203 protein-coding genes, 6 tRNA genes and 4 pseudogenes (2 of these 213 cut by a window edge) are annotated in these 230686 nt (G+C 40.6%); 129 read left to right on the plus strand and 84 right to left on the minus strand.

Features of this window, described 5'->3' with window-relative positions; all coding sequences use genetic code 11:
- The 6 genes from pal to ybgC all read right to left on the minus strand — a co-directional run.
- Positions 1-517 carry the 5' portion of a peptidoglycan-associated lipoprotein Pal gene (gene pal, locus FTT70_RS01690; protein ID WP_004971799.1) on the minus strand. 53 nt of this gene lie to the left of the window's left edge, so the window shows 517 of its 570 coding nt (coding positions 1-517); the start codon lies at positions 515-517; its stop codon lies off the left edge, out of view.
- A gap of 70 nt (positions 518-587) precedes the next feature.
- A complete protein-coding gene (gene tolB / locus FTT70_RS01695) occupies positions 588-1871 on the minus strand; it encodes a Tol-Pal system beta propeller repeat protein TolB (RefSeq protein WP_026438303.1) in 1284 nt (427 codons plus the stop codon).
- Between the two features lie 193 nt (positions 1872-2064).
- Positions 2065-3300, minus strand: a complete 1236-nt coding sequence (gene tolA / locus FTT70_RS01700) for a cell envelope integrity protein TolA (RefSeq protein WP_180168211.1) — start codon at positions 3298-3300, stop codon at positions 2065-2067.
- 3 nt (positions 3301-3303) lie between these two features.
- Complete coding sequence (gene tolR, locus FTT70_RS01705) at positions 3304-3753, minus strand: protein TolR (protein ID WP_070154130.1); 450 nt, start codon at positions 3751-3753, stop codon at positions 3304-3306.
- Entirely contained in the window at positions 3753-4451 is a 699-nt protein-coding gene (gene tolQ, locus FTT70_RS01710; RefSeq protein WP_104851739.1) for a protein TolQ, read from the minus strand. The genes tolR and tolQ overlap by 1 nt, the downstream gene beginning before the upstream one ends.
- 27 nt (positions 4452-4478) lie before the next feature.
- A complete protein-coding gene (gene ybgC, locus FTT70_RS01715) occupies positions 4479-4886 on the minus strand; it encodes a tol-pal system-associated acyl-CoA thioesterase (RefSeq protein WP_004971791.1) in 408 nt (135 codons plus the stop codon).
- 228 nt (positions 4887-5114) lie between these two features.
- On the opposite strand from ybgC, the gene FTT70_RS01720 reads away from it, so the two are divergent.
- The gene (locus FTT70_RS01720) at positions 5115-5693 is read left to right on the plus strand and encodes a hypothetical protein (protein WP_004971789.1); all 579 of its coding nucleotides are present in this window, start codon (positions 5115-5117) and stop codon (positions 5691-5693) included.
- Between the two features lie 82 nt (positions 5694-5775).
- Here FTT70_RS01720 and ruvB read toward each other — a convergent pair whose 3' ends face one another.
- The 3 genes from ruvB to FTT70_RS01735 all read right to left on the minus strand — a co-directional run bounded on the left by ruvB (position 5776) and on the right by FTT70_RS01735 (position 9098).
- On the minus strand, positions 5776-6783 hold the full coding sequence (gene ruvB, locus FTT70_RS01725) for a Holliday junction branch migration DNA helicase RuvB (RefSeq protein WP_004971787.1): 1008 nt from the start codon (positions 6781-6783) through the stop codon (positions 5776-5778).
- A gap of 242 nt (positions 6784-7025) precedes the next feature.
- Positions 7026-7628, minus strand: a complete 603-nt coding sequence (ruvA, locus tag FTT70_RS01730; protein ID WP_004971784.1) for a Holliday junction branch migration protein RuvA — start codon at positions 7626-7628, stop codon at positions 7026-7028.
- A 129-nt stretch (positions 7629-7757) separates the two neighbouring features.
- Positions 7758-9098 (minus strand): deoxyguanosinetriphosphate triphosphohydrolase, encoded by a 1341-nt coding sequence (locus FTT70_RS01735; protein ID WP_104851741.1) that lies wholly within the window; start codon positions 9096-9098, stop codon positions 7758-7760.
- A 261-nt stretch (positions 9099-9359) separates the two neighbouring features.
- Here FTT70_RS01735 and FTT70_RS01740 point away from each other — a divergent pair, with 261 nt between their 5' ends.
- The gene (locus FTT70_RS01740) at positions 9360-9677 is read left to right on the plus strand and encodes a YqfO family protein (RefSeq protein WP_104851742.1); all 318 of its coding nucleotides are present in this window, start codon (positions 9360-9362) and stop codon (positions 9675-9677) included.
- Between the two features lie 540 nt (positions 9678-10217).
- Here FTT70_RS01740 and FTT70_RS01745 read toward each other — a convergent pair.
- Positions 10218-10994: a nitroreductase family protein gene (locus tag FTT70_RS01745; protein WP_179996171.1), complete on the minus strand. Its 777-nt coding sequence runs from the start codon at positions 10992-10994 to the stop codon at positions 10218-10220.
- Between the two features lie 150 nt (positions 10995-11144).
- Entirely contained in the window at positions 11145-11945 is an 801-nt protein-coding gene (locus FTT70_RS01750; protein ID WP_096901116.1) for an enoyl-CoA hydratase-related protein, read from the minus strand.
- A gap of 411 nt (positions 11946-12356) precedes the next feature.
- On the opposite strand from FTT70_RS01750, the gene FTT70_RS01755 reads away from it, so the two are divergent.
- Positions 12357-12929, plus strand: coding sequence for a nicotinate-nicotinamide nucleotide adenylyltransferase (locus tag FTT70_RS01755; protein WP_096901115.1), 573 nt, complete (start codon positions 12357-12359; stop codon positions 12927-12929).
- Positions 12930-13007: 78 nt separating this feature from the next.
- Here FTT70_RS01755 and FTT70_RS01760 read toward each other — a convergent pair whose 3' ends face one another.
- The 5 genes from FTT70_RS01760 to dapD all read right to left on the minus strand — a co-directional run bounded on the left by FTT70_RS01760 (position 13008) and on the right by dapD (position 16328).
- Entirely contained in the window at positions 13008-13466 is a 459-nt protein-coding gene (locus tag FTT70_RS01760) for a peroxiredoxin (RefSeq protein WP_096901114.1), read from the minus strand.
- 70 nt (positions 13467-13536) lie between these two features.
- Entirely contained in the window at positions 13537-13941 is a 405-nt protein-coding gene (locus FTT70_RS01765; protein ID WP_004971768.1) for a hypothetical protein, read from the minus strand.
- A 13-nt stretch (positions 13942-13954) separates the two neighbouring features.
- Complete coding sequence (gene queC / locus FTT70_RS01770; RefSeq protein WP_136144778.1) at positions 13955-14626, minus strand: 7-cyano-7-deazaguanine synthase QueC; 672 nt, start codon at positions 14624-14626, stop codon at positions 13955-13957.
- Between the two features lie 89 nt (positions 14627-14715).
- On the minus strand, positions 14716-15426 hold the full coding sequence (gene queE, locus FTT70_RS01775) for a 7-carboxy-7-deazaguanine synthase QueE (RefSeq protein WP_136144777.1): 711 nt from the start codon (positions 15424-15426) through the stop codon (positions 14716-14718).
- 80 nt (positions 15427-15506) lie between these two features.
- Positions 15507-16328, minus strand: coding sequence for a 2,3,4,5-tetrahydropyridine-2,6-dicarboxylate N-succinyltransferase (dapD, locus tag FTT70_RS01780; protein WP_131261166.1), 822 nt, complete (start codon positions 16326-16328; stop codon positions 15507-15509).
- A 298-nt stretch (positions 16329-16626) separates the two neighbouring features.
- On the opposite strand from dapD, the gene carO reads away from it, so the two are divergent.
- The gene (carO, locus tag FTT70_RS01785; RefSeq protein ID WP_180168212.1) at positions 16627-17343 is read left to right on the plus strand and encodes an ornithine uptake porin CarO; all 717 of its coding nucleotides are present in this window, start codon (positions 16627-16629) and stop codon (positions 17341-17343) included.
- 73 nt (positions 17344-17416) lie between these two features.
- On the opposite strand, the gene FTT70_RS01790 is transcribed toward carO, so the two are convergent.
- The 7 genes from FTT70_RS01790 to FTT70_RS01820 form a co-directional block, all read right to left on the minus strand.
- Positions 17417-18625 (minus strand): OmpP1/FadL family transporter, encoded by a 1209-nt coding sequence (locus FTT70_RS01790; RefSeq protein ID WP_180168213.1) that lies wholly within the window; start codon positions 18623-18625, stop codon positions 17417-17419.
- Between the two features lie 184 nt (positions 18626-18809).
- On the minus strand, positions 18810-19733 hold the full coding sequence (locus FTT70_RS01795) for a CysB family HTH-type transcriptional regulator (RefSeq protein WP_180168214.1): 924 nt from the start codon (positions 19731-19733) through the stop codon (positions 18810-18812).
- Positions 19734-19785: 52 nt separating this feature from the next.
- Positions 19786-20847, minus strand: coding sequence for a sulfate/molybdate ABC transporter ATP-binding protein (locus FTT70_RS01800; protein WP_168417798.1), 1062 nt, complete (start codon positions 20845-20847; stop codon positions 19786-19788).
- A gap of 11 nt (positions 20848-20858) precedes the next feature.
- Entirely contained in the window at positions 20859-21752 is an 894-nt protein-coding gene (gene cysW, locus FTT70_RS01805; RefSeq protein WP_180168215.1) for a sulfate ABC transporter permease subunit CysW, read from the minus strand.
- The gene (cysT, locus tag FTT70_RS01810) at positions 21749-22582 is read right to left on the minus strand and encodes a sulfate ABC transporter permease subunit CysT (protein WP_004971748.1); all 834 of its coding nucleotides are present in this window, start codon (positions 22580-22582) and stop codon (positions 21749-21751) included. The genes cysW and cysT overlap by 4 nt, the downstream gene beginning before the upstream one ends.
- Before the next feature lie 87 nt (positions 22583-22669).
- Positions 22670-23275, minus strand: coding sequence for an alpha/beta hydrolase (locus FTT70_RS01815; protein ID WP_096901106.1), 606 nt, complete (start codon positions 23273-23275; stop codon positions 22670-22672).
- 319 nt (positions 23276-23594) lie between these two features.
- Positions 23595-24602, minus strand: a complete 1008-nt coding sequence (locus tag FTT70_RS01820) for a sulfate ABC transporter substrate-binding protein (protein WP_004971740.1) — start codon at positions 24600-24602, stop codon at positions 23595-23597.
- 160 nt (positions 24603-24762) lie between these two features.
- On the opposite strand from FTT70_RS01820, the gene pabC reads away from it, so the two are divergent.
- The 5 genes from pabC to mtlD all read left to right on the plus strand — a co-directional run bounded on the left by pabC (position 24763) and on the right by mtlD (position 30117).
- On the plus strand, positions 24763-25596 hold the full coding sequence (pabC, locus tag FTT70_RS01825) for an aminodeoxychorismate lyase (protein WP_004971738.1): 834 nt from the start codon (positions 24763-24765) through the stop codon (positions 25594-25596).
- The gene (gene mltG, locus FTT70_RS01830; RefSeq protein WP_178865640.1) at positions 25589-26653 is read left to right on the plus strand and encodes an endolytic transglycosylase MltG; all 1065 of its coding nucleotides are present in this window, start codon (positions 25589-25591) and stop codon (positions 26651-26653) included. Before pabC ends, mltG begins: the two co-directional genes overlap by 8 nt.
- Before the next feature lie 2 nt (positions 26654-26655).
- Complete coding sequence (gene tmk, locus FTT70_RS01835) at positions 26656-27264, plus strand: dTMP kinase (protein ID WP_131261157.1); 609 nt, start codon at positions 26656-26658, stop codon at positions 27262-27264.
- Positions 27265-27382: 118 nt separating this feature from the next.
- A complete protein-coding gene (locus tag FTT70_RS01840; RefSeq protein ID WP_096901103.1) occupies positions 27383-27793 on the plus strand; it encodes a PaaI family thioesterase in 411 nt (136 codons plus the stop codon).
- A 194-nt stretch (positions 27794-27987) separates the two neighbouring features.
- The gene (gene mtlD / locus FTT70_RS01845; protein WP_180168216.1) at positions 27988-30117 is read left to right on the plus strand and encodes a bifunctional mannitol-1-phosphate dehydrogenase/phosphatase; all 2130 of its coding nucleotides are present in this window, start codon (positions 27988-27990) and stop codon (positions 30115-30117) included.
- Positions 30118-30295: 178 nt separating this feature from the next.
- Here mtlD and nadB read toward each other — a convergent pair whose 3' ends face one another.
- Positions 30296-31930 (minus strand): L-aspartate oxidase, encoded by a 1635-nt coding sequence (nadB, locus tag FTT70_RS01850; protein WP_180168217.1) that lies wholly within the window; start codon positions 31928-31930, stop codon positions 30296-30298.
- Between the two features lie 331 nt (positions 31931-32261).
- On the opposite strand from nadB, the gene FTT70_RS01855 reads away from it, so the two are divergent.
- The 11 genes from FTT70_RS01855 to FTT70_RS01905 all read left to right on the plus strand — a co-directional run bounded on the left by FTT70_RS01855 (position 32262) and on the right by FTT70_RS01905 (position 41712).
- Entirely contained in the window at positions 32262-33644 is a 1383-nt protein-coding gene (locus FTT70_RS01855; RefSeq protein WP_131261155.1) for a Do family serine endopeptidase, read from the plus strand.
- A gap of 167 nt (positions 33645-33811) precedes the next feature.
- A complete protein-coding gene (locus FTT70_RS01860; protein ID WP_004971726.1) occupies positions 33812-34267 on the plus strand; it encodes a thioesterase family protein in 456 nt (151 codons plus the stop codon).
- A gap of 309 nt (positions 34268-34576) precedes the next feature.
- On the plus strand, positions 34577-36394 hold the full coding sequence (gene lepA / locus FTT70_RS01865; protein WP_004971725.1) for a translation elongation factor 4: 1818 nt from the start codon (positions 34577-34579) through the stop codon (positions 36392-36394).
- A gap of 21 nt (positions 36395-36415) precedes the next feature.
- Positions 36416-37243 carry a signal peptidase I gene (gene lepB / locus FTT70_RS01870; protein WP_004971724.1) on the plus strand — a complete coding sequence of 276 codons (828 nt, stop codon included), beginning with the start codon at positions 36416-36418 and terminating at the stop codon, positions 37241-37243.
- Positions 37244-37267: 24 nt separating this feature from the next.
- The gene (locus FTT70_RS01875) at positions 37268-37639 is read left to right on the plus strand and encodes a DUF4845 domain-containing protein (protein ID WP_178865619.1); all 372 of its coding nucleotides are present in this window, start codon (positions 37268-37270) and stop codon (positions 37637-37639) included.
- Complete coding sequence (rnc, locus tag FTT70_RS01880) at positions 37611-38312, plus strand: ribonuclease III (RefSeq protein WP_004971722.1); 702 nt, start codon at positions 37611-37613, stop codon at positions 38310-38312. The genes FTT70_RS01875 and rnc overlap by 29 nt, the downstream gene beginning before the upstream one ends.
- The gene (gene era / locus FTT70_RS01885; protein ID WP_004971721.1) at positions 38309-39337 is read left to right on the plus strand and encodes a GTPase Era; all 1029 of its coding nucleotides are present in this window, start codon (positions 38309-38311) and stop codon (positions 39335-39337) included. Before rnc ends, era begins: the two co-directional genes overlap by 4 nt.
- A gap of 22 nt (positions 39338-39359) precedes the next feature.
- Positions 39360-39560 carry an NF038104 family lipoprotein gene (locus FTT70_RS01890; RefSeq protein ID WP_019837686.1) on the plus strand — a complete coding sequence of 67 codons (201 nt, stop codon included), beginning with the start codon at positions 39360-39362 and terminating at the stop codon, positions 39558-39560.
- Between the two features lie 8 nt (positions 39561-39568).
- The gene (gene recO, locus FTT70_RS01895) at positions 39569-40282 is read left to right on the plus strand and encodes a DNA repair protein RecO (protein ID WP_178865723.1); all 714 of its coding nucleotides are present in this window, start codon (positions 39569-39571) and stop codon (positions 40280-40282) included.
- An 11-nt stretch (positions 40283-40293) separates the two neighbouring features.
- Positions 40294-41019 (plus strand): pyridoxine 5'-phosphate synthase, encoded by a 726-nt coding sequence (gene pdxJ, locus FTT70_RS01900; RefSeq protein ID WP_026438187.1) that lies wholly within the window; start codon positions 40294-40296, stop codon positions 41017-41019.
- A gap of 39 nt (positions 41020-41058) precedes the next feature.
- The gene (locus tag FTT70_RS01905; RefSeq protein ID WP_026438186.1) at positions 41059-41712 is read left to right on the plus strand and encodes a tRNA-(ms[2]io[6]A)-hydroxylase; all 654 of its coding nucleotides are present in this window, start codon (positions 41059-41061) and stop codon (positions 41710-41712) included.
- A 282-nt stretch (positions 41713-41994) separates the two neighbouring features.
- Here FTT70_RS01905 and FTT70_RS01910 read toward each other — a convergent pair.
- Positions 41995-42070 (minus strand) — tRNA-Asn (locus FTT70_RS01910).
- A gap of 250 nt (positions 42071-42320) precedes the next feature.
- On the opposite strand from FTT70_RS01910, the gene FTT70_RS01915 reads away from it, so the two are divergent.
- Both FTT70_RS01915 and FTT70_RS01920 read left to right on the plus strand, forming a co-directional pair.
- On the plus strand, positions 42321-42779 hold the full coding sequence (locus FTT70_RS01915) for a hypothetical protein (RefSeq protein WP_180168218.1): 459 nt from the start codon (positions 42321-42323) through the stop codon (positions 42777-42779).
- Between the two features lie 139 nt (positions 42780-42918).
- Positions 42919-43746 carry a DMT family transporter gene (locus FTT70_RS01920; RefSeq protein WP_096901096.1) on the plus strand — a complete coding sequence of 276 codons (828 nt, stop codon included), beginning with the start codon at positions 42919-42921 and terminating at the stop codon, positions 43744-43746.
- A gap of 196 nt (positions 43747-43942) precedes the next feature.
- Here the strand turns inward: FTT70_RS01920 and FTT70_RS01925 are convergent, their stop codons facing one another.
- The gene (locus FTT70_RS01925; RefSeq protein ID WP_004971708.1) at positions 43943-45178 is read right to left on the minus strand and encodes a pyridoxal phosphate-dependent aminotransferase; all 1236 of its coding nucleotides are present in this window, start codon (positions 45176-45178) and stop codon (positions 43943-43945) included.
- Positions 45179-45396: 218 nt separating this feature from the next.
- Here FTT70_RS01925 and FTT70_RS01930 point away from each other — a divergent pair, with 218 nt between their 5' ends.
- A complete protein-coding gene (locus FTT70_RS01930) occupies positions 45397-45576 on the plus strand; it encodes a hypothetical protein (RefSeq protein ID WP_004971707.1) in 180 nt (59 codons plus the stop codon).
- Positions 45577-45632: 56 nt separating this feature from the next.
- Here the strand turns inward: FTT70_RS01930 and FTT70_RS01935 are convergent, their stop codons facing one another.
- A complete protein-coding gene (locus FTT70_RS01935) occupies positions 45633-46421 on the minus strand; it encodes a hypothetical protein (protein ID WP_004971705.1) in 789 nt (262 codons plus the stop codon).
- A gap of 252 nt (positions 46422-46673) precedes the next feature.
- Between FTT70_RS01935 and uvrB the strand changes: the two genes are divergently transcribed.
- From uvrB to FTT70_RS01960, 5 genes are all read left to right on the plus strand, one after another.
- Complete coding sequence (gene uvrB / locus FTT70_RS01940) at positions 46674-48701, plus strand: excinuclease ABC subunit UvrB (protein ID WP_104851763.1); 2028 nt, start codon at positions 46674-46676, stop codon at positions 48699-48701.
- A gap of 170 nt (positions 48702-48871) precedes the next feature.
- Entirely contained in the window at positions 48872-49471 is a 600-nt protein-coding gene (locus FTT70_RS01945; RefSeq protein WP_004971700.1) for a lipocalin family protein, read from the plus strand.
- A gap of 177 nt (positions 49472-49648) precedes the next feature.
- Positions 49649-50569 (plus strand): EamA family transporter RarD, encoded by a 921-nt coding sequence (gene rarD, locus FTT70_RS01950; protein WP_004971698.1) that lies wholly within the window; start codon positions 49649-49651, stop codon positions 50567-50569.
- Between the two features lie 268 nt (positions 50570-50837).
- Positions 50838-52295 (plus strand): glyceraldehyde-3-phosphate dehydrogenase, encoded by a 1458-nt coding sequence (locus FTT70_RS01955; protein WP_004971695.1) that lies wholly within the window; start codon positions 50838-50840, stop codon positions 52293-52295.
- A gap of 217 nt (positions 52296-52512) precedes the next feature.
- Positions 52513-52875, plus strand: a complete 363-nt coding sequence (locus FTT70_RS01960) for a helix-turn-helix domain-containing protein (RefSeq protein WP_004971692.1) — start codon at positions 52513-52515, stop codon at positions 52873-52875.
- A 64-nt stretch (positions 52876-52939) separates the two neighbouring features.
- Here FTT70_RS01960 and FTT70_RS01965 read toward each other — a convergent pair whose 3' ends face one another.
- Positions 52940-54136, minus strand: coding sequence for an MFS transporter (locus FTT70_RS01965; RefSeq protein ID WP_004971691.1), 1197 nt, complete (start codon positions 54134-54136; stop codon positions 52940-52942).
- On the opposite strand from FTT70_RS01965, the gene FTT70_RS13560 reads away from it, so the two are divergent.
- From FTT70_RS13560 to FTT70_RS01985, 5 genes are all read left to right on the plus strand, one after another.
- A complete protein-coding gene (locus FTT70_RS13560; protein ID WP_131261149.1) occupies positions 54117-54305 on the plus strand; it encodes a hypothetical protein in 189 nt (62 codons plus the stop codon). The genes FTT70_RS01965 and FTT70_RS13560 overlap by 20 nt on opposite strands.
- Positions 54306-54352: 47 nt before the next feature.
- A complete protein-coding gene (gene cgtA / locus FTT70_RS01970; RefSeq protein ID WP_004971687.1) occupies positions 54353-55567 on the plus strand; it encodes an Obg family GTPase CgtA in 1215 nt (404 codons plus the stop codon).
- Between the two features lie 27 nt (positions 55568-55594).
- Entirely contained in the window at positions 55595-56728 is a 1134-nt protein-coding gene (gene proB, locus FTT70_RS01975) for a glutamate 5-kinase (protein WP_096901091.1), read from the plus strand.
- Positions 56729-56921: 193 nt separating this feature from the next.
- Positions 56922-60623 carry an N-6 DNA methylase gene (locus FTT70_RS01980; RefSeq protein WP_180168219.1) on the plus strand — a complete coding sequence of 1234 codons (3702 nt, stop codon included), beginning with the start codon at positions 56922-56924 and terminating at the stop codon, positions 60621-60623.
- 111 nt (positions 60624-60734) lie between these two features.
- Positions 60735-60989: an AbrB/MazE/SpoVT family DNA-binding domain-containing protein gene (locus FTT70_RS01985; RefSeq protein ID WP_179994609.1), complete on the plus strand. Its 255-nt coding sequence runs from the start codon at positions 60735-60737 to the stop codon at positions 60987-60989.
- A 64-nt stretch (positions 60990-61053) separates the two neighbouring features.
- Here FTT70_RS01985 and FTT70_RS01990 read toward each other — a convergent pair whose 3' ends face one another.
- Positions 61054-61758: an SIMPL domain-containing protein gene (locus FTT70_RS01990; RefSeq protein ID WP_004971683.1), complete on the minus strand. Its 705-nt coding sequence runs from the start codon at positions 61756-61758 to the stop codon at positions 61054-61056.
- 494 nt (positions 61759-62252) lie between these two features.
- Between FTT70_RS01990 and FTT70_RS01995 the strand changes: the two genes are divergently transcribed.
- The 9 genes from FTT70_RS01995 (at position 62253) to FTT70_RS02035 (ending at position 73041) form a co-directional block, all read left to right on the plus strand.
- Positions 62253-63626 carry a diaminobutyrate--2-oxoglutarate transaminase gene (locus FTT70_RS01995; RefSeq protein WP_004971681.1) on the plus strand — a complete coding sequence of 458 codons (1374 nt, stop codon included), beginning with the start codon at positions 62253-62255 and terminating at the stop codon, positions 63624-63626.
- A gap of 4 nt (positions 63627-63630) precedes the next feature.
- Positions 63631-65163 carry an aspartate aminotransferase family protein gene (locus FTT70_RS02000; protein ID WP_004971679.1) on the plus strand — a complete coding sequence of 511 codons (1533 nt, stop codon included), beginning with the start codon at positions 63631-63633 and terminating at the stop codon, positions 65161-65163.
- Positions 65164-65637: 474 nt separating this feature from the next.
- Positions 65638-66660, plus strand: coding sequence for a substrate-binding domain-containing protein (locus FTT70_RS02005; RefSeq protein ID WP_096901088.1), 1023 nt, complete (start codon positions 65638-65640; stop codon positions 66658-66660).
- Between the two features lie 100 nt (positions 66661-66760).
- Positions 66761-68140: a phosphate ABC transporter permease subunit PstC gene (pstC, locus tag FTT70_RS02010; RefSeq protein WP_004971674.1), complete on the plus strand. Its 1380-nt coding sequence runs from the start codon at positions 66761-66763 to the stop codon at positions 68138-68140.
- Positions 68140-69528 (plus strand): phosphate ABC transporter permease PstA, encoded by a 1389-nt coding sequence (gene pstA, locus FTT70_RS02015; RefSeq protein WP_180043314.1) that lies wholly within the window; start codon positions 68140-68142, stop codon positions 69526-69528. The genes pstC and pstA overlap by 1 nt, the downstream gene beginning before the upstream one ends.
- A 15-nt stretch (positions 69529-69543) precedes the next feature.
- A complete protein-coding gene (pstB, locus tag FTT70_RS02020; RefSeq protein WP_004971671.1) occupies positions 69544-70470 on the plus strand; it encodes a phosphate ABC transporter ATP-binding protein PstB in 927 nt (308 codons plus the stop codon).
- 97 nt (positions 70471-70567) lie between these two features.
- Positions 70568-71212: a hypothetical protein gene (locus FTT70_RS02025; RefSeq protein WP_004971669.1), complete on the plus strand. Its 645-nt coding sequence runs from the start codon at positions 70568-70570 to the stop codon at positions 71210-71212.
- A gap of 73 nt (positions 71213-71285) precedes the next feature.
- Complete coding sequence (gene sohB / locus FTT70_RS02030) at positions 71286-72248, plus strand: protease SohB (protein WP_180168220.1); 963 nt, start codon at positions 71286-71288, stop codon at positions 72246-72248.
- A 166-nt stretch (positions 72249-72414) separates the two neighbouring features.
- Positions 72415-73041: a cytochrome b/b6 domain-containing protein gene (locus FTT70_RS02035; RefSeq protein WP_180072259.1), complete on the plus strand. Its 627-nt coding sequence runs from the start codon at positions 72415-72417 to the stop codon at positions 73039-73041.
- A 30-nt stretch (positions 73042-73071) separates the two neighbouring features.
- Here the strand turns inward: FTT70_RS02035 and FTT70_RS02040 are convergent, their stop codons facing one another.
- From FTT70_RS02040 to FTT70_RS02060, 5 genes are all read right to left on the minus strand, one after another.
- A complete protein-coding gene (locus FTT70_RS02040) occupies positions 73072-73692 on the minus strand; it encodes a DUF2238 domain-containing protein (protein ID WP_180168221.1) in 621 nt (206 codons plus the stop codon).
- A 91-nt stretch (positions 73693-73783) separates the two neighbouring features.
- The gene (gene purB / locus FTT70_RS02045; RefSeq protein WP_019837658.1) at positions 73784-75172 is read right to left on the minus strand and encodes an adenylosuccinate lyase; all 1389 of its coding nucleotides are present in this window, start codon (positions 75170-75172) and stop codon (positions 73784-73786) included.
- A 55-nt stretch (positions 75173-75227) separates the two neighbouring features.
- On the minus strand, positions 75228-75959 hold the full coding sequence (hflD, locus tag FTT70_RS02050; RefSeq protein ID WP_004971659.1) for a high frequency lysogenization protein HflD: 732 nt from the start codon (positions 75957-75959) through the stop codon (positions 75228-75230).
- Between the two features lie 12 nt (positions 75960-75971).
- Positions 75972-77105, minus strand: a complete 1134-nt coding sequence (gene mnmA / locus FTT70_RS02055) for a tRNA 2-thiouridine(34) synthase MnmA (protein ID WP_180168222.1) — start codon at positions 77103-77105, stop codon at positions 75972-75974.
- Positions 77106-77109: 4 nt separating this feature from the next.
- Positions 77110-77595: an NUDIX hydrolase gene (locus FTT70_RS02060; protein WP_096901080.1), complete on the minus strand. Its 486-nt coding sequence runs from the start codon at positions 77593-77595 to the stop codon at positions 77110-77112.
- Positions 77596-77728: 133 nt separating this feature from the next.
- On the opposite strand from FTT70_RS02060, the gene FTT70_RS02065 reads away from it, so the two are divergent.
- Positions 77729-77935 carry a DNA-binding protein gene (locus FTT70_RS02065; RefSeq protein ID WP_104851773.1) on the plus strand — a complete coding sequence of 69 codons (207 nt, stop codon included), beginning with the start codon at positions 77729-77731 and terminating at the stop codon, positions 77933-77935.
- A 42-nt stretch (positions 77936-77977) separates the two neighbouring features.
- Here the strand turns inward: FTT70_RS02065 and FTT70_RS02070 are convergent, their stop codons facing one another.
- The 4 genes from FTT70_RS02070 to FTT70_RS02085 all read right to left on the minus strand — a co-directional run bounded on the left by FTT70_RS02070 (position 77978) and on the right by FTT70_RS02085 (position 80962).
- On the minus strand, positions 77978-78508 hold the full coding sequence (locus FTT70_RS02070) for a gamma carbonic anhydrase family protein (protein ID WP_004971648.1): 531 nt from the start codon (positions 78506-78508) through the stop codon (positions 77978-77980).
- A 106-nt stretch (positions 78509-78614) separates the two neighbouring features.
- Positions 78615-79763 carry a D-alanyl-D-alanine carboxypeptidase PBP5/6 gene (dacC, locus tag FTT70_RS02075; RefSeq protein ID WP_004971646.1) on the minus strand — a complete coding sequence of 383 codons (1149 nt, stop codon included), beginning with the start codon at positions 79761-79763 and terminating at the stop codon, positions 78615-78617.
- Between the two features lie 117 nt (positions 79764-79880).
- Positions 79881-80273, minus strand: a complete 393-nt coding sequence (locus FTT70_RS02080; RefSeq protein WP_004971644.1) for an MCR_0457 family protein — start codon at positions 80271-80273, stop codon at positions 79881-79883.
- A gap of 317 nt (positions 80274-80590) precedes the next feature.
- Positions 80591-80962, minus strand: a complete 372-nt coding sequence (locus FTT70_RS02085) for an MCR_0457 family protein (RefSeq protein ID WP_026438310.1) — start codon at positions 80960-80962, stop codon at positions 80591-80593.
- A 211-nt stretch (positions 80963-81173) separates the two neighbouring features.
- Here FTT70_RS02085 and surE point away from each other — a divergent pair, with 211 nt between their 5' ends.
- The 3 genes from surE to FTT70_RS02100 all read left to right on the plus strand — a co-directional run bounded on the left by surE (position 81174) and on the right by FTT70_RS02100 (position 83899).
- Positions 81174-81950: a 5'/3'-nucleotidase SurE gene (gene surE, locus FTT70_RS02090; RefSeq protein ID WP_096901077.1), complete on the plus strand. Its 777-nt coding sequence runs from the start codon at positions 81174-81176 to the stop codon at positions 81948-81950.
- A 106-nt stretch (positions 81951-82056) separates the two neighbouring features.
- The gene (locus FTT70_RS02095) at positions 82057-82875 is read left to right on the plus strand and encodes a peptidoglycan DD-metalloendopeptidase family protein (protein ID WP_104851774.1); all 819 of its coding nucleotides are present in this window, start codon (positions 82057-82059) and stop codon (positions 82873-82875) included.
- 94 nt (positions 82876-82969) lie between these two features.
- A complete protein-coding gene (locus FTT70_RS02100) occupies positions 82970-83899 on the plus strand; it encodes a LysR family transcriptional regulator (protein ID WP_180168223.1) in 930 nt (309 codons plus the stop codon).
- A gap of 82 nt (positions 83900-83981) precedes the next feature.
- Here the strand turns inward: FTT70_RS02100 and FTT70_RS02105 are convergent, their stop codons facing one another.
- Positions 83982-85193 carry an aspartate aminotransferase family protein gene (locus tag FTT70_RS02105; RefSeq protein ID WP_131261143.1) on the minus strand — a complete coding sequence of 404 codons (1212 nt, stop codon included), beginning with the start codon at positions 85191-85193 and terminating at the stop codon, positions 83982-83984.
- A 161-nt stretch (positions 85194-85354) separates the two neighbouring features.
- On the opposite strand from FTT70_RS02105, the gene grxD reads away from it, so the two are divergent.
- Positions 85355-85696 (plus strand): Grx4 family monothiol glutaredoxin, encoded by a 342-nt coding sequence (grxD, locus tag FTT70_RS02110; protein ID WP_019837647.1) that lies wholly within the window; start codon positions 85355-85357, stop codon positions 85694-85696.
- 123 nt (positions 85697-85819) lie between these two features.
- Here grxD and FTT70_RS02115 read toward each other — a convergent pair whose 3' ends face one another.
- A complete protein-coding gene (locus tag FTT70_RS02115) occupies positions 85820-88513 on the minus strand; it encodes a Lon protease family protein (RefSeq protein ID WP_179989877.1) in 2694 nt (897 codons plus the stop codon).
- A gap of 194 nt (positions 88514-88707) precedes the next feature.
- Here FTT70_RS02115 and FTT70_RS02120 point away from each other — a divergent pair, with 194 nt between their 5' ends.
- The 4 genes from FTT70_RS02120 (at position 88708) to rpmE (ending at position 92898) form a co-directional block, all read left to right on the plus strand.
- Entirely contained in the window at positions 88708-90906 is a 2199-nt protein-coding gene (locus tag FTT70_RS02120) for an MFS transporter (RefSeq protein WP_004971628.1), read from the plus strand.
- 1 nt (position 90907) lies between these two features.
- A complete protein-coding gene (gene gloA / locus FTT70_RS02125) occupies positions 90908-91309 on the plus strand; it encodes a lactoylglutathione lyase (RefSeq protein ID WP_213064880.1) in 402 nt (133 codons plus the stop codon).
- 162 nt (positions 91310-91471) lie between these two features.
- On the plus strand, positions 91472-92470 hold the full coding sequence (locus tag FTT70_RS02130) for a bile acid:sodium symporter family protein (protein ID WP_171062555.1): 999 nt from the start codon (positions 91472-91474) through the stop codon (positions 92468-92470).
- Positions 92471-92673: 203 nt separating this feature from the next.
- On the plus strand, positions 92674-92898 hold the full coding sequence (rpmE, locus tag FTT70_RS02135) for a 50S ribosomal protein L31 (protein ID WP_004971624.1): 225 nt from the start codon (positions 92674-92676) through the stop codon (positions 92896-92898).
- Between the two features lie 86 nt (positions 92899-92984).
- On the opposite strand, the gene FTT70_RS02140 is transcribed toward rpmE, so the two are convergent.
- From FTT70_RS02140 to epmB, 3 genes are read right to left on the minus strand one after another with little or no spacing between them, the layout of a single operon-like run.
- A complete protein-coding gene (locus FTT70_RS02140; RefSeq protein ID WP_180168224.1) occupies positions 92985-95108 on the minus strand; it encodes an EAL domain-containing protein in 2124 nt (707 codons plus the stop codon).
- Positions 95090-96835 carry a GTPase gene (locus FTT70_RS02145; RefSeq protein WP_180168225.1) on the minus strand — a complete coding sequence of 582 codons (1746 nt, stop codon included), beginning with the start codon at positions 96833-96835 and terminating at the stop codon, positions 95090-95092. Before FTT70_RS02145 ends, FTT70_RS02140 begins: the two co-directional genes overlap by 19 nt.
- Before the next feature lie 14 nt (positions 96836-96849).
- Positions 96850-97866: an EF-P beta-lysylation protein EpmB gene (epmB, locus tag FTT70_RS02150; protein ID WP_180168226.1), complete on the minus strand. Its 1017-nt coding sequence runs from the start codon at positions 97864-97866 to the stop codon at positions 96850-96852.
- 312 nt (positions 97867-98178) lie between these two features.
- Between epmB and efp the strand changes: the two genes are divergently transcribed.
- From efp to FTT70_RS02205, 11 genes and pseudogenes are all read left to right on the plus strand, one after another.
- Complete coding sequence (gene efp / locus FTT70_RS02155; protein WP_004971615.1) at positions 98179-98748, plus strand: elongation factor P; 570 nt, start codon at positions 98179-98181, stop codon at positions 98746-98748.
- A gap of 266 nt (positions 98749-99014) precedes the next feature.
- A complete protein-coding gene (locus FTT70_RS02160) occupies positions 99015-101114 on the plus strand; it encodes a carbon starvation CstA family protein (protein WP_004971612.1) in 2100 nt (699 codons plus the stop codon).
- Between the two features lie 10 nt (positions 101115-101124).
- Positions 101125-101430, plus strand: a complete 306-nt coding sequence (locus tag FTT70_RS02165) for a YbdD/YjiX family protein (protein WP_171324790.1) — start codon at positions 101125-101127, stop codon at positions 101428-101430.
- A 157-nt stretch (positions 101431-101587) separates the two neighbouring features.
- Positions 101588-102547, plus strand: a complete 960-nt coding sequence (locus FTT70_RS02170; RefSeq protein WP_096901148.1) for a MoxR family ATPase — start codon at positions 101588-101590, stop codon at positions 102545-102547.
- Positions 102548-102554: 7 nt separating this feature from the next.
- The gene (locus tag FTT70_RS02175; protein ID WP_179988350.1) at positions 102555-103463 is read left to right on the plus strand and encodes a DUF58 domain-containing protein; all 909 of its coding nucleotides are present in this window, start codon (positions 102555-102557) and stop codon (positions 103461-103463) included.
- Between the two features lie 5 nt (positions 103464-103468).
- Positions 103469-105496 carry a DUF3488 and transglutaminase-like domain-containing protein gene (locus FTT70_RS02180; protein ID WP_179989321.1) on the plus strand — a complete coding sequence of 676 codons (2028 nt, stop codon included), beginning with the start codon at positions 103469-103471 and terminating at the stop codon, positions 105494-105496.
- Positions 105497-105528: 32 nt separating this feature from the next.
- Positions 105529-105605 (plus strand) — tRNA-Val (locus tag FTT70_RS02185).
- A gap of 225 nt (positions 105606-105830) precedes the next feature.
- Positions 105831-106367, plus strand: a pseudogene (locus FTT70_RS02190) (ABC transporter permease); the annotation flags it as partial.
- 116 nt (positions 106368-106483) lie between these two features.
- Positions 106484-106663 carry a hypothetical protein gene (locus FTT70_RS02195; protein ID WP_004971601.1) on the plus strand — a complete coding sequence of 60 codons (180 nt, stop codon included), beginning with the start codon at positions 106484-106486 and terminating at the stop codon, positions 106661-106663.
- 418 nt (positions 106664-107081) lie between these two features.
- The gene (locus FTT70_RS02200; protein WP_180168227.1) at positions 107082-108404 is read left to right on the plus strand and encodes an NCS2 family permease; all 1323 of its coding nucleotides are present in this window, start codon (positions 107082-107084) and stop codon (positions 108402-108404) included.
- Between the two features lie 99 nt (positions 108405-108503).
- Positions 108504-109505, plus strand: coding sequence for an adenosine deaminase (locus FTT70_RS02205; protein ID WP_096901064.1), 1002 nt, complete (start codon positions 108504-108506; stop codon positions 109503-109505).
- Positions 109506-109610: 105 nt separating this feature from the next.
- Here FTT70_RS02205 and FTT70_RS02210 read toward each other — a convergent pair.
- A pseudogene (locus FTT70_RS02210) lies at positions 109611-110046 on the minus strand (cytochrome b).
- Between the two features lie 510 nt (positions 110047-110556).
- Here FTT70_RS02210 and FTT70_RS02215 point away from each other — a divergent pair.
- Both FTT70_RS02215 and rnhB read left to right on the plus strand, forming a co-directional pair.
- Positions 110557-110943, plus strand: a complete 387-nt coding sequence (locus FTT70_RS02215) for a hypothetical protein (protein WP_180050149.1) — start codon at positions 110557-110559, stop codon at positions 110941-110943.
- An 89-nt stretch (positions 110944-111032) separates the two neighbouring features.
- Positions 111033-111617, plus strand: a complete 585-nt coding sequence (rnhB, locus tag FTT70_RS02220; protein ID WP_286416765.1) for a ribonuclease HII — start codon at positions 111033-111035, stop codon at positions 111615-111617.
- A gap of 138 nt (positions 111618-111755) precedes the next feature.
- On the opposite strand, the gene csrA is transcribed toward rnhB, so the two are convergent.
- The 3 genes from csrA to alaS form a co-directional block, all read right to left on the minus strand.
- Entirely contained in the window at positions 111756-112010 is a 255-nt protein-coding gene (gene csrA / locus FTT70_RS02225) for a carbon storage regulator CsrA (RefSeq protein WP_004971589.1), read from the minus strand.
- A 250-nt stretch (positions 112011-112260) separates the two neighbouring features.
- Positions 112261-113541 (minus strand): aspartate kinase, encoded by a 1281-nt coding sequence (locus FTT70_RS02230; protein WP_004971586.1) that lies wholly within the window; start codon positions 113539-113541, stop codon positions 112261-112263.
- Between the two features lie 65 nt (positions 113542-113606).
- Positions 113607-116300, minus strand: a complete 2694-nt coding sequence (gene alaS, locus FTT70_RS02235) for an alanine--tRNA ligase (protein ID WP_180168228.1) — start codon at positions 116298-116300, stop codon at positions 113607-113609.
- Between the two features lie 462 nt (positions 116301-116762).
- Here alaS and FTT70_RS02240 point away from each other — a divergent pair, with 462 nt between their 5' ends.
- From FTT70_RS02240 to FTT70_RS02265, 6 genes are all read left to right on the plus strand, one after another.
- On the plus strand, positions 116763-117797 hold the full coding sequence (locus tag FTT70_RS02240) for a type I glyceraldehyde-3-phosphate dehydrogenase (RefSeq protein ID WP_096901062.1): 1035 nt from the start codon (positions 116763-116765) through the stop codon (positions 117795-117797).
- Positions 117798-117932: 135 nt separating this feature from the next.
- Positions 117933-118247 carry a hypothetical protein gene (locus tag FTT70_RS02245; RefSeq protein ID WP_004971580.1) on the plus strand — a complete coding sequence of 105 codons (315 nt, stop codon included), beginning with the start codon at positions 117933-117935 and terminating at the stop codon, positions 118245-118247.
- A 165-nt stretch (positions 118248-118412) separates the two neighbouring features.
- Positions 118413-119579: an ATP phosphoribosyltransferase regulatory subunit gene (locus FTT70_RS02250; protein WP_180168229.1), complete on the plus strand. Its 1167-nt coding sequence runs from the start codon at positions 118413-118415 to the stop codon at positions 119577-119579.
- Positions 119580-119648: 69 nt separating this feature from the next.
- A complete protein-coding gene (locus FTT70_RS02255) occupies positions 119649-120968 on the plus strand; it encodes an adenylosuccinate synthase (protein WP_004971574.1) in 1320 nt (439 codons plus the stop codon).
- A 238-nt stretch (positions 120969-121206) separates the two neighbouring features.
- Positions 121207-121515 (plus strand): hypothetical protein, encoded by a 309-nt coding sequence (locus tag FTT70_RS02260; protein ID WP_004971573.1) that lies wholly within the window; start codon positions 121207-121209, stop codon positions 121513-121515.
- Positions 121516-121671: 156 nt separating this feature from the next.
- Entirely contained in the window at positions 121672-122454 is a 783-nt protein-coding gene (locus FTT70_RS02265; RefSeq protein ID WP_180168230.1) for a M48 family metallopeptidase, read from the plus strand.
- Between the two features lie 169 nt (positions 122455-122623).
- Here FTT70_RS02265 and FTT70_RS02270 read toward each other — a convergent pair whose 3' ends face one another.
- Both FTT70_RS02270 and crp read right to left on the minus strand, forming a co-directional pair.
- Positions 122624-123673, minus strand: coding sequence for an NADP(H)-dependent aldo-keto reductase (locus FTT70_RS02270; protein ID WP_180168231.1), 1050 nt, complete (start codon positions 123671-123673; stop codon positions 122624-122626).
- Positions 123674-123877: 204 nt separating this feature from the next.
- On the minus strand, positions 123878-124582 hold the full coding sequence (gene crp / locus FTT70_RS02275; RefSeq protein ID WP_004971566.1) for a cAMP-activated global transcriptional regulator CRP: 705 nt from the start codon (positions 124580-124582) through the stop codon (positions 123878-123880).
- 148 nt (positions 124583-124730) lie between these two features.
- On the opposite strand from crp, the gene FTT70_RS02280 reads away from it, so the two are divergent.
- The 3 genes from FTT70_RS02280 (at position 124731) to FTT70_RS02290 (ending at position 129556) form a co-directional block, all read left to right on the plus strand.
- The gene (locus tag FTT70_RS02280; protein WP_070156041.1) at positions 124731-125153 is read left to right on the plus strand and encodes an OsmC family protein; all 423 of its coding nucleotides are present in this window, start codon (positions 124731-124733) and stop codon (positions 125151-125153) included.
- Between the two features lie 311 nt (positions 125154-125464).
- Positions 125465-128044, plus strand: a complete 2580-nt coding sequence (clpB, locus tag FTT70_RS02285) for an ATP-dependent chaperone ClpB (RefSeq protein WP_004971561.1) — start codon at positions 125465-125467, stop codon at positions 128042-128044.
- 228 nt (positions 128045-128272) lie between these two features.
- Complete coding sequence (locus FTT70_RS02290) at positions 128273-129556, plus strand: DUF945 family protein (RefSeq protein WP_180168232.1); 1284 nt, start codon at positions 128273-128275, stop codon at positions 129554-129556.
- Positions 129557-129629: 73 nt separating this feature from the next.
- On the opposite strand, the gene rlmKL is transcribed toward FTT70_RS02290, so the two are convergent.
- Positions 129630-131834: a bifunctional 23S rRNA (guanine(2069)-N(7))-methyltransferase RlmK/23S rRNA (guanine(2445)-N(2))-methyltransferase RlmL gene (rlmKL, locus tag FTT70_RS02295; RefSeq protein ID WP_180168233.1), complete on the minus strand. Its 2205-nt coding sequence runs from the start codon at positions 131832-131834 to the stop codon at positions 129630-129632.
- 327 nt (positions 131835-132161) lie between these two features.
- On the opposite strand from rlmKL, the gene FTT70_RS02300 reads away from it, so the two are divergent.
- From FTT70_RS02300 to FTT70_RS02315, 4 genes are all read left to right on the plus strand, one after another.
- A complete protein-coding gene (locus FTT70_RS02300; protein WP_180061953.1) occupies positions 132162-132569 on the plus strand; it encodes a hypothetical protein in 408 nt (135 codons plus the stop codon).
- A 305-nt stretch (positions 132570-132874) separates the two neighbouring features.
- Positions 132875-133891 carry an aspartate carbamoyltransferase catalytic subunit gene (locus tag FTT70_RS02305; RefSeq protein ID WP_004971550.1) on the plus strand — a complete coding sequence of 339 codons (1017 nt, stop codon included), beginning with the start codon at positions 132875-132877 and terminating at the stop codon, positions 133889-133891.
- 10 nt (positions 133892-133901) lie between these two features.
- Entirely contained in the window at positions 133902-135137 is a 1236-nt protein-coding gene (locus tag FTT70_RS02310) for a dihydroorotase (RefSeq protein WP_004971548.1), read from the plus strand.
- A 231-nt stretch (positions 135138-135368) separates the two neighbouring features.
- Positions 135369-136853, plus strand: a complete 1485-nt coding sequence (locus tag FTT70_RS02315) for an OmpA family protein (protein ID WP_180061954.1) — start codon at positions 135369-135371, stop codon at positions 136851-136853.
- A gap of 295 nt (positions 136854-137148) precedes the next feature.
- Here FTT70_RS02315 and FTT70_RS02320 read toward each other — a convergent pair whose 3' ends face one another.
- From FTT70_RS02320 to FTT70_RS02350, 7 genes are all read right to left on the minus strand, one after another.
- Entirely contained in the window at positions 137149-137787 is a 639-nt protein-coding gene (locus FTT70_RS02320) for a CoA transferase subunit B (RefSeq protein ID WP_178318495.1), read from the minus strand.
- A 3-nt stretch (positions 137788-137790) separates the two neighbouring features.
- Positions 137791-138495, minus strand: coding sequence for a CoA transferase subunit A (locus tag FTT70_RS02325; RefSeq protein ID WP_179989329.1), 705 nt, complete (start codon positions 138493-138495; stop codon positions 137791-137793).
- A gap of 101 nt (positions 138496-138596) precedes the next feature.
- Positions 138597-139499: a hydroxymethylglutaryl-CoA lyase gene (locus FTT70_RS02330; protein ID WP_178318497.1), complete on the minus strand. Its 903-nt coding sequence runs from the start codon at positions 139497-139499 to the stop codon at positions 138597-138599.
- The gene (locus FTT70_RS02335) at positions 139496-141490 is read right to left on the minus strand and encodes an acetyl/propionyl/methylcrotonyl-CoA carboxylase subunit alpha (protein ID WP_167845930.1); all 1995 of its coding nucleotides are present in this window, start codon (positions 141488-141490) and stop codon (positions 139496-139498) included. The genes FTT70_RS02330 and FTT70_RS02335 overlap by 4 nt, the downstream gene beginning before the upstream one ends.
- Positions 141491-141505: 15 nt before the next feature.
- On the minus strand, positions 141506-142303 hold the full coding sequence (locus FTT70_RS02340; RefSeq protein WP_004971533.1) for an enoyl-CoA hydratase/isomerase family protein: 798 nt from the start codon (positions 142301-142303) through the stop codon (positions 141506-141508).
- 11 nt (positions 142304-142314) lie between these two features.
- Entirely contained in the window at positions 142315-143916 is a 1602-nt protein-coding gene (locus FTT70_RS02345) for a carboxyl transferase domain-containing protein (protein ID WP_131261348.1), read from the minus strand.
- A 33-nt stretch (positions 143917-143949) separates the two neighbouring features.
- On the minus strand, positions 143950-145122 hold the full coding sequence (locus FTT70_RS02350; RefSeq protein ID WP_004971528.1) for an isovaleryl-CoA dehydrogenase: 1173 nt from the start codon (positions 145120-145122) through the stop codon (positions 143950-143952).
- A 148-nt stretch (positions 145123-145270) separates the two neighbouring features.
- Between FTT70_RS02350 and FTT70_RS02355 the strand changes: the two genes are divergently transcribed.
- The 6 genes from FTT70_RS02355 to FTT70_RS02380 all read left to right on the plus strand — a co-directional run bounded on the left by FTT70_RS02355 (position 145271) and on the right by FTT70_RS02380 (position 151361).
- A complete protein-coding gene (locus FTT70_RS02355; RefSeq protein WP_004971526.1) occupies positions 145271-145897 on the plus strand; it encodes a TetR/AcrR family transcriptional regulator in 627 nt (208 codons plus the stop codon).
- A gap of 83 nt (positions 145898-145980) precedes the next feature.
- Positions 145981-147669, plus strand: a complete 1689-nt coding sequence (locus tag FTT70_RS02360; protein ID WP_180072273.1) for an AMP-binding protein — start codon at positions 145981-145983, stop codon at positions 147667-147669.
- 191 nt (positions 147670-147860) lie between these two features.
- Positions 147861-148853 carry a biotin synthase BioB gene (bioB, locus tag FTT70_RS02365; RefSeq protein WP_004971522.1) on the plus strand — a complete coding sequence of 331 codons (993 nt, stop codon included), beginning with the start codon at positions 147861-147863 and terminating at the stop codon, positions 148851-148853.
- Positions 148854-148913: 60 nt separating this feature from the next.
- On the plus strand, positions 148914-149600 hold the full coding sequence (locus FTT70_RS02370) for a class I SAM-dependent methyltransferase (protein ID WP_004971520.1): 687 nt from the start codon (positions 148914-148916) through the stop codon (positions 149598-149600).
- Positions 149601-149682: 82 nt separating this feature from the next.
- On the plus strand, positions 149683-150480 hold the full coding sequence (locus FTT70_RS02375; RefSeq protein WP_104851802.1) for a thioesterase family protein: 798 nt from the start codon (positions 149683-149685) through the stop codon (positions 150478-150480).
- Positions 150481-150584: 104 nt separating this feature from the next.
- Positions 150585-151361: a Rossmann-like and DUF2520 domain-containing protein gene (locus tag FTT70_RS02380; RefSeq protein ID WP_180168234.1), complete on the plus strand. Its 777-nt coding sequence runs from the start codon at positions 150585-150587 to the stop codon at positions 151359-151361.
- Between the two features lie 70 nt (positions 151362-151431).
- On the opposite strand, the gene trmB is transcribed toward FTT70_RS02380, so the two are convergent.
- Positions 151432-152148, minus strand: a complete 717-nt coding sequence (gene trmB, locus FTT70_RS02385; protein WP_167845932.1) for a tRNA (guanosine(46)-N7)-methyltransferase TrmB — start codon at positions 152146-152148, stop codon at positions 151432-151434.
- 185 nt (positions 152149-152333) lie between these two features.
- Positions 152334-153785: a SulP family inorganic anion transporter gene (locus tag FTT70_RS02390; RefSeq protein WP_096902541.1), complete on the minus strand. Its 1452-nt coding sequence runs from the start codon at positions 153783-153785 to the stop codon at positions 152334-152336.
- A gap of 218 nt (positions 153786-154003) precedes the next feature.
- Here FTT70_RS02390 and FTT70_RS02395 point away from each other — a divergent pair, with 218 nt between their 5' ends.
- A complete protein-coding gene (locus tag FTT70_RS02395; protein ID WP_096902535.1) occupies positions 154004-154615 on the plus strand; it encodes a glutathione binding-like protein in 612 nt (203 codons plus the stop codon).
- Positions 154616-154714: 99 nt separating this feature from the next.
- Here FTT70_RS02395 and FTT70_RS02400 read toward each other — a convergent pair whose 3' ends face one another.
- From FTT70_RS02400 to FTT70_RS02420, 5 genes are all read right to left on the minus strand, one after another.
- Positions 154715-155497: a thiazole synthase gene (locus FTT70_RS02400; protein ID WP_004971502.1), complete on the minus strand. Its 783-nt coding sequence runs from the start codon at positions 155495-155497 to the stop codon at positions 154715-154717.
- A 13-nt stretch (positions 155498-155510) separates the two neighbouring features.
- Positions 155511-155708 carry a sulfur carrier protein ThiS gene (gene thiS, locus FTT70_RS02405; RefSeq protein ID WP_104851805.1) on the minus strand — a complete coding sequence of 66 codons (198 nt, stop codon included), beginning with the start codon at positions 155706-155708 and terminating at the stop codon, positions 155511-155513.
- A 42-nt stretch (positions 155709-155750) separates the two neighbouring features.
- A complete protein-coding gene (locus FTT70_RS02410; protein ID WP_178318505.1) occupies positions 155751-156116 on the minus strand; it encodes a DUF423 domain-containing protein in 366 nt (121 codons plus the stop codon).
- Positions 156117-156287: 171 nt separating this feature from the next.
- Positions 156288-157157, minus strand: a complete 870-nt coding sequence (gene rpoH, locus FTT70_RS02415; protein ID WP_004971496.1) for an RNA polymerase sigma factor RpoH — start codon at positions 157155-157157, stop codon at positions 156288-156290.
- A gap of 162 nt (positions 157158-157319) precedes the next feature.
- On the minus strand, positions 157320-157577 hold the full coding sequence (locus tag FTT70_RS02420; RefSeq protein ID WP_180168235.1) for a sulfurtransferase TusA family protein: 258 nt from the start codon (positions 157575-157577) through the stop codon (positions 157320-157322).
- Between the two features lie 477 nt (positions 157578-158054).
- Between FTT70_RS02420 and FTT70_RS02425 the strand changes: the two genes are divergently transcribed.
- Entirely contained in the window at positions 158055-158267 is a 213-nt protein-coding gene (locus FTT70_RS02425; RefSeq protein WP_004648643.1) for a cold-shock protein, read from the plus strand.
- A gap of 110 nt (positions 158268-158377) precedes the next feature.
- Entirely contained in the window at positions 158378-159529 is a 1152-nt protein-coding gene (rhlB, locus tag FTT70_RS02430) for an ATP-dependent RNA helicase RhlB (protein WP_004971493.1), read from the plus strand.
- A gap of 109 nt (positions 159530-159638) precedes the next feature.
- Here rhlB and FTT70_RS02435 read toward each other — a convergent pair whose 3' ends face one another.
- On the minus strand, positions 159639-160016 hold the full coding sequence (locus FTT70_RS02435) for a hypothetical protein (RefSeq protein ID WP_180168236.1): 378 nt from the start codon (positions 160014-160016) through the stop codon (positions 159639-159641).
- Between the two features lie 380 nt (positions 160017-160396).
- Here FTT70_RS02435 and FTT70_RS02440 point away from each other — a divergent pair, with 380 nt between their 5' ends.
- From FTT70_RS02440 to FTT70_RS02505, 14 genes are all read left to right on the plus strand, one after another.
- Positions 160397-160972 (plus strand): nitroreductase, encoded by a 576-nt coding sequence (locus FTT70_RS02440; protein WP_104851808.1) that lies wholly within the window; start codon positions 160397-160399, stop codon positions 160970-160972.
- Positions 160973-160999: 27 nt separating this feature from the next.
- Positions 161000-162073, plus strand: coding sequence for an NAD(P)H-dependent glycerol-3-phosphate dehydrogenase (locus tag FTT70_RS02445; protein WP_178318507.1), 1074 nt, complete (start codon positions 161000-161002; stop codon positions 162071-162073).
- A 154-nt stretch (positions 162074-162227) separates the two neighbouring features.
- Positions 162228-162683, plus strand: coding sequence for a histidine phosphatase family protein (locus FTT70_RS02450; protein WP_180168237.1), 456 nt, complete (start codon positions 162228-162230; stop codon positions 162681-162683).
- 46 nt (positions 162684-162729) lie between these two features.
- Positions 162730-163869: a type II secretion system protein GspL gene (gene gspL / locus FTT70_RS02455; RefSeq protein WP_154320851.1), complete on the plus strand. Its 1140-nt coding sequence runs from the start codon at positions 162730-162732 to the stop codon at positions 163867-163869.
- The gene (gspM, locus tag FTT70_RS02460) at positions 163869-164348 is read left to right on the plus strand and encodes a type II secretion system protein GspM (protein WP_096902527.1); all 480 of its coding nucleotides are present in this window, start codon (positions 163869-163871) and stop codon (positions 164346-164348) included. Before gspL ends, gspM begins: the two co-directional genes overlap by 1 nt.
- 111 nt (positions 164349-164459) lie before the next feature.
- A complete protein-coding gene (locus FTT70_RS02465) occupies positions 164460-165461 on the plus strand; it encodes a quinone-dependent dihydroorotate dehydrogenase (RefSeq protein WP_004971477.1) in 1002 nt (333 codons plus the stop codon).
- Positions 165462-165464: 3 nt separating this feature from the next.
- Positions 165465-166046 (plus strand): CvpA family protein, encoded by a 582-nt coding sequence (locus FTT70_RS02470; protein WP_004971476.1) that lies wholly within the window; start codon positions 165465-165467, stop codon positions 166044-166046.
- Between the two features lie 25 nt (positions 166047-166071).
- Entirely contained in the window at positions 166072-167610 is a 1539-nt protein-coding gene (gene purF, locus FTT70_RS02475; RefSeq protein ID WP_004971473.1) for an amidophosphoribosyltransferase, read from the plus strand.
- Between the two features lie 96 nt (positions 167611-167706).
- Complete coding sequence (locus FTT70_RS02480; protein ID WP_004971472.1) at positions 167707-169596, plus strand: M48 family metalloprotease; 1890 nt, start codon at positions 167707-167709, stop codon at positions 169594-169596.
- Positions 169597-169766: 170 nt separating this feature from the next.
- The gene (locus FTT70_RS02485; RefSeq protein WP_004971470.1) at positions 169767-170417 is read left to right on the plus strand and encodes a hypothetical protein; all 651 of its coding nucleotides are present in this window, start codon (positions 169767-169769) and stop codon (positions 170415-170417) included.
- A 63-nt stretch (positions 170418-170480) separates the two neighbouring features.
- On the plus strand, positions 170481-171455 hold the full coding sequence (locus FTT70_RS02490; RefSeq protein WP_180168238.1) for a D-glycerate dehydrogenase: 975 nt from the start codon (positions 170481-170483) through the stop codon (positions 171453-171455).
- Positions 171456-171560: 105 nt separating this feature from the next.
- The gene (locus FTT70_RS02495; RefSeq protein WP_179989747.1) at positions 171561-172997 is read left to right on the plus strand and encodes a M48 family metalloprotease; all 1437 of its coding nucleotides are present in this window, start codon (positions 171561-171563) and stop codon (positions 172995-172997) included.
- A 48-nt stretch (positions 172998-173045) separates the two neighbouring features.
- Complete coding sequence (locus tag FTT70_RS02500) at positions 173046-173420, plus strand: GFA family protein (protein WP_096902524.1); 375 nt, start codon at positions 173046-173048, stop codon at positions 173418-173420.
- Positions 173421-173480: 60 nt separating this feature from the next.
- Positions 173481-173843: a hypothetical protein gene (locus FTT70_RS02505; RefSeq protein WP_004971462.1), complete on the plus strand. Its 363-nt coding sequence runs from the start codon at positions 173481-173483 to the stop codon at positions 173841-173843.
- Positions 173844-173996: 153 nt separating this feature from the next.
- Here the strand turns inward: FTT70_RS02505 and FTT70_RS02510 are convergent, their stop codons facing one another.
- Entirely contained in the window at positions 173997-174443 is a 447-nt protein-coding gene (locus FTT70_RS02510) for a GatB/YqeY domain-containing protein (RefSeq protein WP_154321276.1), read from the minus strand.
- Between the two features lie 31 nt (positions 174444-174474).
- Complete coding sequence (gene rpsU / locus FTT70_RS02515) at positions 174475-174690, minus strand: 30S ribosomal protein S21 (RefSeq protein ID WP_001136722.1); 216 nt, start codon at positions 174688-174690, stop codon at positions 174475-174477.
- Between the two features lie 146 nt (positions 174691-174836).
- Between rpsU and tsaD the strand changes: the two genes are divergently transcribed.
- The gene (gene tsaD / locus FTT70_RS02520) at positions 174837-175853 is read left to right on the plus strand and encodes a tRNA (adenosine(37)-N6)-threonylcarbamoyltransferase complex transferase subunit TsaD (protein WP_004971458.1); all 1017 of its coding nucleotides are present in this window, start codon (positions 174837-174839) and stop codon (positions 175851-175853) included.
- Positions 175854-175948: 95 nt separating this feature from the next.
- Here tsaD and FTT70_RS02525 read toward each other — a convergent pair whose 3' ends face one another.
- Positions 175949-176206, minus strand: coding sequence for an EexN family lipoprotein (locus FTT70_RS02525; RefSeq protein ID WP_004971457.1), 258 nt, complete (start codon positions 176204-176206; stop codon positions 175949-175951).
- A 354-nt stretch (positions 176207-176560) separates the two neighbouring features.
- On the opposite strand from FTT70_RS02525, the gene FTT70_RS02530 reads away from it, so the two are divergent.
- Positions 176561-176872 carry a hypothetical protein gene (locus FTT70_RS02530; protein ID WP_004971456.1) on the plus strand — a complete coding sequence of 104 codons (312 nt, stop codon included), beginning with the start codon at positions 176561-176563 and terminating at the stop codon, positions 176870-176872.
- A gap of 76 nt (positions 176873-176948) precedes the next feature.
- Here the strand turns inward: FTT70_RS02530 and FTT70_RS02535 are convergent, their stop codons facing one another.
- Positions 176949-177821: an ATP-binding protein gene (locus FTT70_RS02535; protein ID WP_096902520.1), complete on the minus strand. Its 873-nt coding sequence runs from the start codon at positions 177819-177821 to the stop codon at positions 176949-176951.
- Between the two features lie 185 nt (positions 177822-178006).
- Between FTT70_RS02535 and FTT70_RS02540 the strand changes: the two genes are divergently transcribed.
- The 5 genes from FTT70_RS02540 to FTT70_RS02560 all read left to right on the plus strand — a co-directional run bounded on the left by FTT70_RS02540 (position 178007) and on the right by FTT70_RS02560 (position 180807).
- Complete coding sequence (locus FTT70_RS02540; RefSeq protein WP_131261332.1) at positions 178007-179536, plus strand: DUF3336 domain-containing protein; 1530 nt, start codon at positions 178007-178009, stop codon at positions 179534-179536.
- Positions 179526-180377: a protein kinase gene (locus FTT70_RS02545; protein WP_180044094.1), complete on the plus strand. Its 852-nt coding sequence runs from the start codon at positions 179526-179528 to the stop codon at positions 180375-180377. Before FTT70_RS02540 ends, FTT70_RS02545 begins: the two co-directional genes overlap by 11 nt.
- 117 nt (positions 180378-180494) lie before the next feature.
- Positions 180495-180579 (plus strand) — tRNA-Leu (locus FTT70_RS02550).
- A gap of 33 nt (positions 180580-180612) precedes the next feature.
- Positions 180613-180686: transfer RNA gene (locus FTT70_RS02555), tRNA-Trp, on the plus strand.
- A gap of 36 nt (positions 180687-180722) precedes the next feature.
- Positions 180723-180807, plus strand: a tRNA-Leu gene (locus tag FTT70_RS02560).
- Positions 180808-181051: 244 nt separating this feature from the next.
- Here FTT70_RS02560 and FTT70_RS02565 read toward each other — a convergent pair.
- Positions 181052-181255 (minus strand): hypothetical protein, encoded by a 204-nt coding sequence (locus FTT70_RS02565; protein ID WP_004971452.1) that lies wholly within the window; start codon positions 181253-181255, stop codon positions 181052-181054.
- 418 nt (positions 181256-181673) lie between these two features.
- On the opposite strand from FTT70_RS02565, the gene FTT70_RS02570 reads away from it, so the two are divergent.
- Complete coding sequence (locus FTT70_RS02570; protein WP_096902295.1) at positions 181674-181946, plus strand: hypothetical protein; 273 nt, start codon at positions 181674-181676, stop codon at positions 181944-181946.
- A gap of 41 nt (positions 181947-181987) precedes the next feature.
- On the opposite strand, the gene gloB is transcribed toward FTT70_RS02570, so the two are convergent.
- Both gloB and FTT70_RS02580 read right to left on the minus strand, forming a co-directional pair.
- Positions 181988-182719: a hydroxyacylglutathione hydrolase gene (gloB, locus tag FTT70_RS02575; protein WP_180168239.1), complete on the minus strand. Its 732-nt coding sequence runs from the start codon at positions 182717-182719 to the stop codon at positions 181988-181990.
- Positions 182720-182927: 208 nt separating this feature from the next.
- Positions 182928-184163: a pyridoxal phosphate-dependent aminotransferase gene (locus FTT70_RS02580; protein WP_004971448.1), complete on the minus strand. Its 1236-nt coding sequence runs from the start codon at positions 184161-184163 to the stop codon at positions 182928-182930.
- 153 nt (positions 184164-184316) lie between these two features.
- Here FTT70_RS02580 and msrB point away from each other — a divergent pair, with 153 nt between their 5' ends.
- Together msrB and FTT70_RS02590 are read left to right on the plus strand one after the other, a co-directional pair.
- The gene (gene msrB, locus FTT70_RS02585; RefSeq protein ID WP_096902313.1) at positions 184317-184736 is read left to right on the plus strand and encodes a peptide-methionine (R)-S-oxide reductase MsrB; all 420 of its coding nucleotides are present in this window, start codon (positions 184317-184319) and stop codon (positions 184734-184736) included.
- Positions 184733-185212, plus strand: a complete 480-nt coding sequence (locus FTT70_RS02590) for a glutathione peroxidase (RefSeq protein ID WP_096902294.1) — start codon at positions 184733-184735, stop codon at positions 185210-185212. Before msrB ends, FTT70_RS02590 begins: the two co-directional genes overlap by 4 nt.
- A 73-nt stretch (positions 185213-185285) precedes the next feature.
- Here FTT70_RS02590 and dapC read toward each other — a convergent pair whose 3' ends face one another.
- From dapC to FTT70_RS02615, 5 genes are all read right to left on the minus strand, one after another.
- A complete protein-coding gene (dapC, locus tag FTT70_RS02595; protein ID WP_104851821.1) occupies positions 185286-186455 on the minus strand; it encodes a succinyldiaminopimelate transaminase in 1170 nt (389 codons plus the stop codon).
- 20 nt (positions 186456-186475) lie between these two features.
- Positions 186476-189142 carry a [protein-PII] uridylyltransferase gene (gene glnD, locus FTT70_RS02600; RefSeq protein WP_180168240.1) on the minus strand — a complete coding sequence of 889 codons (2667 nt, stop codon included), beginning with the start codon at positions 189140-189142 and terminating at the stop codon, positions 186476-186478.
- Positions 189143-189169: 27 nt separating this feature from the next.
- Complete coding sequence (gene purT, locus FTT70_RS02605; protein WP_154320843.1) at positions 189170-190387, minus strand: formate-dependent phosphoribosylglycinamide formyltransferase; 1218 nt, start codon at positions 190385-190387, stop codon at positions 189170-189172.
- Between the two features lie 181 nt (positions 190388-190568).
- Complete coding sequence (gene ygaH, locus FTT70_RS02610) at positions 190569-190916, minus strand: L-valine transporter subunit YgaH (protein WP_179989735.1); 348 nt, start codon at positions 190914-190916, stop codon at positions 190569-190571.
- A complete protein-coding gene (locus tag FTT70_RS02615; protein ID WP_179989883.1) occupies positions 190913-191650 on the minus strand; it encodes an AzlC family ABC transporter permease in 738 nt (245 codons plus the stop codon). Before FTT70_RS02615 ends, ygaH begins: the two co-directional genes overlap by 4 nt.
- Positions 191651-191769: 119 nt before the next feature.
- Between FTT70_RS02615 and FTT70_RS02620 the strand changes: the two genes are divergently transcribed.
- Positions 191770-192261, plus strand: a complete 492-nt coding sequence (locus FTT70_RS02620; protein ID WP_180168241.1) for a hypothetical protein — start codon at positions 191770-191772, stop codon at positions 192259-192261.
- 127 nt (positions 192262-192388) lie between these two features.
- Here the strand turns inward: FTT70_RS02620 and ychF are convergent, their stop codons facing one another.
- The gene (gene ychF, locus FTT70_RS02625; RefSeq protein WP_004971435.1) at positions 192389-193480 is read right to left on the minus strand and encodes a redox-regulated ATPase YchF; all 1092 of its coding nucleotides are present in this window, start codon (positions 193478-193480) and stop codon (positions 192389-192391) included.
- A gap of 268 nt (positions 193481-193748) precedes the next feature.
- On the opposite strand from ychF, the gene FTT70_RS02630 reads away from it, so the two are divergent.
- Complete coding sequence (locus tag FTT70_RS02630; protein WP_096902290.1) at positions 193749-194513, plus strand: glutathione S-transferase family protein; 765 nt, start codon at positions 193749-193751, stop codon at positions 194511-194513.
- 79 nt (positions 194514-194592) lie between these two features.
- On the opposite strand, the gene FTT70_RS02635 is transcribed toward FTT70_RS02630, so the two are convergent.
- The gene (locus tag FTT70_RS02635) at positions 194593-195780 is read right to left on the minus strand and encodes a hypothetical protein (RefSeq protein WP_218952754.1); all 1188 of its coding nucleotides are present in this window, start codon (positions 195778-195780) and stop codon (positions 194593-194595) included.
- A gap of 488 nt (positions 195781-196268) precedes the next feature.
- Between FTT70_RS02635 and FTT70_RS02640 the strand changes: the two genes are divergently transcribed.
- Positions 196269-196739, plus strand: a complete 471-nt coding sequence (locus tag FTT70_RS02640; protein ID WP_004971430.1) for an Lrp/AsnC family transcriptional regulator — start codon at positions 196269-196271, stop codon at positions 196737-196739.
- 85 nt (positions 196740-196824) lie between these two features.
- Here the strand turns inward: FTT70_RS02640 and FTT70_RS02645 are convergent, their stop codons facing one another.
- Together FTT70_RS02645 and FTT70_RS02650 are read right to left on the minus strand one after the other, a co-directional pair.
- Positions 196825-197574, minus strand: coding sequence for a YebC/PmpR family DNA-binding transcriptional regulator (locus tag FTT70_RS02645; protein WP_070155957.1), 750 nt, complete (start codon positions 197572-197574; stop codon positions 196825-196827).
- Positions 197575-197673: 99 nt separating this feature from the next.
- A complete protein-coding gene (locus tag FTT70_RS02650) occupies positions 197674-198252 on the minus strand; it encodes a 1-acyl-sn-glycerol-3-phosphate acyltransferase (protein ID WP_104851825.1) in 579 nt (192 codons plus the stop codon).
- Positions 198253-198558: 306 nt separating this feature from the next.
- Here FTT70_RS02650 and FTT70_RS02655 point away from each other — a divergent pair, with 306 nt between their 5' ends.
- The 3 genes and pseudogenes from FTT70_RS02655 to FTT70_RS13565 all read left to right on the plus strand — a co-directional run.
- Positions 198559-198702: a hypothetical protein gene (locus FTT70_RS02655; protein ID WP_154320842.1), complete on the plus strand. Its 144-nt coding sequence runs from the start codon at positions 198559-198561 to the stop codon at positions 198700-198702.
- Between the two features lie 138 nt (positions 198703-198840).
- Positions 198841-198917, plus strand: a tRNA-Ile gene (locus tag FTT70_RS02660).
- 192 nt (positions 198918-199109) lie between these two features.
- Positions 199110-199280, plus strand: a pseudogene (locus FTT70_RS13565) (IS5/IS1182 family transposase); the annotation flags it as partial.
- A 52-nt stretch (positions 199281-199332) separates the two neighbouring features.
- Here FTT70_RS13565 and FTT70_RS02665 read toward each other — a convergent pair.
- Together FTT70_RS02665 and FTT70_RS02670 are read right to left on the minus strand one after the other, a co-directional pair.
- A pseudogene (locus FTT70_RS02665) lies at positions 199333-199659 on the minus strand (transposase); the annotation flags it as partial.
- A gap of 358 nt (positions 199660-200017) precedes the next feature.
- Positions 200018-200929 carry a hypothetical protein gene (locus tag FTT70_RS02670; RefSeq protein ID WP_070155955.1) on the minus strand — a complete coding sequence of 304 codons (912 nt, stop codon included), beginning with the start codon at positions 200927-200929 and terminating at the stop codon, positions 200018-200020.
- A gap of 111 nt (positions 200930-201040) precedes the next feature.
- On the opposite strand from FTT70_RS02670, the gene FTT70_RS02675 reads away from it, so the two are divergent.
- The 5 genes from FTT70_RS02675 to FTT70_RS02695 all read left to right on the plus strand — a co-directional run bounded on the left by FTT70_RS02675 (position 201041) and on the right by FTT70_RS02695 (position 208772).
- Positions 201041-201250, plus strand: a complete 210-nt coding sequence (locus FTT70_RS02675; RefSeq protein ID WP_070155952.1) for a helix-turn-helix domain-containing protein — start codon at positions 201041-201043, stop codon at positions 201248-201250.
- A gap of 51 nt (positions 201251-201301) precedes the next feature.
- Positions 201302-201754, plus strand: a complete 453-nt coding sequence (locus FTT70_RS02680; RefSeq protein WP_070155950.1) for a transporter — start codon at positions 201302-201304, stop codon at positions 201752-201754.
- Between the two features lie 4 nt (positions 201755-201758).
- Complete coding sequence (locus tag FTT70_RS02685) at positions 201759-204083, plus strand: hypothetical protein (protein WP_180168242.1); 2325 nt, start codon at positions 201759-201761, stop codon at positions 204081-204083.
- Positions 204084-204094: 11 nt separating this feature from the next.
- Positions 204095-207649 (plus strand): hypothetical protein, encoded by a 3555-nt coding sequence (locus FTT70_RS02690; RefSeq protein ID WP_180168243.1) that lies wholly within the window; start codon positions 204095-204097, stop codon positions 207647-207649.
- Positions 207650-208514: 865 nt separating this feature from the next.
- Positions 208515-208772: a hypothetical protein gene (locus FTT70_RS02695; RefSeq protein ID WP_257229346.1), complete on the plus strand. Its 258-nt coding sequence runs from the start codon at positions 208515-208517 to the stop codon at positions 208770-208772.
- Between the two features lie 318 nt (positions 208773-209090).
- On the opposite strand, the gene FTT70_RS02705 is transcribed toward FTT70_RS02695, so the two are convergent.
- Positions 209091-209840: a metallophosphoesterase gene (locus FTT70_RS02705; RefSeq protein WP_070155707.1), complete on the minus strand. Its 750-nt coding sequence runs from the start codon at positions 209838-209840 to the stop codon at positions 209091-209093.
- A 588-nt stretch (positions 209841-210428) separates the two neighbouring features.
- Between FTT70_RS02705 and FTT70_RS02710 the strand changes: the two genes are divergently transcribed.
- From FTT70_RS02710 to FTT70_RS02745, 8 genes are all read left to right on the plus strand, one after another.
- On the plus strand, positions 210429-212063 hold the full coding sequence (locus FTT70_RS02710; RefSeq protein WP_180168244.1) for an HNH endonuclease: 1635 nt from the start codon (positions 210429-210431) through the stop codon (positions 212061-212063).
- Between the two features lie 78 nt (positions 212064-212141).
- Positions 212142-212723: a bifunctional 2-polyprenyl-6-hydroxyphenol methylase/3-demethylubiquinol 3-O-methyltransferase UbiG gene (locus FTT70_RS02715; protein WP_180168245.1), complete on the plus strand. Its 582-nt coding sequence runs from the start codon at positions 212142-212144 to the stop codon at positions 212721-212723.
- Positions 212693-213319, plus strand: coding sequence for a GIY-YIG nuclease family protein (locus FTT70_RS02720; protein WP_373685730.1), 627 nt, complete (start codon positions 212693-212695; stop codon positions 213317-213319). Before FTT70_RS02715 ends, FTT70_RS02720 begins: the two co-directional genes overlap by 31 nt.
- A gap of 39 nt (positions 213320-213358) precedes the next feature.
- Positions 213359-214384 carry an HNH endonuclease domain-containing protein gene (locus FTT70_RS02725; RefSeq protein ID WP_180168246.1) on the plus strand — a complete coding sequence of 342 codons (1026 nt, stop codon included), beginning with the start codon at positions 213359-213361 and terminating at the stop codon, positions 214382-214384.
- A gap of 250 nt (positions 214385-214634) precedes the next feature.
- On the plus strand, positions 214635-217505 hold the full coding sequence (locus tag FTT70_RS02730; protein WP_180168247.1) for a DEAD/DEAH box helicase: 2871 nt from the start codon (positions 214635-214637) through the stop codon (positions 217503-217505).
- A 9-nt stretch (positions 217506-217514) separates the two neighbouring features.
- Positions 217515-222497, plus strand: a complete 4983-nt coding sequence (locus FTT70_RS02735) for a class I SAM-dependent DNA methyltransferase (protein WP_180168248.1) — start codon at positions 217515-217517, stop codon at positions 222495-222497.
- Positions 222498-222500: 3 nt separating this feature from the next.
- Positions 222501-228881 carry a DEAD/DEAH box helicase gene (locus FTT70_RS02740; protein WP_180168249.1) on the plus strand — a complete coding sequence of 2127 codons (6381 nt, stop codon included), beginning with the start codon at positions 222501-222503 and terminating at the stop codon, positions 228879-228881.
- Positions 228878-230686 carry the 5' portion of a UvrD-helicase domain-containing protein gene (locus FTT70_RS02745; protein WP_180168250.1) on the plus strand. It continues 285 nt past the right edge of the window, so only the first 1809 of its 2094 coding nucleotides appear in the window; it begins with the start codon at positions 228878-228880; the stop codon falls past the right edge of the window. The genes FTT70_RS02740 and FTT70_RS02745 overlap by 4 nt, the downstream gene beginning before the upstream one ends.

The raw sequence follows: 230686 nt of genomic DNA on the forward strand, positions 1-230686 counted from the left end.
CTTTCCATGCATTTTCATCATGTCCAGGGTTGACTGGCATTTCTTTACCATAGCTCACTGCTTCAAGCTGACCTGCGTTAACGCCGCTGGTGATTAAGAAGCTCTCAACCGCTTTGGCACGACGCTCGCCTAAAGCCATGTTGTATTCGCGTGTACCGCGTTCATCGGTATGACCTGTAAGCGCTACTTTAGAGTTGGCATTCGCCATTAGAAACTGTGCATGTGCTTGTAGGGTCTGGTAATCATCATTAGATAATTCGCTGCTGTCGTAGTCAAAATGCACCACGCGCTTTGCCAAGAAAGCTTTGTTGGCTTCGGTTACACCTTTGGCAGATGCACCTGCAAGGTTTTGTGCATTTAAAGCTGCATCTTCACTCAAACCTTGGGTGTTGACTGTAGTTGCACCACTTGGTGTTTGACCTGCTTGTGAGTCAGTCGTTGGTTTGCGGTTTGCACAACCTGTCATCACTAAAGCCGATGCCAAAACAGGGAGTACCAATAATTTAACTGCGTTCATCCTCATCTCCATGAAGCTTGATTTTTGGTTTTAAAACAGAACTGAAAAGTGTTTACCTTGCGGGTACTCATTATTTTGGTGCCCACGCAGGTTCACGCACTTCACCTTGTTCACTAGGTAAGTTCATGCGGAAGCGACCGTCTAAAGACATAATTGACAATAAGCCACGTGCGCCTTCGCGCGTTGCATACACCACCATTTGCCCATTTGGTGAGAAGCTTGGCGACTCATCCAAACTGGTTGGGGTTAAAATATTGGTGATATTGGTGTTGATGTCTTGAATTGCGACTTTGTAATTACTGCCACTTGGGCGATGCACCAATGCCAGTTTACGACCATCGGCACTGAGCGTACCACGTGCGTTAAATGCACCGCGGAAGGTTAGGCGTTTGCTGCTGCCTGTGGCAAAGTCATAACGATAAATTTGTGCGGAACCACCACGATCTGAAGTGTAAATAAATGATTTACCATCTGGTGCATAACGTGCTTCGGTATCAATCGCACTGTCATTGGTCATGCGTCGCAGTTCACGGGTGCTTAAATTCATTTGATAAATTTCTGGATTGCCATGCATGGATGCGGTAAACAACATACTTTGACCATCTGGTGAGAAGCTTGGAGCACCATTTAAACCACGGAAACTGGCTAATTTTTCACGCTGACCTGTCGCCAAATCTTGCACATAAATAGCAGGGCGTTTGGTTTCAAACGACACATAGGCAATTTTTTTGGCATCTGGTGTCCACGCAGGCGATAAAATAGGATCACGCGAAGTCAAAATGGTTTTAGGCTGTTCACCATCAGTATCGGCAATTTGCAGGGTATAGCGTTGTTCAGGTGTTGCAGGGTTGCGCAGTACATAAGCAATGCGTCCGCTAAAGTCACCTTTAATGCCCGTGAGTGCTTCATAAATGGCATCACTGATCATGTGTGCAGCAGAACGTACGCGTGACGCAGGCACGCTTAATAATTCATTCAATAAGTATTGCTGTTTTTGCACATCATAAAGTTGGTAATGAACTTCATAACCGCCTTCTGCAGTGGCTTTGACATTTCCCGTCACCACATAAGGTACACCTGCGGCTTGCCATGCAGCTGCATTTGGATTGTTCATGCTTGCAGTTGCAGCAAGGTTTTTAGATGAACTGGTGAATTTGCCTGAACGGTTTAAATCGTTTTCTACAATAGGATAAATACTTTGATCATTGCCAAACGGCACAATCGCAATTTTAGGTGCTTCTTCTGGTGCTTTGGCAATTTCTAAATGCAGTTGTGCAAAAGATTGTGTGCTTAAAACTGGGCTAAGCGCAGTTAAAATAGCAAGACAAAGTAGGTGTTTACGCGTTGTTTCCATCATTCGCTATTTTCTCAAATCAACATAACTTTTTTGGATGTAATTGTGGTACATAATGGCATGCTTTGGTAGGAATGAAAGCATGAATTTATAATAAAACTGTTATAACACTGTGAAAATTTAAATTTATTTATACTCACGAATATTTTGAGAAGGAGTTAGCCGAATAGATGTTATTCGGCTAACTGGTAACTTATTGTGCTGTAAAGGTAGAGGTGAAGCTACGTGCTTCGCGTCGTGCCTCTGAGTCTGACGGCATCGGATAAGGCGCAGCAGCACGAACGGCAGCCTCTACACTGGCCTTCATATCAGGATCGCTAGAATTAACCACGACAGACTGAACTGCACCACTGTCACTTAAAGTCACACGAGCAGTTGCACGTTGACCTGAAGAACCTGCTGGGGTATCCCATGCTCGTCTAATTTTATTTTCAAAATCACGTTTAGCTGTGGATGCAATACGTCTTACTTCGGCCTTTTTCTGAGCGGCTTCTTCTGCGGCTTGTTTGGCAGCTGAAGCTTTGGCTTCAGCATCGGCACGCGCCTTCGCTTCGGCATCAGCTTTGGTTTTTGCATCTGCTGCAGCTTTACGTTTTGCGTCGGCATCAGCCTTGGCTTTTTCATCTGCTGCAGCTTTACGTTTTGCGTCGGCATCAGCTTTGGCTTTTGCATCTGCTGCAGCTTTACGTTTTGCATCGGCATCTGCTTTGGCTTTTGCATCTGCGTCAGCTTTACGTTTTGCTTCGGCATCTGCTTTGGCTTTTGCGTCTGCAGCAGCTTTACGTTTTGCCTCAGCATCTGCCTTGGCTTTTGCATCTGCTTCAGCTTTGCGTTTTGCTGCTGCATTGGCTTCGAGTTTACGTCTCTCTGCAGCTTCTGCTTTTTTCAGGGCTTCGGCTTCTTTACGACGTACAGCATCTGCTTCAGTACGTGCTTTGGCATCGGCCTGGGCTTTTGCTTTGGCGTCAGCTTCTCGTTGAGCACGTTCTTCGGCGCGTGCTTGTTGAGCTTTTAAGCGTTCAGCTTCTAGTTTTTGTCGCTCTGCAATTTGTTTGGCTTCAGCAGCTTGTCGTTCTGCACGTGCTTGAGCCTCTGCTGCTTGTGCAGTTTTTTGTGTATCAACTTGAGGAGCGGGTGGCGTAGGAGCCGCTGCAGGTGTTGGAATGACAGGGGCAGGTTCAAGAGCAGGCTCGGCTGTTTGAGTAATTTGCTCTGCTACATTTTCATGTGTGGTTTCAGCAGATTTAGTTTCTAATAAGGGTTTTAAATCTTCTGGTTTTATTAATACCGTTTTAATGGGTTTAGGCGGCTCAGGTGCTTTACTCATGCCCAAATAAAGCAAGCCAACCACTGCGATAAGGTGGACACCTACGGTGAACCCAATCGCGATGGCTTTTTGTTGAAAAGGTGGCTTTTTAAAATCTTTCATAAATTACTTTAAAGGCTCGGTCAGCAATCCAACTTGGGTTAAACCCGCATCTTGTAAGTCAGACATTAACGCAATCACATCACCATAAGGGCGTGTATTATGACCGCGAATAACAACCTGAAACTCTTTGTTTTCAGCTTTGGCTTGAATTTGAGCATCGGTCAAAATTTGTTTCAGTTGGGCTAATTCCAAAGGTTCGGCTTTGTGTTCTTTGTATTCTAAAAAATATTGCCCATCTTTATTTAAAGTCACCAAAGCAGGGGCATCTTTCGATTCAATTGGATTACCATTGGCTTGAGGTAAATCGACTTGAATCCCACTGGTAATCATCGGTGCAGTAACCATAAAAATCACCAATAACACCAACATGACATCAATATAGGGCACTACATTCATGTCACTTTTGAGTGGTTTCTTAATGCGCTCGAAGCGTCCTGAGCGTTGAATGGCCATTAGTCGTGATCCTTAGTATTGCCTAAAGATTGACGTTGTAATAAAGCCACCATTTCTTCGGCAAATAAAGCACGATCAGAATAAATCGCTTCGCCTTTGGCGGTGTAATGGTTAAAGGCAAGTACCGCAGGAATGGCGGCAAATAAACCAATGGCTGTGGCAATGAGGGCTTCGGCAATCCCTGGTGCGACTGTTGCCAATGTGACTTGATCGACATCTGCCAGTCCAATAAAGGCATTCATAATGCCCCAGACGGTACCAAATAAACCAACGTATGGCGCAACCGAACCAATGCTGGCTAATGCACCTAAGCCTTGTTCAAGTTGAGCTTGGTCGCGGCTTAAACCGACACGTAAAATACGTTCTGTGCCTTCAATGGTTTGTGTTGCAGGCGCTTGGCGCTTTTTGAGTTTTAAAAACTCACCTAAGCCTTGATAGAAAATATCTTCCAAACCGACACGTTTTGAATTGAGCTGTGCGTTGTTGTAAAGTGTATTTAATTCTGCACCAGACCAGAAGATTTTTTGGAAATGCTGATCATCTGCCTGTGCTTTTTTATAGCTCATGTGTAACTTGGCAATCAGATACCAACTGTATAATGATGCTAAAAGCAGCGAGAGCATTACCAGCTGAACAACAGGACTTGCTTGTAAAATAAGATCTGATACTTGAAGAGATGATTCGAGTTGTGTTGCCATAGTTACTACATGTGCCAATTCATTTTTTTAATCTTGTCCTAATTCTTTCAGAATAAGGCTACGAATTTCATCTGGCAGACGACGTGGTTTCATATCTGAACCAAGACAGGCCAATTCAACCTCGCCAGATGCAAGCATGATTTCACCACGATAAATATTTTGTTGCAATACAAATGATGACGCTTTACACGAAACTACACTTGCTGTAACAGTAATTAGGTCATCCATTAAGATTGGACGTGAATATTTCACGTTAATTTTATGCACGACAAAGTTGTAATCTTGTTGATGCCAATAATGATCAACACCCGATGCACGAAGCCATTCGGTACGGGTACGTTCCATAAAGCGAATATGGTTGGCGTGGTAAACAATGCCGCCTGCATCAGTATCTTCCATATAGATACGAATTTTAAATTCAAATTTATTCGCCATGATGATGTTCCGCTTCAATGTTGCAAAGTTGTTTGATAAGCAATACTTATAGCTTACGCCGTGTCTGTGAAATTGACGTGAATCGGGGCTATAAGTCAAGCTGTGTATAGCGTGGCAGTTTATCATTCTCAACGCTTCGTCCAATGGCACAAGATTTCAAACATGCTTTTAAGTTAAAATTAGCTGCCTGCCTGATACATGCAGATGATCCACCCCAATGAGCAGCACATGAGCCGTTTAGTTAAATTTTTTGTGGTAATTGCCATATTGTATTTGTTGTGGATGACGCTGTTCCAGCCAGATGGAGGAATTGCGGATAGCACAACCTATCAGTCATCGCAGCAAGTGCATCAATTTAAAGACTATACCATTCAAGCTTTGGAAACCTATGAAGGTGAGTTTCGGGTATTGTCACGTGAAAATTATAATTTTGGACGTGAAGCCGAACTTAGCCCTGTCGATTTTGCTTTGGGATGGGGCGAAATGGCCAAGCCTGAAGTGTATAAACAGTTGTCTATTCGTCAAAGCAACCGTTGGTATCATTGGCGTTATGAACAAGCACCACCGATTCCTGTGCAAGAGATTGCAAGTTTGAGCGCTAATACGCATTTAATTCCTGCCACACCCGCGATTGCGACACAGTTAAAACAGATTGATGAAGATGATTTGATTTATTTGAAAGGTAAATTGGTTGAAGTTACTGCCGCAGATGGGTGGCAGTGGCGCAGTTCTTTAAGCCGTCATGATACAGGGGCGGGCGCGTGTGAATTAATGCTTGTTGAAGATGTGCGTATTATTGAAAATTAGGGTCTATCTACAGACCCAATTGACCTAAATATTTAATAACTTAAAGGGAGATAGCTCCCTTCAAGCTATTTTTTCCTTTGAGCTATTTTTCTTTTGGCTCTGGCGGTGTCATCCCAAATTGTAAATACGCCATATTGGTCGCAATACGCCCGCGAGCGGTTCGCATTACATAACCTTGTTGAATTAGGTATGGTTCAATTACATCTTCCAAAGTGCCAGAGTCTTCAGCCATAGCAGCGGCCAAAGCTTCCACACCTGCAGGCCCACCATCAAAACGCTCTAATAACATTGATAAATAACGACGGTCTAAGGTATCTAAACCATCTTTATCGACATTCAGCATATCTAGCGCACGTTGTGCCATCTCTTGCGTGACTTCACCTGTGCCTTTGACCTGCGCATAGTCACGAACGCGACGCAATAATCGGTTGGCAATACGTGGTGTACCGCGCGAACGACGAGCGACTTCATTGGCTCCTGCATCGGTCATTGGCACATCCATTAAACTCGCCGAGCGTTTGACAATATGGGTCAAATCTTCAACCGAATAAAATTCCAAACGCTGCACAATACCAAAACGGTCACGTAACGGTGAGGTGAGTAAGCCTGCACGTGTGGTAGCGGCGACAAGGGTAAATGGTGGCAAGTCCAGTTTAATGGAGCGTGCTGCAGGCCCTTCACCAATCATGATGTCCAGTTGATAATCTTCCATCGCTGGATACAAAATCTCTTCAATCACAGGTGAAAGACGATGGATTTCATCAATAAATAACACATCACCTTCTTCAAGATTGGTCAGCATGGCGGCTAAATCGCCTGCGCGTTCTAAGACAGGCCCTGAAGTAGATTTAAGGTTGCCGCCCATTTCACGGGCAATAATATTGGCGAGTGTGGTTTTGCCTAAACCTGGTGGTCCAAAAATCAGGGTGTGGTCCAATGCTTCTGCGCGTCCACGGGCTGCACCAATGAAAATTTCCATTTGTTCACGCACTACAGGTTGCCCAATATAGTCATCGAGTGAAGTGGGGCGAATGGCGCGATCAATTTGATCTTCGGGTTTTTCAGAACCACTGATTAGACGGTCTTGCATATCGTGTTAACTAATCTCTTGAGCTGGGCATTTTGATGCTGCATGCACAGCCTCAAAGTATGAGTTGCGTTTAAATGCCTTTGCGAAGGCATGATTTTACTTTTGAAAGATCAAAAGTAACAAAAATCTTATGTTGAGTTGAGGGTATATCCCTATACCCCAACTCAACGGGCGACATCCATGTCGCCAGTCATGTATCCAATATTGGAAAGATGAACTTACGCTAGGTTTGTTGGCATCTTTTATTTATTCATCGACTTTAATGCTGCACGGATAATATCACTGGCTTCAGTAAAATCGCCCTTGACTGCATTAATCAGTTTTTGTGCTTCGGCAGGTTTATAACCTAAAGATTGTAAAGCGGCTTCGGCTTCGGCAACAGCAGAATTGCCTGTAAACTGGATTTGAGTCATTGTGGAATTGCTGCTGCTCACTTCGTTGGACATGGCTTTAAAGCGATCACGTAATTCAATCATTAAACGTTCAGCAGTTTTTTTGCCCACACCTGGCACTTTAATCAGGGTATTAATATCTTCATGTTCTACGGTGTGAATCAGTAGCTCGACGCTTAAGGTTGATAAAATACCTAGCGCCATTTTTGGGCCGACACCATTGACTTTAAGTAAGGTACGGAAAATGGTTTTTTCTTGGGCTTCTAAAAAGCCATATAACAATTGAGCATCTTCACGCACAGCTAAATGCGTCCACAGGGTAATTTTCTGCCCCTTTTGTAACTGGCAAAATGTGGTGAGTGGCGTGTCAATTTCATAGCCCACACCATTTACATTCAGCAACACGGTTGGTGCTTCTAAAGCCAATACTTCGCCAATAAGACATCCGATCATATTTGTGGTTCACTGATTAATTTAAAATAAGTTGCTGTTCGCATAGTAGAGCGCATTTTCACAAAAGGCAAAATCTGCGCTTAAATCCTACTTCTATTTAGATACAAGTATTGATATGCAAATTACTCATTATAGCAAGCCGACCTTATTGCCTTGTAATTCTTGCGATAAGTTATAGGCTTGGTGATCTGAAAACTTAGAGATAATATCCAAGACTTGCATAATATTGTCATAGTGATTATGCGCAAAATCTGCCCCTGAGCGTTGCAAGATTGACATTAAACGCTGCTCTTTAAAACTTAGGGTTTTATGTGGCGTGGTGAGTGGAATAAACGCATCCAAAATGTTTTGTAAACTTTGATGCGCAATAATTTCCAGCCCTGCCTTTTGTGGATGCTCGAAAATTTTCTCACGGGCTAAGTCTTTGGCGCGATTAATACCAATTTCAATATCTGCCGAGCAATATTGTAAAAGACTGCCTTTGAGCTGTCCCATCAGAATTTCCAAATGGTGTTTGGCAAATGCTGTAGTGACTTCATCGACCAAACGCTTCATGACCCGACCACGCAAAGCGGCAATTTTTTGTTGCCATGTGGTACGTGCCATCGCCAGTTCTGCTGGAATACCGTAGTCACCAATCAAGTTTAAAAAGATCGGTTCAACTTCTTCATAGCTGAGCATGTTTAAGATAATGCCATCTTCCAAATCAATTAAGGCATAGCAAATATCATCTGCTGCTTCCAATAAATATGTCAGTGGATGACGGCAATAGTGATAATCGCCCAATTGAATCAGACCAAGCTGTTCTGCAATTTGTTTGAGAATTTCTTTTTCGGCTTGGTAACAACCAAACTTATCACGTTGATTGGCAGGGCGGTTGCCTTGTTCGGCAATGGTTTTGGAGAGCCATGGATATTTTAAATAAGCGCCTAAAGTGGCATAGGTTAAACGCATGCCGCCATCATTTGGATGATAGTCAATTTTGGTGAGTAGACGTAAACCTTGTGCATTGCCTTCAAACTGACGGACATCAGCTTCTTCTTCATCGCTGAGTTTGGCGAGGAAATTGCCGTGTGAAGCATCATCAAACCATTCACGAATGGCATATTCGCCTGCATGCCCGAAAGGTGGATTACCAATATCATGTGCCAAGCAAGCAGCTTGAATAATCGCACCGACATCGGCAGGGGAAATCCACATAGGCAAGTGATCTTTAATTTTTTCTGCAGCCAACATTCCCAATGAACGTCCAATACAAGACACTTCTAAAGAATGGGTTAGGCGAGTGTGAATGCCATCGTGTTGAGTCAGTGGATGGACTTGGGTTTTACGGTTTAGCTGTCTAAAACTTTGCGAAAAAATAATACGGTCATAATCTTTATGAAAAGGGCTGCGCGCCTGTTCTGTACTTTGTTTTTTACTACCAATTCGAACTGTGGAAAGCAGTTCTAACCAACGCATTTGAGTCATTTATCATTATTCACTATGTGCTTGTTTTGCATCATGCCAAAAAAATGACAAAAGCTCTAGGGGCGTGCGACATGGCTTGTCTTTTTAAATCTAAAATCATACAAAATGGGGGATAAGTTTGTGGCGAAGCGTACTTTAAATTTTTTGGGAATTGTATAAATTGAGGATTGGATGATGCGTATAGGTTGCCAAAATAGCAACGATGCCCAATTTTTTATGCTAATTTCTAATTAATTGTGAAATGGATAGCGAAGTTTAAATATGCTCAAACTGATTTACTATGTGCCTGAATCTCATCTTGAAGAAACTAAACTGGCGGTTTTTGCAGCGGGTGCAGGTGGAATTGGCAATTATGAACATTGTGCATGGCAGGTTTTAGGCACAGGGCAATTTAAGCCTGTCAAAGGAGCAAATCCGTTTATTGGTGAGTTAGATGCTTTGGAACACGTTGCCGAATGGCGCGTGGAAACCATTGTACCTGAGCAAAATGCTCAGGCAGTCGCAAAAGCGCTCAAGGCAAGCCATCCTTACGAAGAGCCTGCCTTTGAGTTTATGCAACTTTTAGATATTAATTTTTAAAGACTTAAATACCAATTTTTAAAGAAAAATAGAATTGTACGATCACTCATATATGGATTGGGGCAAATATAAGTTGCGTAGATAGATTTTACTTTTCACGGGCGAAAAGTAACAAAAGCCCTCTGTTAGACTGATGGTACGTCCTGTACCACAGTCTAACGGGCGACATCCTTGTCGCCTTATCACGAGTCAAAATGTGGCTAGGTTTTAAAAATACAGTTGAAATATTAGGGTCTGTTGACACTTCATCTATGTTTGCGACGTGAGAGATATATCTCGCAAGGTTTTTTAGCTGATATAAGGCATGGGGCAGGAAATTTAGTTATTCTAAATGACTGACTCATAACGCAATAGCAGCAAAAAATATGCTCGTCCCCTTGCGCAGCAAACAAAGCAGCGCTTTGTTCTTGCTCATGTGGCTAAAACTTTCTCAGATTACGTTATGAAACTTGGCAATAGTCTCGCTATTCCTTGCGTTTCATGCCTAATCTGCTCAGTTTTAGCCTACAGCGCAAGCCATTTATGAAATGTTAACAGCCCCTAGACTTTCTGAATAAACAGGTCACGGTCAAAACGGTATTGCGGGAAAAAGACACCATCTTCGGCACGTTCACCTGCAGCAATCACCATCACTGGAAATTGTTGATCATTCAGTTTTAAGAGTTTGCGTACCATCGGCTCATCAAAACCTTCCATCATGCAGCTATCAAAACCGTGTGCGCGAAGGGCCAAGACCATATTTTCACAGGCGAGTGCTGTAGTTTTACTTGCCCAAAGTTTGGCATCTGCAGGGTTAAATGCAGTCACAGGTAATTGTTTATCTAAACTACGTGCAATTTTGAAAGCGACTTTCTTAAAGTTACCTACTGCGTTTAAGTAGCCAGTCATGTAGTTATAAGGAATAAACTTGTAATATTTTTTGACTGCAGCAGGTGCTTCAGGAAAAGGGAACTCGCTGATATTCTTTTTTGCCATTTCATCAACACGGTCTGTACGTGCAATACACACGATTAGCTCTGCTGCAGTACGAGCAGCGAGTTGTCCTAAGCAGGCTTTAACCAGTTGTTTTTTCTTGGCAGGATTTTGCACCACGACAAAAGTCCACGGTTGTAAATTAGATGAGTTTGGAGCCAATAAAGCCATATCTAAACAATCATCCAATACTTCTGCAGGAATGGCTTTGTCGGTAAATTTACGCACCGAACGACGGCTTTGAATGACTTTTTTAAAGTTTTCTACATCAATATCTTGTGGTGCAGGTTCAAAATAACGTTCTTTTTTTTCAGCTTTAACATCGGTTGGATTTGGATTAGACATTACAATTTTCCTCAATTTTTTAATGATTGACAGCACATTGCAGAATATGGGGGCGAATAAAGAAAAAACCACATTCAGCCAAAATGAATGTGGTTTTAAAACATCTAGTTCACTTGAAATGGGTGTAAGTACATTTCAGCTAAACAGCGCTTAATTAAATTGGCTGAAATCAGGTTTACGTTTTTGCATAAAGGCCTGCACCGCTTCCATCATTTCTGCTGAGCCGACACGTTGCATAAAAATCTCTGCTTCATGGTCAATCCACGCCACAATTTCATTGACATTATGTTTCATGAGGGCTTTAGATTGTTTAAGTGATGCCAATGGTAAAGCTGCCAATTGTGCTGCTTTTTGTTGCGCCGTTGCATAGACATCGGTTTCAATGCTATTAACTAAATTTGCCGATAATGCCGTTTCGCTATTGAATTTTTGTGCAGTTAGCAACAGTTCAGCCGCTTTGTGATAGCCTGCTTGTTCTACTAGAAGTTTGCTTGATGCACCTTCAGGCGATAAGCCCAAGCTCACAAATGGAATTTGGAATAGGGCAGTATTGTCGCTATATACCAAATCTGCATGTAATAGAATTGTGACACCAATGCCAATTGCCACCCCACGTACAGCTGCAATCAGCGGTTTAGAAAACTTAGCTGCAGATTTTAATAAGATGAATGGAGGGCCTTCGGCAGCAGGTAGTTGTCCTTTAAGTGCAGCAGACTTCATAAAGTCTTGCATGTCATTGCCAGCACTAAAATCTGCATCTGTGCCACGTAAAATTACACAACGTACTGCGTTGGACTGATCTGCTTCATCTAAGGCTTGTGCAATCCACAAATATAATTCACCATACAGCGCGTTTTTTGCTTCTGGTCGGTTGATGGCTAAAGTCAGTACGCCATTGTCTAAATTCGCATTCAAATGTGGGTGAGGTTGTTGAATACAGCTCAGTGTCATCGTACTATCCTTGCTTTGATTGGTTTGAATTTATGGCTCATTATGTCGCAAATTCGCAGCGCTGGCACAACTCATGAGTTCATAAAAAGTTAGTGAATGATGAGATTTGCGTTCCTAATTCAATGTGAAATTTATTTAGAATTTGGGGTTGTTCATTTAAAAAATGAATAAGCAAGGCGGAATCTTAACGTCTATTAATTCTATTTTAGGATTAACCTTCGGTTCGACCTACTTTTGTTTTGGCAAAAGTAGGCAAAACCATTTGTCATCCACGAAACCTGCCCAATTATTGTTTTTGATTTATTATCTTGCAAAAACAATAATGAGTTGATACCACGCAGGTTGTGGATGACATTTCCGCGTATCAGATAGCATCATGTTGTTATCAAAATTAGGATTGGCGTATTTATTATGCAATATACGTTTGATTATTTGGTTTTCATTGGCCGCTTTCAGCCATTTCATTTGGCGCATTTGCAAACCATTCAAATTGCGTTAGCACGTAGTCATTATGTGATTTTGGCATTAGGTTCTGCACAAAATGAGCGCAATTTAAAAAATCCGTTTTTAGCCAAAGAACGTGAGCAGATGATTTTGTCTAACTTTTCACCTGAGATGCAAGAACGGATTAAGTTTGTGCATGTCGTAGATGTCTACAATGATGAAAAATGGCAAAAACTAGTCAAATCTTTAGTCGGTGAATTGATTCAACCGCAAGATCGTGTTGGTTTAATTGGGCATTTTAAAGATGACTCGTCTTATTATTTAAAGTTTTTCCCTGAATGGGAGATGGTAGAATTAGACAGCTTGCAAGATGCCATGTCTGCTACGCCTGCACGTGAGGCTTATTATCGTGGGGAAATACAGCCTAATTTTTTCCCGCAAGGCACAATTGATTTCTTAACCGCATTTCAAAACACGGAAATTTATCGTCAATTACAAGACAAATACCAGCAGCAGGATAGCAGTAATTTGACGGAGTAATCCAGTTTTTAAATGAAAAAGGATGATTGAAAAAGCTTTCAATCATCCAGAACATTGTGTTTTTTTAGAGGCTGAAAATTAAGCTTGTAAAGCGGTTAAATCCGCAAGCACTTGCTCGGCATGTCCTGCAGCTTTGACTTTACGATATTCTTTCAGTAATTGACCTTGATGGAAAATAAAAGTAGAGCGTTCAATGCCCATAACTTTTTTGCCATACATATTTTTTTCTTTAATCACATCAAACAACTGACACAATACTTCTTCTTTATCGCTAATCAAGTTGATGCCTAAAGATTGTTTTTCGGTAAAGTTTTGATGGGCTTTGACTGAGTCGCGCGAAATGCCAATGATGGTGGTATTAAGCGCATCAAATTGTGGCTTTAGCGCAGTAAAATCGACAGCTTGTGTGGTGCAGCCTGGGGTAGAATCTTTCGGGTAAAAATACACCACTAACCAATCTGTACCAAGTTCGGTTAAATTGACTTCGCCTGTGGTTGCAGGAAAAGCTTGATTTGGTAATTGAATTGTCGTGCTCATATTTTTCTCCAAAATCATGCACATAAAAAACTAGCCACATAAAGTGGCTAGTTGAAATTGTTAAGAAAAATTATTTTTTCTCAGCCGCTTTCATTGCTTCTTCAGTTAAGGTTTTTAATTTACCTGTAAGCTGAGGACCAAAACAAGTTTGCAAATCTTTATTTTGCTTTTGTACAAAAGCTAAAGTCGCAGGGCTCTTTTTCTGGTTAATTGCGCTTTGAATTTCCCATTTTTGAGCGTTGGTTAATTTACCATCTGCTTCTACTGCACAAGTACAATATTTGCTTACTTCAGCTGTAGTCAGTTTTTTGCCTTTTGCAGTTTCTTCTTTACAAACATTAATTAAAGCTGCTTTTACATTGGTGCTTTTATATGCTTGTTGCAACTTGTCATTATTTGCGTGTGTCGTTGTTGCGAATAATGCAGCAACAGACATAATCGCAGAAACTATAATGTTTGATTTTAAATTTTTCATACACTTTACCTTGTTATGACGGTATATAACGCGTTGGGTCTGCAACACCAGCATCGGCAAAACCTTGTTTGCGTAAGCGACAGCTGTCACATTTACCACAAGCACGTCCTTGGTCATCTGCTTGGTAGCAAGAAACCGTTTGACTATAGTCTACGCCATGTTCAATACCTAAGCGAATAATATTTGCTTTGGATAAATGTAACAAAGGTGTCTCAAATTTTAACGGTTTGCCTTCTACGCCAACTTTGGTTGCCAAGCGTGCCATATTGGCAAAAGCATCAATAAATTCAGGACGACAGTCAGGATAGCCCGAATAATCTACCGCATTAATACCAATCACAATTGCTTCTGCATCAAAAACTTCGGCAGCTGCCAAAGCATAAGACAGGAAGATGGTATTACGCGCAGGCACATAAGTCACAGGAATACCTTCTTGCTCATGATCAGGTACTTCAATGCTGTGATCGGTCAGGGCAGAACCGCCCAAGTTGCCTAAATCAATATTAATCACACGATGCTCAATGCCTGCATTTTTAGTCAAGGCACGTGCAGCATCTAGCTCTGTAGTCGAGCGTTGACCATACATAAAACTAAGTGCAATACATTCATAACGCGCTTGTGCCCATGCCAAACACGTGGTTGAGTCTAATCCACCAGATAACAATACAATGGCACGAGGGCGCATAATTGAACTCCAAATTTTAAAATATAGCGATAGAACTTGAGCAAAAGTGTGAAGATTGACGTCAATACGAATGGGGATTCGTGAGGAGATTAACGACCTGTTTCATCATTCCAAAGCAATTTATGTAATTGCAATTGGAAACGAACAGGGAGATGGTCGGCTAAAATCCACTGTGCCAAATCACGTGCAAGTTGTGGCAAGGCGACTGCACCTTTTTCGACAGCAAATGCAGGGGAGAACCACACTGTATCGACTTTTTTATGCAACTGATATTGCTCAACTTGCTGCTTCGCCCAAAGATAATCGTCATGATTGCAAATCACAAATTTGATTTGATCATGTGGGTTTAAAAAATCTAAATTTGATAATAAGTTGCGTGACATTTCACCCGATGCAGGGGTTTTTAAATCCAGCACCTTCGACACACGGTTATCCACTTTAGAAATATCTAAAGCTCCACTGGTTTCCAAAGACACTTCACAACCTAAATCTGCCAAGCGTTGCATGAGTGGCAGTGCATTCGGTTGAGCCAGAGGTTCACCGCCCGTCACACATACATACGGTGTTTTAAATTCTAGCGTGGTTTGGATGATGTCATCTAAAGATTGACGTTCGCCACCTTCAAAAGAATAAGTGGTATCACAGTAATGGCAACGCAATGGACAACCCGTTAAACGAATAAACACGGTTGGCAAGCCCGATGTATTGGCTTCGCCCTGCAATGAATAGAAAATCTCCGTGATGCGTAAACCCGCAGACGGATCAGAAACAGGAATAGCGGAAGATCGGAGGGTATTCATAAAATTCATCACAGTATGTAAAAAAACAAAAATCCCTACGGTCATTGCTGGCCGTAGAGATGGAGAAAACTAAAAAAAGTTTAGTCTTCGCGTAATAAGTCGTTCAAACTGGTTTTTGCACGGGTTTTCGCATCTACTTTCTTCACAATGATAGCAGCATACAAGCTATAAGTGCCACATTTAGAAGGCAGGTTGCCAGAAACTACCACCGAACCTGCAGGTACACGACCATAATGGATTTCGCCAGTTTCACGGTCATAAATTTTGGTCGATTGACCAATATAAACGCCCATAGAAATGACAGAACCTTCTTCCACAATCACGCCTTCAACAATTTCAGAACGTGCGCCAATGAAGCAGTTGTCTTCAATAATAGTTGGGTTTGCTTGAAGTGGCTCAAGTACACCACCAATACCTACACCACCCGATAAATGCACGTTTTTACCAATTTGTGCACATGAACCTACAGTTGCCCATGTATCAACCATGGTGCCTTCATCTACATAAGCGCCAATATTGACATAAGATGGCATTAACACCACATTTTTGGCTTGGAATGAACCTTTACGTGCAACTGCTGGCGGTACAACACGCACACCTGCTTGTTTGAATTGCTCGTCAGTCCAACCTGTAAATTTCGTGTCTACTTTGTCGTAGAAACGCAAATCGCAAGATTCAATTGGCTTGTTATCATTGAGTTTAAAAGATAACAAAACTGCCTTTTTTAACCATTGGTGAACGATCCACTCACCATTAATTTTTTCAGCAACGCGTAATGTGCCGTTATCTAAACCTGCAATTGCTTGTTCAACTGCCTGACGAATTTCAGAGGGACAATCTGCAGCGCTGAAATTAGCGCGGTCTTCAAATGCTTGTTCAATGATTGTTGAAAGCTGAGACATCGATGTTCTTACCAGAAAAAAATTTTCCAAAGATTTTACACTATATTGAGTGAGGAATAGATAAAAATTGGAACAGATTGGAATTTATCCTTAGTAAGATAAACAAGTTAAGTTGCGCGCTAAATTGTTGAAGTTTTGAAAATAAATGCTTTTGCAATAAACAATAAGAATAAATTTGTATCAAAAAATAACAAAAACGGGGTGAATTTTGCATAAAAGCTGAACGCAACATGCTCTATAGTTTTCTCATGACAAAACGAATGAAAATTCAAAAAGTTTTAGTTTGAGGAGAAACACAATGAAAACTTTACATACATTTTTAGCCGCTTCGGTATTGGCAGCAGTTGCAGGTTCTGCAATGGCAGATACAGCTGTGGTAAAAGATGGCTATGCGTTTGATCGTAACCAATTAATTCCAACAGGTGTACGTGCTGAAGTAGGTACAACAGGTTATGGCGGTGCCTTACTTTGGACTGCAAACCCGTATGTGGGCTTAGCGCTGGGTTATAACGGTGGTGATATTTCTTGGTCGGATGACGTAGAAGTTGATGATGTTAACTATGATGTTGATATGGACAACAACTTGACTTACTTAAATGCTGAGATTCGTCCATGGGGTGCAAGTCCAAGTAAGTGGGCACAAGGTGTTTATGTAGCTGCAGGTGTTGGTTACATCGATCAACAATACGCTCTACAAGCTCGAAATGATGGTGGAACGATCAAAGTTAAAGGTGAAGATACTGGTTTAAGTAAACTTGGCTATGATCTAGATTATAGCAATGACATTGCACCATATTTAGGCCTAGGCTTTGCACCAAAAATTAATAAAAATTGGGGTGTATTTGGTGAGGTTGGTGCTTACTATACAGGTAATCCAACTGTGACTAATGTAAAAGTTGAAGGCGGCAATTGGGAAGATAACCAATTAGTTGTTGATCACCTTAATGAAGTTCGTAACGACGACAAATACGAATGGATGCCAGTTGCCAAACTAGGTGTAAGTTACCACTGGTAATATCCGATAGCTTTAGCTAAATCAAAAAAACGAGCCTCGGCTCGTTTTTTATTTGTGTAGGTTTACGTGTATATTAGAAACGATGGGCAAGACGTAAACCATAAACAAGGGCATTGTTATTATTGGACGTTGCCAGCGAGGCAAAAGACACAGCACTGTCAGTATTGGTATTGATTTTGGCTTTTCTAAACTTTAAATAATGTGCGCCAAATGTAATCTCATTTTTTTGATTTACACGATATACCACGCCTGTTCCAAAACTTGAAAAGCCATCTGAAGGGTTGAGTGTAGACACAGTATTGCCAGTCCCAGAGTCCCATGAGCTTTCAATAAAACTGACCCATGTGGGTGTCCAACGGTGCGCCCAGCCTATTTTTGCCGACCATTGGTCTTTAGGGTAGGAAATCAGTTGATAACCTGAAATTTCGGGTACATACGGTGCATAGGCAGCAATGACCGCATTAAATTGTGGCGGTTGAATGCTAAAGTCAGACCAGTTTACCCAGCGTAAATCTGCATAGACGAGGTTATGTGTCGAAATCGCTGTTTGTAAGTGTGCATTGACAGATTGTGGAGTTTCTACCACGCTCTGATTTTCGGGCACAAGATTTAAAAGCGTGTGTTGCGTATGTTCGTAAGTATTTAGACGATGTTTAATTTTAGCGCGATAAGTCACTGCGGTTTTAAATGCATACTCTGGAATTTGATAACTAAATCCTGTTAACCAACCTAGGGCAGAATCACGTTCAAATGCTACGCTATAACCATTAAACACAGCATAATCTTGTCCAAAAACCTCTAAATAGCCTTTAAAGTCTTGCCAGCTAATACCTGTAAAAAAATTCCAGCGAGGGGTAGGTTGATAGCCGATTAGTGCAGTCATATTGCGACTGTCAAACTGAATATGACTGGACTCAATTTCTATTTTTTCAGCATATATTTCAGGGGTATATTGATAATTAACCCGCCCACCAAACGGTTGGTCGAATAATAAACCAAAGGAAAGTTGTGGGCTAAGCCGTAATTTTAAGCCCGCATTGATGAAATGTTTGCTTTCGACCAAATCTCCAGTCGAAAAATCAGTAACTCCCAGTTCACGGAGTTGTTGTTGATATTGTACTTGCCCAGAAACATTCGGCTCTAAATAAAGCAAGGTTATTTCTGCATAATTATTTTCTTGTAAAAAGGCGCTTACAGATTGATGGCTTTGTTCTAGAGCTGCAGCATGACTATACACTATGGGCAGGACGTACAAGCATGCAGTGCAAAGATGATATTTCATGTGACGTCCCGCATTTGAGTGATAGAATCGTGTTTAAAATCAAATAATCATTTTTATTGTTGATTATATTTTATGCATAATTTGAATCAATTTAAAACATTATTTTCCTGTTTTAAGATAAACGAAGATCATGGCGAAATAATGAAACATAAGAGAGCGAATGCGCTCTCTTATGTGAATGGGGTTATTCGTCAGGATAAGCAATGCGCTTTAAAGCTTTAATATCGGCATTCGGTGCACATAAAGAAATAAACTCATAGCCGTAACCACGTAGTAAGTGTCCTTTGCGAACCGCAATCCATGTGGTGTTTACCCCAAAAATATCGGTCTGGATTTGTTTTAGACGGTAATCGCGTTCTGCATCGTATGCCACATTGTTTACCACGCCTACGCCCATGCCCAATTCAACATAGGTCTTAATAACATCGGCATCAAGTGCAGACATAACGATATTGACATCAATTCCTGCATCGGTAAATGCTTTGTCAATTTTAGAACGTCCCGTAAAGCCGCCGTGATAAGTGATGATTGGATATTCTGCCAAATCGGTCAGGCTGATCTCAGTTTTACTGGCTAAAGGATGATCTTGTGGGGTAATAATGCTGTGACACCAGTCATAATAAGGCACACTTGCTAAGTTCTCTTCAGTGGTTAGAGATTCAGTTGCAATACCAATATCGGCTTCACCTTGCAGCAGCATTTCGGCAATTTCTACAGGGCTGGCTTGTTGCAAAATCAAATGTACTTTAGGGAATTCTTTTTTAAACAAATTCACAATAGGCGGCAGCACATAACGCGCTTGGGTATGTGTAGTCGCAATGGTGAGCGTGCCTTCATCGACTTTATTAAAGTCATCGGCAAGGCGTTTAATGTTATCTGCATCAACCAACATGCGTTCGACAATACTCAGCAAAGCTTGTCCTGGCTCGGTTAAACCTAGTAGACGTTTGCCTTTGCGCACAAAAAGCTGCACACCAAGCTCATCTTCAAGGTCTTTAATGTGCTTACTCACGCCCGATTGAGAGGTGTATAGTGCTGCAGACGCTTCGGTTAAATTAAAGTTTTGCCGAACGGTTTCTCTAATAATTCTAAGTTGTTGGAAATTCATAGTGGTGCAACCCTAAAAAGGATGGAGCGGGTTAGGCTCCATCTTGATGTCCTTATGCGACTTGATTTTCAAATAAATGTAAAGTGGTTACACTTAACCAAACCGTTTGATTTGGGCGGAATTGGTGCAGTTTCGCTTCATCTGCAGTGAGTGCAATTTCAATCAAATTCCCTTGACGATCTTGCAATTCTGCAACTACTTTACCAGCAATCCAAACCTCACGTAAGAAGGTCGCTTGAATGGTATTTTCCTGTGGTTGGGCATGAATATGCAACTCATCTGGACGTGCAAATGCAATCACTTTGCCTTGTGGTGCATTTGGTTGATTGAGAAGTTGTACGCGATCTTCACCAATTTGCACAATCCCTTGATGATGTTGTCCTTCAAAACGGTTGGCTTGACCTAAGAAGTCAAATACAAACGGAGTTGCAGGCTGTTCATACACTTCACGCGGTGAACCAATTTGTTCGACATTACCTTTGTTCATGACAATAATTTGATCGGCAACTTCGAGTGCTTCTTCCTGATCGTGGGTCACGAAAATTGAAGTGATGTGTAATTCATCATGCAAAGTTCTTAACCAACGACGTAATTCTTTACGCACTTTGGCATCAAGCGCACCAAAAGGTTCATCCAATAACAATACGCGTGGTTCTACCGCTAAGGCACGTGCCAAAGCAATACGTTGACGTTGTCCACCCGATAACTGCGCAGGATAACGGTCTGCTAAAAAGCTTAACTGTACCAAGTCGAGCAAACGCATAACACGCTTTTTAATCTCGGCTTCTGAAGGTCGGGTTGCACGTGGACGTACCCGTAAACCAAATGCGATATTGTCAAATACGGTCATGTGGCGGAATAGGGCATAGTGTTGGAAAACGAATCCAACTTGACGTTCGCGCACATGCACATCGGTTGCATCCTGACCCTCTAATATCACTTGCCCACGATCTGCCGACTCTAATCCTGCAATAATACGCAACAAGGTGGTTTTACCACAGCCTGAAGGCCCAAGCAGTGCTACCAATTGACCATCTGGAAAATCGAGGGAGATGTCTTTAAGTGCATGGAATGCACCAAAATTTTTTTCAATATTTTTAACTTGAATACTCATGCGGTCATTCCTTAAGAAACAGTTGAATCTTCATTGCGTTGGTTTTGCTTTTCTTGGCGAATTTCAACCCAAGTTTTTAAAATCAGGGTCACAATCGCGAGAAGTGCCAAGAGAGAGGACACCGCAAACGCAGCACTAAAGGTATATTCGTTATAGAGAATTTCGACGTGCAGCGGTAGGGTGTTGGTTTCTCCGCGAATATGCCCCGATACCACAGATACCGCGCCAAACTCACCCATTGCGCGGGCATTACACAGAATCACGCCGTAAATTAAACCCCATTTTATATTTGGCAAAGTGACTTTCCAGAAGGTCTGCCAACCCGATGCACCTAATACAATCGCAGCTTCTTCTTCCTCTGTGCCTTGCGCTTCCATTAAAGGAATCAATTCACGCGCCACAAAAGGTACAGTAATGAAGATGGTGGCAATCACAATTGCAGGTACGGCATATAAAACTTTGATGTCGTGTTCCATCAACCAGCCGCCCATCCAACCTTGTGTACCAAAAATCAGGACTAGCATTAAACCTGCAATGACAGGAGAAACTGAAAAAGGCATATCAATTAAGGTGGTGAGAATCGACTTACCACGGAAATTGAATTTCGCCACTGACCACGCTGCGGCAATACCAAATACCACGTTTAAAGGTACGGCAATGGCTGCAGTGAGTAAGGTTAATTTCACTGCCGATAAAGTGTCAGGATGCACCAATGCTTGTGCATAGACACCAATGCCTTGTTTAAAGGCTTCTACAAAAACCAAAATCAGCGGCAAAATCAGACAGTTTAAGAAGAAAATGAAGGCAATTGCAATCAGGGTATAGCGTACCCAAGTCGGTTCACGTGTTGCATCGCGTGATTGTAGTTTTTCAGCCAAAGCATTGCTGTTGGTATTTAAACTCATCGTGCAGTTCTCCCTGTGCGACGACTTGCCCATGCTTGTAATAAGTTAATTAAGAACAGCATGACAAAAGAAATCAGCAACATCACCACAGCAATTGTGGTTGCACCTGCGTAGTCATATTCTTCTAAACGAGAAATAATCATTAAGGGTGCAATTTCAGTTTTAAATGGTTGGTTACCTGCAATGAAAATCACCGAGCCATATTCACCTACGCCACGCGCAAATGCGAGGGCAAAACCTGTAATCAGTGCAGGCAATAAAATAGGGAAAATCACTTTGGTGACAATTTGAAAGCGGTTAGCCCCTAGCGCAGATGCTGCTTCTTCCAACTCGGTTTCTAAGTCACTGAGTACGGGTTGCACGGTACGCACAACAAATGGAATACCAATAAAAATCAGGGCAAGGGTAATCCCGATAGGGGTATACGCGACTTTAATGCCTAATGGTTCTAAATATTGTCCAATCCAGCCAGTCGGTGCGTATAAAGAAGTCAGGGCAATACCCGCAACTGCAGTAGGCAATGCAAAAGGTAAATCGACCAAAGAATCTATAATACGTTTGCCCGGAAAGCTGTATCGTACCAAACACCATGCCAATAATAAGCCGAAGACGACATTAATAAAGGCTGCAATGAGCGCAGCGCTAAAACTGAGTTGCAAAGATTTTTGGATACGTTCTGAACTTAAAATTTCCCATAAACCATCCCAACCGATACCCAGCGATTTAATAAATACAGCCGATAAGGGAATAAGAACAATTAAGGATAAATACGCTAGGGTAAAGCCTAGAGAAAGACCAAATCCTGGCAGCACTTTGGATCGCTGCGACATGATGACTCCTCAAAAGAGAGAATGAGTGTTTGAAAACAAACAGATAAAAGTAAAAGATAAATTCGGCACAAGCATAATTTGCGAAGATTAAATTGCAAATTTGAATAAATACTTGTTGTTATCAGAAATACTGATATGTGATTGCATATTTTCTGCAATCAAATAATCATAAATTTCAGGAAATGCCCCAAAGCCTGATGCAACATTAATATGACCCACTTGTCCTAAATTAATCGGTGTTAATTGCCATGCTTGGGCAAGTGCCTGTGCATCTGCAAAACTTAGCCACGGGTCATTTTCACTGATCAATAAGCGTGTCGGTACAGCCAATTTAAGTTGCTGAAAATAAGCCGAATAATTGCTTTGGCTGTGTTGTGCAAAACCAGATTCACCAAAACGGGCAGGGTTAGCAGGTGCAACCAAAACCACATTTTTAATTTTCGCCTGCAATTTAGGTTGCTGTGCTAAGGCTGCCACTGTGGTCAGACAACCAAAGCTGTGCGCCACAATTTGAATATCGTTCTGAATCGGGGCAACTGTTTTGACAAATTCAGCAACCCAGTTCTGTAAAATTGGGCTATTCCAGTCTGACTGTTGTACACGCGAGCAAGACATGAGTTGTCGTTGTAACCAAGATTGCCAGTGCGCATATTCACTGCCACCTACACCTGGAACAATTACGGTATGAATCATGTCGATGCTCCTTCGCATATTTCAGCCTGAAATAATGATCTGAATAACGCTTGAATATGAATTGAACCCATCATTTTCAGCTTTGGCTGTGATCACTTGGATTCAAAACTCAGTAAGATAATGCTGTAAAATTCATGTTTTAAATAATCTGCAACAAGGATAACTAGAGTTTCTATGCAAAAAAAATAATTAAAAATGAATTTTATATGAATAAAAGAGATATATGTGAATCAGGTAAAAATGCGTTTGTGAAAACACCCGCATTTTTCAATTTGGGTGTTTTCAGCTAGAGCTTTGGTATGATTTACCTTTCGGAGTATTATTTGGTTTGGTTGGCTTTGACAATCTGATCGAAAATGCCATCATTTTCAAAGTGTTGCTTCTGAACTTTGCTCCATCCACCAAACTCTTGATCAATAGTCACCAACTTCAATGGTTTAAATTGCGACTTATATTGTGCCAACACCGTAGCATTACGTGGTCGGTAATAATTCTTCGCAGCAATGTTTTGACCCGCAGGCGAATAGAGATAGTTTAAATAGGCTTTGGCTAAGTGTTGATTGCCATCTTTTTGCACATTTTTCTCTACAATCGCCACAGGCGGTTCAGCCAAAATAGATAGAGAAGGCGTGATGATCTCAAATTTACCCGGTTGTTCACGCACGGCTAAATAGGCTTCATTTTCCCAAGCTAACAAAACATCACCAATGCCACGTTCTGCAAAAGTGGTGGTTGAGCCACGTGCGCCTGAATCCAATACTTTGGTTTGTTTATAAATTTGGCGAACAAACTCTTGCGCTTTAGCATCATTGCCCGCAGGTTGATGTTTTGCCCATGCCCACGCTGCCAAATAGTTCCAGCGTGCACCGCCAGATGTTTTTGGATTTGGAGTAATGATTTCCACACCAGGTTTGACCAAATCGCCCCAATCTCGAATACCTTTCGGGTTGCCTTTACGCACTAAAAATACAATTGTGGATGTATAAGGGGTCGAGTTGTGCGGAAATTTCTTTTGCCAGTCTTTAGGTAATAGACCGCGTTTGGCAATTTCATCAATATCGGCAGCCAGTGCCAAAGTCACGACATCGGCACCTAGACCATCAATCACCGCACGTGCCTGTTTGCCCGAACCGCCATGTGATTGTTTAAAGTTAATGTTTTGCCCGGTGGCTTTTTTCCAGTACGCACCGAAATCTTTGTTAAAGTTATCGTATAATTCACGGGTTGGATCGTAGGAAACATTCAGAAAGTCTTTTGCAGAAACGCTCAAGGTTGTTGCCGAAAGTACTGCCGCCAGTAGTCCAATTTTCAGTTTTGTAAAGTTCATGTTTGACCTCAGGTATTAAATCTGTTGTTGAATGAGGCAAGCATATCGGTAGTCTATTTGCTGAAAAAATAATTTAAAATGCGGTGAATATCAGTAAATGATAAATATAAATTTCTTCATTGTTTTCTATATTTAGAGATAAATAACGAGTACTTCTTCCATGCAGTGTTATAAAAATGCCAAGCCTACCGAGCAGATTCATGTGTTAGATCGCGCGTTTCATTATGGTGATGGATGCTTTAGCACTGCACGTTTTCGCCAAAATCAAATTGAATTATTTGACCGCCATTTGGCGCGTTTGCAATATGCCAATCGCCAACTTTCTTTAAATGCCAATCTTGAGTTAATCACTGAAACGCTGACAATTTTAAAGCAGGCGCATGGCGAGTTAAATGGTACTTTGAAGATTGTTTTAAGTCGTGGTGTGGGGCAGCGTGGCTACAGCTTGCCTGATCATCCTGCCGATGTTTGGGTGTTTTTCTATCCACAAGTACAAGCGGCTTTAGATACGGCATATCATTATGACATCATTCAAAGTGGCATCTTGGCACAAGCGATTGGACTAAGCATGCCGAATTTAGTTGGGCTGAAAAGTCTAAACCGACTTGAACAGGTATTGCTCAAACAAGAAGCCGATCAAAAAGGCTGGACAGAAGCTTTGGTTACTGATGTACAGGGCAGTGTGGTTGAAGGTGTGAGTAGTAATTGTTTCATTCGTATAAACAATACATGGATTACCCCGCAACTTGGTTATAATGGCGTGCACGGTGTCATGCGGGCAGAAATTTTATCGCGCATGCAACAACAGAATTTGCATTGTGAACAGCGTGATGTTCATGTTTCGGAAATTGCGCAGATTCAAAGTCTGTTTTTCTGTAATGCCTTAACGCCCATGAAAATTGTCAGCCATTTAGGGCAGCAGGTTTTAGATGTGCAGCCGTGTGTGGAACTATTTAAGCAACTTCAACTGAATCAGATTCATTCTTATGTCTAAGCGTCCATCAAAATCTAAAAAGAAAACCAAACCTATATGGTCTAAGCGTGCTATTCAGGGTGCGCTTATTTTTGTACTCGGACTGTTTTTGGTCATTGGCATGATCTTATGGTCAAGCTTATTTAAAGATTATCCTATTGAAGGCAAAAAACAATTATTGGCAATTAATGATGGTGATACCTATTCACGCTTTATTGATCGTTTGGCAGAACAAGATCATGTGAATTTTCCAATTGTTTTAAAGCTCTATCAACGGGTGATGATTCACGACAGCATGAAAAAAGGCGTGTATGAAGTTCGTCAGGGTATGAGTGTACGTCAGGTTATGGAAATGATCGCCAATGCTGAAAATGCACAAATGAACCGTATTTTGGTGATCGAAGGCACGACTTTTAAACAATTGATTGATGCGTTAAAGAAAGATGAGTTAGTCACCAAAGAAGTGTCGCATTTGCCATATGATCAAATGCTAAAAGCTTTAAATATTCCTTTTACACATCCCGAAGGTTTATTTGCGCCGAATACTTATTTCTTTGCCAAAGGTGAAACTGACCGTAAAATTTTAACCGATTTATATCAGCGTCAAATGAAATCATTGGATGATGCTTGGAATAATCGTGCAGCAGATTTGCCCTATAAAAATAAATATGAAGCTTTAATCATGGCATCTATTATTGAAAAAGAAACCAATGTTGATGCTGAATTAGAGCAGGTTTCGGGTGTGTTTGTACGTCGTTTAAAACTGGGGATGCGTTTACAGACTGACCCAACCGTGATTTATGGTATGGGAGAGCGTTATCAGGGCAATATTACCCGTCAGGATTTACGCACTCCAACGCCATACAACACCTATACCATGAGTGGTTTAACGCCAACGCCAATTGCATTGCCAAGTCAAAAAGCCATTGAAGCGGCGATGCATCCAGATCAATCTGACAACATTTATTTTGTGGCGACAGGTAACGGTGGGCATAAATTTAGCACCAATTTGCAAGATCATAACCGTGCCGTACAGGAATATTTAAACGTACTGCGCATGAAAAAATCAGGGGAATAAGCATGTTTATCAGTTTTGAAGGTACTGAAGGGGTAGGCAAAACTACACTTATTCGCCGTATTCATGATTATTTTACTGCACAAGGTCAGTCGGTGGTTTTAACCCGTGAACCGGGTGGAACCCCTATGGCAGAGCAAATTCGTGCTTTGTTGCTCGAGGTCAACCATGAAGAAAAAATGTGTTCAGACACTGAGTTATTGTTGATGTATGCAGCGCGTGCACAGCATTTAGATCGGGTGATTTTACCTGCGTTGGCTGCAGGAAAAACTGTACTGTGTGACCGTTTTAGTGATGCGAGTTTTGCTTATCAGTGTGCAGGACGTGGTTTGAGTGAAAGCAAGTTGCAGACTTTAAATAATAACTTTGTGGCACGTATGCCTGACTTAACTTTCTGGCTGGATGCACCGATTGAACTGGGTATGACCCGTGCACGGGCACGTGGTGAACTTGATCGTTTTGAACAAGAGAAAGCAACTTTCTTTGAGAAAGTAAGAGGTGGCTATCAAACTTTGTGGGAGCGACACCCTGAGCGAGTGAAGCGCTTAGATGCAACACAAAGCCCCGATCAAGTATTTGCACAGGCGATGCACTATTTGCAAGCTAAGGCATAACAAACAAAGGTATAACAAGCCAATGGGTCATGGTTATGCATTTGATTGAATGGAAAAATCTTCTATAGTGGAAATGCTTTAGAAGATTTTTTTATTTAAATAATAGCGAATAGTAAATATGACCAAAGACGAAATTATTGAATTTTTAAAAGTTGAGTTTCCGCAAAGTTTGGAAAAATGTGAAATTGTATCCATCACCCCACGTGGGGCATTGGTGAATTATCACATCGATGAACGTGATTTACGTCCAGGCGGCACAGTATCGGGGCCGACCATGATGACCGTTGCAGACTATGCACTTTATATCGCCATTTTAGGCGAATTAGGTTTGGTGGCTTTGGCGGTGACCAGTAATTTAAACATCAACTTTTTACGCAAGCCCGCAGCAGGCCGTAATTTACGTGGTGAATGTCGCTTAATGAAAGTAGGGAAAAACCTCGTGGTCGGTGAGGTTTGGGTATATTCCGAAGGTGTAGATGATGCCGTGGCGCATGTCACAGGGACGTATTCGATTCCACAGATTGGCTGAGAATAAAGTCAGCTTTATCTTAATTTTAGTTACTTATATTTACCATGTGGTTACATATGTACACATACCACATGAAAATCAGGGTTTGATTGGTTAAAAAATAATCACAAATATTTCATTTTATGTTTTTCATATAGATCAAATCTGCTTTTGTCTAAGCTAGCAACCCGTAAGTAATAAAACAAGGGAGCTAAATGCTTAAATTTAAGAACAATATTGTTCATGGAGCAATCTTTGATATGGATGGAACAATGTTTGATACTGAACGATTACGGTTTCAAACATTGAAGCAGGCATCTCAGGAGCTCATTGGCGTTGAATTTTCAGACGTATACCTCATGCAATGTTTGGGTTTGAGTGCAAAGAGCGCTGAACAACTGGCTCAAGCAGAATATGGTGCAGACATTCCTTACCGTGAGATCCGTCAGCGTGCTGATGAACTAGAACTAGAAAGTGTGCGCAATTTTGGTGTGCCCATTAAAAAAGGTTTGTTGCAGGTATTAGAGCGGTTACGAAAGTCTGGCTTGAGAATGGCGGTTGCTACGTCTAGTCGTCGTGCCATTGCCGAAGAATATTTGATTAATGCCAATGTCTATAAGTTTTTTGATGTATTAGTTTGTGGCGATGAGGTGCAACAGGGCAAGCCACATCCTGAAATTTTTATAACAGCCGCACAAAAAATTAATCTAGAACCCAGCGAATGTTTCATGCTGGAAGATTCTGAAAATGGAATCAAATCTGCACATGCAGCGGGTGGCATAACCATACTATTTCGGGATATCAAAAAACCTAATGCTAATATGTTGTTACTCACGCAGCATTATTACGCAAGTATGCAAGCTTATTTAGATGACTTAAATCAAGTTATTCCTGTATTGGAAATGCCGAGTTTACAAGAGGCCTTCCCGCAAACTTTAAATCAGTTGAGTGTGGGGATTCATGGTTTTGGTGCAATAGGTGGGGGCTATTTGGCCCAAATTTTATCGCACTGGGATGGCTATACCCGTCCTAAACGTATTTATGCTTCTACACGGAATACCTTATATCGTTCTGCAGTAAACGCCTTTGGAACGTATTCAATTCGTTATGGACAATGTTCTTATGATGAACGAATTGAAAATATGCACATCATTGATGCGGAGAACTTGCAGCAGATGCAGCAAATGTATGTGGAGTCGAGCCTAATTGCATTATGTTTGCCTGAACATGCTTTACAGCAAGAGGCTAAAGTAATTGCGCAGGGCTTATATGCCCGTTTTATAGCGCAATTTGAACTCCATCAGCCTTTAACTATTTTGGTAATTTTAAATAAAGTTGGGGCAAAACAGCTCTTGATGACGCATATTCATCAGGCGTTAGAGGCGTTGTTGGATCCCGATACGGCAGCCAAAATTATGGCGCAGCATTATTTTTGCGATACTGTCGTAAATAGAATGGTCTCTAAATTAAGCGATCAAAACTTATATCGCCAATTACGCATCAAGTATAATATTTTTAAGCAATTTCAGTTGGATGACGAAGCAGAGCCAATTGAAATTGAAGACAATACTCGATTGCAGCCTGAGCAAGAGCGTCAAGCCACCTTATATGTAGAAGATTTAAGACGCAATTTTCAGCCCAGTCACATTTTGCAAAGTATGGATTTAATTTTATTTCATGCTGAAAGTGACATGCCTATTTATGTGGAAAATGCCAGTCCATTATTGCAACACATGCGTCAAATGATTTTGGTAGATGATATTGCCGAAATCCAACTCATTAAAAATCGTTTATGGAATGGTGTACATGCCATGATGGCTTGGTTATCCAGTTTAATAGGGCATAACAGTATTGGTGTCGCAATGGCAGACCCATTGGTTGCAGATTTTACCCGCGCTGTTTCGGCACAAGTAGCGTTGGGATTAGCTGCACAGTTGCCGCATCGTCAGCAAAACTTAAAGCATCTGGCACAGAGCTTTCTGGACTCATGTGAACATGCCTATAAAGACCCGTGTCAGCGTGTGGCACGTGACCCTTTGCGTAAACTCTCAGCCAATGAACGGGTGATGGGTGCTTTGATTTATCATCTGCAGCATGATTTAGCTGCAAATTATGTGCAGAAAGGAGTGGTGTTGGGCTATCTGTATGCAATTAAAATGCAGCAGTTGGGGGCTCAAGCAGCATTACAGCATTTGTCAAAACAATTGCAAAATGCGCCTATAGACGAACAAACACGGCAGCAATTGCAGTACATAATTAGCCACCAATTACAGCAACTATTGGCTGGTCAAGTTCGCTTAGAAGCATTTATTCAAGATGGTACTCAAGTTGCAGCCGTAATCTAAAACTCAACTTGATGAATTCTTGGGGGGAGGTTTAGTAAGTTAACGTCATCATATTCAAAATGATAAAATACCGAATCGTGTTATGGAACACGATTCGGTGCTTTCTTGCATTAGAATTCAAATGCACTTTATTCACAGATACTTTTATGCAAATGCTGTTGTGTAACAAGCAATCAGATCACTCATTCACCAATGGGGTTTCCACTTGGAAGTTTGGTGGAATAAGCACAGTTTTACTCAATTCAGGCGCAAGTTCAGGATAATCTAGCGTGAAGTGTAAACCGCGTGATTCCTTACGTTGCATGGCACAGCGCACAATCATTTCCGAAACTAAAACCAAATTACGCAGTTCAATTAAGTTTTTACTGACTTGATAGTCCTGATAATACTCGGTGATTTCACGTTTCAGCATTTCAATGCGGTGCAAGGCACGCTCTAAACGCTTGGTGGTGCGTACAATGCCGACATAGTTCCACATGGTTGCGCGTAGCTCATCCCAGTTTTGTAAAATCACCACATCTTCGTCAGGATTCGTCACTTGCGAATCATCCCAAGCAGGAACTTCAGGCGAACTATAATCTGCAGTATAATGGGCTTCAATATGTTTGGCGGCAGCCATTCCATAGACAAAACATTCTAAAAGAGAGTTACTTGCCATACGATTAGCACCATGTAAACCTGTATAAGAAGTTTCACCAATCGCATATAAACCAGCAATATCGGTTTGGCTATGTTCATCCACCATTACTCCGCCACAAGTGTAGTGGGCAGCAGGTACAACAGGAATCATATCGGTAGTGATATCAATGCCCAATTCCAGTAAACGTGCATACAGCGTTGGGAAGTGTTCTTTCACAAATTCTGCAGGTTTATGGGTGATGTCTAACCACACATGACGAATACCTAAGCGTTTGATTTCATAGTCAATCGCACGTGCTACAATGTCGCGTGGCGCCAATTCTGCACGCTCATCAAAACGCAGCATAAAACGCTCACCATCGGGTAAACGCAAATATGCACCTTCACCACGCATGGCTTCAGTAATTAAAAACGAACGTGCTTGAGGATGATACAAACAGGTCGGATGGAATTGGTTAAATTCCATATTTGCCACACGGCAACCCGCACGGTATGCCATCGCCATACCATCACCTGTGGCAATGTCTGGGTTAGATGTATACAGATAGGCTTTCATTGCACCACCGCAGGCAAGTGCGGTAAATGGTGCAAGGAAGCTATGCACTTTTTGTGTTTTTTCATCTAGTGCATATAAGCCTAAAGTGCGATTGCTTTCATTTAAACCTAATTTTTGCGAGGTAATTAGGTCAATCGCAATATAATTTTCAAAAATGGTGATGTTTTGCTGTTCTTGGACACGTTGTACTAAAGTGGTCGAAATTGCGCGTCCTGTTGCATCGGCTGCATGAATAATACGTCGCTGTGAGTGACCGCCTTCACGGGTTAAGTGCAACTGTTCTTGTTCATCTAAAGTAAATTGAACACCTTGTCTCAGCAGAAAATCTACCGAAGGTTTGCCGCCTTCTACGGTTTGTTTGACGGCATCCATTTCACATAAATGCGCACCTGCAATCATAGTGTCATCTATGTGTTGTTCAATTGAATCTGTTTCATCAAGCACTGCCGCGACACCGCCTTGCGCATAGAAGGTGCTGGCTTCAGTGAGGGTAGATTTCGCCAAAACGGCAATATTGAAATGCTGGGGTAATGAGAGCGCTAAACTCAAACCTGCACCACCACTTCCCACAATAATCACATCAAATTGATGTGTTGTGTTTAAATTAGGCATGTCCATCAGCTAATTTGAAAAAAGTTGGATAATGACACCCCTTTTTACAGAAAAAGGCAAGTGCGAAGTGGATTTGAATAATGAAAAAAAAGAATAAACTGGCAACTTTTATGGAATATCCCACTTTTATTGTGATTCGATTCCACGCTTTTCATTTATAGCACTTTGGCGCATCATTTTTGATGGGTCAAATATAAGATGCTATCTCAGCTATCCTCCACAGTGCCTGCCAAACCGTAATTGAAAAAGATTCAACATTTTATTACGCAAAAGCCTATTATTTTGTGCTAAATAAGGTGAGTTCAAAGTCATAATTATTATTGAGTGAATGCTATTTATGAAAAATCGCAACTTAAAAAAAGGTTTATATGCGGCTGTTTTTACTATGGCAACTGTGCAGACTCAAGCAGCACCACCAGTAGACTTTTCTAATTTGGTTGAGCAGGTTAGTCCTGCGGTGGTGAGTGTCAATGTTGTCAAAAAAATGAGTCAGGAAGAACTCTTACAACAACAAGTTCCAGAAATTTTACGCCGTTTTTTTGGCAATCAAGTGATTATTCCTCAACAGCAAATTCCACAAGAAAAAACAGGTTACGGCAGTGCCTTTTTTATTAGTAAAGATGGATACCTTTTAACCAATCACCACGTTGTTGAAGATGCTTCTAAAGTTACCATTGTACTGAATGACCGCCGTGAACTTGATGCAACTGTCGTGGGTAGTGATGAACGTACCGATGTCGCGTTATTAAAAGTGCAGGGCAGCAGTTATCCAGAACTGCGTACAGGCAATGTCGATCAATTACGTGTAGGTGAACCTGTGCTTGCGATTGGATCGCCATTTGGCTTTGACTATTCTGCATCGGCAGGAATCGTGAGTGCCAAAATGCGTAATATGATGGGTGAAACTTCAGTGCCATTTATTCAGACCGATGTGGCGCTTAACCCAGGTAACTCAGGCGGGCCACTATTTAACCAGCGCGGTGAAGTGGTCGGCGTGAACTCCCGTATTTTTAGTGGTACGGGTGGTTATATGGGCTTGTCATTCTCCATTCCTATTGATGTTGCCATGGATGTTGCCGATCAGTTAAAGCGTAACGGTAAAGTGACTCGTTCTTATTTAGGGGTGAGTTTGCAAGATATTGACCGCAATTTGGCAGAATCTTATAAACTCAGTAAGCCTGAAGGTTCATTAATTACTCAAGTTGCACCAAACTCACCTGCGGCACGTGCAGGTTTGCGCGCGGGCGATGTGATTCTTAAATACAACGGCACACCTATTTCCAGAACGTCTGAATTGTTGAACTATTTAAACCGTTCAGTGCCAAATCAAAGTATTCAGCTTGAAGTATTACGCGATGATAAACGCCGTAATATTACCGCTACGGTGAGCACAGCACCTGACGACACGCCTGCCAAAAACAACCCTGACACAGCAGCCAAAGGCCCTGTTTTAGGGGTGTCGATTCGTGATTTAAGCGTTGCAGAACAACGCCAATTAGATATTAAAGGCGGTGTGCTGATTCAGGAAGTGCGTCGTGGTGGTTCGGCAGCTCAGGCACGTATTATGCCAGGTGATGTGATTGTGCAACTGAATAACACCACCATCCAAAATGCCAACCAATTTGTTGAAACAGTATCTACCTTGAAACAAGGTACAATTGCGCGTGTGGTGATTATCCGTCAAGGGCAACGTGCGATTATTGGCATGCGTATTCAATAAGTTGATGTGGCATAAAATCGTAAATCTATCTAAAATTTAGAATCTTGCTAAACTTTAAATAGCCACTTATTTTAAGGAAGTCGCTCTTGAATTAGGGCGACTTTTTTATGTAACTCGGTATTTTTGTTAGACTAGACCGACATCGCCGTTTTAGTTAAAAGGATGACATGAGCAGCATATTTGATTTAAAAATCACCGTACAGCCAGAACATATTGATATTTTAGGGCATGTCAATAATGTGGTGTATGTGCAGTGGATGCAGGATGTAGCATCGGCACATATCGAAACATTAGGTTTAGGGGTGCTGGAATACTTAAAACTAAAACATGCGATGGTGGCGGTGGAACATCATGTGCAATATCGTAAAGCGGCACTCGAAGGTGAGGAGCTGATTTTGCGTACATGGTTAAGTGATTTGAATGCGTTGTATTCATTCCGCCAATATGCGTTTTATCGCCCTCAAGATAAAAGTCTGCTGTTTATGGGCAATACACAATGGGCTTGTGTGGAAATTGCTACAGGTCGTCCAAAACGCATGTCACCGACATTTACGCAAGCCTATCAACCCCTTGCTGCTGATGTGAATCCGTTGGATTTTAGTGAGTATGATTCATTAAGATGAGTTGAAGCACCAAGTGTAGCGTCATTGAAAGTTGCTGCATGTTATTGCTGTCGATGTTGTTAAAGAGGGTATTCACCTGTTTCAAATAGCATGAAGTATTCTTCAATTCTCACTTTAATTACGACACACATCTCTGCATAAAAAGCCTAAAACTCTCGAATAAAAAGAAAAACGCGTGAGGCTGCAAAAGGAAGTCATTATTATGGATACATTGAAAAATCCATCTGCTATAATCCTTCGCAATTTCTATTCGGCTTTTGCTCTGCATGAATTTTGAGGTGCAGAGCGTGTTATTTTTCAAGGTAACCCATGGCGCAAGCTAAAAAAACTGTTGATATTAAAAACATCCGTAACTTTTCGATCATTGCCCATATTGACCATGGTAAATCGACTCTAGCAGATCGTTTCATTCAAACCTGTGGTGGTTTACAAGATCGTGAGATGCAAGCTCAGGTGTTGGATTCTATGGAGCTTGAGCGTGAGCGTGGGATTACCATTAAAGCCACCTCAGTGACTTTATACTACAACCATCCAAATGGTCAGGAATACCAGTTAAACTTCATTGACACCCCAGGACACGTTGACTTTTCCTATGAAGTATCACGTTCTTTGGCAGCTTGTGAAGGTGCGCTATTGGTGGTTGATGCGGCACAAGGGGTAGAAGCGCAATCAGTTGCAAACTGCTATACCGCAATTGAGCAAGGCTTAGAAGTTTTACCTGTACTGAATAAAATTGATTTACCGCAGGCAGAACCTGAGCGCGTGATTCATGAAATTGAAGAAATTATTGGTATCGAAGCGCAAGATGCACCAACCTGTTCGGCTAAAACTGGTTTAGGCATCGACAATGTATTAGAAACCTTGGTGAATGTCATTCCAGCACCACAAGGTGACCGCGATGCGCCATTGCAAGCCTTAATTATTGACTCATGGTTTGATAACTATTTGGGCGTTGTGTCGTTGGTACGTATCAAGCAAGGTCGTGTGCGTAAAGGCGATAAAATGTTGATGAAATCGACAGGTCAAACGCACATCATTACCTCAGTTGGTATTTTTAATCCAAAACATACCGAAACAGGTATTTTAGAAGCAGGTGAAGTTGGCTTTGTTATTGCGGGTATTAAAGATATTTTCGGTGCGCCAGTCGGCGATACCATCACACTTGCAACGACACCAGAAGTAGAAACCTTACCAGGCTTTAAAAAAGTTAAGCCGCAGGTTTATGCGGGTTTATTCCCAATTGATGCCAGCGACTTTGAACCGTTCCGTGAAGCATTGCACAAACTACAAATTAACGACTCAGCATTGTTCTTTGAACCTGAAAGTTCAGATGCTTTGGGCTTTGGTTTTCGTTGTGGTTTCTTGGGCATGTTGCACATGGAAATCGTACAAGAGCGTTTAGAGCGTGAGTACGATTTAGACCTAATTTCATCAGCTCCAACGGTTATTTATGAAGCTGTGATGAAAAATGGCGAAACGGTTTATATCGACAGTCCATCTAAAATGCCTGATGGTTCAACTGTAGAAGATTTGCGTGAACCGATTGCGGAATGTCATATTTTAGTGCCGCAAGAATACTTGGGTAACGTCATGACCCTATGTATTGAGCGTCGTGGTGTGCAAAAAGACATGAAATTCTTGGGTAACCAAGTGTCTATTACTTTTGAAATTCCAATGGCAGAAGTCGTGATGGATTTCTTTGATAAATTGAAGTCATGTTCACGTGGTTTTGCATCGTTAGATTATAACTTTGTGCGTTTTGAAAGTTCATCTTTGGTTAAAGTCGATGTACTGATTAACGGTGAAAAAGTTGATGCCTTAGCGATGATTTGTCACCGTCAGGATGCACGTCACCGTGGTATTGCCTTGGTTGAAAAAATGAAAGACTTGATTCCGCGTCAAATGTTTGATGTGGCTATTCAGGCTGCCATTGGTGCACAAATTATTGCGCGCTCAACCGTGAAAGCGATGCGTAAAAACGTACTTGCGAAGTGTTATGGCGGTGACGTTTCTCGTAAGAAGAAACTACTTGCCAAGCAAAAAGAAGGTAAGAAACGTATGAAGCAAGTGGGAAGTGTTGAAATCCCGCAAGAAGCTTTCTTAGCTGTACTTAAAGTCGAACGCTAAAATTATAAGGATAATAAACCCATGGATTTTGATTTTAATTTGATTCTCGTTCCTGCCACATTATTTTTTATTGCGGTGTGGCTGCTCGATAAATTTGTATTTAAGCAAAGAGCAACGAAAGGGCGAGGCAATGAAAACTTCATTATCACATGGGCTTATGATTTTTGGCCTGTTTTGGCAGTGGTGATGGTACTGCGTTCATTCCTGTATGAACCATTTAATATTCCGTCAGATTCTATGGTGCCAACCTTAGAAACGGGCGATTTTATTTTGGTGAACAAGTTTGAATATGGCGTGCGTTTGCCAATTATTAACAGCAAAATTATAGATGTGGGTTCGCCTGAGCGTGGCGAAGTTGCGGTGTTCCGTTATCCACCACAACCAAGCATTAGTTATATTAAGCGTATTGTCGGTTTACCAGGCGATCATATTGTTTATGATCATGGTCAGCTGAGCATTAATGGCGAGAAAGTAACGAAAACCCCAATCCAGTTTAGCCGTGAAAAAGACAGTCTAGATACACCTACTTCAATTTACCATCAGGAAACTTTAGGGGCGCATACATTTACCATGCGCGAGCTTGAAGGTGTTAACGTGGCGCGTCAGGCACCATTCCTGAACTATGTAGACAATGGTAAATATTCAGCAGAAAATGGTTTATATTGGGAAGTCAAAGTACCTGAAGGTCATTACTTCGCGATGGGGGATAACCGCGATCAAAGTGCTGACAGTCGTTTTTGGGGCTTTGTACCAGAGGAAAACCTAACAGGCCGTGCATTCTATGTCTGGATGCATAAAGAACCTGGGTTTAATTTGCCGTCATTTAGTCGTAACGGCAAAATTGATTAATAAAGCAGATTAGGAAAATAAAAAATGCGTCATCAACAAGGGGCATCCTATATTGCAATTTTAATTGCAATTATTGGTTTTGCATTTATGGCAAAAGTAGCAGTTGCAGTTTGGGCACCATATTTCGATGATCGAATGTTGGACAATCAAATTGAAGAACAATTGTTAAATGGGCCAAAAAATCTATCACCACAACAGTTTATTGGTGAAATGGACAAGCGTTTAAGCATGAACAACATTCGCGATATTAAATTTGCAGATGTGGCTCAAGTGACTAACGTCGATGGTTTAGAAGTGAAAAAAGAATATGAAATAAGAAAACCTTTCTTATTGAATATTGATATTGTAATGAAGTTCGAGAAAAGTTTTGATCAAAGCTCAGTCCAAGCTAAATGAGACCCGTCTAGCCAGCCGAATCGGTTATCAGTTTAAGCAACCTGAATTGCTTAAATTGGCTTTGACTCACCGCTCGGTGAGTCATAAACACAATTACGAACGTCTGGAATTTCTAGGCGATTCGTTGTTGGGAATGATTGTTGCCAATTATTTATATGTGGCTTATCCACATGAAAATGAAGGGCGTTTAACGCGCATGCGGGCAACACTGGTACGTCAGGAAGCCTTAGGTAAAATTGCCAATGATTTAAAGCTCAGCCAAAATTTAATTCTCAGTACAGGTGAATTGAAATCTGGTGGTCATCATCGTGAGTCTATACTGGCAGATACCGTAGAAGCGATTATTGGCGCTATTTATGTCGATAGCGGTGATTTGAATTTGCTGCAAACGATTGTGCTAAAATGGTATAGCCCTTATTTAGATCATATTGAGCCAACCGATCAACTCAAAGACCCTAAATCACGCTTACAAGAGTATTTACAAGCACGTAAAAAACCTCTCCCGGTTTACGAGGTTGTAGATATTCAGGGCGATGCACCGAATCAGCATTTCATTGTGGAATGCCGAGTCGATAGTTTGCCTGTAATGAAGGGTGAAGGTTCAAGCCGTCGCTTTGCCGAGCAGGCAGTTGCGGCAGATATTTTAAAATTCTTGGAGCAAAAGTCTGAATGACCATCCATTCCGATCACGTAGATGCTGATCACGAGTCGAATAACGACGCCAATGACCTAATTAACCAATTCTTTAGCGGTCAGGGAACTGAAATTCCATCTGATTTCCGCAGTGGTTTTGTTGCGATTGTTGGTCGCCCGAATGTGGGTAAATCGACCCTCATGAACCACTTATTGGGTCAAAAACTATCCATTACTTCACGTAAACCGCAAACCACACGTCACAAAATTGTGGGAATTGATTCACGTGAAAAATCTCAGGCTGTGTTTGTAGACACACCAGGGATGCATAAAAAAGAAGTCCGTGCCATCAACAAAATGATGAACCGTGCTGCATCATCTGCTTTGCGTGATGTGAACTTGGTTTTGTTTGTGGTGGATGCACAAAAATGGACGCAAAATGATGAGTTAGTCCTAGAAAAGCTGAAAAATGCAGAAATGCCAGTGATTCTAGTGATTAACAAACTCGACACTTTTGAGAATAAAAATCAGGCTTTGCCGATTATTCAAGAACGTGCCAAGTTAATGAACTTTGCCGAAATTGTACCTGTATCGGCATTGCGCGGCGCGAACCTAGATCATTTGCGTGACACGATTGAACGCTATTTGCCATTCCAGCCACCGTTGTACTCGCTAGATCAAATCACAGACCGTTCAGAACGTTTCTTGGCATCTGAAATTATCCGTGAAAAGATCATGCGCCAATTGGGCGAAGAACTGCCTTACGATTTAACCGTGCAAATCGAATCATTTAAAACTGAAGATGCGGTTTTAAATGAAAAAACGGGTCGTATGAAAGCACCATGTACCTATATTGATGCCACTATTTTTGTAGATCGCTCTGGTCAAAAAGCCATTGTGATTGGTGAAAAAGGCGCGAAGCTGAAAAAAATTGGTATGGATGCACGGGTCGACATGGAAAAAATGTTCGAGCAAAAAATCATGCTGACGCTTTGGGTGAAAGTCAAAGGTGGTTGGTCTGATGATGAACGTGCATTAAAAAGCTTAGGATATAGCGATATCTAAGTTTGACGAAAAGGGAACTGTGATGATGAAAGTGTTGGCCATTGTGGCATGTATGTTTGTCTTGCAAGGTTGTATTCACAAAGTTGTGACAGTTCCCGTAAAAGTTGCCTACAAAACTACAAAGGGTGTGGTGAAAGGCACTGCTGCTGTAGTTGGTGCTGTCATTCCAGATGGTGATGACGAAGAAAAATCCAAACAAGAATCCTCTAAAGAACAGGATTAATTGACGCTATCATGCGTAATGAAATCTTGCATGGTTATTTAATCCATCATCGAAAATACCGCGAACGTAGCCATATTGTGCACTTGTTTACCCGCGAACATGGGCGGGTTGATGGTATTTTAAGACAAATGCCACCGCCACAATATCAACCGATTCGCATACAAGCTTCGGGAAAATCAGACCTTAAAAATTTCACCAAGCTGGAAATTGTCAATCAACCAGTTTTCTTCTTTGGTGATGCATTTTTTTCAGGCTTTTATTTAAATGAAATCGTGCTGCGCTTATGTTCTGCCGAAGTGGAAATGCCAGAAACTTTTGTGCAATATCACCAGACTTTGGCGCATTTACAACACTTATCTAGTCAAGAAAATCCCAATCTATTCTTAAGACAAATTTTACGTCAGTTTGAACATGCATTATTGGAAGAATTAGGCTATGCGATTGATTTTTCAGTCGATGCGAACCAAGAGCCAATTCAGCCCAATCTACATTATCATTTTCAACTGAATGATGGTTTTATCCCTACCGCACAAGCATCACGGGCTAACTTAGTCGGTACACAGATCCTCAGTATGTGCGACTATGAAAAAGGTAGGGATTTTAACCCAGAGCAGTTACAATTACTGTCTCGGCTGTATCGACAAATGATTAGTTCACTGTTGGGTGATCGACCTTTAAAAAGTCGCCAATTGTGGATTCAGAATTCTCAAACCCAAGCGTAATGTAGGAACCTATTATGGCTTTACTCGGTGTCAATATTGACCATGTGGCAACTTTAAGACAAGCGCGTGGCACGAACTATCCAGACCCTGTGAAGGCCGCATTAGTTTGTGAACAGGCGGGTGCAGAGGGGATTACTTTGCATTTGCGTGAAGATCGTCGTCATATTCAGGATGATGACGTGCGTCGTATGCGTCCGTTGTTGAAAACCCGCATGAATTTGGAAATGGCAGTCACCGAAGAAATGATCGAGTTTGCCAAGGAAATTCGTCCACAGCATGTATGTTTGGTACCTGAGCGCCGTGAAGAAGTAACCACTGAAGGTGGTTTGGATGTAGTAGGCAATTTTGCAGCAGTTAAGGCCGCTACTCAGGAATTAACAGCAATTGGCTGTGATGTGTCACTGTTTATTGATGCAGATCTTGCACAAATTGATGCGGCCGTTGCATGTGGTGCACCGACCATTGAAATTCATACAGGCGCGTATGCCAATGCAGAAAATGAAGCTGCACAGCAAGCTGAATTGACCCGTATTGTTCAGGGCGTAGAATATGCAGCTAGCCGTGGCTTAGTGATTAATGCAGGGCATGGCTTGAACTTGGATAATGTAGGTGCAATTGCCGCAATTCCACACATCCATGAGTTAAATATTGGTCATGCTTTAATTGGTGATGCTGTATTTGTCGGATTGGAGCAGGCTGTTAAACGCATGAAAGCCGCGATTGATGCAGCGCGTTAATCTGTATATTTGAAATTGAAAGATAAAATTTGAAACGTTATGTCCAGCATAAATTATGATGAATTGATGCAGCCTGTAATAGCATTTTTAGGCTGTGAAACACCTAAAGAATGGTTGAATGAAGCATTAAATAATTTAGATATTTTGATGCAAGATCACGCCAACTGTGAGAAAAAAGCAGCAGGCACAGCCATGAACTTGATGTTTCGTTACAGCTTTTTTACCGATTTGCAGGTCAAACTGGCACAGTTGGTACGCGAAGAAATGTTGCATTATGAGCAGGTGCTAGAGTTTATGGCAAAGCGTGGGCAAACGTGGCAAGGTTTAAGTGCAGGGCGTTATGCAGGTGGTTTACGTAAAGAAATCCGCACCTATGAACCCGAAGCATTGATTGATGTGTTGGTGATTGGTGCCTTTGTAGAAGCACGTTCATGCGAGCGTTTTTATGCGCTTGCGCCACTCGTGGATGAAGAATTAGGAAAATATTACCGTTATTTGCTTAAATCAGAATCACGGCATTATGAAGATTATTTGGCACTGGCTTTGGATGTAGCAAAAACAGCAAAACTGAAAAACCCTGAAGAAGATATTCAGGGGCGAATTCAGCATATACGTGAAGTGGAAAAGAATCTTATTTTAAGTCCAGATGATCTGTTCCGTTTTCATAGTGGTGTGCCTGTGCAAGCCGCTTAAAACTTGTAGATGATCTAAGATAGAAAACGGAACTTCGGTTCCGTTTTTTTTATCAATCAAGTTATTGCTTAGGTATTTTGATTGTGGATTGTTGCCTAAGTCACTTAGAAATGATCAAGGCTAAGATTAGGAATTACATTAAGCTGAATTGCCCAAAACAGTTACATTCATCTTTTTGAACGATTAAGGCATGAATCGCTGCTTGGTTATTTACAGACCACATCATCCATAAATTTTAGGCAATAAAAAACCCAAGTCGTTATGCTTGGGCTTTTTAGAATTTGGCTCTCCCACCTGGGCTCGAACCAGGGACCTGCGGATTAACAGTCCGTCGCTCTACCGACTGAGCTATGGGAGAATCTGAATGCGATTATAAGCAGATTTAAGCAAGGGTCAAGCATAAATTGTCATGTTTCTTTCATTTTGACTTTATATGCTTTTTATTTGAACAAAAAACAAAATTTTATTAAAAAATCACCCACAAGACTTGCGTTACACAAAATCGGTTGTTAGTCTGAGTGACAGAACAAAGCGTTTAAGTAGCATCTTAAACAGTGTGGATTTAACCCAACTTGCCAGCACTAAAATGGCTAAATCGGAGTAAGCGAATGAATACGCTCAGCATTTCTGACATTTTTTCTCAATTTTCTTATTATCAAGAACATTATCTTTATATCTTGTCTACGCCTGAACAATACTACACTGCTGTAGAAGGCGCGTTTATTCATGTCTGGCCTTTGGCACCTCAAGATTTGTATTTGGGCGATTTATTGCAGTTGTGGTTTAGTGAAAAATGGCTCATTCAATCGACCTGCCAATTGCTTTCAGACCATCCAGACAACGGCACCCAAAAACCATTACAGCGTGATCATGATTTATATTTGTACCAACTGGCGGGCAGTGCGCTTTCGGGGAGCAACCGTTCACGTGTGTGGTCTGTGTCTGAACAAAAACAATTGCGTGTAGAATTAGACTCTGCTTTTCGCTATTTATGTGAATATAAAGCGACAACTCAACCTGTAGTGTCTAAATCAGAACTGATTGCTGCGTTGAAAAACAGTATCTAATCTAAATAGTATTTAATCTAAGATGATTTATCATTTCAGCCAAATAGATTTGTATTGAATTGAGCGAAATGACTTGCACTAAAATAGTGTTCTAAACTGCGATAAAGATTTGCGAACAGCTTGAAAAGGATATTCAGCCGTGTGGATTAAAATATGCATTGCCATGCTCGCATTTGCTGCAAATTCCTTGCTGTGTCGTTTGGCATTGGCTGAACAGCAAATTGACCCTATTAGTTTTAGTTTGCTCAGGGTTGGCAGTGGAGCAGTGTGCTTAGGACTGTTCTATGCTGTTTTGCAGGTTCAACAACCAATTCAATTCCAATGGAAATCTGCACTCAGCCTTGCTGTATATCTGCTCGGTTTTTCGTTAGCATATTTGCATATAGACGCAGGCATAGGCGCATTGATTCTATTTGGCGCAGTGCAAATCACCATGATCAGTTATGCGATTTTGCATGGTGAGCGCATGACTTTGCCGCGCTGGGTCGGGTTAGGTTGTGCTATATTGGGGATGGGTTTGTTGCTATTGCCTGAAGCCAGTACGCCAACGTTCAAATATGCATTGATGATGTTACTGGCAGGTATTGCATGGGGTTTTTACAGTATTGCTGCAAAGACGATGCAGCATGCTTTAACCAATACTCTATCTAATTTCATTCTGGCGACACCACTTGTTGCTGTATTTTTTCTTTGGCATTTACCTGAAAGTTTTATCACTTGGCAGGGTGTGGTTTTGGCAGTGTTGTCGGGTGCATTGGCTTCGGCTGGCGCGTATGTGTTGTGGTACAGCATTGTGAAAAAAATTGATCACATTACCGCAAGTACTGTGCAACTTTCTGTACCGTGTTTGGCGATTTTAGGCGGTGTGATTTTTTTAGGTGAACAACTCACCCTGTTGATGGTCGTGGCAACCTTGATCGTGTTGTGTGGTATTTTGATGGTGATTTTAACTAAACCACGTGTATAAAACCGTTTAGATTGCAGCGGGTTTGGTCTTTTATTGAATTTCTTATATCTATCAAGAAATGATTGTGAGGCTTTTTAAAAGCGTTGTTTGTGATCTCTCTCCTCAGAAAGAAGGGGAAATAGTGAGTGAAAAAACGCAATTAAAAACAAAAACCCACGATTCAATCGTGGGTTTTGTTCATCTAAACAGGTTTAGATTATTTGGCAGCTTTTTCAGCTTCGATTGAAGCAATCGCTTCATCTACACCTTCAATTGATTCTGCTGCTTTTTTGATACGTGCAAGCGCATCTACAAGCACTTCGTCTGCAGTTGCATAAGAAATACGCATGAAACCGCCTAAACCGAACGCATCACCAGGAACAACGGCAACACCAGTTTCTTCCAATAACCAAGCAGAGAATTCTGTGCAAGATTTTAAGCCTTTCGCACGAATCAATGGTTTGATGTTTGCATACGCATAGAATGCGCCATCTGCAGGTAAGCAAGAAATACCTTTGATGTCATTCAAACCATTTACAACTAAGTCGTGACGGCGTTTGAATGCTTCAACCATTGGCTCAAGTACGTCTTGTGGGCCGTTCAATGCAGCTTCTGCAGCAACTTGCGAAATAGAAGTTGGGTTAGAAGTCGATTGAGATTGAATTTTCTTCATCGCACCAATTAGTTTAGCAGGGCCCGCTGCATAGCCAATACGCCAGCCAGTCATTGCATAAGCTTTAGACACACCGTTTAATACGATTGTGCGGTCATAAAGGTCTGGTGCAACTGTTGCGATGTTATAGAACTCATCATCCCAACGGATTGGTTCATACATATCGTCAGATGCAATGAATACTTCAGGGTATTTACGTAGTACAGCAGCCAAAGCTTCTAATTCAGCTTTGGTGTAGATCATACCTGTAGGGTTAGATGGGCTGTTTAACACCACTAAACGTGTTTTGTCAGTGATCGCAGCTTCTAATTGTTCAGGCGTGATTTTGAAACGTTGTTCTTCACCACATTCCACAATGACTGGCACGCCTTCAGCAATAATCACCATATCTGGATAGCTTACCCAGAACGGTGCAGGGATAATCACTTCATCACCCTTGTTTAACAAAGCCAACGCCAAGTTAAAGAATGATTGCTTACCACCACAAGACACCAAAATTTGGTTCGCTTGGTAGTCAAGATTATTGTCACGTTTTAATTTTGCGATAATGGCTTTTTTAAGACCAGGCGTACCGTCAACAGCAGTATATTTTGTAAAACCGTTATTAATTGCTGCAATAGCTGCATCTTTGATGTGTTGTGGTGTATCGAAATCCGGTTCACCTGCACCCAAACCAATAACGTTATGACCCGCAGCTTTAAGTTCAGCGGCTTTATTGGTTACTGCAAGTGTTGGGGACGGTTTGATGGCATTGACACGATCAGAGAGACGTACGTCCACGGCATATTCCTTCTTATAGGGATAAAAAAATAAAAAGCATATTATCTTAGCCTAAATTCGATGTCTGCGTCGTTTAAAATTGCATCAAATTAATAAAAAATCACCAAATTAGACCAATTTCCTATGAAATCGTGATTAAAACTGCTGTGAGGTGGAAGTTTCTCGCATCGGGCGGCAAAAAACTTTAAAATAGTCCAAATTTTATAAGAGTGATGGTCATGAGTAAGCAGCAGCCTACTTCAAAAAAACCATTGGTGAATCTCCCATTCCCAATGCCAAACACAGCGCAGGATAATGATCAGGCGGTACATAATTCGGTGCGTCCTAAACCTGAGCAATATGCGGATAAGACTTGGCCACCGCCACGTGGTACTCGTCGTTCGATGGGTAAGCGCTAAAAAAATGCCACAATTACGTGGCATTTTTTATTGATGGGGATTTAAAAGTATTGAAATTAACGAACATGCTTACGCGCTTTGTTGGCAGGTTTTGGCGGCGAGATTTCACGTACGCCATGCCATACATCGCTAAAATCTTGCTCGTTGATATTATACAATTCCAATAAAGCCAAAATCGCTGCACCAAATAGCATTGGGCCTTCTGAATTATTTTGGAACTCGAATACCTTACCATTTAAGTTGTGCAAAATATCCTGAATTTCAAAGACCCGATCACGCCCATTGCTGTCAGTTGGGTACATTTGTGTATTCAATATGATTTTAGCCAAGGCTTTTTCATTATCGCTCAATGCCAAGACTTCAATTAATTCATCGGTGGCAGGGGTAAAAATCACAGAATCACGGTAAATGGTGTGTAGTAATTTTTGCGTTAGTTTAGGCAATGCTTTTTCGACAAAAGGACGAAACGACGCAGGAAAAATCACATTATGGGCAATGCCTTTAAACATAGGGGCAATTTCTTCAACCGTATAACCTGCAATACCACAACCAATTGAAGTTAAAAAATACTTCATTTTAGGATGGTTTTTGGCATAGATTTTAAAGTCATCCACATAGTGCTGAATTTGCGATAGTGGCATTTGTTGTAAATGTTCATTCATGGTTGGAATGGCAAAACTTTGTCCTGCCCAACCGCGCCCGACGCCTTCAACGGCACCAAAAAATTCTTTGGCTGTTCGTGCTGCACCACCTGCATGTTGTCCTGCCATGTTACTGCCAAATACGAAAACAGTATCTTCAGGGAGGCTTTTGATAATTGATTCGTCGTGATATTGGTAAGTCATGAATGTGTGCTTTTATGGTTGTCGTCCTGAAATTTCATGTTGCCTTTGAATAGCCAGTGGGTCAAGTCTTAAAGCAGTTTCCCCGTGCTCAATTTAGTCGTAGCACATCTTCGTTCTAACAGCGTCCACTACAGAATTAAAACCGAGCAATGGCTTTGTAGCTACGCAACATCGCCACAACATATTCGGATGTCCTGAGTGTAGGTAAATCTGCTAAAATATTAGGTCGCATCAAACCTGAGAGCTGCATTTGTGAGTGATAAGCAACCTTTCGATTTAGTCACCAACTATCAACCTGCGGGTGACCAACCACAAGCCATTGAAAAATTGGTTCAAGGGATAGAACAGGGCTATCATGATCAGCTATTACTTGGGGTTACAGGCTCAGGTAAGACTTATACCATGGCCAATGTGATTGCCAGAACACAGCGTCCGACCATTGTCATGGCACATAACAAAACGCTGGCAGCGCAGTTGTATGGTGAGTTTAAAGCGTTCTTTCCGAACAACGCAGTCGAATATTTTGTCAGTTATTATGACTATTATCAGCCTGAAGCCTATGTACCATCTTCCGATACTTTTATTGAAAAAGATGCGGCTATTAATGATCATATTGACCAAATGCGACTCTCGGCCACACGTGCTTTGCTAGAGCGTCGTGATGCCATTATTGTCGCATCGGTATCTGCAATTTACGGTTTGGGTGACCCCAATGCTTATATGAGCATGTTGCTGCATGTGGTGCAAGGTGATCGGGTGAATCGTGATGATTTGATCCGTCGTTTGGTGGAAATGCAATATAGCCGTAATGAGCTAGAGTTTTTGCGCGGTACTTACCGTATTCGTGGTGAAATTTTAGATATTTTCCCTGCTGAATCTGATCAGCATGCTATTCGCATAGAATTATTTGATGATGAAGTCGATTCGATTCGTTGGTTTGATCCATTAACAGGCAAATTGGTGCGTAAAGTGCCGCGCGTGACTATTTATCCTAAAAGTCACTATGTTACGCCTAAGGATAATTTGGAACGTGCGATTGGTACCATTAAAGAAGAACTAAAAGAGCGTTTGGTGTTTTTTCGCGAACATGACAAATTGCTAGAAGCGCAGCGCATAGAACAACGTACCCGCTATGATTTAGAAATGATGCAGCAATTGGGCTATACCAACGGCATCGAAAACTATTCACGACATTTGTCTGGACGACCTGCAGGCGAAGCACCGCCCACTTTGTTTGATTATGTACCTGATGATGCCTTGCTGATTATTGATGAATCGCACGTGACCGTTCCGCAAATTGGCGCGATGTATAAAGGTGACCGATCACGTAAAGAAAACTTGGTGAATTATGGTTTCCGTTTACCTAGTGCGTTAGACAACCGTCCAATGAAATTTGAAGAATGGGAGCGCATCGTCCCATCCACAATTTATGTGAGCGCTACACCTGCACAATATGAGTTGGAAAAATCGCAACAAATTGTAGAGCAAGTGGTGCGTCCAACAGGATTGATTGACCCAGAAATTGAAATTCGTCCTGTGTTAACGCAGGTGGATGATGTGCTGTCTGAAATCAATTTGCGTAAAGAATTGAATGAGCGGGTGTTGGTCACCACTTTAACCAAACGCATGGCTGAAGATTTGACCTCGTATTTAAAAGAATACGGCATTCAAGTGGCTTATTTACACTCTGATATTGATACCGTAGAACGCGTCAAAATTATTCACGAATTACGTACAGGCGTGCATGATGTCTTGGTTGGCATTAACCTGTTACGAGAAGGTTTAGACATGCCTGAAGTGTCTTTAGTGGCAATTTTAGATGCCGACAAAGAAGGCTTTTTACGTTCAGAACGTTCGTTGATTCAAACCATTGGACGTGCAGCACGTAACTTGAAAGGTAAAGCAATTTTATATGCAGATCGCATTACCGATTCAATGCAAAAGGCGATAGATGAAACAGAGCGTCGTCGTGCCAAACAAATTGAATTTAATGAATTGCACGGCATTACTCCACGTAGTGCAGTGCGTCAGGTGATTAAAGAAATCGACACAGGTGAAGTGCTGAACGATGAGCAAATTGATGAAAAAATCAATGCACAAAGCCGTGCTTTAAGTGACGATGAACAGCACATTTTGGCTGATCCTAAACTGTATGCCAAACATATTGCCAAACTTGAAAAAGAGATGTTGAAAGCATCTAAAGAACTGCAATTTGAACAAGCGGCTCGTTTACGTGATGAAATTTTGCGTTTAAAAGCGCAAATGTTGCAATCTGGCTAAATTGGGGCGAATTGCACTGTCAGTGTAAGTGCGAGTTTGCATACTAAACTTGCTATGTAAAATTTGAGTTGCAAAAATTACATATCCATACAGTAAATTGAAATGCTTGCGGTTATTTTTGAAGAAGATAAACAAAATTGACTGAACATTAGAGTTTAGAGGTTGGGACAATGGCTAAAAAACTTCCGTTTGCAGGTGCGCGACTTGCCAAAATTGCCCTTGGTGGTGTGGTGCTGATTGGTTTGGGTGCTGCGACTATGGCATATTCCAAAACCAATGAACCGATGAAAACGGTAGAAAAAGTCGAATTAGATAAATATTTAGGCGTTTGGTATGAGGTTGCAAGAAAGCCTTTATATTTCCAAAACAAATGCGGTTCAAATGTAACAGCAGCATATACATTGAATGAAAATGGCAATGTGCAGGTGGATAACCGTTGTATTGCAAAAGATGGCAAACAAATGCGTGCTTTGGGCGAAGCTTTTGTACAAAATGCGCCTTTTAACAGCAAACTCAAAGTTAGCTTTTTACCTGAAGTCATTCGTTGGTTGCCTGTAGGGCGTGGTGATTATTGGGTGTTAAAGCTAGATGATGACTATCAAACTGCCTTGGTGGGTGAACCACGCCGTAAATATTTATGGGTACTTTCACGTACGCCGCATCCTGATCAGGCTGTCGTGACTGAATATCTGAACTATGCCAAATCACTCGGTTATGACTTAAGTGATGTGATTTATACCAGACATACGCAAACTAAAAAGTCAGACTAAGTTGCAGCAGCTCCAGAGCTACTTATAGATATAAGCAGACAAACGTATGCAGACCAATTGACCACGCAAAAGCTGCGTGGTTTTTTATATCCTGTCATTTTAAATTTTGAACATTCGATCAATCTCTAAAACAACGTATATATGAGTATAATGCCGACTGATATAGGGGAGAGTCGGATGTATAAAGGCATTGCACTATCGGTTTTAGCATCGGTCACTTTTGGGGTGCTGTATTTTTATACCCAATTACTCAAACCTTTAGACAGCGAAGAAACTTTTGCGTGGCGTATGTTGGCAACTTTGCCATTCCTAACTTTGTTTATGTGGTGGTCGGGAGATTTAAAACATATTTCCGCGATTTTTCAGCGGCTCAAACAACAACCACAATTCATACTTTGGCTGATTTTTAGTTCTTTTTTATGCACTACGCAATTGTGGTTATTTTTGTGGGGGCCGATTAACGGGCGTGGTTTGCAGGTTTCTTTGGGTTATTTCTTATTGCCTTTGATCATGGTTTTGCTTGGCTGTGTGCTATATAAAGAAAAGTTATCGACTTGGCAGATGGCAGCAGTTGCCTTAGCCGTGCTAGGTGTCAGTCATGAAATCTGGCGCATTGGCACGGTGGCGTGGGAAACCTTATATGTGGCATTTGCCTATCCTTTATATTTCTTTTTACGTCGGGTCTTTCAAACCGATCACTTGGGCGGGTTTTGGTGGGATTTACTGCTAGTTATTCCTGTCGCGGTATATTTAGGCTTTTATTATAGTGACAGTGTAAATGTCATCGCAGCTTTTCCATATTTAATTTGGTCGGTACTTGGATTGGGCTTTTTAAGTGCATTGGGACTTGGCAGTTATATTTTGGCCAGCCGCCATTTGCCTTTTGTGATTTTTGGTTTACTGAGTTATTTAGAACCTGTGCTGTTGGCTTTTGTGTCTATGTTGTTAGGTGAACGAGTTGAAGCAGGGGAATGGCTGACTTATATCCCAATTTGGTTGGCAGTTGCATTATTGGTGGTTGAAGGGTGCTTGCATTTAAGAAAGCAAAAAATGAATCAGCAAGATTTACAGCGGAAAATTCAACAGTCATCTGAATAATAAAAGCCGTCGTTATGGTGAGATATTCAAATTTCCAAGAGGATAATGAGGTTTGGCATCATCCTCCTTTTCGTCTAAAAAATTGAACTTTTGTTGAAAAAACTAAAATCACAAAAATAATTACAACTATTTTATGAATTTATAGTGAATATATAGGAAAATATTCGGGTCAGTACCAGCTTTTGATTCAATCTTGACGACAATTCCATTACAATTATCGGGTTTTGAAATTCATGCCTAGATATACAATTAATTAGAGGACGTATCTGTGAGCAAAGAGACTATCATCGCCCTACACGCAGAGCACCAAGGTCGCTGGAAAAACCGTGAAGAAATCGCGGAACGTATGATTGCTTTACTCGGTCAGTTGTACCGTGAAAAAAATATCATGGTTTCAGTTTTTGGTCGTTCTTTAGTTAACCGTTCTGTGATTCAAATTTTGAAAGCACACCGTCGTACTCGTATGATGGACGTAGAACTTTCAGTTGTTCACACTTTCCCATTGCTTGAAGCTTTGGCAAAAGTAGACAACATCGGTTCAGCAGAAATCGACTTAGGTAAACTTGCTGTTGAATATAAAGAAAAAGGCGGCGATGTAAATGCATTTGTTGCAGACGCTGTGAAATCTTTAGCGGGCAATCCAACAACTGTAGAAAGCAAAGATGTTGTACTTTACGGTTTTGGTCGTATTGGTCGTATCCTTGCGCGTTTAATCATTGGTCAATCTGGTCTTGGCCGTGGCTTAAACCTTAAAGCAATTGTGGTACGTAAATCGTCTGATGGTGATTTAGAAAAACGTGCGTCTTTATTGCGTCGCGACTCTATTCATGGTCCATTTGCAGGCACTATTTCTGTAGATGAAGAAAATGAAGCAATTATCGCAAATGGTAACTTCATTAAAGTGATCTATGCATCTAACCCATCTGAAGTAGACTATACGGCTTATGGCATCAACAATGCATTAGTGATTGACAACACGGGTAAATGGCGTGATGCAGAAGGTCTTGCACAACACCTTCAATGCCCAGGCGCTGCACGCGTAATTTTAACTGCACCTGGTAAAGGTGACATGAAAAACGTGGTTTACGGTGTTAACCAAGCTGACATTCTTGATGAAGATACCATTATTTCTGCAGCAAGCTGTACAACAAACGCAATTACACCAACTTTAAAAGTGTTGCATGACAAGTACACTGTTGTGAATGGTCACGTTGAAACTGTTCACTCATTCACTAACGACCAAAACTTGATTGATAACTATCACAAGGCTGATCGTCGTGGTCGCGCAGCAACATTGAACATGGTTATTACCGAAACAGGTGCAGCGAAAGCAGTTGCGAAAGCATTGCCTGCATTACAAGGTAAATTAACAGGTAACTCTGTACGTGTTCCAACGCCAAACGTATCACTTGCAATCTTGAACTTAACGCTTGAGAAAGAAGTAGATCGTGAAGAAGTGAACGAATACATTCGTCAAATTTCAATTCACTCTAATCTTCAAGGTCAAATTGGTTATACCAACTCGACTGAAGTGGTTTCAAGTGACTTCATTGGTTCGCGTACTGCAGGTGTATTTGATGCGCAAGCAACCATTACTTCAGGCAACCGTTTAACTGCTTACGTTTGGTATGACAACGAAGTGGGTTATAGCTGCCAAGTATTGCGTATTGCTGAACAAATGGGCGGCGTAAGCTATCCTAAAGTTCCTGCTGAAACAAATGCATAATTTGTAGATACAGAATTTAAAATCAAAAAGAGCTTCAAATGAAGCTCTTTTTTTTGCATTTATTTCATTCTTAAATATAAGGATGAGTGTTGAAATTTCCACCTAATACGCTATCCTAAACTTACCAAAATAAAGTCTATGCTAAAAAGTAAGTAGATTTGATTTTGCTTTCAAGCTTTCAAAGCCTGAACAATAGAAATAACAGAAGGATACCGTTATGCAATATGCAACCAGTCACTTACTCGGGCAAGTCCTTGCTAAAGATTGTCCATCACGGATTCGTTTAGAACATTTAGCCAATAAATGGTCAATGTTGGTGTTGCATTGTTTAAGCGAAGGTTTGCACCGCTTTAGTGAGCTAAGACAGCGCATTGAAGGGGTGAGTGAAAAAATGCTGGCGCAAACCCTGAAAACTCTTGAGCAAGATGGGTTAATTTTACGTACAGTTTACCCAACGGTGCCGCCTAAAGTGGAATATCAACTCACTTTTGAAGGCTCACAAATTGCAGCAAGAGTGAATCAACTGATTGAGTATTTAGAACAGCATTTGCCTGAAACTTCACAGCAATCTTCTCACTAATGGATTACTCATCTTTTAGGGAAGTCGCTGTAGATGTTCCTACTCCAAAGCACATTCTGGATGATTAAATAGTGCGTCGATGTGAAAAATCATAACGATCAATCAGCAAAATCCCGATGGCAAATACCAAAATACTGACAACACAACCCATCCAGCCCCGGTGTTGCCATGCGTAGACCGCCGTCAGTGAACCAAGTGCTGCACCTGAAAAATAAATAGTCATATATACCGCATTAATGCGGGAACGTGCGGTGGCATCAATTCGGTACACCAAGTTTTGATTCAATACGTGAAAAGCAGTTAGACCAAAATAACTCATCAATACGCCAACGGCATAAGCCACAATATTCTGCTGTGCAAAAAAGAGTGGAATGCAAGAAAACAACATCAAGCCAATACATAATATTGCGACAAAATTCACACGACCTTTGCCCACCGTTTTACCCGACCAACTTGATGAGAAAATTCCAATCACACCCAATAAACCAAAAAGCCCAACTTGAAAATCACTAAAATGATAAGGCGGATTGGCTAAAACAAAAGTCATGGAAGTAAAAACCAAGGACAAAATGGCAAAGCCCAAAGCGCCTGCGCAGGCTCTACGAATTAAATGTGGCTGGGTTACAGCCAGCTGAATTAAAGAACGATAAATGCCCGCTACAGTTAAATTTTTATTGGCAGCTGTAGAGGGAAGTTTTGTCCACATTAGGCCTGCAAAAAGTAGGGTGATGATGCCGCTGCTGAAATAGACAGCTTCCCAAGACCAATAGGTTGATACAAATCCTGCAAAAGTGCGCGATAAAATAATCCCCATTACCAAGCCACTCATCAATTTTCCGACAATGGCAGCACTCGATTCAGGTGGACTGATGCTAGATGCAAATGGAATAAGCACTTGTGCAGAAATCGCACCAAAAGTGGCACATACGGTAAAGAAATACAGCATGGCTAAATTGCTGCTAAAAGACAGCAAAATTTGCGAACACGCAGCAAAAACCATCAGACTGACAATCAATTTACGCTTATTTAGCAAGTCACCTAAAGGCACGAGTAACATTAAACCTAGTCCATAGCCTATTTGTGCCAAAACCACAGCAAAGCCTGCCTGACTGGTGCTAATTCCTAAACTTTTTTCAATTGAATAAATTAAAGGCTGATTAAAATATGCCGATCCCGCACACAAGCCACAGGCGGTTGCCATGAGTAAAATAAATTTAGGCGATAAAGCAGGCGTGGTTGTGGTGGCAACAGCATTAGACATGGCGGCAGAAAGCAAACAAGGGTTAAAGCACTATAAGAACTTAGATGGCGAAGGAGAAATAAGAAAAAACGATCATATCATTGCTAAAAGAAATGAGTGTTTTGAACAATCAAGGATAAAAAGCATCTACGCATACGATTGCATAAATATAATTCGAGAAATTCTCTAAAATATGGCAGAATATACGGCTTTTAAAGTTTTTAGAGGATTGGCAAGATGCGCTTTGTTGATGAAGCAGTCATTACCGTAGAGGCTGGCGACGGTGGCAATGGCGTAGCCAGTTTTCGCCGAGAGAAATTTGTACCATTTGGTGGGCCAGATGGCGGTGATGGTGGTCGTGGCGGCAGTATTTTTATTCAAGCCGACGACAACGCAAGCACCCTTGTAGATTATCGTTATACCCGTAAATTTCGCGCTGAACGTGGTAAAAACGGGTCGGGCGCAAACTGTGCAGGTCGTGGCGGTGAATCTGTCGTTTTGACCGTTCCAGTGGGCACAACCATTGTAGATACAGACTCTGGTGATATTATTGCAGATTTAGTCGAAAGCGGTCAGAAAGTATTGGTCGCTCAAGGCGGTGATGGTGGTTTAGGGAATACTCACTTTAAATCATCTACCAACCGAACACCGCGTAAATTCACGCATGGTACCAAAGGTGAATTCCGTGAAATCCGTTTGGAGTTGAAAGTCCTTGCCGATGTAGGCTTGCTAGGCATGCCAAACGCGGGTAAATCGACCTTTATTCGTGCCGTGTCTGCGGCAAAACCAAAAGTTGCTGACTATCCATTTACCACCATGGTGCCAAATTTAGGCGTGGTGGATGCAGATCGTCATCGTTCTTTTGTCATGGCAGATATTCCAGGACTAATTGAAGGTGCAGCAGAAGGCGCAGGTTTGGGGATTCGCTTCCTGAAACACTTGGCGCGTACTCGTATTTTACTGCACATTGTGGATGTTCAACCTATTGATGGTTCTGATCCAGCGTACAATGCCAAAGCAATTCTGCAAGAGTTGGAAAAATTCTCTCCAACTTTGGCAAAGTTACCAATCGTGTTGGTGTTGAATAAACTTGATCAACTTCCTGAAGATTCACGTGAAGAATGGTGTAAACACATTCTTGAAGAATTGCAGTGGGATGGTCCTGTGTTCAAAACTTCAGGCTTAATGTCTGAAGGTACACAGCAAGTGGTGTATTACTTGATGGATCAAATTGAGCAACAACGTGAACGCGAAGTTGAAGATCCTGAGTACGCAGCAGAAATGAAAGCATTCCGTGATCAGCTGGAAGCTGAAACACGTGAACAAACCATTGCCGCGAAAGAAGCGTATCGTGAGATGCGCCGTCAGCAACGTCTTGCAGGTATGCTGGGCGATGATGACGAAGACGATGATGGTGAAGATGGCGAAGTAGAAGTGTACTACGTACGCTAAGCGCTACAAAAAGTGACTGAGGACAAGATGATAGAAGTGGTAGATGGGCAACGTCAGCTCAAGGGTTGTAAACGAATCGTTGTTAAAATCGGATCATCTTTACTCACAGCCAATGGGCAAGGTTTAGATTTGGATGCAATCTCGCATTGGGCGGGACAAATTGCAGATCTACACAATGCTGGACACGAAATTATTTTGGTGTCATCGGGAGCTGTGGCTGAAGGTATGGTGCGAATGAAACTTGAGCATCGACCCACTGATCTACCCAGTCTTCAGGCATGCGCTGCCATTGGTCAAATGGGTCTGATTCAGACTTGGTCAAGTGTGCTGGAAAAACACCAGATTCAAACTGCACAAGTCCTATTAACCCATGATGATTTGGCAGATCGTCGTCGTTATTTAAATTCCTGTGATGCATTGCAAAACCTGATTGAATGGCGCGTGATTCCTGTCATCAATGAAAATGACACAGTCTCTACTGATGAAATTCGCTTTGGTGATAATGACACTTTGGCTGCGATGGTAGCAGGGCAGGTACATGCAGATTTGTTGATTATTTTGACCGATCAACAAGGTATGTTTGACTCCGATCCACGTTCTAATCCAAATGCAAAACTGTTCCATACTGTACGTGCTTTAGATGAAAGTCTGTTTGATATGGCAGGTGGTGGCGGCAAGTTCGGGCGCGGCGGCATGCTGACCAAAGTCCGTGCAGCGCGTTTAGCGGCTAAATCGGGTTGTCCAACTTTAATTGCCAGTGGTGAAAGTGACAATGTGCTTGCGCGTTTAATGGCGGGCGAAATGTTGGGTACACTGTTCATTACTGACAATGACCGTATTGCAGCGCATCAACAGTGGTTGGCGGCACATTTACAAACGGCAGGACGTTTGGTGATTGATGATGGCGCAGTCAAAGCCATTAAAGAAAATCATCGCAGTTTATTGCCTGTGGGTGTAAAAGCGGTAGAAGGGCATTTTGAACGTGGCGATGTGGTGGAGTGTGTAGATACACAAGGTCATCGTGTCGCTGTGGGACGTGTTAATTTTAGTTCACGTTCTGCAGATTTGGTCAAAGGCTTGGCTTCTGACAAAGTGCATCAGGTGTTAGGCGAGGCACGTTCGTTAGAGATGATCCATCGCAATCACATGGCGATTTATTGATGTTGTAATACATTGAAAATAAATGGATAAAACTATTCTTTTATTTTATTAGCTACTTGTTTAACGACTTGGTAAAGAGCCTACTCAACATAAAGTAGGCTTTTTACTGTTAAATATATTTAGATATCAAGAACAAGTTTTTGGGTTTCATTTTGCCCGACTTGTAACGAATGTTTCAGTTTGGTGGTCTTACATGAACCAAGATAATTTAAAAGATTTATTATTATTTTTGAACTTTACACAGCATCAAAACGTATTTATTAAAAAATTTTCGTTTGGGGATTATAGTCTTTCAATTGATTTTGAGAATAAAACGATAAATTATCCTGAAGATTATGGTTTAAAGGTGAATGAAAGACAGACTTGTAATTTCGCAAGTAATGAAAATTTTGTGGTGTTTGAATGCGTACATCGTTTATTAGAAAAAGGTTATAAACCTGAACATATTGAGCTTGAACCTAAATGGAAGCTCGGGCATGGGGCGAGTGGTGGTCGTGCCGATATTATGGTGAAAAATCATCAAAATCAACCATTTTTAATTATTGAATGTAAAACCTTTGATCGTGAATTTAATAAAGCTTGGAAAGATACGCTTGAAGATGGCGGACAGCTTTTTAGCTATGTCGAACAAGAAAAGTCAGTTGAATTTATTTGCTTGTATGCATCACAGTGGAACGAACGAGATAAAAAAGTTGATGATCAACAGCGCATTATTTCTGTTAAAGACAACCCAATTATTTTAAAGGATTTACCCGAAGCACTGCATTATAGTAATGCCAAAAATGTGAAGGAGCGTTTTAAAGCATGGAAAGAGACTTATCAGTTAGAAGCGACTGAAAAAGGCATTTTTGAAGACAATATTCAAGCCTACCAAATTGGTAAAGACAAATACACTCTAGCGATTGATACTCAACCAATTAATAGCCTGAATATTAAAGGAAAATATCACGAGTTTCGTACCATTTTGCGTAAGCATAATGTGTCACGTCGTGAAAATGCCTTTGAAGTGTTGGTGAATTTATTTTTATGTAAAATTGTGGATGAAACCCAAAATCCTGAAGATTTGCATTTTTATTGGAAAGGCATGGCATATGACAGTTATTTTGATTTAGTCGATCGCCTGCAAAAGCTGTATAAAATTGGTATGCAACAATTTTTACAGCAAGACATTATTTATGTCAGCCAAGATGATATTGATGGTGCATTTTGGGCAATTAAACAAAAACCGAATGCCACCGAGCAACGAATTAAAGAACTCTTTCAACAACTTAAATTTTATAAAGGCTTAGATTTTGAGTTTATTAAAGTTTCCAACAAAGAAAAGTTTGAGAAAAATGCCAAAATTTTGATTGAAATTATTCAAATGTGGCAAGGTTTACGCCTAACCTCGACCGAAGAAAATCAATTCTTAGGGGATATGTTTGAGTATTTCTTAGATAACGGTATTAAACAAAGTGAAGGGCAGTTCTTTACACCTATTCCTATTTGTAAGTTCATTGTGTCAGCATTGCCATTAGAAAGCATGTTGCAACAACATTCTGAACCGTTAAAAGTGATTGATTATGCGTGTGGTTCAGGGCACTTTCTTAATGAATATGGCTCGCAAGTCAGTAAACTACTTAAGCCAATTAAAGATATTGATGAACCAAATAGTTACTATGCACAAACTTATGGCATTGAAAAAGAAGATCGTTTAGCCAAAGTATCTAAAGTGGCATCGTTTATGTATGGGCGTAATGAAATTAATATTATTGATGCTGATGCCTTAATCTCCCATGAAAATATTAAACCTGAAAGTTTTGATGTATTGGTGGCAAATCCTCCATTTGCTGTCGAGGATTTTTTACAAACCATTGATGAGGTGGAGCGTGAAAAATTTAAATTATTTAATTTGGTGAATAATCCTAGCAATAATAATATTCAGTGTTTCTTCTTAGAACGTGCGCAACACTTATTGGCACCAGATAGCGTGATGGGTGTGATTGTACCTAGCTCAATTTTAAGCAATAGTGACAGTATTCATATTGCGACACGTGAAATTTTATTACAGTATTTTGATTTTTTAAGCATTGTTGAACTAGGCAGCCAAACCTTTGGTAAAACGGGTACCAATACGGTTGTATTGTTTTTGCGTCGTAAAGCACAGCGACCAGAGCAAGCCGTACAATTTAAAAATCGGGTCAATAATTTCTTTGCAGATTGGGACAGTGAAAAAGTAAGTAGTGGCGGTGCATATTTAGATATTAAAGTGGTTGAGAAATATTGCCAGCATATTCAGGTCGATTTTGCGTTGTATGAAAGCTTATTAAAAGGTGAGCTGAATCATGACTTATTGGCGGTTGAATTTTTTAAAGATTACAAAACCGATTTTTATAAGCGCACTGAAATTGTGAATTTGAAGAAACAAAAACAATTTAAAGCCAAATCTGAATTGCAGCAACAAGCGGAACTAGATGCGCGTTTACTCAGTTATTTAACAGAAATTGAAAAAGACAAGCTATATTACTTTATGCTCACGCAATATAACGCTTCGCTTGAGCATAAAGCGCGTCCGTTATTGGTGGTGAAAAGCCCGAGTGACAATAAAGAGCAGAAGAAATTTTTGGGTTATGAGTGGAGTAGTGCCAAAGGTAATGAGGGTTTAAGTTATATTGGTGGTGAAACAGTATTTGATATCAATACCCCATTATTTGACCCGAAAAACCGTGATAACAGTGACAAAATTAGTTATGTGATTCGTCAGAATTTTAATGGCGAGCAGTTGACGATTCCTGAACATTTAACACCATTTGTAACGCAAGTGTATTTGCATGATGTGCTGGATTTTAGCCGTAAGGATTTTAATAAAGCCTTTAATTTATCTGCACAGAGTAAAGTTGAAATTGAAACAAGGTGGGATTCGGTGAGAATTTTACAATTACTTTGTAAAATAGGTGGAAGTCAGAAAAAAATTCAAAATACTGAGATATTGTTAGAAGGTTCAATTCCTGTTGTTACTCAAGAAAAGGGAAATTTGATTGCCGGATTTGTTAATGATGTAGAGCCAATTCAGGATTTACCGTTAATTGTATTTGGAGATCATAGTTGTACGTTTAAATATGTAGATTTTCCATTTGTTAGAGGTGCAGATGGCACACAGCTACTAAAAGTCGATCCAAATATTATTGATCCAAAATATTTTTATTATATTTTAAATGTAATAAAAATCCGAAATAGTGATAAATATGAACGTCACTTTAAATATTTAGCTGAGGAGAAAATCCCACTTCCTCCTTTAGAAGTTCAACAAAAAATTGTTGAAGAATGTGAGGTGGTGGATTTAACTCTGGATTCAGAAAGTCAGAAAATCGTAACTGCACATGAGAAAATTAAGGACATTATTGAAAATGCTAAAACAACCGCTATTCATAAATTTAAAATAGGTCAATTGTTAGCGTTGGAATATGGCAAAAGTTTACCAGAAGCGAAAAGAATAGCAGGAGAAGTTCCAGTAATGGGTTCTAATGGCATCAGTGGTTATCACAATGAATCATTATGTGATAGTCCTGCTGTGATTGTTGGTCGCAAGGGATCAGCAGGAAAAGTGACCTATATCGAAAGAGCATGTTTTCCAATTGACACAACATTTTATGTTAAGCCGTTGATAGAAAGTAATATGAAATTTATTTACTATCTTTTAAATTCTTTAGGGTTAGAAAAATCAATTGTTGGAATTGGTGTTCCAGGTATAAATCGAAATGATATTTATCAATTAGAGGTTCCAAATATCTCGTATGATGAACAAGTGAAAATTATTCAAAAAATCGAAGCCCTAGAAATGCAAATTGCACAAGCGCAACAAGTGATTGATGCAGCACCTCAGCAAAAACAAGCCATTTTACAAAAGTATTTGTAAGTAATAAAAAAAGTCCCGCAGCGTACAGCAACTTGCGGGACTTTAATATGCTCAACACACTCACCAAATAGCAAATGCGCATATTGTTATCACTTTGTTGAGGGAAATATCATGCAATTACAATTACGAAAAATCGAGAATAGCTTAGGCATCATTATTCCAGCATCTGTCATGCAACAATTTAATCTTAGGGTAGATACACCTGTAGAGATCGTAGAACAAAATGGAAACATGATGATCAAGCTCATGATTCAGAAGCAATCTAAACTTCCATTCAGTGAGGCTGAATTACTTGCCAAGATTGATGCTGACAGCGCACATAGCGACTTAATTGCAAAGCCTATTGGCAAAGAGTGGTGTGAATAAGCACTTATTGATCGGAGCGACTCATTGGTCTGAGTAGCGCCCCTCAAAATAGTTTATTTCAAGTTTATTTAAACTGAATCGTTCCATTTGCATTGACTGTAATTTTAGATTCACCTGCTGCCATATCTTGATCAGCTACAGCCGTTTCTGCGACTGCAAATTTTGCCATGCTTGCGCGCATAACAGGCTGCGGGAAATAAGAATTGGTGTTTAGGTTCAAGTTTACCAAGTTATAGCCCGATTTATTCCAAGCCTGACTTAACATTTGCGCACGTTGTTGAAAGTTTTTAGACGCTTCGACCATCAACTCATTTTCAACTTTTTTACGTTGTGCATCTGACACACTAAAATTAATAGATTGGGTCTGAAAGTTTTGTTGTAGCTCACTCACCAATTGGCTTGCTGCTTTAAAATCGGTACTTTGTACCCGTACCTCTGCACGACCGCGCCATTCTTTTAACTTACGACTGTCGTTGTCGTAAATTGGATAGGTGGTTTGCGAACCCGTTTCAACTTTCACTTGTGGATACTTACGTGCAGTTGCAATGGCTTGGCTCATTAACTGGTTAATTTGTGATGCAAGTTCAGCAGGCTGTTTGTGACTTTTTTCAATATATAACACAGCGTGCATTTGATCATTTGAAACTTCGCGTGTAGCTTCAGCTTGAACATTGATGATATTGTAATTTAAAGATTCATTTTGTTGGGCAAAAGCGGTGCTTGCAGCACCAACAGCCAACAGGGTAGCAGCTAGAGAAAGTAAGCGCATATTCTGACCTTTTGTTCAAATTATCGAGATTTTAAAATGTGTTTTAACTGCTTTAAATTTTAGCTTTGCTTTGTGAGGATTTTTAGTTGAATTTGTGGTGGCTTTGTAAAATATGCGTTAAAAATTGCGGTAAATACTGCTTTATAAAATTCAATAAAAATAATGATCTATACTATTTTGAAAATAAATGCTGCATGACTTGAGAGATTGTGTAAAAAAAAGTATAAAAGGAAGTGGAAAGAGTTAAATTTTCTTTCCTTTGTCACAATGTAAGATGATAATTCAATCGAATAATCTGCAAGATATGTTTTTTCGATGAAATTAGGCAATATTTGGGTTAAACCTGTTTATTTTCTAGAAAAATTAGGTATTATCCCGCTTCCTAGTCTTGAAGAACAAAACTCTATCTCGCTAGATCAAAAAAGCACCGAGTCAAAGGACCGCAAGTCACCAGACTTATTTCTTTCAACCCATATCAGAGATGGTAATTCGATATGAGCGTTACTTCTGTAAACCCTGCCAACCATTCCACAAACGAATACTACTTGACTCGCCAAAGTCAGATGGAATCGAATGTGCGTAGTTATCCTCGTAAATTACCGTTAGCGATAGCGAAAGCACTGGGTTGTTGGGTTACCGATGTTGAAGGTACTGAGTACCTAGATTGTTTGGCTGGGGCAGGAACCTTGGCATTGGGCCATAACCATCCTGCGGTGGTTCAAAGCATCCAAGACACTTTAGCGAGTGGTTTGCCATTACATACCCTAGATTTAACGACACCTTTGAAAGATGCTTTTACTGAAGCGTTACTTTCACACATGCCTGGTGGTCAAGAAGAATACTGCTTGCAGTTCTGTGGTCCTACAGGTGCAGATGGCACAGAAGCGGCAATCAAACTTGCAAAAACCTATACAGGTCGTAGCTCAGTCATCAGCTTCTCAGGTGGCTATCATGGTATGACTCATGGTTCATTGGCGATGACAGGTAACTTGTCTGCAAAAAACGCAGTCAATGGTTTAATGCCTGGTGTTCAATTTATGCCATATCCGCATGAATACCGCTGCCCACTTGGTATTGGCGGTGAAGCGGGTGTAGATGCTTTAACGTATTATTTTGAAAACTTCATTGAAGATGTAGAAAGCGGTGTAACTAAGCCTGCAGCTGTGATTCTTGAAGCAATTCAAGGTGAAGGCGGTGTAGTGACTGCACCAATTAAATGGTTGAAAAAAATCCGCGAAGTGACTGAAAAGCACAACATCGTTTTAATTTTAGACGAAGTTCAAGCGGGCTTTGCACGTTCAGGCAAAATGTTTGCATTTGAACATGCAGGTATTGAGCCAGACGTGATTGTAATGTCTAAAGCTGTTGGTGGTGGTTTGCCATTGGCTGTACTTGCAATTAAACGTAAGTTTGACGCATGGCAGCCTGCAGGTCACACGGGTACTTTCCGTGGTAACCAATTGGCAATGGGTACTGGTCTTGTGGTGCTTAAAACCATTAAAGAACAAAACCTTGCACAAAATGCGCAAGAGCGTGGTGAGTTCTTACAAGCTGAATTGAAAAAATTAGCTGTTGAATTCCCATGTATTGGTAACGTGCGTGGTCGCGGTTTAATGATTGGTATCGAAATTGTAGATGAACGCCAAGAAAAAGACCGTTTAGGTGCTTATCCGGCAGACTCTCAATTGGCTGCTGCTGTTCAAGCTGCATGTTTTGACAACAAATTGTTGCTTGAGAAAGGTGGTCGTGGTGGTACGGTAATCCGTTTACTTTGTCCACTCATCATTACTCAAGAAGAGTGTGTAGAAGTCATCGCTCGCTTCAAGAAAGCAGTTGCTGAAGCGTTAGTCGCAGTTCGAGGCGCATAAGTTTATGGTAGATTTTGCAGAACATCGTAAAGCGTTACTCTGCAATGATGCTCAATCCATTGCTGACTACAGTGCAGCAATGGAACAAGCGACTCAAGCAGTCGCGGCATGGTTGCAAAATGACAAAATGTACACAGGCGGCAGCATTAAAGAATTGCGTGAAGCGATTTCTTTCCAGCCTGCAAAACAAGGTTTGGGTGTACAAAAGTCATTGGAACGCATGGTTGAGCTTTTCTTAAACAAAAGTTTAAAAGTTCATCATCCACATTCTTTGGCACATTTGCATTGTCCAACTATGGTGGCAAGCCAAATTGCAGAAGTTCTCATTAACGCAACCAACCAATCTATGGACTCTTGGGATCAAAGCCCTGCAGGTTCATTGATGGAAGTACAACTAATTGACTGGTTACGTCAAAAAGTTGGCTATGGTGCAGGTCAAGCGGGCGTGTTCACTTCAGGTGGTACGCAGTCTAACTTGATGGGTGTGTTATTGGCGCGTGATGCGTGTATTGCAAAGAACTGGAAAGATGAAAACGGTAATCCGTGGTCTGTTCAGCGCGATGGTATTCCAAGCGATGCAATGCGTAATGTGAAAGTCATTTGTTCTGAAAATGCACACTTCTCTGTGCAAAAGAACATGGCGATGATGGGTATGGGCTTCCAATCGGTTGTTACTGTACCTGTTAATGAAAATGCACAAATGGACGTGGTTGCACTTGAGCAAACCATGGCGCATTTAAAATCTGAAGGTAAGATCGTTGCGTGTGTGGTTGCGACTGCAGGTACAACCGATGCAGGCGCGATTGATCCGCTTAAAAAGATTCGTGACATCACTAATCAATATGGCGCGTGGATGCACATTGACGCAGCTTGGGGTGGTGCATTAATTCTTTCTAACAGTCATCGTGACATGCTTGATGGTATTGAGCTGTCTGATTCTGTGACACTGGATTTCCATAAGCATTACTTCCAAACTATTTCGTGCGGTGCGTTCTTACTGAAAGATGAAGCGAACTATCGTTTCATGCACTATGAAGCAGAATATTTGAACTCTGCTTATGATGAAGAGCATGGCGTACCAAACTTGGTGTCTAAGTCATTGCAAACAACGCGTCGTTTTGATGCGTTGAAACTTTGGATGACGATTGAAGCATTAGGTGAAGAGCTTTACGGTTCTATGATTGATCATGGTGTGAAGCTAACCCGTGACGTTGCTGATTATATTAAAGCGACTGCAGGTTTAGAATTGTTGGTTGAACCACAATTTGCTTCAGTGTTGTTCCGTGTTGTGCCTGAAGGTTATCCTGCAGAGTTCTTGGATAGCTTGAACCAAAACGTGGCAGATGAATTATTTGCACGTGGTGAGGCCAATATTGGTGTAACTAAAGTCGGTAATGTTCAATCATTGAAGATGACGACTTTAAGTCCAGTGGCAACACTTGAAAACGTGAAAAACTTGTTAGGCCTAGTATTGGCAGAAGCAGATCGCATTAAAGATGCGATTGTCGCGGGTACTTATACGCCACCAATCGACTAATGCTTTCATTATTCAGATTGTTATGAAATACAACAAAAGAAGTCACTACGGTGGCTTTTTTTGTGTCTGATTAAAAATATTGCAGTGAAGTGTTGTACCGTTCTTGCTTGAATTTTGTGATGGATTGGGTGTTTTGGGCTCAAATAATGCACTGCGGATGTCATAAAAATTACGCAATTGGCGAATAAACCATCAATTTTGGTAGAAAAAACCATAAATAATGATGACATTGGCATGAATTATTACAATTTGAAATTTAAATACTGAAAAAAATAAGCACTCTAGTGTTTTATTAGTTATTGATTTTAAATCATTTAAAAATTATTTCAGATACGAAAAGCAAATATAACCAAAGCGTAACAAAGCTGTAACATGGTTGTCATATTATAAAACCACAATGCAGTTATCGAAATAAGTACAAAACTTAATAACAAGTGACGTACTCCGAACTTGCATACTATGAGAGAGAACAGAATGCGCTTTACTAACATCGCCATTGCTTTAGCCGTATCTGCAGCAGCTGTAACAACTGCTAACGCAGCTCGTGACACCATCCAAATCGCGGGTTCTTCAACCGTTCTACCATACGCAAGTATTGTAGCAGAAGAATTTGGTAATACTTTCCCACAATTCAAAACTCCAGTTGTTGGTTCAGGCGGTTCTTCAGGTGGTTTGAAGCAGTTCTGTACAGGTGTGGGTGATAACACAATCGACATCGCGAACTCATCTCGTAAAATTAAAGATTCAGAATTAGCTGCTTGTAAAAAAGCAGGCGTAAACCAAGTTTTAGAAATTAAAATTGGTTACGACGGTATCGTATTTGCTTCTAACGCAAACAAAGCGGCTTACAAATTAAAGCCTTACCATGTATATGCAGCAATTGCAGCTCAATTACCATCTAAAGGTAAAATGGTTGCTAACCCATATACACGTTGGAACCAAATTGACAAAACACTTCCAAACGAGCCTATTACACTTGTAATTCCAGCGTCTAACCACGGTACACGTGAAGTGTTCCAAGAGAAAATGGTTGATGCAGGCTGTGAAGCTTATGCTGCAATCAAAGCATTAGACAAAGATGCGCAAAAGAAAGCGTGTACTACTTTCCGTAAGGATGGTCGTGTAATCGAAATCGCGGGTGACTACACAGAAACACTGGCACGTTTGAAAACTTCTCCAAGCGCAGTAGGTGTATTCGGCTTAGGTTTCTATGACCAAAACCGTGACCGTTTACGTGTTGCAACTGTAAACAACGTAGCGCCATCTGAAAACACAATTTTAAATGGTTCTTACCCTGTATCACGTCCATTGTTCTTCTACGTGAAAGGTGAGCACCTTAAATCAATCAAAGGTTTACCGCAATTTACTGAATACTTCTTGAGCAAGAAAGTATCTGGTAAAGGTTCTAAATTAGATAAAGCAGGTTTGATCTCTATGTCTGACAAAGAGCGTGCACAAGTTCTTGCTAACTTCAAAGCTGGTAAAGCGGTTAAGTAATTTGAGTTAAAGCAGCTGATGGCAGGGAATAACCTGCCATCAGCTTTTTGCTAAGAAATGTTTTTTCAAAAACACAAATTGAAAAAACAGTGGAGAATACATGAATCTGCTACTCATAGGTGTGTTATTGGCGATTATCGCCGTAGCCTATCAAATCGGGTTAAGCAAGAGCCGTAACCTAGCAGGTAAGGGAAATAACTCTGCAATGTTACATTCACGTCCAGGATATTATGGCGCGTTGGTAGCATTATGGTGTGGTATTCCTGCTTTTTTAATTTTGATTGTTTGGAACTTGGTTGAACCAAGTATTCTAGAGCAAGTGGTAATTAATAATGTGCCAGCGCACATTGCTGCAAGCCTAGACCCTGCAAGTACAAGTGTTTTGGTTGATCGCGTACAAGCCATTGCATCTGGTTTTGGTGTAAGTGATACACCTGCTGCATACGAAGTTGCAGCGGCAGAGCAATTAGCGAAAATTGAAACCATTGGTTCTTATGCCAAACTTGCGGTGGTGATCTGTGCGGCCTTATTTGGTTTGCTGTGGGCAAAGAAACGTGTTTCACAACAATTCCGCGCACGTAACCAAGTTGAAAAAATCATCAACATTTCTTTGGCATTATGTTCTGGTGTTGCGATTCTAACTACGGTTGGTATTGTGATGTCCATGTTCAGTGAAGCGATGCGATTCTTTAGTTTCGTTAGCCCACTGGATTTCTTCTTTGGTACAGTCTGGAACCCTGGTTTTAGCACCTCGGGTAGTGCAGATGGCAGTTATGGTTTACTTCCATTACTGTGGGGTACATTGATGGTGAGTGGTATTGCTTTATTAGTTGCAGTACCTATTGGTTTAATGATCGCCATTTACCTTGCAGAATATGCATCGCCTAAATTCCGTGCATGGGCAAAGCCGACCATTGAAGTTTTAGCAGGTATTCCGACCATTGTGTACGGTGTATTTGCCATGATGATCATTGGTCCGTTCCTTAAAACAGCGGGTGCAATCATTGGACTAGATATTAATGCCACGAGTGCATTAACCGCTGGTTTAGTGATGGGTATTATGATCATTCCTTTTGTATCTTCATTGTCTGATGACATTATTACGCAAGTGCCGCGTGCGCTACGTGATGGTTCTTTAGGCTTAGGTGCAACCAAATCTGAAACCATTCGTCGCGTGGTGATGCCAGCTGCATTACCAGGGGTGATTGGTGCATTCTTACTTGCTGCATCACGTGCAATTGGTGAAACCATGATTGTGGTGTTGGCTGCAGGTAATAGTCCTTTACTGCACGCAAACCCATTAGAAGCGGTATCTACGGTTACGATTACGATTGTGAACCAATTAACAGGTGATACAGATTTCGCAAGTCCGCAGGCATTGGTTGCTTTCGCACTTGGTTTGACCCTGTTCGTGATTACCTTAGGTTTGAACATTGTTGCACTATACATTGTGCGTAAATATCGTGAGCAATACGACTAATGAGTACTTCAAATACATCGTCTTTGGATCAGTTAGATCCACAAGCTGCTGCCGAATTACGTGAACAACGTAAAAAAACCATCGCCAGTTCATTGGGTAAGCGTCATCGTAAGGAAAAAACCTTCCGTTTGATGGGGTTCTCGGCAGTTATTGCAGGTTTATTCTTTGTCGTATTGTTATTCGGCAGTATCTTATCTAAAGGTTTGCCTGCGTTCTGGCAAAGCAGCATGAGCCTTCCAATTTACTTCGATCCAGCGATTGTCAATGCAGGTCCAAAACCTAAGGCGATTGCAGGCGAGTCACCAGCACAATACGAAGACCGTATGATTGCGTGGCAAACCGAAATGGGTATGGTCGATTGGGATGCTTTAATCGTGAATGGTATTGTGGCGAAAGACAAAGCGCTTGAAGCTAAGCGTGATGATCTTGGTTACTTATATACCAGTTCTGAAGCATACCGTATTCGTGACATGGTCTTGGCTGATCCTTCTTTAATTGGTCAAACCAAAGAAGTGAAAGTGCTTGCAGATGCGAACGTTGATGTATGGTTAGAAGGCAAGATTGACCGCAGCTTACCAGATGAGCAGCAACAATTAAGCCCTGAAGTACGTCAATTGGCAGATCAGCTCGAATCACAAGGTATTATTAAAAGTACTTTCAATACCAATATTTTTGTTAGCCCAGACTCACGTAGTTCTCCAGCGACTTCTGGTTTGGCAGGTGCATTCATGGGTTCATTATTCATGATGCTGATTGTGATCTTTATTTCGATTCCAATTGGTGTTGCATCAGCAATTTACTTAGAAGAATTTGCGCCAAAAAATGCGATTACTGATATTATTGAAGTGAACATCAATAACTTGGCCGCTGTACCTTCTATTGTATTTGGTTTGTTGGGTGCTGCGATCTTTATTGGTTGGATGCATTTACCATTGTCTGCACCATTGGTCGGTGGTTTGGTACTGAGTTTAATGACTTTACCAACAGTGATTATTACCACGCGTGCATCATTAAAAGCAGTGCCGCCGTCTATTCGTCAAGCTGCTTTAGGTTTGGGTGCTTCTCGTTTACAAACAGTGTTCCACCACGTACTCCCACTTGCATTGCCGGGTATTTTAACGGGTGCAATTATTGGTGTCGCACAAGCTTTAGGTGAAACCGCACCATTGTTATTAATTGGTATGAGTGCTTTCGTTGCCAGTGTACCAGCAACTCCACTTGATCAATCTACTGCGTTACCTGTGCAAATTTTCTTATGGCAGGGTAATGAATTGCGTAACTTCTTCGAGGGACGTACCGCTGCAGCCATTATCGTACTACTTGCGCTAATGATTGGCTTAAACAGCCTTGCAATTTGGTTACGTAAGAAGTTTGAAGTACGCTGGTAATTGAGGGCAGAGAATATGAATGCTGTAGCAAGCACAGAAAAACAGAATTCCTTAGAACAGGATAAGCAAGTGAATCCACAACAAAGCCAATTTACATCTACCGATGTAGAACAGAAGCAATCATCGACTTCGTTTGTTTCACAATTTGATACGCAAACTTCAAGCAAAAAAGAAGCGAAATCATCAAATGTAAAGTTAAGTACCAATGACGTGCATGTGTACTATGGTGAATCTGAAGCGATTAAAGGTATTGATTTAAATATCTATGAAAATGAAGTTATTGCTTTCATTGGTCCATCAGGTTGTGGTAAATCTACGTTCTTGCGTACTTTAAACCGTATGAACGACACGATTGATAGCTGTCGTGTAACGGGTAAAGTAATGTTGGATAACCAAGACATTTATGACCCGAACCTTGACGTGGTGTTATTGCGTGCGCAAGTGGGCATGGTGTTCCAGAAGCCAAACCCATTCCCGAAATCAATTTTTGAAAACGTGGCTTATGGTCCTAAATTGCATGGTTTAGCACGTGATAAGTACGATTTAGAAGAAATTGTAGAAAACAGCTTGCGTAAGGCAGGTTTGTGGGATGAAGTGAAAGATCGTTTGAATCAACCAGGTACAGGTCTTTCTGGTGGTCAGCAACAACGTCTTTGTATCGCGCGTACCATTGCGGTAAGTCCAGAAGTAATTTTGATGGATGAACCATGTTCGGCGCTTGACCCAATCGCAACGGCAAAAGTAGAAGAATTAATTTCTGAACTTTCTACCCAATATACGATTGCGATTGTAACGCACTCAATGCAACAGGCAGCGCGTGTATCTGACCGTACCGCATACTTCCATTTGGGTGATTTGATTGAAGTGAATGCGACTGAAAAAGTATTTACTCAGCCAGACCATCAATTAACAGAAGCGTATATTACAGGGCGTTTTGGTTAATCTGCTTAAGTCCTGAAAGCTATTAAAACAGAATCTTAGGATTCTGTTTTTTTTTGTTATAGTATTGATTGTTTTGTACGCGCAGCGAAAATAAAAAATGCAGTTTCCTTCACAAGAAGAACGACAACAGGCAAAACCAGCACGCCAAGCCACGAAAAAAATAATCGATGCCTTGTTTGGATTTCAACATAGTGCAGAGACGATAGCAGCACTTTTGGTTTTGCTGAGTATTTTATTGGCAACGTTTTTTAACCATGATGGGTGGTTTCCAACTTCTCAAAGCCCCAATATGAGCAATTATCATCGTTGGTTGTATGATCAATTTGTGATAGTTTCAGGTGTGATAGTGCTTGTTGTTTATTTTAGGGTACAGCAGCAAGCAAGTGATCCCCATTTTCGGCAGGCTTGGCGAGACTATATCGATGCCAATGCTAAATTTAAGTTTTATCGCTATGTAAAAGCACAACAAAAAAATAAGTTACCGTTCTTGCACAGTGCAGTAGGTGAATTTCTTTGCGTAATGTGTTTCTGCGTAGGTTTAGTGTGTTTCTATTCAATGCTTACACCTTCAGATCATGAGCGTAGAGGTAGTTTTCTACTGTTTGGTTGGTGGCCGATCAACGCACTTATTATTGGGATTTGCTATCAGGGGCAAATTTGGTTTGCTGTACGTTTAATGGCTGTTCGGCAGATTTCTAAACGATATTTACGATTGATTCAAAAAGAAGCTGCTTTAAGATAGAAAAAGTATTGAAAAAGTCGAAATTGACCTAATGTAGTCCTAATAAACCGAATTAAATTGAGAACTCATTTTTATGTTATTTCATTTACCTAAACTACCTGCCGAAATTCGGATTAGTCATTTGAATGCGCGAATTAATGAACAACGAAAAAAAATTGCGCAAACCACGGCATCTAAACTCGAGCTATTACAACTTTCACAACAAATGGCACGTGAAGCGCGCGCCCGTAAAAAGAACAATCAAAAAATTTATGTGTTGGATTTTAAAGGTGATACTGCTGCGTCTGCTGTAGAGCAATTGCGTGAAGAAATCACCCTAATTTTGGCAACGGCCAAAGCTGGACGTGACCGTGTTGTGGTACGTTTGGAAAGTCCAGGCGGTATGGTGCATGGTTATGGGCTTGCAGCTGCACAATTGGTACGTTTGCGTGATGCAGGTTTCCATCTCACGATTTGCGTCGATAAAGTCGCAGCAAGTGGTGGCTATATGATGGCATGTATAGGTTCAGAAATTGTGTCAGCGCCATTTGCCATTTTGGGTTCTATTGGAGTAGTGGCACAAGTACCGAACTTTAATCGCTTGCTCAAAGAAAAAAATATAGATTTTGAGATGTACACAGCAGGTCAATACAAGCGCACTGTGACCATGTTTGGTGAAAATACCGAAGAAGGCAAGGCTAAGTTTGAAGAAGAATTGCAACAAACTCATGTACTATTTAAACACTTTGTCGAAAAATACCGTCCACAACTGAATGTTGAAAAAGTGGCAACAGGTGAGCATTGGTATGGTCAGGATGCGCTGGATTTAAATTTGCTAGACAAGCTGCAAACTTCAGATGAATATTTGCTGAGTTTGTTGCCACAGCATGATATTTATGTGATTCAAACCCGTAAAAAGCCAACTTTGGGTGAAAAGCTAGGTTTGCAAGCTGCACAAATGGCAGATAGTCTGATTCCTGCAGTGATGAATAAACTGGTTGATAGCCTAAGCAAAGCCAATAGCAGTTTGCTACAAATCCGTGATCCTAAACTGTAATAGCGATTATCTAACTTCTAAAATTTATCTAAAAATTGTGCTCATTGAGCGCAATTTTTTATTCACTTTTATTAAAAAATATGGGTCTTTGATTTAAGCATCTTAATTTTCAATTCAGCTTGATGTTATATCTTTGTGATAAGAAAAAAACCTTGATAGGTTGAATATGCAAACAAATATTGTACCCGCGAAGCAATCAACATCTACAGATTTAATGATTCGCTTTTTGCATGTGGTGATGCAGCTAAGTTTTACAGGGGCTTATTTAACAGGTGATGCGGAAGAATGGCATCAGTTACATATGGCTTTTGGCTATACGTTGGGGATTAGTTTAGCTTTACGAATTTTGTGGCAGGTGTTGAGTATGTTGAACAGCACACAGCCAACAGGAATTTCTAAACGTTTAGGCATGATTCAACAATTTGTAAAACGCTATTGGAAACAGCCTCAGCAGTTTTTTTCATTGCAGTTTTTAAAGTCAAGTAGTTCTAGTGCATTTCAATTCAGTATTTTGTTGATTTGGTTGGCATTGCCTTTAACTGTGTTGGCTGGATTTTTCACCGATTATACCCAGAGTCATACCTTAAAAGAGGTGCATGAATTTGCTGCAAATTTATTCTTGGCTGCAGTATTGGTGCATTTAGCGAGCCTAACTTTAAGCAGCGTATTGTTTAAAAAATGGCTTGCCAAAACCATGTTTTGGGGTTCAGGTAAACCTGCAGTATTAACGGTGTTGATCTGGATGATTTCAGTCGCAAGTTTAGCTGGCTTCTGGTGGTGGTATTGGCAATAAATTTGGATTTAGTACGAAAGAGGCATCCTGTTAGGGTTTCTTGATCAAGTAGAAGCATCCCATCAGCATTGCTCCTATCGTTGCTAAAAGCATATCCATGTGTGCATCCCAAATATCACCTTGCTGACCATTATAATTTTCAGCATCTTCTGGCGATAAGCCAAGCGCAATGAGCCATTCCACCCATTCATAAATTAAACTGCTTGCCATGATAAATTGAATGACCAAAAGATATAAAACGATAGGTTTGTTTTTTGGAAACCAGACTTCAAACAAGCGCAATAAAACAGGATAGAGCAAAATACCATAAGCCAAATGCACAAAACGGTCATACATATTGCGTGACCAACCCATGCTCTGATCTAAATTGAAGCCAAAGCTGTGCAAAATCCAATCATTATAGGGCACATAAGAATACAGATAATGTGCTCCGACAATATGAATCAGTAAAAATATTAAATACAGCACAAAGCTAGAAAAACTCAGTCCTACTTTTTTAAACGCAATCAATAAAGCCGCGAGCATAAAAACTGTGCCTGCCTGATGCAGTAGATACGATTCAAATTCCAGTGGTTGAATACTGGCAGCAAGCATGGCGAGTATAACCAAGTCTAAAGCACAGTAATGTTGAATGCGGAATTGATTTTGCATGTGATGTTTAAGTTGGAAGATTTGTTTTATTCTAATAAAAATGCGAAGCCGAAGCTTCGCATTTTTGTATTGTGATGAATGCTTTTACAAATTAGATTTTAGCAATTAAATCTTGAATTTGTTTTGCTTGTTCAGCTGCATTACCTGTGTAAGTTGCAGGCGTCATTGTCGCTAAACGTGCGCGATCTGCTGCAGGAACGCCTTCCAACTCATTACCATTCACGAAATCTACCATCATGTCACGTGTCATAGCTTGACCACGTGTAAGAGCTTTTAATTTTTCGTATGGTTTTTCGATGTTATAACGACGCATCACAGTTTGAATTGGCTCAGCCAATACTTCTTGAGCATTGTCTAAATCTTCAAGAATACGTTGTGCGTTCAATTCAAGTTTGCCAATACCTTTAGAGCAAGCTTCAAATGCGATCAAGCTTTGTGCAAAACCAACACCCATATTACGCAATACAGTCGAGTCAGTTAAGTCACGTTGCCAGCGAGAGATTGGTAATTTTTCGCCTAAGTGAGCCAAGACTGCATTGGCGATACCCAAGTTACCTTCAGAGTTTTCAAAGTCAATTGGGTTTACTTTGTGCGGCATGGTTGAAGAACCAACTTCACCTTCTTTCAGTTTTTGCTTGAAGAAACCAAGTGAGATGTAGCCCCAAACGTCACGGTTGAAGTCGATTAGAATGGTGTTGAAACGACGTAGCGCATCAAACAATTCTGCCATATAGTCGTGTGGCTCAATTTGAGTCGTGTATGGGTTAAAGCTTAAACCTAAAGATTCTACAAATGCTTGAGAATGTGCAGGCCAGTTGATTTCTGGGTATGCAGAAAGGTGAGCGTTGTAGTTACCTACTGCACCATTGATTTTGCCCAAAAGCTCAACTTGCTTGAACTGTTTGATTTGACGTGCAAGACGATATGCCACGTTTGCCATTTCTTTACCCAAAGTTGTTGGGCTTGCAGTTTGACCGTGAGTACGTGACAACATTGGTTGATCTGCATGTTTTTCTGCCAATGCAACAATCGAATCAATGATTTGCTGCATCGCTGCAACCAATACTTCACGACCATTTTTAAGCATTAAAGCATGTGACAAGTTGTTAATGTCTTCTGAAGTACAAGCAAAGTGAATGAATTCACCTGCATTTTTCAACTCATCAATGTTGGCAATTTTTTCTTTTAAGAAATATTCAACGGCTTTTACGTCATGGTTGGTGGTGCGTTCAATTTCTTTAATGCGGTTAGCATCATCTTCAGAGAAATCTGCAACAATTGCATCTAATGCAGCATTGGTTGCAGCACTGAAAGCTGGCACTTCGGTAATTTCAGGACGATTGGCAAGCGCTTGTAACCAACGCACTTCAACAGTCACACGAGCATGGATTAAACCAAACTCAGAGAGGAAAGGGCGGAGTGCATCACATTTGCTTGCATAGCGCCCATCTAATGGAGAAAGTGCGGTTAAAGCGTTCATATCGATTCCTTAAACTTTGGAATTAAACCTAAAACAAAAGCGTGTTCAGCATGGTTTAAACCACCTGATACTGTAAACGCGCCAGATCTTGAATATCACGTAATAATTTACGTTTGCTAAATACCATGCCCCATGAACTGCCACCAAGTTGACGCCAAAGGTGTGCCATTTGTAAGCCTGTAAAAAGCGAAGCTCGAATTCGGTTGGTATGTGCAGAATCCTTAAATGCTTCTGCATTGCCACGTACCATAATGCGCGGGTTAATTTGTCCCGCAGTATCGACATAAGTTTGGGCTAAATTGGCAATAATACTGGGATGCAAATAGTTATGATCAAAAAATGAAAGTTGTTTTAAGATTTTTTGCTGCGATTGTTCAATAATTTCGACGTATTTAGGATTGCTATACACTTTCTTTTCTAATTGTAAGAGTGCCATCGCATACGACATGGGTAGTTTGGTATTGGATAATTTAGGTAAACGCGATTTAGGGGCAGTATTAAAAGGTTGGTTGATGCTGCTTTCTAGTGTTTTTAAACCTAAAGATATATCGGCCAAATGATTAAAAAAATCTAAAGTTTGCGAACTGTGGTTGCTACTTGGACGGATATTTAAACTGGCTTTAATCAATTGCTCAAAATAAAAGTTACCGCTTTCACCAATACTTTGTCGACCTGTGAGTGCAGTCATGTGCGTGAGCTGGGTGGCTTGAAACACACCCGCTAACGCCAAGGCACGATTTTGGCGAACATTCAGAGTTGGTGACTGTTGAAACGGTAACTCTGTCATCCGAAACAATCCTTAAATAAAATCGGGTTTAGGTGTATTGGTATGGTGAATCACACCACCACCTAAACACACTTCGCCTGAATAGAATACGACACTTTGACCAGGAGTGACTGCACGTTGTGGCTCATCAAATTCCACACGTACACCGCCAGGCATGCTGTCATCATTGAAAATTACACAGTCCTGATCATCTTGGCGATAGCGAGTGCGACAAGTACAACGGAAGCCTGACGCTGGAATTTCTTGTTCACCTGCCACCCAATCAATTGCTTCGCTCCATAAAATAGTGCTTTGCATGAGTGGATGTTCATGACCTTGACCAATCACTAAACGATTGTTTTCAATATCTTTATGCAGGACAAACCATGCACCTTCAGCAACACCTTTTAAGCCGCCAATACCAATCCCGCCACGCTGACCGAGCGTATAGTACATTAAGCCGTGATGTTCACCAACCTCTTTGCCATCGTCTAAAACAATTTTTCCAGCTTGAGCAGGCAAATATTGTTTTAAGAAATCATTAAAGCGACGTTCACCAATAAAGCAAATCCCTGTCGAGTCTTTTTTCTTGGCAGTGACTAAATCTAGTTCTTCGGCAATTTTTCGGACTTGCGGCTTTTCAATTTCGCCCACAGGGAACAAGGTTTTATTGATTTCACGACCATGCACTGCATGTAAGAAATAGGTTTGATCTTTATTTTTATCTAAACCACGTAACAGTGGAGCGTATGCTTCACCTTTGGAGTTGTACTGCGTTCCACCACGACGAGCGTAGTGACCTGTGGCGATAAAATCTGCGCCTAAATTCATGGCGTGATCTAAAAAGGCACGGAACTTAATTTCTTTATTGCATAAAATATCTGGGTTTGGCGTGCGTCCTGCGGCATATTCGGCAAGAAAATGCTCAAAAACCCGATCCCAATATTCCATCGCAAAGTTGGCTGTATGCAACTTAATGCCTAGCTTGTCGCACACCGCTTGCGCATCGGCAAGATCTTCCATCGCGGTGCAATATTCAGTGCCGTCATCTTCTTCCCAGTTTTTCATGAAAAGCCCTTCAACCCGATAACCTTGTTGAAGTAGAAGTGCAGCAGAAACAGATGAATCTACACCACCTGACATACCGACGATGACACGTTGTTGCATAGGATTAGGCATCCAAACTAGAAATAAGGGGAGAATTTTGGTGCTCGTAAATGAGCGATAAAGGATAAGATTGACCACTGAGCGCATCTTGAACCGCTTTCAGTACCAACGGACTTCGGGCACGTGCTGATTCAGCCAGTTCGTCTGCAGACATCCATACTGTACCAATAATATCGGGATCGAGCTGGGCTTGCGCATCATGTTGCAGCGATTCGGCTAGAAAGCAGAAGCGATAATAGGTGCGGTCAGGAAACATAGGCGGAGTATAGCTATAAATACCGAGTAAGGCATTAATTTTCACCCGATGCCCAGTTTCTTCCATGGTTTCACGTATTGCTGCTTCAATTAAGCTTTCGCCAGCTTCAACATGCCCTGCAGGCTGATTAAACACGCTATGCGTCACACCTTCTGTATGTTCTTCAACAAACAGGAATTTTCCGTTTTTTTCGATAACGGTGGCGACAGTAACGTGAGCAGTCCAAGCGGTCATTGAAAAGCACCATGGGGTAAAACGCATATTCTACAAAATTTAGGGGGATGTGGCTATGTTGAAAGGGGATTTCTTTAAAACTGTAAATGTAGGTTTGTGTAGTTGTGGGAAGATGTGAGGGGTACTTTGTTCTTTGATTCATTTGGTGATGCTGGATGTGATCTCATTTGCGCTAGGTGTTGTTGCCAAAGTCAAAGCTATTGCACAAATAGAAAAAGAGGCAGATATTGACCGTAAAGCTTTGTATAAAACTCTAAGTCAAGATTCAGCCTCTCGATTTGATAAGATTAATCATGTCATTCATACACTGAGTTTAAAATTAACGGTGCAGAACGTGTAATCCCTCAAATTACAACAATCAAAAAGAACTTTGAGGGGAGGATTATTGATAATTCCCCGCCACTTTTACATAGTGCCGTGCAGAATAAGGCAAAAACTCTTTTTCCTTGTCGGTTAAAGGACGAACTTTTTGCACAGGGCTACCCACGTACAAATAGCCACTTTCCAAACGCTTACGCGGTGGCACTAAAGACCCTGCGCCAATCATTACATCATCTTCAATAATGACATCATCCAAAACAATTGTGTTGATGCCCAATAACACCCGATTGCCAATGGTGCAGCCGTGTAAGGTCACACCATGTCCAACTGTGACATCTTCGCCAATAATCAGCGGTGAACCTTCAGGTTTGTCGGCTTTTTTATGGCTAACATGCAGCATGGCATGATCTTGCACATTGGAATTTTGACCAATCCGAATATGGTTAACATCACCACGAATCACGGCAAATGGCCAAACCGATACATTTGCGGCCAAATGCACATCACCAATCACCACCGACAATTCATCTACATAACAGCTTGCGTCAATTTTTGGGGTTTGTTCTAAATAAGCACGCACATTTTTTTTCATGATGGACAAATCTTTAGCTTATAAATTTAGGATTGAGGACAGTATAAAATAAAAAAGCACACATGCGGGCATGTGTGCTTTGCGCTTTAGTCTAAGCTTATGAATCTTAGAATAAGTTGCTAAAGAATTGTTTGATATGGTCTAGCATACGTGCAAAGAAACCCGCTTCTTCCACTTCCTGCAACGCCACCAATGGTTTTTCAGCAATCACTTTACCATCTAAGGTTGCGACATATTTACCAATCACTTGACCTTTTTTCAAAGGAGCAGTCAATTTAGGTTGAACCACCAATTGAGTTTTAATTTGGTTGGCTTTGCCTTTTGGCATGGTCACGTTAAAGTTTTCTGGCAAACCAATTTGTGCTTCTTTGCTTTTACCGTACCATACTTTTGCTTTAGCTAAGACTTGGTTGGCAGGCTGTACACGTACAGTTTCGTAGTTTGCATAACCCCAAGCTAACAATTCACGAGTTTGAGTTGCACGAGCTTGCATGGTTGGCGCACCAAAAATCACCGAAATTAAACGCATTGGGCCACGTTTAGATGAAGTGGTTAAGCAGTAACCCGCTTCGTTGGTATGACCTGTTTTTAAACCATCCACGCTTGGGTCGGTATATAACAGGGCATTACGGTTGCCTTGTTTAATTCCATTAAAAGAAAACTCTTTTTCAGAATAAATTGGGTAGTATTTTGAGCTGTCATGGATGATGTGCTGCGCTAAAGTCGCCATATCTTTTGCGGTAGAAAAGTGACCTTCAGCAGGCATACCCGTAGAGTTCATAAACTGGGTATTGCTCATGCCAATACGTTTGGCTTCTTCATTCATCATGTGAACGAATGTGCCTTCATTACCTGCAATGTGCTCTGCCATGGCTTTAGATGCATCGTTGCCCGATTGCACGATAATTCCGCGTAGCATTTCAAGTACGGTTGCTGTGCCATTTAAAGGAACATACATACATGATTCTGTGCTGCTGCCACGACACCATGCAGACTCATTCATGCGGACTTGTTCATCTTCCGTGAGTTCGCCTTTTAATAACTTTTGTTCAATGATGAAACTAGTCATCATTTTGGTCATTGAGGCAGGGGCGAGTTTTTCGTTTTCATTTTTTGAAGCTAAAATTTGTCCCGTCTCATAATCCATCAAAACGTATGATTTGTTATTGAGTTCTGGTGGTGTAGCTAAGACAGTTGCTGCATAAGAAAAGCTTGGTAATAGTAATAATGCAGCAAGGGCGCTTTTTGGGGTCATTCTAAGAGGTTCCAATACTTGAGGTATGCACAAAAGAGCTAGCATTTTAGGGCAAAGCTCAGCCGACTTCTATGGGAGAAATCGGCTTATTGATAAAAGTATTGTAACCAAATTGTATTATCTGCTATATGCTGTCAATTCTTGGCAAATTGCTTGGTTTTTGGCTGTTCCAGCAGCTTTGGCATCGGCACGGGCTTCTTTTAAAATTGGCTGGAAGCTTTTTTGTTTGCTGAGTTTACTTAAGGCAGTAACAGCGTCTTTTTCTTTAGGCATATATTCTTGGGCAAGTTTTGTATAACCCTGATGAAATTGATCTTGTTCTTTGACTAGTGAAGGGCAAACTTCAGATAACACATAAATAGCGGCTAATTCTTGCTGAGTCACTTGTTGTAATGGCGTCACTTCAATATTTTCTTCTTGCGCAATTGCGGCTTGACTTAAACCCAAACTGAGCGCAACTGCGCCAAAAAAATGAACTGCACGTGAATTTTTTAAGCCAGAAAATTGCATATCAAGTACCTTAAATATTGTTTGAACTGAATCTACCGATTCATTTAAGTGCTTATAAGATGAATCATTTATTTGCGAATTGAAAGAGTGAAAATGTATTAAAGCTGTGTGATCTGAGCGCAAATCATGTATAAAAAGTGAAGATTAAAGTCTGAAATTTGAAAATCAGTGGCTTGATATAAAGCGTAAAATAATAGTGGAAAAATACCAGATATAAAAACTAAGCATAAAATTTAAGGCAAACTTTGAAAGTTTGCCTTAAAGGGTGAGTATGCAAAATTATTTACAGGCTCAAAATAGTATTTAAATCATGTGATTTAAAGTGCTAATTCTAAAGCTTCCTGACACACTACTTTTTGCTCTTCTTTGGCTGTATCTTTTGCTGCTTCACGCGCTTCAGCTAAAACGGATTGATATTCTGCGTCGGCTTGTAGTTTGGCAAGCGTCATGTTCGATTCTGAATAATCTTGTAGATAAGTTTGAATCAGTGCTTGAATATTGGCATCTAATTTTGCATTTTTTCCAATCAGTGCAGGGCACATTTCAGTCATGACTTGTGCCGCTGCAACATCTTCTTTCACAATCGTATTGGCTTCTGCTGCAGTCAAATCTTCTGCAATTACAGACTGCGTTAATACAGCAGCAAAACCTAGACCCAATAAACGACGAAATGACAAAGCTAAAATCATGAGAATCACATATATTTTTGGATGGATGTTAAGCGCTAAATATATATAATCTTTTGTATATTTCAATGAAATGTGCTGATCAGTCATTTTGTTGTCGTGTGCTTATTAAATGTGCTTAGGCATGAATCAGGCACAAACAAGTTTAAGATTGAACCGACGTTGCTATATTTTAGTATATAACCTTTATATTTGTTTTATCTGAGATTTTTCTGTGAATATTTTGATAGCCAATGATGATGGCGTGTTTGCACCTGGTATCCAAGCTTTGGCGAAAGCCTTAAAACCTTTGGGTCGTGTGGTGATTGTTGCACCCGAAAGTGAACGCAGTGGTTTTTCGAGTGCGCTGACTTTAGACCGACCATTACGTCCTGTGCAAATTGCTGAAGATGTCTGGGCAGTGAATGGTACACCTGCAGACTGTGTCTATTTGTCGATGAATGGATTGTTCGATTTCGAATTTGATTTGGTGGTCAGCGGCATTAACAGCGGTGCAAATCTAGGGGATGATGTACTGTACTCAGGCACAGTCGGTGCGGCATTTGAAGGACGTTTGATGAAACAGCCTGCGATTGCGGTATCACTTGCAGGGCATAATGTACGTGCTTATCAGCATCCGCAAGATTATATGCAGGCAGCGCAGTGGGTACATGACTTTATTGCTCAAGGTTTACCAAGTTTACCTGCACGACATATTTTTAATGTGAATATTCCAGATGTGCCAGTGTTGCAGGGCACAAAAATTACCTATCAAGGACAGCGTACCCAATCTAAGCCAATTACTAGTCAGGTCGATCCACGAGGGCGTCAAGTGTATTGGATTGGTTTGTCGGGCGAGGCAGTGGCTGCACCGAAAAAAGGCTTAACTGAAATTGAGTCTGATTTTTTTGCGGTAGCAAATGGCTATGTCAGCGTGACACCAATTCAGATGGATGCCACCAATTATGACGTTTTGCAATCATTGCACAGTCAATTTTCCCAAATTGGCTAACTAATGTTATAACTTTGTGAAAAAGTAGCTTGTAAGCCTCATTACAAGGACTTTTTTGCTACTCTTAGCGCAATAGAAAATATTTAGAATTTGTAGAGAGGAAAGAATGCCTGTGGTGTTTCAGTATCGTTTATTTAGCACACCAACAGCATTGTTGAAAACCTTAGTGTTATCAAGTGCTGTTGTGGCTACCGTCGTGTTGAGTGGTTGTGCCTCTAAACCTCAAGTGAATAATTCTGCACGTTATGCAACAGCGCCGAATTTTTATACTGTACGTTCAGGTGATACTTTAAGTGGTATCGCTGCACGTTATGGTTTGAGCTATCTCAGCATTGCAGAAATGAATGATATTGCACCGCCGTATCGTATTTATGTCGGGCAGTCGATTCGTTTGAAAGCGGGCAATGCACCACGTACAACAAGCACTCGCCCTGTAACGCAGGCTGCACCAATTCAACGTCAAACAGTCACTTTACCAACGACACCTGCACCGGTAACATCGACTACAACCACGACCACTAGCTCAACAACACCAAGTACACCGGTGCGTAGCAGCACATTGCGCTGGGTGAAACCATCTCAAGGTGCTGTGATTGCACAGTTTAATTTGGCAAGTAATATCAAAGGAATTCGTTACGGTGGCAATGTAGGTGACCCAATTTATGCCGCAGCAGATGGGCAGGTGGTTTATGCTGCAGATGGCTTAAAAGAATATGGAAACTTGATTTTAATCAAGCACATTGATGGTTATATCACCGCCTATGCACATAACAGTAAGATGAATGTGAGCAGTGGTCAAAACGTAACAGCGGGTCAAAAAATTGCAGAAATGGGCTCTTCGGGTGCTACACGTACCATGTTGGAGTTTCAGGTACGCCTAGATGGTAAGCCAATCAATCCGACTAATGTTTTACCAATAAATTAAATTTTGCAAATACAAAACATAAATTTCACCGTATAATACAATAGGTTGCTTTTATCGAAAGATAAGAGCACCTGTATAATTTCAGAGGGAATTTATGTTAGATCAACTTCGAGCAATGGGTGTATTTGCTTGTGTTGTTGAAAAAAGCTCGTTTAGCGGTGCAGCGCGTGATCTAGGGATCACCACAAGTGCCGTCAGTCAACAAATCCGTTCATTAGAACAAGAAATGGAAGTCACACTTCTGCATCGTTCTACTAGAAAACTGAGTTTGACTGAAGCAGGACAAGCTTTTTTCCACAGCTGTCAAGAAATGCTCGCCGCTGCTGAGCGCGGAAAAATCCGCATTAATGAATTAAGAGATGATTTGGTCGGTGATTTAAGAATTGCCACCACTCCAGAATTAGCCACGAACCATGTGATTCCCGCACTTTCTCATTGGCTGTCTGCCCATCGTGGCTTGTCTGTACATCTAGAAACCGACAATCAATACATTGACCTGATTGATGGTCGTATTGATATTGCGCTGCGTATGAGTCCAAAAATTGAAGATCAAAACCAGCATGTGATTCCTATTGCACATATTGACCAAGTTTTAGTTGCATCACCTAGTTATTTAAATCAAACTGCACCCATTTCACGTCCTGAAGATTTAAAACATCATGAGTTAATTCCATTGACCATTATGAAAAATTTTCAGCAACTCAATTTTAAGCATATCAGCACTGCTGAAAATGTGGATGTAGAGTTGGGCTCGCGTCTATCGACCAATAATGTGTTGGTGTCTAAATCTTTGTGTATGCAAGGGCATGGGCTTGCGCGAATTTTGCATTTGGATATTCAAAAAGATTTGCTTAATGGCAGTTTGGTTGAAATTTTGCCTGAGTGGAAATTACCCGCATTTACCTTGTATGCAATCATTTCCAAACATGAGCAACAACCGATGAAAGTACATCGTTGTTTGGAAGCCTTAAAACAATATTTTTCTCAATTGCCGGGTGGGCGAGTGTTTCAAGAAGCATCTTAATTGAATGTTGATAATATACTGATCGACCATTTAGTTAGCAAAAAGCCGCAGTTCAAACTGCGGCTTTTTGTTAGGGATTTATTTAAGCCAAGAATTTTTTAATCATTGCTACAAGGCGTTCAATCAATTGATCTGCCTGGGCTTGAGTAATATTTAATGTTGGCAATAAACGCACCACAGAACCTGCAGTTACGTTAATAATCATTTTGTATTCATCGCGGGCAATATCGACCAACTCTGCACATGGTTTTGGTAATTCAATACCAATCATCAAGCCAAAACCACGCACGCTTACATTTTGGTCTGCGAGTTGTTGACGCAATTGTTCCACAATGTAGCCACCCATTTTTGCTGCATTTTCTACCAAGTTTTCTTTCTGGATGGTGTCAATAACAGTGTAAACCACGCGTGAACCTAACGCAGTACCACTGTAGGTTGAGCCATGATTACCAGCAGTAAGAACGCCCACACCACGACCTTGAGTCATGACTGCACCAATTGGGAAGCCATTGCCCAAACCTTTCGCTGTAGTCAATACATCAGGCACAATATTGGTGTGCTGATAAGCAAAGAATTTACCTGTACGACCATTTCCTGTTTGTACTTCATCAAGCATCATCAGCCAGTTGTGTTGATTACAAATACGGCGGATGTCTTCTAGGTAGCTAAAGCCTTGTGGTGCAGTATTCACACCGCCTTCACCCTGAATCGGCTCGACTAAAATAGCCACAATATCAGGATGCTGAATCGCAGCTTCTTCAATGGCTTCGACATCACCAAAAGGCACACGAATAAAGCCTTCAACCAAAGGTGCAAAACCTTCCTGAACTTTTTTATTGCCAGTTGCAGACAGGGTAGCCAAAGTACGACCGTGGAAAGAGTGATCTGCAACAATAATTTTAGGATTGGCTACGCCTTGCATATGACCGAATTTACGTGCAATTTTAATTGCACCTTCGTTAGACTCTGCGCCACTGTTTGAAAAAAACACTTCTTCCATGCCAGCAACTTGCGCCAATTTTTGTGCAGCAGCAGTCTGCCACGGCACTTCAAACAAGTTACTGGTGTGAATTAAGGTAGCCGCCTGATCTGCAATGGCTTCGGTAATTGCAGGGTGTGCGTGACCTAAACCACATACGGCAATGCCTGTAAGTGCATCTAAATATTCTGTGCCATCTTCAGTATAAAGATAAGAACCTCGACCGCGGACAAAGCTGATCGGCTGACGGCCAAATACAGGCATCAAATGTGATGGTTGATCAGTTTGCACAGGAGCAAGGGTAATGTTATTCATGACTAACTCTTATCTGTTAGGTTGGAGGGAAAAACTTATATAAGCAAAATCTACTGCAGATGAAAAGCCTAATTGTAAATAAAATTGGATTTATTGCTTTAGACGTACTGTTTTGCTCGGTTTTGGGTATAATGCCACACAGATGAGTTGAGGATTTACCAATGACTGAACAAGTACGCGATACCGAAGCGTTAATTCGTGAACAAATTGCTAAACATGCTGTTCTTCTTTACATGAAAGGCACACCACAATTTCCACAATGCGGTTTTTCTGCGCGCGCAGTAGAAGCACTCAGTCAAATTGGTCGTCCTTTTGCTTATGTGAATATTTTAGAAAATCAGGATATTCGTACCACTTTGCCAAAAATTGCCAACTGGCCAACTTTCCCACAATTGTGGATTAACGGTGAGTTGATTGGTGGTAGCGATATTATGTTGGATATGTTCCAGAAAGGTGAGTTAAAGCCTTTAGTTGAGCAATACAGCCCAGCACCTGAAGCTTAAAGTATTGGACTTGGGTCACACTAGACCAAAGTCATCCATACAAAAAAGTTGATATAAAAAAAGCGCCTTGGCGCTTTTTTTATATCTGGAATTCACTTGAATAGCTGATTTGAATCACTGCACTTAGTTTACCGCAGTACTTTCAGTTGCAAGTTCAGCAGTTTCAGCCGACTCAGCAGTGACTTCATCAGAAGTTGCCGCATCAGATGGTTCAGCCGATTTCTGTTTTTTCTTGGCTTTTTGCGCTTTTTCCTTTTTCTCTGGGTCTTTTTTGTCCTTTTCTTTCTTGGACTTTTTCTTTTTCTTTGGCTCTTCTTCAATTTCAGCACCATCTTCAATGGCTTGCCAATACTCAAGTTGTTCCATCACTGCAGCGTAAATTGAACCTTTACTGTAACGTCCTTTTTTAGTGAGTTTACCCACAGGACGCGCCATTAAAATTTCTAAGGCTTGGTCAATGGTATCAATGGCGTGAATGTGGAACTGACCTTGTTCAACCGCTTCAATCACATCTTTACGCAACATAAGGTGCTGCATATTTTGACGTGGAATAATCACGCCTTGCTTGCCAGTTAAACCTTGCAGTTTGCAGGCATCAAAGAAACCTTCAATTTTTGCATTCACGCCACCAATTGGCTGTACTTGACCAAGTTGGTTCATGGAGCCTGTAATGGCCCAAGATTGGTCAATAGGTAGTTGGCTGATTGCAGAAATCAAAGCAGAAAGCTCTGCCACTGTTGCACTGTCACCATCAACCTGACCATAACTTTGCTCAAAGGCAAGGGCAGCAGAAAAATGTAAAATTTGCTCACGGCCAAAATGTGCTTTGAGGAAACTGGCCATCAACAACACGCCTTTGGCATGTAAAGAACCGCCAAGTTCAACACTGCGTTCAATATCTAAAATATCGCCGCCGCCTTGATAGACTGAGGCGGTTAAGCGCGAAGGTAAGCCAAACTCGACATCGGCATAGTGAATGACCGACAGGGCATTAATTTGCCCTAAACGATGTCCGCGAGTTTCTATTAACTGCGTACCGCGTGATAAATCTTGCCAGTACAGTTCTCTTAAATAACCTAAGCGATATTTGCGATGATCCAGTGCGGTATTGATATGCTGTTCGGAAACCGTTTTATCGCCCGCCTGTGCCGCATGGTGATGCGATTCACGAATTAAATCCCCCAAGGTGAGGGCATGTAAGGAGAGTGAGCTTTGATCTTCAGCTTGACGGCTTGAGTCAGTAAGTAAAGCCGCCAAAGCAGAACGGTCAAATGGTAATAATTTGTCAGATTGCACATAGTCGGCAATCAGCTGCATATATGCCTGCTCGTTTTCGTCATTACGTTGTAATGTATCGGTAAAGTCGGCACGGATTTTAAACACGCTGCCAAGTTCGGGTTCTAGCTCTAAAATTTCATAATAAATTTCAGGCTCTGCCAGTAAAATCACTTTAATATTTAGTGGAATGGCTTGCGGTTCAATGGAAATGCTGCCTGTTAAAGTTAGCATGTGTTCCAAAGATGAAAGTTTCAATTGCCCCGATTTTAAAGCGCGTTTCAGTCCTTGCCATGCATAAGGCTGTTCCAGTAACTGCTCTGCTTCGAGCATCAAAAAGCCGCCATTGGCTTTATGTAAGCTACCTGCACGAATTAAGGTGAAGTCAGTGGTAATGGTGCCGTTTTGCGTGAGTTGTTCTACATGCCCCAATAAATTGTAATGGGTTGGAAAATCTTCAAAAATAACAGGTACACCGCTGTTGGGTTTGTGCGTCACAATAATATTGGCTTGGTAGCGCGCAGGAATACGGCTAAAGGTGCCAGGACGGAAATCATCTTCTTCCTGTTCTAAAACAAACTCGACATTATTAATAATATCTTCGGCATAGTATTGTAAATATTCAGTCAAACCTTCGACACTAGGATATTTATTGTGAATAATATCAATGCGTGGCATTACCACTTGTTTGGCAATATCACGGTTCAGGTCTTGTACTTTGTCACGTGCGTCATCTTCTAAATCGCCTAAATGCAAACCCAAACGCTCCAGTTTTTTATTCATATAACGAATATTGGACGCAATTTCTGCACGGGTTTTGCTGTCCAAGGCGTTAATATCTTCCTTAGACATTTCCTGCATTTTGTCATTTTTCAGATGCACGGGTACAAAGCAATGTTCATCTTCCTGCGCAATCAGTTTTAAATCGAGTTCTTCACCTTCACTGGTCAGCTCAATTAAGGCTTGTTGCTGTTCATCACCCGCTTGCTGACGAATCATTTCAATGCGGTTGTGATAGGTTTCTGCGGTAAAGCGACGTTCGAGTTGCTTTAAAATAGTTTGCCAAGTTTGATGTAACAAACTTTGAAATTTAGGCGCTTGACCTGCAGGCAGTTGCAAGGCAATCGGTTGGCGCGGGTGTTTGAAATTATTGACATAAACCCAGTCATTCGGTGTGGGCATGCTCTTGGCATGTTGCTGCAGCAAACGCTTGACCATGGTACGTTTGCCCAATCCCGCCGTACCCACTGCAAAAATATTGTAGCCAGAATATGGCAGGGAAATACCTGCTTCCACCGAAGCGCGTGCCCGATCTTGTCCTAAAAAATTATTCAGCGGTTTAATGCGTCGGGTCGAAGCGGGAATGTTATCGTAATTTGGAATATGGGTTAGTTGTGTTGCTTTGAGTCGTGTATTTTCTAAAGTCGTTTGTATTTCGCTTTGTTCAAAGGCAGAGCTGAGAAGCGGTTGTTGTTCATCTTGCGCTGCTGTTGTTGTGTTGGTTGTCATTGATGGGGTGATTTGATCAAGTCTTTGGGTCACTGTAGAAATCCAAAACGAAATATTGCAGTTAGAAGTTTAAAGGTATACAGGTTTAAGCGGAAAATTCAAGCTAAGCCGTAATTTTTACTACAAAATGACAAAGCTGTTGTGGATAATTTCATAAATACTGTTGAAACAGAAGCTATTCCGCGATTGAATAACAACAATTTGACTTGATAGAAAATAATAATCGAATGACCACACAACAGACTGGGCAAACTTCAGCACAAAATACAGGGTGGAAAGCTGCATTTACGGCATTTTTAGACCGTCGTGCGCTGATCATGCTGTTTTTGGGCTTCTCTGCAGGTATTCCAATTTTACTGATTTTTTCCAGTCTATCTTTGTGGTTGGGCGAAGCAGGCATTGACAAAAGTGCGGTCACTTTCTTTAGTTGGGCTGCCTTGGGTTATTCCTTTAAATTTGTCTGGGCACCATTAATTGATGAATTACCCGTACCCTATTTAACCAAAAAACTAGGGCGACGTCGGGCATGGCTGCTCATCGCCCAATGTTTAATTGTTTGTGCAATTGCGGTGATGGCATTTTCTGACCCAGCTTTGGGACAGGCGCATTTATATCAAATGGCATTGGGTGCAGTATTACTGGGCTTTTCTGCAGCCACGCAAGACATTGTGATTGATGCTTACCGTATCGAACTGGCTGAAACTCAAATGCAAACCGTGTTGGCATCGACCTATAACGCGGGCTATCGCATTGGGATGATTGTCGCAGGGGCAGGTGCTTTATTTTTGGCAGCCTCGTTAGGTACAGCCAAAGGCAACTATATTTATAGTGCATGGAAAATTACCTATTTGGCGATGGCTGCGGTGATGCTGATTGGCATTATCACGACTTTGGTGATTCGTGAGCCGCAAGTGAATCGGGTCAGCAAGCATTATCAACGACGCGACTATTTTCGTCTGGTTACGGTGTTTTTTGTTGCGGTATTCAGTTTTGTATTGTGCTACGTCTTTTCGGGTAATTTTACCGAAGCCTTAAAACAACAATTCCAACTCAAAGATGCATTTTTATTATTTTCTATAGAAGCTTTACGTTTTATTGCATCGGGTGCGGCTGCTGTAGGCATGGGCACAATTTTGGTCAAATTGGGCGCAGTCAATAAACAGATGGCATTTGAAACATGGGTGCATCCTGTTGCAGATTTCTTTAAACGCTACGGCATGAAACTGGCACTGGTGTTATTACTCTTGATTGGTTTTTATCGAGTTTCAGACATTATTGCAGGTGTAATTTCCAATGTGTTCTATCAGGATTTGAACTTTAGCAAAGAACAAATTGCCGAAGCGGTTAAGGTTTATGGGGTCATTTTCAGTTTAGTGGGTGGCTTCTTGGGCGGTTTACTGGCACAGCGTATGAACATTATGAAATTAATGTTTGTTGGCGCGGTGTTGGCATCATCCACCAATCTTATTTTTATTGGTCTGGTGAAGTCAGGACAGCAACTGAGCGATGTGCAAGTTTCTGTGGGGCAGCAACAATATCAAACCCAGGCCGATGAAGTTGGATATTGGAAAGTGGCTGTGCCTAGTCAGGTTTTAGCAACACAGGATGAAATTCAGGTACGTGCGCAATACCAAACGGGCGATACGCCGTCACGTTTAGTGTCGATGCCGTATTTGCACCAAACTGAGATTGAAACTGCACAACTCCAGTTTTTACCACTGACTTCGGATAATCGTATTAGCGAAAATGAAGCCAGCAACAGTATTGTCGTACGTGGGCAATATGCAGGGCCTGCCTTAACCGAACAGCAAAAAATTGTACTGCAGCTAGATGGTCAAAATTTTGATGCAAAACTAGATGCACAAGGAATTTTTACGGCAGCGATTGCAGGGCAGCTTTTGGCAGACTCACCAAGTAAACAACTGCAAGCCGTATTATTGAATAGACAGCAAACAGTACAACAACACAGCCAAACCTATCAGGTCGATTTAAACACACATGAAGGCAATGCTTTGGATGTAGATATACAACCTTTGCCGATCGTTCAATCATCTTCAAACAATATGGTTGAAATTCAGGGCAAGGTGATTAAGCCATATAGCACAGCATGGTTATATTTTGCGATTATTGTCGATAACTTGGCTTCAGGTTTAGCGGGCGCGGCTTTTATCGCATTTTTATCCAGTTTAACCAGTGTGTCATTTACTGCTGTGCAATATGCAATTTTTAGCTCACTCATGACCTTGACTCCTAAGATTTTAGGTGGTTATTCAGGTACTATAGTGACCAATATTGGTTATCCAAACTTTTTCCTCATGACCACATTAATTGGAATCCCTATTTTAATTTTAGTGGTGTGGGTGGCGAAATTGTTACGTGACCATCAACACATACAAGCAAAACCGATTGAACAAAAGGATGAATGACATGCGCATGCTGCATACCATGTTACGTGTAGGTAATTTAGAGCAATCATTAAAATTTTATACAGAAGTTTTAGGCATGACTTTGCTGCGTAAGCGTGATTATGAAGAAGGTCGTTTTACCCTTGCTTTTGTAGGCTATGGCGATGAAGAAAATCACACCGTTTTGGAGTTGACGCATAACTGGGATACAGACAGTTATGATTTGGGCAATGGCTATGGTCATATCGCAATTGCGGTAGAAGATGCCTACAAAGCATGTGAAGAAATTAAAGCGCGTGGTGGCAATGTGGTACGTGAAGCAGGGCCAATGAAAGGTGGCGTGACTGTCATTGCTTTTGTTGAAGACCCAGATGGTTATAAAGTTGAATTGATTCAGCAAGATCAGAACGCACGTAATAACTAAGTTTTCATCCGCAAAGCAGTAAAAACCAAACCTTTGTGGTGCAATAAGCTGAATGTTGTTCAGTATTCAGTTTGAAAATATTGAACATCGCCCAGTAATATATCTTTATCAAAAGGTAAAAATTGCTGGGCTTTTTTGCAACAGTAAAAGAATATACAGGATGTGTTTATGTTGAAGTTATTGGCATTGGATCGCTTTACCATTCTTTTGTTTGTGATGGTCATCCTCGCCAGTGTCGTGCCTGTGTCAGGGCAAGCAGCCGAAGTTTTTAGTGTGATTACGACAGTTGCCATTGCAATCTTATTCTTTTTGCATGGGGCGAAATTATCACGTGAAGCTGTCATTCAGGGCATGATGCATTGGAAATTGCATGCGTTGGTATTTACTTTTACCTTTGCGTTATTCCCAATTTTAGGTTTGCTGGCAAAGCCAATTCTAGTGCCAATGCTCGGGCAGGAGCTGTATTGGGGCTTTTTGTTCATGTGCTTTTTGCCTTCAACCGTGCAATCTTCAATTGCCTTTACGTCAGTGGCAAAAGGCAATGTTGCCAGCGCAGTCTGCAGTGCGTCATTCTCTAATTTAATTGGGATGTTTATTACCCCAGTTTTAGTAGGCATCTTTATTTTAGGGCAGTCTGAACACGGTTTTGACCCGACAAATTCGATTATTCAAATTACTTTATTGTTATTGGTGCCATTTATTTTGGGGCAGTTATTACGTCCTTATGTTTTTCCTCAGATGTTGAAATTACCAAAGCTGGTCAAGGTATTTGATCAGGGTTCGATTTTGATGGTGGTTTATGGTGCATTTAGTGGGGCAGTGGTAGCAGGATTGTGGCATCAAGTTAGTGGTATGACTTTATTGCTGTTGATTATTGCTTGTTCCGTGTTATTGACCCTTGTGATGTGGTTGGCGTGGGTTGTGCCGCAATGGTTGGGTTTTGCACGTGAAGACCAAATTGCCGCATTTTTTTGTAGCTCCAAAAAAACCTTAGCCAGTGGTGTACCGATGGCGCAAATTTTATTTATTGGGCAGCCGTTGGGGATGATTGTTTTACCGATCATGATTTTCCATCAAATTCAGTTGATGGTGTGCGGTGTGATAGCCAATTATCTCGAAAAGCAGCCCGATTCGACTGAACCTCAGGAATTAAATTCCTAAGAATAATTAGCTTTAAAATATTTTATTCCGTATAATATTGCCCAACTTGTTGTGCTTAGCTCTGACGGTATCCGTCTCGGTGGGCCAAAAGAATGGTCTGTTGTGGTGTTGGTCTGCTTTTAAAGCATGTCCTCATTTTTTTAATGAGAGTGACCAATTGCGATGACAGCTTAAGCCTTCTTAAATCTTAGGAGTAATCGACGATGCGCGCCGATATTCACCCAAAATATGAAAAATTAGTTGCAACTTGTTCTTGCGGTAACGTAATCGAAACTCGTTCAGCAGTTGGTAAAGAAACTCTTTATCTTGACGTATGTTCTGCATGCCACCCGTTCTACACTGGTAAGCAAAAGAACGTTGACACTGGCGGTCGTATCGACAAGTTCAAACAACGTTTTGCTGGTATGTCACGTTCTATCAAACGTTAATATCCAGTACGAAAAAAACGGGCAATTGCCCGTTTTTTTGTGCCTTAAATTTTAGGGTCTACAAATAGACCCTAATGCACAAGACCTTATTGGTCTTGCACATCAATTAAATGATCGAGTTTTTTCTGGAAATAATCACCCTGAATAAAGCGCGCATCGACATTCCACGCATTCGCAAACAGGTTCATATCATTTAAGTCACGCAATAACACTTCTACAGGTTTAATTTCACTATAAATGCTCAATTGTTCCTGTAATTCTTGCGTCGAGTCATCAGCAGCCAGTTTTTCAGTCAGTGCACTGTGCAAGGTCAAGTAGTGAATATCGACTTGTTTCAAGATAGATTCACTATAAATCGAATGACCAAAATCACGCAGAGAAATTTCAGCGCCGTGCTGACGTAATAAACTGATTTGTTTCTGCGCATCACCTAAGTTTTGGCTGATGTCTTCTTCAGAGAATTGCAAAATTAATGGATGGCTGAGGCGGCTACCAATAATCGTTATCAGTTTAGACACAAACTCAGGGAAGCTGCGGTCTTGTAATAAAACAAATTTGTTTAAATTGATAATCAGCTTCGCTTCAGGATATTGGGTGATGAAGTTGTGCAATTGTTTACAAGCTTCGACCAAAATCCAACGATCCAGTTTAATGGATAATTCTGGGTCTTCAGCCAAATCTATTAAGCCTGTCAGTGATTTCCATTCACTATTGAAAATAAAGCCACTAGTTACTTCATAGGTATATAAATTGGTGTCTTGCTTATCATAAAGTTGTTGATACTTCAGATGAATTTCACCACGATCAAGACTTTGACGTATCGCTGCAATAATCGCAGATTCACTATACGATTGTGGTACGGCTGCAGCAGATTCAATTACATTTAAGTTAGATTCACCAAAGGACAAGTCTAAGGTTAAACCTGAGTTATGTTGTTCTTGCTGTTGTGGTAATGCGTTGGCAAAACCTTGGCTAATCAGTTGCTCAAAACTGCTTTCATTTTGAATGTCTGGAGTGAATGGCACATAACCAATACGCAAATTAAGTGGGTAAGTATGTTGATCTACCGTAAGTAATTGCGGTTTCGTGAGTGAATTTAAGCCAATCAGTTTCGATTCTAAAATTGCAGGCGATTCTGCTTGGAACAAACCAACCACTAAACCATTACTCACATTAAATAATGGTACATTGGTCTGTTCTTTTAAAAAATTTTGAATGTTGGTAAAGTAATTTTTTGTGGTTTGCCAGTCGGCTTGGAAAATTGATTCAGGACAGTTCGCCAAAGAAAACACCACCAAAGCATTGGCACTAGAAGGCTGTTTGGCTAAAGTGCGATTTACCAATTGGTATGTGCTTGGTTTTGCCGCTGCTTTGTCTGCTGTCGTTTGAGCAGGGGATGTATTTTGCGCCGTATTTTCAATATCTATGGTGATTTGTATGGCGTCGTCAGCTGCTCCAATAAATTCAATTTTGAGTGGGTTTTGTTTTGCTAATAGCGGGTTTTGGCTATGAATATCAAAACGGCCGTGTTCAAATTGTCCTTGGCTGACTTTCTTAAAGCGGAATTTAAAATCTGTAATATCTTGCGGTTGTAATAAATCTAATAGTGGTAAGCCAATAATGTCATCTTCACTTTTTAAACCAAATAGCTGTAAATATTCAGCATTGGCTTGGACGTGAATCCCTTCTTGAATAATGGCCACAGCTTTGCTGCTGTCTTCGACCAACGCCTGTGCTTGTGATTGCGCATTTTCCAGTTCAGTCATGAGTTGTTCTTGTGACTGCTGTAAGCGACTAAAAGACAGTGCGCGAATTAAGCCAAAATAGAAGCGCTCAGGATAATCTAAATTGATAATGTCATAGATGCCTTTGCGCACATAACTGGTGTATTGAGTGGCATCGTAATCGTCTGGTTTGAGCAAAAGTAGCGGTAAATTTGGTTGCTGTGATGCACGAATTAAAGTGAGTGCCTGATCGACTTTTAGGTCATAAGCACGACCAAAAATCACCAAATCCCAAGTTAAATGTAATTGTTTTTCAAAGTTTTTAATGTCATCTAATAGATAAGCCTGAACACGGTGCTCATTTGCAGTGAGTTGTTCACAAATTTGATTAAAACGTATTTGGTTGTCATCGATTATGAGTAAACGTGTTTCGGTACGTTTGAGCTTTTTAGACAATAATGGATTTCTCACTTTAATGCTTCCCATAAATCGTGATTTTTAACTTCATTCACTTGTTTCTGAATAAAACCATCAAGTAAAGGCTGTTGTTGGTCATTCAACAACTCAAAATCAAAGCGCATAAAGCTTTGGGTAATCAATAACGGCTTAATTAAGAACACTTTAAGTTCTTCTTCGCCTAAACGTAGCTGTACGGTTTGTTTGTCACGTAATAATTGCAGACTTGGCAAAATCAATGAGGTATTGACTTCATCGACCTGAGTACTTTGTACCAATAATGCTGGATGGTAATGTCCCGTATGTCGATCTGTTTTAACAAAAACAGCACAAGGGTAAATATCTTGGGTTAAAATTTCCAAGCCAAGTTCTAAACTTTTTTCGGCAGATTGTTTAATCCAGCGAATGACACCACCGCGCCACGGACTTTGGCTATTTTCCTGAACCAGAATAAATTCACCTGTTTTAAGGTTTTTCGGTGTTTCACCCGTCCATTTAATACGATAGCCATTGACACTAATATCTAAAACATCGGCATTGTAAATTTGTTTGGCTTCACGGTCTAAGGTTTTAACAGCGCTAATATCTACCGTAGAGTTGGTATGCATGGCATTGATAAACTGGCTTTCATTCTGGAATTGGTAGTTATCGCCCAAAGCCAGTGTTTCATTGAAGTTTTTACCATTAGACAGATAAAAATGTGCCACAGTCAAACCAAAGCAAATTTTAATCCGTGCCGAATATTCATAACGCTCATGCACACGTTCTGCTGTATTGGTCAAAATATTGTGCAAATGGAAATGCAAAGCAGGGGTTAAGAATAGCTTTTCATTGCGTGATAAATGTTCACCTTTACGACCTTGAACTTCATTTAAATGATCGAGTAGGGGTTGAGTTGCAATAAAAATATTGGCATGAAAACCTTGGCTTTGGTGCGTATTGTAAATAGGTGGATGATCTTTGCTTGCATCGACCACATAACGTGAAAGCGTCGTTTCTTTGGGTAAAACTTGAATCAGTTTTGCCCAATCAAAGCTACAGAGATATAAGCCTTGAATTTCTGCAGGTCGAATTTGATGGGTATTGAAAATTTCCAATAAAATCAGCTGTGCATAGGCTTGAGCAATATTAATCAGTTGATGTTGTGTGCCTTGTAACTGATTAATATTATTTAAATAATAATGTTGTTGAATGGCTGTATCTAAAAGTTGGTGTGCAATTAACCACTGATTTGGCAAGGCGTGGCTATAAAGCATGTGTTGTTGATAGCGCAGTAGAGCTAATTGTTGTAAAGCATAATAGCTAGATAGAACTCGTGCAGTTTGTAAGTTCTTTTTTAAATTAAAGGCAAATAAAGAAAATTTTTGTTGGGTGAGTTGTTGGTGGCTACGTCGGGAAATATTAATATAGACTTTGGCGAAATGACTGCGTAATAACAGCGCGAGTTCAATAATATGATCGTTGCGGTCATTACTAATCAAAGCCTGGTTGAAAAAATGCTTTTCCAGACTGGTAAGCACATTTTCAAGTGTCGGATGAATAGCTTGAATTAAGTCAAAACGTAATGTTTCCTGACATTTCAGTTCTGAAATTTCTAAAAGTGCATTAAATAGAGCTTGGGAAGAATCACCCAATTGTAAAATGGATAAATCCGCTGCCCATGCCTGAATGCTTTTAACCGTATTTTGACAAAAACTCAATTGCTCCAGCTTTAGTTCGCTGGGAACTAGAAAAAGATCTGAAGTATTCATATTCATGATTGTTATTTAACTCAATAAGTTGAAACCCCAAAAAGCGGTGTCTTGTTTTTTTCGCCCGCAATTTCCCTAACGAGTTTAGGAACTAAATAGCCGGGTAAGTTCGCTAAAAGCTCTTTATAGATGTGATCAATGTCTTGCGGCATTAAATCAAAATGATGCGCTCCTTTTACTTTATCTAACACGTGTAAATAGTAAGGCATCACCCCTGCATCAAAAAGACGATAGCTTAAATCGACCAAGACCTGAGCAGAATTATTGACCCCATTTAATAAGACTGCTTGATTCAGAACGGTGATGTTTTGTTCGACTAACTTGGCAAGTTGCGAACAGGTAAAGTCATCTAATTCTGATGCGTGGTTCGAGTGTACCACTAGAATAATACGCAGCCTACTATTTTTTAGTAAGGAAATCAGCGATTCATCGACACGGTTGGGAATAACAATCGGAACTCGTGAATGAATTCTCAAAAATTTTATTTGCGGAATAGACGCCAATCGCTCAATCCAGATATTTAATTTACGATTTGACAAAGTGAGCGGGTCGCCACCACTTAAAATCACTTCATTAATATCGGGCTGACTTTCAATGTAATTACGGATATTGTCCCAGTCTTCAGTTTTTGGCAGATTTTCCTGATAAGGAAAGTGCCTGCGGAAACAATAACGACAATGTACTGCGCAAGCACCAGTCAAGGTCAGCAAAAAGCGTGATTTATATTTGTGTAAGACTCCAGGTTGTTGATTGGCTTGTTCCTCACCCAAAGGGTCGGTCACAAATCCAGGATGATCTTCCAGTTCTAAATGATGCGGCAGAACCTGTAACAGTAAAGGATCGAGTGGATTGCCTTTTTGCATTTTGGCCACAAATGCACGCGGGATACGCGATTTAAACTGATTGGATGCCAGTAAAGCACCTGACAGCAACTGCTGTTCAGACAGCTCTAAAATATTTAACAATTCGCGTGGGTCGGTGATCAAGTCACTGAGTTGAGATTGCCAGTTTTGTTCTTGGTACAGGTAGTTGATCATGCCAGAAAAGATTTAAATATGAGGTGAAAGGAACCAAGTACACATCTATTTAGCGTAGATGAATTCTTTGTTCATTGAGCGTGAATGCCGCGAATGATTAATCGCTTTGAATCAGAATCATTACAAAACAGCTGATTTTACTGATATCTTGAGGTGATCGGTAGTGGATTTTCATTGCTTCGTTATGGCTTGCTCATTTACAATACGTCCGATGAAAAAAGATGTTGCAAGATGGCGAGCATCGCAAAGCTGCGTTGGTCATTTGCTTTGTAACATAAATAGTTAAGTTAGTCAGTTTGGAGTGTGCCAGTCATGGCCTATTATTCTACGAATGATTTCAAGTCAGGCCTTAAGGTTATGCTTGATGGTAACCCATGTTCAATCATGGAAAATGAATATGTAAAGCCAGGTAAAGGTCAAGCGTTTAACCGCGTAAAACTTCGTAACCTTCGTTCTGGTAAAGTTTTAGAAAAAACATTTAAGTCTGGTGATTCACTAGAAGCAGCTGACATTGTAGAAGTAGAAATGGAATACCTCTACAACGATGGCGAAATGTGGAACTTCATGGATCCTGTATCTTTTGAGCAAATTGCTGCTGACAAAACCGCAATGGGCGATGCTGCAAAATGGTTAAAAGATGATTCAAACGAAAAATGTACCATTATGTTGTTTAACGGTGTGCCTTTAACTGTAAACGCACCAAACTTCGTGGTATTAAAAATTGTCGAAACTGATCCGGGTGTACGTGGCGATACTTCTGGTGGTGGCGGTAAACCAGCGAAATTAGAAACAGGTGCAGTGGTACGTGTTCCTTTATTCGTACAGCAAGAAGAAAGCGTTCGTGTAGATACACGTACAGGTGAATACCTAGAACGCGCATAATGATTTATTGATAAATCATAAGTAAAAGAGGGGGATGATTCGCGTCATCCCCCTTTTTTGTTGATTTGATTATGTGGTAAAAGAATAGGTGAAAAGTATAGGAAACTGTTGGTGCTCCATTTAAGTGTACGGTAGCGCACACTATGGATGTAAGGGCAGCAGACATCAAAATAAAAGGAGCAGGATCAACCAAGGATTTAGGAAATAAAGCTACATCTCGACAATAAAAGTAACACTTAAAAAATGTAACAAGAAGAGAGATTGACATGGAAACAGTTCAACCGAAGTCTGGTCTGACTTCAAAAATTATATGGCTTTTGGTCGCTATATTGGGTGCAGTATCTTTTGGGATATTGGCAGTCAGTAGAGGCGAACACGTCAATGCAGTCTGGTTAGTTTTAGCTGCGGTCTGTGTCTATAGCATTGCATACCGCTTCTACAGTTTATTTATTGCCACCAAAGTATTTGAGTTAAATGAGCGACGCTTAACGCCCGCACATCGTTTGGCTGACGGTTTAGATTATGTGCCCACCAATAAAAGTGTGTTATTTGGTCACCACTTTGCCGCGATTGCAGGTGCAGGCCCTTTAGTTGGGCCTATTCTTGCAGCACAAATGGGTTATTTACCCGGCACGATCTGGCTTTTAGTCGGGGTGGTGTTGGCAGGTGCAGTCCAAGACTTTTTGGTTTTGTTTATTTCTACACGTCGTGATGGGCGTTCTTTGGGAGAAATGGCAAAACAAGAGTTGGGTTCATTTGCTGGTGTGATTGTCATGCTGGGTGCGCTGGGCGTGATGGTGATTATTCTTGCCGTACTCGCTTTGGTTGTCGTGAAAGCTTTAACCAATAGTCCGTGGGGCGTATTTAGTATTGCAGCCACCATCCCAATTGCGATTTTCATGGGCATTTATATGCGTTTTATTCGCCCGGGGAAAATTGCTGAGGTTTCCATTATTGGTTTTGTCCTGATGATGATGGGTATTATTTATGGTGAAAATGTTGCACAGCATCCATTCTGGGGGCCTTTATTTACTTTAAGTGGCACAGAATTAACGTGGTGTTTAATTGCCTACGGTTTTATTGCTTCAGTTTTGCCAGTGTGGTTGTTATTGGCGCCACGTGATTATTTATCGACGTTCTTAAAAATTGGTGTTATAGCGGGTTTGGCTGTCGGGATTGTGTTTGCAATGCCTGAAATGAAGATGCCTGCGGTGACCCATTTTATTGATGGTACAGGGCCAGTATTTGCGGGTTCATTGTTCCCATTCTTATTTATTACCATTGCCTGCGGTGCGATTTCAGGTTTCCACGCCTTAGTGTCTTCAGGTACGACGCCAAAACTAGTCAATAACGAAAAAGACATTCGGATGATTGGTTATGGCGGCATGTTGATGGAGTCTTTCGTGGCGATCATGGCAATGATTTGTGCCACGGTGCTAGACCCAGGCGTGTACTTTGCCATTAATGCACCCACTGCAGTTTTAGGTACAACGGTGGAAAGTGCAGCAGAAGCGGTACGAAATTTAGGCTTTGTAGTGACTCCTGAGGCTTTAACCATTTTGGCAAAAGAAGTCGGTGAAAGCTCGATTCTGTCACGTACGGGTGGTGCGCCAACGTTTGCAATTGGTATGGCACATATCATCACCGAGATTTTTAATAACCGCTCAATGATGGCATTCTGGTATCACTTTGCCATTTTATTTGAAGCCTTATTTATTTTAACTGCAGTAGATGCAGGCACACGTGCTTGCCGTTTTATGGTGCAAGATACTGTAGGTATTGTTATTCCTGCAGTGAAAAATTCACATAACTTCTTTGGTAACTTGCTTGGCACAGCAGTTGCGGTGGCTGGTTGGGGTTTCTTCGTCTATCAAGGCGTGGTCGATCCTTTAGGCGGTATTAATAGCTTATGGCCTCTATTTGGTATTGGTAACCAAATTTTGGCAGCGATGGCGCTCATTTTAGGTACAGTGATTCTGTTTAAAATGAAAAAAGAAAAATATGTTTGGGTGACGATTATCCCTACAGTTTTCTTGTTCATTACTTCAATGACTGCAGGTTGGCAAAAGATTTTCCACGACAATCCCAAAATTGGTTTCTTGGCGCAAGCAGATCGTTTCAATGCTGCAATTCAACGCAATGAAATTTTAGCACCTGCAAAAACAGTGACTGAAATGCAAACCATTGTCATGTCCAATCAAATTAATGCTGTGTTATGTGGTTTCTTTATGATTGTGGCATTTGTGATGTTGTTCGCTGCCATTGGGGTGATTCGTCGTGCCTTGGCAAGTCCAACACCAACTGTACATGAAGCTGAAGCGATTTATCGTGATCCTGAAACGATTCAGCCGAATAGTGGTCATTAGGAGTGAGCACATGATTAAGCTTAAATTTGCCCAACAGGGTAAAACGGTGATTTACAACATCATTAAAATGACCATCATGTCGCAAAAGGATTTGATTCTGAATCCGAAAAACTGGTCGCGTATCGCTACTTTATGGCAGCGTTTGCAACAAAGTTTTCGTTTAATGGTCGGTGTACCCGATTATCAGAATTATTTGGAACACATGCGTAAGCATCATCCAGATTTAGAAGCCATGGATCCGAAGACTTTTTATCGCTACTGTGTCGATGCGCGTTATCCATCGGCAAAAGGTGGTTTGAAAAAGTGTCCGTGTTAATCCCGTATCACGATGGAAACGTATAGAGATACGAGCTGTTTAAAACTTACTTTTTTAGGCAGTTTAGAATATCTCGAGGATTTCTTTGGAAATTTAGCAAAACGGTGTATGTTTAAACATGCGCCGTTTTTTATTGGGGATAAGGGGATTTACTGTGATTTGGGGTACAGAAAAAGTTCAAAAACAACAACTGACGCAAGCGCAGCAACAGCTCAATGCACAGATTGAATCTTATGCTGGAAAAATTCAGGCTTTTTTGACTGAAATTAATACCATTATTTTAGATAAAGAACAGCAGACCAAATTGGCGTTAAGTTGTTTGTTGGCGGGCGGGCATGTGCTTTTTGAAGATTTACCCGGATTAGGTAAAACGACTTTATCGAGTGCCTTATCGCACTTGGCGGGTCTGCAATTTCAGCGTATTCAGTTTACCAATGACATGCTGGCCAGTGATGTGATTGGCGTGAATATGTTTAATCAAAAAGAACATCAATTTGAGTTTAAGCAAGGCCCTATTTTTACCCAAATTTTATTGGCAGATGAAATTAACCGTTGTTCGCCTAAAACCCAAAGTGCCTTGTTGGAAGCGATGGAAGAAGGCGCGGTTACGGTGGATGGTGTGCGTTATAGCTTGCCGCAACCTTTTTGGGTGATTGCCACACAAAATCCACTGTTTCAAAGTGGTACTTATGCGCTGCCAGAATCACAGCTTGATCGTTTTTTAATGCGTCTGTCTTTGGGTTATCCATCGCGTTTTGCTGAAAAAATGTTGCTGCAACAAAACTCCAGACATGCGCTGATTGCCAGTTTGGCCCATATTTTTACTGAAACAGAAATTTTAAATTTACAGCAATTGGTCACGGAAATTTATGTGTCAGATACCGCGCTAGATTACTTACTCGACTTAGCCACAGAAACCCGTAAAGCGCGTCACGGATTATCTACCCGTGGTGTTTTGGCATTGAAAAAAGCAGCACAAGCACATGCTCTAATTGAGCAACGTAGTTTTGTCACTGCCGATGATATTCAAGCGGTATTTGTGGCAGTTGCTGCACATCGTATTGGATTGAGTGAGGCAGAAACTTTGTATGTGATGCAACAGGTTAAAGTGAGTTAGTACACGCATGTTTAAGCAGGCATGGCAAAACTGGATCAAGACACGTTTTAAATTTGATCGACACAGGGCCTTAAAACAAAAAGATATTTTGGTTTTTATTTACCAACAGGGCTATCTGTATTTAGTGCTGATTTTGATCACGTTTATTGCAGGCGTGAATTATGGCAATAACCTGATTTTAGGCTTTTGCTTTTTGATCAGTGCCATTTTATGTATCAGTTTTTATTTGACCTTTAAGCAGCTGCATGAATTAGAGATTGAAATTGTGACCACCGAAGTTGGGCAAGTAGGTGAAGTATTGCAATTACAATTGCATTTCAAACAAGAGGTCGCGCAGGCACGCTATTTATGGATTAAAGCCGATCATCAATTAGAAAAGGTTCTTATTCAAGACACTCAGCAGCAGTATGTGTTGACATTTTTTGCAGCGCAACGTGGGCAGTTTCATTATCCTTATTTACACATTTATTCGGTTTATCCTTTTGGCTTGGTACGTGCGTGGACTTATTTGAATTTGTCACGTACCGCGTGGGTGGCACCCAAAGCCGCCATGTATAGCGCAGAGAATAAACAGCATCAACACAGCTTTCAACCCGATTTAGACGAGTTTCGTGAGCTGCGTGATTTTCAATTGGGCGATTCCTTACAAGCCGTGTCGTGGAAGCAAGCGGCACGCGGTCAGGGCTTATATGTGAAAGTTTTTGAACAATATCAGGATCAACAGAGTATCGACATTCACTATGAACACATGCCTGCACCGACCCACGAAGAAAAACTAAGTTTGATGATGGGCTTAGTTGAACAATGTGAACAACAACAGTTGAATTATGCGATGTTTTTGCCGCATGCGACCCTTGAAAAAGGCGTAGGCGAGCGGCAGTTGAAACAGGCAAAAATTCTTTTGGCACAGGCTTGATGATCATGCACAATTCGATTCAGCAATCTATTCTGCTTAGCCTGATCTTAATTTTGGCTGCTCACATGCTGTTTAGCCCTGTGGCATTGAGTGTCATTTTCGGACTCATGTTGTTGCTGTTGTATCTTCACTATAAAAACAAGACAGCGCGTATTTCTAAAGTTTGGACTTATGGATTGACCTGTTGTGCCTTAGCCAGCATTTATTTGAGTTATAAAAGCCTGATTGGTGTAGAGGCAGGGGTTGCCTTATTAAGCACCTTTTTGTTTGCCAAAGCTTTAGAAAGTCATACTCAGCGCGACCTGATTATTTTATTTAATTTTGCGCTTTTTGTGAGCGCCAGTTCATTTTTATACAGCCAGAGCATGTGGATGACCGTGTTGGTCATTCTATGTTTAATCAGTTGTTTAATTGGGTTATATCGGATTCAAAAAAGTGCATTTTCAGATTATGCGTCGCGTCATTCGAGCAGGCAAGATGCAAAGCATGACCTTAAAAATGTCGCCAAGTTTATCGCATACGCTTTGCCATTCTTTTTATTATTGTTTTTATTCTTTCCACGTTTACCGCCATTGTGGCATGTACCTATTCCTGATGCCAAAGGCGTGACAGGTATTAGTGACACGATGTCACCGGGTGATATTGCCGAATTATCACAATCTTCTGCTTTGGCATTTCGTATTGTGGGGAATATGCAGCAACTGCCGCCACGTTCAAAACTATATTGGCGGGCGATGGTACTTGATCAATATGATGGTCGCACATGGACAAGCAATTTTAGCAATCAACAACCCGTTCAGGCAGCACAATTACAGCCAGAGCAAGTCGATTTTCAGTATCAATATATTGCAGCAGACCCACGTGCACAGTGGATTATGGCGCTGGAAAAATCTGTACCGAATCAACACGGTTATGTATTACGCCGTGATTGGAGTATGGTGCCACAGCGTCAAAATGGTCGGATTCAACCGATTGCTTTGCAGTGGGTTGGGGAATCCGCACGTATTCAAGGGGATGATGCACAGAACGAGCGTTATCGACGCTTTAGCCAGCGTTTAAATGTTCAGGTACAGACGCAATCTGACCCAAAAGCTCAGCAATTTGCCCTGCAGATGTTTGCTCAAAGTCAGCAACAACCTGAACGCTACGTGCAGAATGTATTGCAGTGGTATCGCAATAATGGCTTTAGTTATACCTTAAAACCTGGAATGCTCGGACAAAACCGAGTCGATGAATTCTTGTTTCAGAGTAAGCAAGGTTTTTGTGAACATTATGCCTCAAGTTTTGCCTTATTGATGCGTTATGTCGGGATTCCAGCGCGTGTAGTCGTGGGCTATCAGGGTGGGGAACTTGCACCCGATGGACAAAGCTGGGAAGTACGACAGCAAGATGCACATGCTTGGACAGAAGTGTTGCTCAATCAACAATGGGTACGCATAGACCCGACAGCCATCATTGCACCTCAACGTATAGATGATGGTATGCAAAACCTAATGGCAGATGATCGGGCCGTTTTGGGTGCTGACACACAAATGTGGCAATACCAACATTCTAATTTTATTCGTTCTTTACGGGTGTGGAGTGATTATGCAAGTTATCAATGGCAAAGCAAGGTCGTGGGTTATGATGCCGAGTCACAGCGTCACTGGTTTGGACGCTTAGGGCTGCACTCAAACTATGCTTTGGCAGCGGTGTTGGTTTCAAGTATTCTCATGATCTTAGCAGGGTATTTTGGCTGGATTTTTTGGAAAAAACGTCAGCAAGGTTCTCGCATAAATCGTGCCTTAGACAAATTTTCTAAAAGATTGCCCGCTCAGTTGCAAAAACAGGATGCAGAAACAGTGAGTGTGTGGATGCAGCGTTTAGCAGCGCAGGTAGATGCAAATGAACAAGAGGCATTTAAGCGTTTAGGCGTGTGCTATCAACAATATTCTTATGCGCCTGAACATGACCGTGTTTCAGAGCAGGTGTTTTTTGATTTGCTTAAAACTTGCTCGGATGTGTTGAAAAAACACAGAAAGGACTTGTCTTAAAAATCAAAACTGAATATGATGCGAAGCACTTTAGGCGTATAGCTCAGTTGGTTAGAGCGCTACGTTGACATCGTAGAGGTCTCCAGTTCGAGTCTGGATATGCCTACCAATACATTAAAATTATATGTTGTTACATAACTTCATATAAGTAATAAAGCTCTGAATTATAACGATTTAGGGCTTTTTTATTGCTTTTCTTAAAGATACATAAATTCGCTTATAGTTTAAAAATATGTACACAGTGGTGTACACATGTAAGTTTTCGGCTTATTTTGCACTAATTGGTTTTTATTTTGCACTAGAGCTTTGAAGCCTCTTTCCACATTTCATTTGTGCACTGATTCGTGAGCGAGAACATGGCACCATTAAGCATTTAACGGTTATGCTAGTCACGGTTTTTGAAATTATGCTGGCAAAGGTTTTATCGATGAGCCTTGTGGTGCTTTTAGCAGCTTTTTTAGGCTTAAAAGTAGTGGTGCAGGGGGCATTACAGGTACCCATAGAAGGAAGTTTGCTGTTATTTTTCTTTGGAGCCTTGCTGACCTTATTTGCAACAACCTCAATGGGTATATATATGGCAACCGTGTCTAAATCGATGCCGCAATTCGGTTTGCTGATGATGCTTATTCTGATTCCCTTGCAAATGTTGTCTGGGGCAAGTACACCACGAGAAAGCATGCCAGAAATTATTCAAAATATCATGTTGATTGCAACGACAATGCATTTTGTAACATTGGCGCAAGCAATTTTATACCGAAATGCAGGATTGGATGTGGTCTGGCCTTCCTTTCTATGGTTAATCGCAATTGCAACAACATTTTTCTATGTATCTTGGAAACGTTTTAAAAATACCATTCATACAATGGCTTAATGTAATAGATTGAGTTTGATCGCTGAAGCACAAATTTTGACTGGGGCGTATTAAGAGTTACACCGCGCATAATTTTTGCTAATATGTATGAAAATTGTTCAATAAAAGTAAATGACATGAAACACATTCTTGTGCCAGTTTTGGTGGTGTTGGTCGTTTTATTAGGTTATCTCGTTTACTTGGAAGAGGAAACGCGAAAGCAGGCAGAACTGAACCGAGTTTTGACTGAATCTGCAAATTTATCGCTAGAAAAAACAGAAGCGGCTACACCACAGATTTTGCAAGTCACAGAATAAGCGTAGAAATTTCTAACATAATGTGTGGTAATTGCTTTATTCATCACACTTTTGTGTGCTTCACTTTATCGTAAAATTTTATCTTTAATTCAAAAAACTAGAATTTTTAAAAAATCCCTATGGTATAATTTGCCAATTGAAACTGCTTCATCACAACTCAAAGGCATTACTTTTGAGAGTGACTGAAGTAAAAAAAAGATGAACAAAGCTGCATAAAATTTATGCGGCTTTTTTATTTAGCATTCCGAATTTTTGATTTTGATAAAATCAAATGCTTGATTGTGAATTAAGTTTATCTTTTTCATGTAATTTTACATGCTCATTGGGCAAATCCATTGCCGCAACTGACACAGGCTTTTAAGTGCTGACTTAAAATTGCGTCATGCTGCAAATTCAGTTTATTTACAGGGGCTAGGTCATGACGACTCCTAATCCATCCTCAGCGGGAATGCTTGAGCGCTTATTCAAATTAAGCGAAAACAAGACCACATTCCGTACCGAGATTTTGGCGGGTGTAACCACATTCTTAACCATGTGTTACATCATTATTGTCAATCCGATGATTTTATCTGAAACAGGAATGGATCATGGAGCTGTCTTTGTCGCCACCTGTTTAGCCGCAGCTATTGGCTGCTTGGTGATGGGAATTGTTGCCAATTACCCAATCGCACTCGCACCAGGCATGGGGCTAAACGCCTATTTCACTTACTCGGTTTGTTTAGGCATGGGTGTGCCTTGGCAAACGGCTTTGGCTGCAGTTTTTGTATCAGGGATTATTTTCATTGCCATTAGCATGTTTAAAATCCGTGAAGCCATTGTTAATGCCATTCCCATGTCATTAAAACTAGCCATTGGCGGTGGTATTGGTTTATTCCTAGCTTTAATCGCCCTAAAAAATGCAGGTGTTATTGTTGATAATCCTGCGACTTTGGTGGGCTTAGGTGACTTAAAACAACCCACTGTACTTTTAGCGCTATTGGGGTTTTTAATGGTGGTGGTGATGCATCACTTTAAAGTGCGTGGTGCAATTATCATCAGTATTTTGGTGCTAACTGCGATTTCAACAGCTTTAGGTTTAAGTGAATTTAAAGGAGTGGTTGGTGAAATTCCATCTCTTGCCCCTACTTTCATGCAAATGGACTTTGAAGGTCTATTTACAGCAAGTTTAATTGGTGTAATTTTCGTATTTTTCTTGGTCGATTTATTTGACTCCACAGGCACTTTAGTGGGTGTTTCACACCGCGCAGGCTTATTACAAGATGGCAAATTACCTCGTTTGAAAAAAGCGCTTTTTGCCGATTCTTCTGCAATTGTTGCAGGTGCGGCATTGGGTACATCTTCAACAACGCCGTATATTGAATCATCTGCAGGTGTTGCAGCGGGTGGTCGTACAGGCTTAACCGCAGTGATTGTTGGCTTGTTGTTTATTGCCTGTTTGTTCTTGGCACCACTTGCGCAATCGGTACCAGGTTTTGCGACTGCACCTGCCTTGTTATTTGTGGGTGTGTTGATGATTCAAGGCATTGTGCATATTGATTGGGATGACATCACCGAAGCCGTGCCTGCATTCTTAACCCTCGTGTTCATGCCATTTACTTATTCTATTGCCGATGGCATCGCTATGGGCTTTATTAGCTATGCGCTGATTAAACTACTCACTGGCAAAGCCAAGTCTGTACCTTATATGGTGTGGATTATTGCTGCACTTTGGGCATTAAAATTTGCCATGTTTGGCGGTTAATATTCTTAAACTGAAAAGGGGTGTAAACTCAGTTTGCACCCTTTTTTATTTTGATCAATTTTTTAAAATTCTCCCATAAAATAGCAAAAAGGACAGAACATGAATCAACTTGAGCTAATCTGTGCATTACCTAAAGCAGAATTGCATGTGCATATTGAAGGTACTTTTGAACCTGAATTGATGTTTGCCATTGCGCAGCGCAACCAAATAGACATCCCTTATCAGTCCGTAGAAGAAGTCAAACAAGCCTATAACTTTCATAACTTGCAGTCTTTTTTAGATATTTATTATGCAGGCGCACAAGTGTTGGTGCATGAGCAAGATTTTTACGATTTGGCTTGGGCATATTTTGAAAAATGTGTTGAAGACCGTGTGGTACATACCGAAATGTTTTTTGATCCGCAAACCCATACCGAGCGTGGTGTGGCATTTGCAACCGTGATTAATGGCTTACAACGTGCTTGTGATGATGCGCAAACAAAATTAGGCATCAGTTCAAATTTAATTATGTGTTTCTTGCGTCATTTAAGCGAAGATGCAGCATTTGCCACACTTGAACAGGCTTTGCCTTATAAAGATCAAATTATCGCAGTGGGTTTGGACTCAAGCGAAGTTGGACATCCACCTTCAAAGTTTGAACGTGTCTTTGCCAAAGCACGTGAAGCAGGCTTTTTAGTCGTGGCACATGCAGGCGAAGAAGGGCCAGCCGAATATGTTTGGGAAGCATTAGATTTACTGAAAGTAAACCGTATTGATCATGGTGTGCGTTCTGAAGAAGATCCTGTATTAATGCAACGTCTAATTGCAGAGAAAATGCCGCTCACGGTCTGTCCATTGAGTAATTTAAAGCTATGCGTAGTGGATGATATGGCACAGCACAACATCCGCCGTTTATTGCAGCAGGGTGTTAAAGTGACAGTTAATTCAGATGATCCATCTTATTTTGGTGGTTATATGAATGATAACTTTGTTGCTATTAGCCAAGCTTTAGATTTAAGCAATGCTGAATTAAAACAATTGGCGGTTAATTCTTTTGAAGCTTCATTTATTTCGGCTGAAGAAAAGCAAAAATGGATTGAGCAAATTCAAGCATTGGGATGAGTTAAACTGAATTTAGATTAGCTTAGACTACAAAAAAGCAGCTTAATTTAAGCTGCTTTTTTGTGGGAGAACGATTTGAATCGCTTTAAACTCAAGCTTTAAAAATTATTTACCTTGTTGCGTCATACTACGCAATACATCGTCTTTATCTATAAAGTGATGTTTAAGTGCTGCAAGCATATGCCCAACCACCATTGCCCCTGCAAACCATGACAAATAAGTATGCACAGGTTTAACAATTGCTAATAGTTCGGGGTTCTTATCCACCAAGGCTGGAATTTCAAATAAATACAACACAGGCACAGGTTTACCCACGCTCCAGCTAAACAAACAGCCCGTGATTGGAATCGCAATCAGCATAAAATACAGACCTAGATGTCCTAAATGCGCTAGTGTTTTCATCAACGGTGACATGCTGTCAGGCAGTTGTGGCGCAGGGTGGGTGTAACGCCAAAATAAGCGAATCACCAATAAAAATAATCGCCATGAGCCAATGTAAAACTTGTGCGGTACGGGTGTAATATGAATGAGAACTGTTCATGTTGTGTTTCAGGCGAATAGTGTGCTTGCATGCTAAACAACAGCATGTAGCGAAAAAAGTATCCACCTGCAACGGAGTGTTGAGAATCTGCAACGCTGCAAAAAAATAGCGTTCTTGAGGGGGCTGTTGATATTTCATAAATAGTTTGCGCTGTAGGCTAAAACTGAGCAGATCAGGCATGAAACGCAGGGAATAGCGAGACTATTGCCAAGTTTCATAACGCAATCTGAGAAAGTTTTAGCCACAGCCTTTCAGGACAAGCATATTTTTTGCTGCTATTGCGTTATGAGTCAGTCATTTAGAATGACTAAATTTCCTACCTCATGCCTTATATCAGCTAAAAAATATGCGTTGTCGCAAACATAGAAAAATTGTCAACAGCCCCTAGCCTTAAGCCTAAGCACATGAATGTAGAAATTGCAAAAAGCTATTCCTTCGTCAAACAAGTTTAGGCACAATAGCGGCATTGTTTCACTCAAATGACTTGAATATTAAATACAGGAAATATCCATGAAAAAACTACTCGCTGTATTGGCACCTATCGCTTTGGCTTTATCTGCATGTACCACTACCACAGGTACTACAACAGGAACCACAACTGCACCGACAGCAACTCAACAATTGGGTATGGCGGCGATTAAAATTGCAATTAATGCCAAGTGCGTGACTGAATTAAATAACATTCCTGCATGGCACACTGCGACACGTGTTATGACACCAACGCAAAAGCAAAATGTTCAAGCGGAAATTTGTGGTTGTGTCAGTGAAAAAGCACCACAAAACGTGACTGCAGTAGATTTAGCCACTGCAGCAATTGACCCTGCTGCACGTGCAACGATTGTGAGCAATGCAGTATCAAGAACCATTAATGCATGTGTGGCAGAAGCAGTAAGATAAGTTTACTGATTCTGTAAAATTAAAGATGGTGCGTGTTGATTCGCATCGTAAGATAGGCTGAAGATTTCAGCCTATTTTTCTGGAAAAAGATGATGAAAATTGCAGGTGTAGATGAAGCAGGACGTGGGCCTTTAGTGGGTTCTGTTGTCGCTGCGGCAGTTATTTTAGATCCGAATAACCCGATTGAAGGTTTGAATGACTCTAAAAAGCTGACTGAAAAAAAACGTGAAAAGTTGTTTGTTGAAATTCAGGAAAAGGCTTTGGCTTGGGCAATTGCAGAAGCCTCTGCAGCCGAAATTGATGAGCTGAATATTTTGCAAGCATCTTTATTGGCGATGCGCCGTGCGGTGGAAGCCTTGTCTATTCAACCTGAACATGTCTTAGTCGATGGCAATAAAATTCCACAAGGTTTAGCAATGTCTTGTGACGCAGTTGTTGGGGGTGATGCATTGCATGCAGAAATTTCAGCAGCTAGTATTTTAGCTAAAGTGGCGCGTGACCGTGAAATGGTATTGCTTGATCAAGCATTTCCACAATTTGGTTTTGCTAAACACAAAGGTTATCCAACCAAAGCACATTTTGAAGCCATTGCACAGCATGGTGTAATTGCGGCACATCGACGTAGTTTTGCACCTGTGCGTAAGGCTTTAGAGTTAATGGAAAACTCACAGTAATTTTCATGCAAAACTTGTGCTGAGTTGCCTGTAAAATAGCTTTTACATGATTTGAATCAGGGCAAGTTTTTAAAAAGCATTCAGCAGAAAAATTTAAAGCGGCAAATGAGCCGCTTTATATTCAATTACCTTAATCGTTTAACGATTAAAGTCATTTTGCGAGTAGTTATCTTCTTCAAATGAAGGTTGATAATCTTGATCTAAATGTTGCAAATGCTCATGCATGGCACGCTCGTGTTGAATACGTTGATAGATTTCTTCACGATGAACCGATACTTCTTTCGGGGCATTTACACCAATACGAACTTGGTTACCTTTGACACCAAGCACAGTCACGCTGACTTGGTCCCCAATCATTAATGTTTCTCCGACACGTCGGGTCAGAATCAGCATGTTTATCTCCTTGCAAAATGCTAAACCTGCATTGATTTTTAAAGCAATTTAAAAGTCACAACCAAATAAAAACCAGTAAATTTTAACGGAACGTATCATTATTTATTTTATAAGATACAGCGCTGCCAAAATTTATGAAAGCATGTTGCTCAATATAACAGAGCCACTATAAAAAAAACTATAGTGGCTCTATTTTTTTGTACTTTTTCGCAAAATTTGTCAGACAATTACATTTTCTGACAGGGGCGTATTAAGCGCGTGCGCTAGACTCACCGCTTTCACGATCTAGACCAAATACAGTGTGTAAAGTACGTACTGCAAGCTCTAAATAGTTTTCTTCAATAATGACTGAAATTTTAATTTCAGAAGTAGAAATCATGAGAATGTTGATGCCTTCATCTGCAAGTGCAGTAAACATTTTGCTTGCAACACCTGCGTGTGAACGCATACCTACACCTACGATAGATACTTTCACGATGTCACCACGTGTAGCGACTTCACGTGCACCAATTTCTTTGGCAGTTGCTTCAAGAATTGATTTTGCTTTGGCAAGTTCGCCACGGTTTACAGTAAAAGTAAAGTCGGTAGTACCATCTTCTTCTACGTTTTGGATGATCATGTCAACTTCAACATTGGCAGCGCCAATAGGTGACAAGATTTTAGATGCAATACCTGGCTCATCAGGCACACCTAAAATAGTTAATTTTGCTTCGTCACGGTTAAACGCGATACCTGAGATGATAGGTTGTTCCATGTTGTCTTCCAATTCAGTAGTAATGAGTGTGCCGACATTTTGTTTAAAATCTTCGTCGAATGCGCCATCATTGTCATTATCAAAACTTGATAATACACGTAAAGGTACTTGGTATTTACCTGCAAATTCAACCGCACGAATTTGCAATACTTTAGAACCTAAAGAAGCCATTTCTAGCATTTCTTCAAAAGAAATACGATCTACTTTTTTGGCTTTTGGTGCAACGCGTGGGTCTGTGGTGTAAACGCCATCTACGTCAGTGTAAATTTGACATTCATCGGCTTTCAATGCAGCAGCAAGTGCAACGCCAGAAGTATCAGAACCGCCACGACCTAAAGTCGTGGTGTTACCTTCAGCATCAAACCCTTGGAAACCAGCAACCACAATCACACGGCCTGCGTCTAGGTTTTCAGTTAACACGTCAGTATTAATCGCTTCAATACGTGCTTTGGTAAATGCGCTGTCAGTTTGAATACCAACTTGGCGACCAGTTAGTGATTTTGCTGCAACGCCAATAGAATTCAGCGCCATCGCTAACATCGAAATCGTCACCTGTTCGCCTGTAGACACCATTTGGTCTAATTCACGCGGATCAGGGGTTTCGGTAATGGCTTTCGCGAGAGCGAGTAGGCGATTGGTTTCGCCACTCATGGCAGAAACGACAACCACTACTTTGTGGCCATGATCATGCCAGCGCTTCACACGACGAGCAACATTTAAAATGCGCTCGGGAGTACCCATTGAGGTACCGCCATATTTTTGAACGATTAGTGCCATAGTTGTTCCATATAAGCCATGACCCCGAATTTACCTGCTCAGGGTCAGTTACACAAAAAGTGAGATTATTTTGCCGCAAGCCAAGCAGTTAAACCTGCCATCACCGTTGCAAAGTTCTCGTTAAGTGGCGCGCCACCTTGTGCCAAATCAGGTTTACCACCACCTTTACCACCTAGTTCTGTAGCCAAGTGTTTGATGATGTCTCCTGCTTTAATCGTAGCAGTAAAGTCTGGTGCAACAGAAGCGATTAAGCTGACTTTATCGCCTTCTACACCTGCAAGTACAATCACTGCTTGGTCGAGTTTGGATTTTACACCGTCGTGCAAATTACGCAGTGATTTTGCATCCATATTTTGTACAGTGGTAATGAGCGTGGTACGTCCAGCAAGTTCTTGTACTTGACTTAAAAGTTCAGCTGCTTGGAAGTGCGCTAATTTTTGATTGAGCTGTTCAATCTGCTTTTGAAGGCTAGATGCTGTATCGACCAATGTATTCACTTTTTCTAAAGTTTGGTCTTTTTGTGCTTTCAACAAAGCATTGATGCTGTTGATATCGCGTTCAGTTTTTTGAACGGCTTCAACGGCTTTGCTGCCTGTAATTGCTTCAATACGACGTACACCAGCTGCAACACCACCTTCAGAGATGATTTTGAACAGACCAATATCACCTGTACGTTTCACGTGAATACCGCCACAAAGTTCAATGGAGAAGTTTTTATCTTCAATGATTGAACCCATAGAAAGTACGCGAACTTCATCGCCATACTTTTCACCAAATAGCATCATTGCGCCTTTGGCTTTGGCTGCTTCAATATCCAGTAATTCAGTAGAAACTGCGGTATTGGCAATGACTTCTGCATTTACCAAACGCTCAATTTCTTGCAATTGTTCAAATGACACAGGTTGGTCATTGGCAAAGTCAAAACGTAAAATATCAGAAGCAACCAACGAACCTTTTTGCTGTACGTGTGCACCTAAAACTTGACGTAGGGCAGCGTGCAATAAGTGGGTTGCAGAGTGGTTGCGTGCAGTTGCTTCGCGGATGTCTGCTTTTACAATCGCTTCCACCGCTTGCGCAGCTTTTAAACTGCCCATGGTAACAATACCTTGATGGACAAAGGCACCGCCAGACTTTTTGGTGTCATGAACTTCAAAAATACCTGTTTCGTTTTTAAATAGACCCGTATCGCCAATCTGACCACCGCTTTCTGCATAGAACGGGGTTTGGTTGAGTACGATTAAAGCTTCATCGCCTTCAACTACTTCATCGACTTGTTCGCCATCTTTATAAATAGCCACAATTTGACCCTGACCAGTCGTTGCGTCATAGCCATCAAATTGAGTTTCACCTTCAACTTTTACAATTGAGTTGTAGTCAACTGCAAATTTACCTGCATCGCGTGCACGTTGACGTTGCGCTGCCATTTCAACTTCAAAGCCTGCTTCGTCAATGGTCAAGTCGCGTTCACGTGCAATATCTGCCGTTAAATCTGTTGGGAAGCCGTAAGTGTCATATAGTTTAAATACCACTTCACCAGGAATGACCGAGCCTTTAAGCTGTGCCAATTCACCCTCAAGCAATTTCAAACCTTGCTCAAGCGTTTTGGCAAATTGTTCTTCTTCTTTTAGAAGTTGCGCTTCAATACGCGCTTGATTTGCTGCAAGTTCAGGATAAGCTTGACCCATTACTTCAATTAAAGGCTGAAGCATTTTGTGGAAGAATGAACCTGTTGCGCCAAGCTTGTTGCCGTGACGTACTGCACGACGAATAATACGACGCAATACATAACCACGACCTTCATTCGATGGATTCACGCCATCGGCAATTAGGAAGCAGCAAGAACGAGCGTGGTCAGCAACTACTTTGAGTGAAGCAGGGTAGTCTACAGGCTTGCCAGTTTGCTGTGCAGTTACTTCAAGAGCAGTCGTGTCTAAACCAATAATCTGTGCTGCATTTTTGAGTAAGTGCTGGAACAGATCAATTTCGTAGTTAGAGTTGACGTGTTGCAATACTGCAGAAATACGCTCCAAGCCCATGCCTGTATCTACAGACGGTGCTGGAAGTGGGTGCAATACGCCATCTGCAGTACGGTTAAACTGCATGAATACGTTGTTCCAGATTTCAATGAAACGGTCGCCATCTTCTTCTAGTGTGCCTGGTAAACCGCCCCAAATATGATCGCCATGATCATAGAAAATTTCAGAACAAGGGCCGCAAGGACCTGTATCACCCATTGCCCAGAAGTTGTCTGAAGCATATTGGCCACCTTTGTTATCGCCAATACGGATAATACGAGAAGCATCTAAACCAATTTCTTTGTTCCAGATGTCAAATGCTTCATCATCGGTGTGGTAAACCGTGGCATATAAACGGTCTTTTGGTAGCGCTAACCATTGTTCACTGGTTAAAAATTCCCAAGCAAATTTAATTGCATCACGTTTGAAATAATCACCAAACGAGAAGTTACCCAACATTTCAAAGAAAGTATGGTGACGTGCGGTATAACCCACATTGTCTAAATCGTTATGTTTACCGCCTGCACGCACACATTTTTGTGACGATACAGCACGTACATAATCACGTTTTTCCAGCCCAAGAAAACAGTCTTTAAACTGGTTCATACCTGCATTGGTAAATAACAGGGTTGGGTCATTGGCGGGTACTAGAGAACTCGATGCGACACGTGTATGCCCTTGCGATTCAAAGTAACGCAAAAATGCTTCACGAATTTCAGCTGATGTCATAAAACGAGTACTCACAACCAAGTCACTCCATAAATTCCGATTTGGCTAAACGCAAGACAGTCTGACAAAAAATAATTCTTTGCTGTCATGCAGGCTTAAAATTTTAAAAACGCCAAATTATAACGGAAAAAGCCACTATCACCAATCATTTTAGTGTGAATAGATGACAATTCTGACGCAAACTTGGTTGCGATTACGCAGAATAAATCTTTGCAATAGAAGATGATGAACATTTACATTCAAAATAAGCGTTTACTGTAGGTCACGGAGTATGCCGAACTGCCATAAAGTAGAATACAAAATTTAAGAAAACGTAAATGTAAGCTAGAAAGTCAAAGCTGATATTTTTGATTTGCCGAATTAAACAACAAATTGCGTGAAAATTCGTAGAATTGATCTGATTTTTTTCAGTAAGGCCTCAAAATCTATTAACATAGTCTGTGCTTAAATTTTGATTTCATTATGAAAGGATCAGTCATGCAACGAGTGGCAATCAATGGCTTTGGTAGAATCGGGCGCAATGTGCTGCGGGCTTGGTTTGAAAATCCCAAAGACTTTCATTTTGAAATCGTCGCCATAAATGACATTGCCGATGTAGAAACCTTGGTTCATTTATTTAAATATGACAGTACCCATGGTCGTTTTAAAGGACAGGTGGAAATTAGCCTCGAAAATGAACAGATTTTTTTGAATATTTCTGCAGGTTTGGCGCAATTAAAAGTTCAGGTGTTGAATCAGGCTCAACCTGCGCAATTACCGTGGCAAGCCTTAAATGTTGATGTGGTATTGGAATGTACAGGGTTGTTCCGTTCCCGCGAGGCGGCAACGCAGCATATTACTGCGGGCGCCAAACGTGTAATTATTGGTGCTGCACCATTCGATACTGTAGATGCTGCGATTGTTTATGGTGTGAATCATCATGAAGTCAAAAGTACCGACCAAATTATTTCCAGCGTATCTTGTACCACGCAGGCTTTAGTACCATTAGTTAAAATCATTGATGATGCTTTCGGAATTGATACCGCATTAATGACTGAAATTCATGCAGTCACAGCCGATCAAACTGTATTGGATCAAGCACACCGTGATTTACGTCGTGCGCGTGCATCAGGGCAAAATATTATTCCTACAACTTCATCTGCCTTGGGTGCATTAAAACAAGTCATGCCAAAAATGGCAGATCGGATTGATGGTTACTCGATTCGTGTACCGACCATTAATGTTGCAGCTATTGATTTAACTTTTATTTCTCAGTCACCAATTACGGTGCACAAATTGAATCAGGTGTTGTGTGCTTCGGCAGCGCATGATTATGCCGAAATTATGCAAGTGACCGATGAGCCTTTGGTATCGAGCGACTTTAACCATTCACCTTATTCTTTAATTGTCGATTTAAGTCAAACCATGGTCGTGGGTCATCAAGCCAAAGTTTTTGCGTGGTATGACAACGAGTGGGGTTATGCCAACCGTTTACTAGATTTGTGTGAATCTTTTAGTCAGCGGGCGGTGTAAGCGGCTACTTTTTAAGACATATACAAAGTGTGAAAAGCGTGTAATAGTGATGACAGATTTTACACTTCGTATTCACGGTTAATTCACTGATTGATATAACAAAGTTTGCATAGAAAATTTGAATAGAGTAGTGGCATGATGATTATTTTATTGTGGGGATTTATTTTTTTGCTGGCACTTGCTGTCATTTTTCTGATTTGGTTGCAATTTAAAAATCAGGCAGACAGCAGCAGCGACGTGCAGCATCAACAGCAAGTCGAGCAAAAAGTATTACATTTAGAAGAGCATCTAAAAAAGACGTTGGAGATTATGCAAGATTTGGCTAAAAAGATGCAGGTTCAGCAAGATGCGCTAGATAAAACCGTGCAAAAAACCGCACAGCTTGAAATGCAAAATGCTGAGTTGGTCAGTTTATTGGCAAAGGCGGTGAAATCAAATCAGGACTTTTAAATGATGGCTTTGAAAGATGTGGTGTATTCATATTTTTTTACCGCATATTTCAGAAAAAGTCAGGTGCATGAGCAAAAGTATCATGCTAAACTAGGAGAAATCGGGTGTGCTCCCGATTTTTTTATGCGGATTCGTTCCGCGCAAACAAGAATTTAGGTTTACAACATGCCCATTTCAGAGACATGGTTATTACCTGATGGTGTAGCTGATGTATTACCAGAACAAGCGCAAGTGATTGAAAGCTTGCGTCGTAAGTCACTGGATTTCCTCGCATCTCGAGGTTATCAGTTGGTGTACACGCCATTCATAGAATACATTGAATCTCTATCTTCTCTTTCAGAATCGAATCAAGATTTAGACCTTGCCACATTTAAAGTGATCGACCAACTTTCAGGTCGTTTGCTGGGTGTGCGTGCCGATATGACACCACAAGTGGCACGTATTGATGCGCATGTACATCCTGTAGATGGTATTGCACGTTACTGCTATGCAGGTACGGTTTTACATACCAAACCACAAGGTTTTAATACCACACGTGCACCATTGCAATTGGGTGCAGAGTTATTTGGTTCAGACAGCATTGATGCTGATGTAGAAATGGTTGATCTGATGCTCAGCTTGCTAAAAGAAGCAGGTCTGGCAGAAGGTGTGCATTTAGACTTGGGTCATGTCGGCTTGTTCCGTAGCTTGGTTAAACAAGCAGAATTAAGCAAAGCCACTGAACGTCAATTGTCAGATTTATATCAGCGTAAAGCCTTGCCAGAGTTGGCAGAATTTACCCAAGATTTAAATTTCGGTTCAGATTTTTATGCTTTAGGTCGCTATGCCAGTGATTTAACTGCTTTGCAGGCTCATTTAAGTGCTGAAGTGTTGGCAAATAGCGAATTTAAGCAAGCGTTTGAAGCCGTGAAAGCAACACAAGCTGAAATTCAGGCACGTTGGCCAAATCTGCATATTGGTATTGATGTGGTTGAGCTGCGTTCTTATCACTATCACACTGGCTTAATGTACGCGGTATATGCACCAAATCGTGCTGCGCCATTGGCTCAAGGTGGTCGTTATGATGGCATTGGTCAGCATTTCGGACGTGCGCGCCCTGCAACAGGTTTCTCTTGTGACTTGTTTGTATTAAGTGCAGGTCGTTTTGAATCATCGTCTGTTGTTGTTGCGCCTAAAGGCTCACAACCTGATTTAATTGCTGCTATTCAAAACACACGTGCGCAAGGCTTTAGTGTAATTCAATTGTTGGGCAATGATGATTTAAACTCGGTTCCATACGCAACGCACCAATTGGTTCTTGCAAATGGTGAGTGGACAGTCGAAAAAATTTAATCGCCAAGGCATGTTTCATGTTACAGGTCTTGGTTTTCAATTTTAACAGCATGATGTAATGAGGCTATTATGGGCAAGAATGTTGTGGTACTTGGTACCCAATGGGGCGACGAAGGTAAAGGTAAGATCGTCGACCTGCTCACAGATCAGGCGGCGGCAGTCGTTCGTTATCAAGGCGGACACAACGCAGGCCATACTCTCGTGGTTGGTGGTAAGAAAACTGTATTACACCTCATTCCATCAGGTATTTTACGTGAAAACGTACTGTGCTTAATTGGTAATGGTGTTGTACTTTCTCCTGAAGCACTCATTAAAGAAATGGGTATTTTGGAGCAAGAAGGCGTGCCAGTGAAAGAGCGTTTACGTATTTCACCAAACTGTCCGCTTATTTTGCCGAACCACATTGCACTTGACCAAGCACGTGAGAAAAAACGTGGTAATGCCAAAATTGGTACAACAGGTCGTGGTATTGGCCCAGCTTATGAAGACAAGGTTGCACGTCGTGCGATTCGTGTTGCTGACTTGGTTCGTGGCGGTGAAGCATTACGCGCTCAATTGACTGAATTATTGGACTATCACAACTTCCAATTGACACAATACTACGGTGTTGAAGCAGTTCAGTTAGATGAAGTTTTAGCGCTATGTGACCAATGGCGTGAAGTGATTGCACCATTAGTGGTTGATGTAACGACTGAAATTCATAATTACCGTAAAAACGGTGACAACATTATGTTTGAAGGTGCGCAAGGCTCATTGCTTGATGTTGACCACGGTACATACCCGTATGTGACTTCATCGAATACAACTGCGGGCGGTGTAAGCTCAGGTTCAGGCTTAGGTCCATTACATTTAGACTACGTTTTAGGGATTACCAAAGCTTATACCACACGTGTTGGTGCAGGCCCATTCCCAACTGAGTTGGTGTATGACGCAGCAAATGACGTAGGTGATGCGATTGGTAAACACTTAGGTACCGTGGGTCACGAGTTTGGTGCTTCTACAGGTCGTCAGCGTCGTTGTGGTTGGTTTGATGCCGAAATTTTACGTCGTTCAGTCGATGTAAACTCACTTTCTGGTATCTGCTTGACCAAGTTAGACGTATTGGACGGTTTAGAAGAAATCAAAATCTGCGTAGGTTATGAAAATACCGATTCAGGTTGTGTAGGTTCTTCTGATGCGCTTGCATACGAAAACTTAAAGCCAATTTATGAAACAATGCCAGGTTGGTCTGAATCAACTGTGGGCGCGACCAGTGTAGAACAATTGCCTGAAAATGCAGTGAACTACATCAAACGTCTTGAGCAGTTAATTGAATGTCCAATCGACATTATTTCTACAGGTCCAGACCGCGCAGAAACTATCGTATTACGTCATCCATTTGATGCTTAAGTCGTTGTGCTTTAGCATAGCATTTAAGCTCTGATGATGTATTCAGCCCTGTCTAAATGATGGGGCTTTTTATTGCTGTTGTTTCAGTTTCAATAGCGACTCATTTTTGGAAACATTATAGATGATGCTGAGTGAGTTGTTTTTTCAAGACTAAAGTTGCAGATGACTGGCGCTGTGCAGAGCAGGGTGGCTTGTTACAATGGCTTTAGAAAATTAAATTTAATTAAGGTTATGCAGGATGCATAAAAATATTACCAGTACGATTTTTTATTCTTTATTGTTTGCGATGGGCGGCGCACCGACCATTGCCATGATGCTGATTTTATCGCAAAAGCATGATCCGAATATTATGTATCAAGCATTTATTGGTTTAAGCGTTATTTTTGCCTGTATTTTGGTGCCACTGATTCTGATTCAAAATGCTTACCTACTCTACAAACGCAAAAATCCAGAAATGGAAGAAAAAGTAGAAGTAGTGTCTAAAATTTACTTGGGTTTAAATGTTTTCTGTTTAGTATTTTGGTTGTGTTATCAATTTCTTTACTAGGGTAGTGATTGATCGCTCAGACATACAATCTGTACACAGCTTAGGCGTTGTTTACATAAATGATATGTTTATGAAGTGATTATAGATTTAAAGCCTTGAATTGATTTCATATAATTGATTGGTATGAAGATAGCTCGCAAGGCGGAGATTATTATAATGAACAAAAAACTGATGTTAAGTTTATGTGCCGCAGGCGCAATCACAGTTTCAGGGTGTACGACTGTTGCAGACATGGCGGGTGCAGATACTGCGACCCTAAATGCAACTGCAACCAAAAGCTATAACGAAATGGTGCATGATGCACGCAATAAAAATCAGTTAGACACGAGTTCAACCACGTATAAACGTATCAATACTGTGTTTCAGCGTTTGATTCCACATGCCAACCAAATGAACCAAACTGGTCAGCCTTTCCAGTGGCAATTGGCGGTACTCAAATCTGATCAAGTCAATGCTTTTGTCGCACCAGGCGGTAAAGTAGTGTTCTACACAGGTATTGTGAATAAACTGAATTTAACCGATGCTGAAATTGCTGCAATTATGGGGCACGAAATGGTGCACGCACTAGAAGAACACGCTAAAAGTAAAATTGGTGCACAGGCTTTAACCAATATTGCCTTGAACGTAGGTTTAAGTGCGGCAGGCAATAACGTTGGTCAATTGGGTGCAGCAGCAGCGCAATTGGGTACCCAAATTGGGATTGGCTTGCCATATTCACGTAATTTGGAAAGTCGTGCCGATCAGGGTGGTTTAATGCTGATGGCGCGTGCAGGTTATAACCCACAAGCTGCAATTACCCTTTGGGAAAAAATGAACAAGCTTGAAGGTGGCGGCGGTGCGTCCTTCTTATCGACTCACCCATCGAACAGTCAGCGTATTGAAGCAATGCGTAAAAACTTGCCAGCAGCACAAGCGCTATATAACCAAAGTCGTCGTTAAGATGACCTCAGCCAGTTCAACTGGTTAAGATAAAACACAAAAAAGATGCGCATGGTTTTATGCGCATCTTTTTTTATGAAGACTTTTTGACTTTAAACAGCATAAAAATGATGAGTTATTGCTGAGTTCATATTTTTAATTTCATTTTAAAGCAGTGCTTAAAATAAAATTAGGGCGCTGGATTGGGTTGTTGACGATGAATGGCTTCAATGCCTTGTAAAATTTCATCTGATAAGGTGATGTCAAAGGCATCAATATTTTCTTTGAGTTGCGGCATATTCGTCGCGCCAATAATGGTACTTGTCACAAAAAATTGCTGCTTGATAAATGCCAGCGCCAGTTGCGTCAAACTCAAGCCGTGTTGTTCTGCAAGTTGGGCGTATTGCTCGGTTGCCCATTCGCTTTGTGGATTACTGTAACGGCTAAAACGTGAATATAGCGTGACACGTGCATTGGCAGGGCGTGCGCCATGACGGAATTTACCAGTTAAATAACCAAAAGCCAAAGGTGAGTAGGCGAGTAGTCCAACACCTTCATAATGGGCGATTTCAGACATGCCAATTTCATAAGTACGATTCAGCAGGTTATATGGATTTTGTACGCTGACAAATTTACTTAATCCTAATTGTTCTGCCAAGTGTAAAAACTTCATGGTGCCCCAAGGGGTTTCATTCGACAGACCTATATAGCGAATCCGTCCTTTTTGAATTTCTTGTTGCAACGCGGTTAAGGTTTCAGCAAGGTCGGTTACTTCTTGCGTATTTTGTGCTTCTTGGTTGCCATAACCAAGTTTGCCAAAAAAGTTGGTTGGGCGTTGTGGCCAGTGCAGTTGGTATAAGTCGATATAGTCGGTTTGCAGGCGTTTTAAATTGCCATCCAGTGCAGAATGAATATCCTCTGCGTTAAAGCGGGTTTTGCCATCTCGAATATGACTGCCGCCTTGCGAAGGGCCTGCAATTTTAGAGGCTAAAAACAATTTGTCACGTCCGCCACGTTGTTGTAACCAATTGCCAATAATAGTTTCAGTTGCACCTTGAGTTTCTACTTTTGGTGGTACGGGATACATTTCTGCGGTATCCCAAAAATATAAGCCTCGTTCTAGCGCATAATCGAGTTGTTGAAAGGCTTCTTGCTGGGTATTTTGTTCACCAAATGTCATGGTGCCTAAACAGATTTCTGGAACTAGAATGCCTGTTTTTGCCAATGGTTTAAATTGCATATTGTCTCTCGCTCAAGATTATATGTATATATTGATGTTACAAGAGCTGAAACCATTTTGCGCCACTTGTGGCTGCGAAAATTGCTACTTCATTGTAGTGACAGCAATAATGGTATTTTGATAATTGAAAATGGTAAAAAGTTAACAGCTGGTAATAAAAAAGCAAATCCGAAGATTTGCTTTTTTAATGAGCATATAGATGGTTTACTCGTCATCAAAGTTGCCATCAGTGGATTCATTTTGCTCCAAAGAAGCATCAAAAATCAGAATGGCTTTACCATCAGTTTCAATCATGCCTTGTTCTTCAAGTGTTTTTAGAACACGCCCGACCATTTCACGTGAACAGCCGACAATACGACCAATTTCTTGGCGTGTAATACGAATTTGACGACCGTTTGGCAAAATCATGGCTTCTGGTTGCGCAGAAAGATCAATCAAGCAACGTGCAATACGACCAGACACATCTATAAAGGCAAGGTCAGTTACCTTACGTGTAGTATTTTTTAAACGACGTACCAGCTGTGCAAAAACGGCATAGCTTAAGTCAGGATATTGTTTGCTGAGTTCGTGGAAGTTTTCATAAGTAATTTCTGCAATTTCACAGACATCACGAGTACGAACTTCTGCAGTACGTTGTGGATTCGATTCAAACAGACCCATTTCCCCAAAAAAGTCGCCTGGATTCAAATATGCCACAACAATTTCGCGATCATCATCTTCGCGAAGAATAATTGATACTGAACCTTTTAAAATCAAATATAACGATTTAGATTCAGTCCCTGCATCAACAATAGTTGTCCGTTTTGGATAACGGTTGATGTATGCACGTTTTAATAATGCTTTGACTGAGTCAGGCAGTTGTCCAGGGGACAATGCATCAGTGCTCAGCTGTGAAAAGTTTGAAGTCATGCTAACGGTTCCGAAAATGGATAAATAATAGATCGCACAAGACCTAGTCTGAACTTGTCACACAGTAGAGATGAAATTCCTTATCAACTCAAGTTATGTTAGTGTACAAATACCCGTGTCAATTTATAGTTTTTTTTAGGTAGTTGCAATGCAAACAAGTGTTCAGTGGTTAGAGAACGTTGCTTTTGAAGCCAAATCAGAAAGTGGTCATTCTGTAGTGATGGATGGATCCGCAGAATATGGTGGTGAAAACCGTGGTCCACGTCCTATGGAGTTAATCTTAATGGGACTTGGTGGTTGTGCTTCATTCGATATTGTGACTATTTTAAAAAAATCACGCCAAGAAGTGACGCATGTTGAATGTCAGTTAACAGCAGAACGTGCCGATAGCATCCCTGCAGTGTTCACCAAAATTCATTTGCATTTTGTGGTCAAAGGCAAGGCTGTCAAGGAAAAGCAGGTTGCGAAGGCGGTTGAACTTTCAGCAGAAAAGTACTGTTCTGCCAGTAAAATGCTATCTGATGGTGGCGTCGAAATTAGCCATGATTTTGAAATTATTGAACAAGATTAAGCTTTGACTGATAGGTCATACAATGGTTGGTATATTTTGCCAATCATTGTAACTAAATATTTCAAATGGCATAAATAACAATCAAAAGCCTTTAATTGATTGATATGCAAGTGTATGTCAATGACTCAACTAAAATAAAAAATTACCAGACTAAACTTGAAATTTACTTTAATCAGTCCAATATTATTACTGAAATCTATCTGTTAATTTTAATTAAGATTTTGAAAAATATATAAAAAATTTAATTGAAATTTACGCCTGCGTTCCCATATATCCATCAAGTACACAATTTGTTGTGAGGAATAACAAGAATGCGTTTTGAAAAGTTTACCAACCGACTACAGCAAGCTTTATCCGATGCCCAATCTCTTGCGATAGGGAAAGATCATACTGCCATTGAAGGCATTCACTTATTGGCGACTTTGCTCGAAGAAGCTTCCAATGTCAGTTTATTACAACAAGCAGGCGCAAACCTACGTGATTTGCAAAGCAAATTACAGCAAGCGATTGCTGATGCACCGACTTTGGCCAATCCAACAGGCGATATCAACTTAAGTCCAGATGCGGTTAAAGCCTTGAATTTGGCTGACAGTTTTGCCCAAAAAGCAGGTGATGAGTTCTTGTCAACCGATTGGTTGATGCTGGGTTTGACCGAAGTGGGCGCGACCAAAACACTACTGAACAGTGTAGGCGTGACCTCAGATAGTTTGCGTAGCGTGATTGACAAAATTAGAGGGGATGAAAAAGTCATGAGCAATAATCACGAAGATCAACGTGACTCACTCAATAAATATACCATCGATTTAACCGAACGTGCGTTGGCGGGCAAGCTAGACCCTGTAATTGGTCGTGATGATGAAATTCGCCGTACCGTTCAGGTGTTGTCACGCCGTACCAAAAACAACCCAGTACTCATTGGTGAACCTGGTGTGGGTAAAACTGCGATTGTTGAAGGTTTGGCTCAGCGTATTGTGAATGGTGAAGTGCCAGAAAGCTTAAAAGGTAAACGTGTTTTATCTTTAGATTTGGGCTCATTGTTGGCAGGTGCGAAATATCGCGGTGAGTTTGAAGAACGCCTAAAAGCGGTCTTAAAAGACTTGGCGAAACAAGAAGGTGAAGTCATCTTATTTATTGATGAATTACACACACTTGTGGGTGCAGGTAAAGGTGATGGTGCGATGGATGCAGGCAATATGCTGAAACCTGCATTGGCACGTGGTGAATTGCGCTGTGTGGGTGCAACCACTTTAGATGAGTATCGTCAATATATTGAAAAAGATGCAGCTTTAGAGCGTCGTTTCCAAAAAGTATTGGTCGATGAGCCAAGTGTAGAAGACACCATTGCAATTTTACGAGGTCTGAAAGAACGCTACGAAGTGCACCACGGGGTGAAAATTTTAGATTCGGCGATTATTGCCGCCGCTAAAATGTCGCACCGTTATATCACTGACCGTCAACTTCCCGACAAGGCAATTGATTTGGTGGATGAGGCAGCGTCACGGATTAAAATGGAGCTAGATTCTAAGCCTGAAGCCTTAGATAAATTAGAGCGCCGTTTAATTCAATTAAAACTGCAACTTGAAGCCGTGAAGAAAGATGAAGATGCAGGCAGCCGTGCTGAAGTTGCACATCTGGAAAAACAAATTATTGAAGTTCAAAATGAATACAATGATTTGGAAGAAGTTTGGAAAGCGGAAAAAACCTTGGTTGAAGGCACTAAGCAAATTCAGACTCAGCTTGATCAGGCACGTATGGCATTGCAAAAAGCGCAGCGTGAAAATGACTTGGCGGAAATGTCACGTTTACAATACGGTGTGATTCCTGAGTTGGAAAAACAACTGGCACAAGATGAGTTGGTTGAAGAGAAAGAAGAACCAAAATTATTGCGTAACAAAGTTACGGACAATGAAATTGCTGAAGTCGTGAGTGCTGCAACGGGCATTCCTGTATCGAAAATGCTGCAGGGTGAACGTGAAAAATTGCTACACATGGAAGATTTCTTGCATAACCGTGTGGTGGGGCAAGATGAAGCTGTGGTGGCGGTGTCGAATGCGGTACGTCGTTCACGCGCAGGTTTGTCTGATCCTAACCGTCCAAGTGGTTCGTTCCTGTTCCTTGGCCCAACAGGGGTAGGTAAAACAGAATTGACCAAAGCGTTAGCGAACTTCTTGTTTGACAGCGATGACGCCATGATTCGGATTGATATGTCTGAATTTATGGAAAAACACTCGGTCAGCCGTTTGGTCGGTGCGCCTCCAGGCTATGTCGGTTATGAAGAAGGTGGTGTATTAACCGAAGCAGTACGTCGTAAACCGTACAGTGTGGTGCTGTTTGATGAGGTGGAAAAAGCCCATCCAGACGTATTTAACATCTTGTTGCAGGTGTTGGATGATGGACGCCTAACCGACTCGCAAGGTCGCGTGGTGGACTTTAAGAACACTGTAATTGTGATGACTTCTAACTTGGGTTCACACGAAGTACGTGAATTGGGTGACAATCCAACACGTGAAGAAGTGCGTACCGTGGTCATGGCTGCAGTTTCACAACATTTCCGCCCTGAGTTTATTAACCGTATTGATGAGTTGGTGGTGTTCCATTCACTGGAAAAAGCACAAATTCGTGGCATTGCCGATATTCAATTGGATCGTTTACGTGCGCGTTTAAGCGAACGCGACTTGAGCTTGTCGATAGACGATACTGCATTTGATCAATTGATTGAAGCAGGTTTTGACCCAGTCTACGGTGCGCGTCCATTGAAACGTGCAATTCAGCAACAAGTGGAAAACACGTTAGCGCAAAAAATCCTCGCAGGTGACTTTGTTGCAGGTGATACGATTTTAATTAAAGCTGAAAATGGTCATTTGCTGTTTGAAAAAATGAAACTCAGCTAATTGGCTATGTGTAAGCAACTTTTAAGAAACCCAGCTTCGGCTGGGTTTTTTATGACTGACAATTTAGGTCACATAAGTAAAATTTTTGGTAAAAAATGACAGCTATTTTTAATATTTTGTGATGAATATTATATTTAAGTGATTTATTTGCAAAACAATTATCTTTTTTAAAGAAGATTAATTATAATTTATTGTTCAATAAGAATAGATAAATTCTGAGCAGAATCTATGTCAAAAATAGTATGGGGTGGAATGGGGGTTGCAGTGTTGGCAGGAGCTGTCACTGCGGGAAACTTATATGCAGATAAGAGCCTGCGTGAGCATTATCAACAAAATTTAAATCCTGTACCCAATGTTAGTGTGCAATATACAGACTACGACATGGGGACTTTAACGGGTACTGCCAAATGGAAAATGACCATTATTGCAGACCCATGTAATGCTAAAGAAAAACTGGTGTTTCACGGACAAGATCAAATTCAGCGGACATGGAAAGGTTACCAAATTGATTCTAAAATGAATCTGGAACAAGGGCAGGGACAATTTTCCGAGTTCTTTCAGCAGCCTTTAAATGTGTCAACGCAAGTGAATTGGTTGGGCGTATCGACCACGAAATTGAGCATACCTGCTATAGAGAAAAAAGAAGCAGGACTTGAAGCTAAATTTTCTCCTATGCAGATTGAGTTTCAGGCGAAACAAAGTCAAGGGCAGCAGAAAATTGTAAATATGAGTTTTGATGTGCCTCAATTAACGGTACGGGATCAATTTGGGCATCTTCAAGTAAAAGGCATGCAGTTTAAAACCAATCAGGCTTTGAATGCGCAGTCTTTAGAGCCGGGCTATTTCCAATTCAGTATTGCAGAAATGCAGCGTCAAGACCCAAAAGCAGTGGGTTCAGGAAAAATGAAAGACTTCAGTTGGCGTATGGATACTCAACTGCATGAGCGCACGGTAGATATTCAATCGAAATTTAAAATTGCCGAGTTAGGTTTAAATAATGTGCCTGCCATGCAAGACCTGCAAGTGAATTGGGATGTTAAAAACTTGCAGCGCAGTAAAATGCAGACGTTTCTTGATATTGTGCAAAAACAAAACAACTCATGCCTAGAAGCGGAAAACTTTGAGAAAGAAGTTCAACAAGCCTTGTTGGCTGTGATTAATGAGGGCTTTCAGTTCGAATCCAAGAAGAATCAGTTGAAATTAGGCACAGGCAGTATTCGGGCAGATTTGGTTGGTAAAGTGATGCCAGGGCATCAAACCACTGTAGAAGGCTTAGCGAAAATGTTCCCAAGTTTGCTAGAAGTGCAAACCGATGTGAGTTTTAACAAGCAAGTGGTCAAAACCATTATGAATAATTATATGAATGCTGCAGGTAAAAGCATGTCTGATCAAGAGTTGGAACAGATACTCAGTGCGATGCAAAGCAATCAGCAAATTCAACGTGATGGTGATGAATTTAAACTGTCGATGCATTATCAATATGGTGAAAAGAAGTTTTTAACTGGTCAATAATCTAGATACTGATCTACGATAAAACAAAGCCTGTTCAAATGAACAGGCTTTGTTGTATTGCCATATCGTTTATTTAAACAGGCGGGTGCTGAATTTTCCAAGCACGGTGGATTTTGGTGTTGCGTTTGAAATCTTGCCCAATGGTTTCATGGCTAATTTCCTGCACATCAAACATGGCTTCAATTTCTTCATCCATTTCAAAACCACGGTAGTTGTTGGAGAAGTACAGCGTTCCGCCTGTGGTTAAGCGGTTCATGGCACGCTTAATTAAAGAAACGTGGTCGCGTTGTACGTCAAATGTTCCGTAGAACTTTTTAGAGTTTGAGAAAGTTGGTGGGTCAATAAAGATCAGATCATATTGTTCATGACCTTCTTTGAGCCATTCAAAACAATCACTGGCAAAGAATTGATGTTGTTCATCGGCATGGTCTACCGTTAAACCATTCAATACAAAGTTTTCTTTAGACCAATTCAAATAAGTATTGGATAAATCGACGCTGGTGGTACTTGCTGCACCGCCAAGCGCGGCATGTAAACTTGCAGTTGAGGTATAACTGTATAAATTCAGGAAGTGCTTGCCACGTGCTTCTTTGGCAATACGTAAACGCATTTGACGATGGTCAAGGAACAAGCCTGTATCTAGGTAGTCGGTGAGGTTAACCAAAATTTTAGCCTGACCTTCTTGCACAATAAAACGCTTCGAGACGGTACTTTGTTTGGTGTACTGGTTTTTACCTTCCTGACGGGCACGGGTTTTAATAAATACCGCATCGCGCCCTAAACCTGTGACAGCGCGAATGGCTTGTAAGGCAAGGTTAAAACGCTTTTTGGCTTTTTCAGGATCAATTTTTTTCGGCGGTGCATATTCTTGCACGTGCAAACGGTCGCCGTATAAATCGACTGCGACATTAAAGTCAGGTAAGTCGGCATCGTATAAACGCAGACAATGCACATTTTCTTTCACCGCCCATTTTTTCAGGCTTTGCATGTTTTTTTGCAAACGGTTGGTGAAATCTTCTGCGCCTTCAATGGGTTCAAACTGTTGCGGTTGCCAATCTGCTAAGAATGGGCGTGCGAATGTTGCAGGTTTGATCGTACCAAAACGGACATAAATTGGCAGTTTACCGTTCATCAAACGTAAAATTTGCGGGTCATTGAAAGCCAACACATCGGCTTGTTCAACTTGGGCTGCAATGACGGCTGCTTTTTGATTTGGGAAATGCTTTTGCAAGAGGGCAGACAGACCCAAATATAAGGCACGGTTCGAGGCTTTATCGCCCAAACGCTCACCATAAGGTGGGTTGGTTACAATAAAGGCCTTTTTACCTTCGGCTTGAAAGTCGGGCCAGTCAGCCAAAGTACGTTCTTCAATTTGAATCTGATCGAGCAGACTTTCAAAACCTGCTGCAATAATATTTTGCTTGGTGGCTTTGACTGCTTCCCAGTCGGCATCGAAAGCATAAAATTTTGGCAATGGTTGTTGTAATGCAGTTTGATGGCGTTCAGCCGCTTCTGCTTTAATGCTCATCCATAATTCATGGTCGTGACCTTGCCAACCGTTAAAACCGAAACGACGTACCAAACCCGGTGCACGGTCAGTCAGCATCATCAATGCTTCAATAATAAACGTACCCGAACCACACATTGGGTCTAAAATAATGTCGGGTTGAATTTGCTGTAATTGACCTTTTTGCAGAATCGCTGCGGCAAGGTTTTCTTTAATTGGGGCATCGGTCATAAAACGACGATAGCCGCGTTTATGCAGTGAATCGCCAGATAAATCTAGGCAGTATGTATGTTCTTTTTTACCTGCCAACACGTATAAGGTAATTTCAGGCTGTTTGATGTCAATGCTTGGACGTTTGCCCACTGCATCCATAAATGAATCGACCACACCATCTTTAACGCGCAAGGTCGCAAATTGGCTGTTCACTTTAATGTCACGCTCTATATGCAAACGCACTGCAAAAGTACTTTGTGGCGCAAAAATCAGTGACCAGTCAAAGCTCAGCGCACCTTCATAAAGCTCTTCGGCTACATCGCGCGCGTCGTGACTAAATTCAATTTCGTGTGTGTGAATTGGTGTAAGGACACGTGAGGCTAAACGTGACCACATGCAGACACGATAGGCATTTTCGAGTGTGCCTTTGAAAATTAAACGACCCGGTAAACGTTCGATATTTTGAATACCTAAACCTTGCATTTCTTCTTGCAATAAGGTTTCAAGTCCATCTGCACAGGTGACCCAATATGTAGAAAGACGGGGTTTCGAATTCATGAAAATTTCCAAAAGCAATTCAGCAATCGGCTATTTTACCGTATTTTGTGCTAGAAAACTTAGTGATTTAGCGTGAATCGTGCAGAATTTTAAAGGTCTAGGTTTGAAGAGCTTCAGGGCATTTTTTACTGTTTTTTTCTAAAAAGGCAATGAGGATGTAATGACATCTCTAAAAAATTTTGAGTGATTGTATTGCGGAAAAATAAAAACCTGAATATTCACATGATTGGTATGTATTTTGCTCATACATTGTTGTGATGGTGAACATTTTGCAGATGAGCATCAAACACTGCAAAACAACAATGAAGCGATAAGGGGAATATTTAAATGACCACGGCTACTTTAAACACGGCACAGGCTTTAACAGCAAATAACGAGATTTTTTCAGTTGCCACTTTAATTTATACGCGATTAAGACGGGTCAGTGGACGTGTGATTGATGTCATGTATCTGGTTGAAAATTCAGACTATGCACGTGCTGTGCTGCAATTGGCGCTCGCTACACACGATGAGGAATTGTGCCGTTATGCGCTGCGCTTAAACAGTATATTGGCTAACTTAATGGATGCTGATGCAGAAATAACGTCGCCACAGACTGAAGCGCAGCAATTAGATGCAGTAGAAAATATAGAAAATATAGAAAATATAGAAAATATAGATGACTTGACTGAACCTACAGCTGAAGAAATTTATCGGGCGCAGGTGTCCCATCATTATATAGGGGCACTGCGTTAAACGGTGAATTGTACAGACTATGCCTACATAGCCTGAAGGTTGCGTAGGCAGTTGTAGGCGAAGATTGACCCACCAGATGTTCATCAAGCTCATATCAAGATGATTGGCTAGCAGAGCAGTTAAATATAAATGCCATCCTTTCACATCGCTTTGTAGAGTATTAAGCATGAAAGAAAGTGTAGATGAGTCTGCATGACTTAATTTTTAAAATCATAAGTTTCTTTTGACTAAATCATGCCAAGTTACACTGCTTTGCCAAATCAATTTCTGTATAATGCGTTAACTTAACGTATAAGGAATCTCTCATGCATTTGGCGGCATTGCATACTCCGAGCCAGATTCAATTGAATAAAGATGGGCATTTAAAACACTTTTTAACCATCGAAGGTCTTTCCAAAGAAACCCTCACCCAAATTCTGGACACAGCACAGTCCTTTTTCAATGAACAAAACCAACTGATCACCAATAATTTGCTCGAAGGGCGCACGGTGATGAATTTGTTCTTCGAAAACTCTACTCGTACCCGCACCACATTTGAAGCCGCAGCCAAGCGTCTTTCTGCCAATGTACTCAATATTGATATTGCCCGTTCAAGTACCTCTAAAGGTGAAACTTTGCGTGACACTTTGTGGAACTTAGAGGCGATGGCTGCTGACATTTTTGTGGTGCGTCATTCATCTTCAGGTGCAGCACATTTTATTGCTAAAACGGTTTGCCCAAAGGTTGCCATTATTAATGCGGGTGATGGCCGTCATGCACATCCAACGCAAGCGATGTTGGATATGCTGACCATTCGCCGTGAAACCCAACGACCTTATGAAGAATTAAGTGTTGCGATTATTGGTGATATCAAACATTCACGCGTGGCGCGTTCCGATGTGGCTGCCTTGCAAACACTGGGCTGTAAAGACATTCGCGTGATTGCACCGAACACCTTGTTGCCCTACGGTTTTGATGAATATGGCGCAGGCGTGCGTTTATTTAACAAAATGGAAGAAGGCATTAAAGATTGCGACGTGATTATCACCCTGCGTATTCAAAATGAACGTATTGATTCGCCAGCACTTGCCTCACAAGCCGAATTCTACAAAATGTACGGTTTAAACAAAGAGCGTTTGGCGCTTGCAAAACCAAACTGTATTGTGATGCATCCTGGTCCAATGAACCGTGGTGTCGAAATTGATTCAAGCATTGCCGATGGGCCTCAATCGGTGATTTTAAATCAAGTAACCAACGGTATTGCGGTACGTATGGCGGTATTGGCCTTGGCGATGCAAGGTCAATTGCAAGAACAAGGTTTGATTGACGCGATTGCGGTATAAGGAAAAAGTCATGGCGATTGTAAAAATTGAAAATGTACGTGTGCTTGACCCAATCCAGCAAATTGACCGCGTACAAACGGTATATCTTGAAAATGGCAAGTTGGTTGCAGAAAGTGCAGATATTAGCGAAAGCATAGATGCCCAAGGTCAATGGCTCATGCCAACTATGGTCGATTTATGCGCACGTTTACGTGAACCTGGTCAGCAACAACATGGCACGCTCAAATCTGAAGGCAAGGCCGCACGTGAAAACGGAATTCTGCACTTATTTACGCCACCCGATTCTAAACCAATCGTGCAAGACAACGGTGCACTCATTCATGGTTTGGTCGAAAAAGCCATGTTGGATGGTGGCATTTATTTAGAAGTGATTGGTGCACAAACTCAAGGTTTAAACGGCAAGCAGCCTGCCAATATGGCGGGACTGAAAAAAGGCGGCTGTAGTGCAGTGTCCAATGCCAATGCACCTTTTGAAGATGATGATGTCGTGATTCGCACACTGGAATATGCTGCAGGTTTGGACATGACCGTGGTGTTCTATGCCGAAGAACCGCAAATTGCTAAAGATGGCTGTGTGCATGAAGGTTTTATTGCATCGCGTCAGGGCTTGCCTATGATTCCAACTTTGGCAGAAACCGTAGCGATTGCCAAATATTTGCTGATGATTGAAGCCACAGGTGTACGTGCGCATTTTGGCTTATTGTCTTGTGGTGCATCAGTTGAATTGATTCAACAAGCTAAAGCCAAAGGTTTACCTGTCACTTGTGATGTTGCGATGCATCAACTGCATTTAACCGATCAAATTATTGATGGTTTTAACTCGTTAGCGCATGTACGTCCGCCACTGCGCTCAGAGCAAGACAAAGCATTACTGCGTCAAGGTGTAAAAGATGGTGTGATTGATGCGATTTGTACTCATCATGAGCCGTTAAATAGCTCTGCAAAAATGGCACCATTTGCAGATACTTTGTCAGGTTTTACTGCATTTGATACTTATATTCCATTTGGGATTCAACTGATTCAGGAAGGTCTGTTCAGTCCATTGGAATGGGTAGAAAAAGTGACACTTGCACCTGCGCGTGTGGCAAAAATGCAAAGTCGTTGGGAACAGGAAGCGGGTTGGGTCTTGGTTGATCCAGAAGTGGAATGGACACTGAACAAAGAAACGATTGTGTCACAAGGCAAAAATACGCCTTTGATTAATCAAGTTGTAAAAGGCAAAGCAGTACGCGTCTTTACTGCTTAATATGCTCTGATTGATATTTTATTTTCAAGTTTAAATAAAAGTCAGCTTCGGCTGGCTTTTTTATTGAATTTTAACAATCCCCAAATAGAAAATCGAAGAAGAGACTCTACATTCCGTTGACTCGAATTTCACAACAAAATCAAAACACCACAATTTATTACATTTGTTTAAATTTTAAGCATATACACTAAAAAACAACTTGAAAACAAAGACAAAAAAGAGGGCATATATATGCAAACAGATTTTATAGACTTGCTCAAACAAAGTGTGTCATCCATTGTATTGGAAGGGGAAACCCAGCATTTGCTTGAAAAAAATCAGGCATTAAATAGTTTTTATCCCATTTTATTGTCTATTTTAAATTCACGACCTGAACTGATTGACAATCTGCTGCGACAACTGAATCCACGTGTGGGCGATGTATTTGGTTCAAATCTATCTTTAAAACAGCAGTTTTTAGATTTGGTCAGCGGCACAGCACCGCAAACCGAAATTGAAAACACCCTGAATCGTTCAATTGCACCAAGTTTAAACTTTTTGGAAAATCAGGCAGGTTCATCTGACCCAGTTGCAATTCAGCATTTACTGCAAAACAATTTAGATTCAATTCAGGCGGCTTTACCGCAGTGGGCAACAGCATTATTGGCTGCTTTGGGGGTAAATAATGCTGCGGGCCAAACCGTACATCAAGCACCTGAAGTCATTGTGACTGAGCCAGTAGAAGAACGCCGTTCGTGGTTATTGCCAATTTTAGCTTTAATTATTTTAATTGGTTTATTGGCATTTTTATTCCGTGCATGTAGTGACCGCAACCAAGCGCCTGCAACCACACAGACCCAAGTGGCAGCAAATCAGGCTGCAATGTTGCAAGTCAGTACAGGCAGTGATGGTAATTTGGTGACCTGTCAAATTTTGCTGAATAATCCAAGCTATATGGAAATTCTGCAGAATGAAGTGAAGCAAATTTTCAATCATCCAACAGGTTGTGGTGCAGAAAATTTTGCCAACTATCATTCGGAATTTATTGATCAGGACGTGATTCCAAGCGTTTTAAAAATGCTGAAAGGTGTACCGAATGTCAATTTAAACTGGGTGGGTAATCAACTGTCTATTCAAGCCGCGAACCCTGCCGATGCAGAGCGTTTAGCCAGTCAAATTCGTCCATTGGCTAAAAACATGACTGTAGTGACTCAGCAACCTGCAGAAACTACAGTAACCGATGTGAATCAGGCTGTAACCAGCAGTATTAGCAATGCCGAGCAGGCTTTGGCTGCAATTAATCCTGACAATATTCAAGCTTTGGATATTGCGACGGCACTCAATATGCAAATCATTAATTTTGATTCTGCATCGACTGAAATTCCAGCAGCCAATAAGTCTATTTTAGATCAGGCTGCGGTATTGATGCAGCGCGCGCCACAAGTGCAATTAACCGTGAAAGGGCATACCGATGCCGTAGGTGATGCCAATGCCAACAAAACTTTGTCACAACAACGTGCGCAAGCAGTGGTCGATTATTTAGTATCACGTGGTGTAAATCCGGGTCAATTGCAAGCCATTGGTTTTGGTTCAGAGCAGCCGATTGCGGCAAATGCAACGCCAGAAGGTCAATTTAAAAACCGCCGTATTGAGTTTGAAGTCTTGAATGTAGATACAGGCACAGTGCGTAGTGTGGAAGATGCAGGCGTGGTAGAGCAAAAGACGCCTCAATCTTAAACAGGTTTATTTTCTTGTAAGATTAAACTTGTATTGAGCCTTCACTTTGCAAAGTGAAGGCTTTTTTTATTGCAGATCAGTGCCGAAGTATCGTGCAAATATCGAAATTGAAAGTAATTTTTGGATGCTCTTTGGTTTGAGGAATAGTTTTATAAATTAGTGATTTGTTGAGTAGATTGAATAAGTTGAGTGGGAAAGTATGAAAGTCAAAACAAACCCTCTCCCTTGTATTAGGTTTTAAAGCAGTGCATCAAAACTTGCAAAGGAGAGGGGGAGTTAACTTGAGATAAATTCATCAAGCTGCGACTTTTTGCAAGGCAACACCTGTGACTTTTTGAATTTCATCAAAACTGACATCGGGTGCAAGTTCAATCAACTTTACGCCTTGTGGAGTAATATCAAGCACGCCTAAGTCGGTAATGATACGATGCACCACTGCTTTACCCGTAAGTGGTAAACTGCACTGCGATACAATTTTAGGTGTACCATCTTTGGCACAATGTTCCATCAACACCACAACTTTTTGTACGCCTGCGACCAAATCCATTGCACCGCCCATGCCTTTAACTTTCTTGCCGGGAATCATCCAATTGGCAAGATCGCCTTGTTCAGAAACTTCCATTGCCCCTAAAATGGCGATATTGACATGCCCGCCACGAATCATGGCAAAGGAATCTGCGCTGGAGAAAAATGCCGCACCTTTACGTGCAGTCACAGTTTGTTTGCCTGCATTGATCAGGTCGGCATCTACAGTGTCGGCAGTCGGAAATTCACCAATGCCAAGTAAGCCATTTTCAGACTGCAACCAAACATTGATATGTTCAGGAATATAATTGGCGACCAGTGTGGGTAAGCCAATGCCTAGATTGACATAAAAACCATCTTCTAATTCTTGTGCAGCGCGCTGCGCCATTTGATTACGCGTCCAAGCCATGTCTTAAGCCTCCGCCTTTAAAGTCATTTGTTCAATCCGTTTTTCTGGGTTTGCATTGAGGACAATGCGGTTCACATAAATACCGGGTAAGTGGATTTCGTCTGGGTCTAAATCGCCAATTTCAACAATCTGTTCAACTTCGGCAATGGTGATTTTGCCTGCCATGGCACAGACAGGATTAAAGTTTTGTGCTGTTTTACGGAAAACAAGATTGCCCGCTTTATCTGCTTTGTAGGCTTTGACCAAAGCGACATCTGCGGTCAAAGATTCTTCTAAAATATAATCTTTGCCATTAAATTCACGGACTTCTTTTCCTTCGGCAATAACAGTGCCTACACCTGTTGGGGTGAAAAATGCAGGAATACCCGCACCGCCTGCGCGTAATTTTTCTGCCAGTGTGCCTTGCGGGGTGAGTTCAACTTCCAATTCACCGCTTAAAAACTGGCGTTCAAATTCTTTATTTTCGCCGACATAAGATGAAATCATTTTTTTGATTTGTTTGGTTTCAAGCAATAAGCCTAAACCAAAACCATCGACGCCAGCGTTATTAGAAATACAAGTCAGTTGTTTGACGCCTGTATCTTTTAACGCAGCAATCAAGGCTTCAGGAATACCGCATAAACCAAAACCGCCCACCGCCAAGGTATGCCCATCTTGAACCACGCCATTTAATGCAGCTTGTGCGCTGTCATATACTTTATTGGACATTTGTCACCTCTATTTATTCTCTGCACGGCATTCACTTGCCATGTTGTGTTGTTGTCATCCTTGTCGCTTATGTTCCAAAGTTATTGAGGATGAAATGGGTTTTAAGCACAAACCTTTTGCCAGTAGGCATTGGCATAGTGAGATGGATTATTGCGCTGTAAGACATTGCTGATGTTACGACTAGCTGTCATCAGCGGCTCTAACCGCACACCTGTTTCAAAACCCATCTTGGACAGTAAATAGTACAAGTCTTCGGTAGACACATTGCCCGATGCACCTTTGGCATACGGACAGCCACCCAAACCAGCAATGGATGAATCAAATACACGAATGCCTTGTAAGAGCGATTGATAAATATTGGCAATCGCCATGCCGTAAGTATTGTGAAAATGACCTGCTAAAACTTTGGCATCGACCTCTGCCAAACATGCATCCCAGACTTTTTGCACACGGTCAGGGGTTGCTGTACCAATGGTTTCACCCAAAGACACTTCATAGCAGCCCATGTCCAATAATTGCTGTGTGACTTTTGCGACTTGTTTCGGGTCAATTGCGCCTTCATAAGGACAGTCCACCATACAAGATACATAACCACGCACGCGAATGTTGTGCGCTTTGGCTTGACGCATGACATCGCTAAATTTTTCCAAACTTTCTTCAATTGAACAGTTGATATTTTTTCGGGTAAAGCTTTCAGAAGCGGCGGTAAACACGGCAACTTCTTTGCAACCCACCGCCAAAGCCGACTCAAAACCTTTTGAGTTTGGGGTCAGTAAACTGAATTGAATGTTTGGGTTTTGTGGCAGGCTGGCAAACAGCACATCGCTGTCTGCCATTTGCGGTACCCATTTGGCCGATACGCAAGAACCGACCTCAATGCTGCTTAAACCTGTTTGCATTAAATCCAAAATCAGGTTTTTACGGTCTGCCAAAGTGAGTGGCGTTTTCTCATTTTGCAGACCATCTCGTGGGCCAACCTCTACAATTTTGACAAATTCAGTCATGCAACTTCCTCCGTCAAGGCTTCAAATTCAACCAGTTCATCGCCTGCTTTGACCTGATCGCCCGCTTGGAAGTACGAACTTGCCACAATGCCATCGAAAGGCGCACGAATTGAATATTCAATTTTCATGGCTTCCAGTGTCATCAGTACATCATCTTTTTTCACACGGGCATTGGCTGCCACCAAAACTTGGGTGATTACACCCGGCATTGGTGCAGTCAGATTGTTGGCATTGTCTTGTTGATCATCGCTGTTAAAGTTTGCTTGTACATAGCTAAACACATGACGCTGACCGTTTTGGAACAGGGTGATGCCTTGCGCATGTTGGTTAAATGCTATTTTTTGTTGCTGACCATTGATACAAACCTGTAGACGATGTGCATCCAAAAGCTCGCCTTGAACGCTCAGCGTTTGCCCATTGTAGTGAGCCTCAAAACCAGAAGTGCATGGTTTTAACTGGATTTTGAGTGTTTGGTCATTGCACTGTAATTGCACTGTGTGGGCGCTTTGCTGATTTAAGCGCCAGAAGTGGTCTTTTTGCCAAACCGCGTTGTTTGCCGCTTTGTTGTTTTGAATACGAGAAAGTACATCAATTAACGCAGCTGCAACGACAGTTTCTGTAGCGACTTCAGGTTTTGCGTTAAGTAAAAATGCTTCCTCACGTTGAATAAGCCCTGTATCCAAATTGGCATGTTTAAAGGAATCACACAGCACCAAACGATCCAAGAATGCAATGTTGTTGCCTAAACCATCGACGTGGAACTGACCTAAAGCATGGTGCATTTGCGTTAATGCTGCTTCACGGTTTTTACCCCAAACAATCAGTTTGGCAATCATTGGGTCGTAGTAGGTGCTGATTTCATCACCTTCGACAATCCCGCTATCGACACGTACGGCATCATTTTGCTCTGGATAATGCAGATAGCTGATTTGACCAATGGCAGGAATAAAGCCTTTTTCTGGTTCTTCGGCATACACACGCGCTTCAAGGGCATGACCATGAATTTGCAATTCATGTTGCTGTTTTGGCAATGGCTCACCAAAAGCAACTCGCAATTGCCACTCAACCAAGTCTTGCCCTGTAATCATTTCTGTGACGGGGTGTTCGACCTGCAAGCGGGTATTCATTTCCATGAAATAAGCAGTACCGTCTTGCTCGACAATAAACTCTACCGTACCTGCGCCCACGTAATTTACAGCACGTGCGGCATCAATTGCGGCTTGGCGCATAGTTTCGAGTTTATCTTCTGGCATTTTTGGTGCAGGTGCTTCTTCAAGCACTTTTTGGTGGCGACGTTGTACCGAGCAATCACGTTCAAACAAATGCACGTAGTTGCCGTGAGTATCGCCAAAAACCTGTACTTCAATATGACGTGGTTGAATCACATAGCGTTCAATCAGCACATCTTCATTACCAAAGCTAGAACGTGCTTCACTTTTACATGAAGCGAGTGAGCTGAGAAAGTCTTCACTGCGTTCTACTAAACGCATGCCTTTACCGCCACCGCCTGCACTGGCTTTAATGAGCACAGGATAACCAATGCTGTCGGCTTGTTGCTTTAAAAATGCCGCATCTTGATTGCTGCCGTGGTAGCCCGGAGTTAGTGGCACACCTGCTTTTTCCATCAAGGCTTTAGAGGTTGCTTTTAGACCCATCGCCAAAATGGCTTCAACTGGCGGGCCAATAAAAACAATATTGTTGTCTTTACAGGCAAGTGCGAATTGGTCATTTTCAGATAAGAAACCATAACCCGGGTGAATCGCTTGTGCACCTGTGCTTTTGGCTGCCTGAATAATACGTTCAACTTGCAAATAACTTTGTGCCGCAGGCGATTCACCAATATAAATGGCTTCGTCTGCCAGTTTAACGTGTTGTGATTGCGCATCGGCATCTGAATACACCGCGACAGTCGCAATCCCAAGTTTTTTTGCGGTACGAATTACACGGCAGGCAATTTCACCACGGTTGGCAATTAAAATCTTTTCAAACATCGTGCGATCCTTCTTTTATTCTGCCGTGGTCTTGATCCAAGCCGGGCTTTGTTTATTTAAAAAAGCATTTAAGCCATTTTTCGCCTCAGTTCCTTGGCGAACATGTGCAATATGCTGTGCAGTTTGTTGGAGTAAATCTTCGGTCAAAACTTGATGATTAACCATCTGAATCAGTTGTTTAGAAGCATGTTGCGCTTCTGGGCCACCAAGCAATAAGGCTTGCACAATTTCATCAATTTTGCTGTCTAAGTCTTCGGCTGAAGTGACTTCATGCGCTAAACCAATTTGCTGTGCCTGTTCTGCAGAAATACGCTCTGCCGTTAAAAAGTAACGTGATGCCTGACGTGCGCCAATCGCACGAATGACGTAAGGGCTAATGGTAGATGGTGCTAAACCTAAACGTACTTCAGAGGTCGCAAACTTGGCATCGGTGCTGGCAACGCAAATATCACAGGCAGCTGCCAAACCCATACCACCACCAAAGGCAATACCATGCACACGGGCAATAGTCGGTTGTTTTAACGTCGCTAAACTTTGCAGCATTTTTGCCAGTTTTAGGGCATCGGCTTGATTTTCTGCTGTAGAAGCTTGACCTGCCTGTTTCATCCAGTTCAAATCTGCACCTGCAGAAAAGCTTTTGCCGCGTCCTGCCAAAATCACCACTCGAATATCATCACGGCTATTCAGTGCCTGAAAGCAGGCGTGTAATTCTTCAATCACCTCTGTATTGAAAGCGTTATGCAATTCCGCACGATTAATCCAAACCGTAGCCACTTGGTTGTTCTGTTCGAGCTGTAAAAACTGATAATCCATTTTGTCACCTCTTACATGCGGAACACGCCAAATTTGGTCGGTTGGATGGGTGCATTGAGGGCAGCGGCTAAACTTAATGCCAAAACTTCACGCGACTGTGCTGGATCAATCACACCATCATCCCATAAGCGTGCAGACGCATAATATGGATGACCCTGACGTTCGTATTGTTCACGAATTGGCTGTTTGAACTGATCTTCTTCTTCTGCAGACCAGCTACCACCTTTGGCTTCAATCTGATCACGCTTTAAGGTAGACAATACGCTCGATGCTTGTTCGCCACCCATCACTGAAATACGTGAGTTTGGCCATGTCCACATAAAACGTGGTGAATAAGCACGACCACACATCCCGTAGTTACCTGCACCAAAAGAACCGCCAATCACCAAAGTCAGTTTAGGCACATTGGCTGTGGCAACCGCCATCACCAGTTTGGCACCATTTTTGGCAATGCCTTCATTTTCATATTGGCGTCCAACCATGAAGCCTGTGATATTTTGAATAAATAACAGGGGAATGTTGCGTTGGGTGCATAGTTCAATAAAGTGTGCGCCTTTTTGTGCCGACTCGGAAAATAAAATACCGTTGTTGGCAATAATCCCGACAGGCATACCATATAGTTTGGCAAAACCTGTAATTAATGTGGTGCCAAAGCGCGCTTTAAATTCATCAAAACGTGAACCATCGACAATACGGGCAATCACTTCACGTACATCAAACGGTTTACGCGCGTCAGTCGGAACAATGCCATACAGTTCAGAGGCATCGAATAATGGTGCTTCTATATGCTCAGGCTGCGGGTTTGGCTTTTTATTTAAATTGGCAACGATGTTGCGGGCAATTGCCAAGGCATGTTCATCATTTTCTGCCAAATGATCGGCTACACCTGAAAGGCGAGTGTGTACATCGCCACCACCCAAGTCTTCGCTGCTAACCACTTCACCTGTTGCGGCTTTAACCAGCGGTGGGCCGCCCAAGAAAATTGTCCCCTGATTACGCACAATGATGGTTTCATCTGACATGGCAGGGACATACGCACCGCCTGCGGTACAACTTCCCATCACAACGGCAATTTGGGCAATGCCCATGCTCGACATACGCGCTTGGTTATAGAAAATGCGTCCGAAATGATCACGGTCTGGAAAGACTTCATCTTGTAGCGGCAAATATGCACCGCCAGAATCGACCAAATAAATACAAGTCAGGTGATTCTGTTCGGCAATTTCCTGTGCGCGTAAATGCTTTTTCACAGTCAGTGGATAGTACGTTCCACCTTTTACTGTGGCATCGTTGGCAATGATCATGCAGGTCACGCCATTCACTTGACCGACACCCGCCACTACACCCGCAGCAGGGACATCATCCTGATAGACCTGATAAGCGGCCAACTGACCAATTTCAATAAATGCAGTACCCGGATCGATCAGGTGGTCAATCCGTTCACGTGGCAGTAATTTGCCACGGTCTAAATGTTTTTGGCGTGCAGTTTCGCCACCACCCAAAGCAATTTTTTGGACTTTTTCTCTGAGGTCATCGACTAGGCTTTGCATCGCAGCTTGGTTGTTTTTAAACTCGTCGCTGCGAATATTAATTTTGCTCTGTAATTGATTCATGCCAACATCCTTGTCTATTCTTGTGATTTATTTTTAGGCAGTTTCGTTAAACAATTCACGGCCAATCAACATACGGCGAATTTCTGAAGTACCCGCACCAATTTCATAGAGTTTGGCATCACGCCATAAACGTCCTGCAGAGAACTCATTGATATAGCCATTACCGCCCAAGGTTTGAATGGTTTCACCTGCCATCCATGTGGCTTTTTCGGCAGCGTATAAAATGGCACTGGCTGCATCTTTACGTAAACTACGGCTGTGTTCAGCTTTGTCACATTCTGCGCCAACGGCATAGACCAGTGCTTTACATGCCAACCAAGTCGAATACATATCGGCAATTTTGCCTTGCATAAGCTGGAATTCACCCAATGCCTGACCAAACTGTTTACGCTCATGAATATAAGGAATCACGGTATCCATGCAGGCATCCATAATGCCTAGCGGCCCTGCACTTAAAACTGCACGTTCATAGTCCAGTCCACTCATTAGTACTTTTGTACCATTGCCCACACCGCCCAAGACGTTTTCTTTTGGTACTTCAACATTGTCAAAGAACAATGGATAGGTATTTGAGCCGCGCATCCCGAGTTTGTCTAAATGGCTGCCGTGGCTAAAACCTGACATGGTTTTTTCAATTAAGAAAGCAGTCATACCTTTGGCGCCTGCCTGTAAGTCAGTTTTGGCATACACCACCAAAACATCGGCATCACCGCCATTGGTAATCCACATTTTTGAGCCGTTGAGCAAGTAATGATCACCTTTATCTTCAGCTTTCAGTTTCATGCTAACCACGTCTGAGCCTGCATTTGGTTCAGACATTGCCAAAGCGCCGACGTAATCGCCTGAAATCAGTTTTGGTAAATAGCGTTGCTTCTGTTCTTCTGTCCCATTTCGCTTAATTTGGTTCACACATAGGTTAGAATGAGCACCGTAAGACAAACCAATGGATGCTGATGCACGAGAAATTTCTTGCATGGCAATGATGTGAGCTAAATAGCCTAAGTTAGTGCCGCCGTATTCTTCACTCACGGTTAAGCCAAGTAAGCCCATATCGCCAAATTTTTTCCAAAGCTGGGCAGGGAATTCGTTATCACGATCAACCTGTTGAGCAATGGGTGCAATTTCCTTTGCACAAAAAGCAGCGATTGAATCGCGCAGGGCGATTAAGGTTTCATCTAAGCCGAAGTCTAAGCTTTGTAAAATCATGTGTTCATTCATCCTGTGGTTATATTTGTTGTTCCTAAAACAAGCATTGTTGTTGTGCTTAGGTTCTAACATACATCGAAAATTTAAAAAAGTGAACTAAAATTCACAAAATGATTTACAATTCATTTTATCTGGTTGAGAATAAGATATGAGTTATAAAAGATCATCATTGATGCAGGAACGTATGGAACAAAATCGCATGGCGATTTTAGATTCTGCTCGTGAACTTATTGCTCATGGGGGCTTTAAAGAAGCGTCTATCCAAGCCATTGCAGAACGCGCAGGCGTATCTACAGGTTTGGTGTATCGCTACTTTGAAAATAAAAGTCAGATTTTGATTGAAGTTTTATCGGATGCGATTCGTCGTGAGGTCGAAATTTTGGACCACATTGCGAAGTCAGATTTAAGTGCAAAACAAAAATTGCAAAAATCTGTCACCACTTTTGTGAAGCGTGCGATGAACAGCCCTCAATTGGCGTATTCGTTAATGTTCGAGCCTGTAGACCCAGAAATGGAACATGAGCGTTTTCGCAGTAAACAACTGATCAAACAGAGCATCAAGGAAATTTTGGCTGAAGGAAAAGTCAATGGTGAGTTTGATTTTGAAGATTTGAACACTGCTGCTTTAGGTGTGGTTGGCTCCATGACTTTTGTAGTGATTGAACCTTTAAACCCGTCTCGCAATGTGATGTTTGATCAAAATTATAAAGATTACTTTGTCAAACAAATTGCCGACTTTTGTGTAAATGCAGTGCGAAAACAGCAGGGAGGGTAGTAAAAACAACGCACAAAACAGGCAAAAAGTAATCGTCGTCATAATGGAAAACAGAATTACAAAGAATCAAGGAGATCGATTCAATGACACAAGTACGGTTAAGTTATGCCTATGGCACCAGTAATCAGCCTTTGTTAGGCATGACCATTGGTGAAAAGTTTGATCAGGCTTGCCAGCAATATGCAGATCAGGATGCTTTGGTAAGCGTGCATCAAAATGTGCGTCTGACCTATAAGCAACTGCAGCAACAGGTCAATGCCTTTGCCTGTAGTTTATTAAAACTCGGTTTTAAAAAAGGTGACCGCCTTGCCATTTGGTCTCCGAATTGTGTGGAATGGGCGATCACTCAATTCGCAGCCTTTAAGGCAGGGGTGATTTTGGTGAATTTAAACCCAGCCTATAAAAGCAATGAACTGGAATTTGTGCTCAACAAAGTTTCCTGTAAAGGTTTGGTAATTGCATCGCAGTTTAAAAGTACCAACTATCAGGACATCTTAACGAAAATTGCCCCAGAGCTGTGTCAGGCAGACAATAAAGTCCTCAACGCCAAGCGTTTACCGCATTTAAAGCATGTGATTAAAATTGATGATCAAGCACATACAGGAATGCATCGTTTTCAGGATTTATTGACAGCTCCAACCACACACATGCTGAAAAAACTGCAACACATTGCTAGTGAGTTGCAGTTCGATGAAACCATTAATATTCAATTTACCTCAGGCACGACGGGCAATCCGAAAGGCACTATGCTGACCCACAACAACATTTTAAATAATGGTTACTTTGTAGGAGAAGCAATTCATTTAAGTCCACAAGACCGTGTTTGTATTTCCGTGCCGCTGTTTCACTGCTTTGGTATGGTGATGGGTAATTTAGCTTGTATCACACATGGTTCAACCATGGTCTATCCATCGGCAGTGTTTAACCCGCTCGATACCTTAAAAGCCATTCAGCAAGAAAAATGTACAGCTGCTTACGGCGTACCGACCATGTTTATTGCCATTTTAGAGCATGAACAGTTTGATGAATTTGATTTATCTAGCTTGCGTACAGGCATCATGGCAGGCAGTCCGTGTCCGCAAGAAATTATGCAACGCGTCATCGACCGTATGCACATGGCGCAAATCACCATTTGTTATGGCATGACCGAAACAGCGCCTGTGAGCGCACAAAGTTCGACTGAAGATTCGGTGGAACGTCGAGTCAGTACGGTGGGGCGTGTACATCCACATCTGGAAGTAAAAATTGTCGATGAAGAAGGCAAAGTCGTGCCGCGCGGACAGTTAGGAGAATTGTGTGTGCGTGGTTATTCAGTCATGCTGGGTTACTGGGATGAACATGACAAAACCCAAGAAGTCATTGATGTTGCACGTTGGATGCACACAGGCGACATTGCAGAAATGGATGATGAAGGCTTTGTAAAAATCAAAGGTCGCATTAAAGATGTGGTGATTCGTGGCGGTGAAAACCTGTTCCCGAAAGAAATTGAAGATTTCTTATATACTCACGATGCGGTCTGCGATGTGCAAGTAATTGGCGTGCCAGATCATCGTTATGGTGAAGAACTATGTGCCTGTATTATTTTGCATGAACACCATGAATGTACCGAAGAGGCAATTCGCCAATACTGTGCAGAACACATTTCACACAATAAAGTCCCACGTTATGTGCGCTTCTTTAGTGAATTTCCAATGACCGCTTCAGGCAAGGCACAGAAATTTAAATTACGTGAATTTATGCGTGAAGAATTAAATTTAAAGGAAATTGCTTAAGGCATTATTTCAGCTATTTACTGCTGCAAGATCGACCTTTTAATTTTGTCAGCACACACCCTTTATTTCTCACGCAGAGATAAAGGGATACTCTATACAGGAATAATCACACTAAAAATATATCGCATGCTCGGCTTAATAAAAGATGGCACAAGTTTAAGCATGATGCGTGATAATCAAGGATGAAAATAATGACCGTACGCAATGATTGGACTCGAGAAGAAATTCAGCAGTTATATGAACAGCCTTTTCTGGATTTAGTCTTTGAAGCACAGCGTGTGCATCGCCAACATTTTGCTGCCAATACCGTACAAGTCAGTACCTTATTGTCTATTAAAACAGGCAAATGCCCTGAAGACTGTAAATATTGCTCGCAGTCTGCGCATTATGATTCACAGCTTGAAGCTGAAAAACGTATTGCAGTGGATAAAGTCATTCAGGAAGCCAAAGAAGCTTTAGCATCAGGTTCTTCACGTTTTTGTATGGGCGCTGCTTGGCGTAATCCGCATGAACGCGATATGCCCTATGTTCTGGAAATGGTGCGTGAAGTCAAAGCTCTGGGCTTAGAAACTTGCATGACTTTAGGGATGTTAAACCAATCGCAGGCAGAACGCTTAAAAGATGCAGGCTTAGATTATTACAACCATAACCTAGACACATCGCGTGAGTATTATCCTAATGTGATTAGTACCCGCTGTTTTGATGATCGCTTAAACACTTTGGATATTGTGCGTCAAACAGGTATGAAAGTATGTAGTGGCGGTATTGTCGGTTTAGGTGAAGATACCCAAGACCGTATTGGTTTATTACATGAATTAGCGACTTTACCGTTACATCCTGAATCTGTGCCGATCAATATGTTAGTTCCGATTGAAGGTACACCATTGGCTGAAGTAGAAAAACTGGATGTGATTGAGTGGATTCGTACCATTGCAGTTGCACGTATTATCATGCCAAACAGCTATATTCGTTTATCTGCAGGGCGTGAATCGTTATCTGATTCAGATCAGGCGTTGGCATTTATGGCAGGTGCGAACTCGTTATTCTCAGGTGAAAAGCTTTTGACCACACCAAACGCAGGCGAAGGCAAAGACAAACAATTGTTCCAAAAATTAGGCTTAGTGCCTGAACGTGCCAAGCCAACCGTTTCGGAATTGTCGGTAGATGCAATGGCTGTGGCTTAAGCAGATCTTGAAAAAGACTCAGATATTTAATGTCAGTAAATTAAAGAAGAATCATGTGATATGGCAAAAGATTTTCACAGTGCAACTGTGGTTGCAGGCTATGACAGTCATATTCGGAAACTCATTCCCGGATATGAATTGGTACATCAACACATCAATGCAATTTTAAGTAGTCATTTGCCCGAAACAGCACAAGTTTTAGTGGTGGGGTGTGGCACAGGCTATGAGTTGCAGTATTTACTGCAGCAACATCCACAGTGGCAATTTACGGCCATCGACCCATCTTTAAGCATGTTACAGCAGGCAGAAAAAAACATTCAGTCTGTGGCAGGGCATGAGCGAGTACGTTTTATACAGGCAGATACCCACCAATTTGCCCAACAAGCGCAGGTTGAAAATTTGCAGTTTGATGCGGCATTGGCGATTTTGGTGGCGCATTTTGTGCCAGTCGCAGAAAAAACATTATTTTTTCAAGATATTTACCAAACATTAAAACCTACAGCGATTTTATTAAGCTATGATCTGATGCAGCAGACTGAAAATATAGAACTGCGCTGGATGCAGAATTTGGCTTTGGATTGTGGTTTAACTACGACTCAAGCGGAAAAAATGCTTGCACGACTGGCCGATGATTTTCATTTAATTATGGCAGATGCGCAGGCAGCATTGCTTACTCAAGTGGGTTTTCGTCAGTGTAAAACATATTGTCAACTTATGAATTATTATGGTTTTTTTGCAGAGAAATAGTTGATAAATAACATTATTTAGTCAGTAATCTTTGTAGTAAAAGTATCCGCACAAGAAAAGTTAGATCAGGGAAAGAGAAAAAATGTCAGCATATTACACTTTACTCAAACGTGAACAACATGCCGATGGTGGCTGTACTGCGCACTATCGTTGCAACATTCATGCACAAGGCGCGTGGAATCCGCATGAACAACACATGGCACCTGCAACGGGTATTTTGTGTGCAGAACTTGAGCAATTTATGCCGCGTGATGATATGCGAATTGGTCGGGTTGGTTTAGATATTTTTGGCTTAATTGCCTTTGGTGAATTTAGTATCACCACCCGTATGATTCGACCGGGTAAAACCATTGAGCTGATTGAAGCGGAAATGTGTGCTGAAGGAAAAACCTGTATTGTGGCGCGTGCATGGAAAATGAAAACCTCAGATACACGCGCAATTGCAGGATTGGAAGATTTACCGATAGAAAACCCTGAATATTTGCCCGATTGGGATGGCATGCGTTGTTGGCCGGGCGGCTATATTCAAAGCATTGAAACCCGTGCGCATTTAGATCGTCGTGCAGGTAAGGGCATCGTTTGGTTAAGAAACCAATTGGATATGGTTGAAAATCAAAGCACATCTAGTTTTGTGCGTTTATTGGGGATGGTGGATACCGCCAATGGCGTAGTGCCACGTTTAGACCCGAATGCGGGTTGGGGTTTTCCAAATTTAGATTTGCAAATGCATTTACACCGTTTACCGCAAGGCGAATGGCTAGGCTTGGAAGTAACACAACAATATGGTGAAGATGGTATTGGCTTAACGAGTGCAGTTTTGCATGATACTCAAGGGCCATTTGGACGTAGTGAGCAGATTTTAACTTTGCGTCAATTCTAAATCTATTCGATATCAAACAAAAAACATCAGGACGAATTGCTTCGTCCTTTTTTTATTGGCATGCTGTGTGCAGATTATTTCATCTTATTTTATCTGAAAATATTATGCGAATTAGTTTGATTGGTGCAGGGCGCGTTGCACATCATTTGGCTCATGTTTTAAACGCACAGCATCAAATTGTGCAAATTTATAGCCGTAGTCTGGACAAGGCGCAGCATTTGGCTGCGCAGGTTGGCGCAGAAGCGATTGCTGAAGTAGAAAAACTTCATTCAGATCTAGATTTAGTGATTATTGCAGTGAGTGATCAGGGCATTGCACAGGTGATTCAGGAAGTTCATCGTGACTTAAATCATGTGTTGATTGTGCATACCTCAGGCAGTACTAAATTAGATGTATTGCAACAGCATCATGTACGTTCAGGGGTATTTTATCCCTTGCAAACCTTTAGTTTAGAGTGTGAAATTGATTGGTCAGAAACGCCTTTATTTATAGAAGCTGCATTTGCTGAAGATCAGCAGCTTTTAATGACTTTGGCAAATAGCCTAAGCAAAAGGGTTTATGCCTATACTTCAGCACAGCGTTTGAGTTTGCATTTGGCTGCGGTATTTGCCTGTAATTTTAGTAATTATTGTTATGACATGGCCAAGCAAGTGGTCGATGCTCAGCAAGTAGATTTCAGTCTGCTGTATCCTCTTATTTTGGAAACTGCGCATAAAGCGACCCAGAATGATCCGCGTCAAATGCAAACAGGGCCTGCCATGCGGGGCGATCACAATATTTTAAAAATGCATCAGGACTTATTGGCAGTAGGGCAGCAACATGAACTTGCCAAAGTTTATGCGATGATGAGCCAACAGATTTTAAAGCGGCATCAATCTTAGCCATTTGATGAGATAAAACGAGTTCACATAAAAAATGCTTCCCAGTGGAAGCATTCTTTTCTAGCAGAAATTAGTTAATTTTCTTGAAGATAAAATCATTAATCTTATGACCTGCTTCAATTCCGCGACGTTCAAACTTAGTTTGTGGACGCCATTCAGGACGAGGGTAGCTATTGCCTTTGCCCGCCAAGTTTTCTAAACGTGGACGGTTGTCTAATACATCTAGCATCCATTCTGCATATGGTTCCCAGTCGGTTGCTGCATGGAACGTACCGCCTAACACTAATTTTTGCTCTACCAACTCCATGCGTTCATGAGCAACAAAACGGCGTTTGAAGTGACGTTTTTTCTGCCATGGGTCTGGGAAATATAACTGTACCGTATCAATGCTATTGTCTGGCATTTCACGTAGCACTTGAATTGCATCGGCATCTAAGACACGTAAGTTGCTTAAACCTGCTGTACCTGCTTCATAAACGCACTGTGCAATCCCTGGAATATGGACTTCAATCCCGACAAAGTTACGTTCAGGGTTAGCTTGCGCCATAAGTACCAAAGAACGACCCATCCCGAAACCAATTTCTACTGTAAGCGGGCGTCCAGGGTGTTCAAAATGCTGACGTAAATCGCCAACAGGATATTCCAAAATTAAGTCGCCGTATTGTTCCAAGGCGCTACGTTGTGACGTATTCAATGGTGAAGAACGGCGCATGAACGTTACAATTTCACGATGCTCGTTGAGGTTGTCCAGCTCGACAACGTGCTGGTCTAATTGATCGTTCGACATAATTTTGGCAAATCTAATGAATTCGAATGCGGTATTTTAAGTCCTGAGCCATTGAAGTCAAATTTTTTCGCTGTTTTTCGTAGCATCGCGCAAGATTGCGATAAATCTGCATCTTTTGAGTATAAAAAATGCAGAATCATCAAGATTCAGCATTTAACATCATCAACGGTATTTTAATACAGTAATTACGAATGGGCACTGTATTGATCAATTAAGGTATGACTGGCTTCATTCAATCCAATAATATGCACTTTAATCTGTTGCGCTTTAAATTTGTTCACTACGCTATTCAGCATATTTACAGAGGTAATATCCCAAATATGCGCATGCGTTAAGTCGATGGTGACATTGCTAATATCTTCTGAAAAATCAAAAAACTGATAAAACTTTTCTGAACTGCTAAAGAAAATTTGCCCTGAAATCACATATTGGCGGGTATGTTCGCCTAATAAAAATGAGCTGACTTTAACTTCACTTTCCAGTTTATTCACCAAAAATAAAGCAGAAAGCAGTACGCCAACAAAAACACCCAAAGCAAGGTTATGGGTAGCTAACACCACAATCACCACAGCTAACATGACTATATTGCTTTGTTTCGGATGCTTTTTAAAATTACGGATGGAATCCCAGTTAAAAGTCGTGAATGACACCATAATCATAATCGCAACCAAGGCTGCTATAGGAATATATGCCAACCAATCTTTGAGAAAAACCACCAAGCACAGCAAAAATACGCCTGCTGTAAGTGTAGATAGCCGTGTACGCGCCCCAGAACTGACGTTGATAATAGATTGCCCAATCATGGCACAGCCTGCCATACCGCCCATAAAGCCACTCACAATATTGGCATAACCCTGACCACGACATTCCTGATGCCGATCTGCTTCTGTGCCTGTGGCTTCATTGACAATCGTAGTGGTCATCATGGTTTCGAGTAAACCGACTGTGGCTAAGGTCATGGCATAAGGAAAAATAATAAATAAAGTTTCAAAATTCAGTGGAATGTCAGGCACTAGAAAAATAGGCAGCGTGTCGGGAAATTGTCCCAAATCGCTTACGGTACGCATATCTGCACCAAGTAATAAAGCAACCACACTCAGCACAATAATGCAGACCAAAGGCGAGGGAATGCTTTTACCAATTTTAGGAATGTATGGAAACAGATAGACTACCGCTAAACCTAATCCTACAAATAAATAGCCTAAGCCATCCATTTTCGATAATTCAGGCAGTTGCGCCACAAAAATTAAAATCGCCAAGGCATTTACAAAGCCATAAACTACCGATTGCGAAACAAAACGCATCAGTTTGGCAACTTTAAAATAGCCTGCTATAACCTGAATCAGCCCTGTGAGTACTGTTGCAGCCAATAAATATTGCAAACCATGTTCTTTGACGAGGGTAATCATCAGTAATGCCATAGCGCCTGTCGCGGCAGAAATCATGGCAGTACGCCCACCAAAAAAAGCAATCGTGACCGCAATACAGAACGATGCATATAAGCCGACTTGCGGATCGACGCCTGCTATAGCCGAAAAGGCAATTGATTCAGGAATTAATGCCAAACCTACCACTAAACCTGCCAAAACATCGGTGCGGATATTGGAAAACCATTCTTCTTTTTTCAGGCTAATCACAATCTCAATTTCATGAAACTTTAAAGGGCTGTATGTTAAAACATCTAGAGATAAAAAAGCAGGCAAAACAGACTTGAAAAAGCCTGTCTTTTGCAGGATAGTCAAAGCGTAAGGGCTTTTTAAGACATTTTCGCTTTTTTGCAATTTATAGGTTCAATCACTTGCAAGTTTGTGACAAGCGATTTACAACAGAGATAGTTATATAACAAGGATCAAATATGAAGCTTTATTATTCACCTGGCGCATGCTCTTTGGCAGCACATATTATTTTAAATGAAGTGAATGTCGATTTTGATATTGAGCGTGTAGATTTAAAAACCCATAAAACAGAAAAGGGTGCCGATTATTATGAAATTAACCCTAAAGGTTATGTACCTGCTTTAGAAATTAACCCAGGTTTAATTTTGACGGAAAACGTAGCGCTATTGCCATTTTTAGCGCAGCAAGACCCTAAACAGGATTTAATTCCGCCATCTGGTTTAGGTCGTGCTAAAGTTTTGGAATGGTTGGGTTATTTAAACTCTGAATTACATGACGCTTACGCAGTATTTTTTGGCGCGCCTTTAGATGCAGAAGCCAAAGAAAAAGCCTATGCAGAAATTGATCGCTTGTTGACTTATATTGATCAAGCGATTGCATCATCAGACCATGAATATTTGGTGGATGATAACTTTGGTCCAGCCGATGCGTATTTGTTTGTTATCACTAATTGGTCAAACTATATTGAGCATGATTTAACTCCGTATAGCCATGTGGTTGAAATCCGTAATAAAGTTGCTGCGCGTCAGTCGGTACAAATTGCTATGCGTGATGAAGGCTTGATTCCTTAATCGGCTTTTACTTGCCAGAATCAGATAATAAAAAAGACGTTGAGTTAACACTTAACGTCTTTTTATTTGAGTTGTCGGACTTGGAACAGACTCTAATGATTATTTAAAGAAATAACCCGTTTCAGGTGAGCTGGCATTCGCCATACGCTTACGTGGCATACGTCCTGCCAAATAAGCTTCACGTCCTGCTTCTACTGCTTTACGCATCGCAGATGCCATTAGCACTGGGTTTTGTGCTGCTGCAATGGCAGTATTCATCAGCACACCATCGCAACCCAATTCCATTGCAATCGCAGCATCACTGGCGGTACCTACACCTGCATCTACTAATACAGGCACTTTGGCATTTTCTTTAATAATTGAAATGGTATGCGGGTTAAGAATACCTAAGCCTGAACCAATTAAACTACCTAATGGCATAATTGCCACGCAGCCCATACTTTCCAATTCTTGCGCCACAATCGGGTCATCGGAAGTGTAGACCATGATCTCAAAACCATCGTCAATTAGCGTGCGCGCAGCTTTTAAAGTTTCGGTGATATTTGGGTAGAGGGTTTTTTCATCGCCCAAAACTTCTAGTTTGACGAGGTTGTGACCATCTAGCAATTCACGCGCCAACATGCAGGTGCGCACGGCACTGTTGGCATCAAAACAGCCTGCTGTATTTGGCAAAATGGTGTATTTTTCTGGTGGAATTACGGAAAGTAAGTTTGGCTGATCTGGATGTTGCCCAATGTTTACACGACGAATGGCAACCGTAACAATTTCTGCGCCACTGGCTTGAATCGCCAAATCTGTTTCGGTTAAATCTTTGTATTTGCCCGTACCCACCAATAAACGTGAATTAAAGGTACGTGAACCGATTTTAAAGGTATCTTGCATGGGTGCTCCGAGTTTAGCCGCCACCAACGGCATGAATAATTTCAATGCGGTCTTGATCGCAAATAGGGGTTTCGGCAAGTTTGCTTTTGGCAATAATTTTTTCGTTTTGCTCCACAGCAAAACGTTTGCCTTCTAAATCTAATGCCTGAATCAGTTGTAACAGGGTCGTGTGAGAGGTCTGTTGTGTTTCGCCATTCAGATAAATTTGCATGACCGTGAATCCATCTTCAAAATTACAAAATACAATTGAGCTTTATTTAGCATATTTCATGGCTTGCCATGCTAAGGTCAGCCAGCCCGCAATCATGAGCACACCACCAATTGGGGTAATCATGCCCAAGCCGCGTACAATGTCCAATGCCATGATATAAAGTGAACCGCAGAAAAATAAAATACCCAGTTGGATTAGAATAAAACTGGCTTTAATGGGAAGTTGTGGAATCACTTTAGCTAAGATGCCTAATGCCAAAAGTCCAAGAGCATGATAGAAAAAATAATCTGTTGCAGTTTGCCACCAATCCAATTGAACCTCAGTTGCACGGGCTTTTAAACCATGTGCACCAAATGCACCAAGTAATACCGCAACCGCTAAATTCAAGGCAGAAATTGCAATCCACATACGCAAATTGACCTATTTAATTTTGCGCTTAACCTTAGCACATTTTTAAGCTTGGGAAAATCTGAGAATTGCCTGCCCGTATGTGGGTTGTACAAATCCAAGACAATAAAAAAGGGCAGTTTGCCCAATTTTATTTTTCGATGTGTTTGTATTCATCTTGAGAGTGTCAGTTTAGTTTGATGACATTGCCACTTTAATTTTTTCCATGGCATTTTTTTCGAGCTGACGAATACGTTCTGCTGAAACATTATATTCTGCTGCCAATTCATGCAGGGTCGATTTATCATCATCTAACCAGCGACGCTGCAAAATATTACGTGAACGATCATCCAACTGCTCCATAGCTTCATGCAGAGCAGAAGTGCTTTGTTCTTCGTAGTCTTCGTTTTCGACTAAACGTGCAGGGTCGTAACGGTTATCTTCCAAATACAATGCAGGTGCAACATAAGTTGAACCTTCATCGTCATCATCGCCCTGTGCTTCAAAAGCTGCGTCATAAGCGGTTAAACGACCTTCCATTTCCAAGACTTGTTCTGCAGTTACATTTAAGTCATTGGCAATAGATTGTGCTTCTTCAAGCGTCAGTTTTTTGCTAGATTTTTTGAGACTACGCAAATTAAAGAACAATTTACGCTGTGCTTTGGTGGTGGCAATTTTAACAATACGCCAGTTACGAATAACATATTCGTGAATTTCAGCTTTAATCCAATGCACGGCAAATGACACCAAACGCACGCCCATATTCGGGTCAAAGCGTTTCACGGCTTTCATTAAGCCCAAGTTGCCTTCCTGAATTAAATCGCCCTGCGGTAAACCATAGCCCGCATAACTTCGTGCAATATGCACCACAAAACGTAAATGCGACATGACCAACATTTTGGCCGCGTCTAAATCTTGATCGTAATAATAACGCTCGGCTAACTCTTTTTCTTGTTCAGCCGTTAAAATAGGAATTTGGTTAACAGTACTAATATAAGCCCCGAGGTTTACCCCTGGTGCAGATAATGACAGGGGCATCAACTGATTGCTGCTGTCACTCATGAGATCTCCTTATAGGATTGGGTAGGTAAAATAACCGATGTCTTTATCTTAATGCCAATATTCTACTTAAATAAGTAAAATTGGTGTAGATATGTAAATCTTTATAGCAATAAGCGGCGAATATTAAGTCATTAAAACAAATGAACAATCAAATAGATGCACTTATTGCGATGATTTTGGCTTGGCAACATCAATCACATAATGAAACTCTGTTGCCGAAATCTGGCTTGCTTCACAGCCGTATTGATGTAACTGACAATAACGCGCCACATCTTGCTGGCTGTGCGGATCAGATGACTTCAATAAAAACCGTGTAGAATCTGAATGTTTAAGGGCACGTTTCAGCATCAATAAAGGCATAGGACAAGGTTGTCCCATAGCATCAATCACTATGATAGGTTGTTCAGCATCACACAGCATTGAAGTAAAATTTCGCCTTAAAAAACAGAATGATCATATTAGCAAATTCGTTCACAAATCCCAAATAAATTTCATCTGAAGCATCGGGGCTATTCATTGCGCGGCTTACTGCGCATAAGGGCAAGAGAATTGGCTTATTTTGTGAGATATTTGCAATAAAATTTATAGATCAAAATTGTGCTAAGTCACTTAACAGAAATAAAAATTTTCCATTTGTTCAAATCGTTTCAAACTGAACAAGATAAATCAAAAAAAATCTATTAATTGTCATAAACCCGTGTTAAGCTCGATGCGTATTTAGGATTTTAGATAGACAATCGTTGTTTGTCGCCCTATTACAAATGGATGTAACCGGGATTTTGTTAATAGTTATACAGAATGATTACAAGCTTAGAAATAAAAATATTTTTAAACTTTGTTTGCTCTGCTGTTTGCAACACCGGGTGGTCCTTCTTTTTAATCAATGAGGATTAACTTATGACAGCTCGTGAACAAGGCGTAGTTAAATGGTTCAACGACACTAAAGGCTTTGGCTTTATCCAACGCAATGGCGGCGACGATGTATTCGTTCACTTCCGTGCGATCCAAGGTGACGGCCACCGTTCACTTCGTGACGGCCAACGTGTTGAATTCAGCGTAGTAAAAGGCCAAAAAGGCTTCCAAGCTGAAGAAGTACAGCCATTAGACTAATCACTCGATTATTCTAAAAAAACGCTCCAATCCTGATTGGGGCGTTTTTTATTTGTATTTCTGTTTATAATAGGTCAGTTTTTTGTCTGTATAAGTTCGAGCACATATTTATGTCATCTGGTTTTGAAACCTTAAATTTACATCCGCAATTGAAACAGGCTATTGATGCTTTGGGTTTCAAGGAAATGACGCCAATTCAGCAAAAGGTTTTAAAATTTACTTTGGCTGGACATGATGCCATTGGTCGTGCGCAAACAGGTACAGGAAAAACTGCTGCCTTTTTAATTAGTGTGATCAACGATTTATTGAATAACCCAATTCAAGGACAGCGTTATCGTGGTGAACCACGTGCATTGGTTTTAGCGCCTACGCGTGAATTGGCTTTGCAAATCGAAAGTGATGCAAAAGACTTAACCAAATTTACCGACTTAAATGTGGTGACTTTGTTGGGTGGTGTAGATTTTGATAAGCAAAAGTCACAACTCAATAAAAACTTTGTCGATATTATTGTTGCGACACCAGGGCGCTTGATTGATTTTGTAGAACAAAAAGAAGTTTGGCTAGATCAGATTGAGTTTTTAGTGATTGATGAAGCAGACCGCTTGCTGGATATGGGCTTTATTCCATCGGTAAAACGTATTGTGCGTTATTCACCGCGTAAGGAACAGCGTCAGACGTTAATGTTCTCGGCAACTTTTAGTTATGATGTGTTGAACTTGGCTCAACAGTGGTTATTTGAACCTGTTACAGTCGAAATTGAACCTGAAAAGAAAACCAATGCCGATGTTGAGCAACGGGTATATATGGTTGCCAAAACCGATAAATACAAATTGCTTGAAGAAATTTTACGTGATGAGCCGATTGAAAAAGTCATGATTTTTGCCAATCGGCGTGATCAGGTGCGTAAGCTTTATGATCATTTAAAGCGTGATGGCTATAAAGTGGTGATGTTGTCAGGTGAAATTGCCCAAGACAAACGCTTAAAAATGCTGGATCAGTTTAAAAATGGCAAACATAACATCATGATTGCAACAGACGTTGCAGGGCGTGGTATTCATGTCGATGGTGTTTCGCATGTGGTGAATTTCACTTTGCCTGAACAGTCAGATGATTATGTGCACCGTATTGGTCGTACAGGTCGTGCAGGTACACGTGGTGTGAGTATTAGCTTCTTGTCGGAAGATGATGCGTTCTATTTACCAGAAATTGAAAAAGCCATTGGTCAAAAATTGCCATTAACACGTTTAGATGGTTATTGCTAATTACTCATTTAAGCTATTTTTTAGTTTAAATCCTGCTGTTCTTAGTTTAAAAGTCGCTCTCAGTGGAGCGACTTTTTTGTATTTGCTTCTTATGTCGTGCTGTAATAATTTACTTTGCCTGACATCTAAAGGTCAGCACAGTTTGATAATCATCATCACGGGCAATATCAGTATTACGTCCCGCAATTGTACCTAAAACAGTTGCTGCCGCCTGAATCATTTGTCCCGTTTGCTCATCGACTACACCTTTGAGTGCGCCGTTATAAGATGTTTTTTCATCAACCAAGACTGGAGCGGCACGAGTACCACAGGTTTTATTGGCAGCTATAATTGCATTATTTTTGGCAATAATATTACTTTTACCTAAACCTGTGACTTCATATAGGTTGTTTTCTTTTTGAATGGCAAGAGAATTATTTGGCGTGGTGGCACATGCGGTTAAAAGTGCAAAAACGGCAAGGCTAGAAAAGGCGACTATTTTTTTCATATCTACCTCGGGGCTAAAACGCTGTAGCGCGTATTGTTTGTTGATGATATTTCAATTCAAATGTGTAGAGATTGAAAATAACAATTTGATCTAGTTGAACATAATTTGGATGGTTTTAGATGTAGACACTGTATAGGCTGTGTTGATAATTCGTCATTCATTTATACACATCAAACCCAATCCATAATGTATTTTCATGCTCTTAAACTATAGATGAATGCGTCAAAGCATCATTGTTTAGATGTGCTGAGCAGGTTCATCTTAAAAGTGCAGACATATAGACCCTAATCAGAATCTTGCAAATAAGCATACGGAAATAGCGCAATTTTTTGAGTTTATGCTAATCTTAACCGAGCTTTTTGAAATAGTTATATAAGTCAATGACGGATACAGCGGTAGAAATCGTTCATCAAAATATTCATCAACGTCAGTCTACGGGGCAGTTAGTTGAACCTGCACCAAATACTGAGCAGCTAGAAATGGCTTTTCAGGCAGCTTTAACCGCACCAGATCATCATCGTTTAAAACCTACGCGCTTTGTGGTGATTACTGCCGAGCAACGTGCAGCATTTGGTGAGTTACTTTCTCAAGCCTTGGCAGACATGGGCGAAACCGATGCGGTTCAGTTGGAGCGAGTGAAACAGCATCCATTTCGTGCGCCACTTTTAGTATTGGCGTTAACACAATTTCAGGATCATCCAAAAGTGCCATGTTTTGAGCAGACTTTAAGTACAGGTGCTGCGGTACAGAACTTTTTATTGTCTTTGCAGGCGCAGGGTTTTGCCAGTATGTGGCGCAGTGGTGCAGTCGTTGAGTCAAACTTGCTGAAACAAGCTTTAAACTTAAATGCAGATGATTTAATTTCAGGCATTATTTATGTGGGAACAGCAGCCAAAGCCATTCCTGCCCGCACTGAGTTGAATACGCAAGCTTATGTTCGTTATTGGAACGCATAAGTCTTTATTTTTTAGGATATAACAATAATGTCAGAATTAAATTTTACCGATTTGGTTGAACCTGTTGCAGTAGATCGAAAAACTGCGTTACGTATTACAGTATTGGGTGGTGGCAGTTTTGGCACAGCAATGGCCAATACAGCAGTACGTAATGGCTGCGACACGATGATTTGGATTCGTGATGAAGCGACTGCCAAAGAAATTAATGAAACGCATATTAATCGACGTTATTTGCCAGATTTTCAGTTGGAGCAGGGTTTAAGAGCCGTTTCAGATTTGGAAACTGCAGTTCGTGACCGTGACATTATTTTAGTGGCTATTCCAAGTCATTCTTTCCGTGATGTGTTGCGCCAAATTAAACCTTTTATTAGCGCACAAGCAGTGGTGTCTTTAACCAAGGGTATTGAAGCCAAAACCTTTAGTTTTATGAGCGATATTATCCGTGAAGAATTGCCAGAAGTGCCGTATGGTGTATTGTCTGGCCCAAACCTTGCTAAAGAAATTGTGGCGGGGCAGCCTGCAGGTACGGTCATTGCCAGTCATTCTGAATTGGTGCGTTATGCAGTGCAGCAAGCTTTACACAGTGCATTATTCCGTGTTTTTGCCAGCGATGATGTGAATGGTGTGGAATTAGGCGGTGCGCTAAAAAATATTTATGCTGTGGCAATGGGCATGGCAGCCGCTTATAACGTGGGTGAAAATACTAAGAGTATGATTTTAACCCGCGCTTTGGCAGAAATGAGTCGTTTTGCGGTTAAGCTTGGTGCAAATCCATTGACCTTCTTAGGGTTGTCTGGTGTCGGTGACTTATTTGCAACGTGTAGCAGTCCATTGAGTCGTAACTATCAAGTGGGTTATGCATTGGGCAAAGGCAAAACTTTGGAACAAGCCACAGAAGAATTGGGGCAAACAGCCGAAGGGATTAATACCATCGTGCAAGTGCGGGCGCGCTCGAATGAATTAGATGTGTATATGCCAATCACTTGTGCGCTTTATGAAGTGATTTTTGAAGGTGCGCCGCCTATGAATATTGCACTGTCTTTAATGAAAAATGGACATCGCAGTGATGTGGAATTTGTCTTGCCGCATCATCAAGTTTAGTTTTACATCCATAAAACTGCGCCACAGTAGGTAAAAACTTGCGTGGAATATGACAGTTTGGTGAACTGAATTGTCATATTCTCAGGTTATACTGAGCGCATAATTTGAGTTAAATTGACACAACTTAATGTGTATCATCCTATAAGGAAATTCTATGCAACTGACTCTTGTTCGTCATGGTGAAGCCGCTCCTGCGATTATGGGCAATGATCATCAGCGTCCATTGACTGAGCGTGGTCATATACAAGCACAAGAAACGGCAGATTATTTAAAAAATATCGTTCAGCCCGATGTGTTTGTAGTCAGTCCTTTACTGCGTGCACAAGAAACTTTGGCACATTTGCAGCAATATTTTAAAGATGTGCCTGTGGTGGTCTGCAATACCATTAAACCTGAAGATGATGCAAAAGTTGCTGTGGAATGGTTGTCACAATTGCCGTATGAGTCAATTGCAGTGGTGTGTCACATGAATGTAGTGGCGCACATGGCAGAGATTTTGACTTCAGAATCATTCCATCCCTATCATTTGGCAGAAGCACGGATTTATGAGCAGGCAGTAATTGCTGCGGGGCTTTCAACCCAAATCAAAAGTTTTATTCCAAACGCATAAAATAAATGTATAAAGTTAAATATAATTCAACGGTAGAACGATAATAATGCTGTATTTATGGATGCCAGAAGCCAATGGGGTTTGGCAATGGTCAAATGAGGAATACTGGACAGAGGCAGATAGTCTTGATGCCTTGATTCAGGCATTGCAGGCTTTTCAAGGAAAAGATGCTGTGGTGTTTTTCCCAAGCCGTGATGTGCAAATCATGCAACAAACTTTGCCTAAAGCTCAATATAAACAATTGGGTACCGATGGCGTGAAGTATTTATTAGAAGAATATACCGTATTGCCAATTGATGCGATGCAGGTGGTTCATCATTTTCAGCCACCTGAGCAAATAACCGTGCTGGGAGTTGCCAAGCATAGTATTGAAACCTATTTGCATGTATTAAGTTTGTTGCCAGTTAAAATCAGTGCATTGTTACCTGATTTTTTAATTTTGCCGCAACCTGAACCAGGGCAAACGGTGATTGGAAATATTTGCGGACGCTTGTTGGTACGTGAAAGTGAATTTTTAGGTTATTCAGTTGATGATCTGGCACTTTATCTAGATTATCAAACTGCAGAACGAAACTATAAAATCACCAACTTTAGTGCAGAACAAATGCAAAGTATTGAAGCATTTGCAACACAAGAACAATTAGAAAGCTTTCATTATGTAGTACCTGCATTAGTGAAAGCCAAACAGCATCCATTCAATATGCTGCCAAAATCCAAGCAAGACACGGGTGTTTCAGGTTATTGGAAAGCCTGTGCAGCAGTATTTCTTGGGATTTTAATTGTACAGTTTAGCTATGATGCACTGCGTTGGAGCAAACTTAAAAAAGTAGCAGATCAAACAGCGGTTCAAGCCATAGAACAATATCAATATTGGTTTGGTGCAAATAGTCGTATTACCGAACAAAATATTCAAAGCCAGTTTGAAAGTCAGGTACGCATGAGTAAAAATGCAGATACTCAAGCGCTGCAATTGCTCAGTCGTGTTGGCCCTGTGTTGATGCAAAATCAAATTGTGGCCAATCGTGTGAGTTTTGATGCCAATATGTTGAACATGGAATTGAATGCCAACTCGGCAGCGACCTTACAAGCGCTCACTCAGCAATTGAATCAGCAGGGTTTTAAGGTCGAGCTGGGTAATATTCAGCCGAGCGCGTCAGGTGCAGTAGGATTGGTGAAAATACAATAATGAAAGCCATGGAAAAAATGTCAACTTGGTTCGATCAACGTATTGAACTGATACAAGATTATCTAGATCGTTTAAATACACGTGAACGTGTTTTGGTGGTATTTACCACAATCTTTGTGATCGTTGCTGCTGTGGGTTCTGCGTTGTGGTATATGCATGCCGCAGCCGAAAAACAGCAAAAACGGGTAAATGACCTTAAAGATTTGGTGGTGGTGATGCAAAGTCATGCAGTCACCATGAAACCTGCCAATGATGCACAACTCAGTGCAGCCGATAAAATTCAGCGTGTGGCTCAGCAACAGGGTTTATCGGTTGCTTCGCAGCAAAGTGGTGACAAGATGCTACTGGTGGCGAGTCATGCCAATTATGCTGTGTTGGCAAATTTTTTAACCCAATTGGCGCAAATGGGTTTAAGTATCGAAAAAATGGAATTAATTTCTGAAGCAGGGCAGATTAAATTAACAGCGACAGTCCAGTAAAGGTTAAAAATAAAGTCCGAAACTCGGAAAATAAACCCATGTCAAGCATAGCGTTTTGACTGGGCTAAGCCTATAATATGGCGACTTAGAAAGCAGTAGACTTTTGCAGATATGTTGTATTCTCTAGCCCGCCCGTTGTTATTTTCTTTAGCACCAGAGCGTGCACATGAGCTGACACTATCACTATTGAAATCGAGCCATAAAATGGGCTTGATGCGTCAAAAGACTGTAGCGAAACCTGTGACTTGTATGGGAATTGAATTCCCTAATCCAGTAGGTTTGGCAGCAGGTCTAGACAAAAATGGTGCATATATTGATGCCTTGGCTGGTTTAGGCTTTGGGTTTATTGAAATTGGCACCATTACGCCACGTCCTCAAGCGGGCAATCCGCATCCACGTTTATTCCGTATTCCACAGGCCAAAGCCATTATTAACCGTATGGGTTTTAATAATGATGGGGTCGATCAGCTGATTGAAAACGTCAAAGCGGCAAAATTTAAAGGTATTTTAGGGATTAATATTGGTAAAAATGCCGATACGCCTGTTGAAAATGCGGTAGATGATTATCTGATTTGTCTAGAAAAAGTCTATAACTATGCCTCTTATATTACTGTAAATATTTCATCACCCAATACCAAAAATTTGCGCAGTTTGCAAAGTGGTGATGCGCTGACTGAATTATTGCAAACCCTCAAACAGCGTCAGTTGGAGTTGGCAGAAGAACATCAACATTATGTGCCGTTGGTCTTAAAAGTTGCTCCAGATTTAGACCCTGAAGATATTCAGTTTATTGCCAAGCAATTATTGCAATTCAAAATTGATGGCCTGATTGTGACCAATACCACTTTGTCGCGTGAAGGCGTAGAAAACTTGCCGCATGGCGATGAAGCTGGTGGTTTATCGGGCGCGCCTGTGTTTGAAAAAAGTACTGCATGTTTGGCAGCATTTTCAGCAGCACTGAAAGGTGAAATTCCTTTAATTGGTGTCGGTGGCATTTTGTCGGGCGAACAAGCGGTTGCCAAAAAAAATGCAGGTGCAAGCTTGGTTCAGGTGTATAGTGGTTTAATCTATGCAGGTCCTGAGTTGGTTCAAGATTGTGTGAACGCCTTATAACTTATGAATACCATTGATATCGTTATTCTGATTCTCTTGCTTATTGGAGGGTTGAACGGTTTGCGACAAGGATTTATTAAAGCCTTTGCGAACTTGGTAGGATGGATTTTTGCCCTAATTGTTGCGGCAAAATATGCAGTTGTCCTAGCACCTTCGATGACAGCACTCAGTAGCGATCCTGTGGTACAAAAAATTGCAGCCTTTGCATTTATTGTCTTGGTGATTGTGGTACTGACCTGGATTGTAACCGCTGTTTTAAATGGTGTTTTAAAGAGCTTGAAACTTGGCCCATTAAATCGTTTGGCAGGCGGTGCATTTGGTACCTTGAAAGGCTTACTCATTGTTCTTATTACCATTCAAGGCATTGGTCCTTGGGTCGAAAGCTCGCCTTATTGGAAACAGTCTAAATTTGTGCAAACTTTATTGCCGTATGCACCGTGGGCAACAGAACTGTCCAAAGACGCTGCCAATGAGGCTTTACAGCACATCAAGTCGAAAGATGCCGCGCCATCTTCCGACATCGCATCTGACGCAAAAGAAAATCGCTCTGGCGCAGATGGCTCAACGAATAATCCTTTTTATTAATCCCTAGCTGGTCTGCGAGGTTGCTATGTGTGGAGTTGTTGGTATAGCTGGTAAATCACCTGTTAACCAAATGTTGTTTGATGCATTAACGATGTTACAACATCGTGGACAGGATGCAGCTGGGATCGTAACTTGCCACAATGGGCGTTTGTTCTTGCGTAAAGATAACGGTATGGTGCGTGATGTATTCCATACGCGTCACATGCGTGCGTTGCAAGGTAATTATGGTATTGGGCATGTGCGTTATCCAACTGCAGGTTCATCAAGCAGTGCTGAAGCGCAGCCATTTTATGTGAACTCGCCGTACGGGATTACTTTGGCACACAATGGCAATTTGACCAATGCCGAAGAAATTCACGAAGATCTGTTTAAAACAGATTTACGTCACATGAACACCGATTCTGACTCGGAAGTGTTATTGAACGTATTTGCACATGAGTTGCAAAAACGTGGCAAATTAAATCCAACGCCTGAAGATATTTTTCATGTGATCAGCCGTGTGCATGAGCGCTGCAAGGGTGCTTATGGCGTTGTCGCAATGATTACAGGTCAAGGCTTGGTTGGCTTCCGTGATCCAAATGGTATCCGTCCATTGATTTACGGTTCACGTGAAACTGAACAGGGCATGGAATATATTATTGCATCAGAATCTGTGGCAATTACTGCACTTGGCTTTAAAGTTGAACGTGATATTGCGCCGGGTGAAGCGATCTTTATTAATGACGCAGGTGAATTATTTACCCAGCAATGTGCCGCTAAACCTGAATATCGCCCATGTATTTTTGAGTATGTATATTTTGCTCGTCCAGATGCGACCATTGATGGTATTTCAGTGTATAAAGCGCGTTTGAAAATGGGTGAAAAACTGGCGCATAAAATTACCCAAGAGTGGGGCGAGCAACACGATATTGATGTCGTTATTCCAATTCCAGATACATCACGTACATCAGCTTTAGAATTGGCAAATACTTTAGGGGTTAAATTCCGTGAAGGTTTTATGAAAAACCGCTATATCGGACGTACCTTTATTATGCCAGGTCAGCAATTGCGTAAAAAATCAGTGCGCCAAAAACTGAACCCTGTAGAGCTTGAGTTTAAAGGCAAAAATGTACTGTTGGTGGATGACTCGATTGTCCGTGGTACGACCTGTAACGAAATTATTCAAATGGCACGTGATGCTGGGGCGAAAAAAGTATTCTTTGCTTCTGCAGCGCCAATGGTGAAATATCCAAACGTGTATGGTATTGATATGCCAGCCAAAGATGAATTAATCGCGTCTAACCGTAATGTCGAAGAAATTCGTGAAATTATTGGTGCAGACCGTTTAATTTTCCAAGATTTAGAAGATTTAAAACAAGCCGTTCGTACCCATAAAGTACCGCATTTAACTGAATTCGATTGTTCAGTATTTGATGGCGTGTATGTAGCTGGCGGAATTGACGAAGCTTATCTGAATGATCTTGAGCAAAAGCGCAACGACTTGGCTAAAAAAGGCAAAGATGGTTATATTGATGTCAATATTGATGCCGCGTCAGTAGACTTAACTGGTGTAAAAGAGAGTTAATTTTTTTTCTGATCAGCTCAGTGAGAAAAGCGGGAAATTCCCGCTTTTTTCATTTATGATGGTGGCTCAAATACAATGTAATTCAGGATGTTTACATTGAGGTCTGTGAGTAGTTACTTGATTAAAAACAAAAATATGATTTGGTCTGCAATTTTATGTTTGGTTGCAGTCGCTTTGACCCTGTTTATCTTAAACACAGTTTTGGGTCTGTTGGTCTATTATGTCGATTCAAGCCAATCCATCTATTGGCACAGTCTAAGCCCATACTGGATTACGGTCTTGGTGCTGATTATGACAGTATCCGTCATTTTGGAATTTTACGTTTTTCGCTCAGGTGGTCATTCTTTGGCAAAACAATTGGGTGCGCGTCGTTTAACCCAGTTCGAAAGTACCCCAGAAGAAAGTACCGCACTTAAACTGACCGAACAATTGGCCGATACCTTTCAAATCCCAGCGCCTACTGTATATGTATTGCCCGATGAAATTGGGGTAAATGCCCTCACTGCAGGCTTTAGTCATAAAGATATTGTGATTATTTTGACTTGGGGTGCTTTGCAAAACTTGGATGAGCAAGAGCTTTATGGACTACTCAGCCATGAGTTTAACCATATTTTAAGTGGTGAAACCATTGATAATACCAAGCTTAAAATCCTCTACAGTAGCCTAACCACGTTTAGTAAGTGGGGCAGTAGCATCGCCAAACTTGGCTTTGGACAACATCGTGATGCACCGCCACATAAGTTAGCGACTTTTTTTGTTGCTGTAGGTGGTGGTATCTGGTTGTTTGGTAGCTTGGGCGTGTTGATTACCCGCTTAATTAAATATATTAGTCTAAGCGGACGTACCTTTAAAAATGATTTAAAAACCAAACGTTTGATTCAAAATAATGCCAATATTCAAACTTTGCTGCGAATTTATGTGCATCATGCAGGGTCGCAAATTCATAGTGAATATTCAGAATCTATTTCCCACATGTGCTTTGCTAACTCGCTCAGTCCGCAAAGCTGGATGAATATTCATCCAAGTATTGAAGCCCGTATTTTTGAGCTTGATCCAACCTTGGTGCAAGACTTACAACTCGAAAATTTGAAGCGTTTACGCAATCAGCCTTTGTTTAGCCTATTTCGCTCGTTAGAAGAAATGAATGCTGAATATTATGCGCCGTGGAGCTCGCCGCAACCTTTGCCTTTGCTGCGCTTGTCGCCGATTAGCTTTGCAATTAATGATGCAATTAAGCCACTCAAGCCTGAAATTCGCAATAACATGCCGCGTCCAGAGCTAATTCAGCGTGCCTTACAAACGGCAACGGGTTCGCGTGAGGTGATTGTCGCTATTTTGATGATTCGCCAATATCGTGAATTTATTCCTGCTGAAGCAGAAGTGAGTCGTGCAATTGTAGATGCTTTATTACATTTGGATGGGCGAGTACATATCTCGATTTTCCATGAAGCGTGTAAAAATATTGGTGGTATGCCGCTGAGTATCGCACGGCAGTTTCTAACCAAATTGGCAAAAATCATTCAGGAAGATGGCGAGATTGGTTTGTTGGATGCCTTGCTGCTTGAACGTATTAAGTTTGAATTGAACTTGCTGCCTTTACATACACCTGCAGCGTTACACGAAGTTAAACCGCAAATTGTACGTTTAATCGATGCTTTATTGCATGTGCAGCAAATTAATAGTGTTAATCAGTTAGATGTACGTGAACGTATTTTAGAACGTGTTTTAACTGCAGATGAATTGATTGATTATGAAGAAATTTCAGATGAACCGATTGATTTATCAGAAATTTTAAATGATATGGCAGGTTTGCTGCTGCGTGATCGTCTGATGGTGTTAGGCATTGCTGAAATTTGTTTGTGGAATGACCGTATTATCACCCAAGATGAATTGGATGTTTTGGAGTTGCTCTATTGGCGTTTAGGTTTTAAAACCGAAGAAATTGTCGAGCAAATGCAAAAACAAAACAGTTTGATGATTGTGTGACACTGATTGACTAGGTGTGTTTAAAGCAGATTTTGAAAAAATACGAATAGGTCAGATTGGGTGAAAGAAAGCACAGCATTGTGCAGCCTTTCTAGGTAGAATAGGTGCTATCTTGCATGTTGTTCTGTGATAAATACGTGCAGCGAAAAATTAGATGGGTGATGATAAACATGATGGGGCATCAGCGTGACATTTTAGCCAGTTTGGGAATCGATATTTGGGTTTCCAGAATGGCTGTGTCTCAAACTTTGCCACAATCATCGGTTTGGCGCGACCAAGCTGCACCTGAAATACACAGCGAAATTATTGTTCCTGCTGCAGTACCTCAACAATTAAAACAACAACAGCCGATTATTCACGAAAAGCCTAAGCAAGAACCATCTCCGCAACATACGACAGTTGAAGCGGCCGCGCCAGAAGTTGTTCCTGAAGCGCGTGTCATGCTGCAAATTGAAGCATTTAGTATTGAAGCTTTGCAGTTGCCACATTGTGTCATTTTGGTAGAAAGCACTACCTTGAGTCAGGAACAGCAACAATTGTGGCGTAATATTCAACATGCGCTACAGGCCGAATATCACGTATTGCAATGGCCTTTTGCTTTAGAAGTATTACAAGACGGCATCGGGGTAGAAAATTATGTGCAAGGTTTTGTTGATGTCTTGAGCACAGATAAAAACATGCTGATTTTAGGTCAATTACCACATTTTAAATCTGAACAATGTTTGCATTTAGCCAGCTTGCAAGAGATGTTAGATCAACCGCTGTTGAAAAAAAGTCTGTGGGATGCGATACAAATCACATCGTTACAGCCTAAAGCCTAAGTCAATTCAGATATTTAAAACTCTACATATACAAGCAATTGTAGATACGAAACAGGGATAATCATGCGTAAAAAAGTGGTAGTGTTTAGTCAAATTGATGCAGAAATTTTAAGTAAGCTAGAGCAAGATTATCAGGTGGTGCAGGTCAGCCCGAAGTTGGGTGACGTGAATCAACAGTTGCTTGAGCATGTGCAAGATGCGGATGGCATGATTGGTGCAGGGCGCTTGCTTAATCAAAGCAACTTGCATACTGCGACTAAACTCAAAGTGATTTCGAGTGTAAGTGTCGGTTACGACAACTATGATGTAGATTATTTAACCCAACAAAAGATTAGTCTTTGCCATACACCGCATGTCTTGACTGAAACCACAGCAGATTTAGCCTTTACTTTATTGATGAGTGCAGCACGACAAGTGCCATATTTAGATCGGTGGACTAAACAAGGGCAATGGAAACGTACCGTGGGTGCAGCACAGTTTGGACAGGATATTTATGGTAAAACCATTGGTATTGTAGGTTTGGGGCATATTGGTGCGGCTATCGCACGGCGTGCATTTCATGGTTTTAATATGAATGTGGTGTACCACAATCGTCGTGAAAAAATGGAAGTGGCGCAGGCATTCAATGCGGAATATTTAAGTCTGGATGAATTGCTGCAACAGTCTGATTTTGTGGTGCTGGCAGTCGATTTAAATGCAGACTCTAAAGCCTTAATTGGTCAGCGTGAACTTGATTTAATGCAGTCACATGCAATTTTGGTCAATATTTCGCGTGGTTCAGTCATTGATGAGCAGGCACTTATTCAGACTTTAGAAGCAGGCAAAATTTTTGCCGCGGCTTTGGATGTCTATGACAAAGAACCACTGCAAGAATCGCCATTATTTGAGTTAGATAATGTCGTGACTTTGCCACATATTGGTTCGGCAACCGCAGCAACTCGAAAAAAAATGGCAAATTTGGCCTATAAAAATTTGGTTGATGCGTTGGAAGGGCGTTGTCCGCAATATGTGGTCAATCCTGCATGCTATACGCTTTAAAGTTAAAGATGATTTGGTAAAAATTGATAACACATCATTGCAAATGCGTTCATTTTTCAATGTTATAGTGAATCATTATGCAAGATATGTATTTGAGATCATCCATTGAAACGTCTATTACTGATTTGCGGTTTGAGTTTTGCCAGTATTGCGACAACCCAAAGTGCCAATTTAACCACCACACCACAATTTAATGTGCCTGAAATAGGTAGTGGTGTGGGATTAATTGATCAGCAAAAAGAACGCAGTATTGGTGAAAAAGTCTATCGGGAAGTGCAGCGTAAAATGCCTGTCACGCAAAACCCGTGGTTGGAAGATCAATTAATCAATACATTTTCGCATCTACTCAGCCAAACTCAGTTGGGGCAACCCATTGGGCTACTCATTATCAATGATCCACAAATTAATGCTTTTGCTGTGCCAGGCGGTTTATTTGCGCTAAACACAGGTCTCATTAATTCTGCCCGCAATATGGATGAAGTTGCGGGTGTGATGGCGCATGAAATTGCCCATGTGTCGCAACGTCATTACAGCCGATCCCAAGAGGCATTTAAAGGACAGGGTTTGTTGGCACTGGCTGGGGTTGTGGTTGGTGCATTGGTTGCCTCACAAGCCGATGGTGATGCAGGCGCAGCGGTGATGATGGGTTCTCAAGCCGCTTTAATGGATCAGCAATTGACTTATAGCCGTAATCAGGAACGTGAAGCAGACCGTATTGGCATGCAATATATGTATAGCGCAGGCTATAACCCACAAAGCATGGCAGACTTTTTTGAGGTGATGCACCGTACTACGAGTCGAGTGAGCTTCTTACCTGACTTTTGGTTTACCCATCCCTTAACCACAGAGCGGATGAGTGAGGCGCGTTTACGTGCCAATCAATTGCCACCAGTGCCAACCTCGCTGCGTGATGAAGACTTTGAGATTTTAAAGTTATATAGTTTGGTGGTTTCGCAGCAGGCGACAGAACAGCAGCTTAAAGCATTTGCAACCCGTAACCATTTTGCGGCGAATTTGGCTTTGGCTTATTTTTATAGCCAGCAAGGCGATTTTGTTTTGGCGCAACAAAGTATAGATCAGGCCAAAAGTCACAATCGTTTACATAATTTATTGACACTTATTCAAACTGACATTTATTTAGGGCAAAATAAAATTGATTTAGCGCTCAAAACAATTGGTTCACCTGCGCGAATTATGCCTGAAAATCGTGCGCTGAATTATAAATGGGCCGAGGTTTTGATTCGTCAAAATCAAACTACGCAAGCAGAAAGTATTTTGAAGGATTTCTTGCAAAAAAATCCACGTGATTTATCGGCATGGAATTTAATGCAGCAAGCGGCAAATGTAGACCGAAGCTCTGCATTACGCACGGTAAATGTGTTACGGTATCGTGCAGAAGTACAGTATTGGTCAGGTTGGGAAGAAGAGGCAATTAAATCATTACTGCACGCGCAGCGTTTAGCCAAAGACAATCAGGCGATGTCGGCAAATATAAAAAACCGTGTGACTGAAATGCAAAGAGAACGACAGTTAAAAATATAAGTCGGGCGTACATACGGTGGCATAACAATAAAGAAAGGGAGTTTAAGAATGATTGAGGGACAATGTTTATGTGGTGCGGTGTATTACCGTTACCATGCCGAAATTGAAAAAACAATATTATGTTTTTGCCAGCATTGCCGTCGTGCGCAAGGCGGTATTATGGGATGGAATAGTCCAGTGGCACGCGAACATTTTGAAGTGGTGCGTGGCTTAAAATATCTAAAAGAATATTTTCATAGTCCCAATAAAGCACGGGTATTTTGTCAGGAGTGTGGCAGCCCGATTTATTCTTATCGGCTAGATTTACCCGATATTATTCGCTTACGCTTAGGGACAGTGACTCAAGGCAAAGTTCCCGAACCATGTGAGCAAGCATTTGCGCAATACAAACCCAACTTTTTGGCAATTGAGTCGTGTGAATAGTTATTCACCGAATATACAATGCTAAAATAGAACTTGAGTTGAAACGACCCTGACTTGAAAATGAAAAAATATATTTATTTATGCCTTACTTTGGGGATGACCTTGCAAAATGTCTATGCTGCGAGTGCAGAGCAGTATGTGTTGGCTGTTGAAGAAATTAATGCGCAATATAAACAAGATACCCGACAGTTTTTACGAGGCTTAAACCCACAACAGCAGGGTTTTAATCCGCAGCAACAGCAGCAGTTTTGCGGCATTGTTAGTCGTTATGTTGATCGTTTATATCAGGCAGCAGATGAAAACCGTGCCTATTTGGATCGTCGTTATCAGAATATTAATAAACAGGACGTGATTCAGCAGGTCAGCACATCTAAAGAAATGCAATTACTGAAAAAATATCAAGTGAACTGCGATTTAAAGTAAAAAGTTAAAGCACAAGTGTCTAAGGGTGAATAGATAATCTATCTCATCCTAGGTTTAGCATTTTACTTAATAGCATTAGATAGAAAGATTAAAGCGGGCTTAATCTGACATTTAAATCAGTGTTCGGAGAAGCACAAATTTGGGGTGAGCTAATTAGCTTAATTTGGCTTTAATTTTGGCAGATACTTGAGCAGGATCGGCGCGCCCGGCTATGAGCGGACGCAGAGAGTTCATCACCTTACCCATATCTTTCATGCTAGTAGCTTGTTGCGCTTCAATGGTTTGCGCAATCATGGAATCAAGTTCTTCCTCAGTCATAGCTTCTGGTAGAAACTGAGATAACACCTCAATTTCGGCTTGTTCCTTACTAGCTAAATCTTCTCGGCCAGCGCCTTCAAAGGCTTTAACCGATTCTTTACGTTGTTTAATTTGCTTTTCAATGACCGCAAGAACCTGAGCATCGTCAAGCTCTTTGCGCTCATCGACTTCGATTTGCTTAATTGCCGCCTGTAGACTACGAATTACCGTTAACTTATGCATTTCTTTGGCGCGCATTGTCGCTTTCAAAACGTCAGTAATTTGGTTTTTCAAAGTCGTCATCATTTAATCCAGACAGGCAATCACAAATTAATTAGTAAAGGCGAGTAGTACGTACTGATTCACGCGCCAATTTCTTTTGGTAGCGTTTAACAGCAGCAGCTTTTTTGCGCTTACGTTCTTGAGTTGGTTTTTCGTAGAATTCACGCTTACGTACGTCAGCTAAAACACCTGCTTTTTCGCAAGAACGTTTGAAACGACGGATAGCTACGTCTACTGGTTCGCCTTCTTTCAATTTAACTTGTGGCATGAAGAATCCTCATTAAGTTATGGATAAGATCTGGGCGAAATTGCCCACGATCACAAGTGAAGGTCAGTATTTTACTCATTTACATCTCATATCACAAGTCTATAATAGGTTTCGCAATAGAATTGATACAGGTTATAGGCAATTTAATGATCGTTTTAGGCTTAGAAACATCTTGTGATGAAACAGGACTTGCACTGTATGACAGCGAGTTAGGTTTGCGCGGGCAAGTACTGTATAGCCAAATTAAATTGCATGCAGAGTATGGTGGTGTGGTACCCGAACTGGCTTCACGTGACCATGTGCGCAAACTTATTCCTTTAATCAATCAATTGCTTGAGCAGAGCCAAGTCAAAAAATCTGAAATTGATGCAGTGGCTTATACCCGTGGGCCGGGGCTAATGGGCGCACTCATGACAGGCGCATTATTTGGACGAACTTTAGCTTTTGCCTTAAATAAACCTGCAATTGGGGTGCATCACATGGAAGGGCACATGCTTGCACCATTATTGTCTGCGACACCGCCAGAATTTCCGTTTGTCGCTTTATTGGTTTCGGGTGGACATACACAGCTCATGGCAGCTTATGGCATTGGCCAATATGAATTGTTAGGCGAGTCGATTGATGATGCTGCAGGCGAGGCTTTTGACAAAGTTGCCAAAATGATGGGTTTACCGTATCCAGGTGGGCCAAATATCGCCAAACTAGCTGAACAAGGCGATGCCAAAGCTTTTGAATTTCCACGTCCAATGTTGCACCAAGGCTTAGAATTTTCATTTAGCGGTTTAAAAACTGCGGTTTCAGTACAAATGAAAAAGTTAGGTGATGAAAACCGTGATGCCGATATTGCGGCAAGTTTCCAAGAAGCGATTGTTGATACTTTGGTGAAAAAATCGGTAAAAGCTTTAAAACAAACAGGTTTAAAACGCTTGGTGATCGCGGGTGGGGTGAGTGCAAATACTCGGTTACGTGAGCGTTTAGAAGCAGATTTAGCTAAAATTCGTGCAACGGTTTATTATGCAGAACCTGCATTGTGCACCGACAATGGTGCAATGATTGCTTTTGCGGGCTATCAGCGTTTAAAAGCAGGGCAGCAAGATGGTTTATCGGTTACGACTACACCACGTTGGCCGATGACGGAGCTTACCAATCCAACTGCGGGTTAAGTTGTTCGTAGCATAAAATCAATCAGAGGCAATAATCTGCCTCTGACTTTATATGCTAAATTTTTACATTAATATTAGAAACGAATACTTAAGACTTAGCGAACTGCGTCCATTAAACCTTTGGTAAGATCTTTCATCATGCCTTGCATCACAGCATTCCCTGCATTTGTACAGTTTTCTAATTTTTTACCTTCTAGTGATTTACCTTGATTGGCCATTTCTTCGCACTTCTGCAAAACTTTTTTAGCTTCATCTAAGTTCTCGGCATAATACTCTTGCGTTTTCACTTGTGTACATGCTGTAAGCGTTGTAATTAAACTTACTGTAATTAACAAATTTTTAAATTTAAACATTATTTTTTAACCGTTGTTTGTTTTAAAGAGATTGCATCTTAAGCGAATAATGGGTTCATAAAATAATACAATGGACTAAAGTTGATCTTATTAAGTAAAATTAAATAATTGCAATATAAATATTTTTAATTTTTTTGAAGTTTTATAGTCATATTCTATCCCAAACTTTATTTCACGTATTGGTTTCAAATAGAACTGCTTTATTTTTTTTGTGCACTCATCCTACAATTTATAGAAATCCATAAAGTAGCTGACAGCAGTATTTAAATCTGTGAATCCTGTCCAATTGTTGTGTTTTCAACTTTAAACTATGATTTTTGGTAGATATTTAATATAAAACTAATTGAGATAAACATGCGATTTAAAAATACATTTTGCATTATTTGTGTGATGGGGATGATGGTATTGACCGCTTGCGAGGGCGCTGAGTCAATACAGCAAAATATAAATAGTACAGAAAATCAGCCGAGTTCAGTGACAGCCCAACAGGTCGAAGTACCGACTCGTTTGACTACTGCAGCAACTCATCCTTCGGCTATCACACCTGAAGCGACAGCACCGCAAGAAGTATATGTAGGAGAGCCGACTGTGGCAGAAATGCAGGCGCATGGCGAAGAATTTTATAAAGACACATTGGCACGGATTGCTGCAGAACAAGGTCAGTAGTCGCTCAGTCATTTAGCGCGTTTAAATAGAGTGGGTTGCTGACTATCTTCTATATGCAAACAACCCATTAAAATATTTAAAGTGCTTTAAGTTGCTGCGAGCCAATCCAGTGTTTAGAAAATTGATAGGCAGCACGCCCTGAACGCTGTCCACGTGCCTGACACCATCTTAATGCTTCTGCACGTACTTCGGCAGTCATTGGCATTTCGGCTTTGTGTAAATAATGCTCCACAATTTCTAAATATAGATTTTGATCCATTGGATAAAACGACAGCCATAGACCAAAGCGATCAGACAGTGAAATTTTCTCTTCAATTGCTTCTTGAGGATGCAACTCAGTATATTGCGGTACATCTACACGAGTGACAGGTGTATTTTCATGCATAAATTCAGGTAATAGATGACGTCTGTTACTGGTTGCATAAATAATAAAATTACTGGAACCTGATTGTAATGAACCATCTAAAACACTTTTTAAACTACGATAATTTTCATCTTCTGCGTTAAAAGCTAAATCATCACAGTAGACAATAAATTTTTCAGGACGATGCTGAATGATTTTTTGAATTTCTGGCAATTCAGACAAATCATCGCGTTCAATTTCAATTAAACGTAATCCTTGATTGGCATACTCGGTCAATAGGGCACGTACAATAGATGATTTTCCCGTACCGCGTGAGCCTGTAAGTAACACATCATTGGCAGGTAAGCCATTTAAAAACTGCAAGGTGTTTTGAATGACTTTTTCTTTTTGCTTTTCGATGCCTTTTAAATCATCTAAATCAATTTTTCTTGGTTGTTGAATCGCTATCAATTGTCGATCTTGCCATTTGAATGCGATGGCGGAAAAGTCGGTTTCTTGTTTTAAAGCAGGTAAACTTTGCTGTAGTTGTTGGAGTACATGAGAAAGTGATAATAAGATGTTGTCGGGTAAATCTAGGTTTGCCATGATAATTCAGCTTAAAAAATGCAGATCAGATTGCTACACTTTAAGACTAGCGCAATTGACCTAGATTTGACAATCAAAGTGTGAATCGAGTCATTGACGCGTATTACAATTTTTTAGATATTGTTGTGTATAGTAGGCATAGGCAAGCGTAGTGCTGCGAATAAACCAACGGATTGAGGAATGCTATGTTATTTAAAGATTTCACCGAAGATGTTAATCCGCATCAAGCCTATCGCATAAAAAAACTCAAGCGCCAAATTCAAAATGCCGAATCGTATGAAGAATGGAAAAGTATTGCCATTCGTATAGATGAAGAAACTGGTGCGCAAGAATGGAAATATGACAACAGTTCGCCATATTTTGATGCGGAAATTATCTCGCATCGTTTAAATTTATTACGCCGTTATCGCACCACCGAACGCAGTCACGATTTAATTTATATTTTGCGTGAAGGTTTAACTTTTGACATCGCCAATATTGCCCATCCGATGTTGTTTACTGCAACCTATGTGGGTACTAAAAAAATTATTGAAGATTATGTGGATGAAGTCAGTAAAAGTTTGGCTTTTGTCGCTTCAGATGAATGTCAGGCTTTAACCAAAGTAGAAAAAATAGAGTTTTTTCAGCAATGCCAAACTGCATACGGACAACCTGCCTTGATGTTCTCTGGTGGGGCAACGCTAGGTTTGTTTCATACTGGTGTTTGTAAGGCCTTACTTGAACAGGATTTAATGCCTAAAGTGCTGTCGGGTTCGAGCGCGGGTGCAATAATGACTGCAATGCTAGGCATCGCAAAACCTGAAGAAGTACAGCATATTTTGGGTGGTGAGTCATTTTTCCACGAAGCATTTCAGTTTAGACAAATGCGCGAAATTCTTAAAGGCAATGGTGGAATTGCCGATGTGCATTATTTAAAAAAATTCCTGATCAAAAACTTGGGCGATACCACGTTTGAAGAAGCTTTTCAAAAATCAGGTTTGCATATTAATGTGGCGGTTGCGCCTTATGATGCATCGCAAGACTCACGCATTATGAACAGCTTCACTGCGCCAGATTTGTTGGTTTGGAGTGCGGTGTTGGCCTCGTGTGCTGTGCCAATTTTATTTCCACCAGTACGTTTAACCAACAAGCGTTATGATGGCGAACACACTCCATATATGGGTAAAACCCGTTGGGTGGATGGCAGTGTGCGTAGCGATTTCCCACAGGAAAAAATGGCACGTTTGTATAATATTAACTACACCATCGCCAGTCAGGTCAATCCGCATGTAGTGCCTTTTATGCAGGATGATATTAAGCGTTATCGTAAAGATATGCTGAGTTGGCCAGAACGGATTATTCGTCGTCAGGGCAAAGTCATTAGTCGTGGGGTAATGGATTTTGTACGTGAGCGCGCAGGAGCTGTACCGCCAGTGCGTCGTTTGCTAGATCATGGCTATGGCATTGTCGATCAACGCTATTATGGTGATGTGAATATTGTAGGAAGCTATAACCTGCGTCATTACAGCTATATGTTGCAAAACCCGAAACCACATTTATTTAAAATTTTACAGCGTGAAGGCGAGCGTGCGACTTGGCCGAAAATTTCATCAATTGAAACGCATGCACGTGTCGGTAAAACTTTGCAACATTGCTTAGAGTTATTAAATGTACCACAAATAGAGGTATCCACCGAAGTCGCAGCAGAAATGCGCACTGGCGCAAGTGTTGTTTAATGTTTTAAATTTGGATGTTCAACAGTTAGATACTGCGCAGTTCGAGCTGCGCAGTAAAGCGCAAAGTTTGCAATATGGTCGGCATATCTATCGTTTTGAACATCAAGGGCAGTTTTATTGGCTGAAAGCCCAACAACAAGGTGTTCATGCGACAGTAGAGCAGGGTTTTGCACAAGAATGGGACTTTTATAAACAGTACGCGCAATCATCATATTTATCTTTTTTATTGCCATGTGAATTGATGGATGCTGCACCCATTCATATTCAGTCGCAGGGTAATTCACATGACATTTCATCGCATTATTCACAGGTCTATTCACGTGCTTTAATTTTACCTGAAGCGCAAGCTGTTTTTGTGATGGGTAATTTACCTGAATATACAGAAGCGATTAAACACATATTTTTGCGTGTCTTTGAAGCAGTGGAAGCATTACATCAATTAGGTTGGATTCATGCTGACTTAAAAGCTGAACATATTGTGCAGTTGGATGGGCAAATCAAACTGTTAGATTTTGAGCAAGTACAGCAAATTGCAGATATTCAATGTCAGGGGATGACTGCAACGCCACGTTATATGGCACCAGAATTATTTCACGGACAGCTCAAAACTGCACAAAGTGATATTTATGCTTTAGGCATTATTTTTTATGAATGGTTAACGCAACAACGCTTGCAGGCAAATAGTTACCACGATTGGGCGTATTTACATTGTCAAAGATTGCATATCCAACTTTCTACGCATCTACAAGCATTTTTACCACTGCTGAATCACATGTTGGCAAAGTCCTATTCGCAGCGTGCAACGAGTATTGCAGAGTTGAAATTATGGCTTAGTGGCTGAATATGCTTAAGAAAAAATCAAAAAATAGTTTTTTGTTTTTTATTTAAACAGTCATTGTGCTTTTTTATAAAAAAGGCTTGTCATCAGGAAGTGATCTCTATAATATACACAGCCATCGGGGACGTGGCGAAATTGGTAGACGCACTGGATTTAGGTTCCAGCGCCGCGAGGTGTGAGAGTTCGAGTCTCTCCGTCCCCACCACTTAAATATCAAGTCAGCTTGATTTTAAGTTACAGAGGATTGGTGTAATGGTAGCATGACGGTCTCCAAAACCGTTCGTCAAGGTTCGAATCCTTGATCCTCTGCCAAATTAAAATCCAACAACTCAGTTGGTACCCGATGTTGGGGACGTGGCGAAATTGGTAGACGCACTGGATTTAGGTTCCAGCGCCGCGAGGTGTGAGAGTTCGAGTCTCTCCGTCCCCACCATACATTAAAGAGCAAGGCAATGACCTTGCTTTTTTATTGCCTGTTATTTTAGCTTTAAATCATTGCATCTCTTTGACAAGGCTTAGATGTATTTTAAGATTTAAAGTTCAGTATAAAAAAAAGCCCATAAACAGGTTATGGGCAAGATCATCTTTAAGTGTTGATGAAATACGATTTGAATTTTTATTTTTGCATCCTATCAAGTTCAACCGTTATCGCATACTTATCTATATTGTATAAGTACTTATGCTTTTAAATGGTCTTCAAATTCCTCGCCTAATTTCATTGCTAAAGCATTACCAGAAAGCTCGCAAGTGACCAAACCATATTCTTTTTGAAAGCTAAATGTGAAACCGTGACCATCCGCCAAATTTTTGACTGAATAACCTAATTTTTCTAACCAAATACGAAACGCAATTAAATTTTTTGCTTTAACAACTTTTTTCACGAGAGAACTCCTATCCATTTATTTAATTATTAATAGGGATATTTCTTGAATTTTTAAAGGGCAGAAATGTATTTCTTTGACATTTTTTTCACTGATTTTTAGAAATCTAAAGTCCTTTTCAGCAAATAGAATATTTTAAAAGAATTATTGAATATTAAGTTATTGATATTTATTGTTTTAATTGAGGTAGCATAATTAATTTTAAGTTCTTAAATGTATTGCCAAAAGATGACTTAGAAATATTTTGTTAATGATTTTTAATTTTAGGCTGTATTTATTTTCAGCATTAACACATAAAGATTATCCATTTTTTATGCCAAGCTTTAATTTAATGCAATGGATATTAGTATGGAGCATGTCGGTACCTAATAGACATTAGCTTATACTATGGTTGAGTTTGAAGATTTGGGAAATAGACATGACCGCACAAACAATTCAACAGCAGGTGGAGTGCATGGTGAAGCAGATGCAAAATCAAGGACTAGAGCCTGTTGCTGTGATGCTCGGGCATGAAGATTGGTTACTGTTTTCCTCACAATCCAAAGTGGATTATACGCCTTTTGGCAGCGCACGCCGTTATCAGCCTGCATTGTCCAATTTGCTGTTGGTGCGGGTCGATGAAATGAATGCTGTGCGTGTGGTGACGCAAACTCAATTAGATGAGTTTGCTGCCAGTAATCAGATTTTATAATCCGAGAGAAATATCAGATGCTTTATGATCAAAGCATCAATTTAAAAGTTGTCTTTGAGTTCACGTAATTTCTGAAATTCTTCGACACTTTCGGCTCTTAAAAATGGATTGGTTTCTAGTTCTAGTTCGATGCTGCTTGGCAAAGTGGGTTGATTAAGCATGCGTAAACTTTCAATTTGTTGATAACGCTCTTGAATGGCAGCATTGTCGGGTTCTACATGCAGTGCAAATTGTGCATTCGCCAATGTATATTCATGGGTGCAATATACTCGGGTACGCGGAGGCAGCGCTGCCAAGCGGTTTAAAGATTGATACATTTGCAAATATGTACCTTCAAAAACACGCCCACAGCCCATCGCAAATAAAGTGTCGCCACAGAACAATACATCCAACGCATCTATAAAATACACAATATGCCCCAAGGTATGTCCCGGAACGGCAATAACATCGACCTGTAAATCATGAAAATTGATATGGTCTTGGTTTTGTAAAGGATGCGTGATAAACGGAATTTTGCTCAATTCTTCACGTGGCCCATAAACAGGTAAATTACGTTCTGCAATGAGTTCAGGCACACCGCCAATATGATCTTGATGCCAATGCGTCAACCAAATTTGCGCGATCTCTAAACCATGATTTTGGCAAAAATCTTCAACAGGTTTGGCATCGGTAGGGTCAACCACCACCACTTGTTTGCTGGCACAATGTTCAAGCAACCAAATATAGTTTTGTGATGGTTTTTGCGCATCAATAAGATGGACTTGGTAGTGCATGCTCAATTCCTGAAACTTAATCGCTTGTGGCTATTACAGCATGCTTTTGCGGGCGTGTAAAAGTGTATCCCCAAGTGTCAGGTTATCGCTTTGCTGTGTTACTGCTTGATGATGGACCAGAGATGTAAAGATAAAATAGAAATAAATTAAAATCCATAAAAAATGCCGTAATTAACACGGCATTTTAAAAGAGAGATTCGGTTTGATCTTAGCGGATTTTTGCCAAGAAACGACCTAAACGTGTCATTGCTTCACGTAATTCATTTTCTGCAGGCAAGAACACTACGCGGAAATGATCAGGCGTTGGCCAGTTAAAACCTGTACCTTGAACCAATAAAACTTTTTCTGCTTTGAGTAAATCGAGCATTAACTTTTCGTCATCTTCAATTGGATAGACGTTTGGATCAAGTTTCGGGAAGCAATACATTGCACCCTCAGGTTTGACACAAGACACGCCAGGAATGTCGTTCAGCATTTCCCATGCAATGTTACGTTGTTCGTATAAACGACCACCCGGACGAATCAAGTCATTGATAGACTGATAACCACCCAATGCTGTTTGAATCGCGTACTGCGCCTGATGGTTGGCACACAAGCGCATAGACGCCAACATGTCTAAACCTTCAATGTAGTCTGCAGCGCGTGATTTATCGCCTGTAATCGCCATCCAGCCTGAACGGAAGCCCGCAATGCGATACGATTTAGACAAGCCATTAAATGAGATACAGAGTTGATCACCCGCTAAAGCTGCAACCGCAACATGCTCAATGCCGTCATAAATAATTTTGTCGTAAATCTCATCGGCAAATAAAATTAAGTCATATTTTTTTGCCAATGCTACAATTTGTTCCAACACATGACGTGGATAAACCGCACCCGTTGGGTTATTCGGGTTAATAATGACAATACCGCGCGTATTTGGCGTGATTTTGCTTTCCATATCGGCAATGTCTGGATACCAAAAGTTTTCTTCATCACATTTGTAGTGAATAGCAGTACCGCCCGATAAATTCACTGCCGCAGTCCAAAGCGGGTAGTCAGGCATTGGTACCAGCATTTCATCGCCATCGTCTAACAAGCCTTGCATCGCCATAACAATCAGTTCAGACACGCCGTTGCCAATATACACATCATTGACATGCATATCGAAAATGCCTTTTTGCTGATAGTACTGACAAATCGCTTTACGCGCAGGGAAAATCCCTTTGGAGTCGGTATAACCAATCGCATTAGGCAAGTTCAATGCGACATCATTAATAATTTCCTGTGGCGCTTCAAAACCGAATGGGGCAGGGTTGCCAATATTCAGTTTAATAATTTTATGACCGGCCTCTTCCATTTCATTGGCCGCTCGTAACACAGGTCCGCGAATGTCGTAGCATACATGCTCAAGTTTTGATGATTTTTTTATTTCGCGCGGAGTCGTGTTACCTAGTACGGACATAGTTCCATCCAATGATTAGAAGATAAATAAATTATAGATTACTGAAATATCACAATCTATGCTGAAATTTAGCTAGATATTTTGCAAGGTCTAGCGTAAAAATGGAAGTACTGAAGCATGACACTGAATGTCAAAGATTTAAAGGAGTTAGTGATGGGAAAACTCAATAAAACAGACCGAGAATGGCAAAGAGAGTTATCACCAGAGGAATTTCGGATTACACGTCAAAAAGGCACGGAGCCTGCTTTTACGGGGAGATATTGGAATACTAAACAAGAGGGGATTTATACCTGTCGTTGTTGCGGTACAGCGCTATTCTCATCTGAAACAAAATATGACAGCGGTAGCGGTTGGCCAAGTTTCTATCGTCCAATCCAGCCTGGGGTGATTGAAGAACATCAGGATGGTTCGCATGGCATGCAGCGTACTGAGATTGTTTGTCATCATTGTGACGCACATTTAGGGCATGTTTTTGATGATGGTCCACAGCCAACAGGATTGCGCTATTGTGTCAATTCGGCTTCTTTAGAACTCAAAACACAAGAAAAAAATGATGAGGGAAATTATCCATGACCAACATTTATCAGTTTGAAGCTGAGTTGTTAGATGGACAAAATAAAGCCTTTAGCGATTATGAAGGGAAGGTTTTGTTGATTGTAAATACAGCCAGCAAGTGTGGTTTTACGCCTCAATTTGCGGGTTTGGAAAAGTTATACCAACAATATAAAGACCAAGGTCTGGAAGTTTTGGGCTTTCCGTGCAATCAGTTTGGTGGGCAAGATCCAGGCTCCAATGAGCAAATTGGGAGCTTCTGCCAAAAAAACTATGGTGTCAGTTTTCCAATGTTTAGCAAAATTGATGTGAAAGGTCCTGAAGCACATGCGATTTTCCGTTACCTGACCAATAACAGTAAAGGTATTTTGGGCAACGGAATTAAATGGAATTTCACCAAGTTTTTAATTGGCAAAGATGGCAAGGTGTTGAACCGTTTTGCTCCGACCACAAAACCTGAAGATTTGCAGGCGGAAATTGAAAAGGCTTTACGATAAAGGCTTGCGCTTGTGCAAGTAAGATAATTAAGGCGATCAGATGATCGCCTTAAATTTAATTGAAATCATTAACTTATAAAATCGCTTTAAGACGTTGAATTACTTGTTCACATTGCGCCAAATCTGCAACCAAAGCTAAGCGAACATGGTTTTCACCCGGGTTACCTTGTGCGGTTTCACGAGATAAATACCGACCTGGCAGCACTTTAATATGGGCTTTTTCCATCAATATTTTGGCAAAATTTTCATCATGGTCGACTTTGAGCCAGTAATAAAAACCTGCATCTGGTTTTTTTAATGGCAGTAAATGCCCAAGTTCCGTTTGGAATAATTCAAACTTGGCGCGATATTGTTGACGATTATCTTCAACGTGCTGTTCATCATCCCAAGCTGCAATAGATGCCAATTGATGTTGTACAGGCATTGCCGCACCATGATAGGTACGATATTGCAAATAAGGTTTTAATAAGTTGGCATCGCCCGCAACAAAGCCTGAACGCATGCCGGGTAAGTTTGAGCGTTTAGACAAAGAATGGAATACGATGCAGTTTTTGTAGTCATCGCGTCCAAGTTCGGCACAGACTTCCAGTAAACCTGTAGGCGCTTGGTCAAACCATAATTCTGAATAACATTCATCAGATGCAATGACAAAATTATATTGATCTGACAGGGCAATCAGCTTTTTAAATTGTTCTTTTGAAAGGACAGCACCCGTTGGATTTCCCGGTGTACAGACAAATAATAAAGCAGTTTTTTCCCAGACTTTTGCAGGTACAGCATCAAAATCACCCAAGTAATTATTGTCTTCGGTGCAATTGATGAAATAGGGTTGAGCACCTGCCAATAAAGTTGCCCCTTCATAAATTTGATAAAACGGATTGGGCATCACTACATAAGGCGCATCTTCACGTCGAATCAAGGCTTGTACAAAGGAAAAAATCGCTTCACGTGTACCTGAAACGGGGAGTACTTGAGTGTCTGGGTTAACTTGTTTTAAATGAAAGCGTTGTGTCAGCCAATGGGCAATGCTGTGACGTAATTCAGGCAGACCTTTGCTGTTCGGATAAGTTGATAAATGCTGAAAATTATCAATAATGGCCTGTTTGACAAATTCAGGTGCAGGATGTTTAGGTTCGCCAATAGACAGTGGAATTAACGGCAAATTTGCAGGTTGTACGTCCTGAAATAGTTTGTTTAACTTTTCAAAAGGGTAAGGATGTAATAAGGACAAACTTGAGTTCATGGATGTTCCGTAAATTGAAGTTAATGTTGACCACAGACCTGATTAGAGGCCTCATCTAAAGCAGCTTTGAGCTGGATGGCAAAGGTATCTGCTTCAGACTTTGTCATTGGGTTGCCATCTTTTTTGGTGACGAAGAAAATATCTTCGGCACGTTCGCCCAGGGTGGCAATTTTGGCGGAGTGAATATCTAAGCCTTGCATCATAAACAAGCCGCCAATTTTGGCGAGTAACCCGGGATGATCTAGTGTGGCAATTTCGACCATGTTTTGATTCAGCGCTGCATTGAAAGTCACTTCTACTATATTTTCAATGTCAAAATGACGTAATTGACGCGGAATGCGGCGTTGCATCAGACCCGGATATTTATCTGACTGGCTCAAGGCATTCACTAAAGCCTCAATCACCATTTCTTCACGTTCAGGGTCTGTTAAGAGTGTGCCAAAACGGTCTAAGACCACGTAAGTATCCAAACTAAAGGCTTTGGTCGCAGTAATAATTCGTGCATCCTGAACGTCAAGGTTCATGCGGTCTAAAATAGCGACAGTTGTGGCAAATAGGTTGGGTTGGTCTTGCGTGTAAATAAAGATTTGTACTGCGTCTTGTGCTGATTTTCGGTGCGCGCGCATGAGCACTAATGGTGCAGGATTATCGCCATGCTCCAAAATCGCGCGGGTATGCCATGCAATTTCATCGGCAGATTCTTTAATAAAGTATTCATCGCCCAGTTCTTGCCAGACTTTTTCAACAGCACTGAGTTCAAAATCTTTAACCAGTAACTCGCTTGCCGCAAATTTGGTGTCTTCAATCAGCATTTGATAATCGACGGGACGCCCAAGTCCTGAGCGAATGACATCACGCGCTTGCGTATAAAGTTGGCGCATTAAGGATGCACGCCATGAGTTCCAGAGTGTTGGATTAGTCGCATTAATATCAGCAACCGTTAAGGTATAGAGATAATCTAAATGCTCCATATCTCCCATTTTTTCGGCAAATTCCTTGACCACATCGGGGTCAGAAATATCTTTTTTCTGTGCTGTGACTGACATCAACAAGTGATTTTTGACTAACCATGCCACAAGGTTACATTCACGTTCAGTAAATCCGTGTTTACGGCAAAACTCAATCGCATCTACCGCACCAAGTTCACTGTGATCACCACGACGACCTTTAGCAATATCATGGAAAATCGCAGCCAAATAAATAATGTCACGACGGGCTAAACGCTGAAATACCGAACTGACCACAGGAAAATCTTTCGCGAATTCAGGTTCTTTGAAGCGGCTTAAATTGCGGAGTAATAGTAAAATGTGCGCATCGACTGTATAAATATGGAATAAGTCGTATTGCATTAAACCTGTAATTTGACCAAAAGCGGGGATGTAATTGCCCAATACACCTAAGCGTTTCATAGTCACCAAGGTATTATACAAGCGGTGCGGTGAGCGCAAAATTGCCATAAACAGCGCTTGATGCGTTGGATCATCACGGAAACTTTGGTCAATACGCTTGGCTGCAAGTGTCAGCAGGCGCAGTGTTCGTGCGCGAATTCCTTCAATTTCAGGACGATTGGCCAATAAATAGAAAATTTCTAAAATTGCGCTTGGTTTTTCTGAGAAAATTTTGTGGTGCTGCACGGCAAGTTTGCCATCGACCAGTTTAAAATTTTCATTAATTTCTTCAATGTTACGTTCATAATTAGGCAAACGCGGGGTAATGACCGACTCATTAAAATAGGCCAGCAACATTTCATTTAAAGTGGAAACTTGCTGTGCAGAGCGATAATAACGCTTCATAAATTGTTCAATCGAGTAATTTTGCGGTTTACCTTCTTCTCGAACATAGCCAAAAGTTGCTGCAATATCTCGTTGATAATCAAACAATAAACGGTTTTCATCACGTTTGGTTAAACGGTGGAGATGATGACGAATTTCCCATAAAAAGCTTTCGGCTTCTTCGAGTACACCCAATTCAAACTCTGAAATAAAACCTAAATGCACTAAGTCGTAAATACGATTGACCCGAAAATGGCGTTTGGCAATCCAGCCAATTTGGTTGATGTCACGAATACCGCCCGGAGCATTTTTAATATCGGGTTCTAAATTACTTTCGGTGTCATTGTGCTGCGCATAACGCTTGCTTTGTTCCTCCATTTTGGCATCGAAAAAAGTTTTATCTGTCCAAGTTTGCGAAACAATACGACGCGGCCATTTGGCAAGCTGCTGATTTCCCGTAATTAAACGCGCTTCAATCAAGGCAGTCGCAACAGTTAAATCACTGGTTGCCTGAATCACACAGTCCTGAATAGTCCGCACGCTGGTGGCAGGTTTGAAATTGCCAACATCCCATAAAGATGAAATAAAGGTCGAAATAAGTTGTTCTTGTTCTGATGTGATTGCATCTTCCGACAACACCATAATATCGACATCGGAATAGGGCAGCATTTCTTTACGCCCATAGCCGCCCACTGCAAATAGGCTCAAATCGGTTTTGTCTAATTCAGCATGTTGCCATAAGAAAGTGAGCGCTTCATCAATCAGGTTAGAACGCGCCAAAATCACTTCACGAATGGATTGTCCATTTTCAAAACATTGTTGTAGCTGATTTTCGACATCGGTGCGCCATTGGTTAATGGCCTGAATGTCATGGTTGCTTTTTACATAATTCAGCAAGGGTAATGTAATGATCATGGACAATTCCGTTATGCAATGACGAGCTTAATTTTGATTTTCGTTTAAATGTACGCGAACAGTGTCCGCAGTATGCTGAGCTAGCTCACGCGCTTGCTCTGTGGTTTCTGCTCGTGCAGTGGCAACGCCCATACGACGACGCTCAAAACCTTCAGGTTTGCCAAATAAACGTAAATCTGTATCGGGATGTGCTAATGCAAGATTCAGGCCAGAAAATGAAAGATTTGTTGCATCGACACCTGCATAAATCACCGCACTGGCTGCAACGCTATGGCGTGTGGTATTGACAGGTAAGCCTAAAATCGCGCGGGCATGTAATTCAAATTCACTTTGGAATTGTGAAGCCAATGTCACCAAACCTGTGTCGTGTGGACGTGGAGATACTTCACTGAACCAGACTTTATCGCCTTTCACAAACAGCTCTACACCAAAAATACCGCAACCACCTAAGGCAGTAGTCACTTTGTGTGCAATTCGTTTGGCTTCAGTCAAGGCAGCATCACTCATGGCTTGAGGTTGCCAGCTTTCTACATAGTCGCCTGCATCTTGACGGTGACCAATTGGGTCGCAATATGAAGTTTCGATCGCACCAGTTTCTGGGTTTTTAGCACGTACGGTTAATAAGGTAATTTCAAAATCGAAGTCAATTTGTGATTCAACAATCACAGTGCCTTGATTAACGCGCCCGCCAGTCTGGGCATATTCCCAAGCTGCATCAACTTCATCAAAGCAGGTGACACGCGATTGTCCCTTGCCTGAAGATGACATCACAGGCTTCACAAAGTTTGGATAACCAATGTCATCACATGCAGCGCGGAAAGATTCGAGAGAATTGGCAAAGCGATAAGCGGATGTCGGCAAACCTAATTCTTCTGCAGCCAAACGACGAATGCCTTCACGGTTCATGGTCAAATTTACCGCTTTGGCAGATGGAATCACTGTTGCAATATTTTGCGCTTCAATTTCAAGTAAAACTGATGTCGCAATGGCCTCAATTTCAGGCACAATTAAATTGGGTTGAATTTTTTCAATCAGTTGTTTTAATTCTGTGGCATCTGCCATGTTTAAAGTATAAGCATAATGTGCGACTTGCATGGCTGGCGCATGGTCGTAGCGATCGGCGGCATGTACTTCTACGCCTAAGCGTTGCAGTGAAATTACCACCTCTTTACCGAGTTCCCCTGAACCCAATAGCAAAACTTTAAAAGCAGAAGATTGAAGGGGAGTACCAATGGTCACGCTCATGTGAATCGTCCTTGCTAAAGTGGGCTTTTAGCATAGCAGAACTGTTCCATGAGTTAAGCCCTGTTTGCAACAAAATCATGATTTTGTCATCTACTTATATTGCATTCAGTGCTTTAAAGCAGTTAAGGCTGAATCCTGAAATAGATCATTTGGACGATTCAACCTCTAAATTTCAGCAACATTAGAACGAAAATGGCACATAAGTATAAATTAAACCATAGGTGATGGCTGCGGTAAGCGTTGCAGGTACGATTTTCTTAAACTTAAAATACAAACCTGTCAGCACTAAAAAGCCAATCAACATCGCAAAACTTTTATTGGGTGTTTCAAGCAAAGGTGGCAAGGTTGCAACCACGAGCATAGAGCTAATTGCAGCAATACCAATACTGCCTAAAGCGATTTTAAGCCATAAAGCACCACGTTGTTGCGAGCCTTGTTGAAACTTCTGAATCACAAAGAATGGCCCAAAACGTGAGGCGAAGTTTGCGATACCGACTATAATACCGACCAAAATAATTTCTAAACTCATGATTTTGATCCTGTATGTTCAGGGTCGGGTTGTTTTAAAACATAGTGTTTAAATAATCCCGCCAAAATACCTGAAGAAATCCCAATAAAAATTGCAGCAGATAAGTCAATAAAATAACAAGCTACGGCAGATACTAGAATGGTGATTCCCACGACAAAGGTGTGTTTCTTTTCAAATGCTGCCAATAAGAAGCTAAGAAATAAAGCAGGCAATAAAAAGTCGAGCGCCGCTTGCAAAAACTGTGGCATTTTAGTGACTTGATCGGCAAATAATCCGCCTAACAAAGAGCCTAATGCCCAAGACAACCAACTAAATAAACTCAGTCCAAGCATCCATGATTCAGACCATTCCTGACGGCGCTGTGACAGTTTAATCATGCCTGAGGCAAAAACTTCATCGGTCAGACCCCATGACCAAATTGCAGTTTTTTTGAGGTTTAAACGATCTTGAATCAGGTTTTGTAAGGCCGGGCCGTAAAGTAAATGTCGAATATCCAAGGCGATTACCGTTAATGCGGTCATCCAGATTGAAGTTCCACTGCCCAATAAGGCAACGACTAAAAATTGACTCGCCCCTGCATACATCGAGCAAGATAAAAATAAGGCTTCCCATGCGCTAAAGCCGAATTGAGTTGCAGAAACACCAAAAGCAAAAGAAACAGGCAGATAGGTGAAAATAATCGCCTGACTATCTTTTGCACCTTGCCAAAAACTTGCTGCGGGCGCAGTTTGAATATTGTGTACGGACACGACACACCTTGTGGGAGAAAGTTGAACGATGGGTCAAATGAAGATTGTGTATTATACTTGAATTCATTAGCATGATGCCGAATTGTTTGTATGGGCGAACCGATATGTTGAAATTGAAAACACCTGTAATCCTGCTTGCTTCAATGTTATGCAGTAGCCTGTTATTGCAAGCGTGTAGCAATGACAACAACCCGCAAAAAACAGTAGAAATTAAGCCTGCGCCAAAACTCACCAATGATGCGACTGTGTATGCGCAAGCCGCGTGGGAGTTAATGAATGAAGTTGAGCCGTACGTGTATCGTAAACAGCGTAACTTAATTGAAGATAAAGTCCGCAAACCTGCCCGTAAATTAAGTACCGACTGGCGTATTAATGTCAAAATGACCGACTCTGTAACGGAAGGGAAATATGCGCTGTGTCGTAAGGCTTTGACCAGTTTGGAAATTTGGGCACGTGCGACGATTGACAGTTCAAGCAGTCTTGCACAAAAACAAGCTGATTATGAACGGGATAAAAAACAATGTGCTGATGCTTTGGTGCATCCTGAATTGGGCAATACTGACCCGAAACAAAAGGGCAATGTGGTGCAGTCTTAATTGAGGTTGTTCTGCATTAATGTGATGCGGAATCGCCCATAAAAAAACCTCGATGTAAGCATCGAGGTTTTTTTATTGAATCAATGCTCGGCTGTAAGCATTGTTCTAAAACTAAACATAAAAACAATTAAACATTAAAACGGAAGTGTAAAACATCACCGTCTTGTACGATATAAGTTTTACCTTCCAAGCGCCATTTACCTGCTTCTTTTGCACCTGCTTCGCCGTTGTATTGTACGAAATCCTCATAAGCAATACATTCTGCGCGGATAAAGCCTTTTTCAAAGTCAGTGTGAATTACGCCTGCTGCTTGTGGTGCAGTTGCACCTACTTTCACTGTCCACGCGCGGACTTCTTGTACGCCTGCAGTAAAGTAAGTTTGCAGACCTAACAGCGCATAACCTGCACGAATCACTACGTTCAGCCCTGGTTCTTCCATACCAAGAGCTTCTAGGAATTCTGCACGGTCTTCATCTTCAAGTAATGAAATTTCGGCTTCAATTTGGTTGCATAAAGGCACCACAATCGCATTTTCTTCTGCAGCAAGTTTTTTGACTGCATCTAAGTGCGGGTTATTTTCAAAGCCATCTTCTGCCACGTTCGCAATATACATGGTTGGTTTTAAGGTTAATAAACCAAAACCACGAACCAATTTGCGTTCATCGTCATCTAAATTGGCTGCACGTGCAGGCTTGCCATCATCCAGTAAAGGTTGGATTTTTTCTAAAACGGCTTTGGTCGCTACGGCTTCTTTATCGCCACCTTTGGCAGATTTTGCTAAGCGTGTAATGGCTTTGCTCACCGTTTCTAAATCGGCCAACGCAAGTTCGGTATTGATGGTTGCAATGTCATCTAATGGGTCAATTTTACCATTTACGTGAATGACGTTTTCATCTTCAAAGCAACGAACTACATGCGCAATCGCATCAGTTTCACGAATGTTGGCAAGGAATTGGTTACCTAAACCTTCACCTTTAGATGCACCTGCAACCAAACCTGCAATATCCACAAATTCCATCGTGGTGGGTAATACACGTTGCGGATTTACGATTTCCGCCAATTTGTCCAAACGTGAATCTGGCACAGGTACAATGCCTGTATTTGGCTCAATGGTACAGAACGGGAAGTTTTCCGCTGCAATTGCAGCTTTGGTTAAAGCATTAAAAAGCGTAGATTTACCAACGTTTGGCAGGCCCACAATACCACAATTAAAACCCATGAATAACTCACAACGTGTTATTTAAAAATTAGGCACGATTTTACATGAAAGGGCAGATAAAGTCAGGTCATCGGACAGATGTTTCTCCAATCTAGCGTGCTTGATGCTGTACGTTGAATTTCTTTTCGGAATTGATTTTGAATTGCTGACTGTTTCGCCTGAATTTTGAATAAAAAGTACATTGTAATTATAAGAGGCTATGACTAAAGTATGACAAGCACAGTATTGATACTGCTTTGGATATCAAAATTTTAAATATGGAGATTTTATGCGCATCTTATACCAGTTTCCTTTGTCTCATTTTTGTGAGAAAGCTCGCTGGTTATTGGATCATAAAGAGTTAGATTATGATGCGCAAAACTTAATTCCAGGCGTGCATCGCGCTTTTGCCCAATTAAAAACAGGGCAAAATAAATTACCTATTTTACGTGATCAAGACCGCTGGATAGCAGATTCGACTCAAATTGCTTTATATCTAGATGATATTTACCCCGAACATGCCTTGTTACGCAGTGATGCCGAACAATATAAACATGCGTTGGCCATAAATACTTTGGCTGATGAATTGGGGCAGCATGTGCGTCGATGGGGGTTGGCGCATGCATTATCTGAAAGTGAAGAACCTTTGGAAATTTTAATTGGCGAAAAAGGCTATTTGCGTCAATTTTCTAAATATTCCAAGCCAATTATTAAAGCCTTGGTGTCTAAGGGCTATCAGCTCGATCAAGATAAAGTTGCAGAATCCAAACAGCGGATGGATGAATTAATTGTCATTTTAAATCAGCATTTGATTGATAATTACGGGCGTTATTTTGTGGGTGAGCGTTTAGGTTTAGCCGATATTTCAGTGTGTTCGATGCTTGCACCTATTTTGGAAATTTCTGGAACGCCGTGGGAAAAAGAACATGATGAAGTGATTTCTGAAGAATTTAAAGATTATAAAAAATATTTGCTGGATTTACCTTTAGGGCAATATGTTTCTCGTATTTATCAAACTGAGCGTAATGCACGTGTAGATTGGCGCGGTATTTAAATGTTATCGCCTCAGATAAAATACGCGCAATCTGCGCGTATTTTTTGGATACTGATGTATAAAAACCTAAAACCAAGGATTAGAACAAAGAATTTAAGTTATTCAAATCAAAAGTCTGTACCAAATTTGGCAGGGTAGCTAAATCAAATTGAGTGTCTGATGTGCCACCAGTTAAATTGCCAAATGCATCGCCTAATGCAGGGACTAAGCTATCAATATTGATCTCTGAACTGGTTGTAGATGACGCACCTTGCAGTAAGTCGCTGATGTTAAAATCTGAACCAGAAATTAAGTTGTCAAAACCATCACTCAAGCCATCTAAGCTGAAACCACCAGTTGTATCTCCAGTCAGATTATTTAATAAACCACCTAGATCAAAGTCACTTGCAAGCTGACCTTCAGGATTAAGCAACGCAAGAATTGGTTCTAGAGCAGCGATATCTAGACCACCTAAATCACCACCGATGTTACCGCCAATTAAGCCGCTTGCCAGTTGCGCAATTTGTGCAATATCAAGATCGCCATTGCCTTGGATTAAACCGCCTACTAATTCAGCAATGACCGCGATATCCATACCGCCTAAACCGCCACCGATATTGCTGCCAATCAAGCCGCTTGCCAGTTGAGCAATTTGCGCAATATCAAGATCGCCATTGCCTTGGATTAAACCGCCTACAAGTTCAGCAATCACTGCGATATCTAGACCGCCTAAACCTCCACCGATGTTGCCACCAATCAAGCTACTAACCAGTTGAGCAATTTGAGCAATATCAAGATCGCCATTGCCTTGGATTAAACCACCCACCAGTTCAGCGATAGCACCAAAATCCATACCGCCCAAACTGCCAGTATTGCCGCCAATTAAACCACCAACCAGTTGTGTGATTGCGGCCATATCGAGGTCACTATTACCCAAAATCAAACCGCTGACCAATTGAGTAATTTGAGCAATATCAAGATTACCCGTATTACCACCGATTAACCCACTCACTAATTGGGTGAGTTTCGTAATATCTAAATCACCTGCATTGCTGCCAATCATGCCGCTGAGTAAATTGGTGATGGAAGCAATATCGAAGCTACCGCCATTGGATTGTGTCAGTTTGCTAATTAAACTGGTGATATCTAAGTTGGTATTTGAGCTTGAAAATTGGCTGATTAGATTGGTTAGGCTAGAACTATCTAAGCTGCTGCCAGAGAGTAAACTTTTTAATAAAGAATCTAGGGTAGGTGTGGTCGAGGTCGAACTAGTCAGGCTGCCAAGCAAACCAGAAAAGGTATTGCTTAAAGAGCCACCACTTAAGAGTCCATCGAATAAAGAGCTGGTCTGAGTTTCTACGGTAAATACAGAGCTAATTTTATTTTCAGCAAGCTTAGAGATTTAAAAGCCATGACGATTCCTTGTATTTTTATTGGTTTTGTTGTGCTGCATTGTGCTTATTGTCGAGCGCATCTGTTTTAATACATTTCTATACACTTGTAAAAGATAGACGGTCGGGATTGTGAAAATGTATGAGTAGATTCGTTGTTTTGTTGAGTTTTTTAAATTTAAAAATTTGAAAATCAATAAATTAGAAAGCTGTTCCGTTTGTCTGTTAAGTTGTTCAAAACGATAAGCGGTGATCTGTTGAATCATAAACATTTTGCTTTAATAATGGAAAATAATTTTCGATAAAGATGCTTAATCTGCAAAATAATTTAAGTATAATGGCAGCATGAGTTTAAATTTTATCAGATTAGATTGAGTGCTTGAAAATGGAATTAGATCGCTACGATAAGCATATTTTAGAAATTTTAAGCAATGAAGATGTCAATTTGAATGAACTTTCCGAGCGGGTTAATCTGTCGGTAAGTTCGGTGCATCGCCGTATTAAAAGTCTGATCGATCATAAAATTATTTCAGGTTTAAAGCGTGAAATTAATTATCAAAAACTGGGCTTTAGTTTGCATGTGTTGTTGCAGGTGTCTTTGAGCAAACACGATACCGATATTTTTGCCAAATTTTTGGATGAATTGGAAAGCATTCCTGAAGTGATACGTGCATTTTTGGTGACAGGACAGACTGCAGATTTTATTGTAGAGGTTGTGGCACGAGATATGGAAAATTACAGCGAAATTTTATTAAAACGGATTGGTAAAATTGAGCATGTGGCAGGTTTGCATTCTAGCTTTGTGATTAAAGAATATGATGTTTTAAACTGTCATGGTTTATTAAATAAAGTTTAATTTATTAGAATCTTAGAATTATTTTGACTGGATCTATAAAAAAACGCACGAGAACGTGCGTTTTTAGGAATTGCAGTTAGACCGATTATGCGTCTAATTGTGCTAAAACTTCATCAGAGAATTCAACGTTGGTATATACGTTTTGAACATCATCTAAATCTTCAAGCATATCAATCATTTTCATAATTTTTTTCGCTTGATCGATGTCTGTAATTTCTGCTTTGGTCGATGGACTCATAACCACTTCAGCATTGTCAGATTTCAAACCTGCTGCTGTTAGCGCATCTTGAACTATACCAAAAGCTTCTGGCGTAGTAATAACCAAAATGCCATCTTCAGACACTTCAATATCTTCTGCGCCAGCTTCTAAAGCCACTTCCATCACTTGATCTTCTAAAGATGAATCTTCAAATGAAATTTCACCACGTTTGGTGAATAGGAATGCTACAGAACCATTGGTGCCTAAGTTACCGTCAGTTTTAGAGAAACAGTGACGTACATCTGGCACGGTGCGGTTTAAGTTGTCTGTCATGGTTTCTACAATAACCGCAACACCACCTACACCATAACCTTCATAGGTTACTTCTTTAAGATCGTCGTTATCTTCACCGCCTGCACCACGCTGGATGGCACGGTTAATGACGTCACGTGTCATGTTAACTGAAAGTGCTTTTTCCACAACAGCACGTAAACGAGGGTTACTTGCCGCATCTGGACCGCCGAGCTTTGCAGCAGTTGTTAATTCACGAATAAATTTGGTAAACAACTTACCACGACTAGCATCTTGTTTGGCTTTACGATGCTTAATGTTGGCCCACTTGGAATGACCCGCCATGCGAACTATGCTCCTTACAGATTGGCAGTATGCCTATCAAAATTGCGCCCATTCTAACATAAGCCCTTTTTTTAGATAAAGGGCAGAGTTTTAGGTTTTTTAAGTGTTGCTTTGAGTTGTTTTTGGCTCAGGAATGACAATATCTAAGCCCACTTGTTCTTTATATAATTGTTGGATAAGTGCCATATCGTGATCTAAATCTGTCGGATAGATTTTGCCAAAAATCCCACCTTGTTTGGTTTGTGAGTTGGCATACATTAAAACGATAGGCACATTGGCTGCTTTGGCAATATGCCAAAAACCTGTACGAATTGGCTTGCGGGCTTCACCTGTTTTTGCGCGAGTTGCTTCGGGTGCGATGACCAAATTGAAATGTTCATTTTGATCAAAAAGTTCGACCATTTGCGACACAATATCTTTGTTAGATTTACGGTCTACTGGAATACCGCCGACTTTTTCTAAAATAGGTTTAAGTGGCCCTTTAAAAAGCTCTTTTTTGATTAAAGTATGGATTTTAATATCATAAATTTGGAACAGAGCAAGCGAGAGGATTGCATCCATCATTGAGGTGTGTTCAAAACCGACGATCACTTGTTTGTTTTCGAGGACGTTGGGTTCTACCTGATATTGCCATCCTGCAAGTTTGAATGCGGATTCGCCTATAAATTTTTTCAACATAGATGTAACAGCTGATGAATCTGGAAATGCATAATTTCTGCTTGTTTTATATAAGAGTCAACAGAAAATTGTTTGAAATATAGCAATCTCAAGTGATGCAGTTGATATAGCGTTATATCTTTTATTGGTTTTAACTCTAAATACTTTGTTTTTAATATTAAAAATATATGAATTGAGAGAAATTAAGTCTTAAATTGAGCAAAAATGCACTATTCAAATGATTTGTAAATCATTAGACTTTGGTCGTAATTAGCTATGATTCTATTCATCATTTCACTATTCCACGCATCATGGAAGGATACTAAAGTGGCTTATTTGACGACTTTTCTTGTGGCATTGACTGTGTTGTTATTGGTCTTGGTATGGTCAATGTTTGAGTTGTTTTTAGAAGTGCGTAAAGAGAAGCGTTTAAAGTTGCATCGGGCAATGTTTCGGAAAGTGAAGGTGTAGTTTTTATATTTCAATAATAATCAAATTCGTCTGCTGACTATCTATACAGCAATTTCTGAAAATGGCTTGTGTTTTTAAAAAATCTTCGCTAGTATTCTTTGCGCTTGAACTTGTTGAAATATAACAAATTCAATTATAGGGCCTATAGCTCAGTCGGTTAGAGCAGCGGACTCATAATCCGTTGGTCCCCAGTTCGAGTCTGGGTGGGCCCACCATATAAAACAACCACTTACGTGTACTAATCGTAAGTGGTTTTTTTGTTTTTAGAGTCTGGTAAGCAAATAGTAAGCGGAATGAATCAACATTATTTTCCATTGGCTTTGATAAACAAACGATTTAAAAATAGAGATTTCTGTAGGTACTCAAATTAAAGTGACAATTTGGTGGGTATAGGGCGGCCTAATATGGGCTATCACCGTCGTAGTTTGGTGGAAACTCAAATGCCATGTATCAAATTATTAGGAGATAAGCTGACGGCAAGACATTTTTAAAGTCAGGTCAATGAAATTCATGCGCGTGTAGTAGTTCTGAATAGATTTACGGAATTGGGTAGACCTCACACCCAAGTTATCACTTAAATTTGAATGAATTGGGAAAACTCAGCTTTTGAATGTCTATGCAACAAAGCAGATAGCTAATCGCAATATCAATATGTTTTTGTCTTCGACAAAGCGTGCTGTAATCTGGCGCAGTCCAATTTAATCAACACAGTTTAATCAAACTTTGAACAAAACCTGTGACCATGCGTAAAGAGAGTCTGAATAGAGATTTGATCATTAAACAGCATTGAATAGCGGTATCAGAGTAAGTTTGATTTCGACCTTGCTTGCCTTGTGGTTGTGCATACCACTGAGTGTTTGGATCAAACCAAATGGAAATATCACCTCGGTTAATGAGGGCACGATTGTAGGAAGACCAGTTAGTTGTACGATAGATTTTAGGAGCAGGTTTATTCATAGTGAAATTATAGGGCCGAATAATCTTTCTAGGCTAGGTTTATGCAACAAAACCTGCTCAAATTAAAAAGTAAATATCAGCGAGGCTTTGTTGCATAAAGATTTTGTAAGCTTCTGATTTAAATAGGTTTGTATGAATTTCAACCTAAAAATTAAATGAACAAAATCAGTTGGTTATGTATTTATGCAACAAAGCCATTTTTTTCTGTAAATTTGATTCGCTTAATTTTTCAATGGCTAGCATTTAATCCAGATTGCATAGTCATAGAAAAAAATTGTGCTTTTTCTTGACCTGTATAACATTTGCAGCGTTGGGTGGAGATATTAGATACTCCTTTACTTAGTTTTATGCATAGATTTTAATTGTGATTTTCAGTTTTATTTTTTTGGATATAGAATATGATGTGGGAAGGAAACAAATCATTAAAGTTAAGGGCAATTAGATCATTTGGATCAGTAGCAATTTTCACCTTCAATATTAAAGAATCAGAATAAGAAATGTAAATTTCTTTTTTTTTCAATTTTTTTGATATAACAGCATTTTTGCTCAAATTATATTCGGATACATATGAGTTCATTCGAATATTACTCTTCCAATCAGTACCTCTTAACTTGCGCCAATTTATATTAGTTACTTCAGCAATAGTTAAGTCTTTATAATTCACTTTTTTTATTTTATTAAAAATTATGTCAAACAAAAAAATGTGAGATCTATGCAGATAGCTAATATTTAATAAGAATTTTTCTAAGTTTTTTTCAAGTGTTACAGCACAACAGTTACATAACTGATAATTATTAATGATTAATCCCCATTGATATAAAAGATAAATAGCATAAATAGCATCAAGATCATGGAAAGCAGAGATTTTTTTTAAAATTGAATATGATACTGGTTGTGGAGTATATACTCCTTCGGATATTACATGTTCGCGAATACCTAAAGTTAAATTGTGCATTTCGCTTATAACCTTATCTGAGTTGAATTCAAGATTTTCAATATTCCAAATCGGATGTTCAATAATATCGATCGCACTAGGTATAAGTTCCTCAGTACTCTTTTTCCATGCTTTTTGAGGTGTAGATAAACCAAATTTATATTTTCTAAATAATTTAGCCTCAGGTGAATATATAGAGTTTGAATACATAAATTTATAAAACTGGTATTCATTTATTATTTTTATTTCCTTCAATTTTTTAGCTTCATTGAATAAATAATCATACCAAGTAATCGTTTTGGCATATTCCAAAATACCACGAGCTCTGCGTCCCAAATTTTGCTACTCCATACTAAAGTTGGGGTAAAGATATTTTAAAATTATACTTCTTTTCTGTACCCGTTGGAATATGTTTTTATAGCTATAAATCATTCTAAAGAGAAAAAAATGTCATTTAAGCATAAACATAGGCCGATTACAGATGATCGGCTTTTATTGACCACTAGAGAGACAGCTAGGCTTTTGGGGTATGCAGAACAAACATTGCGTAAATGGGCGTTGTATGAAAACGGCCCAATTAATCCTATTAGACATGGACGTACTCTTCGTTGGAGTAAGGCGGATGTCTACAAATTTGCTGGCTTAAAAGAAGACTGATTTTGAAGATGGTATGGACTAATTGCTCATACCTATTTATTAGGTTTCAACATGCAAAAAAAATCATTTGAAGTCTTGATCAAACTCAGAGCAGTTTTGATATTAGACCTGCCAGATTTTATTCATTCATTTATATTGAATTTAAAAAACAAGTTAGATGTTTATATCAAAAAAACCTTGAAAAAGGATGCTAGAGCCAATCAAGTGAATAATGAATTTGAGATCCTGAAATTGTTAATCCAAAAAATTTCTCAAGATATTAAGCAGATCCCAAAGCACAAACATAAACAGATACACGCTGTGCTTTTTAGCTGCTTTTTTACTCAATTGTCCGATGCCTTGGTTCTGCAGTTATCTCACCATATGAGGATAGATCGTCATCCACAGCGTTGTGTTCAATTGAGTGCCAGCACCTATAAAAAATACTTCAAGTTGCATAAAGACTTGAACCTCAAGTTAGAGCAAAACCTAACTTTCAATTTTTACCCTAAAAAATTATGGTGATTTTATGAGTCAAAATGATAAATCGTCAGAGTTAGACGAAGAAACCAAATTATTGGAAGAATGGGTCAATCAGTCCCTGAGCGAAAAAAAACAAATTTTGAATCAGCTCCTGGCGCAAGATCAGCAGGCACAGGAACTCTATGCTGCTGCTCACAAAATACATGTGGTGATTAAAAATAATCGGATAGTGACACAACAGAAATTATTAGCAGGGTTAACGCAATGGACTAAAAGTGCATCTATAGGACAACTAAGCGACCAACAAAAAGAAGTATTTATCTATTCCTATCTTTGTACTGCAGTCTTGTGTGAAATACTGAAGGAAATCATCTTGTTAGAGCCTCAGATTACAAGGGATGAAAAGGATGAAAAACAGGTTATTCTAAATAATTGTAAAAACAACAATAAAATCAATACAGTATCTTATAATTTAAAACTTCTTTTGCAAAAGCAGTTATCGAATACTGAGAAAAATAAACTGTTGTATAAAAAAGTTACACGCAAACTCCAAGCTATGGATGAATTTGATGCCAACGAGTTAAAAATTCTTTTAGAGCGTAAAACAATAAAAAATGATTTTGAACAGCTTAATCTTGGCCGCTATATTCAACAATTTATTATTGTTTTCAACGAGATTGCCAATAGTAGATTAAATTCAACAGTAATTAATGTTCAGGCTTTAATTAACGATATTAAAAAGGGCATGACCTATAAATCTGATTCAGGCACATCATCGTTGGATGTAGAGAATGAGGATACTGGACAAGATACAGACATCAATATTTCTGATCCTGAACAGGATGGGATCGCTAAGCGGGAGAAGGAGATTTTTTCTGATGACCAGCAGAAAAATCAGGAACAGCTTGAAAAACAGGGACGGCGCATTCAGCGACGTGACTTACCCTATAAAACGAATCCGCTTTATGTGAAACCCAGTTTACTACATCTGGTCTATCATCTCTTGCAGGAATGTTATCAAGAAAAGATCAGAACTGATCCATATCAATCGTCTTTAGCTGTGTGTGGTTTGATGTGTCTCTTGACGGGGCTGAGTCCAACGATCTTTCAAAAGATTAAGAATTTGATTGAGGGTGGCAGAATCAAAGAAAAATCAATCAACAAAGTCATCCATTATTACTGGGTGATTGATCCCAAGCTCAATCCCAATCATTCTGGTGCCATGCAGGATAAAGCACAGCGTTATAATCGGGCCTTAACTCTGGAATGGCGTATTCCAGAACCGTGGATCACCAGTTTAAAGGCTTTAGAGAATTTAAAGCGACGTGAATTTTGTGCGATTAAATACAATAATTTTTTGCGGGAAGTCTTTAAAGAGTATCAGATTGGTGAAATCACCTACGGGATGTTGGAGCGACAAATCTATTTCCATTTGGATATGGAGACTGGTGATAACTTGGTTGCACACTTGCTGGCCAATCGGGATACCCATCATATCGTGCAATGGAACTATGAAGGGCGCCAGATCGATCAAATCGACCAGCATTTTCAAGGCTATATCAATGTTCTATTAGACCGTAGAAAAGGTGATCCATGGATTGAGCATAAACACCCTGGTTATATTTTTCATCGTGAGGAACGTATCGGCAGTCAGCGTTGCTGGACTATAGAGGCAGCGAGTGAATTTTTTAATCAGCTTTATCATTTTGTCAAAAACACATTAGCGAGTGCTCAAGCCAATCGGATCGAGAAGCTGAATGCTTACAGCATTTGGATGTGGCATCTTTCCTTAATCTGCCTGACGGTGCGTCCAATAGTCGGCATGCCGGGGTTACTGAAACATTATGATCCTAAGGCACAACTGCTTTACGTGCATGATAAAAAAACTGATTCACGAAAAGTAGGACGTCCTGTTCCTGTTACAGGCTACTGGCAGGATCATTTCAATGCATATCGAAAATATCTGACGAAAACCATCGAATCACTCGGGATAAAAAGTTTGCAAGCGCAATTGGAAAACGAGGGTTTTATGCTCTATGTCATCTCATATCCTTGGATCAAGTCCAAGAAAGGTCCAGTGAATCTTGCCGAAGTCGTGGAGCATTTGGAGCTACAGCCGATGTCTGCTGATTTTGTCACGCATTACCTCAAAGAGACTGTGCAGATTTATAAAAACTGGCCAAGGCATTTCACTAAAAATCATCTTGATCTCAGTGGTGATATTCACAATACGCTGTATGCCCATGACAAACAGACGATGGGATTCAGTCACATTTCTGGATTAAGCCCTTATCTCTACAAATACGACATTCAGCAACAAGTTGAAAGCTTGCTCAACAAACTAGAAATCGTAAAGCTTGAAGTAATTTAAAGGATCATACCGTGCTTGATAAACAAATCGAAGTTCAATTAGAAAATGCCATTGAAAGTGGGATCGCCGACATTTTTAAGGAAATTTCTCAGCTGATCACTGTTACATACACAGATGTAAATTCTGACCTTACTCAAATTGATTTTAAGTGGCTTGATCAGCAAATTCTGGACAAGTTTACTCTCTATAGAGCAGTTTTAGAGCAGCTCTGCCAAACATCCAAATTTAAGGACAAGGCTGCAGATTACCTTCAATTCTGTTTTAAACAAGTGAAACGGATTTGTAAGGTGAAAAACCAGCAGTGGCAAAAGGATTACCCTTCCTATGCCCAAAGCTATGAGATTAAGTTGCCAGATTGGACAGTCTACTCAGCTAAACGTTATGACAATGTTTTTTCTGACCGCAAACTACAGCAGGGCATTATGCTTGCCGAGGTAAAAGAAAAACTGTATGTGAATTGGGCGGATTATCTCAAACAACAAACCCAAGGTATCTTCTTAGACTCTACGGCCGAAGAGCAACAAAAATTAGTGAATACCTTGTTTGAATGTCTGTGTATTTCATTAATTTTTGATCAAGGATGCATTCAACCTGAACGGCTATTGGCCATTCATGATGCCATTTTTAATATGAACCTCGATAGTGGCTTGCTCTCTATCTATCCAAATTGCCATCATGCTTATGTTTTTTCTTACACTTTGCCTTCGACAAAATATGGCAACATCTATCAGCAGTATGGTGAGAAAGAGGCGGAGTTATGGCAAACTCAGCACATCTATTTCAATGCCTTTGCGATGCTATGTTACAGAAGGATCCAGCAGCTACTCAATGGACCACAAGCGTATGAATTACAAAACACGTCACCATTGCAGTGCTGGGAAAAAGAATATAGTGGAGCTATAACGCCGATTCAGCGCGAAGCCTTACTGCTAGAAAAACTCAAGACGCATTTCGATAATGTACTGAATCTGAAGAAGCAGGATACGGGGGACGAGAAAGCCTCTAAAAAATCGCCTAAGAATGTGCGATTTGAACAGCTTGATCATCACGTGAAGCTATTTTTAAAAGGTCTGGAAAAAACTGGCTTTGCTATTTTTAAACATATGGATTATGTCTTATGGCAAGAGATTCCCGATCTGGATGTGTTCAGCACCAATGTACTGAATAATCAGATCATCACTTCGCCTTTAATCTATCAGCAGTATACACAGCTCTATGATCAACCTGATCGCTGGAAAACCATTCAAGCCAGAATCAAAAATCTTGAAAAAAATCCTCCCACTTTAGACTTGGAGATGCCTACAGTTACGGTCAAAACGTTTCATGATCGACGCATTGGTAAACGACATAATCTGAAATCCTGGCTTTTATCTTTTCATCAGGGTATCAAACTCAAACAGCTCGCGGATCAACTCCAAGAATGCATCCAAAAATCCGAGGACTATAAATCTGCTTATGAAGCTGGAAATGGCGAGTATCTGGATTATGTGGTTGCCATTGCACATTTACGCATATGCCAGTGGTTAAAAGGCGAATTTGTTTACCAAGAGAAGACGGGAAAAAGTGTCCTTAAGGTATCGACGATCCAACGTTACTATGGCAGTTTCGTACTTAACCTACTTTATTATGTCCTAGAACAGCAGCTCAATCTAGAGACCGCTACTGAAGATCAGTTTGAGGAAATGTACCGCACGATTGTTGAAGAAAAACTGCTGAATGATCAGGAAAAACAGAAACAAACCGCTAGAACCAAGAACAATAAAAAACACAATACCTCTGGTGATGCCTTCGATCGGCTGAAAGCCTTCCACCAGTACTTGGTTCATAAACATCGTGCACCGATTGTGCAATATTTATATGACCGCCAAAGTGATGGCTTATTTTTGAAAACCAGATTGATTAGTCCTCAGATGTTTGGATGGATGATGCGAATTCTTAGAGAGTATCCAACGGCTCTAGGCCTGACCGAGCAGGATGCAACTTGTCTGCAATGGGTCTATATATTGGCATTTAGACTAGGCTTACGTATTGATGAGGCTGCCAGAATTTGTATCGATGATTTTGTATCTCCACAGCTGCGTAAACATCCAGACAATCGACAGCTTTATTATGTATTCGAGTTTCCTTCGGATCAGCAGAATGGTGATCAGTCTGACCAGAAAAGGAATAAAACAACGGGTGATATCGATGATCTAACCCTTAGGATTCGTCTGAATTCAGAGCGTGGTCTGAAAAGTGACAATGCTAACCGCCAGTTTGATTTGGTATATTTTTTAGCACCGGATGAATTTACAGGATTCTGTCGCTTTTATCAAAACCTGTTACCTGGTTCTAAAGCGGCTGCAGCCGTTTGTAAAAGAAAAACCAAACAACTTTTTGTATTGGGTGAACAACCCTTATCGAGTACAAATTTATCCAGAATTACCCAGCAGCTGTTTAATACTGTATTGGGGACAGATGATCATCAATATACCTTTCATGCTTTCAGGCATAGTACCGCTTCACATTTGGCTATCCTGTTAAAAGGCAGTAAAGCGTTGGTAGATTGTTTTACTGACTATAATTCCGATTCACATCCCGGGTTTGGACCTAAGCTTAAAAAGCACATTTTGCCCAATATTAAGAATGCTTCATCGCGTAGTGCCCAGGCCTGGTCTCGACTCGCGCATTTGATGGGGCATGAAGATATTCGGATGACCGCTAGACAATATCTACATCATCTGCAGATTCTGATTGCCGATATGTTTTATCAAGCCAACCGTGAATATTCGCCTCAACTGATCAAAGTGTTATTAGGAGATAGTCATCTGATGCATCACGGCTTCAAAATTGAATTTCAGTCGAATGAAAGAGATATTTTAAAAGCGATGAAGAAATTTCATCCACCCACAGAAAATGATCTTCAACTTGACCCGTTAAAAAACAAGCTAAAGCAAAAACTGCCTCAACAGCAGGATGGATTTTTATACCGTGAAATATTTTTAGACAATTACCATAAGTGGATAGAAGGCAACGCACGCGAAACGATTGATGCTGAATTATTGAAGTTGATTCAATCGATCAGTCAGCCGTCCTTTATCTACACCAAGCGCGTAAAAAATGAAGGTAACAGTGAGGATTATATTGGTTCAACCTGGAATCAAATGGTGAAATGGTCCGATCACTATCAGATTGATCAACCTTTTAGATTAAATAAAAAGATAACCCGGAAAGTTCTTAAAGAATTCTTTTATTGCTTAGAAAATAACATTTCATTAGCAAAAGATCGTCCTGTTTTAACCTTTAAGGTATCCTGTGAAAAAGATCTGAATGACTACCATAAATTTATAGATTGTATTGATAAAATTTATTCAGAAGGCACATCATATTTAGAGTGGGAGCAACCTGATTCAAATATATTGAATGATTTAAAAGAGGGTAAAATTAAAATAATAAAATATGTAATCCGTAATAATAAAATACCAAAATATAATAATTTTATTCAAAAGATGCTGTTGCAGAGCATTTTCTATAAGGTGAAAGAGCATAAAGAACGCCCCAAAAAGATAGCTCAGGGTTCTACCTGAGGTTACGCATACGAACGGAAATCTTGTAAAATAAAAATAAATAAAAACAAATGGATGTTGTTGTTTTGAATTTTGCAGTTTTTCTCTTTCTCCGTATTTTTGCAAAAAATCGGGTTTTAGCTCTCAAAAACTGGGTAAATAAGGGTAGAAATCCTCCACCCATTTTTAGCCTTTTTTGAACATTTTTTATTCAGAATTGGAAATTTTCTTGAGAATTAATTTCATATTCAATTTAGGCTAAAATTAATAAAATGATCTGGAATTATTATTCATATGAGTAATATATTTTACTGGTAGTAAAAGGATTAATTTGGTTTAAAATTAATCTATGTTAAATAGGTTTTTAAGAGTTCTGGAAAGCTAATTGACAAGTTGATTTTAATTAAAGATTTTTTAGTATTTTTAAAATAATGATTCTAGTTTTTAATTTAGCTAAGAGGACATTTTTTTAACATTCTAGTGGCTTGGTTGCATAAAGATTAGAAAGATTGAATTATTCTAAAAAATATAAAGTCGAGATACAACTCCTCCAATAATTTGATGCAACCCATCTTAGTTTTTATCTGTACTCAAACCTGAGCTGACAGTTACCCATTTTTTATTGTGCCTGTCAGGTTACTTTTGAGCTAAATTCTTCTCAGCCCAAATCCGTTTTCCATCAAGTAAAGTTTCAAGTGGTGTACGACCACAGCACACTTTTGGACTGATTTTAAATGCATTGATCAAATTTTATTTGATCGCTGTGATTTTAAGGGGGGGATTACCGGATAGCTAGATCATTACCCAATTTCAATTTATGTCGTAATTTGTTAATCTTAATTTCAGATAAAAATCAAGGAGGCAATTGATGTCGAGAAAAATAATAATGACTACAAATGAAAGGCGTCTTCAAGCTCTAAATCAAATGCGTGCTAGTTACAGAGGTGAGCAACTTTTAAGACAAGATAGAATTAAACTCATTCAACATGGTACAGTTGTTCAATCGCACGAAATTTCTATCAATGACAGTGATCATACTCTATGTGATGATTTAGCAATAGAAATTGATGAATGTGACATGTTAAAACAAACTGCTGAGACTATGTATGCAACTACAGGTGATACAATTTGGTTAAGTTTTTAATACCTTAAAGCTTATGATGTTATCTTAATGAGAGAAACTTAGAACTTCTTGAGTAAGTCCTCAGTTGATATTTCTTGTTCCACGCAAAAAACACCATTTAGATCTACTTTCATTTTTTAATCGAATTACCTTGGATTTTATAGATGTCGAGTAGATTTTTAAGTATTTGATCTGCAATTTTATTTTTCCAATCATCTTCTGGCTCTAAAGTAATCGACATGAGCTTCTCCTAGTTCATTGTGTAGAAGCTAAATCAACAGTCCTATAGGTTATATGATATTGAAGTTAGTTTAGATTGTTTCAATACGAGTATGATACTTAAATTTCTATGATCAAATTTTCTCTAAACCCATTTTTTCCTTGCTCCTGAGGATACCCTAAAGGGTTGATCACTAATCTGCATCCATCGACTACAGTATCAATTGATGTATGCGTATGTCCTGAAATCCATAACTTAAAGCCTTTGACATCTAAATCATTAATAAAATAGGGGTTAAGCGCTGATGCAACAGGGTGCTTACCCCAATAAGGATCAAGACAAGCTAAATGCGGTGGAAAATGCGTAATAACGATCACATGATCTTGGCCTCTAAACTGCATAATATTTTGATGATATCGTTGAAATAGTGCAATGTAGTCATCAGCTGTTATAGTTCGATTATCGCTACTTATCATGATTTGATCAAAATCATAAATAGATTGTTCAGCATCTTCTTTAAATTTTTGCAGTTCGTTAGTGGTTGTACGAGCTGAGTTGGAACGAAAGTTCGTAAACAATGTACCGCCAACAAATATTTTATCCTGTATCTTGATATGGTTGTCATCAAGCAGAGCATTTTGAGGATAATTTTCTCTTAAAAAGTCTGCGACTAAATTGTAGTTTGAGCAGTAATAATCATGATTACCTAAAACAAAAATAAAGTTCTTATTCAGGTTTTTACATGTTTCTGCAAATTCAATAGCACCACTCAGGCGATTCGAAAAATCCCCAGCGTGAATAATGACGTCAGCTTCATCTGATAATGAATATTTCGAATTGTGAGTATCCGATAAAATTTGCAGTTTCAATCTACTTCCTTTATTAAATCACGCTGCTTAAATATATAGAATTTCATTGCGATCAGTTTACAGCAACTAGATATTGTAGAAATTATAAGATACTTATCTGTATTCTTAAGCCTCTAAAAATATAGGTAATTATTTTTGAATCAATTGATTAAATATTAATCATAAAATTTGACCAATTGAATTTATGCACATAAGATAAAGATGTTACAGCAAAATCTGTGACCAGGCGTGGAAACCTGTTACTCAACGAACTAAAGAGTCGCTTTTAGTGGCTCTTTTGTGTCTACATGGCGCTTTTATGGTAAGCCAAGTAGGGCAGTCTTTGACTGGCCGTTTCGTTGAGCGGTATTTCCACACCCTATTTGGTTTGCCTCCATCTCGTGGAAAGGATGTTGGCAAACAACAATTAATCAACGAGGCTTCAAATGAAAAAATATCCCATCCCTATTTTTATTATCTCTAGCAAAAAAGTACTTTTGAATTAATCACCTGTTTTAATTCTAACAACCTACTTAAATTTTAAATTAATGACTTCATAAATTTCGTAATCTCACGAGATCTAGAGAAGTATTGCCTAGAGAAAATAAAATGGCCCGTACTAAGCTTTTAACCAATATTATTCAAAGAAAAATGATGTTGCTTGACGAAATGTCGCACTCAAATCTGCACCATAACTTTGAAATATCGCTTTATGATTTCGCACAGCATGAGATTCTAGAAAAACTTTATAAGGCAGACAATCAACGTTCAACAGAATGTTGGAGCCCTGATGAAATTCAGGAGTTTATTCTAAACTGTTTGAATGATCGTAATGTCAATTTATGCGTTCGCTATTGGAAAGATGCTGCTGGTAATATTTATATCATCGATGGTGGGCACAGGATTTCAATCATTTATGCTTGGATTAAAAGATACTTTATTGATGAGCAAGTAATAGGAGCCCCAAAATTCACGGCACCACAAAAACGAGATATTCGTCAGATTCGTAATCGATTAGGTGGATTAGCTGATTTTCAAGAGTTATGTAGCGATTCTGAGTTTCAGCAAAAATTAAAATCAACCAAAATTAATTTTATTGAAGTCATTGGGACACCTGAGGAAGCTCGAAAAGCCTTTTGTTCAATCAATTCGGATACGAAACGATTAGATCCAGATGAAGAATATCATTTACAAAATAGGGGAAGTGATGCTTTTTATGTGATTTATGCGTGTTGTTATATAAACGATAATAAATCCAACTTGGCTGAACTGAATTACGAGCGGATAAATGAAGTGATCACTTTGGGTGAGCAAATTCATGATCATCTTTTTAAGATAATACTTTTAGAGCCAGATTTAACACACGGTAAAAAAATCGGCTTGGTCAATGAACTCCTGAATATCATGTTTGGTGATACTAGTCAGAATACTGTGAATATAGACCAAGGTCAGCGTGTAGAAAATTTAATGCTAAAACTTAGAGTTGTGCTGTGTCGTATCGCTACACCACCAATTAGTATTCGGATTCCAAGTTTGGGCTTACACCCAAAACTATATTTTTATAAAGATAATCGTTTTCAAGTGACATCCTTTTTGGCCTGGTTCTCTATCGTCTGTGAAATTGAAAAAGACTGTTTTGAAATACAGAATAAAAAGATAGATTTTATTGGATTTACTCGAGCACGCCGTGGTGTTGAAAGTTTAATTGAAAAAATTCCTGTGGCGATTAAAGAAACTGTCGGTAAGTTTGGTAGCGGGATCAAATCACATGAGCGATTGAAGAACGTGTATCAGGCCTTTATCTGTATTGGACTGAATATGGATTTAGATTTTGAAGATGAAGTTTGTTTGAACACCGTCATTCTTTCGATGAGTCAATCATTTGATTATATTAATTTTAATGATTTTTACCTTGACCGTTTTGGTGGTGATTATGATGAGAGTATTGTTGATGATGTTGTGAGCTTTGTGCAATCAGTAAGATCATCAAAGAAGAAAAAACCTCTAAATTTTTCACTCGCAGCCAAAAGAAACCTGTATCAACGTGAGGAAAGGAAAACTTGGAGCTATTGCGAAGTATGTGATAGCGCTTTATACCTTGAATCGACTGAAGTAGATCATCGTGAATCGAAAGCAGAAGGTGGTTACGGTGTTTTAGAAAATGGAGCAATTATTCATCCGATATGTAATCGTTTTAAGTCAGATCGTGCTTTGGAAGAAGTAAGAGCAGATTTATTTGACTAAAAAGATAAGGGAGCAAATGCTCCCTTATTTTTTTGTTTTTTAGTAGACTGGGATTAGTATTTAGCCTAAGCAACCAATATGAAAACAATAGACTATTACAACCAATACGCAGATCAATTTTTAGAAGCTACGTTGTATGTGGATATGGAAAGCCTATACCAACCATTTTTAGCTGAGTTGCCAGATTCTGCACGCATCCTGGATTTAGGCTGTGGGTCAGGTCGTGACACTTTGGCTTTTAAAAATAAAGGCTATCAAGTTGATGCTATCGACTATTCTGAAGTATTGGTCGAACGAGCGACCCAACTGACTGGTATCGCTGTTCAGCAACAAAGTTTTTATGAGCTTGATATACAAGATGTTTATGATGGGGTATGGGCATGTGCCTCTTTACTACATTGTGCTCGTAATAGACTCCCTGATGTTTTAAAACGTATTCATGCTGCATTACGCCGTGGCAGTGTGTGCTATATGTCTTTTAAATATGGAACAGCAGATAGAGTAAAAGGCGGTAGGGCGTTTACTGACTTAAATGAAGAGCAGGCTCAGGAATTGTTAGATCAGTTGAGTGGGGTTAGGGTGTTAAAACAGTGGATTACAGTAGATCAGCGACCTGATCGTGATGAACAGTGGCTGAATGTACTTTGGAAAAAACAATGATACATTCCTGTTCGTTTCCTAATATTCTTTATTCACGATTTGATTTACAAGAAAGCTCCAAACTGATTCCTACTGAGAATGGCATCTATTTTTGGTGGATTAAAAACTTACCTGAGATTGTTCCGCTAGAGGACTGTATTCAGATTAAGGAATACTATCTTGTGTATTCAGGTATTTCCCCAGATAAAAAAGGGAAACCAAATAGTAAATCGACTTTAAGAACTCGGCTCAGAACACATTATTTTGGCAATGCTGAAGGATCTACATTAAGACGAACACTAGGTATTTTACTCGCCCAGCAAAGTGGTTTTCCTTTACGTCGAGTTGGTTCGGGTAAACGAATGACATTTACTCACTTGGGTGAACACTGGTTAGATCATTGGATGGAGGAGAATACGCGTATTTCATGGATATTAGATCCTGAACCATGGGTGCTTGAAGAAAATATGTTTAAATCAGTTTCATTACCATTGAATTTAAAAGGGAATGAGCATGTTTTTAAAAATACATTGTCCACTTTGAGAAAAGAAGCAATTCATCAAGCAAGAATGTTAGAAATTGTGAATGAATTAGGTTTTAAAAGGACAAAAAAATAGCATTGTTAAGGGATTTAATCCTTAATTTGGGAGAAATATATGTCCGAATTCTATGAAATAGAGCCATCATTAGAAAGTTATTGGCGTGCGGTGATTCTATTCGGACGTAATGTTGCCTCTTATAAATTTGCCTTAGCCAAATCACTTTATGACCTAAAAGCTGAAGGTAATACCATTATTACGCTTGATCAATTAGCAAAGCCTTTTAGCCAGCATATTTGCGAGCACCTCAAATTAGTGGATAAACAGGCGACTTCAAGCTCTAGTAAATTCTTGGATTTTTGTCGTTCTTATAATGCAGGTGAAATTGATCAGCAAACCTTGATTACAAAAACCGTGCAATATGGCTTCGTCAATGTGATTGATGCCTTTCATAACGTACATGGTCAAGAATTGCCTAAACGATTCTTCATGGATGCCCGTAAAACCCAAGATGGCATCATTCTGACGGATGAAGTATTCCAATTATTTGACAGACAGAACGCCGTGGATTTAGTAGATGAAACTGAAGCGAGATGGAGATTGGTTGAAACAGCTTGGGATATGAACTTACCCAAGCATTTGGTACAAATTGAGCATGATGATCAGGGAATTTTGGTTGCGGACAATAAAATCAGACGTGTGAATGTCACTTCAGCGAAGTCAGCTTTAAATGGCTATCAAAAGAGTCGCTGTTTCTATTGTTTTGCACCGATCACCATCGAACAGTTATTTGAGCATTCTGCGGATGTAGATCATTTCTTTCCACACAAATTACGTGAATGCGATATTCAAAAACCAATCAACGGCGTAGCGAATCTGGTATTGGCATGTCCGAGTTGTAATCGAGGGCAACAGGGGAAATTTGATCGTTTACCATCGGTCAATTTATTAGAGCGTTTGCATAAGCGTAATGAGTATTTGATTACCAGTCATCATCCATTAAGGGAAACATTAATTGCTCAAACAGGATTTACTGAACCGGCGCGCCGTGGTTTTTTACAGGATGCTTATAACTGCGCTACGTTGACGATGGGAAGTGGAAAGAAGTGGGAGCCAACTAGACAAGGATTACAGTTGTTATAACTTAGAGGGGTACTTATCTAAGAAAAAAAACTATTTGTAGGGTTTTTGATCAATCGTGATTATAGTTTTTTTGACAATTTGTTTAATATAAGCCTATATTTTTTAAAATCTTATTTAATATACTTTGAGCTATAATGGTAGCCTGAGCAATGTGATTCATACAAAGTGAGGGCTTTGTATAGAGGCATTTATGGCAAAGTTATAAATGGAATAAAGATTAAAACCATTATTGAATGATTGAGATAAGAACATGACGGGGAAATTTGCGCCTGGAGCTCGTGTAGAGATTCGTGACGAAGAATGGGTAATCCGACGAGTGGACCCGACCATGAATCATGGTGATCAACTTACATGTGAAGGAATATCAGAGCTCGTCCGTGGTAAAGAAGCCATTTTCCTGACTAAGTTCGAAGACAAAATTCAAATTTTAGATCCTAAGCTCACCAAATTGGTTCAGGATAAAAGTCCGCAATTTTCTCAAAGTTTATTATTTATTGAAAGCCAGCTACGCCAGTCCACGCCCAATGATTTAAAAATTCACATTGCCAAAGAAGCGGCAATGGACGTGGTTGAATATCAATTAGTTCCAACGTATCAAGCGTTGAAACAACCTCGACAACGTATTTTAATTGCCGATGCGGTAGGGCTCGGTAAAACGCTTGAAGCAGGTATTTTGGTTACGGAGTTAATTCAACGTGGTCGTGGTAAACGAATTTTAGTTCTGACGCTAAAAAGCATGATGACGCAATTCCAAAAGGAATTTTGGAATCGTTTTTCAATCCCTCTAATTCGTCTAGATTCAAATGGTTTACAACGAGTTCGTGGGCGTATCCCAACCAATCATAACCCATTCTATTATTATGATAAGTCAATTATCTCAATTGACACCCTTAAGCAAGACAACGAGTTTAAGTCTTACTTAGATAAGGCGTATTGGGACATCATCGTCATTGATGAAGTTCATAATGTTGCAGATCGAGGAACTAGCTCACAGCGTACTGAGCTCGCGCAGTTATTAGCACGAAAGTCAGATACTTTAATCATGCTTTCAGCAACACCACATGATGGTAAAGCCAAAAGTTTTGCAAGCTTAATGAATATGCTTGATCCGACGGCTATTCCAGATCCGAATAATTATGAAAAAGCTGACTTTGCCGATAAGGGGCTCGTGGTACGTCGTTTCAAAAATGACATTAAAGATCAAGTCAAAGCTGAATTTAAGGATCGTAAGGTTTTTCCTTTAAAGCACCAAGCATCCGCTCAAGAAGAATTGGCTTATGAAGCTTTGCTTAAAGTCCCGTTTACTATTAAGGGTCAATACAACAGTGATAAGCCTGGTCAATTAGTTCGTATTGGCTTACAGAAAGCACTATTTTCATCACCCGCAGCTTGTTTGAAGTCTGTTGAACAAAGAATTAAAACTCTCACTGCTAAAAAAGAATTGCTTACACCAGATGTAGAACAAGAACTCGACCATCTTCAAGACTTGAAAGCTTGTCTAGAGCCAATCGATTCAGTAGCGTTTACAAAATACACCAAACTTATTGAATTACTTAAAAGCTCTGAATTTAATTGGGATAAACGTAACACGGATGATCGTATCGTTATTTTCTCTGAACGTATTGAAACACTGAATTTTTTAGAAAGTGTTTTAAGCCGTGATTTAGGTCTAAATAAAGATCAAATTCAGCAATTGCATGGGGGAATGGATGATCTTACCCAGCAAGATATTGTTGAGAAATTTAGCAAGCGTGAAGAAAAGGTTCGTGTATTACTCTGTTCTGATGTCGCGAGTGAAGGGATTAACCTCCATCATTTATCACATCGCTTAGTCCATTTTGATTTGCCATGGTCATTGATGGTGTTCCAACAACGTAATGGTCGTGTAGACCGTTATGGTCAAACCCAAGAGCCAGAAATTTATTATCTTATTACGGAAAGTAGTAATGAAACGATCCGTGGCGATGTCCGTATTTTAGAAATCTTACAAGAAAAGGATGACCAAGCTTATAAAAATATTGGTGATCCGGCGACCTTCCTTGGTGTTTATGATGTCGTAAAAGAAGAAGAGTTGGTGACAAATGCCATGCTCACCATGCAGGCGGACGAATTTAATACTCAATATACGCCTGAAAATGAACAGAATGAAGGTGATGATATTTTAGCGGATTTCTTCAGTTCATTTGATGAAGAACCGATTGTGGATATACAGCCACAAGACGTAAAAGACAATTTCAAACTATTTGAATGTGAATATGAATTCGCTAAAAGAGCATTGTCTTATCTTAATAAAGACCAAAGACGTATCGCTGTTGAGTTCGAAGACGCTATTAAAAAAATAAAACTAACAGCTCCCGATGACTTAAAACAAAAATTTAAAGCTTATCCACCTGAAATTTATCCAGAGCATGGAGACTTTATTCTCACTGAAGATAAAGAAAATTATATGGAAGTGGTGAAGGCTTCTCGTAATGAAGAGAACTCTTGGCCAAAAGAACACTATTTATGGAAACGTCATCCTGTCGCTGAATGGTTACAAGAACGTATGTTGGGCAATACTGGGCGTAATGAAGCTTTAGTGATTGGTCTAAATACGCAACTTGAAAAAGATGAAGCGATTTTCTTAGTGTCTGCACTGATTCCTAACCGTAAAGCACATCCAGTGATTTGGGAATGGTACGCCGTACATACCAAAGCCAATCGCATTGCCAAAATTGAGCCTTTACAAGACATGCTGAATGTCTATGGTCAGATCCTTAAAAATGCACCGAATACGGGTGCACCAGTCGATTTAGATGCTTTGCAAAATTTACGCTCTGCCGTTGTGGATGGGGTGACTCAAGAAGTGCTCAAGAAGAAAGTCAGTTTTGATGAAGAGATGCAGCCCAAGCTTGCTGAACAACTTGAAAAATTAAGTGCTTTAAAAGGTAAACAAGAACAACAGTTACATCTGGATTTCGATCAAGGACTCGAGTCTGTTGCTAAAACCAAAAAAGAAGCTAAGCAACGTTATATCGATCAAGTGTTTAATGAATACGAAGTCTGGATTAAAGATACTTGGCAGACAGAAAATTCACCTTATATTCAATTAATTGCCGTTATTGCAGCAACTCAAAACTAAGGATAGATCATGGCTATTAGTGACAATGCAGCGACTTATTTGGGCATTCAAAACGAAAATGAATTCTATTCAGCACATTATTTATCTGAAGTTTTTGATGGTGATATACGCGATTTAATTCAACAGTGGCAAGCGAAAGAGCAACAGGACAGAGAGAGCCAACAAACTGTTATTTTTGAACCGCCATATCAACGCTTAAAAAACTTAGCACGTTCATATTTTAAAACCCATGAGCAGATTCAGCGCGAACGTAGTCTAAAAGCATCTTTAGCAGACCGTCGACAATTACACCAACAATTACTGAGTGCTTTGGATATTCCTTTTGCGCCGTATAACCATGTTTTTTCTATGGGTAATAAGGATGTAGAGCTACCAGTTTTGTCTGCTTATCCAAATCAGCAACAACCAAAATTGATGGTTGTAGAGGCAATTGATAAAGAAAATGACGGTTTTGACCCATTCTCACTAAGCCTGCTGAAAGAGCAATTCTTTGGACCAGGACCATATGCGGATGGTCTAGTGCATAAAGCGAAAGATGGGACTGCAATCAAGTGGTCGGACATTATCAATGATCACATTTTTAAAATGCAAGAACCACCACGTTGGGTCTTGGTCTTAGGTGATCGACAAGCGATTTTGGTTGATCGTTTTAAATGGCTACAAAACCGCGTTTTGCGTTTTGATTGGGATGAAATTTTAGGCCGTAAAGATACCAAGACCTTACAGGCCACAACAGCACTGTTATTTAAAGACAGTCTTGTTCCTGAAAATGGTGATTCGTTACTCGACAGCCTAGATGAAAATGCACATAAGCATGCTTTTGGGGTATCTGAGGACCTGAAATATGCCCTGCGTGAAGCAATTGAACTCTTAGGCAATGAAGCAACGGAACAGCTTTTACAACGTAAAGATATTAGTTGGGCAGGTGAAAAAACGGGGCTAAACCCAGAGCAACTCTCAAGAGAATGCTTACGGTATATGTATCGTTTGTTGTTCCTGTTTTATATTGAAGCACGTCCCGAGCTGGGCTATGTGCCGATTAAAACTAGTCACAGTTATCTTAAAGGTTATAGCTTAGAAAGTTTACGTGACTTGGAAATGGTGCAATTACAGAGCGAGCAGTCTTTAAAAGGTCACTATTTCCATTATTCAATTCAAAAGCTGTTTAATTTGATTCATACGGGTAAACCGCATGATCAAGGTGATCTTGCACTTGATGGGAGTTATAGCGCAGCGAGTACGGGCTTAACGGGTTTCGATATTCATGCTTTAGACAGTCATTTATTTGACCCGAAAAGAACACCGTATTTAGAAAAAGTAAAATTTACCAATCAAACACTACAACGCGTCATTCGCTTGATGTCTTTGACGCGTGAAACCAGCGGTCGTGGTCGTCAGCGCCGTGGTCGTGTTAGTTATGCGCAACTCGGTATTAACCAATTGGGTGCAGTTTACGAAGCACTGTTAAGTTATCGTGGCTTCTTTGCCAAAGAAGACTTATATGAGGTGAAGCGACCGCAGGACAATTACGATGAGCTGCATGAAGGCTATTTTGTTACTGCAACAGAAATTGATAGCTATGCGGATGATGAAAAAGTCTATGAGCGAAATGACGAAGGACTAAAAGTCCTCAAGAAACATCCTAAAGGTAAGTTTATTTACCGTTTAGCTGGTCGTGACCGTCAAAAGTCAGCCAGTTATTACACACCAGAAGTTCTGACCAAGAGTTTGGTCAAATACACCTTACGTGAAAAACTCGGTGCAGATTTAGAAAAAGTCAGTGCCGATGATATTTTAAAACTCACAGTATGTGAGCCTGCAATGGGTTCAGCAGCCTTCTTGAACGAAGCTGTCAATCAATTGGCTGAAGCATATTTAGTTAAGAAGCAGTCTGAGCTCAATCAACGTATTGAGATGAAAGATTATCAGCACGAGTTACAGACGGTCAAAATGCACATTGCCGACCATAATGTATTTGGTGTGGATTTAAACTCGATTGCGGTTGAACTTGCAGAAGTGTCTTTATGGCTGAACTCGATTAATGGTTCAAATCAGGTGCCATGGTTTGGCTATCAATTATTTAACGGTAACTCGCTGATTGGTGCACGTCGTCAGGTGTATGACGAGAAGCAGATTAAAACCAAAGTCAAAGCGGATAAGTGGTTTAACTTTGCACCGAAGCGTTTAGCACCTGAAAGTTTGGCCCAAAAAAAATCAGATCGTGCTGAGACAGAAGTGTATCACTTCCTATTACCTGATCCAGATATGGCAAACGTAACAGACCGTGATGCCAAAGCATTAAAGCCCGAAAAATTTGAAACGATTAAAAATTGGCGTAAAGGCTTTTTATCAAATTTAGAAGCTTGGGAGATTGAAACGCTACAACAATTTAGCGATGTGATTGATGAGCTTTGGGCACAGCATGTCCAGACTTTAAGAGCTGACCGTGCCCGCACGGAAGATCAATTTAAAATTTGGGGGCATGAATCGAAAGGTCAAACCACGACCACTGCTGCTAAAGATGAAATTCATGCTACTGGCATTTTTAACCATGATGCGCCAATTGCAACACCATATCATCGTTTGAAATTGGTAATGGATTATTGGTGTGCGTTATGGTTTTGGCCCATTGAAAAAGCAGATTTACTACCAGACCGTGCCACATGGATGATGGAGCTTAAGCTGGTACTGGAAAGTGAAGTTTATGATTTTCATCAGCCTGAACAAAGTGGTTTTGATTTTGATGCAGCAGTAGTAGAAACACAACCTGCTTTAACTGGTTTTGAAAAGACTCAGCATGATTTGTTTGGTGATGATCAACTCAGTTTAACGGTACAAGAAGAAAAGCTGAGCCAAGTTTTAACGGCAAAAGGTGAGTTGCATTTACCTAGTCTTTACAAACAACATCCACGTTTACAACTGGTAAAAGAGCTTGCAGATAAGTTTAAGTTTTTCCATTGGGAACTGACGTTTGCAGATATTTTTGCTGACCGTGGTGGTTTTGATGTGATGTTGGGGAATCCGCCGTGGTTAAAGGTGGAATGGAATGAAGGTGGTGTATTAGGGGATTACAATCCTGAGTTTTTGATTAAAAACTTTTCTGCGACACAATTGCGTGAGCGTAGAAAGCAAGAATTCGAACTTAAACCAGCATTGGAAAATGCTTGGTTTACAGAGCTAGAAGAAGCTGAAGGTACGTTAAATTTTTTGAATGCATATCAAAACTATCCGGAATTAAAAGGCATTCAAACTAATTTATATAAGTGTTTCTTACCACAAGCTTGGAAATGGGCAAGAGGTAATGGTGCTAGTGGTTTTTTACATCCAGAAGGGATCTATGATGACCCTAAAGGAGGAGATTTTAGAGCATTAATATATAAAAGATTAAGATCTCATTTTCAGTTCCAAAATCAATTTTTATTATTTGCTATCGGAGATAGAGTAAAATTTAGTATAAATATTTATGCAGAGTTAAAAGATCGAATTGATTTTATAAGTATTTGTAATTTATTTTCTCCAAAAACTATAGAACAATGTTTAAATCATGATAGCTCAGGTTTAACACCTGGACTTAAAAATTCTGAGGATAAATGGGAAACTAGAGGACATAAAAATAGAATTTTGTATGTTAATGAAGATAGTTTAAGGATTTTTTATAAACTCTACGATGGTGATGGTGATTCGATTAATAAAGCAAGATTACCAGCTATACATTCTGTTGATTTGCTATCGGCATTAGCTAAATTGGCTAATGTTCCTCAAAGATTGTCTGATCTTGGAGAAAATTACTCTTCGACAGTAATGTTTGATGAAACTTATGCACAGAGAGATGGTTTAATCAAAAGATCTACTGAATTTGCTAGTGATGCAAAGGATATTATTTTATCGGGACCTCACTTTTTTGTTGGTAATCCACTGTATAAAACGCCTCGTAGAATATGTATTCAAAAAGCAGACTATGATGTTCTAGATCATACTAATTTAAATTACGATTATTCTCCTAGATATAATTACATACCTAGCGATAAAAATAAATTTATTGATAAGATCCCTCACGTAACTTGGATTGAAAATAATGAGGTCTGCTCAAAAAAAATTACTGAATATTACAGGGTAATAACTAAGTTTCAGATGTCTCAAGGAGCTGAAAGAAGTTTCTTTACGGCGATTATTCCACCTTATCACAATCATATTAATACGATTATATCGTATGCCTTTAAGGATATTGAAAATTTAATATTTTTTTCAGCGGGTGGTTTTTCAATAATATTTGATTTTTATATCAGAACAAGTGGGCGTTTAGCATCGAGTGGTATTACACCAACGCTACCAATATGTAAGCCAAATAAATATTTAAAACTAAGGGTGTTACTTCTAAATTGCTTAACAAAAAGTTATGAAGACTTATGGAGAAAGTGTTGGGAAGAAGTGTTCATACAAGATCAATGGACCAATAATAAGCTATTAAATAATCAACTTTTTAAAGAGTTAGATACAGATTTAACATCCTCTTTCTCACTAAGAACCGATTTCGAACGCCGTCAGGCACTCCTAGAAATCGACGTACTTGTTGCCATGGAACTCGGTATGACCCTACAGGAATTACTCACCATTTACCGTGTGCAATTCCCAGTCATGCAACAGTACGAACGTGAAACCTACTATGACCAAAGTGGACGTATAGTCTTTACACCATCAAAAGGTCTAGTCGGTGTTGGACTTGATCGTACTGTGGGACGAAATGATCCACCTGTCAAAATTAAATATCCATGTGGCAAAGAAGAAACTAAACCACTGGGGTGGACCGAAGCCCAAAAACTACCAGATGGCACAAAAATCCATAGAACCATTTTAGATGACACGCAACCGGGCGGACCTGTTGAACGTGTGATTACCTATACCAGTCCATGGTATTTACCAAATCGAGAAGAAGATTATAAACAAGCGTGGGACGTGTTTACGGCACGATTCAAAGCGCAAGAGGGTGTGTAAAGCATGTTTCCGAGTTTAATTTCAAAAGATATAGAGCAAGCATTAAAAAGTTTTATTACAACAGGGTATGAAACGGAAACACCACACTTTAAAGGCAAGTTTGAAGCATTGGTCGATCAAGATGCCAATGGAGAGGCTTTCTTCAAGGGACCTTATGTCTCTTTAGGGCTTCCTTTTGCCAAAAATCCGAAAGCGACTTGTCACTTTTTCCCAAACTTTAAAACGGAACATTCACCGTTTGCGCATCAGGAAAAAGCATGGCAACGCCTTGTTGGAGAAACGGCAAAACCCACTTTGGTGGCTACGGGAACAGGTTCGGGTAAAACGGAGTGTTTCTTATATCCATTGCTGAATCATTGTTTAGAACAAACGGGTAAAGGCATTAAAGCCATTATTATTTACCCAATGAACGCTTTGGCAACTGACCAAGCCAAACGCTTTGCAGAAGTTATCTATAACACACCTGAACTGAAAAACCGTGTCAATGTCGGGCTGTTTGTTGGACAAGATGACAATGCAGCCACTGGTACCAAACAAATGTCGGCGACACAAGTCATTACCGACCATGACACACTGCGTAAAACACCGCCAGATATCTTGCTAACCAACTATAAAATGTTGGATTACTTGCTGATGCGTCCAAAAGACCAAAGTCTTTGGGTGCAAAACAAAGCGGATACCTTAAAGTATTTGGTTGTCGATGAATTGCATACCTTTGACGGGGCACAAGGTTCTGACTTGGCGATGTTGATTCGTCGTCTAAAAGCGCATTTAAAAACACCAAAGAATCATTTGGTCACGGTAGGGACTTCTGCAACCATTGGCTCTGAAGAAAGCAAAGGGGATCTACTCGACTTTGTTTCGAAAATCTTTGATGCGGAATTTACCGCAGACAGTATTATTGGGGAAACACGGGTCAGCCCAGCCGAATTCCAAGCACCGATTGAGTATTACAGCATCTCTTATGACTTCGATCCAAAACTATTAAACCAACAACAATTTGAATCGGAAGAAGAGTATCTAAAACATCAGGCTTGGTTCTTTTTTGGTAAAGCAGCAGATGGTGGTTTTGACCTTGATCCTAGCGATATGCAATCCCGCCAAGAATTAGGGCTTAAATTAAAGAGTCATGCTTTCTTCTTAAAACTGTTGAATGACGCACAAACGCTGACACCTTTTTCAAGTCTCGTCCCTGAAGCTAGAACTTTACCACCAAGTTTAAGACCTTATGCGGAGCATATTCTGATGTCATTATTGGCATTGGTATCTCATGCACGTGGTAAAGACTACCCAGGACAACCCTTTGTCTCACTAAGATTCCAAGCGTGGATTCGAGAGCTTCGCCGTATTGTCGCCACGGTAAATAAAGACCCTGAGCATGTACATTTACACTTTCATGACGATTTAAAAAAACAAAAAGATCAAGTAGTATTACCCGTTCTGCAATGTTCGGAATGTCACGCAACGTCTTGGCTAGCGGCAGAGAAGATGGGTGATACCCAAATTGAAACGGACCTACGTAAATTGTATAACCGTTTCTTTAAAAACGATGTACAGGCCAAATATCTGATGCCGATTGTTCCTGAACAGTGTCATGATGTTACGGGCGAGGTGAGTTATTTATGTGGTGAATGTTGTCACCAAAGTGGTGTTAAAACAGAGCAATGTAATAAATGTGGCTCTAAAAACGTTGTTTGTGTTGTAGAAAGTGCTGAGATTAAAGAAGTTCAAGAAAAGGGGGTGAATACCACCAAAAAAGAACGGACATGCCCATCTTGTCAATCTCGTAACTCGCTGATTATCTTTGGTTCTCAGGCCGCAAGCCTAACTTCGGTTGCGATTAACCAACTGTTTTCAAATCAACTCAATCAAGATAAAAAAGTCATCGCTTTTTCCGACTCTGTTCAAGATGCCACTCATCGTGCTGGTTTTTATAGTGCACGTACTTGGGAAATGAACCTCAGAACAGGGATGGCACAATACATTGCTAAACATGGCTCAGTGCCTTATTTGGACTTTGTGAATCATTGGTTTGAAGATTATGAACTGAATGAGAAAAACCCAAATGGTTGGACGCATGAAAAATTCATTACTGAATTTATTGCGCCTAATTTAGAGTCTCGTGAAACGTATATTGATATGAAAGAGGGTAAAAACCCTCAACTTGCTCAATTATTGGCAGATATTAAGCGTCGCCTTGCATGGGAAGCACTGCACGAGCTAGGTATTAAAAGCCAAACAGGGCGTTCTTTACGTCGTACTGGGGTGGCAACTTTGTATTGGGAAGCAACCTTAGTCCATCAAGCAGCGAATCAATTAAAACACGATGCACTTAATCATTTGGGATATGAGCTTTCCGAAAAACAAGCGCAACAAGTACTGTGGGGCATCTGCCTAAGGTTACGTAACCACGGCGCGATCTATCATCAGCTCTTAGAGGGTTATGTAGAGCGTGGTGGTGATTATTATATTTTAACCAATGACAAGACCTTACCCACCTTTGGTTCACACTCGCAATTACCCGTATTTCCTGCGAATGATAAATGTAAAAATTTTGAAAGTATCACACTTAAAAAAGGTCAAAGCTGGTATGAAAAGTGGCTGACTTTGGTTGTACATACAGAACAATTGGTGGCTAAAGACTTTTATAGCAATTTATTTGAATATTGCTTAAAAGCATTACAAAGCGTGGACTTAGTTGTTGAACGGGTGATTAAAATCAAAGATGCACGGGTTTGGGGCTTAAATCCGCAAAAACTGTTTGTTACTCATCAGCTCAGTACGTTTACCTTACGTGCTTCAGATAGTTTAGATTTATCCCAGGGCCATGGTGAGCTTAATGTTCCACAGCAATGGGATGATGAGATTGAAGATCTTCCGTCTTTACAGTTAAACGTAAAGAACAATACGCGGATGTATGTTTGGAAAAAAGATCGCCGGCCATTGAATAATTTTTATCGACATTTCTACTTGCATGGGCAAATTAACCGTGTAATTGGGCATGAGCATACCGGTTTATTGTCACGTTCATTACGTGAAAAAGTTGAAAATCAGTTTAAAGCCAAAGAAAAATCAGGTGAACGTAAGCCATGGTTTGAAAACCTATTGTCTGCGACACCGACATTGGAAATGGGTATTGATATTGGTGATCTGTCATCGGTGATTTTGGCTTCAGTACCACCATCACAGGCAAGCTATTTACAGCGTATTGGTCGAGCTGGACGTTCGACGGGGAACTCTGTGGCGTTAACGGTTGCTAAAGGACAACCACATGATTTGTATTTTTATGCAAATCCATTGCAAATGATGGCGGGCAATGTTGAGCCACCTGCAATTTTCTTAGAAGCTTCCATGGTGTTGAAACGACAATTATTTGCGTACTGTTTTGATGACTGGGGACGAGCAGAACAAGGTAAACAAAGTATTCCAGAAACCATGCAATTGGTCATTGGTGCAGTCAAAACCAATAATACAGACCGTTTCCCATACACTTTAATTGAATACATACGGACCAATCGTGATCGTTTATGGGATGAGTTTAGTGAATTACTGCCTCCTACAATGAGTGCAGATAATCGTGAACGACTCAAAAAAGTAATCATTAATAATGAAGCTGAAGAAGAGCAAATTGAATGGGTTTTGATTAATCGAATTAAAGAGTTAGCAGAGGAAATCAATCGTTTAAATGAGCAGAAGAATGCATTAGAAAAAACGCTGAAGAAAACTGAAGCATTACCTGATGATGAAGAAAAGAAAAAGAAATTAGAGGAGCTTCATCAGGAAATTACAGGTGTGGCAAGGCTTAAACGTAATATTTATAGCAAAGCGACATTTAATTTTCTAACAGATGAAGGCTTACTCCCTAACTATGCTTTCCCTGAGGAAGGTACGACATTAAAATCTGTCATTTTTAGAAAGTCTTCAGATCCCTCGAGTACTTCACCGTATCATTCCGAAGAGTATGAATATACACGACCAGCTCATGCAGCGATTAGCGAATTGGCACCAAATAGTATTTTCTATGCGTCGCATCACAAGGTTGAGATTACCCGCGTCGAAACGGCAAAGGGTAAAGCCATTGAAATGATGCGAATGTGCCCAAGCTGCAGTTATCATGAGACGGTGGGTTCAATGGTCACGGCATCAAGTTGTCCCCGTTGTGGTGATATTCAATGGGCAGATGTAAGGCAGCAGTTTCCAGTATTGAAATTGGTGCAGGTGTATGCCAATACATTGAAATCTAAGGCGATGCTATCTGATGATAGTGAAACACGTGAACCATTATTCTTTAATAAGCAGATGCTCGTGGATGTTGATCCGCAGGATGTGGAACTTGCATATGCTTTTGAAAACGAAGACCGACCTTTTGGTTTTGAATTCGTTAAAAAAGCAAAATTTATTGAAATGAATTTTGGTGAAAGTACGGGCTCTACTGACTTAACCTTTTACATCGCTGGTAAGGAGTTAGAGCGCCCAGGTTTTAGAATCTGCAAGGAATGCGGCACTGTACAAGATAAAAAAGGCCCTGCAAAACATCAGCACTACTGTAGCTTTGCTAAAAATCAAGATGAAAGTGGCATTGAACAATGTCTGTATTTGTACCGACAATATGTTTCAGAAGCCATCCGTATTCTTATGCCGAGTATGGCTGTAGCAACGCCAGATGAACAGATCAACTCTTTTGTTGCAGCAATGCAGTTAGGCCTTAAAAAGAAATTTGGCGGCAAAGTCGATCACTTACAAATTATGATTTCTGAACAGCCTGTTGCTGGTAGTGACTTTAGAGAACGCTACTTAGTAATTTATGACAGCGTTCCTGGTGGTACGGGTTATTTACATGAATTGCTCGCGGACCCAAAGCATTTGTTAGATACATTTAAAGCAGCCCAAAAAGTAATGGCTGAATGCTCATGTCAACATGTCATTCCTGAGGTGGATGGTTGCTATCAATGCTTGTATGCCTATCGTAATTCCTACGGTATGGAAAGCACTTCACGTAAAGTCGCTTTGAATATGTTGCATGAGTTATTACGTGATGATCCGACATTTAAAAAAGTTGAACACTTAGGGAAAGTGAAAAAAGTGGTTTGGGAGGATAGCCAGCTAGAAGTACGCTTCCCAGAAGCAATAAAAACATTTAATGAACCAGAATTACAACCCTTTGTTGGTGGTAAGAAAGTCAGTGTAAAAGTTGATTTGATCAAAGGAAATAAGGCATATCATTTAAGTATTGACAAAGAACAATACCGTATGGAAATGCATGTCCAATTGGGTCCATCACAGGGCGTTGCTTATGCTTGTGAGCCAGACTTTATTATTTACCCAGAAAATAAAGAGGCAAAGAAAGCAGGCTTTAAACCGATTGCAATTTTCTTGGACGGTTATGAGTATCATGCACAAAGTGTGCATGATGATTTACTTAAACGTCAGGCACTGCTACGTTCAGGACAGTATTGGGTCTGGTCTCTCACATGGCACGATGTGGAATCTAGCTTTGCAAAAAATGAAGTTAAAGTTGCTAATGTATTTCCAAGTGTTGTGGAAGAAACATCAGCATATACTAGATTGAAAGGAGCACATGAACAAAAATTGAAGCCATATACGTTCAATGATTTACAACTTAATAGTTTTAATTTATTGATGAAATTTTTAAGTCACCCAAATACAGAAGATCTGCAAAAATTAAGTGCTTTACAAGCTCTACGCTTAATCGACCCGAGGCATAAATCAGATCAAAATTTAGCTCAATGGAAAAATTTTACTCAGTATTTTCCTTTGGAGTTTAATGAGCTTTCTCAATCTAAGTCACTTCTTTTGGCAAATATATTCGAACTTGGTCATAACGAAAATCAGCTTAAATTAGCGTATGCTGCAGGTACTGGCATTATTAATAGTCTGGATTTAAACGAACTCATGATTGGTATTCAAGTCCAATTAGGTGAAAAAAATCTCGAAGAAACTAAATTGCTGTGGATGAAGTTGTGGCAACTCATGAATTGGTTTCAGTTTTGTCCAAATCTATATGCTGGAGAAATTAAACAAACCAATGAAGGTGTCTATTCAAGATTGAGTTGGAATACACCGTCTGTTTCAGATCATGATGACTGGTCATTTGTATTTGAAGAGGCATCAGAAGTTATACATCCGTTGCTATACGCATTAAAGGATCAATGTATTTCTATGCCTTTAGTTGGCTTTGAGTTAGAAGGTGCTAAAGGTGAAATTTTGGCAGAAGCTGAATTGTTATGGAAAGATCAAAAAATCATTGTGCTTTTGCCATATCAATTCGATGACAAAGAAGTATTCGAACAACAAGGGTATTACGTATACCTATTTGAAAATAATTTGGAAATATTAGTAAATGAATTGGGGGATAAGCTATGAAAACAAATTTAAAGCTGGCTTTTTCTGATGGATATTTTGCATCACTGAATAAATTGCCATCCAATATTCAGGCAAAAGTAAACCAACAGATTATCAAGTTTATGGTCAATCCCTCTTTGCCTGGTTTTAATCTAGAAAAATTACAAGTTGTCAAAGATGATAGCTTTAGATCCTTACGAGTAGATCAGACCTATCGCATCATTGTCTCCGAACAAGGCAATATTCTGTTATTGCTTTGGGTTGATCACCATGATGATGCCTACACATGGGCGAAAACGCATAAATGTAATATTAATGCCGAAACAGGTGCTATTCAGCTTTATCAAAGTGAAGTCCAAGCAGTGGTAATAGAGTCTCAGGAGACTTCGGAAAGTTTATTCAATTCTTTGCGTGATAAGCAATTGATGAAACTAGGGGTGCCAGAAGATTTAATCCCTCAAGTTCGATTAGTGCAAACGGAAGAAGATTTGGATCAGTTACAAACCAATTTGCCACAAGATGCCTATGAAGGCTTATTCTTGTATCTAGCAGGGCAAAGCTACGAGTCCATTCTTGCTGAGCGTGAAATTGCTGAAGATAGTCAATTTAGTACGACCGATTTTGAGGCTGCACTGGCTAGGGATCAGTCATTAGCCAAATTCTCTGTGGTTTCTGGTGAGACGGAATTGGAGGAGATGCTAAGTGCATCGCTAGAAAAATGGCGTGTTTTCCTACACTCATCACAACGTAAACTAGCAACAGGACATAAAAAAGGACCTATTCGTGTTTTAGGCGGTGCTGGCACGGGTAAGACGGTAGTGGCTATGCACCGAGCAAAATGGTTAGCTGAGAATTTAACTGATCCGAATCATAAAATTCTATTTACAACTTTTACCAAGAACTTAGCACAAGATATTGAAGATCAGCTTAGAAGTTTATGTGGAGAGGCTTTACTGCAAAAAATTGAAGTCGTGAATTTAGATCGATGGGTTCAGTATTTCTTACGTAAACAAAAATATGATTTTGAGATTGTCTACAGTCGAGAAAAGTTAGATGAGCATTGGAAAATGGCCTATGCAGAAATGTCACCAGAATTGACATTAAGCTTAGAGTTTTTCAAAGAAGAATGGTTGCATGTAATACAACCACAGGGCATTACCTCACTTGAGGAATATAAGCAGGCACGCCGTGTAGGACGAGGTACACGTTTAAGTCGAGCAGATAAAATTAAAGTTTGGGATGTTTTATCTGAATATAGACGTTTGCTGAATCAACATGGAATCAAAGAAATATCAGATGCCTATCGAGATGCAGCAGACTTTATCAAAGTAAATGGTATAGATTTTCCTTATCAAAGTATTGTTGTGGATGAAGCCCAAGATATGGGACCACAAGCATTCAAGTTGTTAAGAGCGATTGTGCCAGAGCAAGAAAATGATCTCTTTATTGTTGGTGATGCACATCAACGTATTTATGATCAAAATAAAGTAGTTTTGAGTCAAGTTGGGATTAATGTACGTGGGCGATCAGCTAAACTCAAAATTAATTATCGAACCACGGATGAAATTAGAAAGTTTGCAAGCGCAATTCTAAATGATATGCCAATAGATGATTTGGATGGTGGTGAGGATGATAATACTTTGTATAAGTCTCTGACGCATGGACCAGCACCTTTTATCTTTGATAATAGTCAAAATTTTGAAGAACAAATGCAAAAGGTATTTGCTTTTATTGATCAGTCATCTTATCCATTAGAGAGTATTTGTATTGTTGCAAGAACGAATGCGGAAATAGATAAAATTGCTCAACAATTTAATGCTGAGAAG

The sequence above is a fragment of the Acinetobacter sp. YH01003 genome, from assembly GCF_013420525.1.
GTDB classification, from domain to species: domain Bacteria; phylum Pseudomonadota; class Gammaproteobacteria; order Pseudomonadales; family Moraxellaceae; genus Acinetobacter; species Acinetobacter towneri.

Bases quoted from the DNA above. Each gene is read 5' to 3' on its own strand.
- tolB (WP_026438303.1), bottom strand. From the start codon at position 1,871: ATGGAAACAACGCGTAAACACCTACTTTGTCTTGCTATTTTAACTGCG.
- tolA (WP_180168211.1), bottom strand. From the start codon at position 3,300: ATGAAAGATTTTAAAAAGCCACCTTTTCAACAAAAAGCCATCGCGATT.
- tolR (WP_070154130.1), bottom strand. From the start codon at position 3,753: ATGGCCATTCAACGCTCAGGACGCTTCGAGCGCATTAAGAAACCACTC.
- tolQ (WP_104851739.1), bottom strand. From the start codon at position 4,451: ATGGCAACACAACTCGAATCATCTCTTCAAGTATCAGATCTTATTTTA.
- ybgC (WP_004971791.1), bottom strand. From the start codon at position 4,886: ATGGCGAATAAATTTGAATTTAAAATTCGTATCTATATGGAAGATACT.
- FTT70_RS01720 (WP_004971789.1), top strand. From the start codon at position 5,115: ATGAGCCGTTTAGTTAAATTTTTTGTGGTAATTGCCATATTGTATTTG.
- ruvB (WP_004971787.1), bottom strand. From the start codon at position 6,783: ATGCAAGACCGTCTAATCAGTGGTTCTGAAAAACCCGAAGATCAAATT.
- ruvA (WP_004971784.1), bottom strand. From the start codon at position 7,628: ATGATCGGATGTCTTATTGGCGAAGTATTGGCTTTAGAAGCACCAACC.
- FTT70_RS01735 (WP_104851741.1), bottom strand. From the start codon at position 9,098: ATGACTCAAATGCGTTGGTTAGAACTGCTTTCCACAGTTCGAATTGGT.
- FTT70_RS01740 (WP_104851742.1), top strand. From the start codon at position 9,360: ATGCTCAAACTGATTTACTATGTGCCTGAATCTCATCTTGAAGAAACT.
- FTT70_RS01745 (WP_179996171.1), bottom strand. From the start codon at position 10,994: ATGTCTAATCCAAATCCAACCGATGTTAAAGCTGAAAAAAAAGAACGT.
- FTT70_RS01750 (WP_096901116.1), bottom strand. From the start codon at position 11,945: ATGACACTGAGCTGTATTCAACAACCTCACCCACATTTGAATGCGAAT.
- FTT70_RS01755 (WP_096901115.1), top strand. From the start codon at position 12,357: ATGCAATATACGTTTGATTATTTGGTTTTCATTGGCCGCTTTCAGCCA.
- FTT70_RS01760 (WP_096901114.1), bottom strand. From the start codon at position 13,466: ATGAGCACGACAATTCAATTACCAAATCAAGCTTTTCCTGCAACCACA.
- FTT70_RS01765 (WP_004971768.1), bottom strand. From the start codon at position 13,941: ATGAAAAATTTAAAATCAAACATTATAGTTTCTGCGATTATGTCTGTT.
- queC (WP_136144778.1), bottom strand. From the start codon at position 14,626: ATGCGCCCTCGTGCCATTGTATTGTTATCTGGTGGATTAGACTCAACC.
- queE (WP_136144777.1), bottom strand. From the start codon at position 15,426: ATGAATACCCTCCGATCTTCCGCTATTCCTGTTTCTGATCCGTCTGCG.
- dapD (WP_131261166.1), bottom strand. From the start codon at position 16,328: ATGTCTCAGCTTTCAACAATCATTGAACAAGCATTTGAAGACCGCGCT.
- carO (WP_180168212.1), top strand. From the start codon at position 16,627: ATGAAAACTTTACATACATTTTTAGCCGCTTCGGTATTGGCAGCAGTT.
- FTT70_RS01790 (WP_180168213.1), bottom strand. From the start codon at position 18,625: ATGAAATATCATCTTTGCACTGCATGCTTGTACGTCCTGCCCATAGTG.
- FTT70_RS01795 (WP_180168214.1), bottom strand. From the start codon at position 19,733: ATGAATTTCCAACAACTTAGAATTATTAGAGAAACCGTTCGGCAAAAC.
- FTT70_RS01800 (WP_168417798.1), bottom strand. From the start codon at position 20,847: ATGAGTATTCAAGTTAAAAATATTGAAAAAAATTTTGGTGCATTCCAT.
- cysW (WP_180168215.1), bottom strand. From the start codon at position 21,752: ATGAGTTTAAATACCAACAGCAATGCTTTGGCTGAAAAACTACAATCA.
- cysT (WP_004971748.1), bottom strand. From the start codon at position 22,582: ATGTCGCAGCGATCCAAAGTGCTGCCAGGATTTGGTCTTTCTCTAGGC.
- FTT70_RS01815 (WP_096901106.1), bottom strand. From the start codon at position 23,275: ATGATTCATACCGTAATTGTTCCAGGTGTAGGTGGCAGTGAATATGCG.
- FTT70_RS01820 (WP_004971740.1), bottom strand. From the start codon at position 24,602: ATGAACTTTACAAAACTGAAAATTGGACTACTGGCGGCAGTACTTTCG.
- pabC (WP_004971738.1), top strand. From the start codon at position 24,763: ATGCAGTGTTATAAAAATGCCAAGCCTACCGAGCAGATTCATGTGTTA.
- mltG (WP_178865640.1), top strand. From the start codon at position 25,589: ATGTCTAAGCGTCCATCAAAATCTAAAAAGAAAACCAAACCTATATGG.
- tmk (WP_131261157.1), top strand. From the start codon at position 26,656: ATGTTTATCAGTTTTGAAGGTACTGAAGGGGTAGGCAAAACTACACTT.
- FTT70_RS01840 (WP_096901103.1), top strand. From the start codon at position 27,383: ATGACCAAAGACGAAATTATTGAATTTTTAAAAGTTGAGTTTCCGCAA.
- mtlD (WP_180168216.1), top strand. From the start codon at position 27,988: ATGCTTAAATTTAAGAACAATATTGTTCATGGAGCAATCTTTGATATG.
- nadB (WP_180168217.1), bottom strand. From the start codon at position 31,930: ATGGACATGCCTAATTTAAACACAACACATCAATTTGATGTGATTATT.
- FTT70_RS01855 (WP_131261155.1), top strand. From the start codon at position 32,262: ATGAAAAATCGCAACTTAAAAAAAGGTTTATATGCGGCTGTTTTTACT.
- FTT70_RS01860 (WP_004971726.1), top strand. From the start codon at position 33,812: ATGAGCAGCATATTTGATTTAAAAATCACCGTACAGCCAGAACATATT.
- lepA (WP_004971725.1), top strand. From the start codon at position 34,577: ATGGCGCAAGCTAAAAAAACTGTTGATATTAAAAACATCCGTAACTTT.
- lepB (WP_004971724.1), top strand. From the start codon at position 36,416: ATGGATTTTGATTTTAATTTGATTCTCGTTCCTGCCACATTATTTTTT.
- FTT70_RS01875 (WP_178865619.1), top strand. From the start codon at position 37,268: ATGCGTCATCAACAAGGGGCATCCTATATTGCAATTTTAATTGCAATT.
- era (WP_004971721.1), top strand. From the start codon at position 38,309: ATGACCATCCATTCCGATCACGTAGATGCTGATCACGAGTCGAATAAC.
- FTT70_RS01890 (WP_019837686.1), top strand. From the start codon at position 39,360: ATGATGAAAGTGTTGGCCATTGTGGCATGTATGTTTGTCTTGCAAGGT.
- FTT70_RS01905 (WP_026438186.1), top strand. From the start codon at position 41,059: ATGTCCAGCATAAATTATGATGAATTGATGCAGCCTGTAATAGCATTT.
- FTT70_RS01915 (WP_180168218.1), top strand. From the start codon at position 42,321: ATGAATACGCTCAGCATTTCTGACATTTTTTCTCAATTTTCTTATTAT.
- FTT70_RS01930 (WP_004971707.1), top strand. From the start codon at position 45,397: ATGAGTAAGCAGCAGCCTACTTCAAAAAAACCATTGGTGAATCTCCCA.
- FTT70_RS01935 (WP_004971705.1), bottom strand. From the start codon at position 46,421: ATGACTTACCAATATCACGACGAATCAATTATCAAAAGCCTCCCTGAA.
- FTT70_RS01945 (WP_004971700.1), top strand. From the start codon at position 48,872: ATGGCTAAAAAACTTCCGTTTGCAGGTGCGCGACTTGCCAAAATTGCC.
- rarD (WP_004971698.1), top strand. From the start codon at position 49,649: ATGTATAAAGGCATTGCACTATCGGTTTTAGCATCGGTCACTTTTGGG.
- FTT70_RS01960 (WP_004971692.1), top strand. From the start codon at position 52,513: ATGCAATATGCAACCAGTCACTTACTCGGGCAAGTCCTTGCTAAAGAT.
- FTT70_RS01965 (WP_004971691.1), bottom strand. From the start codon at position 54,136: ATGTCTAATGCTGTTGCCACCACAACCACGCCTGCTTTATCGCCTAAA.
- cgtA (WP_004971687.1), top strand. From the start codon at position 54,353: ATGCGCTTTGTTGATGAAGCAGTCATTACCGTAGAGGCTGGCGACGGT.
- proB (WP_096901091.1), top strand. From the start codon at position 55,595: ATGATAGAAGTGGTAGATGGGCAACGTCAGCTCAAGGGTTGTAAACGA.
- FTT70_RS01980 (WP_180168219.1), top strand. From the start codon at position 56,922: ATGAACCAAGATAATTTAAAAGATTTATTATTATTTTTGAACTTTACA.
- FTT70_RS01985 (WP_179994609.1), top strand. From the start codon at position 60,735: ATGCAATTACAATTACGAAAAATCGAGAATAGCTTAGGCATCATTATT.
- FTT70_RS01990 (WP_004971683.1), bottom strand. From the start codon at position 61,758: ATGCGCTTACTTTCTCTAGCTGCTACCCTGTTGGCTGTTGGTGCTGCA.
- FTT70_RS01995 (WP_004971681.1), top strand. From the start codon at position 62,253: ATGAGCGTTACTTCTGTAAACCCTGCCAACCATTCCACAAACGAATAC.
- FTT70_RS02000 (WP_004971679.1), top strand. From the start codon at position 63,631: ATGGTAGATTTTGCAGAACATCGTAAAGCGTTACTCTGCAATGATGCT.
- FTT70_RS02005 (WP_096901088.1), top strand. From the start codon at position 65,638: ATGCGCTTTACTAACATCGCCATTGCTTTAGCCGTATCTGCAGCAGCT.
- pstC (WP_004971674.1), top strand. From the start codon at position 66,761: ATGAATCTGCTACTCATAGGTGTGTTATTGGCGATTATCGCCGTAGCC.
- pstA (WP_180043314.1), top strand. From the start codon at position 68,140: ATGAGTACTTCAAATACATCGTCTTTGGATCAGTTAGATCCACAAGCT.
- pstB (WP_004971671.1), top strand. From the start codon at position 69,544: ATGAATGCTGTAGCAAGCACAGAAAAACAGAATTCCTTAGAACAGGAT.
- FTT70_RS02025 (WP_004971669.1), top strand. From the start codon at position 70,568: ATGCAGTTTCCTTCACAAGAAGAACGACAACAGGCAAAACCAGCACGC.
- sohB (WP_180168220.1), top strand. From the start codon at position 71,286: ATGTTATTTCATTTACCTAAACTACCTGCCGAAATTCGGATTAGTCAT.
- FTT70_RS02035 (WP_180072259.1), top strand. From the start codon at position 72,415: ATGCAAACAAATATTGTACCCGCGAAGCAATCAACATCTACAGATTTA.
- FTT70_RS02040 (WP_180168221.1), bottom strand. From the start codon at position 73,692: ATGCAAAATCAATTCCGCATTCAACATTACTGTGCTTTAGACTTGGTT.
- purB (WP_019837658.1), bottom strand. From the start codon at position 75,172: ATGAACGCTTTAACCGCACTTTCTCCATTAGATGGGCGCTATGCAAGC.
- hflD (WP_004971659.1), bottom strand. From the start codon at position 75,959: ATGACAGAGTTACCGTTTCAACAGTCACCAACTCTGAATGTTCGCCAA.
- mnmA (WP_180168222.1), bottom strand. From the start codon at position 77,105: ATGCAACAACGTGTCATCGTCGGTATGTCAGGTGGTGTAGATTCATCT.
- FTT70_RS02060 (WP_096901080.1), bottom strand. From the start codon at position 77,595: ATGACCGCTTGGACTGCTCACGTTACTGTCGCCACCGTTATCGAAAAA.
- FTT70_RS02070 (WP_004971648.1), bottom strand. From the start codon at position 78,508: ATGAAAAAAAATGTGCGTGCTTATTTAGAACAAACCCCAAAAATTGAC.
- dacC (WP_004971646.1), bottom strand. From the start codon at position 79,763: ATGACCCCAAAAAGCGCCCTTGCTGCATTATTACTATTACCAAGCTTT.
- FTT70_RS02080 (WP_004971644.1), bottom strand. From the start codon at position 80,273: ATGCAATTTTCTGGCTTAAAAAATTCACGTGCAGTTCATTTTTTTGGC.
- FTT70_RS02085 (WP_026438310.1), bottom strand. From the start codon at position 80,962: ATGATTTTAGCTTTGTCATTTCGTCGTTTATTGGGTCTAGGTTTTGCT.
- FTT70_RS02095 (WP_104851774.1), top strand. From the start codon at position 82,057: ATGCCTGTGGTGTTTCAGTATCGTTTATTTAGCACACCAACAGCATTG.
- FTT70_RS02100 (WP_180168223.1), top strand. From the start codon at position 82,970: ATGTTAGATCAACTTCGAGCAATGGGTGTATTTGCTTGTGTTGTTGAA.
- FTT70_RS02105 (WP_131261143.1), bottom strand. From the start codon at position 85,193: ATGAATAACATTACCCTTGCTCCTGTGCAAACTGATCAACCATCACAT.
- grxD (WP_019837647.1), top strand. From the start codon at position 85,355: ATGACTGAACAAGTACGCGATACCGAAGCGTTAATTCGTGAACAAATT.
- FTT70_RS02120 (WP_004971628.1), top strand. From the start codon at position 88,708: ATGACCACACAACAGACTGGGCAAACTTCAGCACAAAATACAGGGTGG.
- gloA (WP_213064880.1), top strand. From the start codon at position 90,908: ATGCGCATGCTGCATACCATGTTACGTGTAGGTAATTTAGAGCAATCA.
- rpmE (WP_004971624.1), top strand. From the start codon at position 92,674: ATGCGCGCCGATATTCACCCAAAATATGAAAAATTAGTTGCAACTTGT.
- FTT70_RS02140 (WP_180168224.1), bottom strand. From the start codon at position 95,108: ATGGGAAGCATTAAAGTGAGAAATCCATTATTGTCTAAAAAGCTCAAA.
- FTT70_RS02145 (WP_180168225.1), bottom strand. From the start codon at position 96,835: ATGAATATGAATACTTCAGATCTTTTTCTAGTTCCCAGCGAACTAAAG.
- epmB (WP_180168226.1), bottom strand. From the start codon at position 97,866: ATGATCAACTACCTGTACCAAGAACAAAACTGGCAATCTCAACTCAGT.
- efp (WP_004971615.1), top strand. From the start codon at position 98,179: ATGGCCTATTATTCTACGAATGATTTCAAGTCAGGCCTTAAGGTTATG.
- FTT70_RS02160 (WP_004971612.1), top strand. From the start codon at position 99,015: ATGGAAACAGTTCAACCGAAGTCTGGTCTGACTTCAAAAATTATATGG.
- FTT70_RS02165 (WP_171324790.1), top strand. From the start codon at position 101,125: ATGATTAAGCTTAAATTTGCCCAACAGGGTAAAACGGTGATTTACAAC.
- FTT70_RS02175 (WP_179988350.1), top strand. From the start codon at position 102,555: ATGTTTAAGCAGGCATGGCAAAACTGGATCAAGACACGTTTTAAATTT.
- FTT70_RS02180 (WP_179989321.1), top strand. From the start codon at position 103,469: ATGCACAATTCGATTCAGCAATCTATTCTGCTTAGCCTGATCTTAATT.
- FTT70_RS02195 (WP_004971601.1), top strand. From the start codon at position 106,484: ATGAAACACATTCTTGTGCCAGTTTTGGTGGTGTTGGTCGTTTTATTA.
- FTT70_RS02200 (WP_180168227.1), top strand. From the start codon at position 107,082: ATGACGACTCCTAATCCATCCTCAGCGGGAATGCTTGAGCGCTTATTC.
- FTT70_RS02205 (WP_096901064.1), top strand. From the start codon at position 108,504: ATGAATCAACTTGAGCTAATCTGTGCATTACCTAAAGCAGAATTGCAT.
- FTT70_RS02215 (WP_180050149.1), top strand. From the start codon at position 110,557: ATGAAAAAACTACTCGCTGTATTGGCACCTATCGCTTTGGCTTTATCT.
- rnhB (WP_286416765.1), top strand. From the start codon at position 111,033: ATGATGAAAATTGCAGGTGTAGATGAAGCAGGACGTGGGCCTTTAGTG.
- csrA (WP_004971589.1), bottom strand. From the start codon at position 112,010: ATGCTGATTCTGACCCGACGTGTCGGAGAAACATTAATGATTGGGGAC.
- FTT70_RS02230 (WP_004971586.1), bottom strand. From the start codon at position 113,541: ATGGCACTAATCGTTCAAAAATATGGCGGTACCTCAATGGGTACTCCC.
- FTT70_RS02240 (WP_096901062.1), top strand. From the start codon at position 116,763: ATGCAACGAGTGGCAATCAATGGCTTTGGTAGAATCGGGCGCAATGTG.
- FTT70_RS02245 (WP_004971580.1), top strand. From the start codon at position 117,933: ATGATGATTATTTTATTGTGGGGATTTATTTTTTTGCTGGCACTTGCT.
- FTT70_RS02250 (WP_180168229.1), top strand. From the start codon at position 118,413: ATGCCCATTTCAGAGACATGGTTATTACCTGATGGTGTAGCTGATGTA.
- FTT70_RS02255 (WP_004971574.1), top strand. From the start codon at position 119,649: ATGGGCAAGAATGTTGTGGTACTTGGTACCCAATGGGGCGACGAAGGT.
- FTT70_RS02260 (WP_004971573.1), top strand. From the start codon at position 121,207: ATGCATAAAAATATTACCAGTACGATTTTTTATTCTTTATTGTTTGCG.
- FTT70_RS02265 (WP_180168230.1), top strand. From the start codon at position 121,672: ATGAACAAAAAACTGATGTTAAGTTTATGTGCCGCAGGCGCAATCACA.
- FTT70_RS02270 (WP_180168231.1), bottom strand. From the start codon at position 123,673: ATGCAATTTAAACCATTGGCAAAAACAGGCATTCTAGTTCCAGAAATC.
- crp (WP_004971566.1), bottom strand. From the start codon at position 124,582: ATGACTTCAAACTTTTCACAGCTGAGCACTGATGCATTGTCCCCTGGA.
- FTT70_RS02280 (WP_070156041.1), top strand. From the start codon at position 124,731: ATGCAAACAAGTGTTCAGTGGTTAGAGAACGTTGCTTTTGAAGCCAAA.
- clpB (WP_004971561.1), top strand. From the start codon at position 125,465: ATGCGTTTTGAAAAGTTTACCAACCGACTACAGCAAGCTTTATCCGAT.
- FTT70_RS02290 (WP_180168232.1), top strand. From the start codon at position 128,273: ATGTCAAAAATAGTATGGGGTGGAATGGGGGTTGCAGTGTTGGCAGGA.
- rlmKL (WP_180168233.1), bottom strand. From the start codon at position 131,834: ATGAATTCGAAACCCCGTCTTTCTACATATTGGGTCACCTGTGCAGAT.
- FTT70_RS02300 (WP_180061953.1), top strand. From the start codon at position 132,162: ATGACCACGGCTACTTTAAACACGGCACAGGCTTTAACAGCAAATAAC.
- FTT70_RS02305 (WP_004971550.1), top strand. From the start codon at position 132,875: ATGCATTTGGCGGCATTGCATACTCCGAGCCAGATTCAATTGAATAAA.
- FTT70_RS02310 (WP_004971548.1), top strand. From the start codon at position 133,902: ATGGCGATTGTAAAAATTGAAAATGTACGTGTGCTTGACCCAATCCAG.
- FTT70_RS02315 (WP_180061954.1), top strand. From the start codon at position 135,369: ATGCAAACAGATTTTATAGACTTGCTCAAACAAAGTGTGTCATCCATT.
- FTT70_RS02320 (WP_178318495.1), bottom strand. From the start codon at position 137,787: ATGGCTTGGACGCGTAATCAAATGGCGCAGCGCGCTGCACAAGAATTA.
- FTT70_RS02325 (WP_179989329.1), bottom strand. From the start codon at position 138,495: ATGTCCAATAAAGTATATGACAGCGCACAAGCTGCATTAAATGGCGTG.
- FTT70_RS02330 (WP_178318497.1), bottom strand. From the start codon at position 139,499: ATGACTGAATTTGTCAAAATTGTAGAGGTTGGCCCACGAGATGGTCTG.
- FTT70_RS02335 (WP_167845930.1), bottom strand. From the start codon at position 141,490: ATGTTTGAAAAGATTTTAATTGCCAACCGTGGTGAAATTGCCTGCCGT.
- FTT70_RS02340 (WP_004971533.1), bottom strand. From the start codon at position 142,303: ATGGATTATCAGTTTTTACAGCTCGAACAGAACAACCAAGTGGCTACG.
- FTT70_RS02345 (WP_131261348.1), bottom strand. From the start codon at position 143,916: ATGAATCAATTACAGAGCAAAATTAATATTCGCAGCGACGAGTTTAAA.
- FTT70_RS02350 (WP_004971528.1), bottom strand. From the start codon at position 145,122: ATGATTTTACAAAGCTTAGACTTCGGCTTAGATGAAACCTTAATCGCC.
- FTT70_RS02355 (WP_004971526.1), top strand. From the start codon at position 145,271: ATGAGTTATAAAAGATCATCATTGATGCAGGAACGTATGGAACAAAAT.
- FTT70_RS02360 (WP_180072273.1), top strand. From the start codon at position 145,981: ATGACACAAGTACGGTTAAGTTATGCCTATGGCACCAGTAATCAGCCT.
- bioB (WP_004971522.1), top strand. From the start codon at position 147,861: ATGACCGTACGCAATGATTGGACTCGAGAAGAAATTCAGCAGTTATAT.
- FTT70_RS02370 (WP_004971520.1), top strand. From the start codon at position 148,914: ATGGCAAAAGATTTTCACAGTGCAACTGTGGTTGCAGGCTATGACAGT.
- FTT70_RS02375 (WP_104851802.1), top strand. From the start codon at position 149,683: ATGTCAGCATATTACACTTTACTCAAACGTGAACAACATGCCGATGGT.
- FTT70_RS02380 (WP_180168234.1), top strand. From the start codon at position 150,585: ATGCGAATTAGTTTGATTGGTGCAGGGCGCGTTGCACATCATTTGGCT.
- trmB (WP_167845932.1), bottom strand. From the start codon at position 152,148: ATGTCGAACGATCAATTAGACCAGCACGTTGTCGAGCTGGACAACCTC.
- FTT70_RS02395 (WP_096902535.1), top strand. From the start codon at position 154,004: ATGAAGCTTTATTATTCACCTGGCGCATGCTCTTTGGCAGCACATATT.
- FTT70_RS02400 (WP_004971502.1), bottom strand. From the start codon at position 155,497: ATGCAAGATACCTTTAAAATCGGTTCACGTACCTTTAATTCACGTTTA.
- thiS (WP_104851805.1), bottom strand. From the start codon at position 155,708: ATGCAAATTTATCTGAATGGCGAAACACAACAGACCTCTCACACGACC.
- FTT70_RS02410 (WP_178318505.1), bottom strand. From the start codon at position 156,116: ATGTGGATTGCAATTTCTGCCTTGAATTTAGCGGTTGCGGTATTACTT.
- rpoH (WP_004971496.1), bottom strand. From the start codon at position 157,157: ATGAGTGACAGCAGCAATCAGTTGATGCCCCTGTCATTATCTGCACCA.
- FTT70_RS02420 (WP_180168235.1), bottom strand. From the start codon at position 157,577: ATGCTGTGTGATGCTGAACAACCTATCATAGTGATTGATGCTATGGGA.
- FTT70_RS02425 (WP_004648643.1), top strand. From the start codon at position 158,055: ATGACAGCTCGTGAACAAGGCGTAGTTAAATGGTTCAACGACACTAAA.
- rhlB (WP_004971493.1), top strand. From the start codon at position 158,378: ATGTCATCTGGTTTTGAAACCTTAAATTTACATCCGCAATTGAAACAG.
- FTT70_RS02435 (WP_180168236.1), bottom strand. From the start codon at position 160,016: ATGAAAAAAATAGTCGCCTTTTCTAGCCTTGCCGTTTTTGCACTTTTA.
- FTT70_RS02440 (WP_104851808.1), top strand. From the start codon at position 160,397: ATGACGGATACAGCGGTAGAAATCGTTCATCAAAATATTCATCAACGT.
- FTT70_RS02445 (WP_178318507.1), top strand. From the start codon at position 161,000: ATGTCAGAATTAAATTTTACCGATTTGGTTGAACCTGTTGCAGTAGAT.
- FTT70_RS02450 (WP_180168237.1), top strand. From the start codon at position 162,228: ATGCAACTGACTCTTGTTCGTCATGGTGAAGCCGCTCCTGCGATTATG.
- gspL (WP_154320851.1), top strand. From the start codon at position 162,730: ATGCTGTATTTATGGATGCCAGAAGCCAATGGGGTTTGGCAATGGTCA.
- gspM (WP_096902527.1), top strand. From the start codon at position 163,869: ATGAAAGCCATGGAAAAAATGTCAACTTGGTTCGATCAACGTATTGAA.
- FTT70_RS02465 (WP_004971477.1), top strand. From the start codon at position 164,460: ATGTTGTATTCTCTAGCCCGCCCGTTGTTATTTTCTTTAGCACCAGAG.
- FTT70_RS02470 (WP_004971476.1), top strand. From the start codon at position 165,465: ATGAATACCATTGATATCGTTATTCTGATTCTCTTGCTTATTGGAGGG.
- purF (WP_004971473.1), top strand. From the start codon at position 166,072: ATGTGTGGAGTTGTTGGTATAGCTGGTAAATCACCTGTTAACCAAATG.
- FTT70_RS02485 (WP_004971470.1), top strand. From the start codon at position 169,767: ATGATGGGGCATCAGCGTGACATTTTAGCCAGTTTGGGAATCGATATT.
- FTT70_RS02490 (WP_180168238.1), top strand. From the start codon at position 170,481: ATGCGTAAAAAAGTGGTAGTGTTTAGTCAAATTGATGCAGAAATTTTA.
- FTT70_RS02500 (WP_096902524.1), top strand. From the start codon at position 173,046: ATGATTGAGGGACAATGTTTATGTGGTGCGGTGTATTACCGTTACCAT.
- FTT70_RS02505 (WP_004971462.1), top strand. From the start codon at position 173,481: ATGAAAAAATATATTTATTTATGCCTTACTTTGGGGATGACCTTGCAA.
- FTT70_RS02510 (WP_154321276.1), bottom strand. From the start codon at position 174,443: ATGACGACTTTGAAAAACCAAATTACTGACGTTTTGAAAGCGACAATG.
- rpsU (WP_001136722.1), bottom strand. From the start codon at position 174,690: ATGCCACAAGTTAAATTGAAAGAAGGCGAACCAGTAGACGTAGCTATC.
- tsaD (WP_004971458.1), top strand. From the start codon at position 174,837: ATGATCGTTTTAGGCTTAGAAACATCTTGTGATGAAACAGGACTTGCA.
- FTT70_RS02525 (WP_004971457.1), bottom strand. From the start codon at position 176,206: ATGTTTAAATTTAAAAATTTGTTAATTACAGTAAGTTTAATTACAACG.
- FTT70_RS02530 (WP_004971456.1), top strand. From the start codon at position 176,561: ATGCGATTTAAAAATACATTTTGCATTATTTGTGTGATGGGGATGATG.
- FTT70_RS02535 (WP_096902520.1), bottom strand. From the start codon at position 177,821: ATGGCAAACCTAGATTTACCCGACAACATCTTATTATCACTTTCTCAT.
- FTT70_RS02540 (WP_131261332.1), top strand. From the start codon at position 178,007: ATGTTATTTAAAGATTTCACCGAAGATGTTAATCCGCATCAAGCCTAT.
- FTT70_RS02570 (WP_096902295.1), top strand. From the start codon at position 181,674: ATGACCGCACAAACAATTCAACAGCAGGTGGAGTGCATGGTGAAGCAG.
- gloB (WP_180168239.1), bottom strand. From the start codon at position 182,719: ATGCACTACCAAGTCCATCTTATTGATGCGCAAAAACCATCACAAAAC.
- FTT70_RS02580 (WP_004971448.1), bottom strand. From the start codon at position 184,163: ATGTCCGTACTAGGTAACACGACTCCGCGCGAAATAAAAAAATCATCA.
- msrB (WP_096902313.1), top strand. From the start codon at position 184,317: ATGGGAAAACTCAATAAAACAGACCGAGAATGGCAAAGAGAGTTATCA.
- FTT70_RS02590 (WP_096902294.1), top strand. From the start codon at position 184,733: ATGACCAACATTTATCAGTTTGAAGCTGAGTTGTTAGATGGACAAAAT.
- dapC (WP_104851821.1), bottom strand. From the start codon at position 186,455: ATGAACTCAAGTTTGTCCTTATTACATCCTTACCCTTTTGAAAAGTTA.
- glnD (WP_180168240.1), bottom strand. From the start codon at position 189,142: ATGATCATTACATTACCCTTGCTGAATTATGTAAAAAGCAACCATGAC.
- purT (WP_154320843.1), bottom strand. From the start codon at position 190,387: ATGAGCGTGACCATTGGTACTCCCCTTCAATCTTCTGCTTTTAAAGTT.
- ygaH (WP_179989735.1), bottom strand. From the start codon at position 190,916: ATGAGTTTAGAAATTATTTTGGTCGGTATTATAGTCGGTATCGCAAAC.
- FTT70_RS02620 (WP_180168241.1), top strand. From the start codon at position 191,770: ATGTTGAAATTGAAAACACCTGTAATCCTGCTTGCTTCAATGTTATGC.
- ychF (WP_004971435.1), bottom strand. From the start codon at position 193,480: ATGGGTTTTAATTGTGGTATTGTGGGCCTGCCAAACGTTGGTAAATCT.
- FTT70_RS02630 (WP_096902290.1), top strand. From the start codon at position 193,749: ATGCGCATCTTATACCAGTTTCCTTTGTCTCATTTTTGTGAGAAAGCT.
- FTT70_RS02640 (WP_004971430.1), top strand. From the start codon at position 196,269: ATGGAATTAGATCGCTACGATAAGCATATTTTAGAAATTTTAAGCAAT.
- FTT70_RS02645 (WP_070155957.1), bottom strand. From the start codon at position 197,574: ATGGCGGGTCATTCCAAGTGGGCCAACATTAAGCATCGTAAAGCCAAA.
- FTT70_RS02650 (WP_104851825.1), bottom strand. From the start codon at position 198,252: ATGTTGAAAAAATTTATAGGCGAATCCGCATTCAAACTTGCAGGATGG.
- FTT70_RS02675 (WP_070155952.1), top strand. From the start codon at position 201,041: ATGTCATTTAAGCATAAACATAGGCCGATTACAGATGATCGGCTTTTA.
- FTT70_RS02680 (WP_070155950.1), top strand. From the start codon at position 201,302: ATGCAAAAAAAATCATTTGAAGTCTTGATCAAACTCAGAGCAGTTTTG.
- FTT70_RS02685 (WP_180168242.1), top strand. From the start codon at position 201,759: ATGAGTCAAAATGATAAATCGTCAGAGTTAGACGAAGAAACCAAATTA.
- FTT70_RS02695 (WP_257229346.1), top strand. From the start codon at position 208,515: ATGACTACAAATGAAAGGCGTCTTCAAGCTCTAAATCAAATGCGTGCT.
- FTT70_RS02710 (WP_180168244.1), top strand. From the start codon at position 210,429: ATGGCCCGTACTAAGCTTTTAACCAATATTATTCAAAGAAAAATGATG.
- FTT70_RS02715 (WP_180168245.1), top strand. From the start codon at position 212,142: ATGAAAACAATAGACTATTACAACCAATACGCAGATCAATTTTTAGAA.
- FTT70_RS02725 (WP_180168246.1), top strand. From the start codon at position 213,359: ATGTCCGAATTCTATGAAATAGAGCCATCATTAGAAAGTTATTGGCGT.
- FTT70_RS02730 (WP_180168247.1), top strand. From the start codon at position 214,635: ATGACGGGGAAATTTGCGCCTGGAGCTCGTGTAGAGATTCGTGACGAA.
- FTT70_RS02735 (WP_180168248.1), top strand. From the start codon at position 217,515: ATGGCTATTAGTGACAATGCAGCGACTTATTTGGGCATTCAAAACGAA.
- FTT70_RS02740 (WP_180168249.1), top strand. From the start codon at position 222,501: ATGTTTCCGAGTTTAATTTCAAAAGATATAGAGCAAGCATTAAAAAGT.